General features: G+C 36.3%; 254 protein-coding genes, 8 pseudogenes, 5 riboswitches and 1 other annotated feature (2 of these 268 only partly in view). Of the genes and pseudogenes, 186 read left to right on the top strand and 76 right to left on the bottom strand.

What is annotated here, in order from left to right:
* Positions 1 to 237, top strand: partial view of an MBL fold metallo-hydrolase gene (locus AAIE21_RS03985; protein ID WP_343265560.1) — the final stretch only. It extends 609 nt beyond the left edge of the window; 237 of the gene's 846 nt are visible here — the last part of the coding sequence; the start codon falls outside the window, past its left edge; its stop codon occupies positions 235 to 237.
* Positions 238 to 286: 49 nt separating this feature from the next.
* Here AAIE21_RS03985 and metC read toward each other — a convergent pair whose 3' ends face one another.
* Both metC and AAIE21_RS03975 read right to left on the bottom strand, forming a co-directional pair.
* Entirely contained in the window at positions 287 to 1450 is a 1164-nt protein-coding gene (gene metC, locus AAIE21_RS03980) for a cystathionine beta-lyase (protein ID WP_343265559.1), read from the bottom strand.
* Positions 1447 to 2559 carry a methionine biosynthesis PLP-dependent protein gene (locus tag AAIE21_RS03975; protein ID WP_343265558.1) on the bottom strand — a complete coding sequence of 371 codons (1113 nt, stop codon included), beginning with the start codon at positions 2557 to 2559 and terminating at the stop codon, positions 1447 to 1449. The genes metC and AAIE21_RS03975 overlap by 4 nt, the downstream gene beginning before the upstream one ends.
* Before the next feature lie 69 nt (positions 2560 to 2628).
* Positions 2629 to 2741: riboswitch (SAM riboswitch) on the bottom strand.
* Positions 2742 to 3137: 396 nt separating this feature from the next.
* A riboswitch (SAM riboswitch) is annotated at positions 3138 to 3248 on the top strand.
* A gap of 70 nt (positions 3249 to 3318) precedes the next feature.
* On the opposite strand from AAIE21_RS03975, the gene AAIE21_RS03970 reads away from it, so the two are divergent.
* From AAIE21_RS03970 to AAIE21_RS03940, 7 genes and pseudogenes are all read left to right on the top strand, one after another.
* Positions 3319 to 5151 (top strand): bifunctional homocysteine S-methyltransferase/methylenetetrahydrofolate reductase, encoded by a 1833-nt coding sequence (locus AAIE21_RS03970; RefSeq protein ID WP_343265557.1) that lies wholly within the window; start codon positions 3319 to 3321, stop codon positions 5149 to 5151.
* The gene (gene metH / locus AAIE21_RS03965; RefSeq protein ID WP_343265556.1) at positions 5151 to 8552 is read left to right on the top strand and encodes a methionine synthase; all 3402 of its coding nucleotides are present in this window, start codon (positions 5151 to 5153) and stop codon (positions 8550 to 8552) included. Before AAIE21_RS03970 ends, metH begins: the two co-directional genes overlap by 1 nt.
* Before the next feature lie 18 nt (positions 8553 to 8570).
* A pseudogene (locus tag AAIE21_RS03960) lies at positions 8571 to 9628 on the top strand (undecaprenyldiphospho-muramoylpentapeptide beta-N-acetylglucosaminyltransferase).
* A gap of 113 nt (positions 9629 to 9741) precedes the next feature.
* The gene (locus tag AAIE21_RS03955; RefSeq protein ID WP_343265555.1) at positions 9742 to 9981 is read left to right on the top strand and encodes a DUF3966 domain-containing protein; all 240 of its coding nucleotides are present in this window, start codon (positions 9742 to 9744) and stop codon (positions 9979 to 9981) included.
* A gap of 103 nt (positions 9982 to 10084) precedes the next feature.
* Positions 10085 to 10252: pseudogene (locus AAIE21_RS03950) on the top strand (group-specific protein); the annotation flags it as partial.
* Between the two features lie 97 nt (positions 10253 to 10349).
* A complete protein-coding gene (locus tag AAIE21_RS03945) occupies positions 10350 to 10529 on the top strand; it encodes a hypothetical protein (RefSeq protein WP_343265554.1) in 180 nt (59 codons plus the stop codon).
* A gap of 31 nt (positions 10530 to 10560) precedes the next feature.
* Positions 10561 to 11052, top strand: a complete 492-nt coding sequence (locus AAIE21_RS03940; protein ID WP_343265553.1) for a hypothetical protein — start codon at positions 10561 to 10563, stop codon at positions 11050 to 11052.
* A 38-nt stretch (positions 11053 to 11090) separates the two neighbouring features.
* Here AAIE21_RS03940 and AAIE21_RS03935 read toward each other — a convergent pair whose 3' ends face one another.
* Entirely contained in the window at positions 11091 to 11402 is a 312-nt protein-coding gene (locus AAIE21_RS03935) for a hypothetical protein (RefSeq protein WP_343265552.1), read from the bottom strand.
* A 234-nt stretch (positions 11403 to 11636) separates the two neighbouring features.
* Here AAIE21_RS03935 and AAIE21_RS03930 point away from each other — a divergent pair, with 234 nt between their 5' ends.
* The 4 genes from AAIE21_RS03930 to AAIE21_RS03915 all read left to right on the top strand — a co-directional run bounded on the left by AAIE21_RS03930 (position 11637) and on the right by AAIE21_RS03915 (position 14111).
* Positions 11637 to 11852: a DUF3912 family protein gene (locus AAIE21_RS03930; protein ID WP_343265551.1), complete on the top strand. Its 216-nt coding sequence runs from the start codon at positions 11637 to 11639 to the stop codon at positions 11850 to 11852.
* Positions 11853 to 12129: 277 nt separating this feature from the next.
* Positions 12130 to 12954, top strand: a complete 825-nt coding sequence (locus tag AAIE21_RS03925; RefSeq protein ID WP_343265550.1) for a DUF4037 domain-containing protein — start codon at positions 12130 to 12132, stop codon at positions 12952 to 12954.
* A gap of 20 nt (positions 12955 to 12974) precedes the next feature.
* Complete coding sequence (locus AAIE21_RS03920) at positions 12975 to 13616, top strand: HD domain-containing protein (protein ID WP_343265549.1); 642 nt, start codon at positions 12975 to 12977, stop codon at positions 13614 to 13616.
* Between the two features lie 24 nt (positions 13617 to 13640).
* On the top strand, positions 13641 to 14111 hold the full coding sequence (locus AAIE21_RS03915; protein ID WP_343265548.1) for a hypothetical protein: 471 nt from the start codon (positions 13641 to 13643) through the stop codon (positions 14109 to 14111).
* 58 nt (positions 14112 to 14169) lie between these two features.
* Here AAIE21_RS03915 and AAIE21_RS03910 read toward each other — a convergent pair whose 3' ends face one another.
* From AAIE21_RS03910 to AAIE21_RS03900, 3 genes are all read right to left on the bottom strand, one after another.
* The gene (locus tag AAIE21_RS03910; protein WP_343265913.1) at positions 14170 to 15585 is read right to left on the bottom strand and encodes an L-cystine transporter; all 1416 of its coding nucleotides are present in this window, start codon (positions 15583 to 15585) and stop codon (positions 14170 to 14172) included.
* A gap of 87 nt (positions 15586 to 15672) precedes the next feature.
* Complete coding sequence (locus AAIE21_RS03905) at positions 15673 to 15915, bottom strand: DUF2626 domain-containing protein (RefSeq protein WP_343265547.1); 243 nt, start codon at positions 15913 to 15915, stop codon at positions 15673 to 15675.
* A 138-nt stretch (positions 15916 to 16053) separates the two neighbouring features.
* A complete protein-coding gene (locus tag AAIE21_RS03900; RefSeq protein ID WP_343265546.1) occupies positions 16054 to 16749 on the bottom strand; it encodes a helix-turn-helix transcriptional regulator in 696 nt (231 codons plus the stop codon).
* Positions 16750 to 16953: 204 nt separating this feature from the next.
* Here AAIE21_RS03900 and comGA point away from each other — a divergent pair, with 204 nt between their 5' ends.
* The 9 genes and pseudogenes from comGA (at position 16954) to AAIE21_RS03855 (ending at position 21860) form a co-directional block, all read left to right on the top strand.
* Complete coding sequence (gene comGA / locus AAIE21_RS03895) at positions 16954 to 17997, top strand: competence type IV pilus ATPase ComGA (RefSeq protein WP_343265545.1); 1044 nt, start codon at positions 16954 to 16956, stop codon at positions 17995 to 17997.
* Positions 17984 to 19024: a competence type IV pilus assembly protein ComGB gene (gene comGB, locus AAIE21_RS03890; RefSeq protein ID WP_343265544.1), complete on the top strand. Its 1041-nt coding sequence runs from the start codon at positions 17984 to 17986 to the stop codon at positions 19022 to 19024. Before comGA ends, comGB begins: the two co-directional genes overlap by 14 nt.
* 12 nt (positions 19025 to 19036) lie before the next feature.
* Entirely contained in the window at positions 19037 to 19342 is a 306-nt protein-coding gene (gene comGC / locus AAIE21_RS03885) for a competence type IV pilus major pilin ComGC (RefSeq protein ID WP_343265543.1), read from the top strand.
* Positions 19339 to 19782, top strand: a pseudogene (gene comGD, locus AAIE21_RS03880) (competence type IV pilus minor pilin ComGD); the annotation flags it as partial. The gene comGC and the pseudogene comGD, both read left to right, overlap by 4 nt.
* The gene (locus tag AAIE21_RS03875) at positions 19763 to 20080 is read left to right on the top strand and encodes a type II secretion system protein (RefSeq protein WP_343265542.1); all 318 of its coding nucleotides are present in this window, start codon (positions 19763 to 19765) and stop codon (positions 20078 to 20080) included. The pseudogene comGD and the gene AAIE21_RS03875, both read left to right, overlap by 20 nt.
* Entirely contained in the window at positions 19977 to 20528 is a 552-nt protein-coding gene (gene comGF, locus AAIE21_RS03870) for a competence type IV pilus minor pilin ComGF (protein WP_481858651.1), read from the top strand. The genes AAIE21_RS03875 and comGF overlap by 104 nt, the downstream gene beginning before the upstream one ends.
* Positions 20525 to 20899 (top strand): competence type IV pilus minor pilin ComGG, encoded by a 375-nt coding sequence (gene comGG / locus AAIE21_RS03865; RefSeq protein ID WP_343265540.1) that lies wholly within the window; start codon positions 20525 to 20527, stop codon positions 20897 to 20899. Before comGF ends, comGG begins: the two co-directional genes overlap by 4 nt.
* Positions 20900 to 21123: 224 nt before the next feature.
* Positions 21124 to 21621: a shikimate kinase gene (locus tag AAIE21_RS03860; protein WP_343265539.1), complete on the top strand. Its 498-nt coding sequence runs from the start codon at positions 21124 to 21126 to the stop codon at positions 21619 to 21621.
* Positions 21622 to 21659: 38 nt separating this feature from the next.
* Positions 21660 to 21860 (top strand): YqzE family protein, encoded by a 201-nt coding sequence (locus tag AAIE21_RS03855; protein ID WP_000106078.1) that lies wholly within the window; start codon positions 21660 to 21662, stop codon positions 21858 to 21860.
* 159 nt (positions 21861 to 22019) lie between these two features.
* Here AAIE21_RS03855 and AAIE21_RS03850 read toward each other — a convergent pair whose 3' ends face one another.
* Both AAIE21_RS03850 and AAIE21_RS03845 read right to left on the bottom strand, forming a co-directional pair.
* On the bottom strand, positions 22020 to 22652 hold the full coding sequence (locus tag AAIE21_RS03850; protein ID WP_343265538.1) for a VC0807 family protein: 633 nt from the start codon (positions 22650 to 22652) through the stop codon (positions 22020 to 22022).
* Positions 22653 to 22892: 240 nt separating this feature from the next.
* Entirely contained in the window at positions 22893 to 22997 is a 105-nt protein-coding gene (locus tag AAIE21_RS03845; RefSeq protein ID WP_343265537.1) for a GTP pyrophosphokinase, read from the bottom strand.
* 86 nt (positions 22998 to 23083) lie between these two features.
* Between AAIE21_RS03845 and AAIE21_RS03840 the strand changes: the two genes are divergently transcribed.
* On the top strand, positions 23084 to 23311 hold the full coding sequence (locus AAIE21_RS03840) for a hypothetical protein (RefSeq protein ID WP_017150839.1): 228 nt from the start codon (positions 23084 to 23086) through the stop codon (positions 23309 to 23311).
* Positions 23312 to 23402: 91 nt separating this feature from the next.
* The gene (locus AAIE21_RS03835) at positions 23403 to 23549 is read left to right on the top strand and encodes a hypothetical protein (protein ID WP_343265536.1); all 147 of its coding nucleotides are present in this window, start codon (positions 23403 to 23405) and stop codon (positions 23547 to 23549) included.
* A 32-nt stretch (positions 23550 to 23581) separates the two neighbouring features.
* Here the strand turns inward: AAIE21_RS03835 and AAIE21_RS03830 are convergent, their stop codons facing one another.
* The gene (locus tag AAIE21_RS03830; RefSeq protein WP_343265535.1) at positions 23582 to 24376 is read right to left on the bottom strand and encodes a YqhG family protein; all 795 of its coding nucleotides are present in this window, start codon (positions 24374 to 24376) and stop codon (positions 23582 to 23584) included.
* Positions 24363 to 26045 (bottom strand): DEAD/DEAH box helicase, encoded by a 1683-nt coding sequence (locus AAIE21_RS03825; RefSeq protein WP_343265534.1) that lies wholly within the window; start codon positions 26043 to 26045, stop codon positions 24363 to 24365. Before AAIE21_RS03825 ends, AAIE21_RS03830 begins: the two co-directional genes overlap by 14 nt.
* 349 nt (positions 26046 to 26394) lie before the next feature.
* Between AAIE21_RS03825 and gcvT the strand changes: the two genes are divergently transcribed.
* From gcvT to AAIE21_RS03780, 9 genes are all read left to right on the top strand, one after another.
* Positions 26395 to 27495, top strand: a complete 1101-nt coding sequence (gcvT, locus tag AAIE21_RS03820) for a glycine cleavage system aminomethyltransferase GcvT (protein WP_343265533.1) — start codon at positions 26395 to 26397, stop codon at positions 27493 to 27495.
* Positions 27496 to 27515: 20 nt separating this feature from the next.
* On the top strand, positions 27516 to 28859 hold the full coding sequence (gene gcvPA / locus AAIE21_RS03815; RefSeq protein WP_343265532.1) for an aminomethyl-transferring glycine dehydrogenase subunit 1: 1344 nt from the start codon (positions 27516 to 27518) through the stop codon (positions 28857 to 28859).
* On the top strand, positions 28856 to 30331 hold the full coding sequence (gene gcvPB / locus AAIE21_RS03810; protein ID WP_343265531.1) for an aminomethyl-transferring glycine dehydrogenase subunit 2: 1476 nt from the start codon (positions 28856 to 28858) through the stop codon (positions 30329 to 30331). The genes gcvPA and gcvPB overlap by 4 nt, the downstream gene beginning before the upstream one ends.
* A 268-nt stretch (positions 30332 to 30599) precedes the next feature.
* Positions 30600 to 30824, top strand: a complete 225-nt coding sequence (locus AAIE21_RS03805; protein WP_026049147.1) for a DUF3929 family protein — start codon at positions 30600 to 30602, stop codon at positions 30822 to 30824.
* A gap of 70 nt (positions 30825 to 30894) precedes the next feature.
* Positions 30895 to 31086: a hypothetical protein gene (locus AAIE21_RS03800; protein ID WP_174099030.1), complete on the top strand. Its 192-nt coding sequence runs from the start codon at positions 30895 to 30897 to the stop codon at positions 31084 to 31086.
* 116 nt (positions 31087 to 31202) lie between these two features.
* Positions 31203 to 31577: a GntR family transcriptional regulator gene (locus AAIE21_RS03795; protein ID WP_343265530.1), complete on the top strand. Its 375-nt coding sequence runs from the start codon at positions 31203 to 31205 to the stop codon at positions 31575 to 31577.
* 5 nt (positions 31578 to 31582) lie between these two features.
* Complete coding sequence (locus AAIE21_RS03790) at positions 31583 to 32455, top strand: ABC transporter ATP-binding protein (protein WP_343265529.1); 873 nt, start codon at positions 31583 to 31585, stop codon at positions 32453 to 32455.
* Positions 32436 to 33107 carry an ABC-2 transporter permease gene (locus AAIE21_RS03785; RefSeq protein ID WP_343265528.1) on the top strand — a complete coding sequence of 224 codons (672 nt, stop codon included), beginning with the start codon at positions 32436 to 32438 and terminating at the stop codon, positions 33105 to 33107. The genes AAIE21_RS03790 and AAIE21_RS03785 overlap by 20 nt, the downstream gene beginning before the upstream one ends.
* Before the next feature lie 302 nt (positions 33108 to 33409).
* Positions 33410 to 33616 carry a hypothetical protein gene (locus AAIE21_RS03780; RefSeq protein WP_481858650.1) on the top strand — a complete coding sequence of 69 codons (207 nt, stop codon included), beginning with the start codon at positions 33410 to 33412 and terminating at the stop codon, positions 33614 to 33616.
* Positions 33617 to 33631: 15 nt separating this feature from the next.
* Here the strand turns inward: AAIE21_RS03780 and AAIE21_RS03775 are convergent, their stop codons facing one another.
* The 5 genes from AAIE21_RS03775 to AAIE21_RS03755 form a co-directional block, all read right to left on the bottom strand.
* The gene (locus AAIE21_RS03775) at positions 33632 to 33889 is read right to left on the bottom strand and encodes a DUF3975 family protein (protein WP_343265526.1); all 258 of its coding nucleotides are present in this window, start codon (positions 33887 to 33889) and stop codon (positions 33632 to 33634) included.
* A 15-nt stretch (positions 33890 to 33904) separates the two neighbouring features.
* Positions 33905 to 34219 (bottom strand): DMT family transporter, encoded by a 315-nt coding sequence (locus AAIE21_RS03770; RefSeq protein ID WP_343265525.1) that lies wholly within the window; start codon positions 34217 to 34219, stop codon positions 33905 to 33907.
* A gap of 1 nt (position 34220) precedes the next feature.
* Positions 34221 to 34553, bottom strand: coding sequence for a DMT family transporter (locus AAIE21_RS03765; RefSeq protein WP_241814750.1), 333 nt, complete (start codon positions 34551 to 34553; stop codon positions 34221 to 34223).
* Positions 34554 to 34625: 72 nt separating this feature from the next.
* The gene (locus tag AAIE21_RS03760; protein WP_343265524.1) at positions 34626 to 35207 is read right to left on the bottom strand and encodes a TetR/AcrR family transcriptional regulator; all 582 of its coding nucleotides are present in this window, start codon (positions 35205 to 35207) and stop codon (positions 34626 to 34628) included.
* Between the two features lie 95 nt (positions 35208 to 35302).
* Complete coding sequence (locus tag AAIE21_RS03755; protein WP_343265523.1) at positions 35303 to 36280, bottom strand: LacI family DNA-binding transcriptional regulator; 978 nt, start codon at positions 36278 to 36280, stop codon at positions 35303 to 35305.
* A 325-nt stretch (positions 36281 to 36605) separates the two neighbouring features.
* Here AAIE21_RS03755 and AAIE21_RS03750 point away from each other — a divergent pair, with 325 nt between their 5' ends.
* A complete protein-coding gene (locus AAIE21_RS03750; RefSeq protein ID WP_241814927.1) occupies positions 36606 to 37151 on the top strand; it encodes a DNA polymerase III subunit delta in 546 nt (181 codons plus the stop codon).
* A 29-nt stretch (positions 37152 to 37180) separates the two neighbouring features.
* Here the strand turns inward: AAIE21_RS03750 and AAIE21_RS03745 are convergent, their stop codons facing one another.
* The gene (locus AAIE21_RS03745) at positions 37181 to 37564 is read right to left on the bottom strand and encodes a rhodanese-like domain-containing protein (RefSeq protein WP_343265522.1); all 384 of its coding nucleotides are present in this window, start codon (positions 37562 to 37564) and stop codon (positions 37181 to 37183) included.
* 170 nt (positions 37565 to 37734) lie between these two features.
* On the opposite strand from AAIE21_RS03745, the gene AAIE21_RS03740 reads away from it, so the two are divergent.
* Positions 37735 to 38571 (top strand): lipoate--protein ligase family protein, encoded by an 837-nt coding sequence (locus tag AAIE21_RS03740; RefSeq protein ID WP_343265521.1) that lies wholly within the window; start codon positions 37735 to 37737, stop codon positions 38569 to 38571.
* A gap of 31 nt (positions 38572 to 38602) precedes the next feature.
* Here AAIE21_RS03740 and AAIE21_RS03735 read toward each other — a convergent pair whose 3' ends face one another.
* The 3 genes from AAIE21_RS03735 to AAIE21_RS03725 form a co-directional block, all read right to left on the bottom strand.
* Positions 38603 to 39448: a hypothetical protein gene (locus tag AAIE21_RS03735; RefSeq protein ID WP_343265520.1), complete on the bottom strand. Its 846-nt coding sequence runs from the start codon at positions 39446 to 39448 to the stop codon at positions 38603 to 38605.
* Between the two features lie 200 nt (positions 39449 to 39648).
* Entirely contained in the window at positions 39649 to 40320 is a 672-nt protein-coding gene (locus tag AAIE21_RS03730; protein ID WP_343265519.1) for a DUF1129 family protein, read from the bottom strand.
* A gap of 5 nt (positions 40321 to 40325) precedes the next feature.
* The gene (locus AAIE21_RS03725) at positions 40326 to 40643 is read right to left on the bottom strand and encodes a PadR family transcriptional regulator (protein ID WP_343265518.1); all 318 of its coding nucleotides are present in this window, start codon (positions 40641 to 40643) and stop codon (positions 40326 to 40328) included.
* 159 nt (positions 40644 to 40802) lie between these two features.
* Between AAIE21_RS03725 and splB the strand changes: the two genes are divergently transcribed.
* From splB to AAIE21_RS03710, 3 genes are all read left to right on the top strand, one after another.
* On the top strand, positions 40803 to 41828 hold the full coding sequence (gene splB / locus AAIE21_RS03720) for a spore photoproduct lyase (protein WP_343265517.1): 1026 nt from the start codon (positions 40803 to 40805) through the stop codon (positions 41826 to 41828).
* Positions 41829 to 41973: 145 nt separating this feature from the next.
* Positions 41974 to 42402, top strand: a complete 429-nt coding sequence (mntR, locus tag AAIE21_RS03715) for a transcriptional regulator MntR (RefSeq protein ID WP_016116280.1) — start codon at positions 41974 to 41976, stop codon at positions 42400 to 42402.
* A 104-nt stretch (positions 42403 to 42506) separates the two neighbouring features.
* On the top strand, positions 42507 to 43163 hold the full coding sequence (locus AAIE21_RS03710; RefSeq protein WP_343265516.1) for an HAD family hydrolase: 657 nt from the start codon (positions 42507 to 42509) through the stop codon (positions 43161 to 43163).
* Positions 43164 to 43181: 18 nt separating this feature from the next.
* Here the strand turns inward: AAIE21_RS03710 and AAIE21_RS03705 are convergent, their stop codons facing one another.
* Both AAIE21_RS03705 and AAIE21_RS03700 read right to left on the bottom strand, forming a co-directional pair.
* The gene (locus AAIE21_RS03705; RefSeq protein ID WP_343265515.1) at positions 43182 to 43583 is read right to left on the bottom strand and encodes an SA1362 family protein; all 402 of its coding nucleotides are present in this window, start codon (positions 43581 to 43583) and stop codon (positions 43182 to 43184) included.
* Between the two features lie 86 nt (positions 43584 to 43669).
* Positions 43670 to 44587 carry a DUF1385 domain-containing protein gene (locus AAIE21_RS03700; RefSeq protein WP_343265514.1) on the bottom strand — a complete coding sequence of 306 codons (918 nt, stop codon included), beginning with the start codon at positions 44585 to 44587 and terminating at the stop codon, positions 43670 to 43672.
* Positions 44588 to 44830: 243 nt separating this feature from the next.
* On the opposite strand from AAIE21_RS03700, the gene AAIE21_RS03695 reads away from it, so the two are divergent.
* The 4 genes from AAIE21_RS03695 (at position 44831) to efp (ending at position 47453) form a co-directional block, all read left to right on the top strand.
* Complete coding sequence (locus AAIE21_RS03695; protein WP_343265513.1) at positions 44831 to 45295, top strand: YqhR family membrane protein; 465 nt, start codon at positions 44831 to 44833, stop codon at positions 45293 to 45295.
* 73 nt (positions 45296 to 45368) lie between these two features.
* Entirely contained in the window at positions 45369 to 45809 is a 441-nt protein-coding gene (gene aroQ, locus AAIE21_RS03690; RefSeq protein ID WP_343265512.1) for a type II 3-dehydroquinate dehydratase, read from the top strand.
* Positions 45810 to 45813: 4 nt separating this feature from the next.
* A complete protein-coding gene (pepQ, locus tag AAIE21_RS03685; protein WP_343265511.1) occupies positions 45814 to 46875 on the top strand; it encodes a Xaa-Pro dipeptidase in 1062 nt (353 codons plus the stop codon).
* A gap of 20 nt (positions 46876 to 46895) precedes the next feature.
* Positions 46896 to 47453: an elongation factor P gene (efp, locus tag AAIE21_RS03680; RefSeq protein WP_343265510.1), complete on the top strand. Its 558-nt coding sequence runs from the start codon at positions 46896 to 46898 to the stop codon at positions 47451 to 47453.
* 36 nt (positions 47454 to 47489) lie between these two features.
* Here efp and AAIE21_RS03675 read toward each other — a convergent pair whose 3' ends face one another.
* A complete protein-coding gene (locus tag AAIE21_RS03675; RefSeq protein WP_343265509.1) occupies positions 47490 to 47792 on the bottom strand; it encodes a hypothetical protein in 303 nt (100 codons plus the stop codon).
* A 74-nt stretch (positions 47793 to 47866) separates the two neighbouring features.
* Positions 47867 to 47992 (bottom strand): annotated as a pseudogene (locus tag AAIE21_RS03670) (GNAT family N-acetyltransferase); the annotation flags it as partial.
* Between the two features lie 182 nt (positions 47993 to 48174).
* Here AAIE21_RS03670 and AAIE21_RS03665 point away from each other — a divergent pair.
* From AAIE21_RS03665 to AAIE21_RS03625, 9 genes and pseudogenes are all read left to right on the top strand, one after another.
* Entirely contained in the window at positions 48175 to 48456 is a 282-nt protein-coding gene (locus AAIE21_RS03665) for a YqhV family protein (RefSeq protein WP_336450052.1), read from the top strand.
* Positions 48457 to 48483: 27 nt separating this feature from the next.
* Positions 48484 to 49410: a stage III sporulation protein AA gene (spoIIIAA, locus tag AAIE21_RS03660; RefSeq protein ID WP_343265508.1), complete on the top strand. Its 927-nt coding sequence runs from the start codon at positions 48484 to 48486 to the stop codon at positions 49408 to 49410.
* A complete protein-coding gene (spoIIIAB, locus tag AAIE21_RS03655; protein WP_343265507.1) occupies positions 49404 to 49919 on the top strand; it encodes a stage III sporulation protein SpoIIIAB in 516 nt (171 codons plus the stop codon). Before spoIIIAA ends, spoIIIAB begins: the two co-directional genes overlap by 7 nt.
* A 14-nt stretch (positions 49920 to 49933) precedes the next feature.
* A complete protein-coding gene (gene spoIIIAC, locus AAIE21_RS03650; RefSeq protein WP_000020914.1) occupies positions 49934 to 50137 on the top strand; it encodes a stage III sporulation protein AC in 204 nt (67 codons plus the stop codon).
* 23 nt (positions 50138 to 50160) lie between these two features.
* Positions 50161 to 50544 carry a stage III sporulation protein AD gene (gene spoIIIAD / locus AAIE21_RS03645; RefSeq protein ID WP_001167588.1) on the top strand — a complete coding sequence of 128 codons (384 nt, stop codon included), beginning with the start codon at positions 50161 to 50163 and terminating at the stop codon, positions 50542 to 50544.
* Between the two features lie 10 nt (positions 50545 to 50554).
* The gene (gene spoIIIAE / locus AAIE21_RS03640; RefSeq protein ID WP_343265506.1) at positions 50555 to 51727 is read left to right on the top strand and encodes a stage III sporulation protein AE; all 1173 of its coding nucleotides are present in this window, start codon (positions 50555 to 50557) and stop codon (positions 51725 to 51727) included.
* 12 nt (positions 51728 to 51739) lie between these two features.
* A pseudogene (gene spoIIIAF, locus AAIE21_RS03635) lies at positions 51740 to 52371 on the top strand (stage III sporulation protein AF).
* Positions 52361 to 53038, top strand: a complete 678-nt coding sequence (gene spoIIIAG / locus AAIE21_RS03630) for a stage III sporulation protein AG (protein ID WP_343265505.1) — start codon at positions 52361 to 52363, stop codon at positions 53036 to 53038. The pseudogene spoIIIAF and the gene spoIIIAG overlap by 11 nt, the downstream one beginning before the upstream one ends.
* A gap of 12 nt (positions 53039 to 53050) precedes the next feature.
* Positions 53051 to 53704 (top strand): SpoIIIAH-like family protein, encoded by a 654-nt coding sequence (locus tag AAIE21_RS03625; protein WP_343265504.1) that lies wholly within the window; start codon positions 53051 to 53053, stop codon positions 53702 to 53704.
* Between the two features lie 93 nt (positions 53705 to 53797).
* Here the strand turns inward: AAIE21_RS03625 and AAIE21_RS03620 are convergent, their stop codons facing one another.
* Positions 53798 to 53995 carry a DNA recombination protein RecO gene (locus tag AAIE21_RS03620; protein ID WP_343265503.1) on the bottom strand — a complete coding sequence of 66 codons (198 nt, stop codon included), beginning with the start codon at positions 53993 to 53995 and terminating at the stop codon, positions 53798 to 53800.
* A 403-nt stretch (positions 53996 to 54398) separates the two neighbouring features.
* Between AAIE21_RS03620 and accB the strand changes: the two genes are divergently transcribed.
* The 16 genes from accB (at position 54399) to AAIE21_RS03540 (ending at position 71075) form a co-directional block, all read left to right on the top strand.
* Entirely contained in the window at positions 54399 to 54887 is a 489-nt protein-coding gene (gene accB / locus AAIE21_RS03615; protein WP_343265502.1) for an acetyl-CoA carboxylase biotin carboxyl carrier protein, read from the top strand.
* Between the two features lie 16 nt (positions 54888 to 54903).
* Complete coding sequence (gene accC / locus AAIE21_RS03610) at positions 54904 to 56256, top strand: acetyl-CoA carboxylase biotin carboxylase subunit (protein WP_343265501.1); 1353 nt, start codon at positions 54904 to 54906, stop codon at positions 56254 to 56256.
* 23 nt (positions 56257 to 56279) lie between these two features.
* On the top strand, positions 56280 to 56672 hold the full coding sequence (locus AAIE21_RS03605; protein WP_017150885.1) for an Asp23/Gls24 family envelope stress response protein: 393 nt from the start codon (positions 56280 to 56282) through the stop codon (positions 56670 to 56672).
* Between the two features lie 345 nt (positions 56673 to 57017).
* Entirely contained in the window at positions 57018 to 57410 is a 393-nt protein-coding gene (nusB, locus tag AAIE21_RS03600) for a N utilization substance protein NusB (protein WP_026589988.1), read from the top strand.
* 23 nt (positions 57411 to 57433) lie between these two features.
* Positions 57434 to 58294 (top strand): bifunctional methylenetetrahydrofolate dehydrogenase/methenyltetrahydrofolate cyclohydrolase FolD, encoded by an 861-nt coding sequence (folD, locus tag AAIE21_RS03595; protein WP_343265500.1) that lies wholly within the window; start codon positions 57434 to 57436, stop codon positions 58292 to 58294.
* 26 nt (positions 58295 to 58320) lie between these two features.
* Entirely contained in the window at positions 58321 to 59679 is a 1359-nt protein-coding gene (gene xseA / locus AAIE21_RS03590; protein ID WP_343265499.1) for an exodeoxyribonuclease VII large subunit, read from the top strand.
* Positions 59669 to 59899 (top strand): exodeoxyribonuclease VII small subunit, encoded by a 231-nt coding sequence (xseB, locus tag AAIE21_RS03585; RefSeq protein ID WP_241814725.1) that lies wholly within the window; start codon positions 59669 to 59671, stop codon positions 59897 to 59899. Before xseA ends, xseB begins: the two co-directional genes overlap by 11 nt.
* Positions 59899 to 60792 (top strand): polyprenyl synthetase family protein, encoded by an 894-nt coding sequence (locus AAIE21_RS03580; protein WP_343265498.1) that lies wholly within the window; start codon positions 59899 to 59901, stop codon positions 60790 to 60792. Before xseB ends, AAIE21_RS03580 begins: the two co-directional genes overlap by 1 nt.
* A 17-nt stretch (positions 60793 to 60809) precedes the next feature.
* Positions 60810 to 61037: a hypothetical protein gene (locus AAIE21_RS03575; protein WP_343265497.1), complete on the top strand. Its 228-nt coding sequence runs from the start codon at positions 60810 to 60812 to the stop codon at positions 61035 to 61037.
* Positions 61038 to 61143: 106 nt separating this feature from the next.
* On the top strand, positions 61144 to 63036 hold the full coding sequence (gene dxs, locus AAIE21_RS03570) for a 1-deoxy-D-xylulose-5-phosphate synthase (RefSeq protein ID WP_343265496.1): 1893 nt from the start codon (positions 61144 to 61146) through the stop codon (positions 63034 to 63036).
* A 3-nt stretch (positions 63037 to 63039) separates the two neighbouring features.
* Entirely contained in the window at positions 63040 to 63879 is an 840-nt protein-coding gene (locus AAIE21_RS03565; RefSeq protein WP_343265495.1) for a TlyA family RNA methyltransferase, read from the top strand.
* 142 nt (positions 63880 to 64021) lie between these two features.
* The gene (argR, locus tag AAIE21_RS03560; RefSeq protein WP_001032579.1) at positions 64022 to 64471 is read left to right on the top strand and encodes an arginine repressor ArgR; all 450 of its coding nucleotides are present in this window, start codon (positions 64022 to 64024) and stop codon (positions 64469 to 64471) included.
* Between the two features lie 274 nt (positions 64472 to 64745).
* Positions 64746 to 66485 carry a DNA repair protein RecN gene (gene recN / locus AAIE21_RS03555; protein WP_343265494.1) on the top strand — a complete coding sequence of 580 codons (1740 nt, stop codon included), beginning with the start codon at positions 64746 to 64748 and terminating at the stop codon, positions 66483 to 66485.
* A gap of 118 nt (positions 66486 to 66603) precedes the next feature.
* The gene (spoIVB, locus tag AAIE21_RS03550; RefSeq protein WP_343265493.1) at positions 66604 to 67905 is read left to right on the top strand and encodes a SpoIVB peptidase; all 1302 of its coding nucleotides are present in this window, start codon (positions 66604 to 66606) and stop codon (positions 67903 to 67905) included.
* 286 nt (positions 67906 to 68191) lie between these two features.
* Complete coding sequence (spo0A, locus tag AAIE21_RS03545) at positions 68192 to 68986, top strand: sporulation transcription factor Spo0A (RefSeq protein WP_343265492.1); 795 nt, start codon at positions 68192 to 68194, stop codon at positions 68984 to 68986.
* 763 nt (positions 68987 to 69749) lie between these two features.
* On the top strand, positions 69750 to 71075 hold the full coding sequence (locus AAIE21_RS03540; RefSeq protein ID WP_343265491.1) for a glycosyltransferase family 2 protein: 1326 nt from the start codon (positions 69750 to 69752) through the stop codon (positions 71073 to 71075).
* Positions 71076 to 71395: 320 nt separating this feature from the next.
* Here AAIE21_RS03540 and AAIE21_RS03535 read toward each other — a convergent pair whose 3' ends face one another.
* Complete coding sequence (locus AAIE21_RS03535) at positions 71396 to 71542, bottom strand: YycC family protein (protein WP_343265490.1); 147 nt, start codon at positions 71540 to 71542, stop codon at positions 71396 to 71398.
* Positions 71543 to 71592: 50 nt separating this feature from the next.
* On the opposite strand from AAIE21_RS03535, the gene AAIE21_RS03530 reads away from it, so the two are divergent.
* Positions 71593 to 72321: a glycerophosphodiester phosphodiesterase gene (locus AAIE21_RS03530; RefSeq protein ID WP_343265489.1), complete on the top strand. Its 729-nt coding sequence runs from the start codon at positions 71593 to 71595 to the stop codon at positions 72319 to 72321.
* A 38-nt stretch (positions 72322 to 72359) separates the two neighbouring features.
* On the opposite strand, the gene AAIE21_RS03525 is transcribed toward AAIE21_RS03530, so the two are convergent.
* Positions 72360 to 72593: a DUF2627 domain-containing protein gene (locus AAIE21_RS03525; RefSeq protein ID WP_343265488.1), complete on the bottom strand. Its 234-nt coding sequence runs from the start codon at positions 72591 to 72593 to the stop codon at positions 72360 to 72362.
* Positions 72594 to 72731: 138 nt separating this feature from the next.
* Between AAIE21_RS03525 and AAIE21_RS03520 the strand changes: the two genes are divergently transcribed.
* The 19 genes from AAIE21_RS03520 (at position 72732) to AAIE21_RS03430 (ending at position 91884) form a co-directional block, all read left to right on the top strand.
* Positions 72732 to 74804 (top strand): sigma-54 interaction domain-containing protein, encoded by a 2073-nt coding sequence (locus AAIE21_RS03520; protein WP_343265487.1) that lies wholly within the window; start codon positions 72732 to 72734, stop codon positions 74802 to 74804.
* 195 nt (positions 74805 to 74999) lie between these two features.
* Positions 75000 to 75899, top strand: a complete 900-nt coding sequence (gene yqiS / locus AAIE21_RS03515) for a phosphate butyryltransferase (protein ID WP_343265486.1) — start codon at positions 75000 to 75002, stop codon at positions 75897 to 75899.
* Positions 75900 to 75933: 34 nt separating this feature from the next.
* On the top strand, positions 75934 to 77034 hold the full coding sequence (locus AAIE21_RS03510) for a leucine dehydrogenase (protein WP_343265485.1): 1101 nt from the start codon (positions 75934 to 75936) through the stop codon (positions 77032 to 77034).
* Between the two features lie 88 nt (positions 77035 to 77122).
* Positions 77123 to 78226, top strand: coding sequence for a butyrate kinase (gene buk, locus AAIE21_RS03505; protein WP_343265484.1), 1104 nt, complete (start codon positions 77123 to 77125; stop codon positions 78224 to 78226).
* 4 nt (positions 78227 to 78230) lie between these two features.
* Positions 78231 to 79652 carry a dihydrolipoyl dehydrogenase gene (lpdA, locus tag AAIE21_RS03500; RefSeq protein ID WP_343265483.1) on the top strand — a complete coding sequence of 474 codons (1422 nt, stop codon included), beginning with the start codon at positions 78231 to 78233 and terminating at the stop codon, positions 79650 to 79652.
* A gap of 26 nt (positions 79653 to 79678) precedes the next feature.
* Positions 79679 to 80680: a 3-methyl-2-oxobutanoate dehydrogenase subunit alpha gene (gene bfmBAA / locus AAIE21_RS03495; protein ID WP_033672442.1), complete on the top strand. Its 1002-nt coding sequence runs from the start codon at positions 79679 to 79681 to the stop codon at positions 80678 to 80680.
* Between the two features lie 14 nt (positions 80681 to 80694).
* Positions 80695 to 81678: a 3-methyl-2-oxobutanoate dehydrogenase subunit beta gene (gene bfmBAB / locus AAIE21_RS03490; protein ID WP_343265482.1), complete on the top strand. Its 984-nt coding sequence runs from the start codon at positions 80695 to 80697 to the stop codon at positions 81676 to 81678.
* A gap of 15 nt (positions 81679 to 81693) precedes the next feature.
* Positions 81694 to 83013, top strand: a complete 1320-nt coding sequence (locus AAIE21_RS03485) for a dihydrolipoamide acetyltransferase family protein (protein WP_343265481.1) — start codon at positions 81694 to 81696, stop codon at positions 83011 to 83013.
* 116 nt (positions 83014 to 83129) lie between these two features.
* Positions 83130 to 83831 (top strand): DUF421 domain-containing protein, encoded by a 702-nt coding sequence (locus AAIE21_RS03480; protein WP_343265480.1) that lies wholly within the window; start codon positions 83130 to 83132, stop codon positions 83829 to 83831.
* Between the two features lie 361 nt (positions 83832 to 84192).
* Positions 84193 to 85371 (top strand): FtsW/RodA/SpoVE family cell cycle protein, encoded by a 1179-nt coding sequence (locus AAIE21_RS03475; RefSeq protein WP_343265479.1) that lies wholly within the window; start codon positions 84193 to 84195, stop codon positions 85369 to 85371.
* A 302-nt stretch (positions 85372 to 85673) separates the two neighbouring features.
* Entirely contained in the window at positions 85674 to 86147 is a 474-nt protein-coding gene (locus AAIE21_RS03470; RefSeq protein ID WP_343265478.1) for an NUDIX hydrolase, read from the top strand.
* 120 nt (positions 86148 to 86267) lie between these two features.
* Positions 86268 to 86675 (top strand): YjdF family protein, encoded by a 408-nt coding sequence (locus AAIE21_RS03465; RefSeq protein WP_343265477.1) that lies wholly within the window; start codon positions 86268 to 86270, stop codon positions 86673 to 86675.
* A 154-nt stretch (positions 86676 to 86829) separates the two neighbouring features.
* Positions 86830 to 87243 carry a BrxA/BrxB family bacilliredoxin gene (locus AAIE21_RS03460; protein ID WP_343265912.1) on the top strand — a complete coding sequence of 138 codons (414 nt, stop codon included), beginning with the start codon at positions 86830 to 86832 and terminating at the stop codon, positions 87241 to 87243.
* A 303-nt stretch (positions 87244 to 87546) separates the two neighbouring features.
* Positions 87547 to 88332, top strand: coding sequence for a transporter substrate-binding domain-containing protein (locus AAIE21_RS03455; protein WP_343265476.1), 786 nt, complete (start codon positions 87547 to 87549; stop codon positions 88330 to 88332).
* 37 nt (positions 88333 to 88369) lie between these two features.
* The gene (locus AAIE21_RS03450; RefSeq protein ID WP_343265475.1) at positions 88370 to 89029 is read left to right on the top strand and encodes an amino acid ABC transporter permease; all 660 of its coding nucleotides are present in this window, start codon (positions 88370 to 88372) and stop codon (positions 89027 to 89029) included.
* Positions 89022 to 89744 carry an amino acid ABC transporter ATP-binding protein gene (locus AAIE21_RS03445; RefSeq protein ID WP_343265474.1) on the top strand — a complete coding sequence of 241 codons (723 nt, stop codon included), beginning with the start codon at positions 89022 to 89024 and terminating at the stop codon, positions 89742 to 89744. The genes AAIE21_RS03450 and AAIE21_RS03445 overlap by 8 nt, the downstream gene beginning before the upstream one ends.
* Positions 89745 to 89844: 100 nt before the next feature.
* Complete coding sequence (locus AAIE21_RS03440; RefSeq protein WP_343265473.1) at positions 89845 to 90813, top strand: aromatic acid exporter family protein; 969 nt, start codon at positions 89845 to 89847, stop codon at positions 90811 to 90813.
* 207 nt (positions 90814 to 91020) lie between these two features.
* The gene (locus AAIE21_RS03435) at positions 91021 to 91581 is read left to right on the top strand and encodes a L,D-transpeptidase (protein WP_343265472.1); all 561 of its coding nucleotides are present in this window, start codon (positions 91021 to 91023) and stop codon (positions 91579 to 91581) included.
* Positions 91582 to 91644: 63 nt separating this feature from the next.
* Positions 91645 to 91884, top strand: a complete 240-nt coding sequence (locus AAIE21_RS03430; RefSeq protein WP_343265471.1) for a DUF3894 domain-containing protein — start codon at positions 91645 to 91647, stop codon at positions 91882 to 91884.
* A 124-nt stretch (positions 91885 to 92008) separates the two neighbouring features.
* Here the strand turns inward: AAIE21_RS03430 and prli42 are convergent, their stop codons facing one another.
* Positions 92009 to 92101 (bottom strand): stressosome-associated protein Prli42, encoded by a 93-nt coding sequence (gene prli42, locus AAIE21_RS03425; RefSeq protein WP_016116231.1) that lies wholly within the window; start codon positions 92099 to 92101, stop codon positions 92009 to 92011.
* 201 nt (positions 92102 to 92302) lie between these two features.
* Here prli42 and AAIE21_RS03420 point away from each other — a divergent pair, with 201 nt between their 5' ends.
* Both AAIE21_RS03420 and AAIE21_RS03415 read left to right on the top strand, forming a co-directional pair.
* Positions 92303 to 92848 (top strand): GNAT family N-acetyltransferase, encoded by a 546-nt coding sequence (locus AAIE21_RS03420; protein ID WP_343265470.1) that lies wholly within the window; start codon positions 92303 to 92305, stop codon positions 92846 to 92848.
* Between the two features lie 127 nt (positions 92849 to 92975).
* On the top strand, positions 92976 to 94094 hold the full coding sequence (locus tag AAIE21_RS03415; protein WP_343265469.1) for a tripeptidase T: 1119 nt from the start codon (positions 92976 to 92978) through the stop codon (positions 94092 to 94094).
* Between the two features lie 54 nt (positions 94095 to 94148).
* Here the strand turns inward: AAIE21_RS03415 and AAIE21_RS03410 are convergent, their stop codons facing one another.
* Entirely contained in the window at positions 94149 to 94349 is a 201-nt protein-coding gene (locus tag AAIE21_RS03410) for a hypothetical protein (RefSeq protein WP_343265468.1), read from the bottom strand.
* A gap of 159 nt (positions 94350 to 94508) precedes the next feature.
* On the opposite strand from AAIE21_RS03410, the gene AAIE21_RS03405 reads away from it, so the two are divergent.
* A complete protein-coding gene (locus AAIE21_RS03405) occupies positions 94509 to 95747 on the top strand; it encodes a DNA polymerase IV (protein ID WP_343265467.1) in 1239 nt (412 codons plus the stop codon).
* Positions 95748 to 95795: 48 nt separating this feature from the next.
* On the opposite strand, the gene AAIE21_RS03400 is transcribed toward AAIE21_RS03405, so the two are convergent.
* Positions 95796 to 96047 carry a DUF3932 family protein gene (locus AAIE21_RS03400; RefSeq protein WP_343265466.1) on the bottom strand — a complete coding sequence of 84 codons (252 nt, stop codon included), beginning with the start codon at positions 96045 to 96047 and terminating at the stop codon, positions 95796 to 95798.
* Between the two features lie 188 nt (positions 96048 to 96235).
* Between AAIE21_RS03400 and rnz the strand changes: the two genes are divergently transcribed.
* From rnz to sdaAA, 4 genes and pseudogenes are all read left to right on the top strand, one after another.
* Positions 96236 to 97159, top strand: a complete 924-nt coding sequence (gene rnz, locus AAIE21_RS03395) for a ribonuclease Z (RefSeq protein WP_343265465.1) — start codon at positions 96236 to 96238, stop codon at positions 97157 to 97159.
* 376 nt (positions 97160 to 97535) lie between these two features.
* A pseudogene (locus tag AAIE21_RS03390) lies at positions 97536 to 98571 on the top strand (PTS sugar transporter subunit IIC).
* 48 nt (positions 98572 to 98619) lie between these two features.
* Complete coding sequence (sdaAB, locus tag AAIE21_RS03385) at positions 98620 to 99279, top strand: L-serine ammonia-lyase, iron-sulfur-dependent subunit beta (protein ID WP_343265464.1); 660 nt, start codon at positions 98620 to 98622, stop codon at positions 99277 to 99279.
* An 18-nt stretch (positions 99280 to 99297) separates the two neighbouring features.
* Complete coding sequence (gene sdaAA / locus AAIE21_RS03380) at positions 99298 to 100176, top strand: L-serine ammonia-lyase, iron-sulfur-dependent, subunit alpha (protein WP_343265463.1); 879 nt, start codon at positions 99298 to 99300, stop codon at positions 100174 to 100176.
* A gap of 53 nt (positions 100177 to 100229) precedes the next feature.
* Here sdaAA and proI read toward each other — a convergent pair whose 3' ends face one another.
* Positions 100230 to 101069, bottom strand: a complete 840-nt coding sequence (gene proI / locus AAIE21_RS03375; protein WP_343265462.1) for a pyrroline-5-carboxylate reductase ProI — start codon at positions 101067 to 101069, stop codon at positions 100230 to 100232.
* Positions 101070 to 101235: 166 nt separating this feature from the next.
* Between proI and AAIE21_RS03370 the strand changes: the two genes are divergently transcribed.
* Both AAIE21_RS03370 and AAIE21_RS03365 read left to right on the top strand, forming a co-directional pair.
* Positions 101236 to 102189, top strand: a complete 954-nt coding sequence (locus AAIE21_RS03370; protein WP_343265461.1) for an MBL fold metallo-hydrolase — start codon at positions 101236 to 101238, stop codon at positions 102187 to 102189.
* 9 nt (positions 102190 to 102198) lie between these two features.
* Positions 102199 to 102993 carry an SDR family NAD(P)-dependent oxidoreductase gene (locus tag AAIE21_RS03365; protein ID WP_343265460.1) on the top strand — a complete coding sequence of 265 codons (795 nt, stop codon included), beginning with the start codon at positions 102199 to 102201 and terminating at the stop codon, positions 102991 to 102993.
* 29 nt (positions 102994 to 103022) lie between these two features.
* Here the strand turns inward: AAIE21_RS03365 and AAIE21_RS03360 are convergent, their stop codons facing one another.
* Entirely contained in the window at positions 103023 to 103208 is a 186-nt protein-coding gene (locus AAIE21_RS03360) for a YqzH family protein (protein WP_343265459.1), read from the bottom strand.
* Positions 103209 to 103433: 225 nt separating this feature from the next.
* Here AAIE21_RS03360 and argC point away from each other — a divergent pair, with 225 nt between their 5' ends.
* The 6 genes from argC (at position 103434) to AAIE21_RS03330 (ending at position 108912) form a co-directional block, all read left to right on the top strand.
* A complete protein-coding gene (argC, locus tag AAIE21_RS03355; protein WP_343265458.1) occupies positions 103434 to 104471 on the top strand; it encodes an N-acetyl-gamma-glutamyl-phosphate reductase in 1038 nt (345 codons plus the stop codon).
* A 12-nt stretch (positions 104472 to 104483) separates the two neighbouring features.
* Entirely contained in the window at positions 104484 to 105707 is a 1224-nt protein-coding gene (gene argJ, locus AAIE21_RS03350) for a bifunctional glutamate N-acetyltransferase/amino-acid acetyltransferase ArgJ (RefSeq protein WP_343265457.1), read from the top strand.
* An 11-nt stretch (positions 105708 to 105718) separates the two neighbouring features.
* Positions 105719 to 106486, top strand: coding sequence for an acetylglutamate kinase (argB, locus tag AAIE21_RS03345; RefSeq protein WP_343265456.1), 768 nt, complete (start codon positions 105719 to 105721; stop codon positions 106484 to 106486).
* Positions 106483 to 107643 carry an acetylornithine transaminase gene (locus tag AAIE21_RS03340; protein WP_343265455.1) on the top strand — a complete coding sequence of 387 codons (1161 nt, stop codon included), beginning with the start codon at positions 106483 to 106485 and terminating at the stop codon, positions 107641 to 107643. The genes argB and AAIE21_RS03340 overlap by 4 nt, the downstream gene beginning before the upstream one ends.
* A gap of 12 nt (positions 107644 to 107655) precedes the next feature.
* Positions 107656 to 108609 carry an ornithine carbamoyltransferase gene (argF, locus tag AAIE21_RS03335; RefSeq protein WP_343265454.1) on the top strand — a complete coding sequence of 318 codons (954 nt, stop codon included), beginning with the start codon at positions 107656 to 107658 and terminating at the stop codon, positions 108607 to 108609.
* A gap of 129 nt (positions 108610 to 108738) precedes the next feature.
* Entirely contained in the window at positions 108739 to 108912 is a 174-nt protein-coding gene (locus tag AAIE21_RS03330; protein ID WP_343265453.1) for a hypothetical protein, read from the top strand.
* 23 nt (positions 108913 to 108935) lie between these two features.
* Here the strand turns inward: AAIE21_RS03330 and AAIE21_RS03325 are convergent, their stop codons facing one another.
* Together AAIE21_RS03325 and AAIE21_RS03320 are read right to left on the bottom strand one after the other, a co-directional pair.
* Positions 108936 to 109382: a MarR family winged helix-turn-helix transcriptional regulator gene (locus AAIE21_RS03325; RefSeq protein ID WP_343265452.1), complete on the bottom strand. Its 447-nt coding sequence runs from the start codon at positions 109380 to 109382 to the stop codon at positions 108936 to 108938.
* Between the two features lie 71 nt (positions 109383 to 109453).
* Positions 109454 to 110224 carry a GDSL-type esterase/lipase family protein gene (locus tag AAIE21_RS03320; RefSeq protein ID WP_343265451.1) on the bottom strand — a complete coding sequence of 257 codons (771 nt, stop codon included), beginning with the start codon at positions 110222 to 110224 and terminating at the stop codon, positions 109454 to 109456.
* 281 nt (positions 110225 to 110505) lie between these two features.
* Here AAIE21_RS03320 and cpdB point away from each other — a divergent pair, with 281 nt between their 5' ends.
* Complete coding sequence (gene cpdB / locus AAIE21_RS03315; protein WP_343265450.1) at positions 110506 to 112869, top strand: bifunctional 2',3'-cyclic-nucleotide 2'-phosphodiesterase/3'-nucleotidase; 2364 nt, start codon at positions 110506 to 110508, stop codon at positions 112867 to 112869.
* Positions 112870 to 112931: 62 nt separating this feature from the next.
* Here the strand turns inward: cpdB and nhaC are convergent, their stop codons facing one another.
* A complete protein-coding gene (gene nhaC / locus AAIE21_RS03310) occupies positions 112932 to 114305 on the bottom strand; it encodes a Na+/H+ antiporter NhaC (RefSeq protein ID WP_343265449.1) in 1374 nt (457 codons plus the stop codon).
* 256 nt (positions 114306 to 114561) lie between these two features.
* Positions 114562 to 114782, bottom strand: a binding site (T-box leader).
* 145 nt (positions 114783 to 114927) lie between these two features.
* Between nhaC and AAIE21_RS03305 the strand changes: the two genes are divergently transcribed.
* The 8 genes from AAIE21_RS03305 to AAIE21_RS03270 all read left to right on the top strand — a co-directional run bounded on the left by AAIE21_RS03305 (position 114928) and on the right by AAIE21_RS03270 (position 121686).
* The gene (locus AAIE21_RS03305; protein ID WP_343265448.1) at positions 114928 to 115284 is read left to right on the top strand and encodes a hypothetical protein; all 357 of its coding nucleotides are present in this window, start codon (positions 114928 to 114930) and stop codon (positions 115282 to 115284) included.
* A gap of 77 nt (positions 115285 to 115361) precedes the next feature.
* Entirely contained in the window at positions 115362 to 116798 is a 1437-nt protein-coding gene (gene bioA / locus AAIE21_RS03300) for an adenosylmethionine--8-amino-7-oxononanoate transaminase (protein ID WP_343265447.1), read from the top strand.
* Positions 116795 to 117523 carry a dethiobiotin synthase gene (bioD, locus tag AAIE21_RS03295; RefSeq protein WP_343265446.1) on the top strand — a complete coding sequence of 243 codons (729 nt, stop codon included), beginning with the start codon at positions 116795 to 116797 and terminating at the stop codon, positions 117521 to 117523. The genes bioA and bioD overlap by 4 nt, the downstream gene beginning before the upstream one ends.
* A complete protein-coding gene (gene bioF / locus AAIE21_RS03290) occupies positions 117489 to 118676 on the top strand; it encodes an 8-amino-7-oxononanoate synthase (protein WP_343265445.1) in 1188 nt (395 codons plus the stop codon). Before bioD ends, bioF begins: the two co-directional genes overlap by 35 nt.
* Complete coding sequence (locus AAIE21_RS03285) at positions 118673 to 119413, top strand: alpha/beta fold hydrolase (RefSeq protein WP_343265444.1); 741 nt, start codon at positions 118673 to 118675, stop codon at positions 119411 to 119413. Before bioF ends, AAIE21_RS03285 begins: the two co-directional genes overlap by 4 nt.
* A complete protein-coding gene (gene bioC / locus AAIE21_RS03280) occupies positions 119379 to 120236 on the top strand; it encodes a malonyl-ACP O-methyltransferase BioC (RefSeq protein WP_343265443.1) in 858 nt (285 codons plus the stop codon). Before AAIE21_RS03285 ends, bioC begins: the two co-directional genes overlap by 35 nt.
* Positions 120190 to 121188 carry a biotin synthase BioB gene (bioB, locus tag AAIE21_RS03275; protein WP_343265442.1) on the top strand — a complete coding sequence of 333 codons (999 nt, stop codon included), beginning with the start codon at positions 120190 to 120192 and terminating at the stop codon, positions 121186 to 121188. Before bioC ends, bioB begins: the two co-directional genes overlap by 47 nt.
* Positions 121189 to 121365: 177 nt before the next feature.
* A complete protein-coding gene (locus AAIE21_RS03270) occupies positions 121366 to 121686 on the top strand; it encodes a hypothetical protein (protein WP_343265441.1) in 321 nt (106 codons plus the stop codon).
* Between the two features lie 291 nt (positions 121687 to 121977).
* On the opposite strand, the gene ribH is transcribed toward AAIE21_RS03270, so the two are convergent.
* From ribH to ribD, 4 genes are read right to left on the bottom strand one after another with little or no spacing between them, the layout of a single operon-like run.
* Positions 121978 to 122439: a 6,7-dimethyl-8-ribityllumazine synthase gene (ribH, locus tag AAIE21_RS03265; RefSeq protein WP_343265440.1), complete on the bottom strand. Its 462-nt coding sequence runs from the start codon at positions 122437 to 122439 to the stop codon at positions 121978 to 121980.
* Positions 122440 to 122461: 22 nt separating this feature from the next.
* On the bottom strand, positions 122462 to 123655 hold the full coding sequence (locus tag AAIE21_RS03260; RefSeq protein WP_343265439.1) for a bifunctional 3,4-dihydroxy-2-butanone-4-phosphate synthase/GTP cyclohydrolase II: 1194 nt from the start codon (positions 123653 to 123655) through the stop codon (positions 122462 to 122464).
* 12 nt (positions 123656 to 123667) lie between these two features.
* Positions 123668 to 124312: a riboflavin synthase gene (gene ribE / locus AAIE21_RS03255; protein WP_343265438.1), complete on the bottom strand. Its 645-nt coding sequence runs from the start codon at positions 124310 to 124312 to the stop codon at positions 123668 to 123670.
* Entirely contained in the window at positions 124294 to 125406 is a 1113-nt protein-coding gene (gene ribD / locus AAIE21_RS03250; protein ID WP_343265437.1) for a bifunctional diaminohydroxyphosphoribosylaminopyrimidine deaminase/5-amino-6-(5-phosphoribosylamino)uracil reductase RibD, read from the bottom strand. The genes ribE and ribD overlap by 19 nt, the downstream gene beginning before the upstream one ends.
* 307 nt (positions 125407 to 125713) lie before the next feature.
* Positions 125714 to 125858, bottom strand: a riboswitch (FMN riboswitch).
* Between the two features lie 302 nt (positions 125859 to 126160).
* On the opposite strand from ribD, the gene AAIE21_RS03245 reads away from it, so the two are divergent.
* Both AAIE21_RS03245 and crcB read left to right on the top strand, forming a co-directional pair.
* On the top strand, positions 126161 to 126565 hold the full coding sequence (locus AAIE21_RS03245) for a fluoride efflux transporter FluC (RefSeq protein ID WP_343265436.1): 405 nt from the start codon (positions 126161 to 126163) through the stop codon (positions 126563 to 126565).
* Positions 126562 to 126915: a fluoride efflux transporter CrcB gene (gene crcB, locus AAIE21_RS03240; RefSeq protein WP_343265435.1), complete on the top strand. Its 354-nt coding sequence runs from the start codon at positions 126562 to 126564 to the stop codon at positions 126913 to 126915. The genes AAIE21_RS03245 and crcB overlap by 4 nt, the downstream gene beginning before the upstream one ends.
* A gap of 39 nt (positions 126916 to 126954) precedes the next feature.
* Here the strand turns inward: crcB and AAIE21_RS03235 are convergent, their stop codons facing one another.
* Complete coding sequence (locus AAIE21_RS03235; protein WP_343265434.1) at positions 126955 to 127197, bottom strand: CDGSH iron-sulfur domain-containing protein; 243 nt, start codon at positions 127195 to 127197, stop codon at positions 126955 to 126957.
* Between the two features lie 103 nt (positions 127198 to 127300).
* Between AAIE21_RS03235 and AAIE21_RS03230 the strand changes: the two genes are divergently transcribed.
* Entirely contained in the window at positions 127301 to 127546 is a 246-nt protein-coding gene (locus AAIE21_RS03230) for a DUF2552 family protein (protein WP_174099124.1), read from the top strand.
* 15 nt (positions 127547 to 127561) lie between these two features.
* Here the strand turns inward: AAIE21_RS03230 and AAIE21_RS03225 are convergent, their stop codons facing one another.
* Positions 127562 to 128485 carry an alpha/beta hydrolase gene (locus AAIE21_RS03225; RefSeq protein ID WP_343265433.1) on the bottom strand — a complete coding sequence of 308 codons (924 nt, stop codon included), beginning with the start codon at positions 128483 to 128485 and terminating at the stop codon, positions 127562 to 127564.
* Between the two features lie 82 nt (positions 128486 to 128567).
* Between AAIE21_RS03225 and AAIE21_RS03220 the strand changes: the two genes are divergently transcribed.
* Together AAIE21_RS03220 and AAIE21_RS03215 are read left to right on the top strand one after the other, a co-directional pair.
* Positions 128568 to 129047: a GNAT family N-acetyltransferase gene (locus tag AAIE21_RS03220; RefSeq protein WP_343265432.1), complete on the top strand. Its 480-nt coding sequence runs from the start codon at positions 128568 to 128570 to the stop codon at positions 129045 to 129047.
* Positions 129048 to 129189: 142 nt separating this feature from the next.
* Positions 129190 to 130125 (top strand): LacI family DNA-binding transcriptional regulator, encoded by a 936-nt coding sequence (locus AAIE21_RS03215; RefSeq protein WP_343265431.1) that lies wholly within the window; start codon positions 129190 to 129192, stop codon positions 130123 to 130125.
* A 28-nt stretch (positions 130126 to 130153) separates the two neighbouring features.
* Here the strand turns inward: AAIE21_RS03215 and AAIE21_RS03210 are convergent, their stop codons facing one another.
* Both AAIE21_RS03210 and AAIE21_RS03205 read right to left on the bottom strand, forming a co-directional pair.
* Complete coding sequence (locus AAIE21_RS03210) at positions 130154 to 131473, bottom strand: Na+/H+ antiporter family protein (protein ID WP_343265430.1); 1320 nt, start codon at positions 131471 to 131473, stop codon at positions 130154 to 130156.
* A gap of 126 nt (positions 131474 to 131599) precedes the next feature.
* A complete protein-coding gene (locus tag AAIE21_RS03205) occupies positions 131600 to 132601 on the bottom strand; it encodes an alpha/beta fold hydrolase (protein WP_343265429.1) in 1002 nt (333 codons plus the stop codon).
* A 133-nt stretch (positions 132602 to 132734) separates the two neighbouring features.
* Here AAIE21_RS03205 and AAIE21_RS03200 point away from each other — a divergent pair, with 133 nt between their 5' ends.
* Entirely contained in the window at positions 132735 to 133211 is a 477-nt protein-coding gene (locus tag AAIE21_RS03200) for a ribbon-helix-helix domain-containing protein (RefSeq protein ID WP_343265428.1), read from the top strand.
* Positions 133212 to 133256: 45 nt separating this feature from the next.
* On the opposite strand, the gene AAIE21_RS03195 is transcribed toward AAIE21_RS03200, so the two are convergent.
* Positions 133257 to 134846 carry a bifunctional metallophosphatase/5'-nucleotidase gene (locus AAIE21_RS03195; protein ID WP_343265427.1) on the bottom strand — a complete coding sequence of 530 codons (1590 nt, stop codon included), beginning with the start codon at positions 134844 to 134846 and terminating at the stop codon, positions 133257 to 133259.
* A 233-nt stretch (positions 134847 to 135079) separates the two neighbouring features.
* Between AAIE21_RS03195 and AAIE21_RS03190 the strand changes: the two genes are divergently transcribed.
* The 3 genes from AAIE21_RS03190 to AAIE21_RS03180 all read left to right on the top strand — a co-directional run bounded on the left by AAIE21_RS03190 (position 135080) and on the right by AAIE21_RS03180 (position 136908).
* Positions 135080 to 135343: a YqkE family protein gene (locus tag AAIE21_RS03190; protein ID WP_343265911.1), complete on the top strand. Its 264-nt coding sequence runs from the start codon at positions 135080 to 135082 to the stop codon at positions 135341 to 135343.
* Between the two features lie 69 nt (positions 135344 to 135412).
* Positions 135413 to 135937 carry a GrpB family protein gene (locus AAIE21_RS03185; protein WP_343265426.1) on the top strand — a complete coding sequence of 175 codons (525 nt, stop codon included), beginning with the start codon at positions 135413 to 135415 and terminating at the stop codon, positions 135935 to 135937.
* A gap of 143 nt (positions 135938 to 136080) precedes the next feature.
* Positions 136081 to 136908, top strand: coding sequence for an aldo/keto reductase (locus AAIE21_RS03180; RefSeq protein ID WP_343265425.1), 828 nt, complete (start codon positions 136081 to 136083; stop codon positions 136906 to 136908).
* Positions 136909 to 137088: 180 nt separating this feature from the next.
* Here the strand turns inward: AAIE21_RS03180 and AAIE21_RS03175 are convergent, their stop codons facing one another.
* Both AAIE21_RS03175 and mciZ read right to left on the bottom strand, forming a co-directional pair.
* Complete coding sequence (locus AAIE21_RS03175) at positions 137089 to 138003, bottom strand: aldo/keto reductase (RefSeq protein ID WP_343265424.1); 915 nt, start codon at positions 138001 to 138003, stop codon at positions 137089 to 137091.
* Between the two features lie 53 nt (positions 138004 to 138056).
* Positions 138057 to 138185 carry a Z-ring formation inhibitor MciZ gene (gene mciZ / locus AAIE21_RS03170; RefSeq protein ID WP_343265423.1) on the bottom strand — a complete coding sequence of 43 codons (129 nt, stop codon included), beginning with the start codon at positions 138183 to 138185 and terminating at the stop codon, positions 138057 to 138059.
* Between the two features lie 74 nt (positions 138186 to 138259).
* On the opposite strand from mciZ, the gene AAIE21_RS03165 reads away from it, so the two are divergent.
* Positions 138260 to 138799, top strand: coding sequence for an NUDIX hydrolase (locus AAIE21_RS03165; protein ID WP_241818044.1), 540 nt, complete (start codon positions 138260 to 138262; stop codon positions 138797 to 138799).
* Positions 138800 to 138821: 22 nt separating this feature from the next.
* Here the strand turns inward: AAIE21_RS03165 and AAIE21_RS03160 are convergent, their stop codons facing one another.
* On the bottom strand, positions 138822 to 139373 hold the full coding sequence (locus tag AAIE21_RS03160; protein ID WP_343265422.1) for a GNAT family N-acetyltransferase: 552 nt from the start codon (positions 139371 to 139373) through the stop codon (positions 138822 to 138824).
* Between the two features lie 155 nt (positions 139374 to 139528).
* On the opposite strand from AAIE21_RS03160, the gene spoIIM reads away from it, so the two are divergent.
* From spoIIM to corA, 10 genes are all read left to right on the top strand, one after another.
* Positions 139529 to 140146: a stage II sporulation protein M gene (spoIIM, locus tag AAIE21_RS03155; RefSeq protein WP_481858658.1), complete on the top strand. Its 618-nt coding sequence runs from the start codon at positions 139529 to 139531 to the stop codon at positions 140144 to 140146.
* Between the two features lie 108 nt (positions 140147 to 140254).
* Positions 140255 to 140710, top strand: a complete 456-nt coding sequence (fur, locus tag AAIE21_RS03150) for a ferric iron uptake transcriptional regulator (protein ID WP_343265420.1) — start codon at positions 140255 to 140257, stop codon at positions 140708 to 140710.
* Between the two features lie 104 nt (positions 140711 to 140814).
* The gene (locus tag AAIE21_RS03145) at positions 140815 to 141045 is read left to right on the top strand and encodes a YqzK family protein (protein WP_001250435.1); all 231 of its coding nucleotides are present in this window, start codon (positions 140815 to 140817) and stop codon (positions 141043 to 141045) included.
* Between the two features lie 6 nt (positions 141046 to 141051).
* Positions 141052 to 141942: a site-specific tyrosine recombinase XerD gene (xerD, locus tag AAIE21_RS03140; RefSeq protein WP_343265419.1), complete on the top strand. Its 891-nt coding sequence runs from the start codon at positions 141052 to 141054 to the stop codon at positions 141940 to 141942.
* Positions 141943 to 142116: 174 nt separating this feature from the next.
* Positions 142117 to 143787, top strand: a complete 1671-nt coding sequence (locus tag AAIE21_RS03135) for an IS200/IS605 family accessory protein TnpB-related protein (RefSeq protein WP_343265418.1) — start codon at positions 142117 to 142119, stop codon at positions 143785 to 143787.
* A 635-nt stretch (positions 143788 to 144422) separates the two neighbouring features.
* The gene (locus AAIE21_RS03130) at positions 144423 to 145163 is read left to right on the top strand and encodes a FixH family protein (protein ID WP_343265417.1); all 741 of its coding nucleotides are present in this window, start codon (positions 144423 to 144425) and stop codon (positions 145161 to 145163) included.
* A 366-nt stretch (positions 145164 to 145529) separates the two neighbouring features.
* A complete protein-coding gene (gene deoB, locus AAIE21_RS03125) occupies positions 145530 to 146714 on the top strand; it encodes a phosphopentomutase (protein WP_343265416.1) in 1185 nt (394 codons plus the stop codon).
* A 13-nt stretch (positions 146715 to 146727) separates the two neighbouring features.
* Positions 146728 to 147549, top strand: a complete 822-nt coding sequence (locus AAIE21_RS03120; protein ID WP_343265415.1) for a purine-nucleoside phosphorylase — start codon at positions 146728 to 146730, stop codon at positions 147547 to 147549.
* Between the two features lie 7 nt (positions 147550 to 147556).
* A complete protein-coding gene (locus tag AAIE21_RS03115) occupies positions 147557 to 148861 on the top strand; it encodes a pyrimidine-nucleoside phosphorylase (protein ID WP_343265414.1) in 1305 nt (434 codons plus the stop codon).
* A gap of 61 nt (positions 148862 to 148922) precedes the next feature.
* Positions 148923 to 149885, top strand: coding sequence for a magnesium/cobalt transporter CorA (corA, locus tag AAIE21_RS03110; protein WP_343265413.1), 963 nt, complete (start codon positions 148923 to 148925; stop codon positions 149883 to 149885).
* Positions 149886 to 149919: 34 nt separating this feature from the next.
* Here the strand turns inward: corA and AAIE21_RS03105 are convergent, their stop codons facing one another.
* The gene (locus AAIE21_RS03105) at positions 149920 to 151209 is read right to left on the bottom strand and encodes an NCS2 family permease (protein WP_241818035.1); all 1290 of its coding nucleotides are present in this window, start codon (positions 151207 to 151209) and stop codon (positions 149920 to 149922) included.
* 136 nt (positions 151210 to 151345) lie between these two features.
* On the bottom strand, positions 151346 to 152008 hold the full coding sequence (locus tag AAIE21_RS03100) for an SIMPL domain-containing protein (protein WP_343265412.1): 663 nt from the start codon (positions 152006 to 152008) through the stop codon (positions 151346 to 151348).
* Positions 152009 to 152167: 159 nt separating this feature from the next.
* Here AAIE21_RS03100 and AAIE21_RS03095 point away from each other — a divergent pair, with 159 nt between their 5' ends.
* Positions 152168 to 152587, top strand: a complete 420-nt coding sequence (locus AAIE21_RS03095) for a MarR family winged helix-turn-helix transcriptional regulator (protein WP_001003304.1) — start codon at positions 152168 to 152170, stop codon at positions 152585 to 152587.
* A 107-nt stretch (positions 152588 to 152694) separates the two neighbouring features.
* A complete protein-coding gene (locus AAIE21_RS03090) occupies positions 152695 to 153240 on the top strand; it encodes a hypothetical protein (RefSeq protein ID WP_343265411.1) in 546 nt (181 codons plus the stop codon).
* 67 nt (positions 153241 to 153307) lie between these two features.
* Here AAIE21_RS03090 and AAIE21_RS03085 read toward each other — a convergent pair whose 3' ends face one another.
* The 5 genes from AAIE21_RS03085 to AAIE21_RS03065 form a co-directional block, all read right to left on the bottom strand.
* Positions 153308 to 154513 (bottom strand): lysozyme inhibitor LprI family protein, encoded by a 1206-nt coding sequence (locus AAIE21_RS03085; RefSeq protein ID WP_343265410.1) that lies wholly within the window; start codon positions 154511 to 154513, stop codon positions 153308 to 153310.
* A gap of 341 nt (positions 154514 to 154854) precedes the next feature.
* Positions 154855 to 155922, bottom strand: a complete 1068-nt coding sequence (locus tag AAIE21_RS03080) for an ABC transporter permease subunit (protein WP_343265409.1) — start codon at positions 155920 to 155922, stop codon at positions 154855 to 154857.
* Between the two features lie 20 nt (positions 155923 to 155942).
* A complete protein-coding gene (locus tag AAIE21_RS03075) occupies positions 155943 to 157031 on the bottom strand; it encodes an ABC transporter permease subunit (protein ID WP_343265408.1) in 1089 nt (362 codons plus the stop codon).
* The gene (locus tag AAIE21_RS03070; RefSeq protein ID WP_343265407.1) at positions 157021 to 157902 is read right to left on the bottom strand and encodes an ABC transporter ATP-binding protein; all 882 of its coding nucleotides are present in this window, start codon (positions 157900 to 157902) and stop codon (positions 157021 to 157023) included. Before AAIE21_RS03070 ends, AAIE21_RS03075 begins: the two co-directional genes overlap by 11 nt.
* Positions 157868 to 158287, bottom strand: a complete 420-nt coding sequence (locus tag AAIE21_RS03065) for a GntR family transcriptional regulator (RefSeq protein ID WP_343265406.1) — start codon at positions 158285 to 158287, stop codon at positions 157868 to 157870. The genes AAIE21_RS03070 and AAIE21_RS03065 overlap by 35 nt, the downstream gene beginning before the upstream one ends.
* Positions 158288 to 158452: 165 nt before the next feature.
* Between AAIE21_RS03065 and AAIE21_RS03060 the strand changes: the two genes are divergently transcribed.
* From AAIE21_RS03060 to AAIE21_RS02995, 14 genes are all read left to right on the top strand, one after another.
* Positions 158453 to 159646, top strand: a complete 1194-nt coding sequence (locus AAIE21_RS03060) for a D-alanyl-D-alanine carboxypeptidase family protein (protein WP_343265405.1) — start codon at positions 158453 to 158455, stop codon at positions 159644 to 159646.
* A 173-nt stretch (positions 159647 to 159819) separates the two neighbouring features.
* The gene (spoIIAA, locus tag AAIE21_RS03055; protein WP_343265404.1) at positions 159820 to 160170 is read left to right on the top strand and encodes an anti-sigma F factor antagonist; all 351 of its coding nucleotides are present in this window, start codon (positions 159820 to 159822) and stop codon (positions 160168 to 160170) included.
* Entirely contained in the window at positions 160171 to 160611 is a 441-nt protein-coding gene (gene spoIIAB, locus AAIE21_RS03050; protein ID WP_343265403.1) for an anti-sigma F factor, read from the top strand.
* A 12-nt stretch (positions 160612 to 160623) separates the two neighbouring features.
* On the top strand, positions 160624 to 161382 hold the full coding sequence (gene sigF / locus AAIE21_RS03045) for an RNA polymerase sporulation sigma factor SigF (protein ID WP_336452198.1): 759 nt from the start codon (positions 160624 to 160626) through the stop codon (positions 161380 to 161382).
* 223 nt (positions 161383 to 161605) lie between these two features.
* Positions 161606 to 163132, top strand: a complete 1527-nt coding sequence (locus tag AAIE21_RS03040; protein WP_343265402.1) for a sodium-dependent transporter — start codon at positions 161606 to 161608, stop codon at positions 163130 to 163132.
* Positions 163132 to 163251, top strand: coding sequence for a methionine/alanine import family NSS transporter small subunit (locus tag AAIE21_RS03035; protein WP_343265401.1), 120 nt, complete (start codon positions 163132 to 163134; stop codon positions 163249 to 163251). The genes AAIE21_RS03040 and AAIE21_RS03035 overlap by 1 nt, the downstream gene beginning before the upstream one ends.
* A gap of 129 nt (positions 163252 to 163380) precedes the next feature.
* Positions 163381 to 164001, top strand: coding sequence for a stage V sporulation protein AA (locus AAIE21_RS03030; protein WP_343265400.1), 621 nt, complete (start codon positions 163381 to 163383; stop codon positions 163999 to 164001).
* Positions 163994 to 164410, top strand: coding sequence for a stage V sporulation protein AB (locus tag AAIE21_RS03025; protein ID WP_343265910.1), 417 nt, complete (start codon positions 163994 to 163996; stop codon positions 164408 to 164410). Before AAIE21_RS03030 ends, AAIE21_RS03025 begins: the two co-directional genes overlap by 8 nt.
* 11 nt (positions 164411 to 164421) lie before the next feature.
* Entirely contained in the window at positions 164422 to 164880 is a 459-nt protein-coding gene (gene spoVAC, locus AAIE21_RS03020; protein WP_343265399.1) for a stage V sporulation protein AC, read from the top strand.
* Between the two features lie 12 nt (positions 164881 to 164892).
* A complete protein-coding gene (gene spoVAD, locus AAIE21_RS03015) occupies positions 164893 to 165909 on the top strand; it encodes a stage V sporulation protein AD (RefSeq protein WP_343265398.1) in 1017 nt (338 codons plus the stop codon).
* A 3-nt stretch (positions 165910 to 165912) separates the two neighbouring features.
* Positions 165913 to 166263, top strand: coding sequence for a stage V sporulation protein AE (gene spoVAE, locus AAIE21_RS03010; RefSeq protein WP_343265397.1), 351 nt, complete (start codon positions 165913 to 165915; stop codon positions 166261 to 166263).
* 5 nt (positions 166264 to 166268) lie between these two features.
* A complete protein-coding gene (spoVAEA, locus tag AAIE21_RS03005; protein ID WP_343265396.1) occupies positions 166269 to 166847 on the top strand; it encodes a stage V sporulation protein SpoVABEA in 579 nt (192 codons plus the stop codon).
* Positions 166825 to 168297, top strand: a complete 1473-nt coding sequence (locus AAIE21_RS03000) for a spore germination protein (protein ID WP_343265395.1) — start codon at positions 166825 to 166827, stop codon at positions 168295 to 168297. The genes spoVAEA and AAIE21_RS03000 overlap by 23 nt, the downstream gene beginning before the upstream one ends.
* Positions 168298 to 168394: 97 nt before the next feature.
* Entirely contained in the window at positions 168395 to 169198 is an 804-nt protein-coding gene (locus AAIE21_RS02995; RefSeq protein ID WP_343265394.1) for a Cof-type HAD-IIB family hydrolase, read from the top strand.
* A 225-nt stretch (positions 169199 to 169423) separates the two neighbouring features.
* Here the strand turns inward: AAIE21_RS02995 and AAIE21_RS02990 are convergent, their stop codons facing one another.
* Positions 169424 to 170290 carry a DUF1002 domain-containing protein gene (locus tag AAIE21_RS02990; RefSeq protein ID WP_343265393.1) on the bottom strand — a complete coding sequence of 289 codons (867 nt, stop codon included), beginning with the start codon at positions 170288 to 170290 and terminating at the stop codon, positions 169424 to 169426.
* A 187-nt stretch (positions 170291 to 170477) separates the two neighbouring features.
* Here AAIE21_RS02990 and AAIE21_RS02985 point away from each other — a divergent pair, with 187 nt between their 5' ends.
* On the top strand, positions 170478 to 170915 hold the full coding sequence (locus AAIE21_RS02985) for a peptidylprolyl isomerase (RefSeq protein ID WP_343265392.1): 438 nt from the start codon (positions 170478 to 170480) through the stop codon (positions 170913 to 170915).
* Between the two features lie 537 nt (positions 170916 to 171452).
* On the top strand, positions 171453 to 171818 hold the full coding sequence (locus AAIE21_RS02980) for a GNAT family N-acetyltransferase (RefSeq protein ID WP_343265391.1): 366 nt from the start codon (positions 171453 to 171455) through the stop codon (positions 171816 to 171818).
* 20 nt (positions 171819 to 171838) lie between these two features.
* On the opposite strand, the gene AAIE21_RS02975 is transcribed toward AAIE21_RS02980, so the two are convergent.
* Positions 171839 to 172357: a DUF309 domain-containing protein gene (locus tag AAIE21_RS02975; RefSeq protein ID WP_343265390.1), complete on the bottom strand. Its 519-nt coding sequence runs from the start codon at positions 172355 to 172357 to the stop codon at positions 171839 to 171841.
* 204 nt (positions 172358 to 172561) lie between these two features.
* Complete coding sequence (locus tag AAIE21_RS02970; RefSeq protein WP_000510192.1) at positions 172562 to 172657, bottom strand: YjcZ family sporulation protein; 96 nt, start codon at positions 172655 to 172657, stop codon at positions 172562 to 172564.
* Positions 172658 to 172825: 168 nt separating this feature from the next.
* Between AAIE21_RS02970 and AAIE21_RS02965 the strand changes: the two genes are divergently transcribed.
* The 6 genes from AAIE21_RS02965 to phnF all read left to right on the top strand — a co-directional run bounded on the left by AAIE21_RS02965 (position 172826) and on the right by phnF (position 178188).
* Positions 172826 to 173563, top strand: coding sequence for a segregation/condensation protein A (locus AAIE21_RS02965; RefSeq protein WP_343265389.1), 738 nt, complete (start codon positions 172826 to 172828; stop codon positions 173561 to 173563).
* A 217-nt stretch (positions 173564 to 173780) separates the two neighbouring features.
* The gene (gene scpB / locus AAIE21_RS02960; protein ID WP_343265388.1) at positions 173781 to 174356 is read left to right on the top strand and encodes an SMC-Scp complex subunit ScpB; all 576 of its coding nucleotides are present in this window, start codon (positions 173781 to 173783) and stop codon (positions 174354 to 174356) included.
* Positions 174357 to 174431: 75 nt separating this feature from the next.
* Positions 174432 to 175334: a ComEC/Rec2 family competence protein gene (locus AAIE21_RS02955; protein ID WP_343265387.1), complete on the top strand. Its 903-nt coding sequence runs from the start codon at positions 174432 to 174434 to the stop codon at positions 175332 to 175334.
* 257 nt (positions 175335 to 175591) lie between these two features.
* Positions 175592 to 176734: an N-acetylglucosamine-6-phosphate deacetylase gene (gene nagA / locus AAIE21_RS02950; protein ID WP_343265909.1), complete on the top strand. Its 1143-nt coding sequence runs from the start codon at positions 175592 to 175594 to the stop codon at positions 176732 to 176734.
* Between the two features lie 4 nt (positions 176735 to 176738).
* A complete protein-coding gene (nagB, locus tag AAIE21_RS02945) occupies positions 176739 to 177527 on the top strand; it encodes a glucosamine-6-phosphate deaminase (RefSeq protein ID WP_343265386.1) in 789 nt (262 codons plus the stop codon).
* On the top strand, positions 177457 to 178188 hold the full coding sequence (phnF, locus tag AAIE21_RS02940) for a phosphonate metabolism transcriptional regulator PhnF (RefSeq protein WP_343265385.1): 732 nt from the start codon (positions 177457 to 177459) through the stop codon (positions 178186 to 178188). The genes nagB and phnF overlap by 71 nt, the downstream gene beginning before the upstream one ends.
* Before the next feature lie 74 nt (positions 178189 to 178262).
* Here phnF and AAIE21_RS02935 read toward each other — a convergent pair whose 3' ends face one another.
* Entirely contained in the window at positions 178263 to 179081 is an 819-nt protein-coding gene (locus tag AAIE21_RS02935; RefSeq protein ID WP_343265384.1) for an HAD family hydrolase, read from the bottom strand.
* Positions 179082 to 179246: 165 nt separating this feature from the next.
* Between AAIE21_RS02935 and glcT the strand changes: the two genes are divergently transcribed.
* From glcT to ptsP, 4 genes are all read left to right on the top strand, one after another.
* A complete protein-coding gene (gene glcT, locus AAIE21_RS02930; RefSeq protein WP_343265383.1) occupies positions 179247 to 180095 on the top strand; it encodes a glucose PTS transporter transcription antiterminator GlcT in 849 nt (282 codons plus the stop codon).
* Between the two features lie 336 nt (positions 180096 to 180431).
* Positions 180432 to 182495, top strand: coding sequence for a PTS glucose transporter subunit IIABC (ptsG, locus tag AAIE21_RS02925; protein ID WP_343265382.1), 2064 nt, complete (start codon positions 180432 to 180434; stop codon positions 182493 to 182495).
* Positions 182496 to 182629: 134 nt separating this feature from the next.
* Positions 182630 to 182893: a phosphocarrier protein HPr gene (gene ptsH, locus AAIE21_RS02920; protein ID WP_002014900.1), complete on the top strand. Its 264-nt coding sequence runs from the start codon at positions 182630 to 182632 to the stop codon at positions 182891 to 182893.
* Complete coding sequence (gene ptsP / locus AAIE21_RS02915) at positions 182893 to 184605, top strand: phosphoenolpyruvate--protein phosphotransferase (RefSeq protein WP_343265381.1); 1713 nt, start codon at positions 182893 to 182895, stop codon at positions 184603 to 184605. Before ptsH ends, ptsP begins: the two co-directional genes overlap by 1 nt.
* 65 nt (positions 184606 to 184670) lie before the next feature.
* Here the strand turns inward: ptsP and AAIE21_RS02910 are convergent, their stop codons facing one another.
* The 3 genes from AAIE21_RS02910 to AAIE21_RS02900 all read right to left on the bottom strand — a co-directional run bounded on the left by AAIE21_RS02910 (position 184671) and on the right by AAIE21_RS02900 (position 186416).
* On the bottom strand, positions 184671 to 185030 hold the full coding sequence (locus tag AAIE21_RS02910) for a DUF3915 family protein (RefSeq protein WP_343265380.1): 360 nt from the start codon (positions 185028 to 185030) through the stop codon (positions 184671 to 184673).
* Positions 185031 to 185359: 329 nt separating this feature from the next.
* Positions 185360 to 185578 carry a hypothetical protein gene (locus AAIE21_RS02905; RefSeq protein WP_241818008.1) on the bottom strand — a complete coding sequence of 73 codons (219 nt, stop codon included), beginning with the start codon at positions 185576 to 185578 and terminating at the stop codon, positions 185360 to 185362.
* Between the two features lie 220 nt (positions 185579 to 185798).
* Positions 185799 to 186416 carry a nitroreductase family protein gene (locus tag AAIE21_RS02900; protein ID WP_343265379.1) on the bottom strand — a complete coding sequence of 206 codons (618 nt, stop codon included), beginning with the start codon at positions 186414 to 186416 and terminating at the stop codon, positions 185799 to 185801.
* A gap of 361 nt (positions 186417 to 186777) precedes the next feature.
* On the opposite strand from AAIE21_RS02900, the gene AAIE21_RS02895 reads away from it, so the two are divergent.
* From AAIE21_RS02895 to AAIE21_RS02880, 4 genes are all read left to right on the top strand, one after another.
* Entirely contained in the window at positions 186778 to 188070 is a 1293-nt protein-coding gene (locus AAIE21_RS02895) for a GGDEF domain-containing protein (RefSeq protein WP_343265908.1), read from the top strand.
* Positions 188071 to 188164: 94 nt separating this feature from the next.
* Entirely contained in the window at positions 188165 to 189301 is a 1137-nt protein-coding gene (locus tag AAIE21_RS02890) for a serine hydrolase domain-containing protein (RefSeq protein WP_343265378.1), read from the top strand.
* Positions 189302 to 189305: 4 nt separating this feature from the next.
* Positions 189306 to 190184 carry an NAD(P)-dependent oxidoreductase gene (locus AAIE21_RS02885; protein ID WP_343265377.1) on the top strand — a complete coding sequence of 293 codons (879 nt, stop codon included), beginning with the start codon at positions 189306 to 189308 and terminating at the stop codon, positions 190182 to 190184.
* Positions 190185 to 190188: 4 nt separating this feature from the next.
* A complete protein-coding gene (locus tag AAIE21_RS02880) occupies positions 190189 to 190521 on the top strand; it encodes a DUF3909 family protein (RefSeq protein WP_343265376.1) in 333 nt (110 codons plus the stop codon).
* A gap of 123 nt (positions 190522 to 190644) precedes the next feature.
* Here the strand turns inward: AAIE21_RS02880 and AAIE21_RS02875 are convergent, their stop codons facing one another.
* From AAIE21_RS02875 to AAIE21_RS02850, 6 genes are all read right to left on the bottom strand, one after another.
* On the bottom strand, positions 190645 to 190920 hold the full coding sequence (locus tag AAIE21_RS02875) for a hypothetical protein (protein WP_343265375.1): 276 nt from the start codon (positions 190918 to 190920) through the stop codon (positions 190645 to 190647).
* Between the two features lie 310 nt (positions 190921 to 191230).
* Entirely contained in the window at positions 191231 to 191743 is a 513-nt protein-coding gene (locus AAIE21_RS02870) for a cupin domain-containing protein (RefSeq protein ID WP_343265374.1), read from the bottom strand.
* A complete protein-coding gene (locus tag AAIE21_RS02865; RefSeq protein WP_343265373.1) occupies positions 191721 to 192359 on the bottom strand; it encodes a methylthioribulose 1-phosphate dehydratase in 639 nt (212 codons plus the stop codon). Before AAIE21_RS02865 ends, AAIE21_RS02870 begins: the two co-directional genes overlap by 23 nt.
* The gene (locus AAIE21_RS02860) at positions 192356 to 193018 is read right to left on the bottom strand and encodes a 2-hydroxy-3-keto-5-methylthiopentenyl-1-phosphate phosphatase (protein ID WP_343265372.1); all 663 of its coding nucleotides are present in this window, start codon (positions 193016 to 193018) and stop codon (positions 192356 to 192358) included. The genes AAIE21_RS02865 and AAIE21_RS02860 overlap by 4 nt, the downstream gene beginning before the upstream one ends.
* The gene (gene mtnW / locus AAIE21_RS02855) at positions 193015 to 194259 is read right to left on the bottom strand and encodes a 2,3-diketo-5-methylthiopentyl-1-phosphate enolase (RefSeq protein WP_343265371.1); all 1245 of its coding nucleotides are present in this window, start codon (positions 194257 to 194259) and stop codon (positions 193015 to 193017) included. The genes AAIE21_RS02860 and mtnW overlap by 4 nt, the downstream gene beginning before the upstream one ends.
* 64 nt (positions 194260 to 194323) lie before the next feature.
* Positions 194324 to 194429: riboswitch (SAM riboswitch) on the bottom strand.
* 52 nt (positions 194430 to 194481) lie between these two features.
* The gene (locus tag AAIE21_RS02850) at positions 194482 to 195672 is read right to left on the bottom strand and encodes a pyridoxal phosphate-dependent aminotransferase (RefSeq protein ID WP_343265370.1); all 1191 of its coding nucleotides are present in this window, start codon (positions 195670 to 195672) and stop codon (positions 194482 to 194484) included.
* A gap of 14 nt (positions 195673 to 195686) precedes the next feature.
* Here AAIE21_RS02850 and AAIE21_RS02845 point away from each other — a divergent pair, with 14 nt between their 5' ends.
* From AAIE21_RS02845 to AAIE21_RS02830, 4 genes are all read left to right on the top strand, one after another.
* Entirely contained in the window at positions 195687 to 196553 is an 867-nt protein-coding gene (locus AAIE21_RS02845; protein ID WP_343265907.1) for a carbon-nitrogen family hydrolase, read from the top strand.
* Between the two features lie 73 nt (positions 196554 to 196626).
* Positions 196627 to 196768, top strand: a riboswitch (SAM riboswitch).
* A gap of 90 nt (positions 196769 to 196858) precedes the next feature.
* A complete protein-coding gene (gene mtnK, locus AAIE21_RS02840) occupies positions 196859 to 198040 on the top strand; it encodes an S-methyl-5-thioribose kinase (protein ID WP_343265369.1) in 1182 nt (393 codons plus the stop codon).
* Positions 198037 to 199092: an S-methyl-5-thioribose-1-phosphate isomerase gene (gene mtnA / locus AAIE21_RS02835; protein WP_343265368.1), complete on the top strand. Its 1056-nt coding sequence runs from the start codon at positions 198037 to 198039 to the stop codon at positions 199090 to 199092. Before mtnK ends, mtnA begins: the two co-directional genes overlap by 4 nt.
* 76 nt (positions 199093 to 199168) lie before the next feature.
* Positions 199169 to 199330 (top strand): YvrJ family protein, encoded by a 162-nt coding sequence (locus AAIE21_RS02830; protein WP_017151057.1) that lies wholly within the window; start codon positions 199169 to 199171, stop codon positions 199328 to 199330.
* A 45-nt stretch (positions 199331 to 199375) separates the two neighbouring features.
* Here AAIE21_RS02830 and AAIE21_RS02825 read toward each other — a convergent pair whose 3' ends face one another.
* On the bottom strand, positions 199376 to 200152 hold the full coding sequence (locus AAIE21_RS02825) for a 3-hydroxybutyrate dehydrogenase (RefSeq protein WP_343265367.1): 777 nt from the start codon (positions 200150 to 200152) through the stop codon (positions 199376 to 199378).
* Between the two features lie 144 nt (positions 200153 to 200296).
* Here AAIE21_RS02825 and AAIE21_RS02820 point away from each other — a divergent pair.
* Both AAIE21_RS02820 and AAIE21_RS02815 read left to right on the top strand, forming a co-directional pair.
* Positions 200297 to 200368: pseudogene (locus tag AAIE21_RS02820) on the top strand (PadR family transcriptional regulator); the annotation flags it as partial.
* A pseudogene (locus AAIE21_RS02815) lies at positions 200358 to 200903 on the top strand (HAAS domain-containing protein); the annotation flags it as partial. The pseudogenes AAIE21_RS02820 and AAIE21_RS02815, both read left to right, overlap by 11 nt.
* A gap of 375 nt (positions 200904 to 201278) precedes the next feature.
* Here the strand turns inward: AAIE21_RS02815 and AAIE21_RS02810 are convergent.
* Entirely contained in the window at positions 201279 to 201896 is a 618-nt protein-coding gene (locus tag AAIE21_RS02810) for an ImmA/IrrE family metallo-endopeptidase (protein WP_343265366.1), read from the bottom strand.
* A gap of 266 nt (positions 201897 to 202162) precedes the next feature.
* On the opposite strand from AAIE21_RS02810, the gene AAIE21_RS02805 reads away from it, so the two are divergent.
* The 3 genes from AAIE21_RS02805 to AAIE21_RS02795 all read left to right on the top strand — a co-directional run bounded on the left by AAIE21_RS02805 (position 202163) and on the right by AAIE21_RS02795 (position 204341).
* Complete coding sequence (locus AAIE21_RS02805) at positions 202163 to 202456, top strand: DUF3928 family protein (protein WP_343265365.1); 294 nt, start codon at positions 202163 to 202165, stop codon at positions 202454 to 202456.
* 120 nt (positions 202457 to 202576) lie between these two features.
* Positions 202577 to 203026, top strand: coding sequence for an NUDIX hydrolase (locus tag AAIE21_RS02800; protein WP_343265364.1), 450 nt, complete (start codon positions 202577 to 202579; stop codon positions 203024 to 203026).
* Positions 203027 to 203165: 139 nt separating this feature from the next.
* Positions 203166 to 204341 (top strand): acetyl-CoA C-acetyltransferase, encoded by a 1176-nt coding sequence (locus AAIE21_RS02795; RefSeq protein ID WP_343265363.1) that lies wholly within the window; start codon positions 203166 to 203168, stop codon positions 204339 to 204341.
* A 48-nt stretch (positions 204342 to 204389) separates the two neighbouring features.
* Here AAIE21_RS02795 and AAIE21_RS02790 read toward each other — a convergent pair whose 3' ends face one another.
* The gene (locus AAIE21_RS02790) at positions 204390 to 205148 is read right to left on the bottom strand and encodes an AAA family ATPase (protein WP_343265362.1); all 759 of its coding nucleotides are present in this window, start codon (positions 205146 to 205148) and stop codon (positions 204390 to 204392) included.
* Between the two features lie 608 nt (positions 205149 to 205756).
* Here AAIE21_RS02790 and AAIE21_RS02785 point away from each other — a divergent pair.
* From AAIE21_RS02785 to AAIE21_RS02775, 3 genes are all read left to right on the top strand, one after another.
* The gene (locus tag AAIE21_RS02785) at positions 205757 to 206485 is read left to right on the top strand and encodes a DUF4184 family protein (protein ID WP_343265361.1); all 729 of its coding nucleotides are present in this window, start codon (positions 205757 to 205759) and stop codon (positions 206483 to 206485) included.
* A gap of 41 nt (positions 206486 to 206526) precedes the next feature.
* On the top strand, positions 206527 to 207279 hold the full coding sequence (locus tag AAIE21_RS02780) for a hypothetical protein (RefSeq protein ID WP_343265360.1): 753 nt from the start codon (positions 206527 to 206529) through the stop codon (positions 207277 to 207279).
* A 274-nt stretch (positions 207280 to 207553) separates the two neighbouring features.
* The gene (locus AAIE21_RS02775; protein WP_343265359.1) at positions 207554 to 207739 is read left to right on the top strand and encodes a hypothetical protein; all 186 of its coding nucleotides are present in this window, start codon (positions 207554 to 207556) and stop codon (positions 207737 to 207739) included.
* 32 nt (positions 207740 to 207771) lie between these two features.
* Here the strand turns inward: AAIE21_RS02775 and AAIE21_RS02770 are convergent, their stop codons facing one another.
* On the bottom strand, positions 207772 to 208209 hold the full coding sequence (locus AAIE21_RS02770; protein WP_343265358.1) for a DUF3997 domain-containing protein: 438 nt from the start codon (positions 208207 to 208209) through the stop codon (positions 207772 to 207774).
* 144 nt (positions 208210 to 208353) lie between these two features.
* Between AAIE21_RS02770 and AAIE21_RS02765 the strand changes: the two genes are divergently transcribed.
* The 3 genes from AAIE21_RS02765 to AAIE21_RS02755 all read left to right on the top strand — a co-directional run bounded on the left by AAIE21_RS02765 (position 208354) and on the right by AAIE21_RS02755 (position 209975).
* Complete coding sequence (locus AAIE21_RS02765; protein ID WP_343265357.1) at positions 208354 to 208809, top strand: RDD family protein; 456 nt, start codon at positions 208354 to 208356, stop codon at positions 208807 to 208809.
* Positions 208810 to 209301: 492 nt separating this feature from the next.
* Positions 209302 to 209400 (top strand): flagellar motor protein, encoded by a 99-nt coding sequence (locus tag AAIE21_RS02760; protein ID WP_343265356.1) that lies wholly within the window; start codon positions 209302 to 209304, stop codon positions 209398 to 209400.
* Between the two features lie 65 nt (positions 209401 to 209465).
* Entirely contained in the window at positions 209466 to 209975 is a 510-nt protein-coding gene (locus tag AAIE21_RS02755) for an SDR family NAD(P)-dependent oxidoreductase (RefSeq protein ID WP_343265355.1), read from the top strand.
* A 69-nt stretch (positions 209976 to 210044) separates the two neighbouring features.
* Here the strand turns inward: AAIE21_RS02755 and AAIE21_RS02750 are convergent, their stop codons facing one another.
* Entirely contained in the window at positions 210045 to 211145 is a 1101-nt protein-coding gene (locus tag AAIE21_RS02750; protein ID WP_343265354.1) for an ABC transporter ATP-binding protein, read from the bottom strand.
* Between the two features lie 265 nt (positions 211146 to 211410).
* Here AAIE21_RS02750 and AAIE21_RS02745 point away from each other — a divergent pair, with 265 nt between their 5' ends.
* On the top strand, positions 211411 to 213087 hold the full coding sequence (locus tag AAIE21_RS02745) for a glycoside hydrolase family 13 protein (protein ID WP_343265353.1): 1677 nt from the start codon (positions 211411 to 211413) through the stop codon (positions 213085 to 213087).
* Positions 213088 to 213128: 41 nt separating this feature from the next.
* Here AAIE21_RS02745 and AAIE21_RS02740 read toward each other — a convergent pair whose 3' ends face one another.
* On the bottom strand, positions 213129 to 214889 hold the full coding sequence (locus AAIE21_RS02740) for an alpha-glycosidase (protein ID WP_343265352.1): 1761 nt from the start codon (positions 214887 to 214889) through the stop codon (positions 213129 to 213131).
* Positions 214890 to 215204: 315 nt separating this feature from the next.
* On the opposite strand from AAIE21_RS02740, the gene AAIE21_RS02735 reads away from it, so the two are divergent.
* The 4 genes from AAIE21_RS02735 to malR all read left to right on the top strand — a co-directional run bounded on the left by AAIE21_RS02735 (position 215205) and on the right by malR (position 220181).
* The gene (locus AAIE21_RS02735) at positions 215205 to 216464 is read left to right on the top strand and encodes a sugar ABC transporter substrate-binding protein (RefSeq protein ID WP_343265351.1); all 1260 of its coding nucleotides are present in this window, start codon (positions 215205 to 215207) and stop codon (positions 216462 to 216464) included.
* 77 nt (positions 216465 to 216541) lie between these two features.
* Positions 216542 to 217843, top strand: a complete 1302-nt coding sequence (locus AAIE21_RS02730; protein ID WP_343265350.1) for a carbohydrate ABC transporter permease — start codon at positions 216542 to 216544, stop codon at positions 217841 to 217843.
* A complete protein-coding gene (gene malD, locus AAIE21_RS02725) occupies positions 217844 to 218686 on the top strand; it encodes a maltosaccharide ABC transporter permease MalD (RefSeq protein ID WP_343265349.1) in 843 nt (280 codons plus the stop codon).
* A 472-nt stretch (positions 218687 to 219158) separates the two neighbouring features.
* Entirely contained in the window at positions 219159 to 220181 is a 1023-nt protein-coding gene (gene malR / locus AAIE21_RS02720) for a maltose operon transcriptional repressor MalR (protein ID WP_343265348.1), read from the top strand.
* A gap of 13 nt (positions 220182 to 220194) precedes the next feature.
* Here the strand turns inward: malR and AAIE21_RS02715 are convergent, their stop codons facing one another.
* Entirely contained in the window at positions 220195 to 221358 is a 1164-nt protein-coding gene (locus AAIE21_RS02715; protein ID WP_343265347.1) for an aminotransferase A, read from the bottom strand.
* Between the two features lie 100 nt (positions 221359 to 221458).
* A complete protein-coding gene (locus tag AAIE21_RS02710) occupies positions 221459 to 221659 on the bottom strand; it encodes a hypothetical protein (protein ID WP_017151082.1) in 201 nt (66 codons plus the stop codon).
* Between the two features lie 309 nt (positions 221660 to 221968).
* On the opposite strand from AAIE21_RS02710, the gene AAIE21_RS02705 reads away from it, so the two are divergent.
* The gene (locus AAIE21_RS02705) at positions 221969 to 223243 is read left to right on the top strand and encodes an ATP-binding protein (protein ID WP_343265346.1); all 1275 of its coding nucleotides are present in this window, start codon (positions 221969 to 221971) and stop codon (positions 223241 to 223243) included.
* 447 nt (positions 223244 to 223690) lie between these two features.
* Here AAIE21_RS02705 and AAIE21_RS02700 read toward each other — a convergent pair whose 3' ends face one another.
* Positions 223691 to 224434, bottom strand: a complete 744-nt coding sequence (locus AAIE21_RS02700; protein WP_343265345.1) for a DUF3967 domain-containing protein — start codon at positions 224432 to 224434, stop codon at positions 223691 to 223693.
* A gap of 238 nt (positions 224435 to 224672) precedes the next feature.
* Between AAIE21_RS02700 and nucA the strand changes: the two genes are divergently transcribed.
* From nucA to AAIE21_RS02685, 3 genes are read left to right on the top strand one after another with little or no spacing between them, the layout of a single operon-like run.
* Positions 224673 to 225107, top strand: a complete 435-nt coding sequence (gene nucA, locus AAIE21_RS02695) for a DNA-entry nuclease (protein ID WP_343265344.1) — start codon at positions 224673 to 224675, stop codon at positions 225105 to 225107.
* Positions 225108 to 225148: 41 nt separating this feature from the next.
* Positions 225149 to 225538 (top strand): competence protein ComJ, encoded by a 390-nt coding sequence (comJ, locus tag AAIE21_RS02690; RefSeq protein ID WP_343265343.1) that lies wholly within the window; start codon positions 225149 to 225151, stop codon positions 225536 to 225538.
* On the top strand, positions 225535 to 225708 hold the full coding sequence (locus AAIE21_RS02685; protein ID WP_343265342.1) for a hypothetical protein: 174 nt from the start codon (positions 225535 to 225537) through the stop codon (positions 225706 to 225708). Before comJ ends, AAIE21_RS02685 begins: the two co-directional genes overlap by 4 nt.
* A gap of 50 nt (positions 225709 to 225758) precedes the next feature.
* Here AAIE21_RS02685 and metE read toward each other — a convergent pair whose 3' ends face one another.
* Positions 225759 to 227706, bottom strand: the 3' portion of a protein-coding gene (gene metE / locus AAIE21_RS02680; RefSeq protein WP_343265341.1) for a 5-methyltetrahydropteroyltriglutamate--homocysteine S-methyltransferase. Its footprint extends 341 nt past the window's final position; the window shows 1948 of its 2289 coding nt (coding positions 342-2289); the start codon falls outside the window, past its right edge; it ends in the stop codon at positions 225759 to 225761.

Below are 227706 nucleotides of genomic sequence, written 5' to 3'. Positions count from 1 at the left end.
AACTGGAAAACAAAAGAGCGGTTGCTCGAGCGTGCGTACATTGAGAGGATACGAGAAGGGACATTTGAAGAAACGTTAGAAGTTGTGAAAAAACTAAGAGCGAAGAAAACAATTATTACGCATGTTGAAGAAGTTGACGATCTTGGTCATGATGAACTACGTGAAATCGCGATGGTCCTTCAAGAAGAAGGGCTTAATATTATGTTTGCATATGACACTATGCAAATAGAAATCTAAAAAGAACCTCATTAAGGTTCTTTTTAGATTGGAGTTTAAACGAATGTATTTATGCATTTACAGGTTCTTCGACATAAGAAAGTGCATTTTCAAAATCAGTAATTAAATCATCTACATTTTCAAGGCCAACTGATAAACGAAGCAATGAATTAGAAATACCTCTTTCATCACGTGCTTCTTGTGATAATGCTGCATGTGACATTTTTGCAGGGTAAGAAAGGATGGATTCCACAGCTCCTAAACTTACCGCGAATACAGGAAGTTTCACTTGTGATAAAAATTGGCGCAGCGCATCTTCAGATTGCAACGTGAAAGATAAAACAGCACCGGAAGATTTTGATTGTGTTTGTTGTATGTTATAGCCACTGTGTGATTCTAATCCAGGATAATACACATTCTGAGTTTTCGAGTGCTTTTGTAAGTAATGAGCAATTTTATTCGCATTTGTTGCTGAGTGTTCGAGACGTACGTGTAATGTTTTCAGACCGCGAAGAACGAGAGAACAATCTTGTGGTCCTAATATAGCACCAAATGCATTTTGCAAGAAGCCGAGTTTTTTAGCGAGTTCCTCATCTTTTACAACCGCTAATCCAGCTGTAACATCACTGTGACCAGAAATAAACTTTGTCGCGCTGTGGAGTACAACATCCGCTCCGAGTTCAAGTGGTTTTTGGAATAATGGTGTTAAAAATGTGTTATCAACAAATGTAAGTGCCCCGGCGGATTTTGCTAATTCGCAAACAGCACGAATGTCGGTTACTTTTAATAATGGATTGGATGGTGTTTCAACGTAAAAGACTTTTGTGTTCGGTCTAATATTTTGTTTTACTTCTTCTAAATTTGTCATGTCAACGAATGTATGCGAAACTCCATAACGAGATAGAACCTCTGTTACAATGCGATAAGTCCCTCCATACACATCTTCAGAAATAAGAACATGATCGCCTTGTGATAAAAGAAGAAAGGCAGTAGAAATCGCTGCAATTCCAGATGCAAAGGCAAATCCTTTCGTTCCCCCTTCTAGTAAAGCGATAATATCTTCTAGTGCTTCTCGCGTTGGATTACCAGATCGACTGTAGTCGTATTTTCCAAATGTATCTACATCAAATTGATGGAATGTTGATGTATTATAGATGGGAACGTTAACAGCGCCTGTTTGTGAATCATGTTTATATTGGTTATGAAGTAAGAGTGTATCTATTGAATAACTCATATTCTTACACCTTCTTTTACATGTTTAATAGCTTGCTTTAAGTCTTGAATTAAATCTTCACCGTTTTCAATACCAACGGAGAAACGAAGGAGGCGATTACATACACCGCGTGCTGTACGTACTTCTTCTGGGATATCTGCATGTGTTTGTGTTGCTGGATATGTCATTAAACTTTCAACTCCGCCAAGGCTTTCTGCAAAGGTAATTAATGATAAAGATTGTAAGAAAGGATTTATCCATTTTTCATCGCGAAGCCGAAATGAAATCATACCGCCTCTTCCTGGATAAAGAACATCGGTTACACCGTCTTCCTCGTTTAAATAAGAAACGATTTTCTTTGCATTTTCTTCGTGTTGTTTCATACGAAGAGCTAATGTTTTCATACCGCGAATTAATAACCATGAATCAAATGGGCTTAGTACAGCACCAGAAGCGTTATGATAGTGGGCAAGTTCTTCGCAAAGCGCTTGACCTTTTGCAACGACAAGTCCGCTTAATACATCGTTGTGACCACCTAAATATTTTGTGGCGCTATGAAGGACAATATCTGCTCCTTCTGTCAAGGGTTGTTGTATATAAGGAGTGTAGAAAGTATTATCTACAATAAGCAGGACGCCATGTCGTTTTGCGACAGTTGCGACAGCTGCAATATCGGTTACTTGCATTAATGGATTGGTTGGTGTTTCTATAAAAATAGCTTTCGTTTGAGAAGTGATGGCTTGTTCTATTTGTTTAATAGATTGTGTATCTACGTATCTACATCGAATATTCCATTTTTCCTCATGCTCCGAAAATAAGCGATAGGTTCCTCCATATAAGTCTTCTGATACGATAAGTTCATCTCCAGACCGGAATAAAGAAAGAACAAGAAGAACAGCTGCCATTCCTGAACTACAGGCATAACCTCGCTCACCTTCTTCTAAATCAGCAATTGCGTGTTCTAAAAGACCACGTGTTGGGTTCCCTGTTCGCGAATAATCAAAACCTGTTGATTTTCCGATTCCTTCATGACGATAAGCTGTTGAAAAGTAAACAGGGGGATTAACCGTTCCTGTTGTAGTTTCGCTACGATTTCCGATTTGAGCTAGTTTTGTTTCGATTGTTGACATGTGAAATTCCTCCTTGATAAAAATAAAAAAGCCTTCTAAGAAGAAGGCTTTCATGCGAATATAGTCTTCTTCTTATCTGTCAAATCTTTTCACAATTTGCTGGAATTAGCACCTTATTAACGAACGTGTTAATGGTTGCTGAGGTGTCATAGGGCCAGTCCCTCTACCTCTCTAGATAAGAATAGTTTGTATGAAATTTTATTATGATTTTAACTTTACAACAAAAGATAATTGAATTGCAACTTTATTTTAAATAATTTTTATTTTCCTTCTAATTTCATTGACTTTTAGTCTATCTCATGCTAAATTTATGAAAAAATTAACAAAGATTGTTATATAAATACAAATTGAACAACCGACATAAAACTTTTCTATTAAGGTGGGAAGAGCATCCGTTTATACATAGAAGCGGTCACATCCTCTTCTTACCCCATGCAAAGTTAAAACAAAGGGAGAAAACGAGTGTAAGTCACCTTTTGTTCTTCGTGGCGGCGACTTATATATTAGAAAATCAAAATGGATTTATATGAAAGGATAACCTATTTTCTTTTAATTACATACAAAATAATAAAGACAAACTCTTATTGAGAGCGGTGGAGGGAAAGGCCCTGTGAAACCCGGCAACCTTCAAACGAAATGTTTGAAACGGTGCTAATACCTGCAAAACAATGTGTTTTGCATGATAAGAGGAGGATAGATGATATCCCCCTCTTCAAGGTGAAGAGGGGGTTTTTATATTGATAGAAAAGAGGGAGACAAGTGAAAATTTTAGATCTATTGTCAAAAGGAATTGTTATCGGTGATGGAGCAATTGGTACGTTATTGCATTCCCATGGGTTGCAAAGTAGTTTTGAAGAATTAAATCTATCAGATCCAGATTTAATTATATCTATTCATAAACAATATGTAGCTGCTGGTGCAGATGTGATTCAAACAAATACGTATGGAGCAAATGAAGCAAAATTACGTACATATGGACTAGAAAATCAGGTTGTTCAAATTAATAGAGCGGCGGTAAAACTGGCGAAAGCATCTGTGACAGATAAGAATGCTATTTTAGGTACAATTGGTGGAATGAAACATATCGGTGCAGTCACAACGACTGATATGGAACGGGAATTTATGTTGCTTGAGCAAGCTGGGGCATTAATAGAAGAACGTGTGGATGGGCTATTACTTGAAACTTTTTACGATGAATTTGAATTACTACATGCAGTGAAAGTGCTAAGGAAGAAAACGGATATACCAATTATTGCGCAGCTAGCGCTTCATGAAGCTGGCACAACACAAAATGGGAATGATGTAAATGAAATATTAGCGCGGCTTTTAGATTACGGTGCAAATGTAGTCGGCTTAAACTGTCAGTTAGGACCGCTTCATATGACGGAAGCTTTTAAAATGATATCGATTCCGAAAAATGGTTATTTATCAGCTTATCCAAATGCAGGCCTTCCAAACTATGTAGAAGGACGGTACGTATATGAAGGAAGCCCTGCTTATTTTGAAGAGATGACACCAAAATTTATTGAACAAGGTATTCGTTTGCTAGGGGGGTGTTGTGGTACAACGCCAGCACATATCGAAGGGATGAAGCGTGCGATTGCGAATGTAACGCCTGTTACAGAAAAACAAATTGTTCAAAGACAACAAGTAGTTCATATGCAAACAAAACGTGCTAGCACTCATGTTACGCTCGCGGAGAAAGCAAAGAAGCAAACAACAGTTGTCGTTGAGTTAGATCCGCCAAAGACATTGGATACGCAGCGCTTTTTTGAAGGAGCAAGAGCATTGAGAAGAGCGGGAGCAGATGCGATTACGTTAGCGGACAACTCATTAGCATCTCCGCGTATTTCAAATATGGCAATGGGGGCATTATTAACGAAGCATGATATTCCAGTGCTGACGCATTTAACGTGCCGTGATCATAATGTGATTGGCTTGCAATCTCATTTACTTGGTTTATCAGCTTTAGGAATGGAAGAAGTGTTAGCTTTAACAGGTGACCCGGCGCGAGTTGGGGATTTTCCTGGAGCAACTTCTGTATATGATTTGTCTTCTATTGAATTAATTAAAATGATTAAAGAAATGAATGAAGGGCGTTCTATTTTAGGGAAAACAATTGGCCCTGCGACGAGATTCTCTGTTGGAGGAGCTTTTAATCCGCACGTGAGACACTTAAAAGCAGCGGTGAAGCGGATGGAGAGAAAAATTGCAGCTGGCGCTGAGTATTTCTTAACACAACCAATTTACGATATATCCTTAATTGAAGAAGTATACGAGGCAACAAAGCACTTAGAACAACCAATCTTTATTGGAATTATGCCTTTAGTAAGTAAGCGTAATGCTGATTTTCTTCACTTTGAAGTGCCAGGTATTACATTGCCTGAGGAAGTAAGACAGCGAATGGATGGGCATGAAATGCAAGAAGCTGCAATTGAAGAAGGGATTCGTATTTCGCAAGAATTAATTGATGCCGCGATGAAATACTTTAATGGCATTTATCTCATTACACCGTTTTTAAAATATGAAATTACAGAAAATCTTGTTAAGTATGTGAAAGAAAAGCAAGAAGTGAAAGAAGGAATCAACTGATGAAATCAATAGAAGAGAGATTACACCATGAAATTTTAATATTAGATGGTGCGATGGGAACGATGATTCAGCAAGCGAATTTAACAGCAGAAGATTTTGGTGGAGAAGAATATGAAGGTTGTAATGAATACTTAGTAAAAACAAGACCAGATATTATTTTAGATATTCATAAAGCTTACATTGAAGCAGGTGCAGATATTATTGAGACGAATACGTTTGGTGCTACAAATATCGTACTGCATGATTATGAGCTCGCTCATTTAGATGAAGAGTTAAATGAGCGAGCGGCATTTCTAGCAAAACAAGCTGTAAGAGAGAGTGGTAAAGCAGTATATGTAGCAGGTGCGATGGGACCGACGACAAAGGCAATTAGTGTAACTGGTGGTGTAACTTTCGAAGGGTTAATTGAGGCATACACTAGGCAAGCGAGGGGATTATTACGGGGCGGCATTGATGTATTGCTTGTAGAGACGAGCCAAGATATGCGTAATGTGAAAGCGGCGTATTTAGGAATTCAACAAGCATTTACGGAAGCAAATCATACGGTTCCACTTATGATTTCAGGAACGATTGAACCGATGGGGACAACGTTAGCAGGACAAACAATTGAGGCATTTTATTTATCGGTTGAGCATATGAAACCATTATCTGTCGGATTAAATTGTGCGACAGGGCCAGAATTTATGCGTGAACATATCCGTTCCTTATCAGACCTCTCAGAGTGTTATATTTCATGTTATCCAAATGCTGGTCTTCCGGACGAGGATGGGCATTATCATGAGTCACCAACGTCACTTGCAGAAAAGGTGAAACAGTTTGCTGAAGAAGGGTGGATTAATATTATCGGTGGTTGCTGCGGGACGACACCTGATCATATACGAGCGATAAAAGCTTCACTTGAGTCTCTCCAGCCACGTGAAAATCATGAGCGAGAAGGTCATGGGATTAGTGGTTTAGAAGCATTGCAATATGATGATTCCATGAGGCCGTTATTTGTTGGTGAAAGAACCAATGTGATTGGGTCACGCAAATTCAAACGATTAGTAGCAGAAGGAAACTTTGAAGAGGCTGCTGAAGTTGCGAGGGCGCAAGTGAAGAAAAATGCTCACATTATTGATATTTGTATGGCGGATCCTGACCGTGATGAAGTGGAAGATATGGAAAAATTTTTAGCGGAGGTTACGAAAGTATTAAAGGTTCCAATTATGATTGATTCAACGGATGAAAATGTAATGGCGAAAGCTCTTACTTATATACAAGGGAAGGGCGTCATTAACTCTATTAATTTAGAGAACGGAGAAGAGCGTTTTGAGAAAGTGACGCCGCTTCTTCGTAAATATGGTGCGGCAATTGTAGTTGGGACAATTGATGAAGAGGGCATGGCAGTTAGTGCAGAAAGAAAGCTAGAAATTGCAAAGAGAAGTTACGAATTATTAACGAAGAAATACGGTATACGTCCATCCGATATTATTTTCGATGCGCTCGTTTTTCCTGTAGGAACTGGTGATGAAGAATATATTGGCTCTGCTGCAGCTACAATAGAAGGAATTCGTCTTATTAAAGAAGCTTTGCCAGAATGCTTAACGATTTTAGGTGTAAGTAATATATCGTTCGGGTTACCGCCAGCTGGTCGAGAAGTGCTAAACTCAGTCTATTTATATCATGCAACAAAGGCTGGGCTTGATTACGCGATTGTAAATACTGAAAAACTAGAGCGCTATGCATCCATTCCAGAAGAGGAAAAGGAACTCGCAGATGCACTATTATTCGAAACAACGAAAGAAACACTAGAAGAATTTACGAACTTTTATCGGGTTGCCAAGAAAAAAGAAGCAATCATACAAGAAACATTAACACTTGATGAAAGGTTAGCAAATTATATTGTAGAAGGAACAAAGCAAGGATTACAAGAAGATTTAAGTCTCGCGCTTATAGAAGGAAGAAGGCCACTTGATATTATTAACGGTCCGCTTATGACAGGGATGGATGAAGTAGGTCGTTTGTTTAATAACAATGAGCTTATTGTTGCTGAAGTCCTGCAAAGTGCAGAAAGTATGAAAGCTGCTGTAGCGTATTTGGAGCCTTATATGGAATCTAGTGATAGTGCGAAAAAAGGAAAAGTATTACTAGCAACTGTAAAAGGTGATGTACATGACATTGGTAAAAACCTTGTAGAAATTATTTTATCAAATAATGGCTATGATATTGTCAATTTAGGAATCAATGTCCGCTCTGATCGCATTGTTCAAGAAGTGAAAGAAAAGAAACCAGATATTATCGGGCTTTCTGGATTATTAGTAAAATCAGCGCAACAAATGGTAGCAACTGCTGAAGATTTACAAGCGGCAAATATTGATATTCCAATTGTTGTAGGTGGTGCGGCATTGACAAGAAAGTTTACAAATAACCGTATTTCACCTTCTTATAATGGACTCGTGCTATATGCAAGCGATGCGATGACAGGACTTGATCTTATTAATCGACTACAAAAAGAAGAAGAACGAGAAAAAATGAAGCAGGAAAAAAAGAATCATCATCTTCATGTTGTTGTGAAACAAGAGGAGAAAAAAGCAGAGCTACCAGCTGTAATCGAACCGTTGACACCAGCGAAGGTTATGATACCAGACTCGACAAAACGGGTCGTACTTCGTGATATCCCTGTTTCACATCTTGCGCCATTTTTAAACAGACAAATGTTAATTGGACATCACCTTGGTTTAAAAGGCAATGTGAAAAAATTGCTTAGGGAAGGAGATAAACGAGCGCATGAATTAAACGGTTTAATTGATGAACTACTGGGGGAAGGTCAATCTTGGCTGCGTCCAAAAGCTGTTTATCAATTTTTCCCTGCCCAAAGTGATGGACAAACGATCATTATTTATGATCCAGACGATCATACACGTGTATTAGAGCGCTTTTCATTCCCAAGACAAGGGAAAGCACCATACCGTACATTAGGAGATTATTTACGTCCGGTCGGAGATGAAATGGATTATGTCGCCTTTTTATCTGTTACAGTTGGACAAGGTGTTCGTGATATTGCGGATGAGTGGAAGGAGAAAGGGGATTATTTACGTAGTCATGCCATTCAATCATTAGCGCTGGAACTAGCAGAGGGATTGGCTGAAAAAACACATATGTTAATTCGTGATCGCTTTGGAATTCCGGATTCACCGGAGATGACAATGGAAGAAAGGTTCCGTACGAAATATCAAGGGATTCGCGTTTCTTTTGGGTATCCAGCTTGTCCAGAGCTTGCAGATCAAGAAAAATTATTTCGCTTAATTCAGCCAGAGGAAATTGGAATCTCACTAACAGAAGGATTTATGATGGAGCCGGAAGCATCTGTAACGGCAATGGTGTTTGCACACCCCGAAGCACGATATTTTAGTGTACTATAGTGTAGAAGGGGGAGACAAATGAACAGAATAGTCTTTACAGGTGGTGGTTCGGCGGGGCATGTGACACCTAATTTAGCAATTATTCCACATTTGCAAGAAAAGGGGTGGGATATTTCTTATATTGGTTCTCATCAAGGAATTGAAAAAACGATTATAGAGAACGAAGGAATTCCCTATTATGGTATAGCGAGCGGAAAGTTACGCCGTTATTTTGATTTGAAAAATATAAAGGATCCTTTTCTTGTTATGAAAGGTGTCATGGATGCTTATGTGCGAATACGAAAATTAAAACCGGATGTTATTTTTTCAAAGGGTGGTTTTGTATCCGTACCAGTAGTAATTGGTGGGTGGTTAAATCGTGTTCCAGTTTTGTTGCATGAGTCCGATATGACGCCAGGGTTAGCAAATAAAATTGCACTCCGCTTTGCTTCGAAAATATTTGTTACGTTTGAAGAAGCTGCGCAGCATTTACCGAAAGAAAAGGTGGTTTATACAGGCTCGCCTGTGAGGGAAGAAGTGCTGCGTGGAAATCGTGAAAAAGGACTACACTTTCTTGGATTCCATGCTAGAAAACCAGTCATCACGGTTATGGGGGGAGTCTAGGAGCAAAGAAAATCAATGAAACAGTACGAGAGGCATTGCCACAGCTCCTTAAAAATTATCAAGTTGTTCACCTATGCGGAAAAGGAAATCTAGATGAGAAGTTACAAAGCATAGAAGGGTATAGACAATTTGAATATGTACACGGAGAATTACCAGATGTATTAGGGGCAACGGATTTTGTTATCTCACGTGCTGGATCAAATGCAATTTTTGAATTTTTAACATTACAAAAACCGATGATTTTAATTCCATTACCGAAAGCTTCAAGCCGTGGTGATCAAATTTTGAATGCACAATCGTTTGAAAGACAAGGGTATGCCTCGGTTTTATATGAAGAAAATATAACAGTGACTTCCCTTATGAAGCATATAGAAAAGTTGCATTATAATTGTGAGAAGTATAAAAAAGAATTAAAAAAGTATAGTGGAAAAGAAGCAGTACAGACCATTGTGAAATATATTACGGAGGCATGATTTCTAAAAAATCATGTCTTTTTTAGTAGAATGAAAGGTTCGAAGAATTGCTATATTTATGTTACAATAACAGAGATTTAATAGGGAAATTCCAGTTCTTTGAGCGTGAAAATATGAATGGATTAGGAGTGACTGTGTTGGAGCTGAGTCTCTATGAAAATACTGCTCTAATTATATGTTTTGTTTTGTATGTTGGTAGTGTTATTGTTTACATTTCAAGAAAATTTTCACAAGAACGAAACTTAGAAAAATCGGAAATAACAGCTGAGTTAGAAATGTTAGCCGATGAAAGTGATAAAAAACAAAAAATAAAAGAGGACCATCAGGCGCCCCACCACTTAAACGCAAAATAAGTTTTGAAGGTGGGGCCTTTTTTACAAGATTCCTCTTCTATTATTATCGTGAGCGCTAAAAAGGAGTTTCCCTTCTGTTTGTATAAATAAGCAGCAAATTCATATGAATTTCTATATTGCATCAGGTTTTCAAAACAAACATCTTGTTCAATTTGTAGCGAGTCAATTCAAAAAAGTGGGATGGCATCATACATATAATTGGACTCAAAATGAAAGAGCGACAAATAGAGAACAATTACAGAAGATTGGTCAAGCAGAAAAGCAGGCGATCATGAACAAATTTTTGATATAGTCATTGAAAACTCGGATATTCCGCTCTTTTTGAAAAAGTATGGATATGATTCTAAAATGCTTCAAAACTGGGAACAATGGATGCTATTGGAATAACACCACTACCAGCTTTATGCGCAGATCGTATAGATTATACATTTCGCGATTTATATACGTATGGAATGATTTCAAAACAAGAAGTTCTTACATTTTTAATCGAACATGTAAGGCTGTGTAATCAAAAAGCGAAAGAGAACTTCAATAAAAATATATATTAAAAAATAAAGAAGGCATAAAGGAGTTATATATATGAAATTAGAACAAGGATGGGAAACAAGCTTCTTAGAAGTTGTACAAAAAAGTGAATTCAAAAAAGGTGCACTGCGTAGTCAGCTACTTTGTGCGGACGGGGAAGAAGTAGAAGAACTTGCAGATGATTATGGATATGATGAAATTGTAAATCGCGAACATGATGAAGAGCTCGCAGAAATCTTAGGTGAAGAACTCTTTAGTGAAATGGAACGTCACGTATTTCTATCTTCACAACCTGAAGAAAAACTCATTTCATTTGTAAATGGATTGGGATTTCATATTTTAGATTGGATCGTTCTTCTTGAAACAGAATTTGGTATAGATAGTGCAGTATTCTCATCGGATGCAGTAAAAATGCTTGAAAAACGTTTTAGACAGTTCCCGTATATAGAGGATAAGACAGTTTTTGATATGACAATTAGAGAAGTAATGGATGCATTAGAAGCTGTGACGAGCTTACAATTGAAAGAGAAGATGAATATACAATAATGAAAATGAAAAAGAACGTGAGATAATCACGTTCTTTTTTACATAATAATAACTTTATCAGTTAATTTCTTCTGTCCTGTAAGAAGTGCATTTAAATACTCGACTTTTCGGATACAAGATTGAATGTGTTTTTCAACTTCTTGTAACTCTGCTTGATGGTGGGTTTCAATCGGATGAATTTGCACGCTAAACTTTTCAAATTGGCTGCTGTATGTTATTTCTGCATAGCCACTCATGATATCAGTTTGGTTATGAAATGAAAATTGTTTTGTGTCTTCACAGTATGTTACATCTTGAAATCCGTATGATTTTAATGCCTCGATTACTTTTGTAATAATTGTTATATCCATTTTTCTCCCTCTTTACGCAGTTCTGCTTTTCTATTATAACATGAAAAAAGATTAAGAAAGCGTTTCCAAGTGTTTATTTGCACAATTTTTACGTATAATTTATTAAAATGAAATAAAGAAAAAATAATTGTAATAAAGGAAGGACTCTTTTACTTTTTCATCATATATATACAGAAATAGTGCAATGAAAGGAAACGTATTTTCAAGTTGAGCGCAGTAAAAGAGGTGAGAATCTTGAATTTTGATATTACAGGACAAAAGGCATATGTAAAAGATGGACCGTACCGGAACCGAATTGGAATTGTAAAGCAAAAGGAACAGCGGGCAGAACCAAATTTTATGATTGTGATTGACGGTCAAAACATCGATGTAGAGCTAAAAGATATCGTTTTAGTAGGAGTAGATGTAGGGCAATTTCATGAGTGGTGCGAGCAAAATGGATATTTGTAAAAGGGACGGGCTGTGAAGTGAAATTTCTATTTTTATTAGTTATTTAACAGGATATATCAATAGATAATGATGAGGGGGATACTATGCTCAATATAGGAGTATATATCCTTTTTTCTGTTTATACACTTGGAAACGAAGAGATTTTCATTAATAATATTCAGAAATAAAAGACAATTAGTTGATGTGGTAATGAATTTCCATTAATCTATAAATAGAAACATTGTAATAATACCAAAGAAAAATATATAAAGGGATAATCAAACATGGAGGAAACCAAATGGACTTAATGAAAACAGCAATAGAGATGACAGCAATCTATAAACACAATCCCAAAATAGAAGCAATTCTTTTGGCAGGATCCGTATCAAGAAATTGGCAAGATGAACATTCAGATATAGAATTGCATATTTTATGGGCAGCACCGCCAGAAGATGAAAATCGCGAAGGGCCTATTAAAGATGTTGGCGGAACTATTTTGTCGTATCATCCGTATGAAGAGGAGGAGTGGTCTGAATCTTATGTAACGAAAGATGGGATTAAATTAGAAATAAGTAACTTTTTATCGGTAACAGTTGAACGGTTTATTTCAGATGTGGTGGACAAGTACGAAACTGACTATGAGAAACAATGTATTGTAGCCTCAGTTCAAGATGGTGTGAGTTTGTATGGAGAAGAAAAAATTCAAAAGCTAAAAGATAGAGTCGCAGAGTATCCTTTAGAACTTTCAAAAGGGATGATTACAGAGAATCTTTTACTAAGTAATCGATGGAATAACCGCGAAGCACTTTTAACACGCAAAGATTGGCTTATGTTATACGATGTAATTTGCGAAGTGCAGAAGAATATATTTGGCGTTTTGTTCGGTCTTAATAAAATGTATGTGCATCACCCTGCATTTAAATGGATGCCTTATAATATTGATCGAATGACAATAAAACCCGAAAAGCTTTATGAGCGAATGACCAATATCCTGATAGGGAACCCAGAAAACAGTATAAAAGATTTGGAATCATTAGTCGAAGAAGTATTGATTTTGGCGGAGAAACAAATTCCGGAATTGGATCTTTTGGAGCAAAAGAAACAGATTAATTATGCAAAATAGTGATTATAGGGGATGGTGTTATGGAATATATCATAGATAGAGTATATGCAAGAGAGCTACTTGAACGTGCATATCAACAAAATCCTGGCCCTTGGTATAAACATTCGATACATGTTGCCCAAGCTACTGAAAACATAATCTTAGAATTTATGAAACAAGGATATGATGTGAATCATAACTTGGCTTACAATGCAGGGTTGCTTCATGATATTGGTAGGTATAAAGGTTTTACAAAATCTGTTATACATTCTTATGATGGATACATGTACTTAGAACAATTAGGATTTGGAGGGAATGCGATTAAATGTGTAACACATTCATTTCCTTGTGGGAATAAAGACATAGAAGTTGCAGCTGATTGGGAACTTGTTCCTCCAAACATGAAAATGAAGCTTATAGAGATATTAAATGAAAACAGCAACTATGATTTATACGATAAAGTTATTACTCTTTGTGATGCTTTAGCTGATGATAAAGGATTTACTACACTTGAAAAAAGATTGATTTCAGTTGGATTGAGACATGGGACCGATGCTCATACTTCTGTTCATTGGAAAGGTTTTTATGAAATAAAAAAAGAAATAGAAGCGTTAATCGGAATAAGTGTATACAGATTTCTTCCGGGAGTTGAGGAGTCGATTTATACCGATATTCAGTATTGAAAATTGTATAAAGGGGTGAGTGAAATGAGAAAAAATATGTGCTTGTTTCTGATAATGCTAGTGTTTTTGAGTTTAATTGGATGTTCTAATATTACAAGTTCTTCAAAAGCTTCTTCATCAACTGAACAAAAAGAGGAAAAAGAAACATCAATAGTATTTGAGAAAAAACAAATAAAAGAAATGAATTTAGTGAGGGTAGATCAAGATAATATTTCTAAAGCAGGAACGGATAATGAAGATCTAATAAATCAAATTGTTACCGCAATCAAAGCTGGTACATCTAAAAAAATATCTTTAGATAAAAAAGCAAGGGATGCTGTACATGCTAATATGGAAGTCATTTTTAAGGATGATTCTAAAGGAAGTTTGTTAGTCTGGGTAGATGATAAAAATAACATTATAATCACAAAAGATGTAGATAAAGGTTCTGTTCAAGGAATTCAAATTAATGAGGATGTTCCTAAAATAGTATTAAATTTTTTAAAACAGGTATAAGGAATAAAAAAGGAATGCTATATCAATTAGCATTCCTTTTTATGAGAATTCTTCTTTTTTATGAAGCGACTTCTTTACTTTTTACATCATCTTGATTATACGTATCGTGATCTAATTCACCAAGCCATTTACTAGAAATAAGACCTGCTGTCATTGAACCACTTACGTTAAGAGCTGTACGGCCCATATCGATTAATGGCTCAACAGAGATAACAAGAGCAACAATACCGATTGGTAAATTCATTGTTGAAAGTACGATTAATGCCGCGAATGTTGCTCCCCCACCAACGCCGGCAACGCCGAATGAGCTAATCGCGACAACGGCGATTAAAGTTAAAATAAATTGTGGTTGTAATGGATCAATTCCTACCGTTGGGGCGACCATCATTGCAAGCATAGCTGGATAAATACCTGCGCAACCGTTTTGGCCGATAGATACCCCGAAGGAAGCGGCAAAGTTTGCGATTCCTTCTGAAACACCAAGTTTTTCTTTTTGAGCTTCAATATTTAATGGCATTGCACCTGCACTAGAACGAGAAGTGAAAGCGAATGTTAAAACTGGGAATACCTTTTTCAAATATTGAACTGGGTTTAAACCAGATAGAGCAATTAATAATAAGTGAATCACAAACATAACGATAAGTGCTACGTAAGATGCTAGAACAAAGTTACCAAGTTTTAAAATGGCATTTACGTCACTACCAGCGACTGTTTTTGTCATAAGGGCTAATACACCGTAAGGAGTCAGGCGTAAAATTAACGTTACCATACGCATTACAATTGCATAAACAGCGTCAAGCATTTTCTTAAATAACTCTGCTTGTTCTGGATATTTTCTTTTTACACCGATAAAGGCCATTCCAATGAACGCTGCAAAGATTACAACGGAAATTGTTGAAGTTGGACGTGCACCAGTTAAATCAAGAAATGGATTTGTAGGTAATAATTCCAATAATTTTTGTGGAATTGGTGTTTGTTCAATGGAACTAAATTTTTCTTCCACTAATTTTAAACGAGCTGTTTCTGCATCACCTTGTTGTAATCCAGTTGCTTGAACGTCAAAACCTGCACTTGCTGCAATACCAACAGCGGCAGCGATTCCAGTTGTAAGAATTAAAATTCCGATAATAAGTCCGCTAATTTTACCAAGGTTTTTTGTTAATTTTAACTTTGTAAAAGCTGAGATAATCGAAACTAAAATTAGTGGCATAACAATCATTTGTAGAAGTTTTACATAGCCACTACCGATTATGCTAAACCAGTTATTTGAATCGATAATAACTTTAGAAGTAGGTTCATAGATAAATTGTAAGATAAGACCAAATGTAATTCCGACCCCTAAAGCAGTAAATACGCGTTTATTAAAAGATACATGCTTGCGTTGCATATAATACAATATGCCGACTAATATAAGCATGACCGCAATGTTAACCCCGACTAGCAGTGTATTCATGTTGATTCCCCCTAATTCCAATCTGTTATATAAAATATATTTCAATAAAACCTATAAGTCAACTAGGTAATTAAGAAAAATAAAAAAAGATGGCAATTTGCCATCCTTTTAATGCCCAGTGCCAGGGACAAGTAAAAATGTTGTATAGTATGTAAATCCAATGAAGAAAACAGTTAAATATGCCCCAAATACGTATATATACATACGCTCTGATAATTTTAAATAACTTAAAAGTACGAAGAATCCTGTTTGTCCTAAAAATAATAGTGCAGTTGCGTACATATCCCCTAAGTAAAACATAACTGAGAAAATGCCAGTCCAGAAGCCGAGAACGCGAAACATGCGCTCCATGCAATCTCCCTCCTTTTCTAAAAAAAGTAAACCTCTCCTCATTATAGTTTATTTTTCTTACTATTGTAAATATTTGCGAAAAAAGAAAAGAAGCCAAATGTAATTGACTTCTTTTTGACACATTTTCATATGAAGAAATTATAGATGGACTTGGTAGTTGCAAGATTTACATCCGTCTAATAAGTTATCGTGTCGTGTTAATTCCATGTTCGGGAATATGATTTCAAAAATGCCATTCATCATATCACTATGCATATTGCAAATTTCTTCAGGGTGATGAACAGCAACTTCTTTAAATGGGCAATTGTACACATCATAGAAAATTTGTGTGCCATCTGTGCTTAATTCAAATGAAGGGGATAAGCCAGCAGTTGATAGCGCTTCTTTTGCAATTTGAACTTTGTGTTCTAATGTTAAAGAATTTTCATTAATATTTAAACGCTGCATATGTTGTTCCATTAATTCTTTACCAAATTGTTTGCCTGTTTCATATAGTGCCTTTTCACCGACTGTGCCGAGGCTTAGTAATGAATTAAAAGCGATTTTCGCTAATAATTGATAATCGCGAAATGGAAATTGCAATTGAATTAAGTCTTCGGACAAGACATATAATCTGCTTGGTCTCCCGCCTTTTCCCGTTTTTTTCGTTTCAGATTTCAGCATATTAACATCTTCTAATTTTGACAAATGTAGACGTGCCACGTTTGGATGGATATTAAATTCATCTGCGATTTCTTGTACAGTTACGTAACTATGTTTTTGAGAAATATATTTATAAATATAATAACGAGTTGGGTCAGATAGTACACCTGTAATTTTTAAAGCTTGTTCCATGGGGATCTCCACCTTTATCACTTTATCCAAGATATTAACATTATAATACAGATAAAGTTGCATATAGGTAATTTTAGTTAATAATTCAGAAATTGTTCATAATTTCACAAACATATTTTTCCTTTTTAGGGAAGGGAAAACGCGAAAATCACGATTTTTCTTATGTATCCCTTCATGATATATACATAGTGAGGAGGGATAACGATGAATGGTGTTGAACATTTTGCCAATACAATTATGAAAGAAGCATGTGCATTACAAGCATCTGATTTACATATCGTACCGCGCCAAGAAGATGCAGTCATACAATTACGTATTGGAAAAGATTTGGTAACGAAGCATTGTATTAGAAAAGAATTTGGAGAAAGACTTGTTTCGCATTTTAAATTTTTAGCGTCTATGGACATAGGTGAAAGACGTAAGCCGCAAAATGGATCATTGTATTTACAAATTGATGGACAAGAAGTTCATTTGCGTCTTTCTACGCTGCCAACTGTGTATCTAGAAAGCCTCGTCATTCGTTTGCACTTACAAGCGTCGATTCAACCAATTTCTCATCTCTCTTTATTTCCAAGCTCCGCGAAAACACTTCTCTCTTTTTTACATCATTCTCATGGATTACTCGTATTTACTGGGCCGACAGGATCTGGAAAAACAACGACAATGTATGCTTTGTTAGAGGTAGCTAAAAAGGGACAAACGCGTCGTATTGTGACACTTGAGGATCCAATCGAAAAACGAAAGGATGGTTTATTACAAATTCAAATTAATGAAAAAGCAGGTATCACGTATACAACCGGTTTAAAAGCGATTTTGCGTCATGACCCTGATATTATTTTAGTCGGTGAAATTCGTGATGAAGAAACAGCGAAAGTAGCTGTACGTGCAAGTTTAACAGGACATTTAGTGATGACAACGTTGCATACAAACGATGCAAAAGGAGCTGTGCTGCGTTTGATGGACTATGGAATTACAAGGCAAGAAATTGAACAATCATTACTTGCAGTGGCAGCGCAACGTCTTGTTGAATTGAAGTGTCCATTTTGCAAAGGAAAATGTTCGCCGTTATGCAAAATGATGAGGAAAGTGCGGCAAGCAAGCATTTATGAGTTATTATATGGTCTTGAATTAAAACAAGCGATTCGTGAAGCGAATGGAGAGCATGTAACCTATCATTATGAAACATTGCAATCATGTATAAGAAAAGGATATGCCTTAGGTTTTTTAGAAGAGGATGTGTATGTTTGAACGAAAAGGATGGCGATTACATGAACAAGTCTTGTTATTAAGAAGGCTGGGGGAATTGTTAGAAAAAGGCTACTCTCTCTTACAAGCGTTAGAATTTTTACAGTTTCAATTATCCTCTACAAAACGGCTACAACTGCAGCATATTATCGAAGAATTAAAAAATGGACAAAGTTTACATGATGCTTTTCACCAAATGATGTTTCATCCGGACATATTAAGTTATTTATTTTATGCGCAGCAACATGGTGATGTTTCCTTTGCTTTAAAGCAAGGAAGTGTACTCCTCCATAGGAAGGATAAGCATCAAAAGGATATGATGAAAGTTCTCCGTTATCCGATTTTTTTATCCCTTTTTTTACTAGGAATTCTTGCTGTATTCAACCTTGTTTTGCTTCCTCAATTTGAGACATTGTACAGTTCTTTACGTGCGACCTCCGCTTCCTTTACTGATCAGATTATGTCTTTTATTCAAATACTCCCATATATAATTGGTGGATTTTTTCTCGTCATTGCACTTGGGGTATGCGTATATGTGTTTTATCTACGAAAGCTTCCACCTATTCAAAGAGTAAATATTATGGTGCGAATTCCCCTTGTAAAAACATTTCTTATTTTAACAAATTCTCATTATTTCTCTGTTCAATTAAGCGGCTTATTACAAGGTGGATTATCGGTACTTGAAGCTTTAACGTTAATGAGCGAACAAAAACATCACCCGTTTTTTCAATGTGAAGCCACTCGGATTGAAGAGTTATTAATTGCGGGCGAACAGCTGGATTCTATTATTATGAAGAGCAGTTATTACGAGCGTGAACTGTCTTACGTTATTGCACATGGACAAGCAAACGGAAGCTTAGCGACAGAATTAGGAGATTATAGTGAATTAACGATTGAAAAAATGGAAAGGAAGATTCAACGCATTTTAGTCATTATTCAACCACTTCTGTTTACATGCATTGGCATAATTGTTGTTCTTATGTATTTAGCGATGATTATGCCGATGTTTCAAATGATGAATTCTATTTAGGAGGTAGTTCAAATGAAGAATGAAAAAGGATTTACTCTTTTAGAGATGCTATTAGTGATGGTTGTTATTTCGGTATTGCTTCTATTAATTATTCCAAATGTCATTAAACAGCGTTCTTCCGTGCAAGGAAAAGGTTGTGATGCTTACGTAAAATCGGTCGAATCACAAGTGCAGGCTTATCAATTACAACATAATAAGATACCGACTATCGACGAATTAGTGAAAGATAAGTATATTACTTCCACAACGTGTCCAAAAGGGGAACAAATTAGTATTTCAAGTGATGATGGTGCAGTATCCGTAGCTGGTAAATCGTGAAACAAAAGGGATTCACATTTTTAGAGATGCTCCTCGTTCTATCCATTATTTCGATATTGAGTGTTGTTACTTATTTTAACGTTGCACCATTATATGAAAGGCAAACAGTCGAACAGTTTTTAAAACAATTTTCACAAGATATATTGTATATGCAGCAGTTAGCAATAAACCGTCGGAATCTTCATATGTTACGATGGAGCCCTGAAAAACATATGTATAGCATTTGGGAATCTGGTGACAAACGTTCCCTTTTTATTCGGGAATATGAACGTGATATAAAGATTGATTTAAATACTTTTCCGAATCCAATGACCTATAATGCAAATGGAAATATAAACCAAGGTGGTACAATCCTACTTTCTTATCGCTCGCGTACTTATGAAATTGTATTTCAACTTGGGAGAGGGAGATTTACGTATCGTGAAGTGCCAAAAAGGATCGGTTATGCTCGAAATGCTCGTATCGTTAAGTTTATTAATGATGGCTGTGTCACTGTTGCTTCCGCAAACACTTCTTATTATGCAAGAAAGAAAAAATATTCAATTTCGGTATAAAGCACACGTATTGTTGAAGAGGGAAGCAGCGCTATATATGTATCAAAATCGGCCGAAGCAGCAAAAAGAGGAGACAATAGATGGTGTTGTATATCGGACTCATTGGCAGGAAGAAGAGGTTTGTACAATTTGGGAAGACGTTAAACAAAAAAGAATGGAACAATGTCGCTATGTCCAAAAGTAAAAAGGGAGAAGCGGGATTTACGTTACTAGAAATGCTGTTATGTGTATTGTTTTTATCTATTTTCTTTCTTCTTGTGCCGCGCCTCCATAGTTTATTTATCGAGAAACCGTATTCGAAGCAAATAAATAGTTGGGAATGGGATGTGTTCATGGAACAAGTACAATTAGAATTTAGGGAGAGTCAAATGGGAAAAGGTGTCAAGTTAGAAAATCACGAGGATCTACTCCTTTTTCAATTGAGTAACGGAGCTAATGTAACATATGAAGTGTTAGGAAATAATATCGTGAGAAAAGTAAATACGTTAGGGATGGAGATTATATTACAAAAGGTAAGTTCAGTTTCTTATGAAGTAACAACTAATGTATTAACCATACATGTGCAAGATATAAGCGGTAAAATGTATCACGGTGTGGCAACACGTTACACACCTATTGAGTTAAAAACATGAGAAAACAAGATGGTTTTGCGATGCCGGGAACATTAATTCTTCTTTTCTTACTGTTTTCATTCTTTGTATATGAAATAAATATGTTGCAATCTGATCAAAGGTTTTATAAAGAGGCGCAGCAAAAATTTTTGTTAGAAGAGATTACCGATCGAGCAGTCGCCTCAATAAAGAAAGATTTGCAGGTAAAAGAACAAAATGATGTATTTTCATTTCAATATGAAAATGGTGAAGCGAGTGGGGATTATGTATTTGAAAATGAAATTGTATTTGTTACATTGCAGTGTATGACGGAACAAAAGCATTCTTATAAAGTGAATTTTCAATACGATAAAATAAATAAACGGGTTATGAATTGGGTAGAGGAGCGATGAGGTAGAAGTTGTATTACCATTACGTTTTGTTCTTGGTACAAAATTAAGGGCAAAACGTTTTTTATCATTTTAACCGAGAAGACCAACCTCCTCTAAACGAAGTGAAGGCGGGGGTAGTTCAATAATTTGTGCAAGCAGCATATAAAATAAACCGCAGTAGCCCATCTTTCGCTATAATACAAATAATTAAACAATAACCAATTCGACAGGAAAGAGGTAACAAAATGAAATCCATCTACATAACAGGCTATATGGGAGCTGGAAAAACAACAATTGGGAGAATGCTAAGTGAGCAACTGCATATTTCAGTTGTAGATACAGATCAAAAAATTGAAGAGAAGCAGGGAAAGTTAATTCGTGATATTTTTGCAGAAGAAGGGGAAAGCATTTTCCGTCAATACGAAAGCGAAATGCTATGTTCATTACCAACGAGCAATATAATTATTACTACGGGTGGCGGCATTGTTGAACGCGAGGAGAATCGCCAGTGGATGAAAGAGAATGGGACGGTTGTATATTTATATTGTGATCCGTATGTTATTGCAGAACGTCTTCGCGGGGATACGACGCGTCCATTATTTCAAAAAGAGAACATAGAGGCGTTTGTAGAGAAGTTTGAGAACCGCCGGGCATATTATGAAGAAGCAGATGTACATATTGATACAACAAATAAGAGTGCGGAAGAGATTATGGAAGAGCTAGAGCGAAAGATTAATGAATAAAAAAGTGGACATACTAATCAAGTAGAGGTGATGATAATATGTCTACTAATGATTATGTACGTTTTGTGACGCAACAATTTGTATCATATATGGATGCTCCAAAAGAGGATCGAAAGCAGAAGAAAGAACAACGCCGTGCTGAAAAAGCTCCATTTCTAAACAGATGGTTTGGAATGATGCCGCTTAGCGCAGCTTTGTTTTATCAAAATGTAAAGAAGAAAAGAAAGAAAACAAGTTAATAAAAATTGGAATGATTTACCGCTAGTAATAATATTAGGTGGTATAGTACAATTTTGGCGATGAGTGTATACTTGTCATCGATTCGACAGACAAACCTATAAAAATCCCCCTGTACATGTACAGGGGGATTTTTATCATTTCTTTTGATAATTTATACCCTATTGGGTAGATTCGTTCTGTTCAATTACTGCGTGTATTTTATTATTTACCCATACAAACCCTATACCAATACATATGGAAATTCCCCAACCAACAGCGGTCATGATTGCTCTCATTTCACCATATCCTTCTACACCAAAAACAGAGATGAAATAGATTTTTAAAAAGCTTTTTAAAATGAATTGGAGACCGAAAAATAATGTTAAATACTGTAGTGCTGGATATATAAGTTTATCGCGGTAAAGGATGCGACTTTTATCTCGGTCATGCCCTTGTAGTACTGCGATATCAGCTGCGAAATATAACATGAGTGGTTTCTTAATAAAAATCGTACAGATGACAATTAACCCGAGTACGATATGATAATAGGCGTCGTTCCAAAGCATTCGCTCAGCAGAACCAGATAGTAAATCTACTGTCGTGTTAGCAATAAGGGTAATGAGAATAAAGAACCCTGTAACATTGAGTTGTTTTTCTTTTTTAAAGCAGTAGAGCGTATAAAGAATTCCCGGTACCGAGGAAATAAGCATCGCGTAATAAGGATCAATATGAGTTTTTGCGAATTTCCAAATGACAAAAGGAAAGACGAGATAAAAGATAAGATCGAATACAACTTTCTTATTTTGGTTCATGTTATGCCTCCTTAGCTATAGATATATTCTACAATATAATTTCTGAATATCGTACAAGATTAATTTGATAACTTATATATAGCAAGAAATATAAGCATTCTAAATTAGAAATCAGTCTCAATCAGCTTCAAGAGGGTGCATATAGATATGACAAAAGTCTTTAGCGTGTACGAAGTGAAGCGTAAGTCATAGTTTAGTAGAAATAAAAAAGATTGACCCCTAGCGTGGTAATCTTTTTTATTATATAATAATTAAAACGCTTTCATTTTTGATGGTTTGTTCACAAAATTGACGAAAACTTAAGTTATTCCTATCGTCATGTTGTTTTATAATGAAACTAATCATCTATACGTGCATACAATATTGTGAAATAAATAACATAAATAATCTATATAAATGTAAACGTTATCAAAAAAAGAGAGGTGGAGACAATGAGTAAATTTTTCTTCAATCATAATCCAGCGACAATAGAAGATGGAAGGCTTGTAGAATATGCTGAAATTATTTATGGTGAAGGTGGCCGTTCTGTATTAGAAAATTTAATGGTGAAAGCATCTATCAGGTTGCGTGATCGTTATCCGCATAAATCTGACGAACAGATCTCTCATCTCGTAAATCAAGGCTTGCACGATATGTTTCAGAAATATGTGAAGGAATAAGAGGAGCGAAAAGCTTCTCTTATTTTTGTATAAGGATTGCCCCTCTAGCTGACAATAAGAATGAATTTGAAAAGCATAAGGGGTGAAAGAGATGAGCAATGGCGTAGGACGTTCGAAAAAGAATCTTCCAACAGATGCAAACCATGTGAGTGCAAAAGATAGGGAATATCAAAAGCGAATGACAGAAAAGCAGCAACAAGAACATAACGATGGCCGAAAGTATAACGGAAAAACATAAGAAAAGCTCCTTCTCACCTGAAGGGGCTTTTCTTATGAAAAAAAGTGATTAGCGGTTACATAAAAAAGCCCGCCATTTATAATTTGCATTGTAATACGCGGTTCGTATTGTTCTTGTAATGCTTGTTTTTCTATTTCGTAGCTTTCGGGAAGCTCTTCACTTTCTTCGTAAAAGCGATTTAGAAGATCTAAATCATGATTCCAGCGCACATGTGCTTCTTCAGCCCACGTATGATCATCAGCTGCGATGAGATTTTTCAATGCATCTTCTATTCGTTGCAGTCCGCTTTGCGGTTTAATAATTGGAGTAAGTGTAAAACTGAAATCCGGTATTTTTGGTGTGAGCCGAATTTTCGCTAATGTTTCATGAAAGTTTGTAATCATTGTTCCAGAAATAAGATGAATCCCGATGGAATGAAGCATGTCTTTCTTTCGATCACATTGATAACATACTTTTACATTGACGCCAAGCCATGGATGAAGTGGTGTATGAGCTGTACCCCCTGAATTCACTTCTTCGAATAAACGTATGTATGAACCGAGCTCTTTTGTTGTTTGAAAGATTTGATGCAGGCGAGGAGAGCCGTAGTGAATAAGCTCACCTTCCTCTTCGTCATTCTCTGGCTCTGTAATGAGAGTGAGGCGCATCGGATTTGGGATGCCACCTGTTTTCTCAAGGTAATGCCAATAAAAAGGGCGATTCATTAATAGTTTATCCATCTCAATTGTTAATTGTACATCTAGTAGATGCCGGGAACGCCGGGAAATTTCACAGTCGTTTGCTTCAAAAAAACTCCATAAGTAATTATGAATTTCATGTTGCTGCATAACCTTGCACCTCAGCTTCGTTTCTCTTCGCAAAGTCGATGATAGATGTTAAATTTTCCATCTTAATTCGAATTTCTCCTTCGCTCTTTGACCCTGCGAAAATTTCTTGAATATGCGCATCGATATTTTTCATATTGATTCTTGTTAAAATCTCATCAAGTTCACCGATGACTCGCTCAAATAAATTAATTTTTTCATATAGAAGTTTTAAAATATGTTCTTCAACTGTATGTTTCGTTGCTAAGTTATAAATATGAACATCATTTTTTTGACCCAGCCTATGAATACGTCCAATTCGCTGTTCAAGTCGCATCGGATTCCATGGTAAATCGTAGTTAATCATATGACTACAAAATTGCAAGTTAATCCCTTCGCCGCCTGCTTCTGTTGCGATTAACACTTGTGCATGATTTTGGAAAAGCTCTTTCATCCAATCTTTTTTTCCGCGTTTGAATCCACCTCGAAAGGGAACCGATGAAATACCATGCTGTTTTAAAAACCATTGTAAATACATTTGTGTTGCTCTGTATTCTGTAAAGATGACGACTTTATCATCAATTTCTTTTATAAGATCTAGTGCTTGATTTGCTTTTGAATTAAAAGGAATATGATTGATTTTATCCATCAAAACATCGATATATGGGTCTGGTATATAATTCTCATTTTCTTTTTGTCTTTTTTCCACATGCTTTTTGAGTGAGTAATAAACTGCTTCACGGCTACTACATACTTCTCGTTTCAAAGTTAATGATGAAAAGGCAGAGGTAAAAGCATCTTGTCCTTTCCAATTTTCAATTGCATCATATAAAGATTGCTCTTCCTCATTAAAATCAATAAATATTGTTCGGACATGTCTTTTCGGCCATTCGATTCCCGTACCATTTCGCCGATTTCTTACCATCACTTTGTTAATGAGTGCTTTTAAATCTTCATCTGACTCTGAAGAGCGATTTTTAGAAGCGTAATATTCTTCGAAGTTAGATTGATTCCCTAAATGACCGGGCTTTAATAAGGAAACAAGATTAAAGATTTCATCGATTTTGTTTTGGACAGGTGTTGCAGTTAGTAATAAACAAAACTTTTTTTTGAGAAGCTGCGCAAATTCATAGTTTTTTGTTTTATTATTTTTAAGTTTGTGTGCCTCATCAATAATGATGAGATCATATTCCAAATTTAAAACGATATCACGATGCGGTGAACGCTTCGCTGTATCAATCGATGAAACGATGACGTCAGCTTGTTCCCATGAGTAGCTTTTTCTCTGGGCAACTGCAGGGATAAAAAACTTTGTGTTGAGTTCATATGCCCACTGGGAAACAAGAGAGGCTGGAACGAGTATAAGTACTTTTTTAACAAGACCGCGCACCATATATTCTTTTAAAATAAGACCTGCTTCAATGGTTTTCCCAAGCCCAACTTCATCTGCTAGTATCGCTTTTCCATTCATTTGCTCAATAACAGTTTGTGCTACTTCTAACTGATGAGGAAGCGGTGTGAAATGAGATAAATGTTTTGGAGCTTGCAAACCATCAAATGTAGGGACAAGTAATGATTTTTCTGTTTTATATGCTAAATTATATAATTCCCAATTTGTCCAAGGGCCGTCCTCATCAATTCGTTTTAAAAAATTATTTTGCCATGTCCGATCTACGGAAATATCGACATTCATTGAAACTCTCCCACCTTCTGTAAACTAAAACGGTTATTATTATACTCTTCACTAAAAAATATAATTTCTAGCATTTTTAGGTGAAGTTGTTTTTGCAAGTATAAGAATAAAAAATTCCAAATTATTTTTTATGCTAGAATATTGATGAAATAGATCGAAAAATGTTAGGATAATGGTGTGAAATGTGTGGAATCTTTCGTATTTTATCCAAGAAAGTGCTTTTTTATTTACGCTTTCATAAAAAAATACATTGAGATTCCGTATATCCCGTCTTTTCAGAACAAAAATGTTTAGATACGGGAAGCCAACTTTTATTGATTTGTCATAGACAGCATAAGGGGGAAAGAACATGATTACATTACAACGTACACCGCTATTTGATGTATACGCGAAGTATGGCGGAAAAACAATCGACTTTGGTGGTTGGGAATTACCAGTTCAATTTTCAAGCATTAAAGAAGAACACGAAGCTGTTCGAACAGCTGCAGGCCTGTTTGATGTATCTCATATGGGAGAAGTGGAAGTAACAGGTGCAGATAGTTTAGCATTTTTACAACGTGTTGTTACAAATGACGTTTCTACCTTAAAGGTAGGAGGCGCACAATATACAGCAATGTGTTACGAAAATGGTGGTACAGTAGATGATTTATTAATCTACAAACGTGGTGAAGAAGACTACTTATTAGTAATCAACGCATCGAATATCGAAAAAGATTACGAGTGGTTAGCAAGTCATGTAATTGGCGATACGAAAGTAGTCAATGTTTCTAGTGAAATTGCACAGCTGGCAATTCAAGGACCAAAAGCAGAAGGCATTTTACAAAAAGTTGTGTCAGAAGATTTGAAAGAAATTAAGTTCTTTAAATTTAAAAACGATGTTCTTGTAGATGGTACTCCTGCACTTGTATCCCGCACTGGTTATACAGGTGAAGATGGATTTGAAATTTACTGTAAGAGTGAAGACGCTGCAAAACTTTGGGAGAAACTTCTTGAAGTTGGAGCAGAAAACGGCTTAAAACCATGTGGTTTAGGAGCTCGTGATACACTTCGTTTTGAAGCGACACTTCCACTTTATGGACAAGAACTATCAAAAGATATTACACCAATTGAAGCTGGAATAGGATTCGCAGTAAAAACAAACAAAGAGGCAGATTTCTTTGGAAAAGCAACATTAAAAGAATACAAAGAAAACGGTGCACCTCGTAAATTAGTCGGCATCGAAGTAACTGAGCGTGGTATTCCCCGTACTCATTACCCTGTATATATCGGCGAAGAAAAAATCGGGGAAGTAACAAGTGGTACACAATCTCCAACGTTAAAGAAAAGCATTGGTTTAGCATTAGTTGATGTAAAATACGCAGCAGTTGATACAGAAATAGAAATTGAGATTCGTAATAAACGCGTCAAAGCAGTAGTCGTTCCAACACCATTTTACAAACGTTCAAAGTAACGGGGAGAGGGGTAGATTTCATGTTGCATCGTTATCTTCCAATGACAGAAGAAGACAAAAAAGAAATGTTACAAACGATCGGCGTTCAAACGATCGATGAATTATTTTCTGATATTCCAGAAAGTGTTCGTTTCAAAGGGGACTTAAACATTAAACAAGCGAAATCAGAACCAGAGCTTTTAAAAGAACTGTCTGAGCTTGCTGGTAAAAATGCGAATTTAAAAGAGTATGCATCCTTCTTAGGAGCAGGTGTATATGATCATTATGCACCAGTCATTGTTGATCATGTTATTTCTCGTTCAGAATTTTATACAGCTTATACACCATACCAACCAGAAATCTCACAAGGGGAATTACAAGCGATTTTTGAATTCCAAACAATGATTTGTGAATTAACAGGAATGGATGTAGCAAACTCCTCTATGTATGACGGAGGTACAGCTTTAGCAGAAGCGGCAATGTTAGCAGCTGGTCATACGCGCAAAAAGAAAATTCTTGTTTCTAAAGCAGTTCACCCAGAATCAAGAGCAGTACTTGAAACATATGCAAAAGGTCAACATCTTGAAGTTGTTGAAATTGATCATAAAGACGGTGTAACAGATTTAGATGTATTACAAAGTGAAGTGGATGATACAGTCGCTTGCGTAATCGTTCAATATCCAAACTTCTTCGGACAAGTGGAGAAGTTAGCCGATATTGAGAAAATCGTTCACCAGCAAAAATCATTATTTATTGTTTCTTCCAACCCGTTATCATTAGGAGCATTAACACCACCAGGTAAATTTGGTGCGGATATTGTAATTGGTGATGCGCAACCATTTGGTATTCCAACACAGTTTGGTGGACCACATTGCGGTTATTTCGCAACAACGAAAGCATTTATGCGTAAAATTCCAGGACGTCTTGTTGGACAAACTGTGGATTCAGATGGCAAACGTGGCTTTGTGTTAACGTTACAAGCTCGTGAACAGCACATTCGTCGTGATAAAGCGACATCTAACATTTGTTCGAACCAAGCATTAAATGCATTAGCAGCATCTGTTGCAATGACAGCACTTGGAAGACAAGGTGTGAAAGAAATGGCACGCCAAAATGTTTCTAAAGCACAATATGCAAAACGTCAATTTGAAGCAAAAGGATTCTCAGTAACATTTGCTGGTCCATTCTTCAATGAATTTGTTGTAAATTGCAAACGTCCAGTACAAGAAGTAAATGATGTATTAGTACAAAAGAATATTATTGGTGGATATGATCTAGGTCGTGATTATAAAGAGCTGGCAAATCATATGCTTCTAGCAGTAACAGAGCTTCGTACAAAAGAGGAAATTGACACACTTGTAAACGAAATGGGGGCTATCCAATGAAGAACCAAGACCAAGCACTTATTTTTGAAGTGAGCAGAGAAGGACGCGTAGGATATAGCTTACCCCAATTAGATGTAGAAGAAGTAAAATTAGAAGATGTGTTTGAGAGCGATTATATTCGCACCGAAGATGCTGAGCTTCCAGAAGTGTCTGAACTTGATATTATGCGCCATTACACAGCGCTTTCTAATCGTAACCACGGCGTTGACTCTGGATTCTATCCATTAGGGTCTTGTACGATGAAGTACAATCCAAAGATTAACGAAAATGTGGCACGTTTCCCAGGATTTGCACACATTCATCCGCTTCAAGATGAAAAAACGGTGCAAGGTGCAATGGAATTGATGTATGACTTACAAGAACATTTAATTGAAATTACAGGTATGGATACTGTTACACTTCAACCAGCAGCTGGTGCACACGGGGAATGGACAGGACTAATGCTAATCCGTGCATATCATGAAGCAAACGGTGATTTTAACCGTACGAAAGTAATTGTTCCTGATTCTGCGCACGGAACAAACCCAGCATCTGCAACAGTAGCAGGATTTGAAACAATTACAGTAAAATCAAATGAAAATGGTCTTGTTGACTTAGAAGACTTAAAACGTGTTGTGAACGAAGAAACAGCAGCACTTATGTTAACAAATCCAAATACACTTGGTTTATTTGAAGAAAATATTTTAGAAATGGCAGAAATCGTTCATAATGCAGGCGGTAAATTGTATTATGATGGTGCAAACTTAAATGCAGTATTAAGTCAAGCGCGCCCAGGAGACATGGGATTTGACGTTGTACATTTAAACCTTCATAAAACATTTACAGGTCCGCATGGCGGTGGTGGCCCAGGTTCTGGCCCAGTAGGTGTAAAAGCAGACTTAATTCCGTTTTTACCAAAACCAATTTTAGAGAAAACAGAAAATGGCTATCACTTTAACTACGATCGTCCACAAGCAATTGGACGCGTAAAACCATTCTATGGAAACTTTGGTATTAACGTTCGTGCTTATACGTATATTCGTTCTATGGGTCCAGATGGCCTACGTGCAGTAACAGAATATGCAGTATTAAATGCTAACTATATGATGAGAAGATTAGCGCCATTCTACGATCTTCCATTTGATAGACATTGTAAGCATGAATTTGTATTATCAGGTCGTCGTCAAAAGAAACTTGGCGTACGTACGCTAGATATTGCAAAACGCCTGCTTGATTTTGGCTACCATCCACCAACAATTTACTTCCCATTAAACGTGGAAGAATGTATTATGATTGAGCCAACAGAAACAGAATCAAAAGAAACATTAGATGGATTCATCGATAAGATGATTCAAATTGCAAAAGAAGCAGAAGAAAATCCAGAAGTTGTACAAGAAGCGCCACATACGACGGTAATTAAGCGTCTTGATGAAACAATGGCTGCTCGTAAACCAGTTTTACGTTATCAAAAGCCAGCTCCTGTACAAGTTTGAGTACCTGTAAAATGAAAAGAACTCGCTATACGCGGGTTCTTTTTTTGTGGAGAATTTGTGCAGAGATTATGAAAATAATGTAAAGGATTTTTATATTTTCTGTAATAATAGGGAAGAACGTTGTTTTTTAGGCTTTTTTGTTGAAAAAGTCAGTTTGATAAAATTGTGTATTTTTGTTAGAATTTTATTGAAATTAAGAGGGTGTAATGAGGGAGACATAACTCATTTTTATGTATATGTGAAAAAACGAACAATTTGGGGTGAGAGAATGGGCTATAAGTGTTACAGAATGGTGTATCATTTAGAAAATGGTAAAACGATTAAAGATATAAAGGAATTTTGTTATCGTGATCATGGAAAAATGTTAGAGCGTGTAGCACATCGTGTAATGGATAACGCAGAAGTAACAGCGATTGATAAACAAGGAACAATTATTTCAATAGCTTGTGATGACATTGTAAAGGTGGAACTTGATTATATAAAAGAAAGTTAACCTTGAGTCATATCGAATTATTCGATAAAATATACTGTTGAATGGTGAAGTGAGAAGAGAGGAGTTTATCATGGGTAGTACAAGACACTTTTATATGTTTGTTTTAGCGTTTGTACTTGTTGTAGCATTAACGGTATATTTAATCGTTGATAGCAGCTGGTACAATGCAGTGCATCCGGCATTTCTTATTTTTATGTATGTAGGAATTGCGGTTGTTAGTTTTGGGATGAGAGATGAAATGTTAGATCGCTTTGAGAAGTGATACATATATGGAAGACCAACAGGAAATTGTTGGTCTTTTTTTCTTGCCAAAAATAGGATGGTGTGTATATACTGTATATATAAAGTATATACAGTGTATACACAGTGGAGGAAAACATGAATATTATTATTTCAAATTCTTCCCCAGACCCTATCTATGAACAAATTAGTAAGCAATTAAGGCAGCTTATCTTAAACGGTGGTCTAAAGGGTGGAGATCAATTGCCGTCTATCCGTAGCTTAGCGAAAGAACTGCAAATTAGTGTGATTACGACGAGACGTGCGTACGAAGAGCTTGAAAAAGAAGGATATATTGAAACAGTTGCTGGAAAAGGGACATATGTTTCCATGCAAAACAACGAACTCTTGCGAGAACAGCGGTTGCGCTTACTAGAAAGTAAAGTAGAAGAGATTGTCCAGGAAAGTAAATTTTTGCAGCTTTCACTTGAAGAATTAGAGCAGATGATTGCGTTTTTATATAAGGGGGAGTGAGAGGGATGTTAGAGCTAAAAAATGTTTGTAAAAACTATGAAGATTTTGCGGTGAAAAATGTAAGCTTTACATTGCCACGTGGATATATTATGGGATTTGTTGGACCGAATGGGGCTGGGAAAAGTACGACCATTAAAATGATTATGAATTTAGTAAGGCGAAATAGTGGGGATATTACGATTTTCGGTAAGGACAATACAAAAGCAGAAAAAGAAATTAAGCAAAATATCGGATTCGTATATGATGAAAACCATTACTACGAAGAATTAACGTGTGAACAGATGAAACGGATTATCGCACCATTATATAAAAAATGGGATGAAGAAAAATATCAATCATACATGGAGAGATTACAAGTTCCGAAAAACAAAAAGATTAAGCAGTTATCAAAAGGAATGAAAATGAAATTTGCAATTACGATGGCGTTATCACATCATGCAAAGCTTATTATTATGGATGAACCAACGTCAGGTTTAGACCCAGTTGTCCGTAGTGAACTACTGGATATGCTGCAAGAAATGGTGATGGAAGAAGAAGTATCGGTATTATTCTCGACACATATCACAACAGACTTAGAGCGTATTGCCGATTATATTACCTTTATTCACGAAGGTGAAATTGTTTTTACGGGAGAAAAAGACGAAATATTAGAAAATCATGTGATTGTAAAAGGGAGTAATGATTTATTAGATTCAGAAGGAAAAGAACTCTTTATCGGATTACGGAAAAATAAATTTGGCTTTGAAGGGTTAGCGAGAGATAAGCAAGCGATTGAAGATTGGTTTGGACAAGAAGTTGTGATCGAAAAACCGTCTTTAGATGATATTGTTGTGTATACAGCGAAAGGGAGAGGTGCTTATGCGTCAGCTCGTATATAAGGATTTATTCTTTTTTCGAGTAACTTGGTTGGTTAATATTATTATGCCTTTTCTGTTTTTTATTTTAGAACCAAATGGAGAAACAGCATTTCCTCTAAGTTGCTTACTTATAACGATTTCCTCAGCGATGGTATTAATAGCAATGGATGAAAGAAATAAAAGTGAAATTGTTTTTAATAGCTTACCTGTAAGGCGAAGGGATATTATAATTGCCAAATATATCTCTAGTGCAATATTCATTGCAGTAGGGATGGTTGTGACAATAGCAGTGTTGGAGCTCATCAAAGGTGTAGCTTCAATCGGTGATATAGGTGTACAACATCCTAATTTATACATTGAGATTCCATGGTATGTAGTAGTAAGGGGGGCTTTTGTTTCGATTGTTTTTATAGCAGCTTTGTTTCCTAGTTATTACGGAACAAAGTCAAAAGTAGTACGAGGAATATTTACAGGGCTAGCAGTTGGAATAGCTGTTCTTATTGGGATATTTATTGAGGAAGGATCAACAAATCAAATAGCATTGTCATTCATGGATTGGATCATGAATCCATCACATGTTGTGGTATTTATAATTGGGGGGATTATAGTAGCTAGTATATATATCGCTTCTATGTTTATTACGATTAAAATTTATGAAGCACGTGATTTATAAAAACAGGAAGTATCATTAGAAAAAAGGAAAAACGTACAGTAAAAAGGTGTCTCATCACAAGACACCTTTTTCAATAAGGGAAATAACACAAGAGTAATTTATAAACCGAAACGGTGCTCGGCATATCTTTTGGTGCATGTAAGAGTAGGCTGAAACATATAACAAAGAAAAGAAATAGGAAGAACAACAATAGGATATGTTTATGTATGGAATTTTGCATATAATCAGCTCCTTTTTTGTAGTATGTCCAAAAGATAAGAGGATATAGTTGGAGTTTGAAAATTTTACAGGAGGGTTGCATGGTGAGGAAGCAAACGTTAAAAGGAAGAATACTACTTGGTTTTGGAGTGGTCTTATTTGTCTGGGGACTTATTATGCTTAATATTATTTCAGATATAGTTGTATTTGAGAATGTGAATAAGGGCGTAGGTGGGGGAGTTCTTATCTTTGGAATCATATGTCTTATTACATCTAATTTCTTTAGAAAATCAAAAAATGAGAATCATTAAGCATAAAAAAGACAGTTACTTCTTTTCAGAAGAACTGTCTTTTTTTGTTGTTTTATTCCAAAATTTAGCGATACTCCAAATGATAATAATCATGATGGAAGCGATAATTGACCAAACAATGGATACGACTTCAAGTGCCATGTTGGGAAGGAAGGTAAGAACAGAAATAACTTTATGGAATAGCCACTCTATAATATGAAAGCTCATTTGCAGTAGAATAACGATTCCAATCAGAATTCCTGTCAGAAGCTGTTTCCCTTTTTCTTTCCACATGACATTCACCTCACGTTAGCTCATTAATTTTAAGCCAACTGCACCGCATAAAATGCAGCTTAAGAAGGCAAGACGACGCCAATCAGCTGATTCGCGGAAGATCCAAATGCCTAAAAGTGCACTTCCAGCCGTTCCAATTCCTGTCCAAATTGCGTAAGCTGTTCCCATCGGTAATGAATCCATTGCAAGTGATAAGAAGAAGAAGCTTACGCCAAAGTTGGCGATTAAAATAAGCTTTGGTGCCCAGCCTTTTTTTTCAGTGGCTACTTTCATAAACAGTACACCAACGATTTCACAAATACCAGCAATAATTAAAAATACCCATGCCATTTTATGCGGCCTCCTTCTCTTCTTGTTCACCTGTTACTCGTTTTAAACCAATTACTCCGAAGAAGATTAAACCGATTAATAAAACTTTTACAATTGAAAAAGGTTCTCCAAAAATAAAAATCTCTGTAAGAACGATTCCACCAGCTCCGATACCTGTAAACACAGCATATACAGTTCCTACAGGCAGATCTTTATAGGCTTTAAATAATAGGACAAAACTAATTGTAATTAATAGAGCGACACCAATCCATTCAAGTGGTGCCTCCGCGTGCTTTAGTCCAATCACCCAAAAAATTTCAATAATGCCAGCTAAAATTACATAAATCCATGCCATATATTACTTCTCCTTCCTACCAGTCGTTAGGTAAAGGGCTGAAAAACGACGCATTGCAAAGAAAGCAATCCGTCATTTTGAAAGGCCGCGCCAAAACACTTTCCAAGAGGCGTTTAAGCGGGTCTCAAAGCGATTTAAACCTGCGTATAATAGTTCAACCATAAGACCATCAAGTAAGCATAAGTAAGCCTCTAGAGCGTCTTTCATTTCAATGTTATGCAGTTCACCTTGTTCATTTGCTCGTTTGAATACAGGAAATAAAAGTTCCCTAATATTCTCAATGTGAGCATTTGCTTTTTCAATAATTTGCTCGCGAAATGCATCGGGTGGAAAATAAGAAGTGCGTAACCAAAACATTGATTCTTCACTCTCACCAAATCGTTTTGCATAACCGTTTAACAGATTTACGAGCAATACCTCAGTAGATGATTCCGAAAGTGCTTCTATATCATCAGTAAAGCATTGTAAATCTTTTTGCAGGGCTGCTTCTAAGCAGACGAAATATAATTCTTCTTTTCCCTTAAAGTGTGCGTAAATCGATGGCTTTTTAATCCCGACTTCTTGAGCAATATTTGCTAATGAAGTCCCTTCATAGCCGTAGCGTGCGAAATGAGAAAGTGCTACAGCTTTAATGCGGTTTGCTGTCATTTTCATCCCCTACCTACCGTTCGTTAGTTTGAGTATAAAAGAAAGAAAAAATAAAGTCAATAGGAAGGACATCTAAAAAAGAGTACCTAATTAGATACTCTTTATACGGTTTGACGCTCAATTAATCTGAAAGAGAGTTCTTTTGAATTATTTTGGATTTGCTCGTTTTGTATTTGTTTACAAAACATGGAAAAAGCATGAGACCCCATGATTTTTCCAGGATGTTCAATTGTTGTAATCTCTAAAGCTTCGGAAATTTCATGGTTATCGAACCCTAGAATTGCTATATCACCTGGAACGCGCAGACCTTGTTTTTTTGCTTCTGTTAATAAACCAGCTGCAACTTGATCGTTTGCAGCAAAGATAGCAGTGGGACGTTTTTTCATTTTTAATATGTTTTGCATGACTTTGGAACCGTCTTTCATCGTATAACATTGATAAAACATCCAGTCTTGATGAACCGTTTTTCCAGATGAATGGAGCGTATTAAAAAATGCTTGTTTTCGTTGTTTTGTATTGGCACTGTGTTCGCGAGCTAGGCAAACCCCGATGTAATCATGTCCCTTTTGTAATAAATATTCTGTACCGATGCGAAATCCTTCATAATGATCAACATATACGGATGAAATAAGGGGAGGCGTCATCTTTTCACATGAGATGACAGGGGCAAACTTTGCAAAAGGTTCAATTTGCTCCCACGAGCTTGCTCGTGAGCAAATAATCATGCCATCAAATTGTTTCATTTTCATCATTTCTAAAACACGGAGTTCTTCTTTGCTATCGTAATTCGTTTGGCACAGATTAATATGATAACCAGCAGCTAATGCTTCATTTCCAATCCCTTCAATAATGGTACTAAAGTAGGGCACATTGATAAAAGGAAGCATCACCCCGACCGTAAATGTTTTTCCTTTTATTAAATGAACTGCATTTATATTTTTTGCATAATTTAGCTCTTCAACTGCATCTAAAACGCGTCTTCGCTTTTCATCACTTACGTAGGGATGGTCATTTAGCACGCGTGAAACCGTCGTGATAGATACTCCAGCGGTTTTCGCAATTTGTTTTATATTCGCCATATGTATCACCTCTTCATTCATTATAAAGGCAAATAGATAAGAATGGAAAAATACTGAAAAAGACTTGACCTGAAAAGCTTTTCACAATCTATTTTATAAATAAGACTTTCCGTTATTCGCGTGACCTTTTTGGGCGTAAGAGTAACGAAAAGTCTTTTTTTGTCTAAAAAGATACCGCATGTCAAAATGTGTGAAAATAACGAGGAAAGTTTTCAAAGGGAGAGTGGATAGTAGAAGCGAATATGAACAACATATTAACGCTTTGTTCGCAAAAGGAGCGGTATGAAAGGGCGGAAACAAATTGAAAAAAAGAATCATTTGTTTCGTGTTTTCTAGTATGTTGCTGAGCTCATGTTCATTCCAACAAACGGCGAAAGAAGAAAAACAATTTGTGGGAAATGCGGATGGAGCTGTAGATCTTGTATCTGGTCCCATTTCGTTAAAAGATACAAAAAAATATTTTTCGGCAGCATATAAAGTTCCGACGTATTTGCCGTACGATGTTATGAATGATGTAAAAGGAGAAGTAAGAACAATTGGGAAGAAGAACGCTGTCTTGACGATAAAATATAAACCACAAGAAAAAGGAAGAAAAGATTATGTAGAATTAACAGTTGCTAATTTTTCTTACAGTTTTCCTTATATTGTAGAACAAAATCGATTTCATGAAAAAATGAGATTAGATAATGGTTCAGCTACCTATTTTAAAAATAGGGATGAGGGTGAACAGGGGGAAGAATTTGCGACACTCATTTGGAGAGAGAAAGGATTAGAGTATCAATTGCTATACCGCAATGTAGAATTAGGAAATGAGGAAGAAGTGAAACAAAACTTATTGTATATTGCGAACAACATGGAAGAAAAGAACTAGCTGATGAGTTATGCTAGTTCTTTAAAATATTATTTCTTTTTAATTTTGCCTGTCCAAGATTTAAATCCACCTTGTAATTGGTAGAAATCTTTGTAACCTTGTTTTTTTAGATATTGAGCGGCACGTCCTGTACGGAATCCGCTTTGGCAGTATAAATAGACAGGTTGGTCTTTACGTAGCTCTTTGTAACGCATACGAATTTGTGATAATGGAATGTTACGAGCACCTAAAATATGACCAGCGTTAAATTCATCTGCTTCACGAATATCGATAAGCTGTGCTTTACGGTAGCCAGCGCGAAATTCTTCTTCTGAAAGTGTTTTAATTAATCTTTTCTGATAGAAAAACATCCATGCAGAGTAGCCGATGAATGCTAGAACTACGGCTAGTATAATAATTAAGTTTGTTGACACGATTCTATCGCTCCCTTTTTTCTTATCCTACTTTCAATATTATAATGCCCATATGTATTTATGCAACAGGTTCGTTCGTTAAGAAGAAGAAATTTCGTATTCTTTCACAAATTTTGTCGAATTTGTTAGACTAGAGATTGTGAAAAATAATTGGTTATATGAGGTGCAGGATGGGAAAAGAAAAATGGTGTTATATTAACTCTGGTCAATGTTCACCGGCGTTTAATATGGCGTTAGACGAGTGCTTGTTAAATTGGCAAAGTGCAAAGGAAATGTCACCAACAATTCGTTTTTATGAATGGGAAGTGCCAACATTAACAGTGGGGTATTTTCAGCGTGTAGAAAAAGACATCAATATGGATGTAGTAAAAGAGAAGGAGTATGGATTTGTTCGCCGTCAAACAGGTGGTAGGGGCGTATTGCACGATAAGGAATTAACATACAGCGTTATTGTATCTGAGGATCATCCAAATATGCCAAAAACAGTGACGGAAGCTTACCGTGTCATTTCACAAGGGTTATTAGACGGGTTTAAGGCATTAGGGTTAGAAGCATATTATGCGGTTCCCAAAACAGAGGCAGATCGTGAAAATTTGAAAAATCCACGTTCAGGTGTATGTTTTGATGCGCCGTCTTGGTATGAAATTGTTGTTGAAGGAAGAAAAATTGCTGGAAGTGCGCAAACGCGTCAAAAAGGAGTTATTCTGCAGCATGGTTCGATTCCACTAGAAATCGATTTAGATGAGCTGTATGATTTGTTTTTATTCCCAAATGAGCGGGTAAAAGAACGTATGAAGAGCATGTTTTCTTCTAAAGCAGTTGCAATCAATGCATTAACAGATCGTACGTTTACAATTGAACAGTTAATTGAAGCGTTCCATGCTGGGTTTGAAAAAGGTTTAGATGTTGAGCTTGTTCCATATGAATTAACGGAAGAACAACTTCAGGAAGTGCAAACATTAGCAAAAGAAAAGTATGAAAGTAATGAATGGAATTATAAAAAATAAGGAGGTGGCATTTGCCACCTCCTTATTTTCTTTATAATAAATTAAGTACTTTTTCTACTTTAATTCCTTTGTCTTGTAAAGAACGAAGACGATTTACAACATCCATAATTTCTTTATCAAAAGTAACGCTAATACCTTGGTTTTGTAATTCTTCTTTTAAGTTTTCAATAGAATCATCTATATCGATGCCAAGCTCGTAATCCTGACATACTTCAATTGTCTTTTTCACAAGCTTCACATAATTTTCTTGTAGTTTAGAATTTGCTTCAGGTGAAGTCGCTTGTTTTGGTTTGGTAGCTGTAACCGTTTCTTGCTTTGCAACTGGAGTGGGTACTACTTTCTTTACAGGTGCTGGAATAGGTGCAGCTACAACTACAACTGTCTCTGAACGCACTGGCTTTGGCGCTGGTGCCGGAGTAGGTTTAGGGGTTACAACAGGTTCTTCAACACGTGTAACAGGTTTAGGAGCAGCTGTGACTACTTTAGGTGCCTTTTCGGCTACTACTTCTTTTTTAGGAGCAGTTTCTACAGGCGTTACTTCTTGTTCAGCTGCCTCTTTGTTTTCTTTACTCCACATAACGCGTTCAATTTCTAGGGAAACATTGTTTTTGTTCATTGCTGTTAATGTAACTTTACCAACTTCAGCGTTACCTGTGAAATCGACAATTTTATAAATCACACTTTTGTTCCAATCTACGTTTCCGCTCAAAAATAATTCTTCGTTACATTTCGGCGTTAAGCCCTCGATTTTAATTTCTGCATTTACACCGTTCTCACTATATACCATAATTAGCGAAGCATTAACATCTTCGTCTGCTAACATTAGTTCACGTACCATTTTGCCGGTGCGTACTTGCGTTTTCTTCTTAAGTGACATCAAATTTCCCCTCTCAAAAATTCAGTAATAATAAAAAAATCGTATAACGAAAAATAATTGCTCACGAAGAAATATGATACCGATAATAAAAGCATCACGTCAACAATTAACTTTAATTATTTTGCATTTTTCTTATTTTCTTTATGAAATTTTTCAATTTGTAAAATTAGACAGAAGAAAAACAGCCTTTTTGGAGGCTGTTAAAAATTTATACGTCTATAAAAAAACTTATAAAAAAGATACAAAATGATGGCAAGAAAGGCACCAATCCAAGGAGAAAGCTGATAATTTAAAAATGGATGGTCTATAAAGAATAAAGAAACGCCAATGAGTATAAAACATGGACTTTGTTGGAAAATGAATCCCTTTATACGCTTCCAATTACTCATGGGGTTGTTGAATAAATCTCCTTTGATAAAATCAAATACAAAACGAATGAGAAGGTGTATTGCAATAATTATTACAAACACAAAGATAAGATTTACATGTACAGGTTGAAATCGTTCGTTTTCAGAGAAAAAGGGCAAAATAAAAGCAGCGAGAGAATTGATGGCGAAAAATATAGCGAGTAAGTAACTACTCATAAATGTTGGAGTGGCTATACGCTGCCACCTATTTTGTTTTGGAAGAGCAACGATAATTTCATCACAGTAAGCTTGTAAGTCATTTCCAAAAATATCATAAGCGTTTTTATTTTCTTCTTGTGCATCAAGCAAGTGATCTAAAATCTCTAATAGCAGTTCTTCTACTTGCTGTTCTGGGATATTAGCTAATCGAATGTAAACGAGCATATCCCCATAAGCAGCTTCATTTTCCTCTGTCAATAGTTTGCGTTTTTTATTATTTAGCTCAATCAAATCTTTTGCTTTCATCCATCTCACTCTCCCTGTAATAGATTATTTACCGTCGTCGAAACCATCCCCCAGCTCTTCTTAAACTCTTCTAGTTGTTCGAATCCTTTATCGGTTACATGATAATATTTTCGCTTTGGTCCAAGGCTAGAAGCTTTTAATGTGCCAGCAATGAGTTTTTCTTTTTGCATGCGTAATAGTAAAGGGTATATGCTGCCTTCACTTACAAATGTAAAGCCATGTTTATTTAGTTTCGTACTGAGCTCATATCCGTACACTTCCTCTTGGGAAATGATATATAAGATACATCCTTCGAGCACACCTTTTAACATTTGACTATGCATGATTTCACCACCTTTAATTCAGGTAACTTGTTGTGCAAGGTAGCTGTTATCGAAATTATAACACTCCAGTAACTTGTTTAGCAATCTACTGGAGTGGAAAACTTTAAACAGCGTTGTTATTGATTGTCTGCTCATACTAAAAGTAGGGAGGGAACTTGAATGAAGCCATTTATGCCAAAGCTTGTTTATTTTGAACCAGGAGCACTGGAATATCCACTTGGAAAAGAGTTGTATGAAAAGTTTACAAAGATGGGTCTAGAAATTCGAGAAACAACATCACATAATCAAATTCGTGATTTACCTGGAGAGAATGATTTGCAAAAATATCGTAATGCGAAAACGACACTTGTTGTTGGTATAAGACGGACGTTGAAGTTTGATACATCTAAACCATCGGCTGAATATGCAATTCCACTGGCAACGGGTTGCATGGGGCATTGTCATTATTGTTATTTGCAAACGACACTTGGTAGTAAACCATATGTCCGGGTATATGTAAATTTAGATGAGATTTTTGAGAGAGCGCAGCAATATATGGACGAACGAGCGCCAGATATAACACGGTTTGAAGCAGCGTGCACATCGGATATCGTAGGAATCGATCATTTAACGCATGCTTTAAAGAAGGCAATTGAATTTATTGGAAAGGGTGAATATGGTCGTCTACGTTTCGTGACAAAATATTCTCATGTTGACCATTTATTAGATGCAAAGCATAATGGGAAAACGCGTTTTCGCTTCAGTGTTAATTCTCGTTATGTCATAAAAAACTTTGAACCAGGTACCTCAGCATTTGAGGATCGAATTGAAGCAGCTCGTAAAGTAGCAGGAGCAAATTATCCACTTGGTTTTATTGTTGCTCCAATTTATATGCATGAAGGTTGGGAAGAGGGGTATCGTGAATTATTTGAACGACTGTCTGATGCATTAAAAGATTTAACCCTGCCCAATTTATCATTCGAATTGATTCAACATCGCTTTACTAAACCGGCGAAAAAGGTAATACAACAACGTTATCCCAATACAAAACTTGAAATGGATGAAGAGAAAAGAAAATATAAATGGGGACGATATGGCATCGGAAAATATGTATATCAGAAAGATGATGCAGTAAGGTTAGAAGAAACAATACGAGAATATATTCACGAATATTTTCCGGATGCTGAAATTCAATATTTCACATAGGGGAATCTGTAAGTAATTTGCAGATTCTTTATTATTTCGTATTTTTAGGCTTGTTTCCACCCTTGTCATGATATCCTTTCTGGTGTATCATTTTATTGATTGCTTAGTGCGGAAAACACAAAATGAAATTGGATGGAGGAAACCGATGCCTACCCCTAGTATGGAAGATTATATTGAACAAATTTATTTGTTGATTGATGAAAAGGGATATGCCCGCGTATCTGATATTGCTGAAGCGCTTAGTGTACATCCATCCTCTGTAACAAAAATGGTACAAAAGTTAGATAAAGACGAGTATCTAATTTATGAAAAATATAGAGGGCTTGTATTAACATCAAAAGGGAAAAAAATCGGGGAGCGTCTTGTATATCGTCATGAGTTACTAGAACAATTTATGCGTATCATTGGTGTGGATGAAAGTAAGATTTATAATGATGTAGAAGGAATTGAACATCATTTAAGTTGGGAAGCTATTGACCGCATTGGTGATTTAGTACAATATTTTGAGCAAGATGAGCTTCGAATTGAAACGCTTCGCGGTGTTCAAAAAGCAAATGAAGAGCAGGGAAAGTAAAGGGAACGAGCGGCGTTTCCTTTTTTGTTTAGAAAAGGAAATTCCTTTCTTTAAATTGAATGTATAGAAATGTGAAAAATCGTTTTGTAAAAGGTGGGATAGGAATGAAAGCAATTATTTTCGATTTTGATGGATTAATTGTAGATACAGAGACAATTTGGTTCCAATCTTTTCAGGAAGTAATTCGCGAATATGGTGGAGATTTACCTCTAGAAGAGTTTGCAAAATGTATTGGAACAACGGATGAAGTGCTTTATACATATATTGAACAACAGTTGAAAGAGCAATTTAATAAGAGATTGATAAAAGAAAAAGTTTCAGCTTTACATCAAGAGAAAATGAAAATACCAGCAACTCGTGATGGTGTGAAAGAATACTTAGAAGAAGCAAAAAGTCTTGGAGTGAAAATTGGTTTAGCTTCTAGTTCTTCAAGAGAATGGGTTGTTGGGTTTTTAGAAGATTTAGGGATTCGGGAGTATTTTGAAGTTATTAAAACGAAAGAAGATGTTGAGAAAGTAAAACCAGATCCAGCGCTGTATAAGGCAGCTATTGAAGAACTGGAAATTGATTCTTCAGAGGTTGTTGTATTTGAGGATTCAGTAAATGGATTGAAAGCAGCGATTGCAGCAGGGTTAAAATGTGTCGTTGTTCCTAATGAGGTTACAAAAGCTTTACAGTTTGAAAATTACCATCTTCGCTTAGGTAGTATGAAAGAAAAGAGTTTAACAGAAGTACTTCAATATGTGAGAGAGAATGAATAAAAAGAAAGACCGCATTTCCTAAAAGGAAGCACGGTCTTTCTTTTTATTTTTTTTACCTTCAATCACAGTTAAATGAGATTGTTTTCGCTTTCTTTTTAACACTGGTGAATTGCCTTTCTTAACTTTGTCATCAGAAGCATTTCGTTTTACTAAAGAATTGCTTAGGGGTGCTACATTTTGTTTTCCGTATTTTCGGTTCGATTGTTTCGCAGCACGCTTATAAGAGTTTTGCGAATTGGCGGAACCGCTGGAGCTTGTAAACATTTTATATAATAAATAAAAGACACCAACAACGAGTAACATGATGACAATGTTTTTGACCATTCCGTATGGATCTGTAATTGCAGATGAAACGAGACCAAATATTGCTAACCCAATAATAAGCATGACTAAAGCGAACGTAAACGAACGACCGTTCATAGGGAACACCTCCTAAATAACATATATTAAAATTAGTATATTAGCGACAAGGGAAGGAGTTGAGTACCATTTTTAAAAAATTATTGTTATTTTCTTTCTAAACGTAATAATTCTTCAAAAGATGCAATTGCAACTTCAACTTGATCATCTTCTGGTTCTTTTGTTGTTAATAGTTGAAGCCATAATCCTGGATATCCTAATATACGCAAGACCGGAATATCTCGTAATCGATTTGTAAATTGCAAGACTTCAAAAGAAATACCTAGAACCACTGGGATTAATAAAATTCGATTTACCACTCTGACCCAAAGGGGGTCAGTTGGAACAAGAAAGTAGACAAACATTCCGATAATGACTGTAAATATAATAAAACTACTACCGCAACGATAATGGAGACGAGTTTGTTTTTGTACATTTGCTACTGTCAGCGGAAGGTTGTTTTCGTAAGCGTTGATGACTTTATGCTCCGCACCGTGATATTGAAATACACGCTTAATGAGCGGAGTTAGTGACACAATATATATATAGCTCAGTAAAAGGATGAGCTTAATAATGCTTTCGACAACAATTTGCCCAGTGTGAGATGGGAAAATGGGCCTTGTCAGTTCTGCTAAAAGTGCAGGAACTGCTGTGAAAATAACTTTGCCGAATATGAACGATAAGACTCCGACTGCGGCTACTCCTAATATCATCGTTAATTTTGATTGTTCTTCTTTTTTGTTTGCAAGCTGTTCATCGTCTTCAGGATGAACGTCAAATCGTTCCGAAGCAAAGTTTAAATGTTTCGCTCCATTAGCACTTGCATCAACAATAGCGGCGATACCACGTAGAAATGGAATTTTCTTTAGCACAGATAATACTGTATTACGTACGCGTGGTAATCGATAAAATTCGATTGATTTATCTTTACGACGAACCGCTGTAACAGTATATTCTCTACCACCAAACATAACTCCTTCTATGACCGCTTGCCCACCGTATATTTGTTTTGTCTCCTCTGCCATGTTAACACCAACCTGTATTTGTTTCTCTCTTATGTAGAAAAGAGGCAATTGTCACACTTGGTTCTGTCATTGTGAGATTTGACAATCACCGAGTTTCCTTTATTTTATCGACAAACACAAGCTGCTGACAAGGAAAAATGTTACGGAAGCTGGACATTTCTTATTCTTTTTATAGACAAATTTCGCATGATTTAAACATGCTTCAAAATAGTTTCGGACATACTAATAAGCGGAGGTGTTGATGTGAAGCAAGAACAATCAATAACAAAGAAATTTGTACAGATTGGCTTATTTGGTGGTGTTTTTTGGGGAAGTATATGGTATTTTCTTCATATTTTTTCATTTACAGAAGCCGGACCGAACTATTTACTTTTACCATTTGCGTTTGGAGCGTGGAAAGAGGGAGTTTGGGGAAATGTACTAGGTATTGTCTGTATGGGACTTCTTTCTATTTTAGTGGCATTTCTTTATAAGGTTCTTTTCAAAAGGTTTGAAGGGATACTACCTGGAATATTGTATGGCCTTTTTTGGTGGAGTCTTTTATTTTTCGGGCTTGGTTCTATTGCGCCTGTTATTAAAAATGCACTTCATTTCCCGAAAGAAACAATTGTCACAACGATATGTATTTTTATTTTATATGGTGTATTTATCACATATTCTGTTTCGTTTGAAGCGAACAATGTGAATCAAGGGGAAGGGATAGAGTAGACGAACTATTCAAATAAGTGACTCCTGTGTTAAAATGTCGTATAGACATTTTTATATTAAGGAGTTTATAAGTATGAAGAAATTACTCCTCGTTAACGGTCCTAATCTAAACCGCCTTGGTGTTCGAGAGGTAAATGTATATGGGAAAGGAACGTTAGCGACACTTGAAACAGAGATGAAGCAAGAAGCAGAGAAATTGGGAGTGGAGTTAGAATGTTTTCAATCAAATCATGAAGGTGCTCTTATTGACATCATTCATGAGGCTGATGACATATATGAAGGAATCATTCTAAATCCAGGAGCATTTACGCATTATAGCTATGCGATTCGAGATGCAATTGCGAGTATCTCGATTCCAGTTATTGAAGTACATATTTCCAACATTCATCAGCGTGAATCGTTTCGTCATGAATCTGTAACGGCAGCGGCCAGTGCAGGACAGATTGTTGGATTTGGTTTTTATGGTTATAAGTTAGCGTTATTTGCATTATTGGAGAAACATAGGGAGGCATAAACTGATGGAAAAGATCACGAAGTTAAGAAGTGCATTTGGTGAAGCTGGTATTGATGGTATTTTATTAACAAATGAATATAGCCGTAGATATATGACGAACTTTACAGGGACAGCTGGTGTTGTGCTTATTTCTAATGACCGTGCTCTATTTATTACAGATTTCCGCTATGTAGAGCAAGCTGGTAAGCAAGCTGTTGGTTATGAAATTGTACAACATACAGGGCCAATTCTTGATGAAGTTGCGAAACAAGTGAAAAACTTGGGGATCCAAAAGCTTGGCTTTGAGCAAGATACGCTTACATATAGCTCTTATACAGAACATAAAGAAGCAGTTGAAGCAGAATTTGTTCCAACTTCTGGGCTTGTAGAAAAGTTACGCTTGATTAAGACGGATTCAGAGATTAAGATATTAAAGGAAGCTGCACAGATTGCAGATGCTGCCTTTGAACATATCCTATCATTCATTCGCCCAGGCGTATCTGAAATTGAAGTGTCAAATGAACTTGAATTTTTCATGAGAAAACAAGGAGCAACATCTTCTTCGTTTGATATTATCGTTGCTTCAGGACTTCGTTCAGCATTGCCGCATGGTGTGGCATCTGAAAAAGTGATAGAAAAGGGAGATTTCGTAACATTAGACTTCGGTGCTTATTATAAAGGATATTGCTCTGATATTACGCGTACGATTGCAGTTGGTGAACCATCTGATAAATTAAAAGAAATTTATAATGTCGTTTTAGAAGCGCAACTTCGTGGTGTGAACGGCATTAAAGCTGGTTTAACTGGTCGTGAAGCTGATGCACTAACACGTGACTACATAACAGAAAAAGGATACGGTGAATATTTCGGACATTCTACTGGTCATGGAGTGGGTCTTGAGATTCATGAAGCACCAGGTTTAGCGTTCCGCTCTGAAACGATACTTGAGCCAGGTATGGCTGTGACAGTAGAACCGGGTATTTATATTCCAGGTGTTGGCGGTGTACGTATTGAGGACGATATTATTGTAACAAGTGAAGGTAATGAAGTAATCACGAAGTCTCCAAAAGAACTTATTATTTTGTAATACACAGGAGGATTTTTTGCATGATTTCAGTAAATGATTTTCGTACAGGTTTAACAATTGCGGTGGACAATGCCCTTTGGCAAGTTATCGATTTCCAACACGTAAAGCCAGGTAAAGGTGCTGCGTTCGTTCGCTCTAAACTACGTAACCTTCGCACAGGTTCTGTTCAAGAAAAAACATTCCGTGCTGGTGAAAAAGTAGAAAAAGCACATATCGAAAACCGTCGTATGCAATACTTATACGCGAGCGGTGAGTCTCACGTATTCATGGATAATGGAACTTATGAACAAATCGAACTTGGTGAAGCTCAAATCGAGCGTGAGCTAAAATTCTTAAAAGAAAACATGGAAGTAGCTATTATGACATACCAAGGCGAAGTACTTGGAGTTGAACTTCCAAATACTGTAGAGTTAAAAGTTGTTGAAACAGAGCCAGGTATTAAAGGTGACACAGCTTCTAACGTAACAAAACCAGCTACATTAGAAACTGGACTTGTTGTACAAGTACCAATCTTCATTAACGAAGGTGAAATGCTTATCATCAACACAGGTGAAGGTAAATACGTTTCTCGTGCATAGTTAGAAAAAGCACTCGTGATCATCACGAGTGCTTTTTTATATGAAATACGGTAGATAATAAATGATGCTTGTAATAAGACTGATAGCTATAAGACTGATTGTTCCCATTATGTAAGGACTCCAAATGAATTGGAATGGTTTTACTATCCCTGTTTTGTATATAGTGTGATCCATATTCGCATTAAGATTGATATTTAACGTAAGCAACCAAATAACACCGAATATCGCTAAACTCCCTAGAAAAAACGCCTCCATAAATGACCAACTAACCAGTTTGGAAAAAAGATAAATTCCAATTAATTCTAATGTAATTGTAATAATAAATTTCATTGCTTTCACTACAAAACCTCCTAATTCTTTAATCCCATCCAATTAAAAAATTCTCACGAGATATAACATGTAATACACAAGGGGACTTTTATTCCGAGAGCGTTTCTTACATGTGGATCGCTAGAAAGTGTAAAAATGATGTCAGCATATTGTAAATAGAGTGGTAATAATGTGACGTGCTTCGCAAAAAACTTTCGTACACTAAGTATAACATGTAGTGATAAGAATATTCAGATTTTTATGATAAGTGATGCGAAAAATTATGTTTTTACTTCTGAAATAGACAACCTCTGCATATGGTTGTACAAATATATGCTTTTTGGAGTACGACTTACTCAGTAAGTCTAAGAAGTTACTTGAAAAGTAATTGGTAAGGAGAGAAGGTGGGAAAATGAAACAGTGGCTAGCGGCAATGGAGACATCTGTGCTTATTATGGGGTTGCTTCGGTTATTTTCAGGTAGCGCGGAAATATTCGCCGCTTTGCTTATGCTTTATGTGAATGATGCAAAAAAAGCATTGTTTATAAACGGTATGCTGGCATTTGTTGGACCGACTGTATTGATTCTAACGATGACGATTGGTATTGCGAGCGTTGCAAATGAAATTTCCTTTCTGAAACTTTTTTTTCTAACTCTTGGAATTGGCTGTATTTTTATTGCGGTGCTGAAATAGTAAGTCAATTATAGTGGGGAGAAGCTTATGAAAGAAGTATTAGAAGTTTTACCAAAGCATATGAAACAGTTCGTTGAAGGCTGTGAACAATATAGCGCGTTAGAAGAAATTCGGGTTCGGATCGGAAGACCGCTTGAATGTATTGCGCACGGAGAAGTGATCTTTTATGACTATGTCGTTACAGCAGAGGATGCCATCTATTTATTAAATAAGCTCAGTCAATATTCGATTTATACGATGGAAGAAGAGTTAAAGCGCGGGTACGTAACTTTGCGCGGTGGCCATAGAATTGGCTTAGCTGGAAAAGTAATTACCGAGAAAAGTGAAGTGAAAATGATCCGGGATGTGTCATCATTTAATATTCGGATTGCTCGTCAAAAAATTGGGATAGCTGAGCCGCTCCTATCTCATTTGTTTGACTCACGTTGGTTAAACACGATGGTAATCGGTCCACCGCAAACAGGGAAAACAACACTTCTCAGGGATGTGGCACGTTGTATGAGTCAAGGAGTTCGTTCTCATAAAATTCCTTCTTGCAAAGTGGGAATTGTTGATGAACGCTCAGAAATTGCTGGATGTGTAAAAGGGATTCCGCAATATGAGTTTGGCCCCCGCGTTGATGTGCTAGATGCGTGTCCAAAAGCAGAAGGAATGATGATGATGATTCGTTCTATGAGCCCAGATATATTAATAGTGGATGAGATTGGACGTATGGAAGATAGCGAAGCCATTATGGAGGCAGTCCATGCAGGTGTTCAACTTTTTATAAGTGCTCACGGTTTTTCTTTTGATGATGTAATGAAAAGGCCATCTTTAAAGGCTGTGATGGAACTTGGTGTGTTTGATCGCTTTATTGAACTATCAAAAGCAAAGGGACCTGGAACCGTTATTCAAGTGAAAGATGGAGATGGTAAGCCTGTTCAAAGGCAAGGAAAGGCTCAAAGTGTATGGTGAAAATATTTGGTGCGGTGTTAATTGTAGCGGTGACTACTTTCTTTGGCTTTTCGTACGCGAAAAGGTATAGTGAACGCCCGCGTCAACTTAGGCTTTTAAAAGCAGCGCTGCAATCGCTAGAAGCTGAGATTATGTATGGACATACACCTTTATCAGAAGCAGCAGAGCGCTTAGTGAAACAAATGCCGAAGCCGTTAAACTGGATATTTCAAAGTTTTTCAAAGCGATTAGAGAGTGGTGAGCAGACAGTTAGAGAAGCTTGGCTCAATAGTTTACAAGAAAATTGGAAACTCACTGCATTTAAACAAACTGAATATGAGATTTTACAACAATTTGGTGAAACATTAGGGCAGCATGACCGTGAATCGCAGCAAAAGCATATTCGCTTATGTATTACGCATTTAGAAAGAGAAGAGGGTGAAGCGAAAGCGCTGCAATTTCAATATGAAAAGATGATAAAGAGTTTGGGTGTATTAGCAGGACTACTTATCGTAATTTTACTGCTATAGGGGGGAGAAAGGCGATGTCCATCGATGTTGGATTAATATTTCAAATCGCCGGAATCGGCATTGTTTTAGCTTTCATTCATACAGTACTAAAAGAGTTGAAGCGGGAGGATATTGCAAACTGGGTGATTCTTGTCGGTTTTGTCGTTATTTTATTTCATGTTGCATTTTTGATTAATACTTTGTTTGACAAGATTAAAAGTGTCTTTCTCTTCCAGTAAAGGGGGCGGTTCGAATCGAGATCTTGCAAATTGTCGGATTGGGCCTCGTTGCGACATTTTTAGCAGCTGTGCTAAATCAACATAAATCTAGCATTACTTCTTTATTTATTGTGTTTGTTGCGAGTGTAATGTTCCTGCTACTAATCGATCAAATTCATTCCATTTTGAGAATGATTGAGAGAGTTGCAAGTGAGGCAAAAGTGAGCAATGTCTATGTAGAGACACTGCTGAAAATCATTGGAATTGCGTACATTGCCGAGTTTGGAGCGCAGATTACAAAAGATGCTGGTCAAGGTGCGATTGCTTCAAAAATTGAATTAGCGGGAAAAATTTTAATTCTTGTTATGGCGATTCCTATTTTAACGGTTGTTATTGAAACAATTCTCGGCTTTTTACCTACGGGATAAGGAGGAGTGAATGTTGCGAAGGTTTGGAATTAAGCTGCTGTTTGCTTGCTTCCTTTTCTTTTCTTTACCAATTGTTGTACAAGCTTCTCCTGTAGAACAAAACGTCGTGGATCAGCAATTGGATAAACTAGGAATTGAAGATGTGAAGCAGTTTTGGGACGGGCTTGTCACAAAATATGGAGGTTATTTACCAGAAAGTCAAAAAGGAAGTTTTATGGAATTTGTAAAGGGTGAAAAGGAATTTTCCATAAAAGAATGGATGATGGGGTTATTAAAATATTTATTTCATGAGCTTGTTGCAAATGGAAAGTTACTCGGAACGCTCATTATGCTCACGATTTTTAGCGCGCTATTACAGTCCTTACAATCAGCTTTTTCAAAGAGTAGCGTTAGTAAAATTGCAGATGCGGTTGTATACATGGTGCTAATTATTTTTGCTTTAAATAGTTTTTATGTCGTAATGACGTATGCACGAGAAACAATTCAAACGATGGTAGATTTCATATTAGCTCTACTTCCTATTCTCTTAGCGCTCATAGCGACAGGGGGCGGGGTCGTATCGGTATCATTCTTCCATCCGATTATCATTTTTTTAATGAATACAAGTGGGATGCTCATGAACTATATTGTACTTCCGCTCTTATTGCTAGCGACCATCTTAAGCATTGTAAGTACAATGAGCGATCAATATAAAGTTACGAAATTGTCCAAGCTCCTGCAAAATGTAAGTGTTGGGATCATTGGTATCTTTCTAACCGTTTTTCTAGGCGTATTATCTGTGCAAGGAACAGCAACAGCAGTTGCTGATGGTATAGCTGTTAAAACAGCGAAGTTTGTAACAGGAAACTTTATTCCTGTGGTAGGTCGGATGTTTACAGAAGCGGCGGATACTGTTATTAGTGCCTCTGGGTTGTTAAAGAATACGGTTGGGATTATCGGGCTTGTTATCTTATGTTTAATCGTTGCTTTTCCTGCGATTCAAATTTTTTGTATCGCGTTTATTTATAAATTCGCAGCGGCAGTACTACAGCCAGTTGGCGGAGGAGCTATTATTAAATGCTTAGATATTATAGGACGAAGTATCATTTATGTATTTGCTTGCTTAGCTATCGTATCCTTTATGTTCTTTTTAAGTATTACCATCATTATTGCTGCAGGGAACATTACCCTCATGATGCGATAGGAGGTGACAGGTATGCAATTTGTGACAGAGTGGATTCGGAATATTATCGTATTTTTGCTCTTAGCGACGATGCTACATCTGATCCTTCCTAACTCGAATTTACAAAAGTATGTCAAATTTGTCGTGAGCTTATTGTTAGTCGTTTTAATCTTGACGCCGCTATTTAAGTTGTTACAAACAGATGTAGATGAAGTAATCGCGAATTTTAATCAAGAAAAATACGTAGCGGACGGATCAATAAAAAATTCAATTGATGAGAAGAAAAAAGAAATACAAGCCCTCACACGTGCATATAGTTTAGAAGAGATGGCTGTCAAAATGAAAAAAGAAGCTGGAAAAGAATTTGAGAAAAAGTATGGCGTGACAGTGTCTGAAATAAAAGTAATCGCAGCAGAAACTAAGGAAGAAGTAAAAACGGCAAAAGATATTCAATCTGTTATTGTGACATTAAAAGAAACTGAAGCGAAGAAAAATGCTGCAATTGAAACAGTAAAGCCAATTGAAATTGATACGAACGAACCACGAAAAACTTCACAAGAAACAAATGTAGAAATGAAAGAGTTCTTTTCAAGCAGGTGGCAGCTAGAGGATAAACAAATCCAAGTTCAAATGGAAGGGGGACAGGTAGAGTAAATGGACAATAAAGATGACAATAAAGATAAAAAATCGAGATTCTCATTTTTTCGCAACTTATTGAAAGGGGACGAAAAAGACGATAAGGAGAAGGGGAGAAAGGTAACACCAAAGTTTTTGCTTGTCCTACTCATACTTGGAATGTTGCTTATGTTTTCTAGTAATTTCTTTGGGCCCAAAAAAGAAGAAGTACCTGTGTTTAAAGAAAAGACAAATCAAGATAGCGAAAAAGATGTGCCGACCTTTGGACAAAAAAGTAGTGGTAATATGTCAGCTGTAGAAAAATACGAAAAAGCGTATGAACAAGAATTGAAAGCGGCATTAGAAGATATAACAGGGGTTAAAGATGTGTCTATTGAAGTGAATTTGGATTCATCTGAAGAAAAAATACTTGAAAAAAATATTGTAAAGCGATCACAAACAACAGGTGAAACAGATAAAACAGGAGGCAAAAGGCAGGTTGAAGATGAATCAACAGATGAAAAAACAGTGATTATACGTGAAGGTGATAAAGAAACTCCGATTGTATTGCGAACAGAGAAACCGAAAGTACGAGGCGTTCTTGTCGTAGCAAAAGGAGTGGATAATATACAAATAAAAGCAATGGTGAAAGAAGCGGTGACGCGTATGCTTGATGTACCATCTCACCGCGTAGCAATACTACCAAAAAAGGGTTAGGGAGGAACTAAAGTGTTGAAAAAACAAACAGTTTGGTTATTAACAATGCTAAGTTTAGTAGTTGTGTTATCTGTATACTATGTCACAACACCTGATAAAATGAATACTGTAACACCAACAGCAGGTGAAAAGGTTGGACAAGAAAAGCAAGGTGTTGAAAAAGAAGTAACGAAAGAAACAACGAAAGAAACATCGAATAAGGAAGCTACTTCAAAAGAAACAACGAAAGAAACATCGGGTAAAGAAACAGAGAAAAAAGAGGATAATAAAAAAGAAACAGGCAAAAAAGAAGGTAATATAACTGTTCAATCAAGTGATGAAAACTTTACAGCACTTCGTTTGAAAATGGAAGATCAACGCAGTGCAGAGAAAGAAAAATTACAAGAGGTTATGAAATCAACAAAATCTTCTGCTGAAGAGATAAGTAAAGCGAAAGATCAATTAAACGCAATTGATAAGATGGCAACAAAGGAAGGATTGCTTGAAACAGTAATTAAATCACAAGGTAGTTACAAAGATGCGCTTGTGAGAGCGGATGGAGCAGATATTAAAGTGACAGTAAAAGCTACGAAGCATTCTCAAAAAGAGGCAAATAAAATTATCCAACTTGTTCGCGCAGAGGCAGGATCTAAAGATGTAGGCGTCAAGTTTGATCCAGTAAAATAAAATATATATCTACCAGTAATTTAAATATGCATTGCAAGCTATGATACGCTGGGGAGATTATTACTCGCGAACAGCGAGGGAAATAGAAAAGAGCTATCGTTTTCGATAGCTCTTTTCTATTTCATCTTTTTGAGTAGTTGCAATGTTTTCTATAGGGAAAGGAGAAATACGCTGAGAGTGAAAAATTAACGGCTCGTGGTAATGTTGATTGCCTTTTCCATATTTTACATGAGTGAAAACAATGATGAGCCATATCAATACAGCTGGTACGAACAAGATAAGCCATATCATATTTCTGCACCTCACTACAAGATATTTTACTTTACTTTGAACATACTATTCGTATGTGAAGGAAGGATGAACGGCTTGTAAATAAAAAATAATATTTGGTAAAAATATGTTTTTTTCTGAAGTGGTCTTGCCAATTTCGAGTGAAACTTGGTATTATTACTAGGTGATAATTTTTTAGTGAAATAATATTTTTACAGGAATTTCGATTTATCGTAAAGAAATATAAATTGGAATGTTGAAAATATTTATCGTAAGATGAGAGTAGCAAAAGTTTCTATTAGAAAATGTAATAGGAATGATTTTTCTAGTAGAATGAATCGTATCTTTACAGACAACATAGTTTGTTTTATATGTTCAGTATCTGTAAGAGCGGAACAAACAAGTGTATGGGAGTGGATTTTACATGTTTAAAATTCAAGAAGTTCGTGAATTAATTAAGTTAATTGATAGCTCTAATATTGATGAATTTGAATACAAAAAAGATGGTACGACAATCAAAATGAAAAAGCGTGGTAATGAAGTTGTTGCAATTCAGGCAGCTCCAGTAGCGAAACAATCATTACAAACGCAAGTGGTAGAAACGGAAACGGCAGTAGCAGCTGCGCAGGTAGAAGCACCAAAGCAGGAAGAGAAGAAAGTTGTTCAAGATGAGAATTTACATAAAATTACATCACCAATGGTTGGAACATTCTATGCTTCTTCCTCGCCTGATACACCTGCATATGTAAGCGTTGGTGATCGTGTTTCAGAAGGTAAAGTTGTTTGTATTGTTGAAGCGATGAAGCTCTTTAATGAAATTGAGGCAGAAGTAACTGGAGAGATCGTTGAAATTCTTGTTAACAACGGACAACTTGTTGAGTATGGACAACCGCTATTTCTTGTAAAAGCGTAATAAGGGAGTCTTTGTGATGATAAAAAAAGTATTAATAGCCAATCGTGGGGAAATTGCTGTACGAATTATTCGTGCTTGTAAAGAGATGGATATTGAAACAGTAGCCATTTATTCAGAAGCGGATAAAGAATCACTTCATGTGCAAATCGCAGATGAGGCGTATTGCGTTGGGCCGACAATATCGAAAGAAAGTTATTTGAATTTGACAAATATTATAAGCGTTGCAAAGTTGACAGGGTGTGATGCAATTCATCCTGGGTATGGATTTTTAGCGGAGAATGCAGATTTTGCAGAACTGTGCCGTGAGTGTAATTTAATTTTTATTGGTCCTAGCCCAGAAGCAATTTCAAAAATGGGTACAAAAGACGTTGCTCGTGATACAATGAAAGAAGCAGGGGTTCCGATTGTACCAGGTTCACAAGGAATTATAAAGAACACAGAAGAAGCGATGGAACTTGCAAATCAAATTGGATATCCGGTCATTATTAAAGCAACTGCGGGTGGTGGCGGAAAAGGAATTCGTGTTGCTCGTGATGAAGAGGCGCTTGTAAAAGGAATTCAAATTACACAGCAAGAAGCTAGTACCGCTTTTGGAAACCCTGGTGTATACTTAGAAAAGTACGTTGAAGATTTCCGCCATGTTGAGATTCAAATAATGGCAGATACACATGGCAATGCGATTCATTTAGGAGAGCGTGATTGCACAATTCAGCGCCGTTTGCAAAAACTATTAGAAGAAAGCCCTTCGCCTGCACTGGATGAAAACATTCGTAAGCAAATGGGTGAAGCGGCAGTAAAAGCAGCGGTAGCGGTTGATTATACAGGTGCTGGTACGGTTGAGTTTATTTATGAATATAAAACGAAAAGTTTTTACTTTATGGAAATGAACACGCGAATTCAAGTAGAACATCCGGTTACAGAGCTAGTAACAGGGGTGGATTTAATTAAAGAACAGATTCGTGTTGCTTCTGGAGAAACGCTATCGTTACAGCAAGAAGAAGTACAATTTAACGGTTGGGCAATGGAATGTCGAATTAATGCGGAAAACCCTGCCAAAAACTTTATGCCGTCTCCAGGTAAGGTAGAAATGTATTTACCACCAGGAGGATTTGGTATTCGCGTCGATTCAGCTGTTTATCCTGGATATTCAATTCCACCTTTTTATGATTCAATGATTGCAAAATTAATTGTTCATGGGAAAACACGTGAAGAAGCAATTGCAAAAATGAAGCGAGCGCTTAGTGAATTTGTCATTGAAGGCGTACATACGACAATCCCGTTCCATTTACAATTGCTAGATCATCCTGATTTTATAAAAGGTGAATTTAATACGAAATTTTTGGAAGAGCATGAACTTGTGACGCAGTGATACATTTAAAGGAGGTTTTTTTCATGGCTGAACATATGTTAGATATGGGTCAAGATACAACCCTTGGAAAAGTAGAAATTGCACCAGAAGTAATTGAGGTAATTGCAGGCATCGCTGCCGCTGAAGTAGATGGTGTAGCAGCAATGCGTGGCAACTTTGCTACAGATGTTGTTGAAAAGTTAGGAAAGAAAAATCACGGTAAAGGCGTGAAGGTTGAATTAGTCAACGATGATATTATCGTTGACGTTTATGTTGTCATGTATTTTGGTGTAGCCATCCCAGTTGTTGCACAAAAAATTCAAGATAATATTCGCCAAGCACTCTTTACAATGACGGGTCTTGAACCGAAAGAAGTGAATGTTCACATCGTTGGCGTAACATTCGAAACGCAAAAAACAGAAATCGAGCCAGTATAAGAATGAGAAGGTGCCTTGTCAAATGGGCACCTTTTTTCTCGTTTCATCTCTTCATGCACAAAACCCTCTAATTATTATACTATTTTAAAAATAAAGAATATAAAAAAGGAATGATGCGTTTTTCCAAAAAACGTACATTGTGATAGGATATGGAACTTGAAGTTAATCTTTTTATTATTTTTCAGCCTTGTAACTCGTGTATGAAACGATAAATTGTGTTATTATCATTGTATTATAAGGTTGGAAAATCAATGAAAACTGTAAGAGTAAGTAAATTGACGGCTTATAAATTATAATAATATAACAAAACATAAGGAAAGACTTGAAGCATAAAGGAGAGTTACAATGAAACGTAGGACGGCTAGAGAAAGAGCCATGCAGGCATTATATCAAATGGATATTACAGGAGAATTAGAGCCGAAAGTAGCGGTAGAAAATACGCTAGAAGAAGGCGAAGAAACAAATGAGTTTTTAGAATCACTTGTTGTTGGTTTTGTCGAACATAAAGAAGCAATTGATGAAGCAATTCGTCAAAATTTAAAGAAGTGGAAATTAGAACGTATTAGTATTGTGGATCGCAGTATTTTACGTTTAGCTGTGTATGAAATGAAGTACATGGAAGAAATTCCACACAATGTAACAATTAACGAAGCAATTGAAATCGCAAAAACATTTGGGGATGAGGAATCTCGTCGTTTTATAAACGGCGTTTTATCTAATATAAAAGACACACTTTAATTTCTTTAAGGGGGAAATTTAAAATGGTAGCAGTAATCATCAAAGGAAATGAAGTTGCGGAGAAAAAACGAGCACAATTAAAAGAAGAAGTTGTGAAGTTGAAAGAGCAAGGGATTGTACCGGGATTAGCAGTTATTTTAGTTGGAGAAGATCCTGCATCTCGTTCTTATGTAAAAGGAAAAGAAAAGGGCTGTGAACAAGTTGGGATTTATTCAGAGTTAATTGAGTTTCCAGATACAATTACAGAAGAGCGTTTGTTAGCTGAAATCGATCGCTTAAATGAGGATGACCGTATTAATGGAATATTAGTACAATTACCTTTACCGAAACATATTGAAGAGAAAGCTATCATTGAAAGAATTTCACCTGAAAAGGATGTAGATGGATTCCATCCAATCAGTGTTGGTCGTATGATGACAGGGCAAGATACATTCCTTCCGTGTACACCGCATGGTATTGTGGAATTAGTAAAAGAAACAAATCTTGATATTTCAGGAAAACATGTTGTTGTAATTGGAAGAAGTAATATTGTTGGAAAACCAGTGGGACAGCTATTTTTAAATGAAAATGCAACTGTAACATACTGTCACTCCAAAACAAAAAATATAAAAGAATTATCAAAGTTAGCTGATATTTTAATTGTGGCTGTTGGACGAGCAAAAATGGTAACAGCTGACTATATAAAAGAAGGTGCAGTTGTAATTGATGTTGGTGTCAATCGTTTAGAAACAGGAAAACTATGCGGTGATGTTGACTTTGATAATGTACTGGATATCGCAGGCTATATTACACCAGTACCAAAAGGAGTCGGTCCAATGACAATTACAATGCTCCTTCATAATACAGTTGAATCTGCAAAACGAGCAGGGGTTGTTTGTAAATAATTTGAATCGGCTATGAGGAGAGAGAGATGGAAAAGCAATATTTAACCGTTACAGCATTAACACGCTATATAAAAACAAAAATAGAGTATGACCCGCATCTGCAGTCTGTTTGGTTAAAAGGAGAAATTTCAAACTTTAAATATCATAGCCGTGGTCATATGTATTTCACATTAAAGGATGAAAATGCAAGGATAGCAGCGGTTATGTTTGCGGGGCATAATCGTAATATAAAGTTTAGACCAGAAGATGGAATGAAGGTACTTGTAAAAGGGAAAATCTCTGTCTATGAAGCAAGTGGTTCCTATCAAATTTATATTCAAGATATGCAGCCTGATGGGATTGGAAATCTTCATTTAGCTTATGAGCAATTAAAAGTTCGATTGGAGGAGGAAGGGCTGTTTTCTCAAGTTTATAAACAGCCAATTCCTGCCTATGCGAAAACAATTGGTGTCATTACATCACCAACAGGAGCTGCGATTCGAGATATTATAACGACGATTAAACGCCGTTATCCAATTGGGAATGTGATTGTATTTCCGGTACTTGTACAAGGGGAGTCTGCGGCTCCCTCAATTGTACAAGCGATTCAAACAGCGAATGAGATGGAAGATATAGATGTATTAATTGTTGGTCGTGGGGGCGGTTCTATTGAAGAGCTATGGGCCTTTAATGAAGAAAGTGTTGCACGGGCGATTTTTACAAGTGAAATTCCAATTATCTCAGCTGTTGGACATGAAACGGACTTTACAATTGCTGATTTTGTAGCCGATTTACGTGCACCAACTCCAACGGCAGCAGCAGAACTTGCAGCACCAAATATACTTGAATTACAAGAGAAAGTATTACAACGAACGCTTCGCATGCAAAGAGCAATGCGAGAGATGTTACATAAAAAGCAAGAACAACTGCAAACACTTCAAAAGTCGTATGCGTTTCGTTATCCAAAGCAAGTGTACGAGCAAAAAGAAGAGCAGTTAGATCGTACTCTTGAACAGCTTATTTTCGCGAAAGAACGTTATATAGAGAAAAAGGTAAATCAGTTGAAACGGCTCTCATTTTATTTGGAGAAGCACCATCCATCTCAACAGATTTTACAAACGAAGACAAGGGTAGAAACCCTGCAAAAGCAATTGCAACGTGAAATGCAAACATTACTACAAACGAAAGAGTTTTCCTTTATGAGGGCGGCTCAGCAACTAGAAGCACTTAGTCCACTTAAAGTAATGATGAGAGGATATGGGCTTGTATATAGCGAGAAAAAGCAAGTGTTAAAAAGCGTGAAAGGTGTTAGCCTTGGTGATGGTGTTTCCGTACAGTTACAAGATGGAGTGTTAGATTGTAACGTATCGGGCATAGAGGAGCGTGAATTGAACAATGGAAAATAAATTAAGTTTTGAAGAAGCGATTTCTCAGCTTGAACAACTTGTTTCTAAGCTTGAACAAGGCGATGTTCCTTTAGAAGAGGCAATTTCATACTTTAAAGAAGGCATGGAGTTGTCTAAGCTATGTGATGAGAAATTGAAAGATGTTCAAGAACAAATGGCAGTTATCCTTGGAGAGGATGGGGAACTAAAACCATTTACTGCTGTAGGAGATGAAGCATAGTGGCATATGTAGCTTTTGATGCTTTTGTGAAAGAGAGTAAAGCTTTCGTTGAGGAGCAGCTTGTACGCTATGCAAATCAATTACAATGTCCAAATGTACTTCGCGAAGCGATGATATACTCATTGGAAGCGGGCGGAAAACGTCTCCGTCCGTTACTTTTATTTGCAACGTTGCAAGCGTTTGAAAAAGAAAGAGAACTAGGCATAGGAGCAGCTTGTGCTCTCGAAATGATTCATACGTATTCATTAATTCACGATGATTTACCATGTATGGATGATGATGATTTAAGACGAGGAAAACCAACAAATCATAAAGTGTTTGGTGAAGCGATGGCCGTTTTAGCAGGAGATGGCTTGTTGACATATGCGTTTCAAGCAGTGACAGCATACAATCATCAAGACGTTTCTGCAGAAACAAAGCTAAGACTTGCTCTTGAACTTGCAAAAGCAGCTGGACCAGAAGGAATGGTTGCTGGACAAGTAGCGGATATGGAAGCAGAAGGAAAGCAGCTCACACTTAGAGAATTAGAATATATTCATAAACATAAAACAGGGCGATTATTAGAATATGCCGTGCTTGCAGGAGCTGTACTTGCAGGAGCAACATCAGAGCAAGAGGAAAGACTACTTGCATTTGCGAAATATATTGGTCTGGCTTTCCAGATTCGAGATGATATTTTAGATGTAGAAGGTACAGAAGAAGAAATAGGAAAACCGATTGGTAGTGATGCTTCCAATGAAAAAAGTACATATACGACGTTATTTACGATAGATGAGGCAAAATGTATCTTAGAAGAAACAATTGTCAAAGCGAAAGATGCGATTGCATCTTTACAATTACAAGATGAGCATTTATTATCTATTTGTGATTTAATCGCAAAGCGTAATAACTAATGTAAGAGCGTTTTCATTTGTTGAGTCATTTATCATTTTGTGGTATAAATGTAGAAAAAGGTTTTTCTTTTCTTGTTATTGGCAAAAATATATCTAGATTACGTTGCCGTTATCACTTTGTGTTAGCGGCTCTTTTTTCATCAGATAGAGAAGCTAAGATAAATGTCGGTTTTTTACCTGAAAGGCATACTTTGCTTTCTAAGAACATAGAGAAAGATGACGGATTGTCTGTTCAAGTAGGATAGAATAGAGCGTAATAGAAAAGATATTGAAGAATTTCTTGTGTTGTGCAAATATTTTTTATAGTATTTGACATGTTGACAGATTATGAAACGAAAGTGAGTGATCCATGTGGATCTAACGCAAATTCAAAACCCTAGTTTTTTGAAAGATATGTCTATCAGTGAACTAGAGGCATTGAGTGAGGATATTCGTAAGTTTTTAATTGAAGAGCTCTCTCAAACAGGTGGACATATTGCTCCTAACTTAGGTGTAGTAGAACTCACAATTGCTCTGCATAAATTATTTGATAGTCCAAAAGATAAATTTTTATGGGATGTAGGACATCAATCCTATGTACATAAAATTTTAACAGGGCGTGCAAAAGAGTTTGGCACATTAAGACAATATAAAGGCCTATGTGGTTTCCCAAAGCGCTGTGAGAGTGAGCATGATGTATGGGAAACAGGTCATAGTTCAACTTCATTATCTGCTGCAATGGGAATGGCTTTAGCACGCGATTTAAAGAAAACGAAAGAGTGCATTATACCAATTATTGGTGATGGTGCTTTGACTGGTGGGATGGCTTTAGAAGCATTAAACCATATTGGACATGAGAAAACAGATATGATTGTTATCTTGAATGATAATGAAATGTCGATTGCTCCGAATGTTGGTGCTCTTCATAATGTTCTTGGTCGCCTACGTACTGCCGGAAAATACCAGTGGGTGAAAGATGAACTAGAGTATTTACTTAAGAAAATCCCAGCAGTTGGCGGAAAAGTTGCAGCAACTGCAGAAAAAGTAAAAGATAGTTTAAAATATTTGCTTGTATCAGGTGTCTTTTTTGAAGAGTTAGGGTTTACATATTTAGGTCCTGTTGATGGACATAGTTATGAAAACTTATTTGAAACGCTTCAATATGCAAAGAAAACGAAAGGACCCGTACTTGTTCATGTAATTACGAAAAAAGGAAAAGGCTATAAACCAGCAGAGAGTGATGTGATTGGAACTTGGCATGGAACAGGGCCGTATAAAATCGAATCTGGTGATTTTGTGAAGCCGAAAGAAGTTGCACCGGCATGGAGTGCGGTTGTAAGTGAGACAGTTCGTAAGCTTGCAAGAACTGATGAACGTATCGTTGCGATTACACCAGCAATGCCAGTAGGTTCTAAGCTTGAAAAGTTTCATAAAGAATTCCCAGATCGCATGATTGATGTGGGGATTGCTGAGCAACATGCAACGACGATGGCGGCTGGAATGGCAACGCAAGGAATGAAGCCATTCTTAGCGATTTACTCAACGTTTTTACAACGTGCATATGACCAAGTTGTTCATGATATATGCCGTCAAAATTTAAATGTCTTTATTGGAATTGACCGTGCGGGACTAGTTGGAGCAGATGGTGAAACGCATCAAGGTGTATTTGATATCGCGTTTTTACGTCACTTGCCGAATATGGTACTCATGATGCCGAAAGATGAAAATGAAGGTCAGCATTTAGTTTATACGGCGATGCAATATGAAGATGGTCCAATTGCACTCCGTTATCCGCGTGGAAATGGACTTGGAGTTCAAATGGATGAAGCACTCAAAACGATTCCAATTGGTACATGGGAAACTTTAAAAGAAGGTACGCAAGCTGCAATCTTAACGTTTGGTACAACGATTCCGATGGCAATGGAAGCGGCGGAGCGTCTCGAAAAAGCTGGAGTTTCAGTGAAAGTCGTGAATGCTCGTTTTATTAAGCCTATGGATGAAACATATTTACATGAAATCTTAGGTAAGAATATGCCGATTTTAACAATTGAAGAAGCTTGTTTAATCGGTGGATTTGGTACAGGGGTAGTAGAATTCGCTACTGAGCATGGATATCACAGTGCTTTAATTGAACGAATGGGAATTCCGGATCATTTCATTGAACACGGTAGTGTTACAAAACTGTTAGAAGAAATTGGTTTAACGACAGATGCTATTGTAGATCGTATTCATACAATGATTCCATCAAAACAAAAAAGGGCGTAACAAATGAGTGTAAAAAAAGAAAGAGTAGATGTACTATTAGTAGAACGAGGACTTATCGAAACACGTGAAAAGGCAAAACGCGCTGTTATGGCGGGACTTGTATATGCAAATGAAATGAGACTCGATAAGCCAGGGGAAAAAATTTCACAAGATACACCGATTACGGTAAAAGGACAAGTTATGCCATATGTGAGCCGTGGCGGTTATAAGTTAGAGAAGGCATTAGAGACTTTTCACCTTGATTTACAAGATAAAACTATGTTAGACATTGGTTCATCAACTGGTGGCTTTACAGATTGTGCGCTGCAAAATGGTGCGAAGTTATCTTACGCTTTAGATGTAGGATACAATCAACTTGCTTGGAAATTGCGTCAAGATGAGCGCGTTGTTGTTATGGAACGAACGAATTTTCGTTATGTAACACCGGCTGATTTAGACCGTGGCTTACCGCAGTTTGCTAGCATTGACGTTTCGTTTATATCATTAAAATTAATTCTTCCGGTCTTAAAAACGATATTGACTCCAAATGGTGATGTTGCGGCTTTAATTAAACCGCAATTTGAAGCCGGCAGAGAGCAAGTCGGGAAGAAGGGCATCGTTCGCGATCGTAAAGTTCATGAAGCTGTCGTAGAAATGATTGTTGATTTCGCGATTAAAGAAGGATATGATGTTGAAAACTTAACATTCTCTCCGATTACAGGTGGAGACGGAAATATTGAGTTTTTAATTCATTTAAAATGGCATGGTGAGCGTGAGAGTGGTGCAAATCATTCTCTAGTTTCTGTAGAACAAGTTGTAACAGAAGCTCATGAGATCTTAAAACAAAAAGGGAAAGAGGAATAACGTTTGTTGTTCCTCTTTTTGTTGGAATTGTATAATGATTGTAAAAACAATTATGTACAAGTAAACGATTATAAGTTAACATAAATAAGTGAAGTATACTAATGTTTAAACTATGGTAAGAGATAGTGTGAGGTGCAAATGTATGAATAAAGGTCAGCGCCATATTAAAATCAGAGAAATTATAGCGAATAAAGAAATTGAAACACAAGATGAACTAGTTGATATTTTACGTAATGAAGGTTTTAATGTAACGCAAGCAACCGTATCGCGTGACATTAAAGAGTTGCACTTAGTAAAAGTGCCATTACATGATGGTCGCTATAAATATAGCTTACCAGCAGATCAACGGTTTAATCCCTTGCAAAAATTAAAGCGCAATCTCGTCGATTCGTTTGTAAAGTTAGACACAGCAGGACATATGCTTGTGCTAAAAACATTACCTGGTAACGCGCACGCGCTCGGAGCACTTATTGATCATTTAGAATGGGATGAAATTATTGGAACCATTTGTGGTGATGATACTTGCTTAATCATTTGCCGTACGCCTGAAGATACAGGTGTTGTATCAGATCGTTTCTTAAATATGTTGTAACAAAAAGGATCTTGTTTACTTTTTTGCTAAAAGCAGAAAGTAAACAAGATATTTTTTATTATAGGAAAAATAGATGAATGTAAAGTGGAATATAGTATTTTTTAGAATGAAATTAGGAAATCGATGGATTGACCCGTAAAACAAATGTTTGGTACAATGGAGCGGGCTAGAAGAGTAATTTATACATACAATATATATACGATAAACGCAGAGTAAAAAGCGCTTAGCGAAAGCCCTTTTTAGGGGATTAGTTTATAACGAGGTGAATGGGGCATTGTTATCGGAATTATCGATTAGAAACTTTGCTATTATTGAGTCATTAAATATTTCTTTTCAAAAAGGTTTAACAGTTTTGAGTGGTGAAACAGGTGCCGGAAAATCAATTATTATTGATGCAATCAGCTTACTTGTTGGTGGTCGTGGTTCAGCAGAGTTTGTTAGATATGGAACAGAGAAAGCTGAAATTGAAGGTTTATTTTATATAGAGGATGATAAGCATCCATGTATTGCGAAGGCTGAAGAGCTGGACATTGAGATTGAAGATGGGATGATCATTTTAAAGCGTGACATCGCTGCGAATGGAAAAAGTGTATGTCGTGTAAATGGTAAACTTGTCACGTTGAGTATATTAAAAGAAATTGGAAAAACACTTGTCGATATTCATGGACAACATGAAACCCAAGATTTGATGAATGAGGAACGCCATTTGTTTATGCTCGATCATTTCGACGGGGATCGTATTGTGAACCAATTACAAATATATCAAGAGGTATACGGTGAGTATGAGCAGCTAAAAAAGAAACTTAAATCTTTAACAGAGAACGAACAACAGATGGCACATCGGTTAGATTTAATTCAATTCCAGCACGAGGAAATTCGTAAAGCGGATTTGAAAGCTGATGAGGAAAACGAATTGACGGAAGAGAGATTGAAAATCTCCAATTTCGAAAAAATTTATAAAGCGCTTGGTGATGCATACCGTTCATTAAGCGAAGATGGTAGCGGACTTGACCATATACGAAATGCAATGGGACAAATGGAGAGTATTACGCACCTAGATGAGGCGTATCAAGAGAATCATGATTCGATTGCTAATAGCTACTACTTATTAGAAGAGGTGGCCTATCAGCTCCGTGAAAAGTTAGATATGATGGAATATGATCCGAATCGTTTAGACGAAATTGAAACGCGTTTAAATGAAATTCGTATGCTAAAGAGAAAGTATGGAAATACTGTAGAAGAGATTTTAGCGTATGCTGATAAAATAGAGCAAGAAATTTTTACAATTGAAAATAAAGATGTACATATTGAAACGACGAAAAAGAAATTAAAAGAATTAGAAAGTGTGATTTTGAAGGAAGCAATGATATTGAGTAATATGCGGCATCAGCTTGCAGATCATCTTACGAACGCAATCCACCAAGAATTAAAAGAACTGTATATGGAAAAAACAAAATTTGAAGTGAGGATTGCGAAAAGAGAAGGAATTATTGATGATCCGCTTGTAGAAGGGAAGCCAGTGAAACTTACGGTAGATGGATATGATCATGTGGAATTTTATATTTCAACAAATCCAGGTGAACCATTAAAACCACTTTCAAAAGTAGCTTCTGGTGGAGAATTATCCCGTATTATTTTAGCTCTAAAAAGTATTTTTTCTAAGCATCAAGGCGTTGCATCTGTTATTTTTGATGAGGTAGATACAGGAGTGAGTGGTCGAGTGGCACAAGCGATTGCGGAAAAAATTTATCGTGTATCTGTAAACTCGCAAGTGCTTTGTATTACGCACTTACCTCAAGTAGCGTCGATGGCGGATTCGCATTTATTTATCCGTAAACAAGTTGCAAATGATCGGACGATTACATCAGTTACTGTATTAAGTACAGAGGAGAAGGTAACGGAGATCGCTCGCATGATTTCTGGCGTGGAAATTACCGATTTAACGACGGAACATGCAAAAGAGTTACTTACGCAAGCGCATCATTTTAAACAGACAGCAGAGGCTATCCAATAATGGATAGCTTTTTTGTTCAAATGATGATTTCTTAATTCTTCCGGTTATAAACAAAGCGTTGCAAGGAGAGATTAAAAGATGAAGTCGTTAGGCTGAATGTGGGGTAGGAGCGAGGAGAGTGAACGAATTGAAATTAGAGCAATTCAGAAAAATAATAGGTCTTTGTCTCCTTGTTTCATTAATTTTTATCGGATGTTTTAAACCGCTTCGTACGTTTATTTCATCCCCAAAGCAACTCGTTATTTTTGAGGGACAACAATCAGAAATAGCATCATTTCCAGTTTTCCAGGCTTCATCGACAAATCATAATGTTTTTACAGTAAGTTCAAATAAAGAACAGAAATCTGGACTTGTAGTAAATTCGCACCAAAATGGTGAAGCGGATATGGTTTTTCAACTTGCTGGCTTTCCAGTAAAAAAAGTAAATGTTAAAGTATTGAAATATTTCAAAGTAATTCCAGGTGGGCAATCAATTGGAGTAAAATTGAATACAAAAGGTGTACTTGTTGTTGGGCATCATTTAATTCAAACAGAGAGAGGAAAAGTATCGCCTGGAGAAGTGGCTGGTGTACAAGTTGGGGATATGATTACTGAAATTAATGGAAAAGCAATTGAGAGAATGAGTGATGTCGCACCGTTCATTCATGATAGTGGAAAAACAGGTGAACCGCTTAACCTTGTTTTATTACGAGATGGTAAGTATATTCGCACAAAACTAACACCAGAAAAAGATAAAGGTGAGTCGTCTTATCGAATTGGTTTATATATTCGTGATTCAGCTGCTGGTATTGGAACGATGACTTTTGTTCATACGGATTCCATGAAATATGGAGCGCTTGGTCATGTTATTTCTGATAATGATACGAAAAAACCAATTCAAGTGGAGGATGGACAGATTGTTCGTTCTACAGTTACTTCCATCGAACGTGGTAGTCATGGGAATCCGGGAGAGAAATTAGCAAGATTTTCACCGGATCGTGAAGTGATTGGTAATATTACAACAAATAGTCCGTTTGGTATTTTTGGTAAGTTAAATACAGGTATAAAAAATGGCATAATGGATAAAGGTATGCCAATTGCATTATCAAATCAAGTGAAAGAAGGGCCAGCGCAAATACTAACAGTTATCGATCAAGATAAAGTAGAGGCATTTGATATTGAAATCGTAAGCACCGTGCCACAAAAGTTCCCAGCTACAAAAGGAATGGTTGTAAAAGTTACAGACAAACGTTTGTTGGCAAAAACGGGTGGTATTGTTCAAGGGATGAGTGGTAGTCCAATTATTCAAAATGGAAAAATGATTGGTGCTGTTACACATGTATTTGTTAATGATCCAACTTCAGGGTATGGTGTCCATATTGAATGGATGCTACATCAAGCAGGAATTAATATTTATGAGCAAGAGAAAAAAGCAAGCTGACGAATATCAGCTTGCTTTTTTGTTGAGAAATTCGTTGAAATTTTGTAAAAGCTCCGCAAGAGCTGTTTTTTGTTGTAAAATAAAAGAAAAGAGTGAACGTTTCGTTGTAATCCTATGATGGAATGTGTAAAGAAAGGAAAAAAATGAACGATAAACATATTTTTTTGTGTTTTTATCGGAAATTAAGAAACTTTAAAAGGGAAATTTCACACAATTGTCGAACAATTCATGTAGCCTAGAAGCTTACACATGTCGGGAGAATCGATTCGGTAAGGGAGGAAAAGCTGTGGAGAAAATTAAAGTGTGTCTTGTGGATGATAATAAGGAACTAGTATCAATGTTAGAAAGTTATGTTGCTGCTCAAGACGATATGGAAGTAATTGGAATCGCTTATAATGGTCAAGAGTGTTTAAATTTACTGAAAGAGAAACAACCAGATGTACTCGTTTTAGATATTATTATGCCTCATTTAGATGGTCTAGCGGTACTAGAGAAAATGCGCCATATTGAACGACTAACGCAGCCTAATGTCATCATGTTAACAGCATTTGGACAAGAAGATGTAACGAAAAAAGCAGTTGATTTAGGTGCTTCTTATTTCATCTTAAAGCCATTTGATATGGAAAATTTAACGAGTCATATTCGTCAAGTGAGTGGTAAAGCGAATACTACCATTAAACGTCCACTACCATCTTTCCGATCTGCAACAACAGTAGATGGAAAACCGAAGAATCTAGATGCGAGTATTACAAGCATTATTCACGAAATTGGTGTACCAGCTCATATTAAAGGATATATGTATTTGCGAGAGGCAATTTCTATGGTATATAACGATATCGAGCTCCTTGGCTCTATTACAAAAGTTTTATACCCGGATATTGCGAAAAAATATAATACGACAGCAAGCCGTGTGGAACGCGCAATCCGACATGCGATTGAAGTAGCGTGGAGTCGTGGGAATATTGATTCAATCTCGTCCTTATTTGGTTATACTGTATCGATGTCAAAAGCAAAACCTACGAACAGTGAATTCATCGCAATGGTTGCGGATAAGTTAAGGCTGGAACATAAGGCTTCGTAAAAATTGTAATATCAAGGTATTAAACGTTTTTAGGGGTAATATAAAGTAACCAATAAACTTTTTTTTTACTAACAAATAACGTTAATATATGTCGATAAACACCGTCTTTTAATGGTTTGTAAATCAAACTAATGAAAAACGGTGTTTTTTGTTTATCGAGTCCATGAAGTGAGATTGACACATCAAGTAAGCTACTGTATCATTTGGTGTAATTTCAGTATTATAGGTTTTTGCCGATTTTGAAGGTGGGATTTCACATGAGAAACTATGTTTGCAAAAAAATTTAACTTAAATTTTCGGAAAAATCAAATAACAAATCATGGATTACGATCAGTAAGTGTTGTATGTGGTTGTTTGGCGAAAGTGATAGTAATAGAATTTGCATCTAATAATAATAAGACGCACAATGAACGTCTTATTTCTGACTTGTTTACTACGATAGCAATAATCGGTATGATTCCCTATGTAGTACCCTTCATTAGAAGTGGTGAAGGAGATTTCGCTAAGAACTGGTTTCTATTCACAGTATGTTTGGGTGTTATGTTAATCAGTGAGATTTAATGGCTAGCGAAAGGATGGCTTACAAGAATAGGATAAAAGGTTATTATGTTTTGCTCTTTTTTGATGTAATGCTACTTAATTATATATAGTTCAATCCTGCGTTCTAAAATTTAGGGTGAATATTCAATTGGTTCTAATAGAATGGTTATAGAATTTCGGATATTCAGTATGAAAGAGAATTCGGTCTTTTAGGAGGATAAATATGGAATTTTTGGGTGGGAAAGTAGTTACGGTTTTATTGAGTATATTTTTTGTGATTACTTTGTATGTGAACATTAATACCATATATTATGTGATTTTATCTCTTTTTGGCTTTGGTAGAGCGAAGCGTGACTATGAACTTATTGAAGATGAGACAAAGTTTTTAATTTTAGTAGCAGCGCATAATGAAGAGAAAGTAATTGGCTCAACTATTGATAATCTGAAAAAAATTCAATATCGTGACGATTTATATGACATTTATGTTGTAAATGATAATAGTACCGACAGAACAGGTGCTATTTGTGAAGAAAAAGGAATGCGATATATAAATACAAGTGAGCAGTTGTTTACACGCGAGGGAGTCGGTAAACCAGCAGGATTGCAATATGCATTACGTTATTTAGGATTTGAAGAGTTAACTCAAAAATATGATTGTTTAATGATTCTAGATGCTGATAATCACGTTGATTCTAATGTTTTACAAGAATTAAATTCTCAGTACATTGCAAAAGAAAAACCAGAAGCGATCCAAATTTATTTAGATTCAAAGAATTCAGCGACTAACTTATCTCTTGGATACGCTATGAGTTATTATTTAACAAATCGCTTTTTTCAGTTGGCGAAGTATCGCGTTGGGTTACCGAATGCTATTGGTGGAACCGGCTTTATTGTTAAAATGGAGTACCTAATGAAACACGGCGGTTTTCGTTTTGATTCTTTAACAGAGGATTTAGAATTAGAAATGGAAATCGTTAAAGAGAATGGACGAGTATTATGGAATCACTTTGTTCGTGTATATGATGAAAAGCCAGATGACTTTAAAGTAAGTATTAAACAACGTACACGTTGGTCACAGGGCCACTGGTATGTAGCGTTTACGAACTTTAAGCCGATGTTGAAAAAATTATTTGCTGAAAAAGGTAAGATGAAAATTATTGACCAGTTATTTTATTTATTTGGTATGACACGTGCAGTTCAAATGACGATAACTCTAATGGGGATTTTAATTGCTATTGGTTATGTAATTGTCACAAAATCATATCAGGATATTCCGGGTATAGGGAAGCGACTCGTGGCGCTGATTTTGGGAGCCAGCATTATTTCTTTGGTGCTGTTTACGTATCAATTTGTTGTTTGCATGTATTATGCAGTCAAGGTAGATACAAATCGGAAATATAAATTGCTTCAGATGAGTTTCTCAATCTTCTATTATGCATATACTTTTATATATGCCCAAATTGTGGGGTTAATCAAGTGGAAACAACAACATACATGGGTGAAAACGGAGCATAACAAAACATCTATAAACCATAAAGAAAGCAAATAATAACTGCGTAACTTATTATGGATAAAGAAATAGACAAGGAGGAGGGATGCTGTCTGATATCTCTTCTTCTTGTTTTAGTTAGTGGAGTCCTGTCCGTTAATGCGGGATAAAATTCAAAAAGTAAATAGGTATCCGTAGAAGTTTGATTAATGAAGCCTAATAAAGGATGAATAAATTAAAAGAATCACTTTATTAAAATCTATTTTTGTGATACATATGTGTCTTAAATTTATGTAAGAAACCGCTTGTGATATTATGATATATGAGATAAAAATCTTGTAAAGAGAGATAATAAAAAGCCCTGCAAAAACAGGACTATATTATTCTTCATCTTTATTTTGTTTTTCTAATTCAACTAACTTTTGAATTAAAATGTGCTGCGGCATATGCATAATTTGTTCAAGTGGAACACCTAGAGCTTTTGAAAGACGAATTGCAGTGTCCGGAGAAATTTGTAATGGTTTCATAGAAGTACCTCCTTTTTCGTATAGTATAGCATAAGATTGGGGGAGTGAGGATGACTCGTATATTTGCACACCGCGGTGCTGCGGGAACGTATCCAGAAAATACAATGATTTCATTTGAAGCTGCGGAATCGTTTCGAGCAGATGGGATAGAATTAGATGTACAATTTACGAAGGATGGAAAAGTTGTTGTGATTCATGATGAAACTGTCGATCGTACAACGAATGGAAAGGGAGCCGTTCGGAATTACTTATATGAAGATTTGCGAAAATTGGATGCGAGTCACAAGTTTTTGGAAAAGGTAGGCTTTTGCCGGATTCCTTTATTAGAAGAAGTATTAGAGTGGATGCAATCTAATCAATTGCATCTGAATATTGAATTTAAAAATAATAAAATTCCATATCGTGGTTTAGAAGAAGAGGTTATAACACTTGTACGAAAGTGCGGCCTTGAAGATAGGATTATCTTTTCTTCTTTTAATCATTACAGTATGAAAAAATGTCATATGATGGCTCCGGATATCCAAACGGCTATTTTATACCGAGAAGGTTTACATAGCCCGTGGGCGTATGCGGAAAAAATGGGAGCTACTGCTATTCATCCGAATCATCGTTATCTCCAAGATGCGATTGCTGAATTAACAATGGATAGTGGAGTGGAGGTTCGTCCGTATACAATAAATGATGAAACAGTTATGCGGAAATATTTTGGTATGAATATTTCTGCGATTATTACAGATTATCCAGAAACGGCTAGAGCGTTATTACCAGTAAAAAAATGAGACCTTGTATGAGAGAAGGTCTCATTTTTTATGTTTACTTATCTTCGAAAACGAGCTTGTACTTTGTTTTGTTTACGATCACGGTATAAAACAAACCCACCGAAGATATAAAAACCAATTACAAAGCAGAATATACCTATTAAAAATTGTAACCATAATGCAGGAATGGGGGATAAAAGAATACCGAATACAGTATCTCGCATTAATTTTATACCTAGCACTGCTAATGAAATAGGGATGAGTGCTAATAGAAGAGCAAGGTAACGCTGCATAGGTAACGCTCCTTTTCAGATAATTTCGTATATATTAAATGATGTTATATGGAAAGGGGGTTTGTCAAGTGATTGCTGAACGGGTAAGATAAAGGTGTGAAAAATTTTGCAGAGATACTTCGAGGGGAAGTGGAATGTGTGAAACAAAAAGTGTTAATTATTGGAGCTGGCGAAGGTGGAAGTACGATTCTGGGCTTGCTACAGACTTCAAATATATTTGAAATTATAGGGATGATTGATATAAATCCAAAGGCGAAAGGGCTACAACTTGCAAAGGAACAACATATTGCAATTGGAACGGATATAGACCCTTTTTTGGAAGTTGATATTGATGTGATGTTTGATATGACGGGGGATTATCATTTACATAAAGTGCTTTTAGCGAAAAAGCGTAAAAATACGCTTCTTATACCAGGGGATATTGCGAAAATTGTTACGAGGTTGGCGCATGAGAAAGAGGATTTAATTGAAAAACTGAGAGAACAAACGCAGCAAGGTAATTTGATTTTAAATTCTACTCATGATGGAATGATCGTCATTGATGCAGAGGGTTATGTAAAACTGTTTAATAAAAGTGCAGAACGTATAATTGGTTATAAAACTGGAGAGGCTGTCGGGAAATATATTTTAGAAGTAATTCCAACTAGTAAATTACTCCGTATTATACGAACGAAACAAATAGAAGTGAATCATGAGTTGACGTTAGGGAACGAAAAAAAGATTATTACAACTCGTATTCCTATTTTAAAAGAAGATGGAGAGGTTCAAGGAGCTTTTGCTATTTTTAAAGATATTACAGAAGTTGTAGATTTAGCAGAAGAGGTTACGGATTTAAAAGAAATTCAAACCTTATTGGAAGCAATTATTCATTCATCTGAGGAAGCGATCTCTGTTGTAGATGAGAAGGGAAGAGGTCTTGTTATAAATCCCGCCTATACGAAGCTAACAGGTCTTACAGAGGATGACATAATTGGAAAACCTGCAACAACTGATATTGTAGAGGGCGAGAGTATGCATATGAAAGTACTTCGGACGCGTAGAGCGGTACGAGGAATTCATATGAAAATCGGTCAGAAAAAACGTGATGTAATTGTAAATGTTGCACCGGTTATTGTGGATGGCATATTGAAAGGTAGCGTTGGTGTTATTCGTGATGTGTCAGAAATTCAAAAGTTAACACATGAATTAAATCGGGCAAGACAAATTATTCGGACGCTAGAAGCAAAATATTCTTTTGAGGATATTGTAGGAACGTCTGATGAAACGATGGCGGCAATAGAACAAGCAAAGCTTGGAGCGAATACACCGGCAACAGTATTACTTCGCGGAGAGTCAGGGACTGGAAAAGAGTTGTTTGCACATGCTATCCATAATGGGAGTAACCGGAAATACAATAAGTTTGTGCGTGTGAATTGTGCTGCTATTTCAGAAACACTACTAGAAAGTGAACTGTTTGGTTATGAGGAAGGTGCCTTCTCTGGTGCGAGAAGAGGTGGCAAACGAGGTTTCTTTGAAGAAGCGAATAATGGGAGTATTTTTTTAGATGAGATTGGAGAACTATCTGCAAGTACACAAGCGAAATTACTACGCGTTTTGCAGGAAAAAGAAATTGTGAAAGTTGGAGGAACAAAACCAATTCCTATCAATGTTCGGGTTATTGCAGCGACGCATGTGAATTTAGAAAAAGCGATTTTGGAAGGTGAATTTCGGGAAGATTTATATTATCGCTTGAATAAAATTCCAATTCAAATTCCTTCTCTTCGTCAGCGAAAGGAAGATATTTCAGTTATATCAGAACGATTGATTCAAAAAATTAATCAAGATTATGGCCGAAATGTAGAAGGGTTAACGGAATCGGCTATTGAATATTTGCAATCGTATAATTGGCCAGGGAATGTCAGAGAACTTGAAAATATTTTGGGACGGGCAATTATTTTTATGAACTATAATGAGATGTATATGGATGTCCATCATTTGCCTTCTTTGCATAAGGAAGACCAAGTGGAGTTAAAAGGAAGTGATGTGCTTCCAGAATTAGAGGAAAAGTCCCTAGAACATTTAGTTGCGGAGTTTGAAGGGAACATCATACATGAATATTTAGAGAGATTTGATGGGAATAAAACAAAGACAGCGAAAGCGTTAGGAATCTCGGTTCGAAATTTATATTACAAGTTAGAAAAGTATGACCATGCAAAAAATAGCATGCAATAAATTGCGTACTGTGCAATTTATTGCATGGTATACAAAAAACGACAATTTAAGACAGAATATTATGTAAATTTATAAAGTACTGATTTCACTGTATTTTGTATGCGTTTTCATTATTGGTGTGACCAATTTGAAAAGTTGGCACGGTATTTGCTTATTAAATAGACGAGGGACGACGGAAAGGGTTGATTACAAAATATGAAGTTAAAACATCTAATTGATCAAGCGGCAGGACAACCTAAAAAAACTGTGGCTGTAGCAATAGCTGAAGATCATGAAGTAATTGAAGCGGTAGCTAAAGCTATTCAATTACAGTTAGCTCAATTTCGTCTATATGGAAATCAAGAAAAAATTATGGGTATGCTACAAGAGCATGGCTTACAAGTTTCAGAACATGTTCAAGTGATTTCGGCATCATCAAATGCTGAGGCCGCGGAACTTTCTGTTAAAGCTGTAAGAAATGGTGAAGCAGATGTACTTATGAAGGGGAACATCCCAACAGCAAACATTTTAAAAGCAGTATTAAATAAAGAGTGGGGACTTCGCAAAGGTAGTGTATTATCACATGTTGCAGCGTTTGAAGTTCCAAATTATGATCGCTTTATTTTTGTCACAGATGCAGCAATGAACATTGCACCTGATGTACAGCAAAAAGCTGCTATTATAGAAAACACTGCCTCCGTTGCCCGGGCAATAGGAATTGAATTGCCGAAAGTGGCTCCAATCGCAGCGGTGGAAGTTATAAACCCTGCGATGCAGGCGACAATCGATGCAGCGATGTTAACGCAAATGAATCGTCGTGGACAAATTAAAGATTGTATCGTCGATGGACCGCTTGCTTTAGATAATGCTGTATCACAAATTGCAGCAGAGCATAAAGGCATAGTAAGTGATGTAGCAGGTAAGGCAGACATTTTACTCGTCCCATCGATTGAAGCTGGAAACGTGCTATATAAATCGCTTGTCTATTTTGCAAATGCAAAGGTAGGAGCGATGATTGCTGGCGCAAAAGCACCGATTGTTTTAACATCTCGTGCTGATTCAGCAGAAACAAAAGTATATTCATTAGCTTTAGCAGTTGCGACTGCTTCTAAATAAACCAAAAGGGTAAAACAATTAGGGGGAAATGACAATGACATTAGAAATCTTCGAATACTTAGAAAAATATGATTATGAGCAAGTAGTATTTTGTCAAGATAAAGAGTCGGGATTAAAAGCAATTATTGCAATTCATGATACAACACTTGGACCAGCTCTTGGTGGAACAAGAATGTGGACATATGATTCTGAAGAAGCGGCGATTGAAGATGCATTGCGCCTTGCAAAAGGGATGACATATAAAAATGCAGCAGCTGGTTTAAATCTAGGTGGTGCAAAAACAGTTATCATCGGCGACCCACGTAAAGATAAAAGCGAAGCGATGTTCCGTGCACTAGGACGTTACATTCAAGGCTTAAACGGCCGCTATATTACTGCAGAAGATGTTGGTACAACTGTTGATGATATGGATATTATCCACGAAGAAACTGACTTTGTAACAGGTATTTCACCTTCATTCGGTTCTTCTGGTAACCCATCTCCAGTAACTGCATATGGTGTTTACCGTGGTATGAAAGCAGCTGCAAAAGAAGCATTTGGTACGGATAGCTTAGAAGGTAAAGTAATTGCTGTTCAAGGTGTGGGTAACGTAGCATATCACTTATGCAAACATTTACATGCTGAAGGAGCACAACTAATCGTTACAGATATTAATAAAGAAGCGGTACAACGTGCAGTAGAAGAATTCGGTGCAACAGCAGTTGAACCAAATGAAATTTATGGTGTAGAATGTGACATTTATGCGCCATGTGCACTAGGTGCAACAGTAAATGACGAAACAATTCCACAATTTAAAGCGAAAGTAATCGCAGGTTCTGCAAATAACCAATTAAAAGAAGATCGTCACGGTGACAGCATTCATGAAATGGGAATCGTATACGCACCAGACTATGTTATTAATGCGGGCGGTGTAATTAACGTAGCAGATGAATTATATGGATACAATAGAGAACGTGCATTAAAACGCGTAGAGTCTATTTATGACACAATTGCAAAAGTAATTGAGATTTCAAAACGTGATGGTGTGCCAACTTATGTTGCAGCAGATCGTCTAGCTGAAGAGCGTATTGCAAGTTTAAAAAATACTCGTAGCACTTACTTACGCAACGGTCACGACATTATTAGCCGTCGCTAATCTATCATATACAACTTCTACAAAAGCTGTGGATACCTCTTATGAGGTATCCGTTGCCTTTTGAATTTTAAAGGTGGAGGTAGCAACATTGTCCTTAAATCGAATCCTTGTTATTAATCCGGGTAGTACGTCCACAAAAATAGGTGTTTTTGATAATGAAAGACCTGTTTTAGAAGAAACCATCCGTCATGATGTGGATAAAATCGGGGAATATAAACGAATTATTGATCAATATGAATTTCGAAAAGAAACAATTTTAGAGGTTCTACATTCTCACGGTATTAATATTTCAAAATTGAACGCTGTTTGCGGACGCGGAGGATTACTTCGTCCGATTGAAGGCGGTACGTATACAGTGAACGAAGCTATGTTAGAAGATTTGAAAAATGGATATAGTGGCCATCACGCTTCAAACCTTGGAGGTATTTTGGCGTATGAAATTGCTTCTGGATTAAATATTCCAGCGTTCATTGTCGATCCAGTTGTTGTTGATGAAATGGAGCCAATCGCTCGTATTAGCGGAATTTCTGGCATGGAGCGAAAAAGTATTTTTCATGCGTTAAACCAAAAAGCAGTGGCACGTAAAGTCGCGGATGAACTTGACCGTAAATATGAAGATTTAAACCTATTAATTGCACACATGGGCGGTGGAATCACAGTTGGCGCTCATAAGAAAGGGAAAGTCATTGATGTAAATAATGGCTTAAATGGAGAAGGTCCATTTAGTCCAGAGCGTGCTGGAACGGTACCGGTCGGTCAGTTAATAGAAATGTGTTTCTCAGGTGAGTATTACCGCGATGAAATGATGAAAAAGATTGTTGGACAAGGCGGATTAGTGAGTCTTATTGGTACAAACGATGCAATTAAAGTTGAAAACATGGTCGAAAAAGGTGATCCTGAGGCAACTCTTATTTATAAAGCAATGGCATATCAAGTTGCGAAAGAAATTGGTGGAGCAAGCAGCGTTCTTCACGGTAAAATCGATGCCATCGTTTTAACTGGAGGACTTGCATATAGCAAAATTCTTGTCAATGAAATCAAAGAACGTGTTCATTGGATCGCAGATGTGATTGTACATCCTGGAGAAGATGAATTACAAGCATTAGCAGAAGGAGCGCTTCGCGTATTACGTGAAGAAGAAGATCCAAAAGAGTATGTTGTACGAGAAAAAGAAACGGTAGCTAGGGGTTGAGATAATGGCAAAAGAATATGATTTAGTCATCGTTGGCGGCGGTACTGGTGGATATGTTGCTGCTATTCGTGCATCACAATTAGGGCTAAAAACAGCGCTTGTTGAAAAAGATAATCTTGGTGGTACTTGTCTGCACAAAGGCTGTATTCCTAGTAAAGCATTACTACGTAGTGCAGAAGTATATGCAACTGCGAAAAAGAGTGAAGAGTTCGGCGTTGTAACGAGCAACGTAGAATTAAACTTTGCAAAAGTACAAGAGCGTAAAGAAAAGATTGTAACGCAGCTTCACAAGGGCGTTCAACATTTAATGAAGCAAGGTAAAATTGATGTGTTTGAAGGTATCGGCCGAATTCTTGGACCCTCTATCTTCTCTCCAATGCCAGGAACAATTTCGGTTGAACTTGCAAGTGGTGAAGAGAATGAAATGTTGATTCCCAAAAATGTTCTGATTGCAACAGGATCTCGTCCAAATTCATTACCAGGATTAGAATTAGACGGAGAGTACGTAATGTCATCGGATCATGCCCTAAAAATGGAAACGCTTCCGAACTCGATTATTATTGTCGGTGGTGGCGTAATTGGAATTGAATGGGCATCTATGCTTGCTGACTTCGGTGTAGAAGTTACTGTATTAGAATACGCAAAACATGTCCTGCCGCTTGAAGATCAAGATGTTTCGAAAGAAATGCAGCGTCTTTTAAAGAAAAAAGGTATTAAAGTGGTAACAGGTGCAAAAGTATTGCCAGAAACATTGGTAAAAGATAATGGAGTAGCAATTCAAGCCGAGCACAATGGTGAAAATAAAGAATTCAAGGCAGAAAAAATGCTTGTATCTGTAGGAAGACAGGCAAATACGCAAAATATCGGTTTAGAAAATACAGATATCATCGTGGAAAAAGGATACATTCAAACAAATGAATTTTATCAAACGAAAGAATCGCACATTTACGCAATTGGTGATGTAATTGGCGGCTTACAACTGGCGCATGTTGCTTCTCATGAAGGGATTGTAGCTGTAGAACATATTGCTGGTAAAGAAGTTATGCCAATTGACTATTCAATGGTATCGAAATGTGTATACAGTAGTCCAGAAGTTGCTTCTGTTGGTTTAACAGAACAAGAAGCAAAAGAAAAAGGCTATAAGTTAAAAGTAGGTAAGTTTTCATTCCGTGCAATCGGAAAAGCACTTGTATACGGAGAATCAGATGGCTTTGTGAAACTTGTAGTTGATGAAGAAACAAATGATATTCTTGGTGTTCATATGATTGGCCCACATGTAACGGATATGATTTCTGAAGCGGGTCTTGCAAGAGTACTTGATGCAACACCTTGGGAAGTTGCACATACAATTCATCCGCATCCATCCTTATCTGAAGCGATTGGTGAAGCTGCATTAGCGGTAGATGGAAAAGCATTACACGCATAAAAATGTGGATTTAGGAGGTTATGAAAATGGCAGAAGTAAAAGAAAAGCGCCATGAAGAACTTGGCTTAAGTGATGAGCAAGTATTAGAAATGTATCGTACAATGTTGCTTGCGCGTAAAATTGACGAGCGCATGTGGTTATTAAACCGTGCAGGGAAAATTCCATTCGTAATTTCTTGTCAAGGACAAGAAGCTGCACAAGTAGGCGCAGCATTTGCACTGGATCGTGAAAAAGACTACGCATTACCATACTATCGTGATATGGGCGTTGTACTAGCATTTGGTATGACAGCAAAAGAGCTTATGTTGTCTGGTTTTGCAAAAGCAGGCGATCCAAACTCTGGTGGCCGTCAAATGCCAGGTCATTTCGGTCAGAAGAAAAACCGTATTGTGACAGGTTCATCACCAGTTACAACGCAAGTGCCTCATGCTGTAGGTATTGCATTAGCAGGGAAGATGGAAAAGAAAGATTTAGTAACGTTTGTTACATTCGGTGAAGGTTCTTCTAACCAAGGAGATTTCCACGAAGGCGCTAACTTTGCAGGTGTACACAAATTACCTGTTATCTTCATGTGTGAAAATAATAAATATGCAATTTCTATCCCAGTTGAAAAGCAATTAGCATGTAAAAACGTATCTGATCGTGCAATTGGTTACGGAATGCCAGGATATACAGTGGATGGAAATGATCCACTTGAAGTATATAAAGTTGTAAAAGAAGCTGCAGACCGTGGTCGTCGAGGCGAAGGTCCAACTTTAGTTGAAACGGTATCCTATCGTTTAACAGCACACTCTAGTGATGATGACGATCGTGTATATCGTGATAAAGAAGAAGTAGAAGAAGCGAAGAAAAAAGATTCAATCTTTACATTTGCGGCTTACTTAAAAGAAGTTGGCGTGTTAACAGAGGAATCTGAAAAACAAATGTTAGATGAAATTATGCATATCGTAAACGAAGCAACAGAATATGCAGAAAATGCTCCGTATGCAGCACCTGAAGATGCATTGAAGCACGTATACGCAGAATAGGGGGGGAACGTTTCATGGCTGTAATGTCTTATATTGACGCAATTACATTAGCAATGCGCGAGGAAATGGAACGCGATGAGAAAGTATTTGTATTAGGAGAAGATGTTGGTAAAAAAGGTGGCGTATTTAAAGCGACACACGGATTATATGACCAATTTGGTGAAGACCGTTCGCTTGATACACCACTTGCAGAATCTGCAATTGCAGGGGTGGCGATCGGTGCAGCGATGTATGGTATGCGTCCAATTGCTGAAATGCAATTTGCTGATTTTATTATGCCAGCAGTAAACCAAATTGTTTCTGAGGCAGCAAAAATTCGTTATCGTTCAAATAATGACTGGACCTGTCCATTAACAATTCGTGCGCCATTTGGTGGTGGGGTTCATGGTGCGTTGTATCATTCGCAGTCTGTAGAAGCAATGTTTGCAAACCAACCAGGTTTGAAAATTGTTATTCCTTCAACACCATATGATGCAAAAGGATTATTAAAAGCGGCAATCCGTGATGAAGACCCAGTATTATTCTTTGAACATAAACGTGCATATCGTTTAATTAAAGGCGAAGTACCAGAAGATGATTATGTATTACCAATCGGAAAAGCAGATGTAAAACGTGAAGGTGATGATATTACAGTTATCACATACGGATTATGTGTTCATTTTGCTCTTCAAGCTGCTGAAAAGTTAGCGAAGGACGGCATTTCTGCTCACATTCTTGATTTACGTACTGTATATCCATTAGATAAAGAAGCGATTATTGAAGCAGCTTCTAAAACAGGTAAAGTTCTTCTTGTAACGGAAGATAATAAAGAAGGAAGCATTATGAGTGAAGTAGCAGCAATTATTGCAGAAAATTGCTTGTTTGACCTTGATGCACCAATTGCACGTCTTGCAGGTCCAGACGTTCCAGCAATGCCATATGCACCAACAATGGAAAAATTCTTTATGGTAAATCCAGATAAAGTTGAAAAAGCAATGCGTGAACTTGCGGAATTTTAATCGGGGGGACTATACATGGCTGTAGAAAATATCACAATGCCTCAGCTTGGGGAAAGTGTAACGGAAGGTACAATTAGTAAATGGCTCGTAAATGTTGGTGATCACGTAAATAAATATGATCCGCTTGCAGAAGTAATGACAGATAAAGTAAACGCAGAAGTACCATCTTCTTTCACAGGAATTGTGAAGGAGTTAGTCGCTGGTGAAGGTGAAACACTTGCTGTAGGTGAAGTTGTTTGTGTGATCCAAGTAGAGGGTGCAGATGAAGTAGCTGCCACAGCTGTAGAAGAGAAAACAAAAGAGGAGCCAAAAGTAGAAACTGCTCCAGCTGAAAAAGCACCAAAAGTGAAGCAACCAACTGATGGAAAACCACGTTTCTCACCAGCTGTATTAAAACTTGCAGGTGAGCATAATATCGATTTAGATTTAGTAGAAGGTACAGGAGCAAATGGACGTATTACACGCAAAGATATCCTGAAACTTGTGGAATCTGGAAATATTCCGCAAGCAGGTGCGAAAAAAGAGGAAGCGGTTGTATCGGTACCGACTCCACAAGAAGCACCGAAATCAGCGCCTGCACCATCAGCACCAAAAGCGGAAGCGGCAAAACCAGTTTCTGTACCAACAGTACCTGGAGATATCGAAATTCCAGTAACAGGTGTGCGTAAAGCAATCGCTGCAAATATGCTACGTAGTAAGCATGAAGCACCTCACGCATGGATGATGATTGAAGTAGATGTAACAAACCTTGTATCATACCGTAACTCAATTAAAGGTGAATTCAAAAAACGTGAAGGTTTCAACTTAACATTCTTTGCATTCTTCGTTAAAGCAGTTGCGCAAGCTTTAAAAGAATACCCACAAATTAACTCCATGTGGGCGGGCGATAAAATCGTTCAGAAGAAAGATATCAACCTTTCTATCGCTGTTGCAACAGAAAATGAATTATTTGTACCGGTTATTAAACAAGCCGACGAGAAAACAATTAAAGGTATCGCTCGTGAAATTACAGAACTTGCAGGGAAAGTTCGTACAAAATCATTGAAAGCAGACGAAATGCAAGGTGGTACATTTACAATTAATAACACAGGATCATTTGGTTCTGTTCAGTCTATGGGAATTATTAACCATCCACAAGCTGCTATTTTACAAGTAGAATCGATTGTAAAACGTCCAGTGATTATGGATAATGGTATGTTTGGTGCACGCGACATGGTTAACCTGTGCTTATCTCTTGATCACCGTGTGCTTGATGGCTTAATTTGTGGTAAATTCTTAGGACGTGTAAAAGAAATTCTTGAAAATGTATCAGAGAATAATACGTCTGTATATTAATAAGAATAATAAAATGAAATTTTAAAAAAGCTAATCCGTTGTAGGATTAGCTTTTTTGTATATAGAAAAAATAGCAGCACACACTAAAAATAACATGATAGGAAAGGCGGATAGAGATGTGGGACTTCTTTTTTGAGCGAGAACATCTTTCGATTTTAGAATGGGGTTTACGTAGCGTTATTGCATATTTCTTTTTATTAGTTGTAGCAAAATTTATGGGGCAGCGTTCTATTTCTCAACTCCGTTTTCTTGATTTTATTACTGCTTTAATTTTAGGAAACATTTTAGCGCATCCGTTATCAGATGAGAAATTAGGAATGATTGGTTCGATGACTACAACAGCTGTGCTTATTATATTGTATAGTTTAACTGCCTTTTTGAGCTTGAAATGGGAAAGCTGGAGGCGCTTTTTAGAACCAGATCCACTTATTTTGATTCAAAATGGGAATATTGTATTAAAAAATTTAAAGAAAGCTCGTATTTCTATAGACTATTTACTTTCAGAACTTCGTATGCAAAAGATTGAGGATATAACAAAAGTGGCAGTTGCGCTATGGGAACCTGGGGGGAATATTTCTTCTTTTTTAAAACAAGAGAATGAACCTGTAACCAAAAAAGAGGCTAGGATTGAGACGCAGCCTTTTTCAATGCCATTTGTTGTGATGAAAGAGGGGAAAATAAATGAAGAAACACTTGCTTTGTTTGGAAGAACAGAGAAATGGTTACAAAAAAAATTACAGGAGCAAGACAAATATACAAAAGTTGTACTGGTAACATTAGATCAAGATGAAAACCTGTGCTTTATTCTTGAGAAATAAGAAACGTCTATTACGCGTTTCTTATTTCTTTGGGAGTAATTTTGTGTGTAAGAAATTCTCTTTTTAGCGAAGTAAATAGGGACTCGAAAATATAAAAAATGAATCTTACAATGAATAACAATGTATTATGAATTTATGAAAATACATTGCTGATATATTGTATATAGATATACAATAAGAAAAGAATACTTTTTTGGCAAATCTTACTGATGAAACTGTAGTATAATGTATTGTATTGTTTGAAAAAGAAAGTTATTCTATATAAGTATTTTATAGATTAATGTGCAATCAGCCGTCAAAACATGAAGAATGTTGACTCCTGGTTTTTTATTTTGCCTTAACAATGTTTCAGGAGGATGTCATGAAGAGAAGTACCGAGTTTCTAAAGAGTTTAGATGTAAAGTTAATTTTAATTTTGTGTGTATTAGGTATTACAAGTATAGCAGCTATATATAGTAGTCAACAAACAGGACAATATGGAGATTCAAACTTTGCAATGAAACAAGGGGTTAACTATGTAATAGGTATTGTGTTATTACTACTTGTTGCAAGTATTGATTTAGATCAATTGCAAAAATTAGCATGGCCATTTTATATTGTTGGGTTTACTTCAATTATAATACTTAAAATTTCACCGTTTAAAGCTTTAACACCTGAAATATTAGGGGCGAAAAGATGGTTTAGAGTCCCGGTTCTAGGGGCAATCCAACCATCAGAGTTTTTCAAAATTGCGCTCCTTATTTTAATTGCCAGTTTAGCAGTGAAGCATAATGCAAAATATATGGTACGAACCTTTCAAACAGATTTAATATTAGTAGGTAAAATTATTTTAGTATCGATTCCACCTGCTCTACTTGTATATAGTCAACCTGATACAGGGATGGTTTTCCTATATGCTGCAGGAATCGCATGTATTTTATTTATGTCAGGTATTCAAAAGAAATTAATTGCATTATGTACAGTTATTCCCATGACTGTACTATCTACGCTAATATTTATATATGCGAGATATCCAGACATATTTTTTAACAAGTTAGTTACTCTGTTAAAGCCACACCAACAATCACGTATTCTAGGGTGGTTAGATCCATTTGAACATGCAGATCAAGGGTACCAAACCCAACAATCCATTTTAGCAGTTGGTAGCGGGGGAATGGACGGGAAAGGGTTTGGATACGGAAACGTCTATATCCCGGAAAAACATACGGATTTCATTTTTGCTACGATTGCTGAAGAAGGTGGATTTTTAATAGCTGCTTTTATTGTGTTTATGTTCCTTCTTCTTCTTTACCGTACAATTATAATTGGGTATTCAGCAGATAATTTGTTCGGTACATTATTATGTGCGGGAGTAATTGGTGTTTTAACTCTCCAAATCTTCCAAAACGTTGGTATGATTGTTGGATTAATGCCAGTAAAAGGGATTGCGCTTCCGTTTTTATCATATGGAGGAAGTTCTTTATTTTCCAATATGATGATGATGGGGCTTGTATTGTCGGTAAGAAAAACGTATAAAAAGTATATGTTCTCAGTTAGTTAAATCTGATGCATTGAAAAAAGCTGATTCGTTCTTATGCGAATCAGCTTTTTTCATATCAAACTGAAAAAACGATTGTTAGGTAGGAGAGAGCATCCGGTCATGCATAGAAAGACCTCATACTGAATGAGACCAAAGATAGCAAAAGAGTGCAGGTCACCTTTTGCGTTTCATAGCAATGACTTATATGTTGAAAAATCAAAATGAATCTATTTAAAAAAAGTAAATAATAAACGCATTTTACCATTTCTTGCATATGATACAATAGTGTGGACAACGAAATAAAAAAAGAAGGGTTTGTTTCGATGGGATATGTAGAAGAATTACGAAAAGTAGTTGGTCATCGCCCTTTAATTTTGGTTGGTGCTGTTGTTCTCGTATTGAATGAAGATGGACATGTTTTGCTGCAACAACGAACAGAACCATACGGAAAATGGGGATTACTTGGCGGTTTAATGGAACTTGGAGAATCACCAGAAGAAACTGCTTGCCGAGAAGTATATGAAGAAGCAGGAATTCATGTGAAGAATTTAAAGCTCATTAATGTATTTTCTGGAGCAAATTACTTTACAAAATTGGCGAACGGTGATGAGTTTCAATCTGTCACGACTGCTTATTATACAAATGAGTATGAAGGAGTATTATCTGTGAATAAAGAAGAAGCAGTCCAGCTCAAATTCTTTCCCATTCCAGAATTGCCAACGTATATTGTAGGCTCACATAAAAAAATGATTGAAGCATATGAGGCGATAGAAAAAGAAAGTAGAAATACTATATAATAGTTATAGGAATACAAAAACACAGTTCTGGTTGGTAGTCCAGACGCATACAAGTATGTCAGTAACCTTCCCCTCCGGGATGTCCAGTATTTCTAATTTTTTTCTAAGGAGGGGCTGTCGATGGAATTGACAGTATATCACGATGGACAGTTTTTTGTAGGAATGATTGAGAATACACATAAAGGGACTTTGTATGCAGCGAGGTATACTTTTGGCGCTGAGCCATCAGACGAAGAGATACTTTTATTTGTAAACGATACAATGCTAACGTATTTTAATCACTTTTCCCGATGTGGTGTTAAAGCGAAAGAGAAAAAACGCCCGAAAAATGTAAAACGTATTATAAGAGAAGCTGCAAAAGAAATGAATACAAAACGCTTTACGAAAGCACAAGAGGCAATTAGTTTATCTTATGAATTGCATAAGCAAGAAAAGCGAGTGCAATCTAAGGAACAACGTGAAGCAAAAAAGCAGAAGAAACGCCTTATAAAAGTGCAAAAAGCAAAACAAAAGCATCGCGGGCATTAAGGAAAAACGTCTTGGGACACTTGTTCTAAGACGTTTTATATATACACGTAAGAAGAGTACAAGTAAGTTTACTTGTACTTCTGAAACAGTAACTGGTAAGATACAAATAGATAGATCTAGAGGAGGGAAAACATTGATTAACTTTAACTTTTTTATGAATGATGTTGTCCGTCAAGCGCGTGAAGAAATTGTTTCCGCTGGATATACAGAATTAACAACAACAGAAGCAGTTGATGAAGCATTCAAGAAAGGTGGTACAACACTTGTAATGGTAAACTCAGTATGTGGTTGTGCAGGTGGTATTGCCCGCCCGGCTGCTGCACATTCTGTACATTATGATAAGCGTCCAGATCACCTTGTTACAGTATTTGCAGGGCAGGACAAAGAGGCAACAGCGCGTGCGCGTGAATATTTTGAAGGATATCCACCATCTTCTCCCTCTTTTGCATTATTAAAAGATGGAAAGATTGTAACGATGGTTGAACGCCACGAAATTGAAGGGCACGATCCGATGCAAGTTATTGCAAAATTGCAATCGTATTTTGAAGAGAATTGTGAAGAGGTATAATAAGGCGATAAAAACGGTATGTACACTGATAAGTGCACATACCGTTTTTTTATTTGCTTTATTTACTAGTAGATGAAATTGAAAATATTTGTTTTTAATCATTTATAATGAGGTAGGATATACATGGAATTTATCATTTATACAATATTTTATACATATAATAATTGATAATCACTGTTTTTAAGGAATTTATAATTTATTTTTATTTTGATAGTTGCATAAAAATAAAAACACTGCTACAATACAAACATCGAATAGAAATTCTATAAAACTTTTAAATATACATTATTAGGGGGAAGAAATATGAAGAAGTTATTATCAATTTCATTTGCACTTATTTTAATTGTAAGTATGTTTAGTGCTTGTAGTAAGGGAGAAACAAAGGAATCGAATACGAAGAAAGATAAGAAAGTACTCGTTATGGGTACTTCAGCAGACTATAAACCTTATGAATATGTAGAGGCATCAAAAAGTGATGAAATTATCGGCTTTGATGTTGATATTGCAAAATATATCGGAAAAGAGCTTGGTTATGAAGTGAAAATAAAAGATATGGATTTTGGGGGATTGTTAGCATCGCTTAATTCAGGAAAAGTTGATTTTGTTATGGCAGGTATGACACCAACTCCAGATCGTAAGAAGAATGCGGATTTTACAGATATATATTTTGTTGCTAAAAATATGATCGTTTCGAAAAAGGAATCTGGTATTCAATCATTACAAGATTTAAAAGATAAAAAAGTAGGGGTACAAACAGGTTCTATTCAAGAAGAAAAAGCAGAGGACTTCCAAAAACAAGTGAAATTCGAGGCGCAAGGTCGTGACCGCATCCCAGAAATCGTGCAAGAAATTCAAGCTGGACGTTTTGATGCTGCTATTTTAGAAGATACAGTTGCTAAAAACTATTTAGAAAAAATGAAAGGTTTACAAGGAATTGAAATTCCGGAAGCGCCAGAAGAGGTAGGAGCAGCAATTGCTCTTCCAAAAAATAGTGATAAAACGGCAGAGTTTAATAAAGTAATTAAAAAAATGCAAGAGAATGGCGAGATGGATAAATTAGTGAAGAAATGGTTTGGCAGCGAGAAATAAGCTGCCTTTCTATTTTCTGTGAGAGGAATGACAAAAGATGAACCTAGATTTTTCGGCAATTACTCCGTCGATACCATATATATTAAAGGGCCTAGAAGTTACACTGAAAATTGTAGCAGTATCTGCTTTAGTTGGTTTTATATTAGGAACGTTATTAGCACTTTGCAAAATTGCTAGAATAAGAGTTTTAAATATCGCTGCTGATTTATATACATCAATATTTCGTGGTACACCGCTTGTCTTGCAATTAATGATTATTTATTTTGGTGTTCCGCAAATGATTGGATACGATATACCAGCATTTTTAGCAGCAGTACTTGCATTTAGTTTAAATTCGGGTGCATATATGTCAGAGGTAATTCGTGCAGGTATTCAAGCAGTTGATAAAGGACAGACGGAAGCTGCGATGGCATTAGGGGTTCCATATGGAAAAATGATGAAAAATATTATTTTGCCACAAGCATTAAAAAATATATTACCAGCGCTTGTGAATGAATTTGCAACACTTACGAAAGAATCGGCTGTAGTGACAGTAATTGGTGCTACAGATTTAATGCGCCGTGCCTATATTGTAGGCGGGGAAACGTTTAAATATCTTGAACCACTATTATTTGTCGGACTTGTTTACTATATTCTGGTAATTATTCTTACATTTGTTGGGAAAGCAATTGAAGGGAGAATGAAGAAAAGTGATTAAAGTTGAAAACCTTCATAAATCATTTGGACAAAATGAAGTATTAAAAGGAATTACGACAACAATCGAAAAGGGTGAAGTTGTTGCAATTGTTGGACCGTCTGGATCAGGAAAATCAACATTTTTACGTTGTATGAACGCACTAGAAACGCCTACAAGTGGTAATATTTGGATTGGAAAAGAAGAAGTAACGAATCCGAAAACGAATATTATGAACGTTCGTGAAAATGTTGGGATGGTGTTTCAACATTTTCACTTATTCCCTCATATGACTGTATTAGAAAACATTACGTACGCACCTGTAAATGTAAAAGGAGTGGCAAAACAAGAAGCAGAGAAAAAGGCGAAGGAACTTCTTGAAAAAGTAGGGCTGCTCGATAAAAAGGATGCATATCCAAACCGTCTTTCAGGAGGGCAAAAGCAGCGTGTCGCAATTGCGAGAGCTTTGGCAATGGAACCAGAAGTTATGCTTTTTGACGAACCAACATCGGCACTGGACCCTGAAATGGTAAAAGAAGTATTGGAAGTAATGAAATCTTTAGTAACTACAGGAATGACGATGGCCATTGTAACGCATGAAATGGGATTTGCAAAAGAAGTAGCTGATCGTGTGCTCTTTTTAGATGGTGGAAAGCTTGTTGAAGATGCAAGTCCAGAACAGTTTTTTTCAGAACCAAAAAGCAAACGGGCACAAGAGTTTTTACAAAAAATATTGTAACATGTAAAAGTTACGTGAATAATATGGAGAAAAGGATGACAGCTTGTCATCCTTTTTTTATACTTATCGTAACTACGTTTATACATATAGGAGCAATGATATGTTTAGAATTGGGTATCGGACAGTGAAAACAGCAGTTGGAACTGGTGCGGCAGTTTTTATTGCACAGTTATTAGGCTTGGAGTTTTTTAGTTCTGCGGGGATTTTGGTTATTTTATGTGTGCAAAATACGAAGTGGAAATCACTTCAAGTCTCTTTACACCGGTTTTTAGCTTGTTTATTATCGATGGTGTTCTCGTTTTGTATTTTTGAAACAATTGGTTATACACCACTTGCTATTAGTTTGTTACTTCTTACTTTTATTCCGACCGCTGTTATGCTTAAAATTCAAGAAGGAATTGTTACAAGTTCCGTTATTGTCATGCATTTGTACTCATTAAAACAGATCACATGGCCAGCGATTGGAAATGAAATTGCAATTTTAACAATTGGAATTAGCGTAGCTTTATTGATAAATATGTATATGCCAAGTGCGGAAAAAAAATTAAAAGGCTACCAGGAAAAAGTAGAATGGAATTTTAAAACGATTTTATTTGAGATGGCTGTATATTTACGAAACCGGGATAGTACATGGTCTGGAAAAGAATTAATTGAAACAGAGGACATTTTGAAGGAAGCAAAAGAGTTATCTTTCAAAAAACTTGAAAATCAATTTATGCGAGAAGATGATTATTATTATCGATATTTTGATATGCGTATGCAACAATTTGAAATTTTAGAGCGGATTATGCCCCTTGCAGCTTCATTATCATGGTCATACGAACAGGCTAGTATGATTGCGGAAGTGATTGAAAACGTTGGGAATTCGATTCGTCCTGAAAGTACGGGTCTTATTTCACTTAGACAATTACAAGAAATGCGAGAGATTTTTAGAGAAATGCCACTTCCAGAGACACGTGAAGAATTTGAAATGCGTGCGAAACTCGTACAACTTGTTTATGAAATGGAGCAATATTTACTCATTAAAAGTCGGTTTAAGGGGAAGGATAATGTGAAAGAACTTATATAAATCCAAATAAAAAAACAACATCAACCATTCTTTTTAGATGGGCGAGAGCATCCGGTCATGCATAGAAGCGGTCAGTGCCTTTTTTAGCCCCATGCCGTGTGAAAATAGAAGAGGAAATAAGTGTGGAGATTAGGTTTTGTTTTCATAACCGCATCTAGTATGTAGAAAAATCAAAATGGATTTATATATAGAAGGAAGGAATGAATCATGTCGTATCTTCTATCCTTGCTATTATGTTTTTCTCTTTCACCAATTTGGCCTCTTGGAGATAACCCGCGGGTCGGAGATCCATTCATTATTGTAAATAAGCAGACGAATAAGCTTGCTTACATTAATGATGGGAAAATTCAAAAGGTCTTTCCTGTAGCGACAGGAAAAACAAACAAATTAACGCCAGAGGGGACATTCGATGTTGTAATGAAAGCAAAAAATCCTTATTATATTGCAAAGAATATCCCTGGTGGATCGCCCAAAAATCCCCTTGGATCTAGATGGATCGGGTTTAACGCGCGGGGGACTGATGGGAGTAAATATGGCATTCATGGCACAAATCAGCCAAGCTCAATTGGAAAATATATTTCGCAAGGGTGTATTCGGATGAAAAAACAAGATGTGGAATATTTATTTGATCGTATTCCGATTGGAACAAAGGTGTCGATTGTGAAATCAAAAAAAACGTTCCAGCAACTTGCGAAAGAAAAAGGAGCTATCGCCTATGAAAAGGTCAACCTACAAGTTGGCCTTTTCTTTTCTTCTAAGTTGTCTTGACATGTGTACATAACCATGCGTTAATGAAAATATACAAAGATAATAGGAAAAGGAGTTGCTTATATGTATTTGAATCCAAGGCTTTCTTATATGCAATTTTGTATTGGTTTTCTATTCATTGTTACCTTCATATTGGCAACTTTTAATATATGTTCTTTTCTCGTATCCATTGTATTCATGGCACTTCTGAATGTAACCTTTGTTATAGGAGCGTTTCAGCAGAAACATTATACAAGCTTTGTTATGGCCCTTGTGATGGCTTTTTCATTTAGTATCGTAACGATTCTACTCATAATAAAATAAAATATATATATGATTCTTTAAAATAATGTGGTGATTGAGCAGGCTGTTTATTTTCTAGTCAGGAGAATAAACAGCCTATTTACATAAACGTAGGAAATAAAAAAAGACGAGCACGTCGTCCTTTTTACCAAAACATACTTGCTCCAGCAAGCAATGTTGTTACAAGCATGGAAATGAGCATAACGTATATCATAACTTTTTGTGCTTTTTTATTCATATTAGGGCCTCCTTGCAATCATTACAACTTTATTGTAACGAGAAACGAAAGTATGGACAAGGGGAGAGTAAGGACAAAATTCGAGAAGTGTATATGAAATAGAACAGGAAAATTCAAAGTGCATAGAGAATATAAAAGGATGGACACAAGTTTTTTCGGTGCCTTTTTTAAAAGTTTTGCAAGCTGAAGAATGGAGATCCGATGATGAAAATATATGAAACAGAACGTTTGCAATTAAGAGAAATTGACGAGTCGTATGCAGAGCAAGTTCTTCAATATTACGACAAAAATCGTGAATTTTTAAAGGCGTGGGAAGAATATCGACCAGATGATTTTTTTACACTGGACTATCAAAAGAAAAGATTACAAAAAGATAGAAAAGAGTTTAAAGAAGGAAAAATTATTCGATTATGGATTTTTAAGAAAGGCGATGACAAGAATATTATTGGATGTATTTCTTTCAATTTAATTGTGAGAGGAATTTATCAATCTTGTGTTTTAGGATACAAGTTAGATAAAGATGAATTGAACAAAGGATATACGACAGAAGCACTTAGAAAAGCAATTGACGTTGCTTTTCAAGAATTTTATTTACACCGCATTGAAGCCCCAATTATGCCTCGTAATTTAGCATCTATTCAAGTTGTAACGAAGATTGGATTTCAATATGAAGGGGTGTCCCGGAAAATGCTAATGGTGAATGGTATTTGGGAAGATCATATGCGCTGGGTCCTTTTAAATGAGTAGAAGAAAGCAGATGGTTATCTAGATGTGTGAACCATCTGTTTTTTTATCTTGTCTTTCGAAACTTTTGCGGAATTCTGTTATAATTAACGATGTTACATACATAATGCAATGCAGGAGGCGCATTCTCATGATTAATCAAGAACGTTTAGTAAACGAATTTATGGAACTTGTTCAAGTAGATTCTGAAACAAAATATGAAGCTGAAATTTGCAAAGTGTTAACAGAAAAATTTACTGCTTTAGGTGTTGAAGTATTCGAAGATGACACAATGGGTGTAACTGGACATGGCGCAGGTAACTTAATTTGTACTTTGCCAGCGAGGAAAGAAGGAGTAGATCCAATTTACTTCACTTCTCATATGGATACAGTAGTTCCTGGTAAAGGAATTAAGCCTTCTATTAAAGATGGTTATATCGTATCAGATGGTACTACAATTTTAGGATCAGACGATAAAGCGGGATTAGCATCTATGTTTGAAGCAATTCGCGTTTTAAAAGAGAAGAATATTCCTCATGGAAAAATTGAATTTATTATTACAGTAGGTGAAGAGTCAGGTCTTGTTGGTGCGAAAGCGTTAGATCGTGAACGTATTACAGCAAAATATGGTTATGCATTAGATAGCGATGGAAAAGTTGGCGAAATTGTAGTTGCAGCACCAACGCAAGCGAAAGTAAATGCGATTATTCGCGGGAAAACAGCTCATGCTGGTGTAGCACCTGAAAAAGGTATATCTGCAATTACAATCGCAGCAAAAGCAATTGCAAAAATGCCACTTGGCCGTATTGATTCTGAAACAACTGCAAATATTGGTCGTTTTGAAGGTGGTACACAAACAAATATCGTTTGTGACCATGTGCAAATTTTCGCAGAAGCTCGCTCTTTAGTAGATGAAAAAATGCAAGAGCAAGTTGCAAAAATGAAAGCAGCATTTGAAACAACTGCAAAAGAAATGGGCGGGCAAGCAGATGTTGAAGTAAAAGTTATGTACCCAGGATTTAAATTTGCTGATGGCGATCATGTTGTCGAAGTGGCAAAACGTGCTGCTGAGAAAATTGGTCGTACACCTTCTCTTCACCAAAGCGGTGGCGGAAGTGATGCAAACGTAATTGCTGGACACGGTATTCCAACAGTAAACTTAGCAGTTGGTTATGAAGAAATTCATACAACAAATGAGAAAATCCCTGTTGAAGAATTAGCGAAAACAGCGGAACTAGTTGTGGCGATTATTGAAGAAGTAGCAAAATAATTGCAAGAAAAACAAAAAGAGCGTGTAACCTATAGAAGGTTTACACGCTCTTTTTCATTTGGATTCAATTGCTTTTACAAGGCGAATAAGCCAATATAAAAAAATCCATGGGAGTATATATGTTGTTGCAACGCGGACTATGTGAGGGAGAACTCCAGCGGAATTAATATTGAAAATTGGAAGTAATAAATAATTAATAGCAATGATTAATATAATGACTAGAAATGTTTGGTTGAGTTTACTATGGTTTTTCATATCACTCTCTCTTTTTACATAATTATCCATTGTTAATTTTAGTATATCAAAAAAATAGCAGGAAAGAACATGGTTTTTGTAATGGAAAAACCCCACTGTTTTCGTTAAATTTGATATAATGACAAAAGGAACGTGTGTTCTTTTGTGGGGGTGAGAAATATGCGAGAAATGTATCCTAAAAAAGGTCGTGTTATTTTGCATGTGGATATGAATTGTTTCTTTGCATCAGTTGAAATTGCGCAGGATCCATCGTTAGAAGGGAAGCCATTGGCAATTGCAGGAAATGAAAAAGAGCGAAAAGGAATCATTGTAACATGTAGTTATGAAGCGAGAGAATATGGAATACGAACAACAATGCCACTTTGGGAAGCAAAGCGGTTATGCCCAGAGTTAGTTGTGAAGCATCCGAATTTTACATTATATCGAGAAGCATCATTTGAAATGTTTCAAATTCTTTCACGTTTTACTGAAAAGATACAGCCAGTTTCTATAGACGAAGGTTATTTAGATATAACAGATTGTTATGGATTAGGATCACCTCTTGAGATTGCTAAGATGATTCAACAAGCGTTATTAACAGAATTACAACTCCCATGTAGCATCGGGATAGCGCCAAATCTTTTTCTAGCGAAGACTGCGTCGGATATGAAAAAGCCGCTCGGTATTACAGTGTTTCGGAAACGAAATATTCAGGAGTTACTTTGGCCACGTCCTGTTGAAGCAATGCATGGAATTGGTGAGAAAACAGCTGAGAAATTGAAAGAGATTCATATACATACAATTGAACAGTTAGCAAATGGAGAAGAACATATCATTCGCGCTAAAATAGGAAAGCATGGTGTTGATTTACAAAAACGGGCAAAAGGTATGGATGATAGAGAAGTTGATCCAGCTCAAATGGGACAACATAAAAGTATTGGGAATTCCACAACATTTTCAAAGGATATGGATGAAGAGAAGGAATTGCTTGATATGTTAGAGCGGTTATCGAAATCGATTAGCAAAAGATTGCGAAAACGTAACCTTGTCAGTTATAACATCCAAATTATGATTAAATACTATGATCGGCGTACAGTAACGCGGAGTAAACAATTAAAAAATGCAATTTGGCAAGAACGTGATATTTTTCAAGCGGCTTCACGTTTGTGGAAACAACATTGGGATGGAGATTCGATTCGGTTGCTTGGTGTTACAGCTACTGAACTAGAGTGGAAAACAGAATCAATGAAGCAACTGGATTTATTTTCATTTGAGGAAGATGCGAAAGAAGAGCCATTATTAGCTGTGATTGACCAAATTAATGATAAGTATGGAACTCCTATTCTGCAAAGAGGCAGTCAACTGTTTCGAAAGCAGGAGAAATCGTTTCAGCAGAGATTGCAGAATAAATTTATGTAAAAAGTGTCATGGTGATTCAGTACCCATGACACTTTTTATTTTTATAGATTAGGAGATAGTAGGATTCTCGTAAATTACAATTTCTGAATTATTTGCTGTTGAAATACGTTGTGCATAATATGTGATAGAGGAAGAAATATATTTCGGTAACGTTTGATTTGTATGCAATGTTGTGTATTCATGGACTAATTCTTTTAAAGTCGTCCATTCTAGTTGTGCTGGGTGATCAGAAACGAAAGAACTTACCCAGCGGTCAAATGAAGATGAAAAATCAGTTTGTAAACGAAATACTTCTTTCATAAGTTAAACGCTCCTTTATTTATGGTACAAACATTCTACCATAAAACACGAACGATTTCTATTTTTTTATTTGTATTGTTCGTGTAATATAGTCGTCTAGATGAGTGGTTCATGGGAATTCATTTGCCATTTGAAATAACATTCCGTAAGATGAAAGGTAGATTCTATAAAGAGCTGGAGGAAAGAAAGTGGAATTTGTATTTTTAGGAACTGGTGCAGGCGTCCCTTCAAAAGGGAGAAATGTCTCAGCAATTGCTTTACAGTTGTTAGAAGAACGAAGTGAAACGTGGCTATTTGATTGTGGTGAAGCAACGCAACATCAAATTTTACATACATCTGTGCGCCCGCGTCGCATTGAAAAAATATTTATTACACATTTACATGGGGATCATATTTTTGGTTTACCTGGTTTATTAGGAAGTCGTTCCTTTCAAGGAGGGACAACACCATTAACAGTATACGGCCCACAAGGAATTAAGCAATTTATTGAAGTAGCATTATCAGTGAGTACGACGCATGTGAAATATCCACTAGAAATTGTGGAAATTACAGAGGAAGGCATTGTTTTTGAAGACAAGCAATTTTCTGTGGAAACGAAGCGATTATCACATGGAATTGAATGTTTTGGATATCGAATTGTTGAGAAGGATATACAAGGGCACCTTCTTGTTGAGAAGCTATTAGAAGAAGGTGTGAAGCCAGGTCCAATCTTTAAACGTTTAAAAGATGGTGAGACAGTGGAGTTAGAGGATGGAAGAGTCTTACATGGGAACGACTTTATCGGTCCGCCTCAAAAAGGAAGAATTATTACGATCTTAGGAGACACACGTTATTGCGAAGCTAGTAGCCAGCTAGCACAAGATGCAGATGTACTTGTGCACGAAGCAACATTTGCAGCAGAAGATGAAGGACAGGCACATGATTATTTTCATTCTACAACAGAACAGGCAGCTCGTATTGCATTGCAAGCAAATGTGAAACGGTTGATTTTAACTCATATTAGTTCTCGCTATCAAGGAGACACTTATAAGGATTTATTAAAAGAAGCACAAGCACTGTTTGCAAACACAGAAATCGCAATGGATTTAAAACATTTTCCAGTGGAACGGTAACATTTTACAAACAATGGCAACGTAAGCTTGCCATTGTTTTATTTGTATTAAAAAATTTTTCGCTATTAAATAGATGGAACTGTTATTATTTGATAGCTATCTGAGATGATACAGAAACTTTAAAGATTTTGAATGGGCAGGAGAAAAATGCAAAGTATCGGTTGTTTTGAAAAACTGTTATATAAGTACATTTGTATATCATTAATACAAGAGAGTTAAAAAGTTTTAAAATCAGAAATTTTAAAATTCAATAAAAGTAAGCGTTTCATAAAAAACAAGCTATAATGAGGGCACATTACAATTCATCGTAAGTTATAACATGTGTTTTAGCCATTTTTCGTAACGAAACGAAATTGACTAAAAGGGAGAGGGCATCATGGAGATTATTAAGGGAACGATACTATTATTATTTGTACTAAGTCTTTTTTCACTCTTTAGTTTCAAAGCACCAAATGGGATGAAAGCAATGGAAGCTTGAGCGAGTGCTGCTGTTGCAAGTTTCTTAGTTGAAGCGTTTCAGCTGTATGTTGGTGGAGATTTAATTGGCATACCGTTTTTAAAAGAAGTCGGAGAATCTGCAGGTAGTCTTGGCGGAGTAGCTGGTGCAACTCTTGTTGCGTTAGCAATGGGGGTATCACCTGTTTATGCTATGCTTGTAGGGGCTTCTGTGTTAAAATTTGGATTGCTACCAGGATTTATTGCTGGTTATCTTATATCATTTTTAGTAAAACAAATTGAAAAACGTGTACCAGAAGGATTAGATTTAATTGCATGTATCGTAATCGCGGCACCGTTAACAAGATTGATTGCAAAAGGAATGGATCCAGTTGTAACCGTAACATTGAAGCAAATCGGTGGAGTTATTACAACTGTGGCTGATGCAAGTCCGATTGTTATGGGAATTATATTAGGTGGTATTATTACAGTCGTTGCGACAGCACCACTAAGTTCAATGGCGCTAACAGCACTTCTTGGTTTAACAGGGTTACGGATGGCTATAGGAGCTTTAGCAGTAACAAGTTCATCCTTTATGAACTATGTATTCTTTAAACGAATGAAGTTTGGTGATCAGCGCACGACGATTGCGGTTGCAATTGAGCCGCTTACACAAGCTGATTTAATTTCAGCAAATCCAATTCCAGTTTATGTGACAAACTTTATTGGTGGTGCGACAGCAGGTATTATTATTTCAATGTTCGATCTTGTAAATAATGCAACAGGAACAGCAACGCCAATTGCCGGACTTATGGTTATGTATGGATTTAATGATCCGATGAAAGTAACGTTATGTTTCTTATGTATTATGGTATCTGGTATTATTTCAGGATATATTGGCTCACTTCTATTCAAAAATTCGTACTGCGGCGCAAATTCGTGGTACGGAAGGAAAGGCAACAGAATCGGCAGCTTAATAGAATAGTAGTAAGCAATTTTTCATAAAAGATTTAGGGGGAATCATGATGAAATATCGCTCAGTATTTGATATTATCGGTCCAGTTATGATCGGTCCGTCGAGTTCACATACAGCAGGTGCAGCAAGAATGGGACAAGTTGCTCGGCAACTGTTCCGCCATGAACCGGAAAGAGTCACAATTTCGTTATATGGCTCGTTTGCAAAAACATATCGTGGTCACGGTACAGATGTAGCATTGATTGGTGGAATATTAGGATTTGAAACAGATGATACACGTATCCCGAGTGCGTTAGAAATTGCAAAAGAGCGTGGAATTGAAGTGGATTTTATTGAAGAAGAAGCAAATGCTCCACATCCAAATACAGCGAGAATTCGTTTGTATAAAGACGATGAAGAAATCGAAGTTGTCGCTTGTTCAATTGGTGGTGGCAAGATTGAAGTGGTGGAATTAAATGGATTTGATTTGCAACTATCAGGAACTAGTCCTGCACTTCTAATTGTAAATAACGATCGTTTTGGAGCAATTGCATCTGTAGCTTCGATACTTGCGAAACATGAAATTAACATTAGTACAATGAGTGTTTCACGTAAGGAAAAGGGTAGAAGAGCACTTATGGTCATTGAAACAGATGAATTATTGGCAGATGCAGTGATTGAGGAAATAAAAGGGCAATCAAATATTTGTCAAGTAACTATTATGGATTAATTGCAGGGGGGACACACCATGTTTCGGAACGCAGCGGAGCTTGTGGCGCAAGCTAAAGAACAAAATGTAAAAATTGCAGAAATTATGATTCAATGTGAAATGGAGACAAGAAGTATCTCTCGCGAAGAAGTACTTGCTGGAATGGAAAAGAACTTAGTCGTGATGGAACAAGCGGTAGAACGAGGTATTAAAGGCGTGAAATCACCGACTGGTTTAACTGGCGGGGATGCGGTGAAAGTACAAGAGTATATGAAGAGCGGAAAAGGCTTATCTGGACATACGATTTTGGATGCCGTGAGCAAAGCTGTTGCAACAAATGAAGTAAATGCAGCGATGGGGATCATTTGTGCAACACCAACAGCTGGATCAGCTGGCACTGTACCAGGCGTACTGTTTGCACTTAAAGAAAAATTACAGCCAACACGTGAAGAAATGATTGAGTTTTTATTCACAGCTGGAGCATTTGGCATGGTTGTTGCGAACAATGCTTGTATTTCGGGTGCAGCTGGAGGTTGTCAAGCTGAGGTTGGTTCAGCAAGTGGAATGGCAGCTGCGGCAGCTGTTGAAATGGCTGGTGGAACACAAGAACAAGCAGCTACAGCGATGGCGATTGCTTTAAAAAATATGTTAGGATTAGTATGTGATCCTGTTGCTGGACTTGTAGAAGTCCCTTGTGTAAAACGTAATGCAGCAGGTGCTTCAAATGCAATGATTGCAGCGGATTTATCACTAGCTGGTGTAACAAGTACAATTCCATGTGATGAAGTAATTGAAGCAATGTTTAGAATCGGACAAACGATGCCAGTTGCTCTTCGTGAAACTGCTGAAGGTGGACTTGCAGCAACACCAACAGGTCGTCGTCTTCAAGAAGAGATTTTCGGAAAGAATAGCAAATAAGGGAATACAATTGTAATAAAAGGAGCTCAGATTTATTTTCTGAGCTCTTTTTATTATTTTTCTTTTGTTACTTGTTCTAATGTTTTTCCGAGTTCATGAGATCGTTGCGTGGCTTGTGTAATACATGCGACGAGTGCTTGTTGAAAATGAAAGCTTTGTAGAACCTCGATTCCAGCTTCTGTCGTTCCACCAGGAGAGGTAATTTCTTTTCGTAAGATAGAAGGATGCTTTGTATTAGCTTTAAGCATTTCAGCTGCACCGATCATGGTTTGTAAAATAAGTGATTTAGCGACAGACTCTTCTAAGCCGATTTGTTTTGCAGCTTCTTCCATTGCTTCTACTACGTAATATACGTAGGCAGGACCGCTTCCTGATAATGCAGTAACAGCATGCATATGTTCTTCTGCCACTACTGAAACAAGGCCGATTGTTTCAAATAAAGATTTAGCAATATGAATATGCTGCTCTGTTGCATGCAAGGATGGAGAGATAGCTGTAGCTGATTTTAAAATAGCTGCTGAAGTATTTGGCATTGCCCGGATAATTGGAACATTTTTTTGAAGCAGACCTGTAATAGAACTTGTAGAAACACCTGCTAATAATGAAATAACGAGTTGATTATTCGTTATATATTCTTTGAGAGGTATAATGGCTTCTGCTATATCCTTTGGCTTTATTGCTAGAAAGATAATATCTGCATGAGCCAGCAGTTCTTGCTTGTTGTGGGTTCCTTTAACACCATACTTTTTATGTAATTCCTGTAATCTTGTTTCGTTGGAGCGGTTACTTACTGTAATTTGTTCACCCTTTACGACATTCGCATCTAATAAACCGGCGATAATGGCTTCAGCTATAGATCCAGCACCGAGAAAGGAAATATTTTGAATAGACATGATGTGCCTCCTTTATTTTTTGTAAGAAAAACTTATAAATTTACATACATTCGTTTTATTATAGAAAACACCTTCTTTTTGTCTGAAAATAATGACAAATTTTTATAGAAGTTGTAAACTGAAGAGGGATTCATTTTTGAACCGGAGAGAGACGGGGGGCATAAACATGGTGACAATTCATCGAATGGAGATTCCTGTTCCATTTGCAGTTGAGACAGTTAATGTGTTTTTAGTGGAGGGAGAATCATTAACATTAATTGATACAGGGACAAATACAAAAGAGGCAAAGTCCGCATTAGAAAGACAATTAAGGACTTTAGGATATAAGATAGAAGATATTGAAACAGTAGTGATTACACATCATCATGCTGATCATTGTGGGCTTTTAAATGCATTTTCTGAGGGAACGAATATTGTGGGACATCCATGGAATGAACCATGGATTACGCAGAACTCCCAATTTTTGCAACGTTATCAGCAATTCTTTAAAGAGGCCTCATTACAGTTCGGAGTGCCAGAGGCCTTTTTGAAAGATGAAGCATCGCTTACGATGAAAACACTTAAATATTCTTGTAATAGATCGTTAACACATACTGTACGTGAGGGAGACAGTATTAAATCATTACCAGAGTTTACAGTTATTGAAACACCTGGTCATGCTTCGACTCATATTTCGTTATATAGGGAACGAGATGGGCTGTTAATCGGCGGGGATGCTTTAATTAGCCATATTTCTTCGAACCCGATATTAGAACCGCCATATGAAGGACAGACAGAACGGGAACGGCCGTTACTACAATATAATCAAACATTAAAACGTTTAAGTAACATGAAGATTTCATGCATTTTATCAGGTCATGGGGAAGATATTGTGAATGTGAACGAGTTGATAGAAGGAAGGTTGCAAAAGCAAGAAACACGTGCGTTTAAAGTATTAGAATTATTAAAAGAAAAACCGATGACAGCCTTTGAAGTATGTGTGAAATTATTTCCTGTATTATATAAAGAGCAATTGCCACTTACGATCTCAGAAACAGTTGGACAATTAGACTTTTTGGCATATAATCAACAAGTGATGATTGATGAATCGTCGCCACAATTGATTTATTATGCAAAGTAGGTGACAACAATGACAAGACGTTTACAAGAAAAAGTAATCGTCATTACAGGTGCTTCTAGTGGAATTGGGGAACAAGTTGCGATGCAAGTTGCAGCGGAGGGCGCAATTCCTATATTGATAGCACGGACAGAAGAAAAACTACGAGTATTAGCAGAAAAGATTAAAACAAATTACAATACACCTTGCTATTATTATGTATTAGATGTAAGTGATGAGGCAGAGGTCGATACTGTTTTTGCAAGAGTGTTAAAAGATGCAGGACAAATTGATATATTGGTAAATAATGCAGGTTTTGGTATTTTCAAAACGTTTGAAGAAGCGTCCATGGCTGAAGTGAAAGATATGTTTCAGGTCAATGTATTTGGATTAGTAGCTTGTACGAAAGCAGTATTACCTCATATGTTAGAGAAAAATAATGGACAAATCATTAATGTTGCTTCGTTAGCAGGGAAAATTGCAACGCCAAAGTCTAGTGCGTATGCAGCAAGCAAACATGCAGTATTAGGATTTACGAATAGCTTACGCATGGAGCTCTCAAATGCAAATATTCACGTGACAGCAATTAATCCAGGGCCAATTGACACAAACTTTTTCGATATTGCCGATGAATCAGGTACATATGTGAAAAATATGGGACGTTACATGTTAAAGCCGACATATGTAGCAGAGCAAATTGTAAAAGCGATGCAAACGAAAAAGCGTGAAGTGAACTTACCAAAATGGATGAGTGTTGGACCAAAATTTTTTGCGTTATTTCCAAATGTTTTCGAACGTGTAGCAGGTAAATCATTAAGTAAAAAATAGGAGATTTCCAAATGGAAATCTCCTATTTTTTATTTTCCCGTAATATATTCATAAACAATATCCTCAATTGCTTCGTATACATCGATATCAGGTTCCGAACCAATCATTGTTTGGATACTTTGAATTAATGCTTCCTCATCCTCTTTTGAAACAGGTTTACATTGATATTGCCGAAAACTTTTTATCAACATCTTCTCGATTAATTTTTCATTCATGTTTTTCCCCGCTTGCATGTATAAATGTATTGTTTTTATTGTACTTGAAGTATATAAAAAATACTACCATACATTAATTGTGTATAAAAATCCATATGCACTTATTGTTTTTCTAGAAAAACTACGGATTTAAAACTTTTAAAATTAATAAATATTTAATTGACTCTATAAATATACAATATTATAATCATACTTAATTTAAAGAATCGATATAAGGAGGAACATATGAAAGTCGCGATTATTGGAGCAACTGGATATGGAGGAATTGAGTTAATAAGGTTGTTACATCATCATCCATATTTTTCGATAGCATCCCTTCATTCTTTTTCACAAGTAGGGGAACAGATAACGAATGCATATCCGCATTTGCGAAATTTTATTTTCAATACGTTACAAGAAATTGAAGTAGATGTGATAGCGAAGGAGGCTAGTATTGTATTTTTAGCGACACCAGCAGGGGTTTCGTCGGAGTTGACGCCACGTTTACTAAAGGCTGGTTTAAAAGTTATTGATTTATCAGGTGATTTTCGTATGTTGGATCCTCATGTATATGAAATGTGGTATAAAAAGCCCGCTGCAAAGGAAGAAATTCTTCAAAAGGCTGTGTATGGATTAAGTGAATGGAAAAAGTTAGCGATTCAAGAAACCGAATTGGTTGCAAACCCAGGATGCTTTGCAACAGCAGTTCTATTAGCTGCAGCTCCGTTAATGCAGGGCGGGATGATAGAAGAAGACTCACTTATTGTCGATGCGAAATCAGGGGTGTCAGGAGCGGGAAAGACACCGACAACAATGACTCATTTTCCAGAGCTGTATGATAATTTTCATATTTATAAGGTGAATGAGCACCAGCATATTCCAGAGATTGAACAAATGCTTATCGAGTGGAATAAACAGGCGAAACCAATTACATTTAGCACACATTTAATTCCGATATCAAGAGGGATTATGGTTACTCTCTATGCAAAAGCAAAACGAGATATCCATGCACAGATATTAGAGAAGTTATACGAAGAAACGTATTGTCATGCTCCTTTTGTTCGTATCCGTTCAAAAGGAGAGTTTCCAAGTCCAAAAGAAGTAAGAGGTTCAAATTATTGTGACATTGGAGCGGCTTATGATGAACGAACAGGACGTATTACAGTTGTTTCCGTTATCGACAATATGATGAAAGGAGCAGCTGGGCAAGCAATTCAAAATGCAAACTTATTAGCAGGTCTGGAGGAAACAGCGGGATTACAATATATGCCGCTCTATCCATAAGGGGGAAGAATGATGATTGGAACAGATTCTATTATAAAAGTTGCAAGTGGATCAATTGTAACGCCAAAAGGTTTTGCAGCGATTGGTGTTCAGGTTGGATTGAAAAAAGGGAAAAAAGATATAGGAGCAATTGTTTGTGATGTTCCTGCTAATTGCGGAGCTGTTTATACAACAAATCAATTTCAAGCTGCACCTTTGCAAGTTACAAAAGAAAGTATAGCTACGGAAGGGAAATTGCAAGCAATTGTTGTAAATAGTGGAAATGCAAATGCATGTACAGGAATGCAGGGGTTACAAGATGCGTATGAAATGAAAACGCTGGCTGCGAAACAATTTAAGGTAAAAGAAAATCATGTGGCAGTAGCTTCAACAGGTGTCATTGGAGTGCCTTTGTCGATGGAAGCAATTCGTAATGGTATCTCCTATCTCGTACCATCGAAAGAAAAAGAGAAGGCCGCTTCCTTTTATGAAGCGATATTAACAACGGATCTTGTTACAAAGCAATCGTGTTATCAGTTTATGATTGATGGAAAAGAAGTGAGGATTGCAGGAGCGGCCAAAGGATCTGGTATGATTCATCCGAATATGGCAACAATGCTTAGCTTTATTACAACCGACGTAAATATAGAGCAAGATGCACTTCAGCTAGCATTATCACAAGTTACGAATCATACATTTAATCAAATTACAGTGGATGGAGATACATCTACAAATGATATGGTCGTTGTAATGGCAAGTGGGTTATCAGGAACAACGGCTATTCATCCTAATCATGCGGAGTGGGAAAAGTTTATGGTTGCTTTGCAAAAGGTGTGTGAGGACTTAGCGAAGCAAATCGCTAAAGATGGTGAAGGTGCTACTAAGTTAGTTGAAGTGAATGTATACGGGGCACGAACAGTAGAAGAAGGGAATAAGGTTGCAAAACAAATCGTTGGATCAAGTCTTGTGAAAACAGCAATGTATGGTGAAGATGCAAATTGGGGCCGCATTATTAGTGCGATTGGGCAAAGTGGAGTTGCTATTGAATCCACTACTGTTGATATTGCTGTTCAGTCTATTTCTGTTTTACAAAGCAGCGAGCCACAAATATTCCCTCAAAAGGAAATGAAACAAAAATTAAAGCAACCTGAAATTGTTATTGATGTTCATTTGCACCTTGGAGAGGAGAAAGGGAGAGCTTGGGGCTGCGATTTAAGTTATGAATATGTGAAAATAAATGCTTGTTATCGCACATAAGGAGAGAAAAAATGAGCGAGTATATCGTAGTAAAATGCGGTGGTAGTATGTTAGAGCGTTTAGACCATGTGTTTTTTGAATGTATAGAGCAACTGAAGAAAGAATATCAAGTTATTGTAGTTCATGGTGGCGGGCCAGACATTGATGAAAAGCTAAAGCAAGCTAATATTCCAATTGAAAAAAAGAATGGGCTACGTGTGACAACAAAAGAAGTAATGAATATTGTTCAAATGGTTTTATGCGGAAGTACGAATAAAAAAATAGTGATGAATTTTCAAAAGCATGGTTTGCAAGCAATTGGAGTCTCTGGTTGTGACGGGAAATTACTTCAAGTTCAGCCACTTGATGAGGGAGTTGGATATGTTGGTGAAGTTAGCAGTGTAGAGACTTCTCTATTAAAAGGGTTACTAGATTTAAATTATATTCCGGTTATTGCTCCGATTGGAATAAGAGGAGATCAAGTTTATAACATAAATGCAGATATTGCTGCAGCAGGAATTGCATATGCACTTGGAGCGAAAGAACTGCTCTTTATTACGGATGTAGATGGTGTATTGTGTGAAGGAGAATTATTAAAGAAAACGGATGAAACAGAGCTTTTACAACTCATAGAAAAAGGAGTTATTACAGGGGGAATGATTCCAAAAGTACAGGCTGCTCTTACCTCAATACAGATGGGAGTCAAGCATGTCAGCATTGTAAATGGTACAAAAATTTTTATCGGAACATCGGGAGAATGGATTGGAACGACAGTAACAAAAGGGGTGAGTATCAGATGAGTAGCCATATATTTCCGACATATGGGAGACGTAGTATTGAAATTGTTCAAGGAATTGGTGCGAAAGTTAAAGATGAAAATGGAAAACAGTATTTAGATTTTACTTCTGGAATCGCTGTATGTAATTTAGGGCATTGTCATCCTGTACTTGTAGAAGCAATGACAAAGCAATTACAGGAAATTTGGCATATATCTAATCTTTTTCCACACAAGGTACAAGAAAAGGTAGCTGCACTGCTAACAGAAGGGCGTGATTTAGATTATGTGTTCTTTTGTAATAGCGGAGCGGAAGCGAATGAAGCAGCACTTAAACTAGCACGCAAGCATACAGGGAAATCTTTTGTTTTAACATTCCAGCAATCATTTCATGGTAGAACTTTTGGAACAATGAGTGCAACTGGACAAGAGAAAGTCAAAACGGGGTTTGGGCCACTTCTTCCGTCCTTTTTACATATTCCCTTTAATGATATAGAAGCACTCAAGGAGGCAATGAATGAAGAAGTAGCGGCAGTTATGGTGGAAGTTGTTCAAGGAGAGGGTGGCGTCTTACCTGCTGATATTTCTTTTTTACAAGAGATAGAACAGTTATGCAGACAATATGGAGCCCTTTATATAATCGACGAGGTACAAACCGGAATGGGAAGAACAGGAACATTGTTTGCTTATGAACAGACGGGAACATCTCCAGATATTGTTACAGCGGCAAAAGCGCTTGGAAATGGTATTCCGGTTGGAGCAATGCTTGGAAAGAAAAAGCTTACGTCTGCTTTTTCAGCAGGGACTCATGGTTCTACATTTGGCGGAAATTACATTGCAATGACAGCAGCAAAAGAAGTGCTGCAAATTATGAAGCAACCATCTTTTTTACAAGAAGTTAAGGTGAAGGGAGAATATTTATTACAAAAGCTAAAAAAAGAATTACATAATATGGAATGGATTACTGATATTCGCGGAAAAGGACTTATGATTGGAGTCGTCTGTAAGTATGACGTCGCATCAATGATAGAACAGTTAGAACAAGAGGGGCTTCTTGTATTACAAGCTGGAACAAATGTTTTCCGACTTTTACCACCGCTCATTGTAACGAATGAAGAAATAGATGAAGCAGTAAATATAATGAAAAAAGTCATTTTTTCGCAAAAATCATCAATATTATAAGGGGGATTTTTTATGTCAACTATACAGGTACCGAAATTACAAACGAAAGATCTTTTAACATTAGAAGAACTAACGCAAGAGGAAATAATTGCGCTAATTGAATTTGCTATTTATTTAAAAAAGAATAAACATGAACCTTTATTGGACGGGAAAATATTAGGACTCATTTTTGATAAACATTCAACTCGTACGCGTGTTTCTTTCGAAGCGGGGATGGTACAACTCGGTGGGCATGGAATGTTTCTAAGTGGAAAAGAAATGCAGCTTGGCAGAGGAGAAAGTGTTTCAGACACGGCAAAAGTATTATCCCATTATATTGATGGGATCATGATTCGTACATTTTCACACGCGGATGTAGAGGAGCTTGCGAAAGAAGCAAGTATTCCTGTTATCAATGGATTGACAGATGATCATCATCCGTGTCAGGCATTAGCAGATTTGATGACAATTTATGAAGAAGTTCATACATTTAAAGGGATTAAACTAGCTTATGTAGGCGATGGAAATAACGTATGCCACTCTTTACTTTTGGCAAGTGCAAAAGTCGGTATGCATATGACGGTAGCCACTCCCCTAGGATATGAACCAAATGAACAAATTGTAAAGCGTGCACTAGAAATTGCGAATGAGACGGGAGCGAATATTGAAATTTTGAATAACCCGAAGTTGGCAGCGAAAGATGCTGATTTTATCTATACTGATGTTTGGATGAGTATGGGGCAAGAAGATACGGAAGGGAAATATAATTTATTCGAGCCGTTTCAAGTGAACGAAAAACTTGTTCAGCATGCGAAAGTGACGTATCGTTTCTTACATTGTTTACCTGCTCATCGTGAAGAAGAAGTAACAGGAACAATTATAGATGGACCTTCTTCTGTTGTCTTTGAGCAAGCAGGGAACCGATTGCACGCTCAAAAAGCATTATTGGTAAGTTTATTTCAAAATGTGAAAAAACTTTCTAAATAGAGAAGTTTTCCATATATAACTTATGAAAAAGACACATGTTACATGTATATAAATTGCTTGTACAAGTATAAAGAATGGCACATTCATTTTCTACCTTGAATATGTTTAAGGAAAAGGGGGAGAAGATAAATGTATTATTACTATGTACCTCAAGTATATCCATATATGAATTATTATCCCGTTCCTTATACACGGCAACAGCTTGGAGTATATCAACAGGCGCAGCCTTCTCAGGAAAGAAGACCATACTTAATGACATGGCCATATTCAAATTCATATTATGGAAATTATTATGAATCATAAAGCTGCTTCTTTTGGAAGCAGCTTTACACGTTTGTTTTCAAAATTAAATTTTGAATGGTTTGCAGCGAGTGAATGAGTTGTTCACGATCGCTTTCAGATAATGTTTGAAAGTTTTCTTTTAATTTGTCTAAAATAAATTGTTGATACTGACTTACTAATGATTTCCCTTCAGCCGTAAGAGAAATTAAAATGACCCGTCGATCTTTTTCGCTATAATGACGCTCTATGAGTTCTTCCTGAATCAATTTATTTAATAGAGGTGTCATGTTTGGCCTTGAAATCGCCAACCGATTTCCGATTTCCGACACTGCTAATGTGCCACGTTCATGCAATAGCAGCAACACCTGTGTATGTGACGGTGGCATGTGCCTTTGTGAAGAAAATTCTCCAGGAAGCATGAATTTGCGATAAAAAAGAGGCACTAACGAAAGAAGATGATCAACAATACGTTCCCACTCGCGTGATTCCATATAAAGGCCCCCTTCCATTATCATTGTAACAAAAAAGGTATCCTATAAGAATAGAATTGTTCAGCTTAGCTTCAATATTTATAGGATAATACTTGCTTTGTAAATGTATTAGCAATAATCTCATAGCCTTTATCATTTGGATGTACTCGGTCGTATAGTAAATCTTTTTTATCATTTGGTATTAATTTCCGAATTGGTAAAACAATGGACGGTTGATTCGCTTTCGAAATTGAATAAACTGCATCATTCCATCCATCTAAAAACATATCTGCATAAGAAGCAATTGAATCATCGAGTTGTAAAGGGTTATAGAGTTCAGATAGAATGAGTAAAGCATTCGGGTTGAGGTTCCGAACTGTCTTTACAATGTTTTTTACGTCTGTTTCAAAATGAGTCTTTTCTTTATTTAACATTTTAATACCATCTATAACACCTACATCGCGATTTAAACGAAATAAATTATTTCCTCCAATATTAATGGTAATTATATTCGCTTCTTTAATTTTTTGTTGTACTTCTTCTGCTTGAATTTTTTGAACGAGGCGATCCGTTGTAAGTCCGTTCACTCCAAGATTTTCCACCCTGATTGGTTTATGAATTTGTTCTTCTATTTGTTTAGAAGCTAATTCCGTAAAACCTCCTCGTGTCGAGCCATATCCCTTTGCAAGCGAATCCCCTAACACAAGATGATAAAAAGAGTCATTCGTTTGTTTATCAATCCAATGAGGAGTAGATGATGCTGATTTTTCTTTTGGTTCTTTTGTCTCATCGTTCTTTTCGAAATGCGAATAAGAAATGATTAGAAGGAGGAGACAAAGTATAGTTAAGATGACTTTTTTCATAAACTCATCCTCCTTGTAATTGGTTATTGTATCATATTTAGCTATATAAGCAATGGAAGGTTATACTATATCTTTATGAAAATTTTACAGTAACTTTACAGAAAATTTGTAGAAGTATGTCAAAAATTATTGACGATATGAAAGTATGTTGGATATGATAATGTCAGATAAGTGAAGATACGTCACTCTAATATGAAGAAAGAAGAGAGTGCTTTATTAGAGTTTGATGAAAAACTCATTTTATTTGTTTTTAAGGGACAATTTTATAAGGGGGATTTTTTGTGAAGAAGTCAAAGAAAGTGTTAGCGGGGGCAACTCTTGCATTAGGCGTTATGGCTCCGCAAGTATTGCCAACAGTTGCTCATGCAGAGGGACAAGCAGAGGAGAGCACGGTTAAATTACGAATCTTAGAAACTTCTGATATTCATGTTAACTTAATGAACTACGACTATTATCAAACAAAAACGGATAATAAAGTAGGCCTTGTTCAAACTGCGACTCTTGTTAACAAAGCTCGTGAGGAAGCAAAGAATTCTGTGCTATTTGATGATGGGGATGCGATTCAAGGAACGCCACTTGGGGATTATGTGGCGCAAAAAGGTTTGGATGGAGACTATGTCCACCCTTTATATCGTTTAATGAATTTAATGAAGTATGACGTCATTTCTCTTGGAAACCACGAATTTAACTATGGCTTGGACTACTTAAATAAGGCAATTAGTAAAACACAGTTCCCAGTTATTAATTCAAATGTATACAAAGAAGACGGAGATAATAATGAAGAAAACGATGAAAATTACTTTAAACCGTACCATATTTTTGAAAAAGAGGTAGAAGATGAGTCTGGTCAAAAGCAAAAAGTGAAAATTGGTGTAATGGGCTTTGTACCACCGCAAGTAATGGGATGGGATAAAGCGAATTTAGAGGGGAAAGTAAAAGCGAAAGACATTGTGGAAACTGCAAATAAAATGGTTCCAAAAATGAAAGCCGAGGGTGCAGATATCATTGTTGCATTAGCGCACTCTGGCGTCGATAAAAGTGGTTACAATGCTGGTATGGAAAATGCATCGTATTATTTAGCAACAGAAGTTCCTGGCGTTGATGCAGTGTTAATGGGACACTCGCATACAGTAATAACGGACAATTTTAACGGTGTTCCAGTTGTGATGCCAGGTGTTTTTGGAAGTAATTTAGGTATCATTGATATGGAGCTGAAAAAGGTAAACGACAAGTGGGAAGTACAAAAAGATAAATCGGTTCCAAGTGTTCGTCCAATTTCTGATAGCAAAGGAAATGCGTTAGTAGAATCTGATAAGAGATTAGTTGACGAAATAAAAGACGATCATGAAGCAACGATAAAATACGTAAATACACCTGTAGGGGAAACAACAGCACCAATTAATAGTTATTTTTCACTTGTACAAGATGATCCATCTGTGCAGCTTGTTACCAATGCGCAAAAATGGTATGTAGAAAAGCTATTTGCTGAAAATGGACAGTACAGCAAATACAAGGAAATACCAGTATTATCTGCAGGCGCACCGTTTAAAGCGGGTGGACGAAATGGTGCAACCTACTATACAGATATTCCAGCTGGAACTTTAGCGATTAAAAACGTTGCTGACTTATATGTGTATCCAAATACACTGTATGCTGTAAAAGTAAATGGCGCACAAGTAAAAGAATGGCTTGAAATGTCTGCAGGTCAATTCAATCAAATTGATCCAGCTAAAGCAGAAGAACAGTCCTTAGTAAATATAAACTATCCTACATATAACTTTGATATTTTAGATGGCGTAAAATACGAAATTGATGTTACACAACCAGCAAAATATGATAAGGATGGAAAAGTAGTAAATCCAAATGCGAATCGTATTATGAACGTAACATATGATGGGAAACCGATAGCTGATAGTCAAGAATTTATTGTTGCTACAAATAACTATCGTGGTAGTAGCCAAACATTCCCTGGTGTAAGTAAAGGTGAAGTTGTGTATCAATCTCAAGATGAAACGCGTCAAATCATTGCGAAATATATGAAAGAAACGCCTGTTATTAATCCGGCAGCAGATCAAAACTGGGCGTTTAAACCAATCGCTGCTGAAAAATTAAATACTACATTTGACTCTTCACCAAATGCACAGAAGTATATTACGAAAGATGGAAAAATCTCATATGTTGGTCCGTCTGAAAATGAGTTTGCGAAATATGCAATTGATTTAACGAAAAAGAGCGATGAGGACAAACCAACACCACCACCAACGACAGGTGAAGGAAACGATGGAGATAAGCCGACACCACCAACGACAGGTGAAGGAAACGATGGAGATAAGCCGACACCGCCAACGACAGGTGAAGGAAACGATGGAGATAAGCCGACACCACCAACGACAGGTGAAGGAAATGGTGGGGATAAGCCAACACCACCGCCAACGACAGGTGAAGGAAATGGTGGAGACAACCCGACAACTACCGAAGTTAATAATGATATCAGTACAAAAGAACCTACAAACGTAAGTGAAAGCAAAGTAGAACGCGATCTTCCAAAAACGGGAGCAAACGCCTTTTCTACAATTGGAGCGGGACTTGCGTTTATCGGAGCAGGCGTGTTTATGCTCTTTAGAAGAAAGAAAGCAAATAGATAATAATCTTTGTAAATAGCGGGATAAAGTAAAGAGGATTGCCGATGTGGCAATCCTCTTTTTAGTTAAGAAACTGTAACAGTTTCTTCTTTCTTCCATGAAAGTCCAAATCCTGTAAATCCAACGATAACTGTAACGATCGGGCAAGCTAAGCAGAAGATTGCGTATGGAACGTACTCAATTGTTGGAACGCTTAGTACGTTTGCTAAGAAGACTCCACTTACGCCCCATGGTACAAGCGGATTAATAACTGTACCAGCATCTTCTAGTACACGTGATAAATTACGACGTTTTAAACCAACTTCATCGTATTTGTTGGCGAATGCTTGTCCTGTTAATACGATCGATAAGTACTGCTCACCAAGCAAGAAATTAACGCCAATTGCTGTTGACGCAGTAGAAACAATTAAACGTGCACTTGTTTTAACAAAGTTAGAAATGATGTTCATAAGCTGCACGATAATGCCCATTCCTTGTAGTAACCCACCCATACAAAGAGCAAGGAAAATAAGTGCAATTGACATCATCATACTTTGTAGGCCACCACGTGATAATAAGCTATCAATATCTTTTATACCTGTCTTAGATACATAACCATCTTGCATAATTTTCATTAAATCAGCAAGTGAAGTACTTGGCTTGAAAATAAAGAGGATGATAATGCCAGCTACAATGCCAGCAAGTAAAGTTGGGACAGCAGGTACCTTTTTAAAAGCAAATAAGAACAGTAATAAAATCGGAATCAGGGTGACAATCGAGATTGTTGCATTCTTTTCTAATGTACTTGTAAAAGTAGTGAAATCAACATCTCCTGTAGATCCGCTTCCTAAAATGAAAAACGCAATAAAGGCAATAATGAAAGCGGGAATCGTTGTCCAAAGCATGTTACGAATATGTTCAAATAAATCCACCCCTGTTACAGCAGGTGCTAAGTTTGTTGTATCAGATAAAGGCGACATTTTATCACCGAAGAAAGCTCCGGAAATAATTGCTCCAGCAATTAGCGCTGGATCGTATCCAAGAGCAGTGCCCATTCCCATAAAGGCAAGACCTACTGTTGCTGCTGTTGTAAAGGCACTACCAATACTTGTTCCAACAATTGCACAAACAACAAAGACTGTCGGAATGAAAATTTTTGGTGATACAAGTTCGAAGCCGTATACCATTAAAGTTGGAATTGTCCCAGCTGCAATCCAAACGCTAATTAATACACCAACAAGTAAGAAGATGAAAATAGATGGGATACCAGCTGAAATACTACTTATCATTCCTTGTTCCATATTAGACCAAGAGATTTTTTTAATAAATCCAAATGCTAACAATACAATAATACCAAATAAAATTGGAATGTGTGGTGATGTTCCTAATTGAATAACACTGAAGCCAATGCAGAAAAAGATTAAAAATGTTAAAAGAATAGATTCGATTTTTGAAACCATTGTTTGCCCCTCCTAATAATCTAAAATAGTTCTTTTTTATATAAAATTCGCCAAAATTGTATATTTCCTTCTAAAATTTAGAATTTTGTGACAAATTACCGGTAATTGTTTAGCATCATAAAAAAACGTCCCTGCATATTTATATGCAGGGACGAAAAAATCGCGGTACCACCCTAGCTTGTGAAATGAACATAGCACAAAATAAAGGGTTGTATCATATGTACCAACAGAAAATAAAAAACGCCCCTGCAATACATGCAGGGACGAAAAAATCGCGGTACCACCCTAAATTGTGAAACAGTTTCATTTCACCACTCTGTAGAAATAACGGTCCATAACCGTCTTTTACTACTCCGAATGTTTCGTAAAAGAAGCTCCAGGGGGTAATTCATAAATCGCTCTGTACTGGTTCGCACCGACCACCAGCTCTCTGAAATCAAAAAACGAAATACTACTAAATCCTATCATCGCCGATTCATATGATGTTAGTTAAATTTTTATCATATATCTATCTCATATGTCAATACATATGTTCATAATTTTTTCTCGAAAAAATAATAACAGAATATTTTTTTAATCCTTTATTTGTGCGTTATAATGAAAATAGAAAGGAGGGGAGTGAATGAAGAAAAAATTATTTCTTTTGACAACCTTACTCGTTCTTGGCGGAAGTGCTGGAATTTATACAGTATTTGCGGCATCACCAGATCAACCTAAATTAAAGGTTGAGCAAAAAGTAGAAACGAAGGAATTGGAGAAAGTCAAAGAGGAAAAGAATAGAGAGAGCACAGCTGCTAAATTAGGGGTTTCTCTTGAAGGAAAAACAGAAAAAGAGATTCGCAAAGATTTAGATAAGGCCAGATTTGAGAAGCGTCATGAATTGTTAGTAGAGCATGCAAAACAACTTGGAATTGATACTGAAGGGAAAAAAGATGAAGAGATTATTTTAGAAATAGGAAAGATTCAACATGGAAAATAAGCGACTTATCATATGATAAGTCGTTCTTTTTTAAGAACGTTATTTCTCGAAAAAAAATTGACAGCGTCTCGTTTTTAATGTTAACTATATTTATACAAAAGTTAACATTAGGGGTGACAATTGTGACTGTTAGTCGTAATACAAGTGAAAAAAGAGCTTATACATATGAAGAGTTAGCTGAAAAAAACAAAGCGTATGTATGGCATCCATTTACACAAATGAAAGATTATTTAGCCGAAGATCCTGTTATTATTGAACGAGGAGAAGGACGTAAATTATATGACGTAAATGGAAATGGTTATTGGGATGGTGTTTCATCAATTTGGCTTAATGTCCATGGACATCATGTGCCAGAATTGGATGATGCGATTCGTGAACAGTTAAATAAAGTTGCACATTCTACTATGCTAGGACTTGCCAATGTACCATCGATTTTACTTGCAGAAAAGGTCATTGAAGTTGTACCAGAAGGCTTGAAAAAAGTATTTTATTCAGATTCTGGTTCTACAGCTGTTGAAATTGCAATCAAGATGGCTTTTCAATATTGGCAGCATAAAGGAAAACCTAAAAAACAAAAGTTTATTACATTAAAAGAAGCGTATCACGGAGATACAATTGGAGCTGTTTCAGTAGGAGCAATTGACTTGTTTCACCAAGTGTACAGTTCGCTCTTATTTGATGCGATAAAAATGCCTTATCCATATACATATCGTTCTCCTTATGGAGATGACAAAGAACAAATTGTTCAAAAGCATTTAGAAGAAATGGAAGAGTTATTAAAAGAAAAACATGATGAAGTTGCAGCGATTATTGTAGAACCGTTAATGCAAGGTGCAGGCGGTATGATTACAATGCCGAAAGGATATTTGAAAGGCCTTCGAAATTTATGTACAACTTACAATGTTTTATTTATTACAGATGAGGTGGCGACGGGATTTGGTCGTACTGGCAAAATGTTTGCTTGTGAACATGAAAATGTTACACCTGATATTTTAACGGCTGGAAAAGGCTTAACTGGAGGATATTTACCAGTGGCTATTACAGTGACAACAGATGAAATTTATGATGCTTTTTTAGGTGACTATGAAGAGCAGAAATCATTTTTCCATGGTCATAGTTATACTGGAAATCCATTAGGCTGCGCTGTTGCAATTGCCAATTTAGAACTTTATGAAAAAACAAATCTAGTAAAAGATGTTGCATATAAAGCAGAATATGTAGGGAAACAATTGGAAGCACTTTACGAGTACAAGCATGTTGGGGATATTCGTCAATGTGGGCTGATGGTAGGGATTGAACTTGTGAAAAATAAAGGAACGAAAGAGCCGTTTGAGTGGACAGAGCGGGTTGGTGTGGAAGTGTGTAAGCGATCAAGAGAGTTAGGAATGATTTTACGTCCGCTTGGCAACACGATTGTATTTATGCCACCGTTAGCATCTAAGATAGATGAGATTGATGAAATGCTGCGCATTCTATATCAAGCAATTGTAGATGTTACGGAGGGGGAAGAATGAGCGGTTTTTTTATAACAGCAACGGATACAGAAGTTGGAAAAACAGTTGTTACAGGTGCGCTAGCAGGAGTGCTTAGAAATCGTGGATATAACATAGGGGTATATAAGCCGTTGCAAAGTGGTCATATCGATTCAAACCCAGAAGGTGATGCAGCTAGATTGAAAGTTGCATCAGGAGTAACGACAGATACGAATAGAATTTGTCCCTACTCTATTGAAGAACCTCTTGCGCCAAGACTGGCAATGCAGCGAGCAGGAAGAACTGTGACACTAGCACAAATTATCTCTCACTATAATGAGTTAATGAAAGAGTGTGATAGTTTGTTTGTAGAAGGAGCAGGCGGGCTCGCTGTTCCATATACAGAAGATGCATTAGTGGTTAATTTTGCAAAGGAATTAAAATTACCACTTATTATTGTCGCGCGTCCGACGCTAGGTACTGTGAATCATACCGTTTTAACGATCTCTTATGCGAGAGAACACGGTTTAACAGTTGCTGGTGTTATTTTATCGGGCTGTAAAGAATGTGAGAAAGAGCGTGTACAAGAAAATAAAGAAATGATTGAGGAGTTAAGTGGTGTGCCGGTTTTAGGTTTACTACCGGAACTTCCCGAAGGATTTACGCGTGATGAACTATTAAGAGCAGCAGAAGAGAATATTATGATTTCCAATTTAGAGGAGTTTGTCAAACATGGATCAAACGTGGACTCTACACTTTCACTCTAGTTTAAATCGTCTGAAGGAGAAATCACAATACCGACATGTAGTCGTAACTGAGCAAGCTGAAGAGCCGTGGCTTATTAGGAATGGAAAACGTATGTTGAATTTAGCTTCGAATAACTATCTCGGTTTGGCAGGAGATGAACGATTAAAAGAAGCGTCTATTGAAGCGACAAAGCAATATGGAGTAGGGGCTACGGCATCACGGTTTGTTGTAGGAAATTATGCACTATATGAAGAGGTCGAACAGAGTGTTTGTGATTGGAAAGAAACTGAAAAAGCAATCATTGTGAACAGCGGATATTCGGCAAATGTAGGTGCAATCTCTTCTCTAGTGGGTCGTCACGACATTGTTTTTAGCGATAAGTTAAATCATGCCAGCATTGTCGATGGAATTATGCTCAGTGGTGCGGAACATAAAAGATATCGACATAATGATTTGGAACATTTGGAAACATTACTGCGAACGGCGCCTTCTGCAAAGCGGAAGTTGATCGTTACAGATACGGTTTTCAGCATGGATGGAGATGTTGCTCATTTAAAAGAATTGATTATGCTGAAAGAAAAATATGGAGCGTTATTGATGATTGATGAAGCGCATGCAGGCGGAATATATGGCAGGCATGGTGCAGGCTTAGCTCACATTGAACAAGGACTTTCTCAGAAAATTGACATTCATATGGGAACGTTTAGTAAGGCGCTAGGTTGTTATGGAGCTTATTTAGCAGGTGATGCAATTTGCATGGATTATATGAAAAATACGATGAGAAGCTTCATTTTCACAACAGCATTACCATCAGGGACGCTTGGTGCAATGAAACGTGCAATTGAAATTGTGAAGGAAGATGAGGGAAGACGACAGCGACTCTTAGAAAATGGAGTGTATTTCCGCAATGCTTTAGAGGAAGCTGGCTTCAATATTGGTGATAGTTCAACGCATATTGTCCCGGCTATTGTAGCATCGAATGAATATGCGATGCATTTTAGCGGGAAATTGCAGGAAGCAGGAATTGCTGCAATTGCTATCAGACCACCAACGGTTCCACATAATAGTTCACGAATTCGATTTGCAGTTACGTCTGAACATACAAAAGCCGACTTACAATGGGCTACTAGGCACATCATTCGAATTGGTAAAGAAGAGGGGGTACTGAGATGAAGCAACCTAGACTTATTTTCATTCCCGGATGGGGGATGGAAAAACAAGTGTGGGATTCATTACTCCCATATTTTCAAGAATATTCTGTCCTGCATGTTGAATGGCGTGGTGTAAAAGAGATTAGTGAGTATGCAGAACGAGTAGTAGAAGCTGCGAAAGGGCAAGAGGTGATTTTGATTGGATGGTCACTTGGTGCATTGGCTTCTCTTCAAGCGTGTGATAGAGTGCGGGCAAAAGGGATGATTTTAATAGGTGGTACGGCAAAGTTTACAGTGGGTGAAAATTACGAGAGTGGATGGAAACATTCTTTTGTAGAGCGGATGAAAAGAAGTTTGATAAAGCAAAAGGATTCCACATTGAACCGCTTCTATAAAAGTATGTTTGCAAAACAAGAGATAAAAGATAGTGAACAATTCGAAGGCATTGCAGAGCGATTTCAAGGTGATTCCATTGAATCTTTACAGCTAGGACTTAAGTATTTAATAGAGGTGGATATGAGAGGTCGGTTAAAGCACGTAAAGATGCCGATATTACTTCTTCATGGGGAACAGGATGCAATATGTCCACTCTCTGCTGCTCGCTATATACAAGAAAATACGAATGGGGTACTTAAAGTAATAAATGGAGCTGGGCATGCACTTTGTGTAACGAATTTTGAATATTGCGCAAATGAAATAACCCAGTTTGTAGAGGGGATACAAAATGATCAACAAAACGTTATTGCAAAAACGATTTAACGGGGCAGCTGTATCCTATGATCAATATGCAAGTGTACAAAAAAAGATGGCGCAACAATTACTTTCTATAATGAAAAAACATTACCACAACATGTCGTCCATTCGCATTTTAGAGCTCGGATGCGGCACAGGGTATTTGACTGAACAATTAGCTGTTTCTTTTCCAAATGCAACGATTACGGCAATTGATTTTGCTGAAAGTATGATTGCTGTTGCAAAAACGAGAAATTACGTAGAATCTGTGACATTTAGGTGCGAAGATATTGAACAACTTACATTAGGTGAGTCATTTGATGTCATTATTTCAAGCGCAACATTTCAATGGCTGAACGATTTGCAAACAACACTGAAAAACTTATATCGTTACTTGTTTGAAGGTGGTTTATTGTTATTTTCAACATTTGGGGAGCAAACATTTCAAGAACTTCATACAGCATTTCAAAGTGCGAAAGAAGAAAAAAATATACAAAGTATTGCATCTGTGGGACAACGTTTTTTAACGAGAGAACAGTTGCAAGATGTATGTGAGAGTGTAACAGGGGATGTTCATGTTTCTGAAACATGTTACATAGAGAAATTTACTACAGTTCGTGGATTCCTACAATCGATTCGAAAAGTGGGTGCGACAAATAGCAATGCAGAATCTTATTGTCAAAGTCCTTCTATCTTTCGAACCATGCTTCGCATATACGAAAGAGATTTCACGGAAGAAGGAGAAATTGTAACAACGTACCATGCTTTATTTGCGTATATTGAAAAAGAGGGGAAGAGAAGAAATGAAACAAGTACAAACAAAAACAGATTGGAAGAAAATCGCATCTGAAGTAGTAGAGGGCAGAAGCATAACGAAAGAAGAAGCAGTAGCCATTTTAGAAGCTGATGATACAGAAGTATTAGAAATTATGAATGCAGCTTATATCATACGTCATCATTATTTTGGTAAAAAAGTAAAATTAAATATGATTATTAATACGAAATCCGGATTATGTCCAGAAGATTGTGGATATTGCTCGCAGTCTATCGTTTCAGAAGCACCAATCGATAAGTATGCATGGTTAACACAAGAAAAAATCGTAGAGGGAGCTCACGAAGCAATTCGCCGTAAAGCAGGTACATACTGCATCGTTGCATCAGGTCGTCGTCCAACGAATAAAGAAGTAAATCATGTCATTGGTGCCGTAAAAGAAATTCGTGAAACAACGGATTTAAAAATTTGTTGCTGCTTAGGATTTTTAAATGAAGATCAAGCAGGACGCTTAGCAGAAGCGGGTGTTCACCGTTATAACCATAACTTAAATACACATGCAAATAATTACGATAGCATTTGTTCAACACATACGTATGATGATCGTGTAGATACAGTAGAAAAAGCAAAGCAAGCAGGGATTTCTCCTTGTTCTGGTGCGATTTTCGGTATGGGAGAAACGAAAGAGCAGCGAGTTGAAATTGCACTTGAACTAAAACGTATAGATGCAGACTCTATTCCATGTAACTTCCTTGTTGCCGTAAAAGGAACGCCGCTTGAAGGACAGAAAGAATTAACGCCGGTAGAATGTTTAAAAGTGCTAGCGATGATGCGTTTTGTGAATCCATCAAAAGAAATCCGTATTTCTGGTGGTCGCGAAATTAATTTACGGTCTGTACAACCAATTGGCTTATTTGCAGCAAATTCGATCTTCGTTGGTGACTATTTAACAACAGAAGGACAAGAGCCAACATCTGATTGGGGTATGATTGAAGATTTAGGATTTGAAATAGAAGAATGTGCACTGTAAAGATTGAAAAGAAAGCTCCTTTTGGTGCTTTCTTTTTTTGTAAACAAAATGTAATGAAAGACCTTCAATCCTTTAAAGTAGTAGCTTTTCAGTAAAAAAATAAATTGTGTGGACGAATTTTCCACCCGGTAATTGTACATAGTAAAAGTGTAATTTATCTTGGGTGGAGGATCTTATATGCACAAATATATACTAGCTATTATGACTTTTTTAATTTTATTAAAGGCGATTAGTGCTGATCCAGTTAAGGCAGCTGAAAATCCAGAACAGAAAGAAATGCAGCAAAGAATTGAACAACATTTTCGAACAAAAGCTGAGCATTTTGGGATTGAGACAGAGGGAAAAGATTTAAAGGAAGTGCGGAAAGAACTTCATATTGTAGAGGAAGAAAAGAAGCGAGAAAATGTGTGGAAAACCGCTCAAAATCTTCGTATTAAAACAGAAGGAAAAACGATGGATGAATTGATAAAAGATGTAAGGAAAAAAGTGGGAAAATAAATGTGCAGTTGTATTGTAAGTGGGATTAATGGAAAATGGTAGTTGAACTGTAAATATAAAATAGGGTGGTGAATCAATTGCAAGCTATTTTATATTTACAGTTTTGTTTCTTTATGATAGTACACTAACTAACGATCGTTAGTTAAATTGGCATGGAGGAAAATCATGCATTCATCCACACGAATTTTAAAAGAATCTTGTTTATTAGCGGTATTGTAATTAGTATTGTTGGTTTAAAAATAGTTTCTTAAATATGATATAGAAGGAAAAAGAGGCCGAAGCCTCTTTTTTTTATGCCCATTGTCTTGATAAATGAGCCATTTCAATAGCAGCAACTGCAGATTCATATCCTTTGTTGCCAGCTTTCGTACCAGCACGTTCAATTGCTTGTTCAATTGTCTCGGTCGTTAATACACCGAAAATAACTGGAATATCTGTTTGTAATGATAAAGAAGCAACGCCTTTTGCAACTTCATTACAAACGTAATCATAATGAGTTGTAGCACCGCGAATGACTGTTCCAAGTGTAATGACAGCATCGTATTTTCCGCTGTTTGCCATTTTTTTTGCGATTAATGGGATCTCAAATGCGCCTGGAACCCATGCGACGTCAATATCGTTTTCTTCTACACCATGGCGCTTTAATCCGTCTAATGCACCGCCTAGTAATTTGCTTGTAATAAATTCATTGAAACGTCCAACAACAACTCCAACTTTTAATCCTGTACCAACTAAATGACCTTCGAATACCATATTATATCTCTCCCTTTATATATTATAAGCTTAGTAAGTGACCTAATTTTTCTGATTTTGTTTGTAAATATGCTTTATTTTCTTCTTTTGTTGGCACTTGCAACGGTACGCGTTCGACAACTTTTAAATCATAACCTTGCAAGCCGGCGATTTTTCTCGGATTATTCGTTAATAAACGTAATTGCTGTAAACCTAAATCTTTTAGGATTTGAGCACCAATGCCATAATCGCGAAGATCGGCAGGGAATCCTAGTTTTTCATTCGCCTCAACAGTATCTAATCCTTCTTCTTGTAACTTGTATGCACGGAGCTTATTTAACAGCCCAATCCCGCGCCCTTCTTGGCGCATATAAAGAAGGACACCTTTTCCTTCTCGTTCAATTTGAGCAAGAGCAGCATGAAGCTGTGGACCACAGTCGCAACGACATGAACCGAAAACATCGCCAGTTAAGCATTCTGAATGAACACGAACGAGAACGGGTTCACCTGTTGAAATGTCCCCTTTCACAAGAGCGATATGTTCTTTTTGATCTAAAGAATTTGAGTAGCCGATTGCATGAAATGTGCCGAAATCTGTCGGTAATGTAATTTCAATTTCCTTTGTTACGAGCGTTTCGTGATGGCGGCGATAAGCGATTAAATCTTCAATTGTAATCATTTTTATATCAAATTGTTTTGCAACTTGTACTAGGTCAGGAACACGAGCCATCGTGCCATCTTCTTTTATAATTTCACAAATGACTCCTGCTGGTTCCGCGCCGCATAATTTTGCTAAATCAACAGCCGCCTCTGTATGGCCTGCCCGGCGCAGCACTCCGCCTTCTTTGGCAATTAAAGGAAAGATGTGACCTGGACGATTAAAATCTGTTCCTTTTGATGCTGGATTTAATAACTCGCGTACAGTTGTCGCACGTTCGTAAGCGCTAATACCTGTTGTTGTAGAAACGTGATCAATACTTACTGTGAACGCAGTATGATGAGAATCTGTATTATGAGAAACCATCGGTTCTAGCTGTAAGCGGTCTGCATATTGCTCTGTAATCGGTACACAGACAAGACCACGGCCATGTGTAATCATAAAATTAATTGTTTCTGGTGTAATGTTCTCTGCTAAAGCAATGAAATCTCCTTCGTTTTCACGGCTTTCATCATCGCATACAATAACGACTTTTCCTTGTTTTAAATCTGCTAGTGCTTCTTCAATACGATGAAACATTGTGCTTCCCCCTTATAAAAATCCGTTTTCTTGTAAAAAGCTTTCTGTAACTGAACTGCTCTGTTTCTTGGGCTTTGAAATAAAACGTTCAATATATTTTCCGATCATGTCACATTCAATGTTCACGATGTCTCCAGCTACTTTTTCACCAATAATAGATTCGCTTACTGTGTGCGGAATGAGTGAAATGGTAATGGAAGATTCATCTATATCAAATATTGTTAAGCTTGTGCCATCAACAGCTACCGAACCTTTATGCAAACAATAACGGAGTAAATCATCTGGAATTTCAATTTTGTAATATATCGCATTGTAGTGTTGTTTCTTACTTACAATGGTTCCAATTCCATCAATATGCCCTGTGACGAAATGTCCACCAAAGCGTCCGTTTGCAGCCATTGCCCGTTCTAAATTTACTTTAGAACGGGTGCCGAGCACACGTAGTGATGTCGCTTGCATTGTTTCGGGCATGGCATCAACAGTAAAAGAAGACGCTGTAAAAGAAGTGACAGTTAAACAAATCCCATTTACAGCAATACTGTCTCCTAGTTTTACGTCTGACAAGATTGTATTTGCTGCAATTGTCAGTTTCATTGCTTCTCCGCTTTTTACGACATTCGAAATAGTTCCAAGCTCTTCTACAATTCCTGTAAACATGTAGGCACCTCATTTCGCACAGTAGCGACGATTTTTATATCATCGCCAATTTGTTTCATCTTTTGAATTTGCAAGGAAAGTGCATCTTGCAGCTTGATAAAGCCAGTGCCACCAAACATAGTGGGGGCATCTTTCCCGCCAATTAATTTTGGGCTTATATAAGTCACAATTTCATTGAAACACTTTGTTTCTAAAAAGCTCGCGTGGACTGATTGCCCCCCCTCAACAAAGAGTGAAAGAATTTGTTTCTCACCGAGAAGGAGGAGAAGGTCATGTATTTCAATTTGACTCGTCTGCATTTGAAGTACAGATACCGTCTGAGATTCATAGGCTGCTATTTTTTCTTTATTTACGTCTTTTCCGACAACAATCCATGTTGGTGCCATCCTGTCTGTAATGACATGAGAGGACAGCGGCGTTCGTAAATGTGTATCTAAAATAATTCGAATCGGATGCTTGCCGCCATTTGGAAGACGTGTTGTTAAAGATGGATTATCAGCTATAACAGTATTCACTCCGACAAGGATGGCATCATGTGTATGACGATATTGATGAACATCTGCGCGAGCGGCCTCACCTGTAATCCATTTGCTTTCCCCGGTAGTAGTTGCTATTTTTCCATCTAAACTCATCGCTGTTTTTATTGTTACAAACGGCAGTTTCGTTTTCATATAGTGGAAAAAGTACTGATTTAATAGGGTGGCTTCTTCTTCGAGAATACCAGTAGTTATGCTAACACCTGCTTTTCGCAAACGTTTTGCACCGTTACCTGAAACGAGCGGGTTGCAATCGAGTGTAGCAATTACAACACGCTTCACTTCTTTTTCAATGAGTAAATCACAGCACGGCGGAGTTTTTCCAAAGTGACTGCACGGCTCTAACGTTACATATACAGTGGAGCCGTGTGCTTTATCACCGGCCATACGAAGAGCGTGAACTTCAGCGTGAACTTCACCTGCACGCAGATGCGCCCCCATTCCAACGATGTTTCCATCTTTTACAACAACAGCACCGACCATTGGATTTGGACTTGTTTGACCTGCCGTACTTTGTGCTAACTGTAAGGCAATCCTCATATATTCTTGGTCTGTCATTCTTTTCACCTCTCCTAAAAAAATCAAAAAACCCCAAGGATAATAGTATCCTTGGGGTTTGGGAGACGTGATTTCTAGAAACATAGTTCGAATACGAGAGTATAGGAAAGAAACCTAACGATGATTGATATTTTTGCACGAGAAAAAGACCTAGCAAATTATCAATTTTTTATACGCTAGTCGTATCTTTTTATTTCAGCATAGAAAAATAGGTATATGAAAGAAAACATATACAGTGATTCAAAACGAATCGGTAAAAATGTGTACGCCAAAATAAAAGTGTATTCGCTATATAAGTACTAGAAAACATATCCTTCTCCCATCCAGACTATACTGTCGGCCCTAGAATCTCACTAGATCCACCGTTTCAAAGCTTAGAAACGGGTCACGGACTTAGAAGTGTGCACTTCATCACCGCCGGTTGGGAATTTCACCCGACCCCGAAGGATGCTGTTTGCTCACATTATAGCACAAAAAAGAAAAAAGGATAGTAAAAAATATTCGAATGTGAAGAATTGTATGAAAATGAGGGGTGAAATAAATTTTGTTATACTATATAAAAAGAAAAATTAATAGACACTTTTCTTTTTTTGTAGGAGAAAGCGTCCGATCATGGATAGAGGCGGTCAGTACCTTTTTTCGCCCCATGCCATGTTAAACAAAAGGAGAAAATGAGTGAGGTCTGTTTTTGTTTTTATGGCCGCGGCTTATAGTATGGGAAAGATTTCAGTATATACATAAATGAGGTGGAAATATGAAATATATTGCAGTAGGAATCGGTGGTATTGTTGGAGCTTTAGCACGGTATGGATTAGAACAATGGATTGGTACTTCTTCAGTCGATGCTTTTCCGTTAGAAACATGGTCAGCGAATATGATTGGTAGTTTTTTATTGGCATTTTTAACGATGTATTTGTTTCGTATGAAACATGTTTCATACGTGATAATTAATAGCATTGGAACTGGAATGATTGGTTCATTTACAACTTTTTCAATGTTCAGTGTGGAAACATTGAAACTAATGCAACATGAAGCATTCTTTATGGCATTTTATTATGTGAGCACAAGTATAGTTGGAGGATTGCTTTTATCTTTATTTGGATTTTATCTTGGAAATGTATTATATGAAAAAAGGATGAAGAAAGAAGGAACACGATGAATATTTTACTTGTAGGAATTGGTGGTTTTTTCGGAGCCATTGCTAGATTTTCTATTAGTAATGCAATGAAAGAAAAGTATGGAAGTTTATTTCCATATGGAACACTATTTGTAAATATAGTAGGCTCCTTCTTACTAAGTCTATTGTATGGAGCTGGCGTGAGTCGTACATGGTTATTATTATGCGGAACAGGATTTATAGGAGCATTTACAACTTTTTCAACATGTAAGCTTGAAATTGTTCAATTGGTGCATAAACGAGAAGGGCAAAAAGCAGTATTGTATTTAATAATGAGTTATATGTTAGGCGTTTTCTCGGCGTTTTTGGGATTTTATATAGGACGTATATAAAAAAGCACACACAAGTCATTGCGCGTGCTCCTTATAGTGTTATTCTCCCTTTGGTGCTCGAACGACAGATTCAAATTTTCCTTTATGCGAAGCATCGCAATAAGGCATATTTTTTGATAAACCACAGCGACATAAAGAAAATGCAGGTTTTGCTGGGAAAGCATTCCCTTGCGAGTCGATTAATTCCACATCCCCTGTAATGCGAAATGAACCGTTATCATTTACTTTAATTTGAACTTTTGCCAACGTTAGCCCTCCTTTCCAAACGCATAAGTTCATCATATAATTGTAGGGAGCACTTGACAATAAAAAACAGTACTTTGTATGTAGAGGAAGAGAATGTTATAATAACGTTTATAATTGAAATACAGTAAGGTGACGAAACATGAATAAACAATTACGTACACTACAAAATATTGCAAATGAGCGCACTTGGGCATCGTTTTTAAATGATAATCATCCATATAGTTTACTTCATTGGTCAATTGCAGGTGTGGGACAAGAACCAAAAGATGTGTGGTTACTTCAAGACGAAGTGACATTTCAAACGACAGAATTTCAAACGCTTGATGAAGCGGTAAAATGGATTTCTGAAAATATGGAACAAGTTACAGATGTGCTAGCGCAATAACATGAAAAAACAGGCTTATGCAAGCCTGTTTTTTGTTTCTATCACATATGTTTTTAAGAATTGATCAATAGCAGCTTCATACTCTTGTTTGTTTTCGTTATAAGAGCAAGCGTGTGCACCATGTTCCGCAATAAAGAGCTGTCTATTACTTTCTTTCGCTTCATACAGTGCTTGTGTCATATCACATAAAATATAGTCATCGTCTTTACTATGAATAAAAAGGACTGGATTATTTATGTTTTTTACACAATCGAGCGGAGAAACTTCACGTATTGTATAACCGTCTCTTACTTTTAAAAAGGCGTTTGCTAATGGTAGTAGGGGCCATTTCGGTAAATGGAATTCGACTTTTAAGCGATGTTGAAGCTGGCCATAAAAGTCAGAGAATGGGCAATCTGCAATATAAAAATCAGCGCCGTCTTCCACCATTCCTGCATATTGAAGGAGTGTCGCAGCTCCCATCGATTCTCCATGAATGCCAAGTGTAATATTTGTTCCAAAGCGGTCTTTTAGCCAATCAACTACCGTCTTTAAATCATATTTTTCATAATAGCCATAACTTGTCGTTTTACCACCTGTTTTACCATGGCGACGGTGATCATAAATAAATACGTTATATCCTCTGTTTAAAAATAAATTTGCATATTTGACAGAGTTTATTTTATTTACGGTTACACCATGGCAAAAAATCATAAACTTATTAGAATTGCCTGCAGAAATGTAATAGCCGTGAATGTCATATTTAAATTGAGATGGAATACGAACCTCTTCTTTTGGAATGGCGTTAAAGTCTTCTAAGCGAAAATGCTTTTTCGTTTCACGCTCCAAAATTTCTTCTTCTGTTTTTTTCTTTAAGTACATTACTTTATTGGTAAAGAAAATGCCGATACCAATTAATGCTCCTATTATGGTTAGCAATGCTGTGAAAAAACGTTTCATACCTTACCTCATCCTCCAAATATCTCTACATATGATACACTTATATTGTATCATAATGATGTGAAAAGGGAGATAGTGGGACATGACTCAAATACAAAAAATCACAGTGGAAATGAGAGAAACAATTGCACTGTTTATGCGTGAAAATTGGGGCAGCACGCTGATGGTTTCACGCGGAAGAGCACACCTGTTAGATCAATTACCGGGTTTTGTTGCAACCGAAGATGACAGAATAGTAGGGATAATTACATATGAAATAAAAGAAAATGATTGTGAGATTGTTTCATTAGATAGCTTTAAGGAAAAGAAGGGAATTGGAACGAAACTTGTAGAGTATGTAATTGATATTGCAAAAAAACAATGTTGTAAAAAAATATGGCTCATTACAACAAATGATAATACGAATGCACTTCGTTTTTATCAGAAACGTGACTTTATGATGACCAATTTATATAGGGATGCGGTCAAGGAAGCGAGGAAGATAAAGCAAGAAATTCCGCTTATTGGACATGATAACATCGCGATTTTACATGAAATTCAACTAGAAAAAATGAATATATAAAATCAACTTTTATATATGTAGAAGAAGAGAAGGGTATATTTTCTGTAACAATTTTCAGAAATGTAAAACAATAACCTTGACGAATGATCTACTTTGTTTTAGGTTTAAATTGTAAGCTATTACCATATTAAGGGGTGACGATGTGGCAACCATACGTGATGTTGCAAAATTGGCCGGTGTTTCAGTCGCAACCGTTTCACGAGTGATTAATGAAAAAGGGTATGTCCATGAGGATACAGTAAAACAAGTAAAACAGGCAATTGAAGAGTTACAGTATAAACCGAATGCCGTAGCAAAGGCGTTATTTAAAAAATCTTCGACAATGATTGCTATATTAGTATCAAGTTTAAAAGACCCATCTTATATAACATGGCTTCGTTCAGTAGAAGAAGCTGCTTACAAAGAAGGGTATCAAATTGTTATCTGTAATATAGAGAATAAAATCGGATATATAGATGTTTTAATGCAAAATAATATTGCTGGTGTAATTATGACAAAAGATGTATTCAATCGTGTGAAGCCAATTTCTCTTCCTTTTACCGTACTTGAAGGAGAAGAGGAATCTGATTTTACATATTACGAAAATGGAAGAAAAGCCGTTAAGTTATTGAAAGAAAAAGGTTGTCATTTTCTTGCTTATATTGGGGAAGAAGTAGAAGAGGAAGTAATGGAAGAACATATAGCTGGTTTTCTAGATACTGTTTGGGATGAAGGAATGGCTTTTCGAGAAGAAAAAATAAAAGGACAGGAAAAGGAAAGGCAGATTATCGAGTTATTACGGAAATCTCCTTATATAGATGGGATAGTAGCTGCCAGTGATGTGATCGCAATTGCTGCAATCCGCGCGGCAAACGCTCTTAAAATTGATATACCTAATCAGTTGCAAGTCATTGGCCATAAGGGAAGTTTACAAGGCGAATGGATTACACCATCTTTGACAACAATTAGCAGTTCTTTTGAAAAGCAAGGAGTAGTAGCTGTTCAAGGATTGGTAGGGAAAATAAAAAAGAAACAAGTAAAACTTGAGGAAGCGGAGCAAGAGGAGTTTCTATTAATTGAACGAGAATCGACAAAATAAAAGGTGCGTCCAGTAAAACGCACCTTTTTTACAATGTAATTGCAGCAATAAACCCAAATATAAGTAACGGAATATTGTAGTGAAGAAAGGTTGGGACACATGTATCCCATATATGATGATGCCTACCATCTGCATTTAAACCTGAGGTAGGTCCTAGTGTACTATCCGAGGCTGGAGAACCAGCATCACCTAATGCGCCAGCTGTACCAATAATAGCAATGGTTGCCATCGGGCTAAAGCCAAGCTGGATACATAGCGGAACGAAGATTGTTGTTAAAATCGGAATGGTGGAAAAGGAAGAACCGATTCCCATTGTAACGAGCAGACCGATAACAAGCATAAGAAAGGCAGCAAGTGGCTTACTGTTCCCAATTAAATCAGCACTTGTTTGAACGAGTGATTCTACATGTCCTGTTTTTCGAAGAACTGCCCCGAATCCTGCAGCAGAAATCATAACGAAACCGATAAATGACATCATGCGCATCCCACTTGTTAAAATAGCATCAGCTTCTTTTAACGGGAGACTCCCACTAATGGATAATACAATAATCCCTGCTAATGCACCAAAAATCATTGATTCTGTTGCTAATTGCACGCTTAATGTTGCGATAATAGATAACAACCCGAACGTAATGCTTCTTTTTGTGTAAGGAGCTATTTCATCAGTTGAAGAGTGAATCGGTTCGGTAGGGTAGATACGTGGTTTACGATACGTAATGAAAACTGCGACACATAGCCCAATAATCATACCTATCGCTGGAATTGTCATCGCTTTTGGAATAAGAGTTACATCAAATGTAAGTCCACTTTGCTGTGCATTTGTTTGTAATACGTCGTGATAAATTTTTCCAAATCCGGCTGGAATCCACATATAAGGAGTAATTAATCCGAATGTAATAAGACATGTAACAAGCCGACGATCCACTTCTAATTCATTTAAAACTTTTAAAAGCGCTGGAATTAAAATAGGGATAAAAGCAATATGAACCGGTATAATATTTTGTGAAAAACAAGCCATTGCTAAAATGATAAATAAAATGAGTATCTTTGAATATGTTTGCTTTTTCGTGTCTTTTTCGTTGCTAATTACATTCAGTGCAGTATGAATCATCGCGTCGGGAAGCCCTGTTTTGGAAAGCGAAATAGCGAACCCTCCGAGCATGGCATAACTTAAAGCGATTGGAGCACTACTTCCAAGCCCTGTGGTAAAAGTATGGATTGTTTCTGAAATCCCAAGTCCACCAATTAGTCCACCTGTTAAGGCGCCGACGATAATAGCAACAATGACTTGGACACGTAATAAACTAAGCAGTAACATGACTGCTACTGCGATGAGTACAGCGTTCATAATAAATGTAATCTCCCTGTTTTTTCTATTTCTGCAACTTATTCTGAATAGCTATAGGTACTAACAGAGTAACGTTGCGACATGTAATTATAAAATGTTTTCTATGAAATGTAAAAGGTATCACTGTTACCTATGCTGAAAAGATAACTCTTGTTTGATAGAGCATATAGATTTTGCAAATAGTTCAGGTTCTTCTAAATTTGGTGAATGAGCAGAGTTTGGGAACCAGATCATTTTTTTGATGGGTGCTTGAATCGTATCGCAATATTGTTGAACGAGTGCGTAAGGTGTTTGATAGTCGAAACGACCAGAACAGAAATAAACAGGTACGGCAAGTTTAGAGATTGTAGAAAAGAAATCTACTGTGAGCATTTCCTCCCATAATGCCCCAGATTTCATATTTCCTGCGAGAAACCTCACCCAATCTATCCATGTATATTCTGAAGAAAACAACCCTTTTCGAATGAAAGAAAACGAAGTTCCGTTTTGAACTGCTCCTCCAAATGTACCAAGCCATTTTCTTTGAATGATAAGGCGCCGCGTATCTAGAAAAGGAGGCTTTCCAAGTTTTGTTAGAGAGGTCAATGCTCGCTCGTGTCCATGTTTTTTTGCAGAATGAATTAAATGTTGATAGAGCAATTCTTCATTTTGTTTCATATGTACAATCTGACCTATACCAATATAAGCTTCGATATAGTCTGGATATTTATTTGCAATTTGTAAACCGATAATACTTCCCCAAGAATGTCCAGTGAGAAATAGCTTCTGTTTTTTGAAACGAGAAAGAAGATGTTTTATTACTTCAAATGCATCTGAAACAAATTGTTCAATTGTAAAAGGTGCTTTTATATCCCGCCAAGAAAAGGATTTTCCCGCTCCTCTTTGATCCCAATTGACAACAATAAAGTGTTTTTCTAAGTCTTTTTGAAAATGACGAATGAATCCAATTTGTGCCATACCAGGGCCACCGTGACAGCATAATAAAATAGGTTGATTTACGTCTTGACCACGAATAAGTAGAGATTGTTTATGGTTGTTGATTGTAACGCTTTCTATCGTAGCGACGCTATTTGAAATTGGATTCTTTAATTTGTTGTAAAACGGTGGAGTGTAGCTACGAAAAAGCATATAAAAAACCTCCTTTTCTCTAATGGCATGTATCGCACGGATGTACAATTTTGCATATACTGTTAAGAAATTATTGTATCATAACATGTAGGCTATATTTCAACTATGAGCGCTCAGAGGGAAGGGGAAGAAAGTGACAGTTGGAGAAATTATAGATCGCTTAAACAAACGGGAACCACTTGCTATTATTGCGAAACGCCTCGACATGAGCCCATATGCATTGTCAAAAAAGTTAAGGGTGCTTGGATATGAATACGATGGCGAACTGAAGAAACGAATATTCATTGGAGAGGGAGAAGAACCGCGTCATTTATATCTTCAAGAAGCTACTGCACTTCAATATGTAAAAACAGATTATCAAGTTTTAATTTATGAACAATTGCAAAAAATTTACGAATTGCTTCGAAAACGAGAGGAACCAATTATTACGAAATCGATTATAAGTAATGAAAAGAAAAAACGTACTTTCTCTATACGTACGGAGATTTTAGAGAAATTAGACGCTGTCTCTGCTTCCGAAGGGATGCATAAATCTAAAATTGTAGAAGTGGCATTGATGGAATTTTTACGGGAATATGAAGAAGTAGACGAAATATATCAAGATAAGTAAAAGAGAGAAGGTGTGTAACCTCTCTCTTTTTGTGAATTATAAAGTTTAGTTCACTCTTTGAATTCGCCCATCAATAATAGGTTGAATCGGTTCTTTTACCTGTTTCACATAATCTACTAACGCTTCAAAATCATTTGGTCCTGTTTCAGCATCTTTTCCATTTTTAAAGGATACAAATCCATCGCCGCCTGAAGCGAGAAAGGCATTTGCAACGACGCTGTAAGTTTTAGAGGCAACTAGCTCTTCTCCACCTGTTAAATGGATATTTGTAACTTTTTCACCATCTGGTTTATTCGCATCCCAAGTGTACTGAATACCTGAGATTTGAAGCATTCTCGTCTTATCCTTTTGCCATTGTTGATTTAAAATATCTCGAATGTCCTGGCCAGTTAAATTGACTTTTATCAACTGATTTCCAAATGGCTGAATTCCGTATAATTCTCCCCATGTAATATCGCCAGCATCTAAATCATTACGAATGCCACCAGGATTCATGAGAGCAATTTGCGATTGCATCGTTGCACGCTGAGCGTCCGCAATTAAATTTCCGAGAGTGGATTCTCCAGCAGCATTTTGTTTACGATCTAGTGGTGCAGTAGATTTTCCAACAACTTCATTGACAAGAGGGGCGATTTTTTCTTTATATTGATCTATTTTCTTTTTCACTTGTTGATCAGGCTCTATACCTTCATGATAAGTTGTGACCACTTCAGCCTTTTTCTCAACAATATCTTTCGTTTTACGATCGATCTTGACATCAACATCAGCAAAAGCCATGCCATAAGAGTTTGCTTGTACAACAAGTTTATTATTCACTGTTCCGTTTATAAAGGTATGGCTATGACCGCCGAAAATAACATCGACTTCTGGATCAGTGTCATTTGCTAAGCGCACGATGTCCCCATTTGTTACACCAGTGTCATCGGTTGTACCGCCATTATGTGCGAGAACGACAATGGATTTCACACCTAGCCTTTTCAGCTGTTTAGCAGATTTATTAATCGCTTCTACTTCATCAGTGAATTGGACATTTTTTACCATAGAAGGCATAACGATATTTGGTGTTTCCGTTGTAACAACGCCGATAAATCCAACTGGAACGCCCTGTACCATTTTTACTGTAAATGGAGGTAAGAATAAACGACCTGTTTCTTTATTAAAGACATTTGCGGCAACATAAGGAAATTTTGCACCTTTAAAGTTACCGGTTTTTGGATGAGTTCCTCCGTAAATAAGGCGGCGTAATTCTTCGGTACCTTCATCAAATTCGTGATTTCCGACAGTTCCAACATCAAATCCTAAATCATTTAAAAATTCAATTGTTGGTTCATCTTGTAATAATGCTGATACTGGTGGACTTGCTCCCACAGCATCACCTGCATGAACAAGCAATGTATTTGGATTTTGCTTTTCACGATCTCGTAAATAAGCAGCTAAGTACTCAGCTCCACCTGCTTCTTTATTGTTAATCTTCTTTACAGTGTCTAGTTGACCGTGAAAATCGTTAATGCCAAGCATCTGTACGTCTATGTAGCGATTTTGTTCTGTGGGTGTCTGAGATGGAGGTGCTGCAAATACACTTGAAAAAGTAATTGTACTTAATGCTAGGACAACCGGAATGACTTTTTTCCACATACGTTTTCTCTCCCTTTTTATAATCTGACATCATACGACATAATTTTAATAGATTAAGAGAGTTATTGCTACAAAAATTCTATTTATTATAAAAATTAATAAAATTTTATCTTTTTGTTTACATCTTTACAAAATATACATAATAGAAAAAATAAAAATGAATGGTCCGTTTTTATTGTCGTAGGGGAGTCATTTCCCCTATAATGGAGAAAAAAGTAAAAGGTGAGCAAGTCATGAAGAAAAAGAAACAGAGGCAAATGCAAAGACAAACGCAAATGAATCAAGTGGAGAAGGAATCCATTACAATTGGTGATCAATTAAATGCGTCATTAATGGATCAATTAAAAAGTAAGAAAAAAGAATTACAAGTAAGAGTGGAACAAAAAGAAATAGAAGAACAAGAGAGAAAACGTAAAGAGCAAAAGGATCGCGAAAAGAATAAATCATTTGAAGAACTGTTAAGTGAAAGTAACCTCACTTGGAAAGACTTTAAATAATACAAAAAAAATCATCAGGGGGACTGCCCTGATGATTTTTTTAAACATGTAATAGAAAAGGGGATTGGGATGAGGAAAATTGTTGTAGTTCCATATGAAAATCATTGGAATGAGAAATTTCAAATAGAGGCAAAGAGGTTGACAACAGCGATGCCAGAACCAGTTAAGGTGCATCATATTGGTAGTACATCGGTACCAGGACTAGCAGCAAAGCCAATTGTGGATATGATTATGGAAGTAGAGGATATTGAGAGAGTAGATACATGGAATGACCATTTTGTAAAACTTGGTTATATTGTAAAAGGTGAAAATGGCATTTCGGGTCGACGATTTTTTATTCACGGAACCGAAGAAAAACGTTCGTATCATTTACATGTATTTGAAGCAGGAAATCCAGAAATTATACGTCATTTAGCGTTTCGTGATTATATGATGGAGCATTGTGAAGAGGCGGAAGCTTATGCGTCATTAAAGAAAGACTTGGCAGAAAGGTTTACATATAATGGAGAGCAATATACAGAAGGAAAGACTGATTTTGTACGCGATATTGATGAGAAAGCAAAAGAGTGGTTAGAGAATAATGCGAGCGAGTAAGCACGCGTTATTTTTATAAAAATATTATGTTAACTGTATGTATTTTTTGACTTTTTTCGTGAATCTTGTTGAAATAAAGTGATGGTTATAAAAATATGGGCACCTGCTAGAAAATTTGCAGGAGAGAAGGAGGAGCAACGATCATGTATATTCCAACAACTACACTTCATAATGGCGTAAAAATGCCGATGCTTGGCTTAGGTGTATATAAAGCGAAAGAGGGAGAAGAAGTAAAGCAAGCGGTAAAAACGGCTTTAGAAGTTGGGTATCGCTCTATTGATACAGCGACTGTATATGAAAATGAAAGCGGTGTCGGAGAAGCGGTTCGTGAATCAGGAATCGCACGTGAAGAATTATTTATTACGACAAAAGTATGGAATGACGATCAAGGATATGAAACGACACTTCAAGCATTTGAGAAAAGTTTAAAGAAATTACAAATGGATTACGTGGATTTATATTTAATTCATTGGCCAATAAGAGGGAAATACATAGATACATATCGTGCTCTTGAGAAATTATATGAAGAAGGAAAAGTGCGTGCAATTGGCGTTTCAAATTTTCATCAGCACCATTTAGAACAGCTACTGCCAAATTGTAATGTGAAACCGATGGTGAACCAAGTAGAACTTCACCCGATGCTTGCGCAGTTTGAATTACGTGATTTCTGTCAAAATGAACAAATTCAAATGGAAGCATGGAGCCCGCTAATGAGAGGTGGCGAAGTATTTCAGCATCCAATTATTCAAGAGATTGCTAAAAAATATGAAAAAACGCCTGCTCAAATTATTTTACGCTGGGATATTCAGAGTGGCATTGTAACAATTCCTAAATCTGTTACACCATCTCGCATTCAAGAGAACTTTACCATTTTTGATTTTTCATTAACAGAAGATGAAATGAAGCAAATTGATACGCTTGATCGTAATCTGCATGTTGGAACAAACCCAGATAAATACGATACGATATAAAGTGAACTTTAATCAGTGGGGGACTTCATCCCCCACTGATTATTAGCCCTCACCAATCGGGCTTTTACGGGCAGTTTATCTCCCGCCTAACTTCTTTGTCTCCGCCGAATTTTGAGATGGGAGTATTATACTGCCCGCGAATAGCAGGATAAAAAACGCTACCGAAAATGGTAGCGTTTTTTAACGGTGTGATGTGTATGTATCAAATTTAACCACTGCTTGAATTTGTTTATATTCTTCAAGTGCTAATGGAGAGTGAGTTGTAGCTTGTACATTCTCTCGCAATTGCTGAATAGAACTAGCACCTGGGATGACTGAGGCAACAGTTGGGTCATGTAAACAGTATTGAATAGCTGTTTCGGTTAATGAGTGAGCGTTTGTAATTTCTGTTACCGCAGCTAAAGTTTTTGTTAATTCGTTATAAGAATAAGAAAGATAATCTTTTTCTTTTACTTTTTCTACTTTTCTTTCATTACTGTCAGTTAATAACCCTTTCGCGAGTGGTCCGCGAGCAATCACGCTAATTTGATTGTCTTGTAGGAATGAAAAACATTCTTCGGGTCGACGATTTAATAGACTGTACTCCATTAATACGCTAATAATGTTAGAGCGTTTTGCATATTCCCGAATAACATTTGGACGGATAGAAGAGATGCCGTAATGACGAATCAAACCTTCTTGTTTTAATTCTTCAAATGCTTCAATTGTTTCATCGATAGGATCTTCTATTGTTCCGCCATGAAGTTGATATAAATCAATATAATCTGTTTGGAGGCGGCGTAAACTTTCTTTTACCTCTGCCTTTATATAAGCTTTAGAAGGATCCCAAGACCAGCCGTTTTTTTCCTCTGTCCAGCGGTTTCCTACTTTCGTTGTTAGAACAATTTGATCGCGTTTTCCTTTAAGAGCTCTTCCAACAAATTCTTCATTTAATCCATAATTGTATAAATCTGCTGTATCAAAAAAGTTAATTCCTAAATCAATCGCTTCATGGATGATGCGATTGGCTTGATTTTCTTCTGTGCCAAGAGACATACAGCCAAGTCCCATTTCAGTAATATACAAATCTGAGTTTCCTAATTGACGTTTTTTCATAGGTCAGCCTCCTTACTTTCATTGTACGAAAGCAGTAGAAGGTTGACAAACGTTTACTTCTTGTTTGCTGTAATCCATTCTTTTACGGTTGCGTATTCTTCTCCATATTGTTTTAGCTTATGCCGAATTTGCCAAGCTTTTCCGACTAATGTGATGCGATTTGGTAAAATATATACTTTCATTTTTAACACGCTCCTTTCAGTGTGGTAAAATGTATGAAGAACAATTAGGAAATAGAATAGGGAGATGAAATATTGTGAGTAATCTTGCAGAGAGAACAGTTGCAACTGAACCAATTTTTGATGGGAAAGTTATTAAAGTTCGTGTTGATGATGTAGTATTGCCAAATGGAGAAGTGAGTAAACGTGAAATTGTAAATCATCCTGGCGCGGTTGCTATTATCGCCGTTACAGAAGAAGAAAAAATCGTACTTGTTGAGCAGTACCGTAAGGCGCTTGAAAAAGAGATTGTTGAAATTCCTGCTGGAAAATTGGAGCCTGGGGAAAAACCAGAGGTAACAGCGATTCGTGAATTAGAAGAAGAAACAGGATATGTATGTGACAAAATGGAATTCATCACATCTTTTTATACATCACCAGGTTTTGCTGATGAGATTTTATATGTATACAAAGCAACAGGATTAAAGAAAAAAGAAAATAAAGCAGCTTTAGATGAGGATGAATTTGTGGAATTAATGGAAGTTTCATTAGAAGAAGCAGTTGAACTTATGAAAAATCAACGTATCCATGATGCAAAGACGATGTTCGCTGTACAATACTTGCAATTACAAAAATAAACACTCGCCTAAGGCGAGTGTTTTAATTGATTTTTGCATACACGCGTGTGTCACGTAAGCTGCCATCTGGAGCAAGAAAATCGTTTTCTAATGTACCTTCTAAAATAAATTCAAGGCGCTCGGCTAGAGCGCATGCATTTACATTTGTAGCATCACAACGAATTTCCAGTCGTCTAGCACCAAGCTTATCAAAAGCAAACTGGACAGCGCCTTTTACTGCTTCTGTCATATAACCTTGTTTTGTATAAGCGCTATGTAACCAGAAACGAAGTGAAAATTTGGGGATATCCCAGTTTTCTGGATGAAGGGTAAGAGCTCCAATAAATGTACCTGATACCTTATCATATAAATGAAAAGCTAATGTGTCACGAAGTAAAAATTGTCCGTGAGCTTCTCGAACTGTTTCCTCAGCACTTTCTTCTGTTTCAGATGTAATGGACATCCAAGGGTGTAAATCTTCTAAAGAAGCCTGAATTGCTTCATATACTTCTGTTCCATCCCCTGGAAATGGTTTACGTACTTGTAAGCGCTCAGTTTGAAATAATGTTGGAAAATCTAATAATAATGGTTTCAAGCAAAATCCCTCCTATTCTCTACTTTTAAGTTTAGCAAAGTGGAGCGGAATTTCAATCTTAATTAATCATACTTTTTTCTTTCTTTCATACATTTTAATAAGAGTGTGAACGGAGGGAAGAAAAAATGTTACGAAAAACTTGGCAAAATCGTGTAATTTCTCATATACAAGAGAATTCTTCGCTATATATATTTAATTCTGTTTTATTATTGATGGGTGTAGTGTTTGGAGCCATTCTTGTAAATAGCCTAGAGGTAAGTCAAAAACAAGATCTATCTTTTTATTTGAATCGATTTTTTGGACAAGTTTCCAAAGGAGAATTTGCAATTGCCAGTGATATGTTTCGAGAAAGTTTCTTTTCGCAATTAAAATATATTGGATTTATTTGGCTGTTAGGAATTTCAATTATTGGATTGCCGCTTATTTTTATTTTATTATTTTTAAAAGGAGTAGTTGTTGGATTTACAGTAGGTTTTTTAGTCAGTCAGCACGGGTGGAATGGATTGTTGTTAGCATTTGTATCTGTGTTGCCACAAAATTTAATTATTATTCCAGCATTTCTTGTTATGACGACAATTGCTGCGAGTTTTTCTTTGCGCATGATCAGGCATCAATTTATTCGGAAAATTACCGAGCCATTACTACCGCTATTAATTCGCTACACGTGCTTCTTTTTAGCTATTGGCGTTGTATTAGCAATTGCTTCTAGCATTGAAGCATATGCATCACCAGTGTTAATGAAAGAAGTCGTGGAAATTATTAATAAAAAATAAATACTACATGAGAATAACTATCAACTTATTTTGATTGTTTTTTTCTTTTGACAGAAGCCCTTCTTCTGATATAATGGTGTAAGAGTGGCGAGGAGGGAGTAGTACCGAATGGAAGAGAGAATTGAACGAATTAAGAAGCAATTACATGCAGCGAGCTATAAGTTAACACCACAACGTGAAGCGACGGTTCGTGTGCTGCTAGAAAATGAAGAAGATCATTTAAGCGCGGAAGATGTTTACCTCCTTGTAAAAGAAAAGTCGCCAGAGATCGGACTAGCAACCGTCTATCGAACTTTAGAGTTATTATCTGAGTTAAAAGTTGTTGATAAAATTAACTTCGGAGACGGTGTTTCACGCTATGACTTACGTCAAGAAGGTGCACAACGTTTCCATCATCATTTAATTTGTACACAATGTGGTGCTGTACAAGAAATTCAAGAGGATTTACTTGGTGAAGTGGAGAAAAAAGTAGAACGAGACTGGAGCTTTAAGGTAAAAGACCATCGTTTAACTTTCCATGGAATTTGTAAAGATTGTCAAGAAAATGAAACGGATGAAAAATAACCTTTTCCTATTTAGCTAGGAAAGGGTTTTTTATTTGAGTTTAGGTATAAATTGCAGAAAGCTTGGCATATGTTGTAATAACATATATTTTGGAGGAGTTTACCATGCGCCGAGCTTTAAAATTAACTTTTGATGGGATGAAAGTATTTTTATTATTTACAGGTTGTACGATTTTGTTTTATTTCGCTATACTATGGATAAATGAAGAATATGAAAGTTACCATCGTTATGAAAAACCAAAAGAAGAAACAGTAGAAAAAGTATCAGGGAATGAGGAACCAGCAAAAGATGCTTTTGTAAATAGAATAATTTTTTTCTATGAAAATGGGGAGTAGTGTAGATTGGAAGATCAATTAAAAGATTTTATTCATTATATGATTGTAGAAAAAGGTTTAGCAAAAAATACGGTTGTATCCTATGAGCGAGATTTAAAAAGTTATGTGAAGTATTTACAAAATGTCGAGCAAATAAAAACATTTCATGAAGTGACAAGGATACACATTGTGAATTTTTTGCAGTATTTAAAAGAGAATGGGAAATCTTCAAAGACTTTGGCACGTCACATCGCCTCTATTCGTTCATTTCATCAGTTTTTACTGCGTGAAAGAGTGGTAGAACATGATCCATCTGTACATATTGAAACGCCTCAAGGCGAGCGGAAATTACCGAAAGTATTGTCAGTAGGTGAAGTAGAGGCATTGCTTCAAACACCCAAAGCGACCAGTGGATTCGGTATTCGCGATAAGGCTATGCTAGAGTTATTGTATGCAACAGGGCTCCGTGTTTCTGAATTGATTGCACTAAATTTAGAGGATGTTCATTTAACAATGGGTTTTGTTCGCTGCATCGGAAAAGGGAATAAAGAACGAATTATCCCGCTAGGTAGTTTAGCGACAGAAGCAATTCAACGTTATATTGAAAAGGGAAGAAGAGAACTAGTGGGAAAAAAAACAGTCGATGCCCTCTTTTTGAACCATCATGGTAATCGATTGTCCCGTCAAGGTTTTTGGAAGATTTTAAAACGACTAGCAAAAGAAGCAAATATAGAAAAAGAGCTTACACCGCATACATTACGCCATTCTTTTGCGACTCATTTATTAGAAAATGGAGCAGATTTGCGTGCTGTGCAAGAAATGCTTGGACATGCCGATATTTCTACAACGCAAATTTATACGCACGTTTCAAAAACTAGATTAAAAGATGTATATAAACAGTTCCACCCGAGAGCATAGTAATTATGCTCTTTTTTATTTTTATCATTTTAACCGAGAAGACGCCTCCTCTAAACGAAGTGAAGGTGGGGGATGAATCGGTTTTTTCTTTTTAAAGAAAACGTCTCTTCTCTGTAGAACTAACGTTCGATTTGGTGTATAATGAGCTTATCAAATAAAAAGAGGTGAGAACAGGTGAAGAAAGCGTATTTTTCGAAACGGATCTACAAGATAGATGTACCGCATGAAATGATAGATACATTGGCAGAGACAATCGAAACATTTAATCAGGCAAAACGCTTTGCGTTTCAAACGATTGTTCGGGAAAAATGTTGGAACCGTAAGATGCATACAGATAGTCTTCATCTCGTTCTCAAGCGAAAATATCAATTGAATGACTATTATGCAAACAGTGCGGCGCAAGAAGCAAAAGCGTTGTTTACAGGTTTAATGGCGTTACAAAAACGATATGAGAAGCAAACGCAAGAGAAGCTTAAGAAGCTCAAGAAAAAGTTGAAACAAGAACGGACAAAACTAACAAATCTTCGCAAAATCAAACAAAGTTGTGTGAAAGGAACGCTGACGTTTCTAAAAAACACCCGCTTCGCGAAGCACAACAACCTCATCTCCTTATCTCGTAAAAAAGACACCTTAATTTGGCTAAATGAATATCTGTTTGAACACCAATACTTAGATGTTCAAATCAAAAGAATTCAGGCGAAAATTGGTCATCTCACTCACAGACAATCCCGTTTAACGCAAAAACTTTCATCCGATCAAACGAGTATTCCAAGCGCAGTATTTGGAAGCAAAAAATTGTTTCGCTCGCAATTTACCATCCGCGAGTTTGTACGTAACCATGACAAATGGAAAACATTATTTTCTCGTGCTCGAAATAAACAACTGATCCTATCTGGACGGAAAGATGCCAAACATGGCAATTTTGTATTTCAGTATGTGCTGGAGACAAAAGAGTTATGGATGACGACAAGTTCTGGGAAAACACTTATGTTTCCAGCTGTTACGTTCCCATATGGACAAGAAGCCATTGAAGAAGTAATCACAACCCAATTACAGTGTAAGAATAAGAAAAAGCATGGTAAACCGATCGCATGGTCTGTGGAAGACTATGGTTCCTATTATATTGTGAAATGTGTAGTCGATGTACCGGAAAATCCACACACGAATTACAGTACATCAGATGGTGTGATCGGTGTAGATTGTAATCTTGAGCATTTTGCTTGGGCAAATGTAACGAGGGATGGAAATTATAAAGGAAGTGGTTCCCTTCGTTTTTCTATTATGGGGAAATCTACAGGACAAATCACAAAAATCATCGAAGTGGAAGCGATTCGCTTAGTGGACTTAGCGGAGCGGTATAACAAACCAATTGTACTAGAGAAACTAAATACGACCCAATCGAAAACAGGGGATCGCTATGGGAATAAGCGAGCGAACCGGATGAAGAGTATGTTTGCGTATGAGAAGATGACAAGTGCCATTCTGAATCGTGCAGATAAAAGGGGCGTGGCTGTATTTCAAGTGAATCCTGCTTATACTTCAATCTCTGGAAAGATGAAATACATGCGGAAATTCGGTATCTCTATTCATCAATCCGCGGCTTTTACGATTGGTCGCCGGGGATTAGGATATAAAGAAAAAGTACCTCGGGTGCTTCAGCCGTATATTCCAAAGAAAGACGCACATCACTGGAGTCATTGGCATCAATTAAACAATCAATTGGATATTCGCACGCATCATTTCTATCAGCTATACGATGTAGATCAACCGAAAGAAGTCTTACAAATCGAACGGTTACACTTGTTTGAAAATGAAAAGAAAAAACTAGCAAAACGATTTGCATGATAAAAAAGAACACTTTGTCCCAGATTTTTACGCTTATTACCAGAGCAGATAATAAGTCTAGGAACTGGATGCATGACAAAGTGTTCTAGCCTCGATATAAGAAAAAGTAGTTGTACCTATTTTGTTTGTCTTTCGTCGGAAGATAGAATAGGTCGTCTTACATAACATATAGACACTACCGAACTCTATATCGTTGTATCCTCTTTGTTGAACGAGAGGAACTGTTTTTGTGAGAACAGAGACAGGAGAATCCCCCACCTCAAGCTCTTGTAGAGGTAGGTGGGGGTAGTTCAAATTCCAACAGATAAGCTGCTGCTATGAAAACAAAAGGAGATCTCCACTTGTCTTCTCTTTTTGTTTTAACTTGGCAATGGGGAAGGAAGAGGGTCTGACCGCTTCAATGCATGGCTGGAGGCTCTCTCCCATCTAAAAGGAAGGGTTTTATGTAGGTTTTTCCTTTTGTATTTATAAAGCTGACTAACAAATCTAGTAATGATAGAATACGTATTGAAAATGAAAAAGGTAAGTGCTTCACAAAAACTTCACAAACATTTCGTACATTGTTTTCAGTAGAAGGCTGGAATATGAACTGGTATATCCTCTATACTAAATGAAGTATAAAGGAGGAAATCATAATGAAAAAACTTATAATTACTTTATTTATCGCGATGCTAGCATTAGCTGGGTGTAATACAAAGGAAGAAGATACAACGAAAAAAGGAAAACTTGAAGAAGTAAAAGTAGCTGTCCAAACAAATCCGAAAGAAATTAAGCCAAATGAAAAAACAGAAGTGCAGGCTCTTGTTACACAAGGGAAGGAAAAAGTAACTGATGCTGACGATGTGAAATTTGAAATTTGGAAAGATGGCGAAGAAAAACATGAAATGTTAAATGGGAAGCATAAAGGAAAAGGTGTTTATGCAGTAGAGAAAACATTCCCAACAGATGGTGTGTATCATGTTATTGCACATACAAACGCACGTGAAATGCATGTAATGCCAGAAGTGAAAATAGCTGTAGGAAATGCAAAAGTTGAGGATGTAAAGAAAGAAAAGAGCGGTCATGAAGCAGGGCACGGTGATCATAAGAGCGATACGATGATTCACCTTATGGCTGGCGATGTAAAAGCAAATGCTGAATCAACAATGAAAGTACATTTAAAACAAAAAGAAGAAGCGTTAACTGGAGCTGAAGTACAGCTTGAAATTTGGAAAGATGGCGCGGAAAAACATGAATATATTCCTGCTGAAGAAGGCAATAAAGGCGAATATATAAGTAAATATACGTTTAAAGATGCAGGTGCATATAAAGTAAAAGTTCATGTGAAAAAAGGTGAACTTCACGAACATAAGGAAGAAACAGTAGAAGTAAAATAAGAAGCGGCTCTTTAGAGCTGCTTTTTTCTTTAGGTTAATGAAATAAATCATAATTTCATTAGCACTTCGATGCAGAATGGATTACAATAGAAAGTGTAAGATAAATAAGAAATTCTAAGAAAATGTATTAAAAAGAAAGCGTAAACATGGTATGATATTAATATGAGATGTCTGACATCTGACTTAGAAAAAACAGGAAACGTATTACTTCGTGTGAAAGTAACACGAAGTAGGTTAGAGAATGACTAATAAGAAGTGCTTTTTGTTAGTGGACAATAAAGAGAATTCTCACTGATAACAGTTTCACTTTACAACGTTTTGAACATACTACAAGAAGTAGAACTGAACATATAGGAGGTTGCAGTTATGAATAAATATAAACGTATTTTCCTAGTCGTAATGGACTCTGTAGGAATCGGAGAAGCACCGGATGCTGAAAAATTTGGTGATGTAGGTTCTGATACAATCGGTCATATTGCTGAACACATGAATGGATTACAAATGCCAAACATGGTGAAACTAGGTCTTGGCAATATTCGTGAAATGAAAGGGATTTCTAAAGTAGAGAAGCCACTTGGCTATTATACAAAAATGCAAGAAAAATCTACTGGTAAAGATACAATGACAGGTCATTGGGAAATTATGGGTCTTTACATCGATACTCCTTTCCAAGTATTTCCGGAAGGGTTCCCAAAAGAATTACTTGATGAGTTAGAAGAAAAGACAGGCCGTAAAATTATCGGTAATAAACCAGCTTCAGGAACTGAAATCCTTGATGAACTTGGTAAAGAGCAAATGGAAACAGGATCTCTAATCGTGTACACATCAGCTGATAGCGTATTACAAATCGCAGCTCATGAAGAAGTTGTACCGCTTGAAGAGCTTTACAAAATTTGTAAAATCGCACGTGAGTTAACGTTAGATGAAAAATATATGGTAGGTCGCGTGATTGCTCGTCCATTCGTTGGAGAGCCTGGAAACTTCACACGTACACCAAACCGTCATGACTATGCATTAAAACCATTTGGTCGCACAGTAATGAATGAATTAAAAGATAGCGATTATAATGTGATTGCAATCGGTAAAATCTCTGATATTTATGATGGAGAAGGGGTAACAGAATCACTTCGTACAAAATCTAATATGGACGGAATGGACAAGCTTGTCGATACATTAAATATGGACTTTACAGGCTTAAGTTTCTTAAATCTTGTTGACTTTGATGCACTATTTGGTCATCGCCGCGATCCTCAAGGATATGGAGAAGCACTGCAAGAATATGATGCACGTCTTCCAGAAGTATTTGAAAAATTACAAGAAGATGACTTGCTTATTATTACAGCGGATCATGGTAATGATCCGATTCATCATGGGACAGACCATACGCGTGAATATGTACCATTACTAGCTTATAGCCCAAGCATGAAAGAAGGCGGACAAGAACTAGCACTTCGCCAAACATTTGCTGATATTGGTGCAACTGTAGCAGAAAACTTCGGTGTAACAATGCCAAAATACGGAACAAGTTTCTTAAACGACTTGAAGAAATAAGGGGGACAATATAATGAATCGTGAACTTATTACAAAATCAGCTTCATACTTAAAAGAGAAATTCCAAGAAACACCACAAGTAGGACTTATCCTTGGGTCTGGACTAGGTGTATTAGCAGATGAAATCGAAAATGCTGTAACAGTACCATACAGTGAAATTCCTGAATTTCCTGTATCAACTGTAGAGGGGCATGCTGGTCAACTTGTATTTGGTACACTTCAAGGTGTTACAGTAGTAGCAATGCAAGGGCGTTTCCATTACTACGAAGGATATGACATGCAAAAAGTAACATTCCCAGTTCGTGTTATGAAAGAACTAGGTGTAGAAACTGTTGTTGTAACAAACGCAGCTGGTGGTGTAAATACGGCATTTGAACCAGGCGATCTGATGTTAATTTCAGACCACATTAACTTCATGGGTACGAACCCATTAATCGGACCAAATGATTCTGAGATGGGCGTACGTTTCCCTGATATGTCTGCGTCATATACAAAAGAGCTTCGCGAAATGGCAAAACAAGTTGCAGCAGACTTAAATATTAAAGTACAAGAAGGTGTATATGTTGGGATGACAGGCCCTGTATACGAAACACCTGCTGAAATTCGTATGCTTCGTACACTTGGCGGAGACGCAGTTGGAATGTCAACTGTACCGGAAGTTATCGTAGCACGTCATGCTGGCATGAAAGTACTTGGTATTTCTTGTATTTCAAATATGGCAGCTGGTATTTTAGATCAACCACTTCACCATGATGAAGTAATTGAAACGACAGAACGTGTAAAATCTAATTTCTTAGCATTAGTAAAAGCAATCGTAAAACAAATGAAGGGGTGAGTTCACAATGAGAATGGTGGACCTAATTGCAAAAAAACGTGATGGACATGCATTAACGACAGAAGAAGTGAACTTTATTGTAGAAGGCTATACAAATGGTGATATTCCAGATTATCAAATGAGCTCACTTGCAATGGCGATTTTCTTTAAAGATATGAATGAACAAGAACGTGCTGATTTAACGATGGCAATGGTGAATAGCGGCGATACAATTGACTTATCAGCGATTGAAGGGGTAAAAGTAGATAAGCATTCAACAGGTGGTGTTGGTGATACAACTACGCTTGTGTTAGGTCCATTAGTAGCTGCTTTAGATGTACCAGTTGCAAAAATGTCGGGCCGTGGTTTAGGACATACAGGTGGTACGATTGATAAATTAGAAGCAGTTCCAGGGTTCCATGTAGAAATTGAAAATGCTGAATTCATTCGTCTCGTAAACGAAAATAAAATTGCCGTTATCGGTCAAAGTGGAAACTTAACACCTGCTGATAAAAAGTTATATGCACTTCGCGATGTAACAGCGACAGTAAACTCTATCCCGCTTATTGCAAGCTCTATTATGAGTAAAAAAATTGCTGCTGGTGCAGATGCAATTGTACTTGATGTAAAAACAGGTGCAGGTGCATTTATGAAAACAGATGAAGATGCAAAACGTTTAGCAGAAGCGATGGTACGCATTGGTAATAACGTTGGTCGTCAAACGATGGCTGTTATCTCTGATATGAGTCAACCACTTGGCGAAGCAATCGGTAACGCATTAGAAGTAAAAGAAGCAATTGATACACTGCAAGGCAGGGGACCAAAAGATTTAGAAGAGTTATGTTTAACACTTGGAAGTCAAATGGTATACCTTGCTGGAAAAGCTTCTTCTTTAGAAGATGCTCGTGAAAAGCTAATTGAAGTAATGAACAATGGAAAAGCGTTAGAAGCATTTAAAACGTTTTTATCAGCGCAAGGCGGAGATGCTTCAGTTGTTGATGATCCTTCTAAGCTTCCACAAGCACAATATAAAATTGAAGTAGAGGCAAAAGAAGACGGATACGTATCTGAAATTGTTGCTGATGAAATTGGAACAGCAGCGATGTTATTAGGTGCAGGACGTGCAACGAAAGAATCTGAAATTGATTTAGCAGTTGGACTTATGCTGCGCAAAAAAGTGGGCGATAGCGTGAAAAAAGGTGACTCACTTGTTACGATTTACGCGAACCGCGAAAATGTAGAAGATGTGAAAGAAAAAATTTATGAGAACATGAAAATAGAGAAAGAGCATGTTGATGCACCGAAACTTGTGCATGGCATTGTAACAAAATAAACTGAAAAAGCTAAGGAGCCTTCTCCTTGGCTTTTTTTATTGTTTTTTGTATATAATAATAATGGGTGAAATTATGATTAGAATTTGCGCAGTAACGAAAGAAGATGAAGTATTATATGATGTTTCATTAGAAAACACAAAGAGAGAAGATATTGTATGGTATTGGCTTGATTTATATAAGCCAACACAAGAAGAGTATACATATATTTTACGAGATCATTTTAAGTTCCATCCTCTGGCGATTGAAGATTGTGTAGAGTATGTACAGAGGCCAAAAGTGGATTTCTATGATGGATATAACTTTTTAGTTCTCCATGCATTTGGAGAAGATGGATTAGAGCCACACGAAATTGATTTATTTGTTAGTGAAGGTTATATCGTCTCTTTTCATTTCTCACATAATAATGCGATTGAAAGAGTGTGGAAAACGCTTGGGGAGAAGAAACGGATTAAGAAGAGTCCTTTGCATGTAGCACATACGATCATTGACCAAATTGTTGATGATTATTTTGCACCTGTTTACTATATTGAGGATCATTTAAATGCGATTGATGATAATTTAACAGGAGATACAGCGGGAAGTGTATTAGAAGAAGTGTTCGATATTCGGGCAGATTTATCGAAGCTTAGACGTACGATTATTCCGATGCGTGATTTGTTGTATCGTATTTTAAATTCAACTCGTTTTTATGGTGTAAGCGATCATGAAATTTATTTTAAAGATATTCATGATCATTTGCTAAAGCTTTCAGAAATGATTGAAGCAAGCCGAGAGTTAACAGCGGATATTCGAGATAGTTACTTTTCGTTAAACTCGCATCATATGAACAACATAATGAAAACATTAACCGTATTCTCGACTATTTTTATGCCATTAACATTTATTGTTGGTGTATATGGGATGAATTTCGATAATATGCCTGAATTAAAGTGGGAGTATGGTTATTTTATTTGTTTAGCACTTATGGCCTTTATAGGTGGAGGAATGATGACTTGGTTTTATAAAAAAGGATGGTTTAAGTAAAAAAACACTAGGGGGGTTCCCCTAGCGGTTTTTATTAGCCGATAGCATGTAAGACAAACATTGCTAAGAATAGGCATGTAATAATATACATGGATGGTGCGACTTCCTTATGCTTTCCAAGAGCAACCTTTAAAATAGGATAAGCAATAAATCCGAACGCAATACCATCAGCGATGCTATATGTGAGTGGAATCATAACAATGATTAAAAACGCTGGAAATCCTTCTGAAAAGTCATTTAGAGGGATTTGTAAAATGTTTGTAATCATTAGACCACCAATAATAATTAAGATCGGTGCAATGGCACTATCAGGAATTAATTTGACAAACGGAAGAGCAAACAATGATGCGAAGAATAACATCCCTGTAACGATAGACGTCAGACCTGTTTTGCCTCCCGCGGCAATACCTGCAGCACTTTCTACTGTTGAAACGGTAGGGCTTGTGCCAAATAGACCACATGTCATTGCTGAAATCGCATTTGCTTGATAAGCACGTGGGAATTTACGATCGTCTTCTAATAATCCGTGCAATAGCCCCATGTTCTCAAAAATAAGCACCATGCTTAAGGAGAATGTTGCAATCCAAAACGGTAAGGAAGAAAGTTTTCCAAATGACATAGCTCCAAATACATCTCCGTAGTTAGCGAATGAAAATGAGCTATTTCCTACTTGACTTGTATCAACAAGACCAAATAGCCACGCAATACCAGTTCCAATTGCAATCGTCCATAAAAAATTTCCACGTACGTTACGAATAAATAAGACAAGTGCCACAATAAGAGTAAGTAGTGTTGCAAGAACAACAGGGCTACTTAATTTTCCTAATGCAACAGCAGTGTTCGGATGCGAAACGACTAAACCGCCTTTTTGCAATCCAATGAAAGCTAAGAATAAACCGATGCCTACAGTAATTGCTTCTTTTAACGATTTTGGAATCGATAGTGAAAGCGTGCGAGCAATCGGTGTAAATGCGGCAATTGCAAAAATAATACCGGCGATAAAGACAGCTGCTAATGCTTCTTGCCAACTTAATCCAAGCGTATGCACAGCTGTGTACGTGAAGAATGCATTTACACCCATACCTGGTACAAGAATAGCAGGTGCATTTGCCCAAAATGCCATCATTAGACATCCGACAAATGAACTAAAAACAGTTGCCAAAATTCCAGCTTCAAGTGGAATACCGGCATCTGATAAAATAGACGCGTTGACAATCATAATATAAACGATTGTGAAAAATGACGTCACTCCAGCTAATATTTCTTGTTTTGTCGATGTGTGGTGTAGGTCTAATTTAAATGTTCTTTCAAGAATTCCTTTCATGTTAAACCTTCTTTTTCATATCCCTCTCCCACCCGTGATATCCCTTTTGTAAAGAGCTCACCGTCTTTTATTATATCAGAACATAGTCTTTTTACAATAAATAAAATGAGAACGGTTACTTAAAAGTTAACTGGTGCTACAAATATGTGAAAATGGCACGAACAGTAGAGATGATGTCCAGTTCCCCAGATTGAATTGGAGGAGCAGCTTGTGCCTGTAAAGTAGCATGAGTCGTAAATTCGCGCGGCAATTGTGCCGATTCTTCAACGAGTGAAAGAGGGACAGGATTAATATTTAAATTATATGAACTCGCAATGATACGAGCTTTTTCTTGAGCGTGCTGGACTGCTTGTAAGAGTGCTTGTTGATAATACGCATTTGGATGGGAAATACGGAAGCGGAGTCCTCTTGCTACGTTCGCTCCATTTGTAACAGCTATATCATATACTTCCCCAGCTTTCTGTACATTTAAAACGGTAATTTCATACAAATGCTCTACTCGGTACCCTTGTAATAATGCTTTTTCATTTACGTATTCATATTGAGGTGTAATTGTATAGGAAATAGTTTCTATATCTTTATCAGCGATACCAATTTGTTTAAGTGCAGCAAGTAATTGATTAGATTGGATTGCATTTTCCTCTTGTGCTTGTTTGACATCTTTATTATCTGTTCGAATACCGATTGTTAATATAACAACATTTGGTTTTGCTTTTATAATGCCTTCTCCTTGTACAGTAATCGTTGCTTGTTTTCCATTACGGACATCGGGTGAATAAGGATTCATGCCAACTTGCATTTTTGCTCACCATCCTTTTTATATGTATATGAGTAAAAGAAAGAGAAAATTGTATGTAAAAAGTTACATAATTGAGAATCAAAAGGAAAGAAAACATATACAACGTAGGTATTTATAGATTATAATATGTATAAATATGATGAAAAAGGGTCGAGGCTAGTGAACGAAAAAAGAGAAGCACTGATTTTAGATTTATCTACATCATTTCGAAAGATGATACGTTTATTACAAAATGATATTAATACACGTTTTTCGGAGCATATGCCCTATAATGAATTTTCTGTATTGCGTGCATTGTTTTTGAAAAGCCCACAAATGGCTTCGCAAATAGCTAGTGAAGTAAATGTAACATCTAGCCATATTACAGCGGTAACAGATCGCCTTGTACGAAAAGGTTTTGTAACGAGAAAACGTTCTGATTCAGATCGTCGTATTGTGTATTTGGAAATCACGGAACATGGAAAAGAAGTTACACAAAAACTTGAAGCTGTACGTAAAGAATACTATAAAGAGAAATTTAAAGAGTGGAGCGATCAAGAGGTTGAGATGGTATTAGAACTATTTGGTCGCGTATTATAATGATAATAAATGAGGATAGGAAGCAAAGTGCTTTCCTATCCTTTTCTTTTGAATAAAAATATTTGGAAATTCCAATACTTTAAGTAAAAAGTATCGGAGGAAAAATAATGAAATATATCGTTTCGATTGCAATTATTATTGGAAGTTTTTTATGCTCTAGCACATTAAGTTATGCAAAAACACCAATTCAAGTTGTGCAAAAAGAGTTGCATTATATTGCAAGTAATCAACCTATTCTATATTCAAAATTATGGGTTCGTTCTATGCAGAATCAGATCTTATTTCACCACAGTAATAATATTCGTGGACAAGACACGCTGCGCAATGTCACAAATTCTTCTCTCGTAAAAGTAAAACAACTTTCACTTGAAAAGGCTTCACATTACATCCCAAGACTACCTCAATACGTTTCTAAGTTTGAAAATAAAAATGTTCAAGTTTATTACGTTGCTGTTCGTTATGAAGTGAAAAAAGAAAATCCATACCAATTGAATGGAATGAATTACTTTCTTCAAGTGTTTGTACAAGAACAAGGAGATTGGAGGATTGCTGAAAGTATTGTAGCTCCCACAGATCAAATGATAGAGAATGGTGATGGATTTGGGATGAAAGAGGAGAAGGGATATGGGAAGAGAAGAGAGAATGTGAAATAACCTCCTTATTAGATTGGAGATGTATATATAATAACAAGGCATTGCTTTCATGCAATGCCTTGTTGATTTAGTTCATATAAGAATTAACTAATTCGTAACATCTTTCTTTTGTCATTGTATAGCTTGCTTCGTCAGCCTCTATCAAGGCCATTGTTCCGTTGTTTGGGTCATTCCTAATTGCTTGAACTCTACTTTCCTTCGATTTAATCCATGCAATTTGTTTGCTTTTCATAGTTTCAAATGCAGTAGCTGACATGTTGTTTTTTAATACATGATAAATTTCATTCAGTTTATTGTCCCATAACTGATAGTTTTCGTTAATTTCCGCTCGTATGTCTACTGTAGTAACCGTATTTTCTGAATGTTTTTCCTGTTTTTCTAAAGAGGACAATTCATTAAGAAACTCTGCTTTACTTAATCCGGCAGCAGCTTTTTCCTCCGAGCCTTTTTGAGTTCCTTGGTTTGTATGATTACCCGAACCATTTGGTTGCGTTTTCGTTTGTTGTCGATTTGTTTCTTTCTGATTCGCATTTTCTTGATTTTGGTTACTTGATATATCGTTATAACTATATTCAATTACTGATGTTGCAGCATTAACAGTAATAACTTGTTCTTTTACTTTAAATATATATTTTGTAGGATTACTTCTCTCTTCTTTTATGAATGTGATATCTTTAAATTCAAGAATATGTAAAAGTTTCTCCGCTTCTTCTTTTGTAAGATTTACATCTGCTTTTGTGTCAAACGACCATTCATCCATTAACCATTTCCTGTCTTTATAAATCAAATGAAATTCCCATATTTCTGCCGGATTTCCTGCATCATTAGCAGGAGAAAATGTATTCATTTTTAGTTTTTCTTTTTCTTGTTCATAAGAAAATCTTACTTCAGGTTCAATATGAATTGGGAAAGGCTGCATATCTGTGTCTCTTGAAGCGTTAAATATTCTAAGTAATTCACTTAACTGATTTTTTGTAAAGTGTTCAGAAATCACATTCTTTAGTCCTGCTTTAGCAGTTTCAAAATCACCGGGATTATTACGATTCCAGCCATTCTCTTTTTCCATTTTGCTAAAAGATTGTACGATTTCATTAATATTTTCTTGTAAAACTTTTTTTGCTTCTTTTTCTGTTACTTCTGGTACTTTTTGTTCTGGAGCTGTTTTTACTGTACTTTCAGTTTTTTGAGCCTCATTATTGTTCTTATCACAACCAGCCATGATTAGCATACTTGTTGTTAAGCACAATAACATCATCATTACTACTTTCTTCATGTGTTAACATTCCTCAATTTCGTATGTAATTATTTTCTTCAAGCTTTATTAGGAGTTTGATAATTTCCTATTATATCAATAAATAAACTTAGTGTATATATATTACTTTATATTATGATTAATTGTAATGAAAAGTAATATGTATTTTATCCCGCTATTTGCGGGTATTAAGATCCCTTTCTCAAAGTGTAGTGGATAGGTAAGAAATGAAGACACCCACTGATAAAAATTTCGCTTTATTTGGCTGATGTATCATCTACTAAAAGCTTTCTATTTGAATGTTAAATAAAAAATCCCCTCCTCAGGTGAGAAGGGGATTTTTTTATGTTGTGAAGAAATTTTTATTTTGCATATAAAGAAAGTTTATGCTTTAAAAGTCGCTGCAAGATAACATATGTCAGTACGCCAGACCCTATAAAATAAATATAGTAAAGAGGTAAAGAATTACTACCATCAATAAAAACTGTACCACCAAGAAGCCCAAAACAAAGAGAAGTACAAATTAAGAAATACTTATGAAGTTTTGGGTATAGCAGTATTTTTCCGTTATGTTCATTGGGGGCACGTGTATATAAATAAGCCCCTAGTGGAAGACAAATAAGTATATACATAGCAGGGCTTAACAATGTCCAAGCGGCCGGGATATGATGGTACGTAGGTCCTGTATGTCTGTTTCCGTATTCATCTTCTATAGGCTCCCTTTGTGAATCATAGTCATAGTTAATACGAAAATGAGTAAGAGGAGATGCAATACTTACATTTTCTGTATAAAGGGCGTACTTATTATAATTATAATTGTATTCCTCCTGTGGTAAATCCACATGTAATGCAAGGAAAGGGAAAATAAGTCGAAAGATATATAAAGGTAAAATGATAATAATATAACTTAAAGTCCCTTGTGAGATTACGTTCCCTGTAATCGCCCCAATAAAGAGCGTAAATGTATAAACTGCAATAAGCGTAATGATTGTATACGTAAAGTATATATGAAATGGTTCAAAAGATTGATACTGAGCATGTATCGTGTTCTTGTAGATGAAATACATAAGAAGCCAACTAAGGCAAAGCGCACTTACGATATGAACAATGCCTAGTAACCATTTTGATAAAAATAAGTGCGACCGTTTAAATGACATAGACCAAAGAAAATCGATTGTTTGATTATTGCGTTCCCATCCGATTAAGAGAATTGCTAATACCATTAGTAGAAGAGCTGGGGATATTGCAGCGTCAGCCCCTTGTAAATGATACCCATAATAAGTATCTGTTGTTTTGCGTAAATAATCATCTGTATGCTGTGCAGCATTATAATATTTATATGGTAAGGCGTATAAAGTACTGAGCCAAAATAGCCAAATGACATATTTTCCTTGTTTATAATTCCGGATCCATAAAGCTTTTTGAAACATATATCCACCTCAATTCGTAGTTATTTCCCTCCAAAAGCAAACTTCAATTTTAATAGGCGAGTAAAAATAAAATAACTTATGATAGAAGTTAGGAAAAAACCAATATAATAAGAAAGGAGTGCATCTCGTCCTCCTAATACTCTACCTCCAAATAGTCCGAAGCATAGAACAGTGCAAATCATGAACCACTTTTGCAAGCTAGGAAACAATAGTATTTTTCCGTTATGTTCATTCGGTGTACGTGCGTATAGAAAAATTGATAATGGTAAAAAGATCATGATGTAAGCAAATGGTGTTAATAGTGTCCAAGGAGAAGGAAGTGAAGTACGCTCCATTGGATTGTCCTGTGGTACACTAGAAAGTTTATTTCCATAGTCATCAAATGTTTCTATCGGGTGGTAATCATAAACAATTGAAAAAAATTCTAATGGTGAACTGATGCTCGCATGCTGTAAGTATTTATGAGTTTGGTGTTCTATTTCACCTAATGCTTCTACTGAACCTTGTGTATTAGAATAAACAAATCCGGATATTAACAAAACTAGGCCGTATGGTAAAAATAATAAAATGGCAGTTAAGCTACTTTGCGAGAAAACATTTCCGGTAATCGTACCGATGAATAAAGCAAATGTATAGATTGCAACGAGTACAACCGTAGCGTATAAAAAGTAACGATGGAACGGAGTAAAGATTTGATACTCGATGTGAAACGATATGTTTTTAATTCCGTACATGCTAATCCAACAAATAATCTGTACAGCAATAATATTCAAAACGCCAAATGACCATTTTGTTAAAAAAATATCTTTTCGCTTAAACGGCATTGCGAATAGAAAATCAGTTGATTGATTGTTACGTTCCCACCCAATTAAAAAACAAGCAAGTGCAATAAGAGCAGCCCCTTGAAAGAGGATGACACCATCATATGTTTGAAAATAGTAGGAGTAGTAGTACGTATAGTCATCAATCTTCATTTTTGATTGGTGTAGCTCCATTTGTGCTGCTTTATAATATCTATAAGGTAGTTGATACAAACTAATTAACCAAAACAATAGAATTATATATTTTCCTTGCTTCCATTGTCTCATCCATAAAGCTTTATGAAACATGTGAATCCTCCTCAAATGTCGTGACAAATATATCTTCGAGTGACATTGGTAATTCTTCTAATAAAAGAGGTTGTTCTTTATGAAATTTCTCTAACGTAGTTGCGACATTATTTTCAATTAAAATCGTATATACTTTTCCAGTTTGGTTTAATATTTTTATATTTGCTAAGTTTTCTAGTTTTTGTGGTAGTGAACGCTCGTAAGCAACTTGTATTTTTGCGTATCGAGATTTCGTATCATCTAATGCTGTAATTGATGCGATTGTATGATCTTTTAAAATAATAACCGTGTCAGCAATTTTTTCTACTTCATCTAAGTGGTGAGTAGAAATGAGAATCGTAATGCCTCTTTCCGCTACTTCTTCAATTAAAAATTGCAAAATTTGTCTTTTTACAATCGGGTCAAGTCCATTTGTTGGTTCATCTAAAATAATGTATTCTACGCCTGTACAAAAAGCTAAAATCATAGCAAGAAGTGCTTTCATACCGCGTGAGTAACTACGAATGCGTTTTTCAGGTAATTTGAAACGCTCTAGCAACTGATAAAAATGTTCTTCATTAAAGTCTGTATAAACAGCCTTATAAAACTTCGCAATTTCCTTTACTGTATATCCGCTTAATATATTAGTAGAATCCGGCACATAGGCTACCTTTTGTTTTATTTCTGGATGCTCATGAACATCCACATCATCATATGTAACAGTTCCTTCATCTGGATTTAAAATACCAACAAGTGTCCGAAGTAAAGTGGTCTTCCCCGCACCGTTTCTTCCGAGTAATCCAACAATACTTCCTTTTTGTAATGTGAAAGAAATATTGTTTAAAATGACTTGGTTATCAATTGTTTTTCTGAGACTCGTCACTTTTAGCATTCGTATTTCCTCCTAGTTCTTTATAGTATGAATCTATCCAATCGTGAATTTTTTCCTTCGTAATCCCAAGATAAGAAGCTTCTAGTAATAGTTGGTGAAATTGTTTTTCGACCATAGCGATTTTCCTTTCATCTAATGTCGGTGTAATCGATTGGGAGACAAACGTCCCTTTTCCTCGCAGTGTTTCAATAAGTCCTTGCCGTTCTAATTCTTGGTACGCTTTGCTTACTGTATTCGGATTAATGACAAGAAGTGAAGCGAGTTCACGTACAGAGGGTAGTTTATCGTTTGGTGCTAACATGTTTTTTAGTACGAGTTCTTTTATATTTTGAACAATTTGTTCCCATATCGGAGTGTTGCTTCTTGGATCGAGTTGAATGTGCAAGAGCAATGTCTCCTTCCTGATGAATTTTAAGTGTACTAATAGTTGTAATACACTTAATACAATATATGCGATAGATTTGTTTGTCAATACGAGTTTATAGAAAAATATGGTATAAAAACGTGTTAATTGGAAAAAATAGGTTTGATATAGAATGGAGGGTTAGTCATGAGGCGAGTTTTTGGAATACTTGTTTGTTTCATGTTGCTATTTTCTGGTGTGTCAGTTGGCTTTGCGCAATCTGAGAAAGCACAGTCTGAGAAAACAGAAGTAGAAACAGGGCCGAAGTTAGCAGAACAAGCATCGTCAGCAATTGTGATTGAGCAAGATACGGGTAAAGTTTTATTTGAGAAAAGTCCAAATGAAAAACTGCCACCTGCTAGTATGACGAAGATTATGACGATGCTACTAATTATGGAACAAGTTGAAAAAGGTAAATTAAAACTAGAAGATAAAGTTAGAGCAAGTGAACATGCAGCATCAATGGGTGGTTCGCAAATTTTTCTTGAGCCAGGTGAAGAAATGACAGTGAATGAAATGCTAAAAGGGATTGCAATTGCATCGGGAAATGATGCATCAGTTGCGGTTGCTGAGCATATCGCTGGTTCAGAAGAAGGTTTTGTAAACATGATGAATAAAAAAGCAAAGGATTTGGGACTGAAAAATACACATTTCCAAAATCCAACGGGTCTTCCGGCGAAAGATCATTATTCAACAGCATATGATATGGCAATTATGGCGAAAGAATTGATGAAATATCCACTTATTCGGAAATATACAGGAAAATACGAAGATTATTTACGTGAAAATACGGAGAAAAAGTTTTGGCTTGTAAATACAAATAAATTAGTTCGTTTTTATCCAGGTGTAGATGGGGTGAAAACAGGTTTTACGACAGAAGCAAAGTATTGTTTAACAGCATCGGCTGAGAAAAATGGCATGCGTGTTATTTCAGTTGTCATGGGAGCACCGACTTCAAAAGAACGTAACAATCAGGTAACAAAGCTCCTTGATTATGCATTTGGGCAATACACAACGAAAAAATTGTATAAGCGCGGTGAAAAAATTCAAACCGTAAAAGTAGGAAAAGGTAAGAAAGAAAATGTAGATTTAGTTGCATCGGATAACGTATCTCTTCTTATGAAAAAAGGAGAGAATATGGACAAGGTAAAACAGGAAGTTATCGCTGAAAAGAAAGTAAAAGCACCAATTAAAAAAGGCGATGCACTCGGTACACTTGTTATTAAAAAAGATAAGGATGTTTTATTAAAGCAAACGATTGTAGCGAAAGAAGATGTTGCTGCAGCAAGCTGGTGGGAACTGTTTAAAAGAAGTTTAGGGACGTTTTCAACATCGGAATAGGGGCAAAAATATTGTCGATTTCCTATCTTCATACGTGAAAAAGGTAGAATAATTGCTAAAAGGTTCACATTATGGCGAAATAGTACTTCTTTTGTCAGTAGGAAGGATTCTTATTTTATGTTCACGAAAACCTTATGTAAATGAGTCAAGTTTAAGCATAAGGAGGAAATCGTGTGAGTCTTTCCATGCATTTAGAAGTAAAGCGTGATGTCTTATGTGTTCGGCTAGCGGGTGAACTAGATCATCATACTGCTGAAGAGTTGCGAGCAAAAGTAACGGATATGATTGAGACGCATCGCACTCATCATATTGTATTAAGTTTAGAGAAGTTAACATTCATGGACAGTTCTGGTCTTGGTGTTATATTAGGCAGATATAAGCATGTTAAAGGTTTAGGAGGGGAGATGGTCGTTTGTGCAATCTCACCTCCTGTAAAGCGTTTATTCGAAATGTCAGGTCTGTTTAAAATCATTCGCTTAGAAGAAAGTGAAGCGCATGCGCTCGCGACATTGGGGGTGGCATAAATGAGAAATGAAATGAACCTTCAATTTTCAGCGTTAAGTCAAAATGAATCGTTCGCTCGCGTTACAGTTGCTGCTTTTATTGCACAATTGGATCCAACGATGGAGGAATTGACAGAGATTAAAACAGTTGTGTCTGAAGCAGTCACAAATGCAATTATTCATGGGTATGAAGGGAATGCAGAAGGTGTTGTTTACATTTCAGTGATTTTGGAAGACGCAATGGTGAAACTCACGATTCGAGATGAAGGGGTTGGCATTTTTAACTTAGATGAGGCAAGGCAACCTCTTTTTACAACTAAACCTGAATTAGAGCGTTCCGGAATGGGATTTACTATCATGGAAAATTTCATGGATGAAGTAGAAGTTATTTCAAATGAATCTTTCGGGACAACAATCCATTTGACAAAATACTTATCAAATAGTAACGCTCTATGCAATTAAGGAGAATTGCCTATGGACATAGAGGTCAGAAATGAGAAGAAGAAACCTCAGTTAAAGGATCACGAGTTAAAAGCATTAATTCAAAAAAGTCAAGATGGAGATCAAGGGGCGAGGGATACGATAGTCCAAAGTAATATGCGTCTTGTATGGTCAGTTGTACAACGATTCCTCAATCGAGGATATGAACCAGATGATTTATTTCAAATTGGCTGTATTGGACTTTTGAAGTCGGTAGACAAATTTGATTTGTCTTTCGAAGTGAAATTTTCAACTTATGCAGTTCCAATGATTATTGGAGAAATACAGCGATTCTTGCGTGATGATGGATCGGTGAAAGTAAGTCGCTCTTTAAAGGAGACTGGAAATAAAATTCGGAAAATGAAAGATGAGCTTTCTAAAGAATATGGAAGGGCTCCAACAATTAATGAGGTAGCGGAGGCGCTTGAACTAACAGCAGAAGAAGTTGTTCTTGCGCAAGAAGCCAGCCGTGCCCCGTCATCAATACATGAAACGGTTTATGAAAATGATGGGGATCCCATTACAATATTAGATCAAATTGCAGATCAAACAGAAACGAAATGGTTTGATAAAATCGCCCTAAAAGAGGCGATTAGAGAACTAGATGAGCGCGAACGTTTAATTGTATATTTGCGCTATTATAAAGATCAAACTCAATCAGAAGTAGCGGAGCGAATTGGAATTTCACAAGTCCAAGTATCAAGGCTTGAAAAGAAAATATTAAAACAGATGAAAGATCGAATAGATGAATAGCCATCTATTCGATCTTTTGTTTTGGATTAGAAGACATTGACCTTTCAAATAAGGTTAGGCAAAAGTAAAAAAATATGAAAATGTTACATTTTATGCTATTGATATTATCTTTTCCAAAATCCAAAAATTTCACTCATTTGGGGAAATTTACAGAATTTATTGATAATTTTGTAAATTTGAAATATAATCCAAGTATAAACTTGTCATAAAGGGGGAAGGAAACATGGAAACGAGGCAACAATGGGGAACGAGGGCTGGATTTATTTTTGCAGCAATCGGTTCTGCTGTTGGATTAGGGAACATATGGCGTTTTCCGTATACTGCATATGAAAACGGAGGGGGCGCATTCTTTTTACCGTACTTATTTGCATTATTAACGACTGGTATTTCATTATTAGCTTTTGAATTTGCTCTTGGACATCGTCATCGTGGCTCAGCACCACTCACATTCTTTCGCATAAATCCACGTGCTGAATTTATTGGGTGGTGGCAAATGGCTGTTACATTTATTGTTTCCACGTATTATGCTGTTATTATTGCATGGTCGATTTCTTATACGTATTTTTCGATTACTGGAGCGTGGGGAAAAGATACAGAAGCCTTTTTATTTAAAGAGTATTTACAAGTTGCTGATAAGCCAGGACAATTTGGAGGCCTTGTACCTGAAGTGTTAATTCCTCTTGCGCTTGTTTGGATTATTGTACTTGGTGTGGCATTTAAAGGAGTTAAGAAAGGAATTGAAGTTGTAAACCGTATTTTTATCCCTTTGCTTGTTGTGATGTTTCTAATTATTGTTGTTCGAGCTGTCACGATGGAAGGAGCAATGCAAGGACTTGATGCCTTTTTTAAACCAGATTGGAGTCGTATTTTAGATGGAAAAGTATGGCTTGCTGCATATGGACAAATTTTCTTTAGTTTATCGCTAGCATTCGGAATTATGATTACTTACTCTAGTTATTTACCGAAAAACTCTGATACAACAAATAATGCTTTTATTACTGGTTTTGCGAACTCAGGATTTGAGTTGTTAGCTGGAATCGGTGTGTTTGCGGCACTTGGTTTTATGGCAAATAACATGGGGGTACCAGTTGATAAAGTAGCGAGCGCTGGCGTTGGACTTGCGTTTGTCGTATTCCCGCAAATCATTAATGAATTACCGATGTCGCCACTATTTGGCGTATTATTCTTCCTATCTTTAACCGTAGCTGGAATTACATCACTTATCTCATTAGCAGAAGTATGTTTTGCAGCTGTATCTGAGAAATTTAGCCTAAGCCGTGAAAAGACAATTGGAATTATGGGTACTCTTCTTGTGCTAGTTTCACTTGTATTTGCGACACGTGGCGGGCTTATGTTCCTAGATGTTGTAGATTACTTTGCAAATAACTTTGGGCTTATTGTAATTGCATTAGTAGAGGTTGTTACGGTTGGACTTATCCTTCGCCGTTTACCAGTATATCAAAATCATGCGAATTTCATATCGGATATTAAACTAGGGATGTTCTGGAGAATTAGTTTACTTGTTATTACACCGCTTATGTTAGGATATATGCTTATTGATGGTACGATTCAAAACATGCAAAAGAACTATGGGGATTATCCGACACAATTTGTCGTGACGTATGGTTGGGTTCTAGTAGCAGCGTTTCTGGTTGTTGCATTGATTATTAGTTTGAAAAAATGGAATTCACAAATACATTCAGATTCTGCCCAGCTTGAAAAAGAATGGAAAGATCGAGGTGTTTCATAATGAGTGGATCAGCAATTATGATGATGATTATTGGAATTGTGGTGATTTGGGGAGGTTTAGTATTAAGTATTGCAAATTTATTTCGGAAAAAAAAATCTGAAAAAAAACATCTGCACTAACATGGTGCAGATGTTTTTTTTATTTAAATTAGTAGTAAATCTCTAATACTTTTATGAAAAAAGTTGTATTAGAAAAAATTCCAGAAACCATACTACAACTACGAGGAAAAGTGAAGAGGTGAGCTTTAAGTGGAACAAACAATCTATCTCAAAATGCGAAATCGTCTGCAAGTATCTCCTTCATATGAGGTGAAGATTGAAGATGTTGCACAAGTAGTTGGAGAGTCTGGTGTGGTAGAAAAAATAAAAAAACAGCTCGTCTATAAAATCACAAAACGTGATAAAACACATGTCGTAATTGATGCGATGAGAATTATCCAAGTCATTAGGCAAACTACGCAGCATATACAAATTAATTTATTTGGTCCTGGACAAACACTTGTTGAAATCGTCTATGAAAAAAAGAAAGTAAACCCCGTTTTCTTTGGATTGATTTGGATATTACTTTTTGTCGGGGCGGCTCTGGCAATTATTTATTTTCATGAGGACGTAAGTATGCAACAAGTACATAGACGTCTATATTACATGATTACAGGAGAAATCAACTATAAACCGCTCTTATTTCAAATTCCTTATTCTTTAGGATTGGGATTAGGCATGGTCCTATTTTTTAATCATGTGTTCCAGAAAAGAATTAATGAAGAGCCGAGTCCATTAGAAGTGGAAATGTTCCAGTATCAACAGTCACTCGATCAATATGTCGTGATCAATGAAAATAAAGAGAGTGCAAAACAAATTGCAGATGATTGAATATAGTTTGGTAATCGTAATGGGGCTTGCTGGTGGGATTGCAGTTGGAGGTGGATATGTTGCATTTTTAGCTGTGCTTGGCGTCATTCCACGATTAGCTCAATTGACAAGGAGTGGCCATCGTATTCAATTTTTTGAATGGGCTGTAATTGGTGGTTCTTTGGCCGGGGCATGGTGCAGTTTAAGAGATATAACCTTTCAAATATCTCAGTATTGGCTTATTTTACTTGGCTTATTTTGTGGGACATTTATTGGCATGCTTGCTGCGGCTTTGACAGAAGTATTAAATGTTTTACCTATATTAGCAAAACGAGTAGGAGTAGATGGGAAAATTGTTATTTTACTCGTTGCACTTGTACTTGGAAAGGTAATGGGTTCTTTATTTCATTGGATTTATTTTGCAAGGTAGGAGGCATCAAGATGACACAAGATAAATTAAAAGATGATTACATAAATAAAGTGAAAGATTACCATCCAAAGCCCAATTATGTAATGAATTGTGTAAAAGCGTTTGTTGTAGGGGGACTGATTTGTACAGTAGGAGAATGCTTAATGAAATTTTATATGTATTATTTTCACTTCAGTGAGAAAAATGCGGGAAACCCTACAGTAGCAACGCTTGTGTTATTATCAGCCGTATTAACTGGATTTGGTGTGTATGATAAAATCGGTCAATTCGGAGGGGCGGGTTCAGCAGTTCCTGTTACTGGATTTGCAAATTCAATGGCCAGTGCAGCAATGGAGCATCGTAGTGAGGGAATTGTACTCGGAGTCGCTACAAATATGTTTAAGCTTGCTGGAAGTGTAATTGTATTTGGAGTAGTTGGAGCATATATTGTTGGCCTAATTCGATATACGTTTAAACTTTGGATGTCTTAAAGGAGACTAGATATGAGATTGACAGGGAAGCAAACATGGGTATTTCAAAATCATATATTTGTGAATGCAACAGGTACTGCTGTCGGTCCAAAAGAAGCGGAAGGCCCTCTTGGAAAGTGTTTTGATATTTCATATGATGATCTGCACTGTGAAGAAGAAAATTGGGAGCTCGCTGAACGAAGATTAATGAATGATTCAATTCAGCAGGTCATGCAAAAAGGGGATATAAGACCTTCACAAATTGATTTTTTTTTAGCAGGTGACTTATTAAACCAAACCGTTACAGCAAATTACGTGGCGCGGGAGCTTGGAATTCCTTTTTTAGGTATGTTCAGTGCTTGTGCGACATCAATGGAGACACTAGCGATTGGGTCGGCTTTTATTGATGGAGGCTTTGCTAACCGTGTGATAGCTACGGTTAGTAGTCATAATGCAACTGCAGAACGGCAGTTTCGTTATCCGACAGAATACGGAGGGCAAAGGCCTGGTACAGCTACGTCAACTGTTACAGGGGCGGGGACAGCTTTAATTAGTAAAGAACCGAGCAATATTAAAATAACGGCTGCAACCATTGGTAAGGTACAAGATTTAGGAATTAAAAATCCTTTTGATATGGGATCGGCAATGGCACCTGCAGCTGCCCATACGATTCAACAGCACTTTGAAGATTTAGGGAGAAGTGCAGCTGATTATGATCTTATCGTTACAGGTGATTTATCAGGTGTTGGGGCACCAATTACGAAGCGACTTTTACTGGAGGAAGGATATGATTTAGGGAATGTATATAATGATTGCGGATTAATGATTTATCACAGGGATCAAGAAGAGGTTTTTGCAGGTGGAAGCGGTTGTGCCTGTTCGGCAGTTGTAACATACGGTCATTTACTAGAAGAAATGAAAAAAGGAAACTTACAGCGTATTTTTATAGTTGCAACAGGAGCATTGTTAAGCCCGATTATGATACAACAAAAAGAAACGATTCCGACAGTTGCACATGGTGTTGTATTTGAAAGGGTAAAAGGGGTGTGAATTGTGGATTTTGTATACGCGTTTATGGTTGGGGGAGCTATCTGTGTAGTAGGACAACTTTTATTGGATTTTGCTAAATTAACTCCGGCACATTTGATGGCAACTTTTGTAGTGATTGGAGCGATTTTAGATAGCTTTGGACTATATGATAAACTCATAAAATTTGCAGGTGCAGGTGCAACTGTTCCTATAACGAGCTTTGGGCATTCTCTTTTACATGGGGCATTACAGGCGGCTGAAAAACATGGCTATTTAGGAATCGGAATTGGCATGTTTAGTCTAACATCATCAGGTATTTCAGCAGCGATATTATTTTCATTTTTTGTAGCACTTATATGTAAACCGAAAGGATAAATCAAATGAGACGAAGGGTTATTTTGGTGACAGATGGAGATGAATATGCAAAGCGAGCAATTGAGCTGTTAACAAAAGAATTTGGCGGCCGATGTATTTCTGCATCGCAAAGCAATCCAACGAAATTGACAGGAAAGAAGATTGTGGAGCTTATTATGCAAACGCCATATGACCCTGTATTTGTCATGTTTGATGATAGTGGATTTATAGGAGAAGGTTCCGGTGAAAAGGCGTTAAAATATGTGGCAATGCATAAACAAATTGATGTTCTTGGTATTTTAGCCGTTGCATCTAATACACATCATTGGGAGTGGGCGCGTGTAGATGTCAGTGTAGATCGAGAAGGCAGATTAACAGAATACGGTGTTGATAAATTTGGACTTCCCGATGGTGAAATTGGCAGAATTAATGGAGATACAATTTATTGTTTAGATGAATTAAATGTCCCTGTCATTGTTGGGATTGGTGATATAGGGAAGATGTGTGGAAATGATGAATGGGAGCGAGGATCACCCATTACAAAGAAAGCAATTCAATTAATTTTAGAAAGAAGTGGGTTTTATGACGAAACAAAAGAAAGTTAATATCCCGATTTCTTCCTTCTTGAGTGATAATGAAAATTATTTGAAACAAACAGCTGGACTTGGCGTCACATTTGATGTCGGGATTCGTAAGTTTCAAATTCTTGATAAAGAAATCGGTGTATTATTTGTAAATGGATTGTGTGATACAAATTATATTATTCCAATTTTAGAAGAAATAGTTGATACAAATGAGATAAGGGATGTTGGTGAGAATACAGTAAAGCTTTTAGAAAATCGCCTTATTCATCAACAAGTAAGTAAAGTAAAAACGATGGATGAGGTAATGGTACAAGTTTTATCTGGTCTCGTGATTATTTTTGTAGAAGGTGAAACGGAAGCTTTTGTAATTGATGTCCGTAGTTATCCAGGCCGAACACCAACAGAGCCAGATACAGAAAAAGTAGTGCGCGGGGCAAGAGATGGTTTTGTGGAAAATATTGTTGTTAATACAGCATTGATAAGAAGACGTATTCGTGATCCGCGCTTGCGAAATGAAATTATTCGGGTTGGGGAGCGGTCACAAACGGATATTTGTATCACGTATGTTCAGGATGTTGCGAATCCAGATTTGGTAAAAATCATTAAGCAAGAGCTAGAGAGTATTGAAGTAGATGGAATTACAATGGCAGATAAAACGATTGAAGAGTTTCTGGTTAAACAAGGTTATAACCCTTTCCCGCTTATTCGTTATACAGAAAGACCGGATGTAGCGGCAAATCATTTATTAGAAGGGCACGTATTAGTTATTGTTGATACATCTCCAAGTGTGATGATTACACCAACAACTTATTTTCATCATGTACAGCATGCGGAAGAGTTTAGACAAAATCCCGCAGTTGGTACATTTTTACGATGGGTACGATTTGTTGGTATCTTATTTTCCCTATTTTTGATGCCTTTTTGGCTCGTGTTTGTTTTAGATCCAACGTTATTACCGGAAAAACTAGCTTTTATTGGACCGAATAAAATGACGCATTTACCTATTGTATTACAAATTATTATGGCAGATATTGGGCTCGAATTTTTAAGAATGGCATCGATTCATACGCCAACCCCTCTATCATCAGCTACCGGTTTAATTTCAGCGATTTTAATTGGACAAATTGCAATTGATGTTGGCTTATTTGTTCCAGAAGTTATTTTATATACAGCTGTTGCGATGATTGGAATATATGCAACACCGAGTTATGAATTAGGACTCGGAAATAAACTAGGAAGATTATTCGTAATTATTTTAACCGGTTTATTTCATGAAATAGGATTTATTGTTGGAATGACAATGTTAATCTTATTTTTAACATCTATTAAAAGTTTACAAACACCGTATTTATGGCCGTTTCTACCGTTTGATTGGGGCGCATTAACGAAAATTTTGTTACGTCCAACTATGTCTAGTTTAAAAGTACGTCCAAGCATTGTACATCCACAAAATATACGTAGACAAAAATAAGCAGGATTATGTCCCTGCTTATTTTTTTTATTATAATTTTATTGTTTTTTAACAAAAACACAACATTTTTTTCGTACACTTAGAGTAGAAATTGTGTATGAAAGGGGAAGAGAGCATGATTAAATTATTTGTAAGTGATTTAGACGATACACTTGTTTATAATGTGAGCCATATTCATAAGGAAGATGAAAAAGCACTTTGTTGGTTAGCCGAGAAAGGGACAAATATTTGCTTTGCTTCTGGCCGTTTTACACATAGAATTCACGATGCGGTTAGAAGATTCGCATTTCCATATTATACGACGGGTTTAAATGGAGCTACGATGTTACTACCAAACGGACAAATATTTCATGAATCGAAATTTGATGGTGGAGTTGCCCAGGAAATATATCGATATATACATGAAAAAAGACTAGCAGATATTGTTTGTGCGAAAGAGCAGAGATATACGAAGAAGAAAAATGAACATCACCATGTTTTTGAAGAATATATGGGTGTGCATATCGCTGAAATAGAAACATTAGAAGAAGAATTTGGTAAAACAGTCCATCCTGCAAAGTTATTTGTGTATGGAGAAGCAGAAAAGATTGTGACATTAGATCAAGAGCTAAGAGAAACTTTTCATGAGCAAGCTGAAATTTTTATTTCTGGAAAAGGCTATGTGGATATTATGCCGATGGGTGTTAGTAAAGGAAGTGCTTTAAAACGTTTGATAGAACACTTAAAGATTGAGGCGCATGAAGTTGCGTGTATCGGTGATTCTTTCAATGATATTTCCATGTTTGCAGTAACGCCGCATTCTTTTACTCTTCATCATGCGCACCCGTATGTGAAGGGGAAAGCGAGCCATGTGGTTCGTTCTGTAGAAGAAGCCATTATGAAGTTACCTTTGCTTATATAATATATAAATCCATTTTGATTTTTTAGCATATTAGTCGCAGCTATGACAACCAAAAGAAGTATCCGCTCATTTCTTCTCTTTGTTTTCACATAGAATGGTGCTAAAAAAGATTCTGATCGCTTCTATGCATAGGCGGATGATCTCGCCCACCTAAAAAGAAGAGGGTTTATATCGTTTTTAAATTTGGATGTAATAAGAAAAAGCTCGCCAATGACGAGCTTTTTCTTATTTAAATAATGATTTAATAAAATCAATGATACTAGAGAAGAAATCTTTTACTTTATCTAGGAATCCTTGTCCTTCTTCAGATCCTAAGAACGCTGAAACATGTTCTTTCGCTTTATTTAATTGACTACCAACTTGGTTCCAGTCAATATTTAAATTTTTCATTTTATCAAATAATGAAACTAAGCTATCTAATTGCTCATCCGTTAGTGTAATACCAAGTTGATCAGCAATCTTTTTAATTAGCGCACGTAAATCCTCTGTTGTTTGCGGTTGCTCCTTAGCAATTTCTTCTTTTACTTTTGCGACAAGTTGAACAGCTTTTTCATCACCAATTTTGTCACCAAGTTTTGCAGTTTGTACCATTTCTTCATTAGCTATTTTTTTTACTTCTTCAGGAATTTCTTTTTTCGATGTTGTTTCGTAAGCTTTCATTAAGCCTGTTAAAGCAGCTGTTCCGGATACTTTAAATGGCGCAGTGATATGGATTTCCGCATCCTTCACACCGGCTGTAATGAGTGCGTTTGTATACATTGCATCTGTTACCCAATTAATGTTTTTCGCACGTACAATGAGACCAGATCCCGGCTTTGTGTACGTAATCATAGAAGAGGAAATAGCTCTCGTACCAATTTGTGCTTTGGGTACAATACCTTCTAAAAATTTATGTTCTTCCGCATTAGAGACAGTAATAATTTGCGCATCTTTTGGCGCTTTCATTTCTTTCAAAAGATCTTGTTTTTGTTGTTCAGATAAACTTTCTCCTAATGTAACGATTGATTCTCCCTCAATCACGTCTGCAAATGAAGCTGTTGGGATCATAAGTACCGTAACAGCTAGTAGCAGAGCTAATAGTTTCGTTTTCACGAAAAATCGCTCCCTTTCTCTTTCTGGAATTTGCGGGCAACACAGTAATTATAGTATATTTTAAAAATTTGTCATCTGTCTTCTTGCTGATTTTAAAAAAGAAGTATACAGATTGTCGGATTCTTTTTGTTTCTGGGCATGAATATGGTAATATAGTGCTGAGATAGTTGAAAGGAGACATATACGTATGAAAACTTTAGGATACATATTAATGGAGAATGGTGAAAAAATCGAATTAGAATTTTTCCCAGAAGAAGCACCGAAAACAGTTGAAAACTTTAAAAAATTAGCAGAGCAAGGATTTTATAACGAGGTTACATTTCACCGCGTGATTCCTGGTTTCGTAAGCCAGGGGGGAGATCCAACAGGAACAGGTGCAGGCGGTCCTGGCTACTCTATTCCATGTGAAACTGATGGGAATCCTCAGCGACATGTAGTTGGATCACTTTCTATGGCACATGCTGGCCGTAATACAGGTGGTAGCCAATTCTTTATCGTTCATGAACCACAACCACATTTAGATGGTGTACATACTGTATTTGGTAAAGTGACAAGCGGTATTGAAACAGTATTAAACATGCGTCAAGGCGATGTAATGAAAGAAGTTAAAGTTTGGGAAGAGTAAGTGAAAGAGAGCAATCTAGCTCTCTTTTTTTGTATCTATTTGTATGGAAAATGATCTTGGCTATTATCAGTTTAAGATGTTTCCTCTACAATTAACCTGAACAAGGAAGAGCAGTTTTTTACGCTATAAAGAGGAATTAACGATAGTTGTGCAGTAAATGATAATGTAGAGAATAAAGTTATTATACGAAGAACTAGTTTTTGTAAACATACATAGGATATAGTAAAATTCTTTATAGGCGTTATCATTGAATTGTACTCAATTTCTACCTTTTGTTTAATTTGGTATGGGGCAGGAAAAGGTTTTTGACCGTTTCTATGGATGAACGGATGCTCTCATCCCACCTAAAAGAGAAAAATTTCATGTCGCTTTTCAAATGTATATGTAGTTGACTTTCCTAAACTCTCTTTGTATGATTATCAAGTTGTTTTGGCAGCCCTTCTCACTATAGTGAAAATATTGTAGAATGGATATGATGTAGAAATAGTGGTAGAGGGGATACATGGTTTGTAACTTTTGTAAGAAGGGATAAGGTTTATGTTAATTCGTTTTAAAAAAAGTTATGAAAAAATTGCAATGGGGCTACTTTCTTTTATGCCGGCTGAAAAAAACGTAAAAACTTTACAATTAACGATGAAAGAATATGATAAAAACGATAGTTGGCAACTGTATTTGTGGAAACAAAATGATGATTTTGTTGGGATAGTTGGAGTTATCAATGAAGAAAATGTATTAGAGATTCAACATCTTAGTGTGAATCCATCTCATCGTCACATGGGGATTGGTACGAAGATGGTACAAGAATTAAAAAATAAGTTTCAAGGTGTTACGATTTGTGGTAATGAACAAACTGCTAGTTTTTGCGAAAAGTGTAAGGAAGTTGAACAGAATATACATTCATGAAAGCAGAGATAGGAACCATATCATCTCTGCTTTCTCTTTTTTAGTTGCTCATTTCGTTCGGCGATTACATCATGTCTGTCACGTAATTTATGTTTATGGACAATGTACTCAGTAGTTAGCAAATGAGCATCTTTCCAAGGTATCATTTTTTCTGTACACAATTGCAAGCATGTGTTTTCTAAAGAAGAATCTGAAAAAGGCAAAAATACAGGCGTAAAGGGTTCTTTCGCTTGAATAACCTGTAATTGTTTTTGCAAAATAGTTAAAAGTTTTGAGTGATCAAGACCTAATTTGTGTACTTGTTTACTTTCTTTTTTTAAAATAGCAATGGCGCTTTTCATCATTCGTATTGAACCATTCCAATTCGAGCGTCTATGATGGTATAAAGAAACTGCTATTTGAATAAAACCAACCCAGTAGTTGTCACGTTCTCCTCGTGGTTTTAATTTCCAATATTCTTCTAGTACTTCGTGACATTCAAAGTAATCATAATCTCCATGAAAATGAATTAAAAACTGTATGTATGCAGTAGGATACATTTTTTTCTCTCCTATCTAAACGGTCTTATGTACAGTGTATCATGAAGCGAAACTATAATGTGAGTAGGGGAGAGTTCTAAAGCCTTTATTTTTTAGGGCTGTGAGATAAAATGAACCTTTAATTAGTTGGGGTCTTACTGCCCGCAAATAGTGGAATAAATAATAAACGACTAGAGAATCTCTAGCCGTTTATTATATTCTGCATTAGCAGAAGCAAGCCGCGCCCACAATAATTAATAAGATAAAGAGCACAACAAGTAAAGCGAAACCGCCGTTAAAACCACAATCAACATGGCCCATAGTTTTTAACCTCCTACATTGAACTTACTACACTTTTATCATATGAAGGGGTGGGCATTGTTGCATGGGCAGATGTCTATTTTCAACTAAATTTATTAAAAAGGTTGGATAGAACATAAGTATGCTCTATACTTATGGTGTTATAGAAAATATGTGGTGGGATGCTTTGTGCAATATAATTTTAAAGTAGAGGCTTTTGAAGGGCCTTTAGATCTATTGTTACATTTAATTCATCGTTATGAAATTGATATATATAATATTCCTGTAGCGGAAATTACAGAGCAATATTTATCTTATATTCATACGATGAAAGACTTGCAATTGGATGTTGCAAGTGAATATTTGGTAATGGCTGCAACGCTATTGCAAATTAAAAGTAAAATGCTGTTACCGAAACAAGAGGAAGATGTACCTGATAATGGTGAAGACTTTATAGATGATCCCCGTCAAGAGTTGATGGAGCGGTTAATTGAATATAAAAAATATAAACAAGTTGCTACTGAATTAAAAGAGAGAGAACAAGAAAGAGCGCAACTTTATACACGTCCACCAATCGATTTTGCATCGTTTCAGCAAGAAGAGGAGACAAGCTTACCTCTAGATGTCACATTGTATGATATGTTAGCAGCATTTCAAAAACTTATGCGTCGAAAAAAATCAAAGCGTCCAGTAACAACGCGAATTACTCGTCAAGAAATACCGATTGAACAACGTATGAGTGATATTTTACAGCAATTAGAAACAGCGAAAGGACGTCAAAGCTTTTATGATTTATTTGTTGATGAAGAGCGTGAAGTAATGGTAGTAACGTTTTTAGCCGTACTCGAACTTATGAAAAATCAACAAATTATTATTGAGCAAGAACACAATTTTGATGAAATCTTTTTGGTTCGCTCTAAAGCTTAGTAAAACTCCAATTTCAGGAGTGTGAGGAAAACTAGCAGCAAGTATTTGATTAATCAGAATGCATGATCAGTGGAAATAACTCCCGCTGATCATACATAGTTTTACATGATTTGGTTTGGAACAATAGAAGGAATGTTGGACCGAGCGCAATATACTGTGATTCGGTTTTTGTCGTGGATATTTTTGCACGGAAAGATATAAGAAAGGAGATTGTATGTTGGATAGAAAAGAACAGATGGCGATTATTGAGGGGCTTTTATTTGTTGCGGGTGATGAAGGGATTTATCCCGAACAAATTGCAAAAGTACTTGAAATTGAAGTGAAAGATGTAATTCAGATTATCGAGGAAATGCAAAAGGAAAGCGAAGGGATGCAGCGAGGATTGCAAATTGTACAATTTGCAAAAGTGTATCGTCTTGCTACCAAAAAAGAACATGCGTCTTATTATCAAAAATTAATGGATACACCAACAGCAGCATCTCTTTCCCAGGCCGCTCTTGAAACATTGGCGATTGTTGCTTATCGTCAGCCAATTACAAGAACTGAAATGGAAGAGATTCGAGGTGTGAAAACGGATCGAGCATTGCAAACATTGGTATCGCACTTACTTATAAAAGAAACAGGCCGAGCAGAAGGTCCAGGGCGCCCTATTTTATATGGCACGACGAAAGAGTTCTTAGATACGTTTGGGCTTCAAACATTAGATGATTTACCAAGCCTTTCTGAAGAAAATGAACAAATGAATGAAGCAGACTTATTCTTTGGTTCTTTGCAAGAACTGTCAAAATCGTAGCTTAGCACATTGCTAAGCTTTTTTTGTATATGAAATACGCCTCGTGCCATACTAAATGAAAAAAGGAGACAAATTATGAAAGGTGTACGGAATATTCTATTGCTAGTTTCTGTTTTATTATGTTTTTCATTAAACAGCACATCTGCCAAAAGATATATGACGTCTGTTCATACTGCGTCCTCTTTTTCGATGCAACGTCCGTATTTAGGGAGAATGAAAGTAAGTTTTTTTAATGTAGGACAAGGTGATGCCACACTTATTATTTTTCCTAATGGTCAAACAATGTTAATTGATGGAGGACCTTATGAGGCTGGAGAGGTAATCATTCAAAAATTAGTTGAAAAGGGAATTAACCATCTAGACGTTGTTGTAGGAACTCATCCGGATATGGATCATATAGGCGGGCTTATACCAATTATAGAACAAATGCCAGTGTCACTTGTATTAGATAGCGGCAAAACTTATAGTTCTTTTACATATCATACGTATCGGAACAATATTAAAAAGAGGGGTATTCCGTTTGTTCGTGTAAAACAAGGACAGCATATCCCATTAGATCCCAAAGTTTCAATTCAAGTTTTAAATAATGGAAAGTCAAAGGATGAAAATAATGAATCATCAATTGTTTTAAAAGTTCGATATGATAAAGCGGATTTTTTGTTAATGGGAGATGCGGATATACAAACTGAAAAGAAAATAATAAAGCAGTATGATGTACATGCAGATGTTTTAAAAGTAGGTCATCATGGTTCGTATACGTCAACTAGTGAAGAGTTTTTAGAAAAGGCAAGCCCTCAATTCGCTATTCTTTCTTATGACAAAAAAAATCCATATGGGCATCCGCATCAAAGTGTAGTCAAAAGGTTAAAGAGACATGGTGTGATGACATATACAACGGATAAACAAACGGTAGAAATTGAAACAGATGGAGAGCATATTGTAATGTGGTCTAATTTGCCACTTCCGTTGTTAAAGTGAATTATTATTATTTATTTGTGGATAATCAAAATTTAAATATGGAATCGTTACTAAACTTCATAAAAGGTTCACTGTCTCCTTTTGGAAAAAGTGAATAATATATATTATAATTAGAGAAAAGTAAATTTCCTTTTTGGATTATAAAAAAGGAAATTTACTTCTAATGTATAGACAACTACTCGTGTATATATTAAGATGGAAATAGGCAAATAGGTAATAATAACAAGTAGGTATTTCATGGGAAAGGATCGATGAAAATGAAAACGCAAGTTGTCATCAATGCCAAAATTTATACAGGTCACGAAGTAATGGAAAGTGGATTTATTCGTTACGCAGAAAAAATTGAAGAAATTGGTTTGATGGCTCAATATGTATCACAAGAAAATGAAACTATTTTTGATGCAGAAGGAAAAATTGTGATTCCAGGTATGATCGATGTTCATATTCATGGTGGATACGATATTGATGCGATGGATGCAAATAGCGATGGATTGGTAACTCTTGGTAAAGAAATGTTAAAAGAAGGGGTTACAACTTACTTCCCAACAACAATGACACAAGCTCCAGAAGCGATTGAAGCGGCTTTAAGTGCTGCAAAAGAAGCAAAAGAAAAAGGAGCACATTTTGAATATATTCATTTAGAAGGACCATATGTTTCAAAAAAACGTGCAGGAGCACAGCCACTTGAGCATATCGTCCCTGCGGATATTGAACAATTTAAACAATGGCAAGAAGCAAGCGGTAATTTAATTAAATTAGTAACGTATGCACCAGAAGAAGAGGGTGCGGTAGAGTTTGAACGGTATCTTGCTGAAACTGGTGTTGTTGGTACAATAGGGCATACAGATGCAATTGATGCACAATTAAAAAATAGAAACATTACACATGCTACACACTTATACAATCAAATGCGTGGTTTACATCACCGTGAACCGGGTGTTGTCGGTCATGTATTACTGAACCCGGATGTAATGGTTGAAGTTATTACAGATGGTATTCACATTCACCCAGACATGGTGAAATTGGCATATAAATTAAAAGGTCCTAAAAAAGTAAGTGTCATTACTGATGCGATGCGTGCAAAAGGCTTAGAAGACGGATTATATGAACTTGGTGGACAGCCTGTACACGTAAAAGATGGCAGTGCTCGTTTAGAAGACGGAACGTTAGCGGGTAGTATCTTGAAAATGGATCAAGCGTTCCGAAATGTAATTGAATTTACAGGATGTTCTGTTGAAGATGCTGTTCTGATGACATCAGTTAACCAAGCGGAAGAATTTGGATTAACGACTAAAGGTGTATTAGCAGCAGGGAAAGATGCAGACTTTGTTGTCATGACTGAAGATTTACATGTATATGATACAGTTCGATTAGGAATTCATATGAAGGAAGGGAAGTAAATAGATGAATATTCTTGTTGTAAAAACTCCAGAAGAATTAGCAGAAGCAGGTTATAAATTAATTGAAGAAGTTGTAAAATCAAAAGAAAATCCAACATTAGGAATGGCTACAGGAAGCTCTCCGCTTGGTATTTATGCAGAAATGCGAAAAAATAAACTTGATACAAGCTGTGTAACCACTGTAAACTTAGATGAGTACGTAAATTTACCACACGAAGATAAAAACAGCTATCATTACTTTATGCAAGAACAGTTGTTTAATCATCTTCCATTTAAAGAAACTTATGTACCAAATGGGATGGCAAGTGATTTAGAAGAAGAGTGCAAGCGTTATGAAGGCATTCTAACAGCTAACCCAGTTGACCTACAGATTCTTGGAATCGGTGAAAACGGTCACATCGGATTTAATGAGCCAGGAACAGCTTTTGATTCTCCAACTAACATTGTAGAATTAACAGAGTCTACACGCCAAGCAAACCTTCGTTTCTTCGAAAAAGAAGAAGATGTGCCAACTCATGCAATTACAATGGGGATTGGTAGTATTATGAAAGCGAAGCAAATTCTACTGGTTGCTATAGGACCGAAAAAAGCAGAAGCAATCAAAGAATTACTGCAAGGTGAGTATAGCGAAGCGTGTCCTGCTACAGTGCTGCAACGTCATCCGAATGTAACCGTAATTGCTGATCCAGAAGCTCTATCTTTATGCAGTGAGGCGATTGCTGATGAACATCGACAAGTATTCACCATTTCCGATCTATTATCAGATTCAAGAGTGGGTGAAACAGCTAATTGAGGACGGTGAATGGACGCCGGGAGATAAAATTCCATCTGAGAATGAACTTTGTGATAAGTTCGAAGTAAGTCGCATGACGATCAGACAGGCAATTAATAATTTAGTGGAACAAGGGTATTTATATCGAAAACGTGGAATTGGAACATTTGTTCAACTTCCAAAAGTGGAGCAGAAACTGCAAGGAATGACGGGATTTACAGAGGATATGCTTTCCCGTGGTATGAAACCAAGCAGTCAGTTATTAAGCTTCCGCCTAGTTCCAGCTACTGCTAAAATAGCAGACCGGCTTAGAATTCAAGAGGGGGAATCGGTATATGAAGTGAGGCGTATTCGCCTAGCTGATGATGAACCGATTGCCTTTGAGACGACATATTTGTCACCAACTCTTGTAAAAGATATTAACGAAGAAATTCTGCAACAATCTTTATACGAACATTTAGAGAAAAAGCTAGGCTTTAAACTTGTTCGTGCTACCCAAGCAATTGAAGCGTCAATTGCAACAGATGATGAAGCGGAACATCTGCATATACCTAAAAGAGCACCTGTGCTTGTAATGCGACAATGGTCATATTCAGAAGGTGAATTACCGTTAGAATACGTGAAATGTATTTATCGTGGTGATCGTTATAAGTTTATTACGAGTATTTCACGAAACAAGTAATATACTTCATTTTGTGAAATACAGTAAACTTTCGATCGATTAGGTATGTAAAGAAATAAAAATACGACTCATCCTTATATGGAGTGAGTCGTATTTTTATTTTGTTTTGAATTGTAGGATAGAACGTGTTCGACAGCGTCTTTTACAGAGTCTACGACATAATGAGAATGCTCTTTTACTGCGTCATCTGCTTGGGTCATGGCAAAGCTATGAGGTGTTAGTGCGAACATTGGAATATCGTTATAAGAGTCACCAATACAAGCAATTTCCTCAGGTTTTATTTGGAATTCTTGTAATAAAACAGAGATCGCTGAGCCTTTACTAATATTGGGTGGCATAACGTCTAGGCACTGTTCGGCTGAAATAAAAGTACTGACTTTCCCATAGAATTGTTCGTCAATTTTTTTCTGAAGGGCTTGTAAGTCCTCTTTTGTGCCACCAACAGAAATTTTATTTGGGAAAATTGTGTCATCGATTTTTTGTAATAAGTTTGGTTCTTCAACAGAAGTCATCGTGACTTGTTTTTCAAGTTCATGGATAAAAGGTGTTTTTTCTTCGATATAATAATTATGTTCATCACTTACATAACGAAAATACGGTTCCTCTTTTGTTATAGCTAACAAGTCAGGTAAAATATTTGAATCGAATGTCGCTGACAATAGCTGTTTATTTTCATGTGTGTATACAAAGACACCGTTCACACTAATACGGTGAAAATGAGTACCAACCTCTTTCATTAAACCAGCAATCTCATTATCAAGCCTGCCAGAAGCGAAACAAAGAATTACATTTTGCTGTGCAAGATTGCGAAGGGCTGTAACATCTTGCTCATTAATAATACCGCCATGTTGCATCATTGTACCATCAATATCGCTTACAAACATTTTAATCATGTTGCGTTCTCCTTTCTATGTACATTTGCTCTTACATTATACGCAACTCATGCAATCATGTCTAAAAAATGACTTTTTCTAAAATGGTAGATGTTTTGCATTGACGAAAAAGAAGGATGTTCTGTAACATAAAAGCAGGCTATTTAAGTACGAGGGTGGTGTTCTATGAATAATTATCTAGAAATTAAAAAAGTTTTAAATAATAATGTCATCATTGCGAGCCATCCGGAACATGAGGAAGTAGTAGTGATTGGCAAGGGAATTGGGTTTGGAAAAAAAACAGGAGACGTGTTAGAAGCTGAACAAATCGAAAAAATGTTTGTTTTAAAAAATGAACGGGACCGTGAACAATATAAGCTTTTAGTGCCACATGTGAGCGAAAAGCTAATTGAACTCATGAACGATATTATGCTGTATATTCAAGAAAAAGCGCAGTCACCATTAAACGAACATATTCATATTGCTTTAACAGATCATATTTCTTTTGCAATTAAAAGACTGAAACAAGGCTTTACAATAGACAATCCTTTTTTAGTTGAAACAAAAATGCTGTACCCTGAAGAATATAAAATCGCTGAAGGAGTTGTACAACTTCTGAATTCGCGCTTACAAATTACATTACCAGAAGGGGAAATTGGCTTTATTGCACTTCATATTTATAGCTCGCTCACAAATTCTGATTTATCTTCTGTTAATCAAAACTCCCGTCTTATTGCACAGCTTGTTTCTTTAATTGAAACAAATCTACACCTTACATTAGATCCAGAAAGCATTCATTATTTGCGTCTTATTCGTCATTTGCAATATGCAATTGAACGAGTGAAAAAGGGAGAGAAGGTAGAAGAATCGCAAGGGTTTGCTGATTTGTTAAAAGAAGAGTATCCAGTTTGTTATAATTTAGCTTGGAAGCTTGTGAAGGTGATGCAAAAAGAATTACAGCTTCCTGTATATGAAGCGGAAAGTATTTATTTAACGATGCACTTGCAAAGATTAGTAAAAGCAGAGCACGTGTAAAAGACATATATTTTTGTCTAAAATGAAAACGTTAAAAAAAAGGATTGAATCGCTTACAATTGTTTTGTATAATAAGTCATGCAAAGTTATACAAAATTCGACAAACGAATTAAGGCAAATAACGAAAACGTTTGCTTTAAAATAGCGAACTTATACGTAAACCTATTTTTGACACGTGTTACTGATTCGATCAGGCATGAGTGGAGAAAAGTCAGGAATGTAAGCTAGAGAAAGGGACATACTACCCTTTGTATAGCTACCGTTCTATCTTTTTTTCCTCATGCCTTTTTGGCGTTTGTCGAAAAGTACAATATAGATATGAGAGGAAGGGTTTCCATGTTTAAGAAGATCTTCGGTGTTCTTCAAAAAGTCGGAAAAGCGCTTATGCTTCCAGTAGCGATTTTACCGGCAGCAGGTATTTTACTTGGATTTGGTAACGCGTTTCAAAATGAAACGTTAACAAATTTCATTCCTGCTTTAAAAGCAGATTGGTTTGTCATGGTTGCAAAAATCATGGAGCAATCTGGTGATATTATTTTCGCAAACCTAGCGTTATTATTCGCAGTTGGGGTAGCGATTGGTTTAGCGGGTGGAGACGGAGTAGCTGGATTAGCAGCGTTCGTTGGCTACTTAATTATGAACAAAACGATGAGTGTTTTCTTAGAAGTAGACAAGCTAGTAAAAGTAACAAGTACTGGATCTGATCCGATTAAAATCGGCTTTGCAGATCCTGCGTATGCGAATGTATTAGGGATCCCAACACTGCAAACAGGAGTATTTGGTGGTATTATCGTCGGGATATTAGCGGCATATTGCTATAATAAATACTTCAATATTGAATTGCCATCATACTTAGGATTCTTTGCAGGTAAACGTTTCGTACCGATTGCAACAGCAGCATTCTCTCTATTATTAGGGATTTTAATGTGTTTCATTTGGCCAACGATTCAAGGTGGTTTAAATACGTTCTCACATCAAATGATTGATGCAAACAAAACGTTAGCAGCATTTATTTTTGGATTAATTGAACGATCATTAATTCCATTTGGACTGCACCACATTTTCTATTCACCATTCTGGTTTGAATTTGGTCAATATACGAATGCAGCAGGCGAGTTAATTCGTGGTGACCAAAAAATCTTTATGGCACAGTTAAAAGACGGTGTAGAATTAACAGCTGGTACATTTACAACAGGTAAATATCCGTTCATGATGTTCGGTCTTCCAGCAGCAGCTTTAGCAATGTATCATGAAGCTCGTCCAGAAAATAAAAAATTGGCAGCTGGTATTTTAGGATCTGCTGCGTTAACATCTTTCTTAACAGGTATTACAGAACCACTTGAATTTTCATTCTTATTCGTTGCACCAGTATTATTCGGAATCCATGCTGTATTTGCTGGCTTATCGTTTATGACAATGCATATTTTAGGTGTTAAAATTGGGATGACATTCTCTGGTGGTTTAATTGACTTTATGTTATTCGGTGTACTTCAAAACCGTACACCATGGTGGTGGGTAATTGTTGTAGGTCTTATGCTTGCAGTTATTTACTACTTCGGATTCCGCTTTGCAATCCGTAAATGGGATTTAAAAACACCTGGTCGTGAAGTAACAACAGATACTGATGGCGCAGGAAAAACAGAAGCAGGCGAACTTCCACGTGAAGTATTAGTAGCGCTAGGTGGTAAAGAAAATATTGCTTCTTTAGATGCTTGTATTACACGTTTACGTGTTCAAGTTAACGAGCAAAAAAATGTAAACAAAGATCGTTTGAAAGAACTTGGGGCAGCGGGAGTACTTGAAGTTGGAAATAACATTCAAGCGATTTTTGGACCGAAATCTGACACATTAAAATCACAAATTCATGATATTATGTCAGGTCGCACGCCTCATATTGAAAAAGAAGAGCCTGTAAAAGTAGAAGAAACTGTACAAAAAGCTGATACAAATGAAACAATTGTATCTCCAATTGAAGGGAAACTCTTACCGATTACAGAAGTACCTGATCAAGTATTCTCAGGAAAAATGATGGGTGATGGATTTGCAATTGAGCCAACAGAAGGAACAGTAGTTTCTCCAGTTGACGGTGAGATTGTCAATGTATTCCCAACAAAACATGCTATTGGTATTCAATCTGAAGGTGGAAAAGAAATTTTAATTCACTTCGGTATTGATACTGTAAAATTAAATGGTGAAGGTTTTGAAGCGCTTGTTGCACAAGGTGATCAAGTGAAACAAGGACAACCTTTATTAAAAGTAGATCTAGCATTTGTAAAAGAAAATGCGCCATCTATTATTACACCAATTATTTTTACGAATTTAGGACAAGGGCAACAAGTTGAATTGAAAAAAGAAGGTAATGTCAAGAAAGGCGAAGCCGATATTATTGACATTCAGTAAGAAATTGACGCAAAATGTTTATAATTATAATAGGCGATGTGGTTGACCGGACATCGCCTATTATATACAATAGATGATGTAGTACTAACGTCTATACAACTAAAAAATACTGTATTTAAAGGAGATAGATTATTATGGAAAAAATCTTTAAAGTAACTAGTGACTCAGGAATTCATGCTCGTCCAGCAACTCTACTTGTAAACACTGCAAGCAAATTTGGTGCTGATATTAACTTAGAGTATAACGGTAAAAACGTTAACTTAAAATCAATCATGGGTGTTATGTCTTTAGGTATTCAACAAGGCGCAGAAATTAAAGTCACTGCAAATGGTGATGATGCAGCTCAAGCACTAGCAGCTATCGAAGAAACTATGAAAAACGAAGGATTAGGAGAATAATGACTCTTAACATTCAAGGGATCGCTGCATCAAGTGGGATTGCCATTGCGAAGGCTTTCAGACTTGAGAATCCTGAATTTAACATTGAAAAGAAAACGATTACGAACGAAGCTGCAGAAATTGCACGCTTAGACGCTGCGCTTGAGAAAGCAAAATCTGAATTAGAAGCAATTAAAGATCATGCTTTTGCTGAACTTGGTGCTGATAAAGCTGCTATCTTTGAGGCACATTTATTAGTACTAAATGATCCAGAACTAGTAAATCCAGTAAAAGATAAAGTAAATAATGAAAAAGTAAATGCTGAATTTGCAATGGATGAAGTTGCAACAATGTTCATTACTATGTTTGAAAACATGGATAACGAATATATGAAAGAACGTGCTGCGGATATCCGTGACGTAACGAAACGTGTTCTTGCACATTTACTAGGAATTAACTTCTCAAATCCAGGTACAATTTCTGAAGAAGTAATCATCATTGCTGAAGATTTAACACCATCTGATACAGCTCAGTTAAACCGTAAGTATGCAAAAGGTTTCACAACTGATATTGGCGGACGTACATCTCACTCTGCAATTATGGCTCGTTCTATGGAAATTCCAGCTGTTGTTGGTACGAAAGTTGTTATGGAGAAAATCCAAAACGGCGATATCGTAATTATCGACGGTTTAGATGGAGAAGTAATTGTAAACCCTTCTGAAGAAACGCTTCGCACTTTCGAAGATAAGAAAGCGAAATTCGAAGAACAAAAAGCTGAATGGGCGAAATTAAAAGATCAAGCAACAGTGACAAGCGATGGACATCATGTTGAGCTTGTTGCAAACATCGGAACACCAAATGATGTACAAGGTATTATTGACAATGGTGGAGAAGGCGTTGGTTTATACCGTACAGAATTCTTATACATGGGCCGTGACAATCTTCCAACAGAAGAAGAGCAGTTCGAAGCGTATAAAGCAGTTCTTGAAGGTGTAAAAGAAGGTCAACCAGTTGTTGTTCGTACACTTGACATTGGTGGAGATAAAGAACTTCCATACTTACAGTTACCAAAAGAAATGAACCCATTCTTAGGTTACCGTGCAATTCGCTTATGCCTTGAAGAGCAAGATGTGTTCCGTACACAACTTCGTGCATTACTTCGTGCTAGCGTATATGGTAATTTAAAAATTATGTTCCCAATGATTGCAACTCTTGATGAATTCCGTCAAGCAAAAGCAATTTTATTAGAAGAGAAAGAACGACTTGTTCAGGCTGGAACAACTGTTTCTAATGATATTGAAGTGGGTATGATGGTAGAAATCCCTGCTTCTGCAGTATTAGCTGATCAGTTTGCTAAAGAAGTTGATTTCTTCTCTATCGGAACAAACGACTTAATTCAATACACAATGGCTGCTGACCGTATGAATGAACGTGTATCTTACCTATACCAACCGTATAATCCATCTATTTTACGTCTTGTAAAAATGGTTATCGATGCTGCTCATAAAGAAGGAAAATGGGCTGGTATGTGTGGTGAGATGGCAGGAGATTCACTTGCAATCCCATTACTACTTGGATTAGGTTTAGATGAATTCAGTATGAGTGCAACATCTATCCTTCCTGCAAGAACACAACTAAGTAAGTTGTCAAAAGCACAAATGGAAGAATTAGCACAAAAAGCATTAACAATGTCAACTGCTGAAGAAGTTGTTGAATTAGTTAAAAGTATTTAATAGTAAAAAGAAAACCTGAGACCGATTTGAAATCGGTCTCAGGTTTTTTGTACAAGATTAAACTTCTAACAAATTGCAATTGCGATTATATCCTCTGGGCAAACACGTAATAATCCTTTAAAATCGTCTTTGTGTCTGTTATTATCACCTGAATCATGGTGATGATCTTTTCTGCAGTTATCCTTGGAGAAGAGAGCCACACCGCAGGAAAATCCTTCGAATACTACGTCACGGAACGTACCACAATCTTTCACTTTTAGAAGAGAAATTTTTGTTCCAATTGAAATGTTAATAAGGACATTACATAGTGATTTTCTATGAAAATCATCTTTTCTAGAATCATCGTTTCTAAAATCATCTTTTTTACACCCATCGTCAAAGTTACAACCTCTGAAGTCATCACGACCTCCAAAAGATCCAAACATAATTCTTCACCCCCTTCACACTTATAATGTATGTAAGTTCCATATGTGGTGATTGGACATAGCGTGGAATTTTTACTGGGATATTTTCTTATTTTAAATAACCAGATGGGTATTTGTTATTTAATGCTATTTGGATAAGGGCAAATGACAGGGGAAGATAGATTGCAACTTTTATTAGTGTTTTTTCTTTATTCAAGCATCGGAATTTTATAGGGAGTTATCCTGTATTCCTCATCTTTGAATCAACAAGAATCTTTAGGAGAGGTTTAACTATTCACGAATAACCGGATATATAGAAAAAGACACCTTCATTTATAACGAGGTATCCTTTACACTTTTTTACTTTTATATAAAACGATCGCATACACGGGAAGAGCTAACAGTAATGGTACGATAGATTGTGAGATATGTAGTCCTTCTTCTAGCTGTAGTGCTTTTTCTTTTGGAAATTGTAGCATTGTAATATTTGTGGCATCTCCAATAAAGTATAGAAGCAGCACAGTTACGGTATAGCTTAAAAATGCAATAAAGCTTCCATATGAATTCAATGAAAATCCCTCTCTTGTTATCTATTTGTTACCATTGTATCACAATTGTAACAAAAAAACACCCCTTATATTTCAATGTATAACAAAATTCGACAAAATACTGCGTTTTTGGAGGTGGAAGAGAAGTGAATTGCTATTTATATATGTTGGAATATTACAAAGAAATGACATAAAAACCGAAGGGAAACTCCCTTCGGTTTTTATGCTATTATGGGACTTTTCATTTTGCCCATTCAGTTACTTGTTCAACATCCATACGTGGTGCTGGGTGTCCTTTTAATGTAGATTCCCCAATTGTAATTAACATAATTGGTACATAGCGAGAAGAAACATTAAATTCATTCATTAGTGCTTGTGGATTAAAGCCACCGATTGCGCAAGTATCCCAACCAGTTGCCTTAGCTGCAAGCATAAGTTGCATTGCGGCTAGGGATGCATTAGAAAGGGCTGCATCTCGTGGATATTGTTCACGCGTATATGCAGATTCAATATTTTGTGCCAAACGTTCTTTTGCTTCTTCCTTCATAAATCCTCGCTCTACGATTGGCCCATATACAGGATCAATGTTTTTATTTGCTTCTAGGTCACCTAAAATAGCGACTACTGCAGAGGCATCAAGAATTTGTTGTTGATTATAAGCGATTGGATGTAAACGGCTTTGTACATCTTTACCTTGGAAAACAAGAAACTTCCAATGTTGTAAGTTCCAAGCTGACGGTGCTTGGCCAGCAGCTTTTAAAATTTCTTGTAATTCTTCTTTTGAAATTTCCTTTTCAGGATTGAATGCACGATTAGATGTTCGTTCATATAAAACAGTAAAAAAATCTTGCTGTGTCATAATATACCTCCAAGTTTTATGCGGATTTATAAAAAATACCATATGTAAAAAAACACTTACATTTTGTAAGTTATCACTGTAAAAGAATATAATATCTTTATTTTAATTGTCAAGTTGTTGAGAATAGAATAAAAAGGGGACATTCGTACAATCGCTATCATCCATGTAGTCATACAATAAAAAGATGATTCGCAGATTAAGAAAGAAATATGTAAAGTGAAGCTCCTATCAGTGGGAGAGTTTCTCGTTCCTGCTGATGCTCAGCCCTCACCAATCGGGTTCTTTTGATAACGGTCCCTTATAGAAAAGGATAGTGAAGAATTCAGTAGAACAGGCTATATGAAGTGAGTGAAGACTAGTGGTGAACATACTACATTTTTTATTAGAGAATACAGTTTTTCAAAATGTATTACAGGATCTCCATGTAAATGTACTTTATATAGAAGAAGGGTGTAATCACCAATATACGATTGACAATATACATCCAAAATGTATGTTTGTAGCAAATAGTTTTGAAGAGGGAAAAATGTTATTTGAAAAAGTGCGACCACAAGTTGTAATCATTTATGTGTCGAATGGTACACAAGTAGAGTATATAAAGCACATATATAATTCAATGAGTTCTTTTATTGTTATTTGGGATCAGCCAGTGACTTCAAAATTTGTAGATTTGCTTACAATAGGAGTACGAAATATTGTGATGGCTCCTGTTACACCACAGGGTCTGCTAGAGGAGATAAACAAAAGTCTCTATCAATTATCACTATTGCAGCAAGTAACTATTCAACAAGAGCTTCTTCAAATGGTGTTTGATTTTCAAAATGATTTATTATTCATTGTAGAAGATGATGAGATCGTCGACTGTAATACGAACTTTTTGAGTTTTTTTGGATATGAAAATTTACTTTCATATCATGAGAATCATATGATATTTGCGGAACACTTTGTTGAAGAGCATGGATATTACACAACAAATTACGATATTACCTGGCTTGATGATTCTTTAGAGCAATCCAGAAAAATTAAAATGTATAATTATGAAGGCGAAGAGTTTGTTTTTTTATTACGTGCTGTATCTGTACCAGAAGATTTGTCTAGGTTTATTGTTAAGTGTACAGATATTACGGAATTAGATGGGTTATATCAAGAGCAAGAACAGCTTGCTGCAATTGACTCTTTAACAGAAATATACAATCGCTTGAAGTTCCAACAACTATTGGAAGAAAAATGGAAAAACGAAGAGCGCATAAATCAAACAATGGCACTTATTCTTTTTGATATAGACGATTTTAAAAAAGTGAATGACACATATGGTCATGATTTTGGCGATTTAGCATTAATTCAGTTAGCCGAACTTATGAAATCTAAACTAGCATCTCAGCATATTTTCGCACGGTGGGGTGGAGAGAAATTTATTATATTAGTAGTAAATACAACGGAAAAAGAGGCCTTCCAAGTTGCTGAATCGCTACGTTTTTTTGTTGAAACGAAACAATTCTCTAGCATTTCGAAATTAACCGCAAGTTTTGGAGTTGCTTTATATGAGCAAGGAATTACAAAAGAGGAATTGATGCAGCGAGCAGATATTGCTTTATATGAAGCGAAAAAAAATGGAAAAAACCAAGTACGTTTATATAGGAAAGAAAAAATGTAACTTTTTCGCAACAAAGTGTTGCGATTTTTTTTTGTTGTCTGATAATAGAAAGAGGGGGGACCATTTATAATGAAGTAACTGCGGAGGTTTTTACATGCTAAAAAGATTGATTATGATGGTCTTGAGTTGCTTTGTAGTATGCGGAATTGTGTACTATTTTTTGTATACGCCGGAGAAGCAAGAAATGCCAACATCAAAGGTAATCCCTTCTGTTAAATCTGAATTACAGGATAATGTGGAAGAAAAGAAGCGACCACCAATTGATTATGCTAGTGTGGCACAAAAGTTAGACCAATATTTAATTGATAAAGACTTTAATGGAACCGTTCTTGTAACAGATAAAGATCATGTAGTGCTGAACAAAGGATATGGATATGCAGATGTTCAAAGTAAAATTAAAAATACACCGCAAACAAAATATCGCATCGGTTCAATTACTAAGACTGTTGTGGCAACGTCTATTTTACAGTTGCAAGAGCAGGGAAAAGTAAATATTCAGGATAATGTAAATAAATATATACCTTCATTCCCCGCAGATAAAAATATTACATTATACCACCTTCTCACACACACTTCTGGCTTACCAGGGAAGGGAAAGGGAAAAGGAAAAGTGAATGCTACATCCCGCTTGGCTTTGGTTACTTGGATTGGAAACCAACAAGTAGTTTTTCCACCCGGTACTGGTTGGAAATATACTGACTATAATTATATGGTGCTTGCTTATATTATAGAAAATATATCTAAGAAGCCTTTAGGAGAATATGTAAAGGAAAATATATTTGCGCGAGCGGGTATGCATGAGTCAGGCATGGGGAATATGGCGCCAGGAGAGAGACATTTCACGAAAGGGTACAAAAAGGAAAATAATATACTTGTACCAGCTCCAAAATTAGCAATGAACTGGCTATATGGCTGCGGTGAGATGTATACTACAGTTGGGGATATGAAGAAATTAGATGAAGCAATTATAAAGGGAAAACTTCTTTCACAGCAAAGTATACAAGCAATGTTTATACCTTCATCAGAAAAAAAGTATGCATTTAGTTTTTATATCTATCCTGATTATTTCCATAACCATGGTGTAGTAGCTGGTTGGAATACATTTAATAATTTTAATAAAGATAAAGGAACATTTGTTGTTTTATTCTCAAATGTGCAAAATAGCATAAATGATGATTTCAATAAGGAATTTCGAAAAATGGTAAGTGACTTATTAGAAAAAAGGGGATGAGTGGATGAAACAAGTAATTTCATCAATTGGTTTTATAGGTACAGGTGTTATGGGGAAAAGTATGGTACATCATTTATTACAAGGTGGTTATACAGTATATGTTTATAACCGTACGAAAGAAAAAGCAAGTTCTTTGTTAAGAGAAGGAGCACATTGGTGTGATTCACCAAAAGACTTGGTGAAAAATGTAGATGTTGTTATGACAATGTTAGGATATCCGCATGATGTGGAAGAAATTTATTTTGGAACAGAGGGAATTCTAGAACATGCAAGTGAGGGGACAATTGCAATTGATTTTACGACATCTACACCGACGTTAGCAAAACGTATATATGAAGGTGGAAAAATAAAGAATGTACATACGCTAGATGCGCCAGTATCAGGAGGAGATATTGGTGCAAAAGAAGGTAGACTTGCTATTATGATTGGTGGAGAAGAAGAAGTATATGAAGCATGTTTACCTTTATTTGAAAAACTAGGGGAAAACATTCAGCTACAAGGACCAGCAGGCAGTGGACAGCATACAAAAATGTGTAATCAAATTGCGATCGCTTCTAATATGATAGGAGTTTGTGAAGCGGTAGCGTATGCAAAGAAAGCGGGGTTAGATCCAGATAAAGTATTAAAAAGTATTTCAACTGGAGCAGCTGGTAGTTGGTCATTAAGTAATTTAGCTCCGCGTATGCTAAAGGAAGACTTTGCGCCAGGGTTTTATGTAAAACACTTTATGAAGGACATGAAGATTGCATTAGATGAGGCTGAAAAGTTAGAATTACCTGTACCAGGTTTAACTCTCGCAAAAGACTTATATGAACAACTAATAGAAGCAGGAGAGGAAGACAGTGGAACACAAGTATTATATAAAAAATACATAAGGGGGTAATATGATGAATTTAGAAAAATTTGATGGAATGATTGATGCTGTGCAGCGTACAACTTGTATGTCGATTAATGATAAACAAAAAGCAGCGTTTAAACAAAAGTATGATTTTGAGCCAACATTTGAATATGGACGTGATGAGAAAGGGCATTATGTTATTCGAACATCAAAGAAAATGCTAGAAGAAATGGAATTTTATTTAGCTTTAAAATATGACCGTGAAGGTATCGACCTATATATGCATGCTGAAATTGATAGTGTATGTTATGTATCTGTTAGCTACAGAGAAGATGCTCTTCATTTACAAGAACTATTTCAATTTTTGGAAGACAATAAATAAAAAAGTCCTTGTTTGAGGACTTTTTTATTTTGTTTAAAATATTTTTTTGGGAAAATTGGACGCTCATTTTGACAAAGGCAGGCTGTATGAAAGTAGATATATTTTGAGGATATAATAATGGGATTATAAGCTTGAAGCACGACGAGAGCGTTCAATTGGAAATGGAATAATTTTGGCCATATGGTTTCGACTGAATTGCTTTGTGCGAGCATGACGTAATATATAAAATGAAAAGAGAATAGCGACAGGAATAGCACCGTACAAACCAAAAAGTAAAGCGCTTACAGAAGATGCGACAAAACCTAACATACCAATTTCTAATTCCTCCATAATTGCCCCAAGAATAGCTGGAATAGCTCCACAAGTAACCCCAAGTATAAGTGCTATAATTAAATTCATGTTTTTCCCCCTCTTTTGCAGTTTTTTCGATACATTTTCTATTATTTGTATTATAACACAATTTAAACAGAATTTTCAGAAAAAGTTCAAAAAATGTTCAAAAATTATTGATAAATATACTTGATAAAGTGGAAAACGGAAAAATGAGGGGTCGTTCATTCTGGATAATGAATATACGAGGTGGGAGAAAATAAAAAAGCAGGCTTATTTCATATTTTGAAATAAGCCTGTTCCATAGGAGGATGTATATATGTAGAGTGAATAAAAGGAAGGAAAAGGGGGTCCAATTCCTTTTATTCAACTAACTACCTTAATAAATGGGAACCCAGCCTTCCGTTGTAACAAAAATACGAATGGCTACAACTTGGCGATCATCTTGTAATGTGAAATAATGTCTTGCATTTTCAGGTACAGAGATTAGATCACCAGGTTCAAGTTCAACATCGAAGAAGCGACCATCTTTGTCTTGGATGGCAAAGATGCCATGCCCACTGACAATAAAACGAACTTCATCGTCAGTATGATGATGCTTTTGTTTAAAGTTAATTAATAACTCATCGAGGTTAGGTGTTGCCTTTGAAAGAGAAATAACATCATGTGCTTTATAACCTCGACGTTCTGAAACATCAGCAATTTCTTTAGAGAATACTGTTAAAATTTCTTTTTTGTCTTCATCAGTTAAGGAGTAGTTTTCTTCTAAATGAGCAGGAAGTTTTGAAATATCCCATTTCTCATATAAAACGCCTTCTCCTTGTAAAAATTGCTCCACTTCCACTTCATTTTCAATGCGGGTATTTATTTCATGAATACGAATTTGCGCCATGTGAAACGCCTCCTTGAATTGATAATAGTTTTATATGAAATTGGAATAAAAATTCATATGCTTCTAATCTTTTCTTTGTATCAAAGCTATCTTTTCCCCAAACAGTAATACCGTGGTTGCGAATTAGTATAGCTCCAGCATCATCATGAATATGTTTCCGGAAATCTTCTCCTAATGTTGGGATATGAGCATGATTTTCAATAATTGGAATTTGGATAGAGGCTCCTTCTTCCCATATATTAAGAGCTTTAATAATTTCTTGATTAGAAAATGAAACTTCTTTGTCGTATACGTTTGTAATTACATTGTTATCAATTGTATGAACATGTAAAACACATCTAGCTTCTGTATGATTGTAAATATGAGTGTGTAGCAATGTTTCTGCTGAAGGGCGTAAATCGGTTTCTAAAACAGCCTTTCCAGTATGATCAACTAATAGAAAATCATCAGGTGTTGTTTTTGATTTATCTCTTCCGCTTGCTGTAATGAGAAAGGTCATTGGAGTGTTACTCACTTTTATTGAAATGTTTCCACTTGTAGCAGGAAACCAGTTTCTTTCTGTTAATTCTTTTTTTAATTTACTCAATTCCTCCCATTGACGAAAAAGTTGTTTCATTTTATCACCTCCAACAATTGCGTAACTTCTGTCTGTATGTCATAAAACGTTTCAAATGCTGTATAGGAAATTTGATGTTCTTGGCATTTTGTAATGAGAAAATCACGAGCGAATACTTTATCAGCAAGTTTTGCTGCTTGTAAATCTGTAATCGAATCTCCAATCACAATATTGAAATCACCGTTTGAACTTAATTGCTGAATCAGTGTTGATTTACAGAGACCACATTGATTCTTACAATGTTCATCGCATGGGTGAGGCCAGTTTACCCTAATTGTTTCGCCGGAAAAATCAGTCGTATTACAATAAATGTGCTCAGGACTAATGATTCCTTCTAGAAGAGGATAGACAAAAAAGTCCATTCCGCCTGATACAATGTGAAGTGAAATCTGATTATTTGTTTGGACAAACTGTGCAAACTCTTGAAATCCAGTCCGAATTACCGCTGTTTCTTTTATAAAAGTAGTGATATCATCTTGTAAACTTGTAGGTATAAGGGAAAATAATTCCCCTACACCTTCTTGAATGGAAATTTCTTGTGATAGAATCTTTTGTTTAATCGTTTCGGCTTCTGGTGGAGCGAATTTCTCCATAATGGCAACGATATTATCATTGTTCGTAATTGTACCATCAAAGTCACAAAAAATTTGAAGACTCATAGTTTCACCTCGTGAGATGGATTTCCCCATAATTGCAGTGCAGCATGTAAATCAGTGTTACCTGCTTCATGCAATGGTGTTCCTTGCAAAGTGGCATCAATTGCTGCTCGAAATGCTTTTCCCCCACCTTGTGCTCCGCTCGGATGACCATGAATACCACCACCTGCATTAATGACAACATTTTTACCAAAGTCGCGAAGGGTAAATGGAACAAAACCAGGGTGAATGCCAGCTGATGGAACAGGGAAGCTTCTTTTTAAAGCGGGATCTTCTTTTGTTAGTGCCTCTGTAATAAGAAGGGCTTCTTTTTTTTCTAATGCAACACTGCCGTATGGTGATGGGAATAAAGAGAAGTCGGCACCAGCATAACGAAGCAATTTTCCAAGTAATAATGGTGAAGAAACCCCATATAATTTCGATGATGCATAAGCACCGCTAACGGCAGGATGAGCCATGATAGGAATAGAAATATCTTTATCCTCTGCAAGTGATTGTAGTACATCTAATCCGTACGCAAAGACATTAAAAAGTAGGATATCCGCACCGTATTCGATTGCTCGTTTTGCATTTTCTTTTAAATCATAAGTACGTCCCGTTAAATTCACTGCATATAAAGTCTTATGGCCATATGTTTCGTATACAGACTGTAATACTTCTTTTCCAGCATGAATTCGTTTCGTAAGTGGCGTTAATGAGTTTTCAAATAAGATCTCATCATCTTTTACAATATCTACACCGCCAATTGCTTGATCACGTAGTTGAGTTTTTAAATATCCGATATTACGTCCAATCATTCCTTTGAAAATGCTCATTAGAAGTGGACGATCGTGAATATGTAAGAGATTTCGAATGCCCTCAATACCAAATTTAGGGCCAGGGAAATGTTTTTTTAAGTCATCTGAAAATGTTAAATCAATCAGTTTAACTTCGCCATCTAATGATAATTTGCCAAATGTTGTTGTTAAAATGGCTGGTAAATCAGGGCTGAAATTTAGTGATGGATAATGAATTTTAATGAGTCCACGTGTTACTTTTTTTCCAAGGTACGTATTTACATGTTCTTGTTCTTCTAACTTTTCGACATGAATGACGTTGCCTTTATGTTGTTTTAATTGTTCTTGTAATAAGTGTGGTAAATGAGTCCATGAACCAATTGTCAAACCGAGAGCAATTTGCTCTGCCTTTTGGTTTAAATTATGAGAATCATCATGGATTAAATAGGTTGCTGTTATTCCGCTCATTTTCATAACCTCCTAGTTAAATAAAAAAACCTCTCAGCTAAGGAGAGGTTTTTTTACAACCAGCTCCTTATCTGTCAGCATAATGCTGCGAGAATTAGCACCGTGCCTACAATTGTAGATCGGTTGCCGGGTTTCGTCGGGCTCGTCCCTCCACCTGCTCTTGATAAGAAGTATTTAGAAATGTTTAAATTTTTTCGATATCTGAATTTTGACAGAGTTTTTTTATGATGTCAATGGTTTTTTGAAAATTTTTAATTTCTGGATTCGTTGAACAGCTTCTTGTAATCGCTCTTCTGTATGTAATAATCCAATACGAACGTAGCCTTCGCCATGTTCGCCGAATCCGACTCCAGGTGCAACTGCTACATGTGCTTGTTCTAACAATAAGGCAGTAAATTGTTCTGATGTATACTCATTAGGAACAGGAAGCCATGCGAAAAATGATCCCTTCGGTGCGACAACATCCCAGCCGATTGAACGACACGCTGTAATGAGTGCATTTCTCCGTGATTCATAGCGTTCAACAAGTTCATTTACACAAGATTGTGAACTTAATAGTGCCTCACAAGCCGCCTCTTGTACAGCGCCAAAAATGCTGACATACATATGATCTTGCAATAAATTGATTGTTTCAATGACACTTTCGTTACCGATTGCAAAGGCAATACGCCAACCAGCCATATTAAATGTTTTTGATAGTGTATAAATTTCAATGCCAACATCTTTTGCGCCGTTTACTTGTAAGAAGCTAGTTGGTTTGTTACTATCAAAGCCAATTGCTCCATAAGCGAAGTCGTGAACTACTAAAATATCATTTTCATTTGCAAATGATATTGTTTCTTCAAAAAATTCTTTTGATGCAATAGCACCAGTTGGATTATTAGGATAATTTAAAAACATCAATTTAGCTTGTTTGGCAATAGAATCATTGATTTTAGTGTAATCCGGTAAAAAATCATTTTCTGCTAACAATGGCATCGTCTCAAACTTTGCTTTCGCTAAAGCGACGCCTGATAAATAGTCAGGGTATCCTGGATCAGGTACAAGTATTGTGTCACCAGGGTTTGTAAAACAAAGCGGCAATTCAACCAGACCGGCTTTACCACCAAATAAAATAGCGACTTCTGTTTTAGGGTTTATTTTGACTCCGTATTCACGTTCATAGAATGTCGCAACGGCTTTTTTTAAGCTTTCATGTCCGCGAAATGGCGGGTATTTGTGATGAACTGCTTTTTCTGCTGCACGTTGTAAAGCTGTTACGATATGCGGCGGTGTTGGTTGATCTGGATTGCCTTGACCTAGATTGATAACATCGTGCCCTGCTTCGACGACTTTGTTAACTTTTGCAACAAGTGAAGCGAAAAATTGCGTTGGTAATGATGTTACAATCTCGGAAGGTTGAAAATCTTTCATACTTTCCACCTCTTTTGAAAGTTGTTACAATTCTAGTGACAAATGATATAACCTTTCTAAGTTTTTGTAAAGAACAAATAATTGAAGATGGGGTGGATAAAGTGAAAGTCGCATGTATTCAAATGGATATTGCTTTTGGTAATGTAAAAACAAATATTGAAAATACAAAGAAAAAAATAAAAGAGGCGATGCAAGGAAAACCGGACGTTATCGTATTACCAGAACTTTGGACGACTGGTTATGATTTAGAGAGATTGCCGGAAATTGCAGATGGGGGTGGGATTCAAACAAAGCAACTTCTTTCAGATTGGGCACAGCAATATGGTGTGAATATTGTCGGTGGTTCTATTGCGAGGCAAACAAAGCATGGTGTTACGAATACGATGTATACAGTAAATCGTGAAGGAAAACTACAAAGTGAGTATAGTAAGGTTCATTTGTTCCAGTTGATGAATGAACATAACTATTTAATAGCAGGTGATGAAACAGGAGAATTTATATTGGATGGTGTACAGTGCGGTGGTGTCATTTGTTATGATATTCGTTTTCCAGAATGGATGCGTGTTCATACTGTAAAAGGGGTAAATGTATTATTCGTTGTAGCAGAATGGCCGCTTGTTCGCTTAGCTCATTGGCGTTTACTTCTTCAAGCGAGAGCGATTGAAAATCAATGTTATGTAGTTGCATGCAATAGAGCAGGAGAGGATCCAAATAATGTGTTTGCTGGACATTCTCTTATTGTTGATCCATGGGGAGAAATTGTAGCAGAAGCAGGAGAAGAAGAATCAATTTTACAAGGGGAGATAGACTTAGAAAAAATTAAGGAAGTGCGTAAGGGAATTCCTGTTTTTGCTGATCGACGCCCGGAATTATATAAATAAAAATATTGACAAATGATTTTTATTCTTGTTATAGTCTGTAACAGAAAGTTAAAAATTTAAATAAATCATGCAACTCTTATCAAGAGCAGGTGGAGGGATTTGGCCCGATGAAACCCAGCAACCGACCGTAATACCATTGTAAGATGGGGCGCTTATGCGCCAAAAAGGCACGGTGCTAATTCCAGCAGAAAGGATAACTTTCTGACAGATAAGAGGGGAGAAGATAAACTTCAAACCTCTTTCTTCATGGAAAGAGGTTTTTCTTATGATGAAAAGCCTCTGAATTTAATAAAGGGGGATAAAAAATGGGATATCGTTCATTAACAAAAGAAACAGCAGTTGAGTATGTAAAAGAGCATGGATACTTTGAGAAAAAAGCAAAGGTGGCTTGCCATGAAATAGGGGATGGAAATTTAAATTATGTATTCCGGCTCCATGATGGAGAACGCGGTATTATTGTAAAACAAGCTCTCCCATATGCAAAAGTCGTTGGGGAAAGCTGGCCGCTTTCTTTAAGAAGAGCTACAATTGAAAGTCAAGCATTACAAGTCTTTGCGAAATATGTACCAAAATATGTTCCGAAAGTATATGGTCATGATGAAGAGTTAGCTGTGACAGTAATGGAAGATTTATCATCTCTTACAATTACTCGTAAAGGGTTGATTGAAGGGGAAGATTATCCACTTTTATCTCAGCATATTGGACGTTTTTTGGCACACGTTCTTTTTTATACGTCAGATTTTGGTCTATTAGCAGAAGAGAAAAGGGTGCTAGACGGCAAGTTTGTTAATCCTGATCTTTGTAAAATTACAGAAGATCTCGTATTTACAGATCCATTTGGGAACTATGAAACAAACGATTATGAGGAAGAATTGCAGCCTGTATTAGACGAACTTTGGTGTGATAAGAAATTGAAGTTACAGGTAGCGCAGTATAAATATAAATTTTTAACGAGAAAAGAAGCATTAATTCATGGTGATTTACATACAGGTAGCATTTTTTCATCACCTTCGGAAACGAAGGTAATTGATCCGGAATTTGCGACATATGGACCACTCGGATTTGATCTTGGTCAATTCATAGCAAACCTATTATTAAATGCATTATCAAGAGAAGAAGAGAAAAGAAATATCTTATTTAATCATATTGAAAAAACATGGAGTAATTTTGTAGAAGTATTTACAAAACTATGGGTACTAGACGGAGTAGAATCATATACAAAGGAGAAACAATGGCTGGCAATTGTACTGCAAAATATTTTTGCTGATGCAGTTGGATTTGCAGGTTGCGAAATCATTCGTCGAACAATTGGATTAGCACATGTAGCAGATTTGGATGGAATTCAGGATAAGAATAGAAGAATTCAAGCTAAAAAGCATGCATTATATTTAGGTAGAGAACTATTGTTACATGAAACAACCGGTGCGGATACTCGATTGTTTCAAACGGTATTTCAATATATTGTTTCAGGAGGGGTAAAAGCATGAGTGCAACAGTTGCCGTTCCGCGTTCTATAAGCTGGAAAGGAGATTCGATTGCATTATTAAATCAAACGAGATTACCGCACGTTGTAGAATATAAAACGTTAACCAGTATTGAAGATGTGTGGAAAAGTATTGTGATGTTAGAAGTGCGAGGAGCACCTGCAATTGGTATTACAGCAGCTTTTGGTTTAGCACTTGCAGCAAAAAGATATAATGCTACGAATATCACTGACTTTGAAAAGAAATTCAAACGAGATTGTAATTATTTAGCAACATCACGTCCGACAGCTGTTAATTTATTTTGGGCAATTGATCGTATGAGTGCCTCTATTAAGGAGGCAACAACAATTAAAGAAGCAAGAAAAATATTAGAAGAGGAAGCACTTAAAATTCAGCAAGAAGATGAAAATGTGTGCCGCAGTATCGGAGAGCACGCTTTAACTAGATTTCAAGATGGGGATCATATTTTAACGATTTGTAATGCTGGGAGTATCGCTACGGCTCGTTATGGAACAGCACTAGCTCCATTTTATATTGGAAAAGAGTGTGGGGTGAATTTACATGCTTATGCATGTGAAACAAGACCTGTTTTGCAAGGAGCGCGTCTTACTACATGGGAATTGCAACAAGCTGGTGTTGATGTAACACTTATTACAGACAATATGGCAGCCCATGCAATTCGCACAAAAAATATTTCTGCTATTATTGTAGGAGCAGATCGAATTGTCGCAAACGGTGATACAGCAAATAAAATAGGAACATTGAATTTAGCTATACTAGCAAAATATTTTTATATTCCTTTTTACGTTGCTGCTCCGCTTTCTACATTTGATATTACGAAGAACACAGGGACTGAAATTGTGATTGAAGAACGCGATGAAGCTGAAGTTACAAAGGTATTTGGAAAACAAATTGCTCCAGAGGGCGTTGGTGTTTATAATCCGGCATTTGATGTAACTCCTCATGAATTAATTACTGGTATTATTACTGAAAAAGGGATTTTACAGGGAGATTATGCTGTAGAGATTGCTTCATTATTTGAAAAAACAAGCTAATGTGTAGTAGCTTGTTTTTTTATTGCCAAAATTCCTCTCTTTTGCTTATTTATTTAAAAGAAAGGAGGGGAAATAGATGGAGGAATGGATATCTATGATCGGTAATGTTGGGTTTCCAATTGTTGTAACGTTATATTTACTGCATCGTATTGAAAGTAAATTAGATGGTGTAATTGTTGCGATTGAGAAATTACCACAGCAGATGACAAGATATGAAGCTCCGCATGAAACGAAGTGAAGAAAAAGGCTTATGTTTTTTGAAAACATAAGCCTTTTTTTAAGATTATTGTGCCGTATAACCACCATCAATGACAACAGCCTGACCAGTTATTCCTTTTGTTTTCTCACTTGCTAAAAATAAAGCATAATTAGCAATTTCTTCTACAGCCAGTAATCGCCTTTGTGGTACGAGTGGATAAATAACATCTTCTAATACACGCTCTAGTGGAACATTTCTTGTTGTTGCTAAATCTTGGAGTTGGTTTCGAACAAGCGGTGTATCAACATAGCCGGGGCACAGAGCATTTACCGTAATTCCGTGTGTAGCGCCTTCTAAAGCAGCGACTTTTGTTAAACCAATCACACCGTGTTTCGCACTATTGTAGGCAGCCTTTCCAGCAAAGCCGACAAGTCCATTAATAGAGGCAACATTAATAATGCGCCCATACCTTTGCTTTTTCATAATTGGAAAAGCATGTTTTATTGCGATGAACGGTGCAATTTGCATAATTTGAATAAGAAGTTCAAACTTATCGGTTGGAAACTCTTCAATTGGCGAGACGTGTTGCATACCAGCATTATTTATTAACACATCAAGTGAGCCGAACTTTGTAACAGTTTCGGAAATAGCTTCTGATATTTCTTGCTCAGATGTGACATCGCATCTGAGACCGATTGCTTCATATCCTTCCTTGCGTAACTGTTCAGCGGCTTCCTTCGCACGATCTTCAAGGCGATCGCTAATCACCACTTTCGCTCCTTCTTTTGCAAACGCATTTCCCATTTCATAACCGATGCCACTTGCAGCACCTGTTAAAAAGACGACACGATTTGAAACCATGATGAGAGCACTCCTTTATATAAAATTTGTCTTATTGCTCTATTTAGAGAGGGTATCATGAAAATCCTGCAAACATTTGGAAAAAAACACTAAGCTATCTTGCTTATCTATCTTGTAAAACAAGATAGAGGGAGGATTTGAATTATGTCGACAAGTCAAATGCTGAAAGGGATTTTAGAAGGTTGTCTCCTTGCAATTATTTCTGAAGGAGAATTATAGTTGGTTAGTCTATTTCATTGTGAATGCATTGGCATTCACAATGATGAAGAGTGTATTTTTTAGTCAAGTAGATCATCGTTTGTCGTATTCTTCTATTGAACTAATTGGGTATCCGATTATGTGTGCTATAGGTATTATGATACTGATTTGGGGCATGAGAATAGCTGCTTTTAAACGTAAAACAATTGAATTTATTATAATGTGTATTACTGGTAGTTTGTATTTCTTAACAATTTTTAGCATCGCACTATTAAATGAGTTTTATGGTACGACAGTTATACAATTTACTACCGAGCAAAGCTAGTGTATTGTAGCTACTATATTCCTCATAGCAACATTTGTAAATATAAAAATTGGTGGCTGGTTTACTCTGTTATATTTAATGGTTCCTATTACAATAGAGTATGTATTCTTCAAAGTTGATTTATCGAGTGTGCCGAGTCTGTATATAAAACAATTTATATTTTTAGCTGTTTTATTTGTTCTTGTAATGATACATACAAAATTAGAGAAAAGAAAAGTGAATATATAGGATTAGCTGTGAGGAGAGTACCTTATATGCAAGTGATTATTGTTTGTATATTTTCGATGCTTTTAAGCTTTAGCTACGTTAGACATAGAATATATACGATCTTTGCTAAAGAGATAGATGAAGGGTATTTTTTAATTTAATATATAAATCTATTTTGATTTTTAAATATACCAGTTGCTGTTACGAAAAAGAAAAGGTGATTTGTTCTCTTGTTTTTCACTTGGCATGGGGCAGGAAGAGGATCTGACCGCTTCTATGTAGGATCGGATGCTCTATCCCGCCTAAAAAGAAAAGGTTTGTTTTTGGGGGATTTGTAAAAAAGTATTTTTCTTGTAGCTGGCATGTAGAATATTTTTTAAACAGTAACTGATATGGTTACTGTTTTTTTCTGTGTAATAAAGAACTCTGTAAAGATAACGCTCGCTGTTCTTTTGTTAATAAAGATTCAATGTGTACTTGATCTGGGCGAGGGACAATTGGATACATGAGATTCGTTGGAGAAGGATGGTGTTCAGATCCAGTTTGCGAGTGAGGATCGGCATGTGTAAGTTTTCCTCCGATACGTCGTGTGAATAAAATATGACCGATTTCATGGGCGAGTGTATATATGTTTTTCATAGGGGAAGCGGCATTAGTAAGAATAATATAACCCGTAAGGATTTGGTTTATAGCGAATGAATAGGCACATGCAATTACGGATTGCTCTTTAAAATAATTACTTCCGATATAACAAATATAAATATCGCAATCGGGAACTTCGGATGAACAGGTGTTAAAAAAGGAAGAAACTTTAGGTTGGTTCTGGACAGAATCTATATAGCTAATTTCACCATCATGGAATGTAAAGGATTCATTTAGGATAATGACATCTCTAATTTGAAATGAAATGGGGTGCCATATTGATTCAGCAACTGCTAAGTCTTTGGCGATACGGTCGTTTGTAATATCGGAGCCTGGGGCAATGCAAATACATATATTTACGCACGGATCCATTAGAAACACCTCAAATGGAAAATAGTTTATTAATATACTATGTGAAAGAGAACTGGTGTGTATGGATAGACTTCCTATAATTAGGTGTATTTTGATGGGACTGATTACAATTTACTTTTACGAATTGTTGTGTTTTTAACTGAGAAGGTACAAATGAATGGATAATATGGATATAAGAATAAATAGAAGGAGTCGGAAAATATTCATAGTTTAATTAAATTATATGCTATTCATTTTGATATAGTAAAAGAAAAGGGGGAGAATATATGTACACATTAAAAATTGTATCAGATCGAGAAGCTGTTTATCAGTTTGCAAGTTATGTCAGGTTGGTTCAAGGGGTAGAGAATGCGTATGTAGAGGTTGGAGAAGCTTTATATGAACATCCGCTTACAAAATTTTATGTCCATGTAGCGATTGAGGAGACATATGAAAAGCAAAAAGCATTGCAGGAAATTGCTCGATTAGTAGAATTAGGACGTTTTACATATGTTCATTATCGAAATGAAGAGATTGAAAAGGCATTTGAAGCAGCTAAATATGAAAGTTTTCGAAAATAAAAATGATGGGAAGGAAGCAGGTGCTTCCTTTTTTTGTTAGTAGGAATATTTTTTTGCATGTCACAAAAAAACAAGGAATTTTGCTATGATAAGGAAGGATGAGGAAAGGAGAGATTTATAATGGGGTATATCGAAGAGTTACGAAAAACAGTCGGTACAAGACCGTTAATTCTTGTAGGATCAGCTGTGATCATTTTAAATGAAAAACAAGAGGTATTGCTTCAATATCGCTCGGATACATATGATTGGGGTGTACCAGGTGGTGCAATGGAGTTAGGAGAAACAACGGAAGAAACGGCTCGGCGAGAGCTTTTTGAAGAAACGGGATTAGAAGCAAGGACGTTGCAGTTTCTTGGCGTTCTTTCTGGGAAAGATGTATATTATCGCTATCCAAATGGAGATGAGATTTATAATGTGATTCATCTATACCAAGCGTATCACGTAAGTGGAAAAATAGGGCTTGATGAAGAAGGGCTGGATCTCAAGTATTTTCCTGCTGAAAAGTTACCTAATTTAAATAAAACAACAGAGAAAATTTTACAAAAATTCTTATACGCATTAACAGAATAGAGGGGGGATTCCCTCTATTTTTATTATATGAAATATTTTGATTTTTTAGTATGTTTGTAGTATGATAAGTTCAGATATACATCTTCTGCTATTCCATCCAAAAACTTACCAGGGTACATAAGAGAGGGGCAAGTGCAAGATGCATAATGTTGTCATTACAGCCGCAGTTCGTTCGCCAATTGGAACTTTTGGAGGAGCGCTAAAAAATGTAACGCCAGTAGAATTAGCTGTTCCTGTACTTCAAGAAGCTGTCAAAAGAGGTGGAGTAGATCCTCATGAAGTGGATGAAGTCATTTTAGGACACTGTATTCAAAGAACAGACGAAGCAAATACGGCGCGAACAGCTGCATTAGCAGCAGGATTTCCAGAAACAGTTACAGGTTATACAATTCAGCGTCAATGTTCTTCAGGTATGCAAGCGATTATGTCAGCAGCAATGCAAATTCAGCTAGGTGTAAGTGATGTTGTTATTGCGGGTGGAGTAGAAGCGATGAGCTCAAGCCCTTATGCATTAAAACAGCACCGATGGGGACAGCGTCTTCAACATGGAGAAATTCGTGATACGGTGTGGGAAGTTTTAGAAGATCCGATTCACCATATTATGATGGGGGAAACAGCTGAAAATTTAGTTGAACAATATGAAATTACAAGAGAGGAACAAGATGAAGTTGCGCTGCGTAGCCATCAATTAGCGCTTCAAGCAATTGAATCAGGTTATTTTGATGAACAAATTGTTCCTATTACGATAAAAGAACGTAGAAAAGAAGTAGTATTTTCAAAGGATGAACATCCGCGCGCGGATATTACAGCTGAAAAATTGGCTGGACTTAAGCCGGCATTCCGTAAAGGTGGGTCCGTAACTGCAGGGAATGCGTCCGGTATTAATGATGGAAGTGCGGTTTTAGTATTGATGAGTGAAGAAAAGGCTAAGGAAAAAGGTTTACAACCGTTAGCTAGAATTGTTGGCTATTCTGTAGCTGGAGTAGATCCGAAGGTTATGGGAATCGGTCCAGCGCCAGCAATTCGTAAGGGGTTAGAGAAAGTAAATTGGTCATTAGAAGATGCTGATTTATTAGAGATTAATGAAGCTTTTGCAGCACAATATTTAGCGGTTGAGAAGGAACTTGGATTAAACCGTGAGAAAGTGAATGTTAACGGAAGTGGTGTTGGTCTTGGGCATCCAATTGGTTGCACAGGAGCACGCATTACAGTAAGTTTAATTCACGAATTAAAAAGACGAGGTTTAGAAAAAGGAATTGCCTCTCTTTGTGTCGGCGGTGGCATTGGAGTAGCACTATTTATAGAAGCGTTGTAAAAAGAAGCAGCAATTTGCTGCTTCTTTTTTATTGATGAGAGTTCAAATTCATGATTGAAACAAATGATGGAATAACCGATCACGATTTTCAAAAAAGAGTTTTGTTGTTTGATAGTGTTCAGTTTCTTCTAAAGTCGATTCATGGATTCCTTCTTGTGTTAAAGAATATATAGTGGACTCTGGATAAGCCATTAAAATAGGAGAATGTGTTGCGATGATGAATTGTGATCCTTGTTTAGCTAATTCATGCATCCGAATAAGCATAGAAAGTTGCCTCATTGGGGACAAAGCAGCCTCGGGCTCGTCTAAAACATATAAACCTTGTCCTGAAAAGCGGTTCATAAATAGAGAAAAGAATGATTCCCCATGAGATTGATCATGTAAGGATATACCACCGTATGAATCAATTACTTTATTGCCTAATATGGCATCCTCATTTGCATCCACCTCATCAATATAGGAAGCAACGTTATAAAATGACTCTGCCCGCAGAAAGAAGCCATCTTTGGGTGTAGCAAAGCTTTTAGTAACGCGAATATATTTGTGTAAGGAAGAGTGAGAATCGTAAGTAGTGAAACGGAAATTTTTTGTACCACCTTCTGCATTAAAACCTAAAGCGACAGCAATTGCTTCTAATAATGTGGATTTACCAGTTCCGTTTTCTCCAACAATAAATGTTACATTGGGATGAAAATGGAGCGATTGCAATGTTCGGATCGCAGGTAAGCAATATGGATACACAGAAAAACTAGGGATATGTTCTTTTTGTAAGGAGACACTCTTTAGAAAGGTCGTATGTTCATTCAATATATAAACCTCAATTCGTTGAAGATTTTGTTTCTAATATAGCAGCAAATACAAGGGGGAGGCAACTTGCGAGGAGGATAATAAATTGTAGAATTCCATAATCTAATCCTTCCCATCCGTATTTATTTTTTTGAGAGTAAAAATTAATACTGCGGTAATAAAGCCTATCATACTTGGGGTATATGTAACTATGTTTAAGTGCTTCTATAGAAAAAAACGAATAGAATAAGGGAAAATACAAGTATTAGCGGCAAAATTACACTGTATTTATTTCCTGAAAATTACATTTTGATTATAGCATTTAAGGTATAGATATTCCAATGTCAAAATAAGTATTGCATATAAAGAATCGATATCGTTATGATAGATTATATTCTATATAAATCCATTTTGATTTTTTGACATATTAGCTGTGGTTATGAAAACAAGAATAGTTCTCCACTTATTTCCTCTTTTTGTTTTCACACGGCATGGGGCGAAAAAAGGTACTGACCGCTTCTATGCATGGCTGGATGATCTCGCGCATCTAAAAAGAATGGTTTGATGTTAGTGTTTAATTTGGATTTATATATAGAGCTGCAGTTTTAATATTTAGAAGGGAGTAACTCATGCCGTTTACATTTGCACATCCAGCTGTTGTTATTCCTTTTTGCAAGAAACAACGATATGTTTCAATAACAGCACTAGTATTAGGAAGTATGGCGCCCGATTTTGAATATTTTTTGCATTTTCGGCCATATGGCGTCATTGGACATACATGGTTAGGGTTCTTTTATTTAAACTTGCCACTTGTTTTTATCTTGGCGTACATATATCACTATATTGTAAAACGACCATTTATAGAGCATCTGCCTTGGCCGTTTTCAATTTACTATTGTAATGTAGCATCAATCCCCTGGAAGCTTACTTCATGGAAAGAAATTTTTGTGTTTCTCTATTCTGCATTATTTGGTATGCTTACACATGTTGTTTGGGATGCTTTTACCCATAAGACGGGTTATTTTGTTATGAATCTACCCTTTCTCCAACAATCTATTTATTCGATACCAATATATAAATTTATGCAACATGGGAGTACATGTCTTGGTTTTGTACTCATTACATTTGTTCTTTTGAAATATAGGGATTCTCAATCAAAAGTAGATAGGATTTCAGTAAGAGAGAAAAGGAAATACTGGGGATGGTCAATGATCACAGCGCTTGGCGCGTTTATTGCTCATGCATTGTTAGACCCGTATTTTCAAATTTTACAAATAGGGAGTATAATAGTATCCGGACTTACAAGTGTTTTTTGTGGTATATTTATTGTTTCAGCAGTATACAAAATAAGGGAATAATCTAGTGAATTATGAATGAGAGTGTTAGGAGTAATAAGAAGATGAAAATATGGAAAAGTATTTGTATTTTATGTAGTTTTCTCATTATACTAAGTGGTTGCTTCCATAAGGAAGGAAAAAAAGAAGTTAAGAAAAAAGAATCAATTCCAGAGACGACTGAATATGGCGGTAAGGAATTACAGAAAGTTGGACAGGCTGTAAAAGAAAAAGGATGGGGAACATTTAAATTAGAGCAACTAAAACATGTGAATCAAACGTTTGAAGTAGCTCCAATGAAAATCCATGTGCAAGATGTAAAGATTATCGCATTATCACAAATGAGTCAAGATGCAAAAGATACATTGAAAGTATATACAGCATTAAGTCCAGAAGAAGTGCAGCGCAGACTTGGAGATAAAGTCAATCGAGAAGATGCTGAGTTGTACGCTTCGTTAAGTGGAAAAGACATTAAAGACAAAATCCGTTATGTCGAAATTACATATAAGGTAGAAAATAGTGGAGATAAAGACATACAGTTTTTCTCTATGAATGATGTTACGATTAATGAAACACAGCAATTTAATGTTCCAAAACAAAACTTCTTATATGAAGAGGATACGCTTGTAGGTACAAAAAGTGTTACAAGGGAAGAGTATAAACCAGGCGAGATAAGGGAAGGAATAGTTGGATTAATACTTGAGGATGAGAAAAAAGAGGTTACTCAAATCGCATTTACAACAGATGTTCTTGCAACGGGTGATGCATATGAAACAGTTATAGAACCACAAACATTTAACATCTCACTGTCTAAGTGAGGTGTTTTTTGTATATATAAATTCAAGTTAAAAAACGCCATAAACCCCTTCTTTTTAGTTGGGGGAGAGGATCCAGCCATGCATAGAAGCGGTAAATCCTTCTCCTGTCCCATGCCAAGTAAAAGCAGAAAGAGAAAACAAGTAGCAAGTCACTTTTTCTTCTTCGCGTGAGCTACTCATATGTTGAAAGGTTAAAATGGATTTACATAGAAAATGAACAGGAAATTTGTCAAATCAAAGCGAATGTATTATAAAGTGCAAAGGGGGAAGAAAAATGGAAAAAAGATGTTACGAATGCGGTAGTAAAGAGACAGAAAAAACGACGATAGCACCAAACCAAAAAAATAATCTTACTTTATTTGCACAAACAGTTGCAGAGGTAGAAATTTGTAAAAAATGCGGTACTGTTATCATGATAAAAGGGGAGCATCCAAGTTATCAAAATCACCAGATGGATTGAAAAAGTTTTGATTTTGAAACAAACAGCCATTTTTAGGTATTTGCAGACTGTTTGTTTTGCTCATCTAAATAAATTTCTACGGTTTGTAATTGCTGAGAAATTCGAAATGCTTTCTTTTGTTCCTGAAATTGTTTTTCGTTATAAGGACCAAAACGGCGATTGTTGTTCATATCAATAATCCAATAATGTTCGATTTGTTTATTTGTAATACTAGATTCGGGGTTATTGGGATCGGATTTTTCTTCAATTTGTTTTGCAATAATATATATATCGTCCCATGCAATTTCTACAATTTTAGCTGGGACATATTGTGTAGCGTATACAGCGTCTTGTTTTGGAAAAAGTTCAAATGCATTTCCGGAAGTATTTATTAGTTCATATTCATCATTGATGGTGTAAGCTGAATGGCTAGAACTTGCTGCGCAACCAGTCAGCAGTATAATGGTAATTACGGTCATCAATCGCTTCAATATGAGGCCTCCTTATAAAATGCTTATTGTAAACACATTGTACAAGAAAAGGAAAAGAAACGCCAATATATGAGTTATTTACAATGGTTTTTAGAAATGGTACGATGAAGCAGGTAAAGAAGGATACGAAGGAGTCGACATAAAATGAAGTTAAAGATGCATCGTCCAGCGGTGGTAATGAATCGCATAGGTGCCTCCATTATTGATATGTTTTTTATCTCGGTTATGTATGGTGCGGTTGTAGCAATTGTAACGGGAAATTATGGAGCCATTTTCAATCGTTTTAATATAAGCTTAGGTGATTACCGATATGATCTTACGCTTGTTTTTATATTAATGGCTATATATTTTATTTTTGTTCCATTTATATGGAGAGGTTGTACAATTGGTAAAAAAATCACACGAACAAGACTTATATCATTAACAAGTGAAAAGTTAACAATTCAAACGCTAACAGTAAGGTTCTTTGTATTGTTAATACCAAACATATTGCTATTAGGAATTCCATCTATTTGTAATGTATATATGATGTTGTTCCGTAAAGATAATTGTGCCTTCCATGATCTAATTATGAAAACGAAAGTGATGAGTTTCGTTTAAAGAATAATAGGATAGAATGATAAAGAAGTTCTATATAAATACAAATAAAAAATGATATAATCCCTTCTTTTTAGTTGGGAGAGAGGATCTGGCCATGCATAGAAGTGGTCAGATCCTTTTTCTGCCCTATGTCCAGTAAAAACAGAGAGGAAACAAATAACGGTCCCTTTTTTCTTCCTAGTAGCGACTTATATGTCGGAAAAAAAATAGATTTATAAATGAAAGTTATAGAGAACAGACATCTTCTATAGAGCACCCTCTATATTTCTGTAGGTTGTGTTAGAAAGTGGATTTTTTAACATAGCCTATTCCTTTTTAAGTAGATTGAAAATTAAGAAAATGTTATGATGAATAAAACAAATGTGTTATCCCACTATGCATGGATAGTAATCCCCATCTCAAACTTTAGCGAAAGCAAAGAAGATAGATGAGGATAATAATTAGTAGAGGATAAAGAAAAATTTCACTTTATATAACAAAGGGGAGATTGAAATGACAGGAGGTAGTTTGATTTTTTGGGGAATCCTTATTTTTATCGGCCTAGCTTTTGATCAATATAATAGTAAGAAAAAAGAGAGAACAAATAAGTAAACGTTTACAAGACGGGATATGGACTTTTCCTGCTTGCAGAGCTATGGGCGAAAGGAGTATACTGAATGACGGTAAGACTTACAGAAGGGGTAATGATGATGAAGCTTGCAGGGAAAGTTGCCGTTGTAACTGGCGGTGGCATCGGTATTGGGCGTAGTACAGCTCTTTTGTTGGCAGAGCAAGGTGCAAAAGTAATTGTGACGGATATTGATCAGGAAAATGGACAAGCAACAGCGGAGGAAATTGTAGATTTAGGTGGAGAGGCACTTTTTGTTACCCATGATATGGCGAAACAAGGAGATTGGCAACGTGTCATTGAAGTAGCGATGGACGCTTATAATCGTATTGATGTACTCTTTAATAATGCTGGCTTATATAAAATAGATTCTATTTTCTCACGTCAACAAGAGAACGATTCCAATGCGCTTTGTATTAATGACGTTTGGATTGAAATAAAACAATTGACATCATCTTTTATGAAGCACCAAGAAGAAGTAACGCTCACTGATTTACCTATTTTCGGTATTATCAGTACAAAAGAACAGTCATTTCATACAGTAGGAACCCTAGTATAATAGTAGAAAACCGCCCAAAATATATATGTGGACGGTTTTTTTTGTATTTGTATGACGAAAAGCAATATGTTAGCGAATACGTTTCTCTGTTTTACTATCAAAGAAATGTGCTTTATTCATATCAAATGCAAGGTTAATTTGGTCACCATGTGCAAAAGTATGTCTTGCATCAACGCGTGCCGCAAAATCTTGATTTCCAAGTTTCATATATAAAATAGATTCTGCGCCTAATAGTTCTGCAACTTCAATTTGAGTTGTAAATGTTGTTCCTTGTGAAGCCTCTAAAAATAAAAGTTCATCGTGAATATCTTCTGGACGAATCCCTAGTACAACTTCTTGATTCACATAACCTTGTTCACGTAATAATTTCATTTTGCCTTCAGATACTTTAATCTTTACTTTACCATCTATGACAAAGTCCTGTTCTGTTAATTTACCACGGAAGAAATTCATCGCAGGTGAGCCAATAAATCCACCAACGAAAATATTTTCTGGTGTTTCATATACTTCTTTTGGTGAGCCGATTTGTTGTATTTTTCCGTCTTTCATAACGACAAGACGTGATGCCATTGTCATTGCTTCTGTTTGATCATGTGTTACATAAATTGTTGTTGTCCCAAGTCTTTGATGTAGTTTAGAAATTTCTGAGCGCATCGCTACACGTAATTTTGCATCTAGATTTGATAGAGGCTCGTCCATTAAGAAAACTTTTGCGTCACGGACAATCGCGCGACCTAAGGCAACACGTTGTCGTTGTCCACCGGATAATGCTTTTGGTTTTCGATTTAAATATTCCGAAAGTCCTAAAATTCGAGCAGCATCCGTCACACGACGATCGATTTCGTCTTTTGGTATTTTACGAAGTTTTAAGCCGAATGCCATATTATCATAAACACTCATATGTGGATAGAGCGCGTAGTTTTGGAAGACCATCGCGATATCTCGATCTTTTGGAGGAACATCATTCATTACCTTACCGTCAATTGAAAATTCCCCTTTTGAAATATCTTCGAGTCCAGCTACCATTCGTAATGTTGTTGATTTTCCACATCCAGATGGACCAACGAAAACAATAAATTCTTTATCTTGAATGTGTAAATTGAAGTCTGTTACTGCTGTTACATTATTATCATAAATTTTATAAATATTTTCTAACTTTAGTTCTGCCATGACTTTTCCTCCTAGAAAAATTATGCAAACGTTTTCTTTGAATTCATTATAAACGAATGTATTTAAAAAATAAATAAAAAAATAAAACGTTTTCATAGATTGGGTAAAATATTTAATAAATAAAGCCCCTTTCTTTGAAAATCGAATAAATTAAGTTTGAAGAATGTAAGCGCTATTTTCATTTCTTTTAAAATCTGTTATCATTCATTAGTGAAAACGTTTGCGCCTGGAATTTTTTATTAAAAAAATGAAATGAGGTAGCATGATGGAAAAGCAATGGTGGAAAGAAAGTGTTGTATATCAAATTTATCCACGTAGTTTTATGGATAGTAATGGTGATGGGATTGGTGACCTTCGCGGAATTATTTCAAAGCTTGATTATTTACAGGAACTAGGTATAGATATTATTTGGCTATCACCAGTCTATGAATCTCCAAATGATGATAATGGCTATGATATTAGCAACTATCGCAAGATTATGGATGAGTTTGGAACAATGGAAGATTGGGACGAACTATTAAGTGAAATGCATAAGCGTAATATGAAATTAATGATGGATTTAGTTGTGAACCATACTTCAGATGAACATAATTGGTTTGTTGAATCTCGTAAGTCAAAAGACAATCCATATCGAGATTACTATATTTGGCGTCCTGGAAAAGATGGAAAAGAGCCAAATAATTGGGGGGCAGCTTTTAGTGGCTCCGCTTGGCAGTATGATGAAACGACAGATGAATATTATTTACATTTATTCTCTAAAAAGCAACCTGATTTAAATTGGGATAATGAAGTAGTACGAAAAGATGTTTATGAGATGATGGAGTTTTGGCTTGAAAAAGGAATCGATGGTTTTCGTATGGATGTAATTAATTTTATTTCTAAAACAGAGGGATTGCCAGCTGTGAAAACGGAGAGAGAAGGTTATGTATCAGGCCACCAATACTTTATGAACGGACCGAATATTCACACGTACTTACATGAAATGAATCAGAAGGTATTGTCAAAATACGATATCATGACAGTTGGTGAAATGCCGGGTGTAACAACAGAGGAAGCTAAACTTTATACAGCAGAAGAACGTCAAGAATTACAAATGGTATTTCAGTTTGAACATATGGATTTAGATTCTGGAGAGGGAGGAAAGTGGGACGTAAAGCCATGTTCGCTCTTTACATTAAAGCAGAACTTAACAAAATGGCAGAAAGCTTTAGAACAGACAGGGTGGAATAGTTTATATTGGAATAATCATGACCAGCCTCGTGTTGTCTCTCGTTTTGGCAATGATAAAACATATCGCATAGAATCAGCGAAAATGTTGGCCACGGTACTTCATATGATGAAAGGAACTCCTTATATTTACCAAGGGGAAGAAATTGGAATGACCAACGTTCACTTTGATTCAATCGATGAGTACCGAGATATTGAAACATTGAATATGTACCGTGAAAAAGTGATAGAACTTGGTGAAGATGAAGAAAAAGTAATGCAATCGATTTATATAAAAGGGCGAGATAATGCTAGAACACCAATGCAATGGGATGCTGGAGAGCATGCTGGTTTTACAGCGGGAGAACCGTGGATTGGATTAAATCCTAATTATAAAAAAATCAATGTAGAACAAGCATTACAAGATGGGAACTCTATTTTTTATCACTATAAAAAATTAATTGAACTTCGTAAAAAGCATGAAATCATTGTGTATGGAACATATGATTTAATTTTAGAAGAACATCCTTCTATTTTTGCTTATGTAAGAACGTGGGAAGATGAAAAATTGCTTGTCATTGCGAACTTTACTGAGAAGGAGTGTGTATTTGAAATACCGAAAGAGATAACTTATAATAGTTCGGAATTATTGATACACAATTATGATGTACAAGATGAAGCAATTGAGAGTATCGATTTACAGCCATATGAAGCGAGAGCATACAAATTAAAATAATGAAAAGCCTTGTGTAATCTTTGACACAAGGCTTTTATATTTTACCATTTCAAAATGGAAAACCCATACGGTGGAAGTGCAACCTGTACAGAGTCTGCTTCTGCTGAAAACTCTTCGTTTGTATATAAATTTACAATTTTTTCACCTGCGATATCGAAAGGTATAGGAGCTGATATTTCATTGTTTGTTGGATTTAAAACAATGAAAATGGTTTCTTCTTCATGTGTTTTCGTATAAGAAATATAACCCTGTTCATCATTTGCTTCAATACATTGAAATGTTCCATAGCCACCAAATGCTTTGTATTGTTTCCGCAATGAAAGTAATGTTTGGAGATGCTTAAATAATATTTTATCCTGCTTATCTTCATCCCAAACCATACATTTTCGGCACCCAGGATCCATTCCGCCATCCATCCCAATTTCATCACCATAATAAATGCATGGTGAGCCGATGAAAGAAAGGTGGAATATATATAGTAATTTCACTTTATCTTTATTACCATTACAGGTCGTTAAAATTCTCGGTGTATCATGACTGTCTAATAGGTGAAAAGCAGCTTCGTTTACGTTCATAGAATAGGAGTGAAGAGATGCTGTGATTTGCTCCATAAATTCACTTGCTTGAATCGTCTCATTTGCGAAATAAGAAAGGAGTGCATTTGTTACAGGGTAACTCATGACGGCATCAAATTGATCCCCTTGTAACCATGGCAGAGCGTCATGCCAAATCTCTCCTAGAATATAGACTTCAGAGTTAATGGCTTTTATTTCACTACGGAACTCTCTCCAAAAGCGATGATCGACCTCATTGGCTACATCAAGCCGCCAACCATCAATGTGAAACTCTCGTACCCAATAACGCCCCACTTCGAGTAAGTATTCTTTTACATCTGGATGAGCCGTATTTAATTTTGGCATATATGGTGTAAAGGCAAAAGTATCATAATTCGGAAGTGGCTCTGTTACGATTGGAAATTCATGAATATGAAACCAGTCGATATAGCGAGAGTGATCGCCTTTTTTGAGAACATCTTGAAACTTATCAAAGAAGTAGCCACTATGGTTAAAAACTGCATCTAGCATGACCTTTATACCACGCTCGTGGCAGGCGTCAACGAGCTTTTTGAACGTTTCTTTCGTGCCAAATTGCGGATCAATTTCCATATAGTCAATCGTGTCATATTTATGATTAGAGTGTGCCTTAAAGATAGGTGTAAAGTAAATGCCGGTAATCCCGAGTTCTACAAGATAATCAAGGTGCTCGATAATACCTGCAAAATCTCCGCCGAAAAAATTAGTAGCTGTAGGATCAGTACTTCCCCATGGAAGTGTATTTACTGGATTGCATGCGGAATCTCCATTAGCAAATCGTTCTGGGAAAATTTGATACCAGACTGTATCTTTTATCCATGAAGGCGCTTTAAAAACATCCTGCTTATGAATAAATGGAAAGCAAAAAAAGTTGCCAACATCATCATTAGGTGTTTCATGGAAAAAGCCACGTTCTGTATAAATGATCGTTTCTGTATGATCCTTTAGTTCAAACCCATATCGTAAGCGCTTGAATTTTGGATCAATTGAAACGAACCAATAATCAAATACATCTGTGGAGCCGCTTTTTTTCATCGGTATATTTGCTGTAACCCACTTTCCATCTTGCCATTCATAAGGATCGCCATGAATGAGTGAGATGCTATCTGCGTCATTTTTTTTTGTACGCAAGCGAATATGAAGTGTTTTTTCGTCGTAAGCGTATGCGTAATTATCTTTAGGCCTATGGTATATTGCTTCTTTAAACATATAGAAAATCCCCCTTTGATATCTCTATAAATAATAGTATATTGCAAACGATTGCTTTTGATTTAACTTTAATGTTGCTTATAAGAGTAGTATTCATTTCATATAAAGTCAATGAATAAAGAATAATATCATTATTTTTTGAAAAATACAGAAAGAAAATATTTGCAAAATAGATAAAAGAATGTATAATGATAGACAAATAGCGCAAACGTTTTCATAGATTGGAAGAATGTTTGCGCTTCTATTAAACTAGTAAGTGCAAACGTTTTCATTTCAAGTCAATTATTACATATATAACTTAGGGAGGTTTTGAGGGTGAAAAAAGCATTATCATTATTAACAGTTTCAGCTTTGGCAATTGGTATGTTATCGGCGTGTGGTCCGAAAGATTCAGGGAAAAAGGAAGCAAGTAAAGAAAAGAGAGATTATGATCTTCTTGTTTGGGAAGATCTTAAAAAAGGTCCTGCATTAGAACCAGCGGTAAAGAGCTTTGAAAAGAAATATAACGTGAAAGTAAAAGTGGCTGAAATTCAAATGACGGATCAAACAAAAAAACTACGTCTCGATGGTCCAGCAGGTACAGGTCCTGACGTTGTAACATTACCGCATGATCATATTGGAAATGTGGTTACTGAAGGTTTAATTGATGAAGTAAAAGTTGATGATGCTGTAAAGAGTAAATTTACCGATTTATCTATAGAAGCTCAAACATATAAAGGAAAATTATATGGTTTGCCAAAGGCGATTGAAACACCTGTATTTATTTATAATAAAAAGCTTATGCCAAAGGCACCAGAAACAATGGATGAATTATATAATTTCTCGAAAGATTTCACGAAAGATGGGAAGTATGGCTTTTTAGCATTAGGAGATAATTTGTATTTTGCGAATGCATTTATGGCTGGTATGGGAGGATATGTATTTGGTGAGAAAGATGGTAAACCAAATACAGCGGATATCGGGTTAAATAATGATGGAGCCGTACAAGGTATGGAATATATTCAAAAATGGTATAAGGAGAATTTATTCCCAAAAGGTATTATTGGTGAGTCTGGCGGGGCTGCTGCTGATGGATTGTTTAATGAAGGAAAAGCTGCATCCATTATGAACGGTCCTTGGGCATTTCAAGCTATGGAAAAAAATGGGATCGATTATGGTGTAGCACCGATGCCGAAATTACCAAATGGACAATCGATGAAAACATTTGTTGGGGTAAAAGGATGGCATATAACAAGTTTCTCAAAAAATAAAGATTTAGCAACGAAATTTGTTGATTGGGTAACGAATGAAGAAAATGCAAAAATTCGCTATGAAAAATCAAAAGAGATTCCTCCTGTAAAATCAGTAATGGAAGATCCAATCATTAAGGATAGTGAAGCTGCAAAAGCGATAACTACACAGGCTGAGACAGGTATTCCGATGCCGAATATTCCAGAAATGCAAGAAGTATGGGAGCCAGCAAGGTTTGCATTAGAGTTACTTGCGGCTGGAAAACAAGAACCAAAACCAGCACTTGATGAAGCTGTGAAACAAATTAAAGGCAACATTGAAGCAAACCATAGTAAACAAAAATAATACGGAATTCGTATCTCTTGTAAAGGAGAGGTACGAATTCTCTTCCTTCCAAGGGGAAGAAAAAAGGGGGAAGAAATATGCAAACATCCATTGAACCCACGCAAGAAGTAAACGGTTCAAAACACCGCAAAACAGCTGCGATGTTGTCAATCATTCCGGGTATAGGTCAAATCTATAATAAACAATATGTAAAAGCTCTTATCTTTCTTGTATTAACAGGTTCATTTGTTGTAGCATTTGCTGATTTGTTAAATATGGGATTGTGGGGAATTGTCACGCTCGGTACAGAAGTTCCTCGGGATCACTCTATCTTTCTATTAGTAGAAGGAATTTTAGCGCTAATTGTTATTGCATTTGGATTAGGAATATATGCTTTTAATTTATATGATGCCTATCAAAATGGGAAAAAGCGAGATGTAGGAATACCGTTAAATTCTGTGAAAGAACAATACCGTAATTTATTAGATCAAGGTTTTCCATATTTGATGGTTTCTCCAGGATTTCTGTTATTGATTTTTGTAGTTGTGTTTCCGATTATTTTCGTCTTCTTAATTGGATTTACAAACTATGATTTATATCATTCTCCACCAGCGAAATTAGTAGAGTGGGTTAGTTTCAAAAACTTTATTGATATTTTCACTTTACCAATGTGGAGAGATACATTTTTAAGCGTATTTTCTTGGACGGTTATTTGGACATTTGTTGCAACGACACTCCAAGTAGCTCTTGGTATTTTCTTAGCGATATTAGTGAATCAACCTGGTATTAAAGGGAAAGCAGTGATTCGTACAATCTTTATTTTACCGTGGGCAGTTCCAGCATTCGTATCTATTCTTGTCTTTGCTGGTATGTTCAATGAATCATTTGGAGCGATTAACAATCAAGTGTTAGCTTTATTTGGAATTGAAAAAATTGCGTGGATGACAAATCCGTTTTGGGCAAAAATCGCTTTAATATTTATTCAAACATGGCTTGGTTTCCCGTTTATCTTTGCAATGACCACAGGAATATTACAATCGATTCCAGGGGAATTGTATGAAGCTGCTACAGTAGATGGGGCAACCGCTTGGCAACAATTTCGGAAAATCACATTGCCACTTGTTTTGTATGCAACAGCACCAATCTTAATTACACAATATACGTTTAACTTTAATAACTTCAGTATTATTTATCTGTTTAATGGCGGGGGGCCTGCAGTGTCAGGACAAAATGCAGGTGGAACGGATATTTTAATTTCCTGGATTTATAAATTAACGATGACATCAGCACAATACGGAAAAGCAGCCGCACTTACGATGATTTTATCGTTAATTGTTATTTCAGTGGCGTTATGGCAATTTAAAAGAACAAAATCATTCCAAGAAGAGGATATGATGTAAATGAATATAAAACGACAGAAGATGTTACGTCTTTCATTAAGTTATTTCGTTATTTTTATAATGTGCGTCATTATTTTCTATCCATTATTATGGATTGTTGGCTCATCGTTTAACCCAGGAGATAGTTTATCAGGATCAAGTATTATTCCGAAAAATGCAACGTTAGATCATTATCGTGAGTTACTCGATCTTGATAAAAGTAATTATTTACTCTGGTACAAAAATACGCTAAAAGTTAGTGTGTTAACGATGATTTTCTCAGTACTATCAATTAGCTTCACTGCTTATGCATTTTCAAGATATCGTTTTGTAGGAAGAAAAAATGGATTATTAACGTTTCTCATTCTACAAATGATACCGAACTTTTCAGCGTTAATCGCACTTTATATATTAGCGCAGCTAACAGGATTACTCGATACACATCTAGCGTTAATATTAATTTATGTTGGCGGAGCAATTCCAATGAACACATGGCTTATGAAAGGATATTTTGATACAATTCCAAAAGAATTAGATGAGTCAGCTCGTATGGACGGAGCGGGTCACTTCCGTATTTTCTGGCAAATTATTATGCCGCTTGCAAAACCAATTGTAGCAGTTGTAGCTTTATTTACATTTATCGGTCCGTTTACAGATTTTATTTTAGCTAGCATCATTTTACGTACGCCAGAGAACTATACTTTAGCGGTTGGATTATATGAAATGGTAGCGAAGAAATTTGGTAATGAATTTACAACATTTGCAGCTGGATCCGTATTAATTGCAATACCGATTTCTATTTTATTCTTATCATTGCAAAAATACTTTATTTCTGGTTTAACAGCTGGAGGTACGAAAGGGTGAAAATGGGACATTATGTCCCATTTCTCTTTTTATAGGGAGATTATATAGATACAAAATAAAAAACGACATAAAACCTTTCTTTTTTGGATGGAAGAGAGCATCTGGCCATGCATAGAAGCGGTCAGTGCCTTTTTTAGCCCCATGCCATGTGAAAACAAAAAGAGAACATGAGTGCAAGTCTTCTTTTGTTTTCATAGCCATGACTTATATGTCGGAAAAGTAACTGGGATATATAGATAGAATTCATATGACATCCTATAAGAAAAGATGTGAAAAAAATAGTATATTATAGTATAGGAAAATAAGTCTGTATCCCTTACAATACATGAAGAGGGAGAATATTAGTTTACATTAATATAATTTTTTTGAGAAATGAAATAAAGTAATGGTAGCTTTCGTTTTCTCCTAATATCTGTGGAAGACAGAATAAAAATAGATATGAATGAAGAATAAGAAGAGAGGAGGAGATTTAATGACAGTTACAATTAAAGATGTAGCAAAAAAGGCAAATGTTGCCCCATCTACAGTTTCTCGTGTAATTGCTGATAATCCAAGTATAAGTGAAAAAACAAAGCGTCGTGTTCGTAAAGTAATGAGCGAGTTAGGATATCATCCGAATTTAAACGCAAGAAATCTTGCGAATCAAACGACAAAAACAATCGGGCTTGTTATGCCAAGTTCTGCAAGTAAGGCATTTCAAAATCCATTTTTCCCAGAAGTAATCCGAGGAATTAGCTCGTTTGCACATGTCGAGGGTTATGCGCTATATATGTCAACTGGTGAAACAGAAGAGGAGATTTTTAATGGTGTTATAAAGATGGTACAGGGTCGTCAAATCGGCGGAATTATTCTTCTTTATTCACGTGAAAATGATCGTATTATTCAATATTTACATGAACAGAATTTCCCATTTGTTTTAATCGGGAAGCCTTATGAAAGAAAAGAGGAAATTACATATGTAGATAATGATAACTATACAGCTGCAAGAGAAGTGGCAGAATACTTAATTTCACTTGGACATAAACAAATAGCGTTTATTGGTGGTGGCTCTGATTTACTTGTTACAAAGGACCGTTTAGCAGGAATGAGCGATGCTTTAAAATTAGCTGATATTATGTTGCCAGATGAATATATTCTACATTTTGATTTCTCAAGAGAGAGTGGTCAGCAGGCTGTAGAAGAGTTAATGGGACTTGAAAAACCGCCAACAGCAATTATGGCAACAGATGATTTGATAGGTCTTGGGGTATTAAGTGCGCTCGCTAAAAAAGGAGTTTCCGTACCGAAAGATGTTTCAATCGTCAGCTTTAACAATGCTTTGTTATCTGAAATTGCGAGCCCACCGCTTACAACGGTCGATGTTAATATTTATCAATTAGGATATGAAGCTGCGAAAGCTTTAGTTGATAAGGTGGAGCATTCTGAGTCTACTTCAAAATGTATCATTATTCCGCATAAATTATTAAAGCGTCAAACTTGTGATCATTATGCGTAAAAAGCTAAGAGGGTTACCTCTTAGCTTTTTGTTTTAAAAAATCTTCTAAACGATCGCAGCCTTCTGTTAGTGTTTCCATACTATAAGCGTATGAAAGACGGATATATCCTTCGCCATACTCTGAAAATGCTGTTCCTGGAACAACAGCGAGTCCAGCTTCTTTGACAAGATCAATTGCAAAATCAAACGATGAAGATGTTAGATTTCCAACGTATGGGAATAAATAAAATGCGCCAGTTGGCTTCTCAACAGTTAATCCCATTTGAATCAATCTGTTGTATACGTAATCAAGGCGTTTTTTATATTGATAACGCATCATTCTCGGTGCATCTTTAGCAGCTGTTAATGCTTCGATTGCAGCGTATTGTGCGATTGAAGTTGCACATGTAACGTTGTATTGATGAACTTTTAAAATATGCTGCGCTAAATAGCTTGGAGCAAATAAAAGACCGATGCGCCAGCCTGTCATTGAATGTGATTTTGATAATCCATTAATGACGATCGTTTTATCGCGCATTTCTGGAAAATGAGCGATGGACGTGTGGTTTTCTTCATATACAAGTTCACTATAAATTTCATCAGAAAGAACGAATATGTTTTTATCTTTTAAAACGTTTGCAATAGCTGTTAATTCTTCTTTTGAAAGTGTAACGCCAGTCGGATTAGAAGGATAAGGTAAAACGATGCATCTTGTTTGATCTGTAATTGCATTCTGAATCGCTTCTGCAGTTAAGCGAAATCCTGTTTCTCGAACATCTACAAACACAGGGATTGCGCCGCATAGTCTAATAATAGGTTCATAGCCTGGATAAATAGGAGCCGGTAAAATAACTTCTGTTCCAGGCTCTAGAATGGTACGAAATGTAACATCGATCGCTTCACTAGCACCGATTGTAACGATAGTTTCGTTTTCAGGTGAATAGTGTAAATCGTAATTTTCCTTTAGAAAATGACAAGCTGCTTTGCGTAACTCTAATAGGCCAGCGTTGTGTGTATAGCTCGTATAGTTTTCTGTGATTGCTCGTTTTGCAGCTTCTTTTACTAAAGAAGGTGTTGGGAAATCCGGTTGTCCAATTGTTAAAGAAATGAGGTTATCATAGTTTTGAATCATATTAGAGAACTGGCGGATACCAGAAATTTGAATATCTTTTACTCTAGGATTAATGAATTGTTCCATCTTGTCTCCCTTTCTTCCGCTTGAAAATTAATTCCATTTTAACATATTTTTAATTATTTCGCTTTGCAGCGCATAAAAAAAGCCGCTTAAAGCGACTTTTTTAATAACCGTATTCCCAATCTATTTCATCTTCATTCCAAAGCACCGAAGATACCTTTCCAAGATACATAACAGATTCATTCACAGCGCATGTGCAATGTTCTTCACCAGTTTTGTCTTGTAATTCTTCGTATACCGATTTATCCACATTTTCGAGAACAACCAAATTTTCCTCTTTTAAAACAAGCGTAGTTCCTGCCATATTTATCTTCCTCCTACTAAAATAATGGTCACTTATTTGTAAACATAGATAGTATGGATTATATGCTGTAAGTTGTTATAGTTGTCCGTTTACTGGACCGTTTTATATTTTATTTTTAATCCGTATTCATTGTATCTTGCATTGTGATAATTTGGTATAGGATTTACAATCATTTCGGAAAGTTGTAACATTTCTTAACATTTATTCACAAATGATTCGTAAATATGTTAAGAAAAATCTAAATTTTAAAACAAAAGTGACTGTAAAGTGATATAATCATATCAAAATACATGTAGAGGATGAATGGGTATGGAGCTAATCCGTGACTTAATGATCCAAGTTGCTATCATTATTCTGCCACTGTTTTTATATGAAGCGATTCGTCTAAATCGCTATCAAGATATGCCTCCAAAGCCCAATCGCTATTTTATTATGTTTTTATCTAGTATTACGCTTGTTCTTTCTATGACGTATTCGATTTGCTTTGGTGATGTTTGTGGTTATAATTTTCATCCGATTCCAATTATTAGTGCATTTTTGTATGGTGGGATTGCAGGGGTTATCCCGGCTTTTATCTTTGTTATATACGAATGGTTTTTGAATGGTTTGCAGTGGTTTCGGATAATAGAAGCTTTGTGTCTTGCAATTATTCCTTTATTGTTATCAAAAAAGTGGTCGGTTTTTCCAAGGGAAAAAAAACTTATTTTAGCTCTTATTATTTCATCTTTGTATGTTCTGGTCGGTTTAGCGTGTAGTATGTTTGGAGTTTTATTGAGAGTAGGCTTTACACCACCTATGTCGCATTTATATAGTGGGTACATATTCGCTTCTCTTATTATGGTTATGACGATGGTATTTCAAGTGTATTTAACAGAGTATTTAAATGAAAATGCATTGTTACGTACAGAAATGCAAAAATCTGAAAAGCTGAACATTGTAAGCGAGCTAGCGGCGAGTGTAGCACATGAAGTTAGAAACCCCCTTACAGTTGTTCGTGGTTTTATTCAGCTATTAGAGAGTACAGAAGATATGAAGAATAAAGATTATATGCGTCTTGTACTAGCTGAGCTTGATCGGGCTGAACAAATAATTTCAGATTACTTAAATTTAGCTAAACCACAAATTGAAAAAAAGGAACATATATGTTTATCAGCGCAGCTTATAGAAATGACAACTTTAATGTCTTCGTTTGCAGCTATGCAAGGTGTTTATTTACAAGTTGAAATTTCTGAAAACCTTTATACGATTGGTGATAAGACAAAGTTAAAGCAAGCAATTATGAATATTGTTAAAAATGGAATTGAAGCGATTCAAGAAAACAAAGGGTATTTAAAAGTAACCGCCATTCAAAAAGAGGATATTATTATAGTGCGAGTAAAAGATAGCGGTGTTGGAATGACGAAAGAACAGTTAGCTAGGCTTGGGCAACCGTATTATTCATTAAAAGAAAAAGGAACAGGTCTAGGGCTTATGGTTACCTTTAGTATTTTACAAGCACATAATGGTACGCTGGAATATAAAAGTGAAAGTGGAAAAGGAACGGAAGCGATTATTACATTACCAGCGGTTAGAAATAAGGAATAAAAGTTACCAATAGAAGGTAACTTTTTTTAATTCAAATTAAAAAATCGACATAACCCCCTTCTTTTCAGTTGGTAGAGAGGATCCAGCCATGCATAGAATCGGTCAGAGCCTTTTCCTGCCCCATGCGAAGTGAAACCAAAGAGAGAGAATAAGAAAAGGTCCTCTTTTTCTTCATAGCTGTGATTTATATGTGAAAACCCAAATGCAAATTAAAAAATCGACATAATCCCCTTCTTTTTAGTTGGGAGAGAGAATCCAGCCATGCATAGAATCGGTCAGAGTCTTTTCCTGCCCCATGCCAAGTAAAAACAAGTAGCAGGCACCTTTTCTTCTTCGTGTGAGCAACTTATATGTCGAAAAACGAAAATGGACTTATATACGTGAAAATGAAAAGCTTGTAAAGCTTCTACATTTGGATGATAGAAAGCTAATGATAATGGTTTTACTTTATTCATTTGTTTTTTCGGGTTTGACTCGAACAAATAAATTTTTAAATGATCGAAATAAACTTTGATCCCTCGAGGCGGCTATGAGTCGCTTTGTTTCTTGAATTTCACGAATGACTTGCATAAGCTGTGCATCTCGATTGCTGTCTTTATTATAAACGTGATTGACAAGCTTGTTCATTTTTTCTTCTTGTTTTGACTCACGCTTATACATATGATTCATCAATAAGTCCATTTTTTCTTTTTGCAGGGCATCTGTTTGAGCGGCGTGATCAATAAGCTCTTGCAGCATTTCTTCCTGGTTGCCTTCTTTTACATAGACTTGCTGCATTAATTCATCTAGTTTTTCATCTTTTAAGCGGTTTTGTGTAATTAAAGTTGAGTTTTGATGAATAATCGCTTCGTTTAATTGTGCAAGCATTTCAAGCTTTAGCATGAATTCTTCAAAGTTTCGACCTTCATCTTTTGATTGAACCTCTTGATTTTTCTTTATCACCGGCACAGGTGGATTCTCTTTTTCTTTTAAAATGATAGGGATTGTTTCTGTAATATCTTCTTGTAGTGTGGCTGCTCGTTCATGAATTGATTTCAAAAGCTTCATATCATCCATTTTATATATACGAGCATCAGCGGTTTTTGTGATTATATAACCATGCTCTTCTAAAAGTTGACTATATTTTCGAACTATGTGTTTCGGGATTCCTGTTTTATTTGTAACATCCTTCGTTTTATATGTCGCCTCCATGACATTTCCTCCCCAAAAAGTATCGTATATACAAATTCCATTTTTTATTTGGACTTCCTTTGAAAAAGAATGTCGGAAACCTAGAAGTTTTCTACATGATTAGCGAAAAGTTGCATAAAAATGAATGTTTTTGGCGTAAGGGAGAGGCAGGGATAAAATAATGTCTGAAAACATATATCGAGGAAGTTTGTTATAATAGCCTAGGAAAAGAAATTAGGTCAAAAACGGAGGTACATATATGAAACAATTAAAAGGTATTATCATTTCAATTATTGCGATTCTTTCTATTTTGGTTGCTGTTTATGAAGCTTTTATACCAGAGGAGCCAAAAAATAAGAAAGAAGTTACATATGATCAAGTTCTAGAGTTTCCAAAAGAACGATATCCTGAGACAGGTAAACATATTGCAGATGCGATGAAAGAAGGACATTCTAAAGTGTGTACGATTGATCGAAGTGGTGCAGCTGATAGAAGAAAGTTGTCTCTAGCTCCATATCCAGCAAAAAAAGGGTATGATCGTGATGAATGGCCAATGGCGATGTGTAAAGAAGGTGGAAAAGGTGCGCATATTGAATATATTAGTCCTGCTGATAATAGAGGTGCAGGTTCATGGGTTGGAAATAAATTAGATAAGTATCCCAATGGTACGCGCGTAAAGTTCGTAGTGAAGTAATAGAAAGCCATTCTAATCAGTGATTGAAGGGGATGATATATGTGGAATTAATAATTTCCTATTCACAATTAATCGTGATGAATTATAATGGGGAACAGCCTTATGTAGACTGGACGAATGAAGATTTTGAGAGAGGGTATGCTGAAACAGAAGGTGTAATTATTTTTGAGGCAACTTCTGATTATACGTGTGAAATCGAGGTATCTACAGGAAAACACGTTGAGAAAGAAGATGTAATGAGAACGATATCAGCACCGTTTACTGTGGGAGATGAGGGCGTTTTTATAAGTAGCATTCTTTCAAGTAAATTTCATATCCCTATTCCGGAAGGTGAATATGTGTTAGTGATGCAAGCGATACCGCTTGAAGAACCGACAGATGATGAACTGTACAAGGTTCGGTATGAACTGTTTTTCGAAGAGAAAGAATGAAGAAGTCACTGCAATGTTGCTGGACTAATTATGGGGGACAACTTGCAGCACATCTTGGATTTCACTTTATTTTTATTTGTACGAGTGTATTATTAGCACTGAATGCCGCTGGAATCTTTTATCATTTTTATTTGGTATCACCGATGCGAATTAAGAAGAAAGCTAGTTGAAAATGTATAGTATGAAAAGAAGATGTCTCAAAAAGACATCTTCTTTTTAATTATGCGTTTGTTTTTAGAAGAGAACGAGCCTCTTTAGCAGCTTGGACCATATGCTCTAAAGCAGGTATAACTTCTTCTGTTCTTCTTGTTTTTAAACCACAATCTGGGTTAATCCAGAAGTATTTTGGATCACATACTTTTAAGGATTGTTCTACAATTGTATACATTTCATCTTTACTTGGAACACGAGGGCTATGAATATCATAAACTCCTAAACCGATTCCCTTTTCATATGTTGTATGTTCTAATGTATGAATGAATTCACCATGGCTTCTTGATGTTTCAATAGAAATAACATCAGCATCTAATGCACGAATTGCATCAACAATGTCTTCGAAGTTACTGTAACACATATGTGTATGAATTTGTGTTTCGTTCGCTACAGAAGAAGTTGCTAAAAGGAATGACTGAACAGCCCATGTAATATATGCGTCCCAATCTTTTTCTTTTAGTGGCATTCCTTCTCGGAGTGCTGGTTCATCAACTTGAATAACACGGATACCGGAAGATTCAAGTAATTCGATCTCATGACGAAGTGCTAATGCAATTTGATAAGAAACTTCTTTTCGTGAAATATCATTTCGAACGAATGACCAATTTAGAATTGTCACAGGACCTGTTAACATACCTTTTACAACTTTATCTGTAAGGCTTTGTGCATATGCAGTTTCCTTAATTGTCATCCCATTAATAAAGGCAACATCACCATAAATTACAGGTGGTTTCACGCATCGGGAACCGTATGATTGTACCCAACCATTCTTAGTGAAAGAGAAACCAGCAAGTCTTTCACCAAAGTATTCCACCATATCAGTTCGTTCAAATTCACCGTGAACGAGCACATCAAGACCGATTTCTTCTTGATAACGAATCCATCTTTCAGTTTCTTTTTCAATAAATTGTTCATATTGTTCGTTTGTAATATCACCGCTTCGCCATTGTTTACGTGTTTGACGAACTTCAGTAGTTTGTGGGAAGCTACCGATTGTTGTTGTTGGAAGTAGCGGTAATTGTAATGCTTCTTGTTGCAGTGCATAGCGTTGTTCGAATGGAAGAGGACGAGAAAAGTCTTCTTCTTTAAGAGTTGCTCGTGCTGATTTTACATCCTCACGATTACGTGCAGCTGAAGAACGTATAGCTTCATGAGCGGTACGGTAAGTAGCTAATTCAGTGCTAACACCTTCAACACCTTCAGAAAGTGCACGTTTAATTAGCGTAAGTTCTTCTAACTTTTGATTTGCAAATGCAAGAGCATCAAATAGTTCTTTTGATAAATGTGTTTCTTCTGTTTTGTCAATTGGAGTGTGTAGTAAACTACAAGAAGGTTGAACAATCCAATCTTTCGGTGTAAAACGGTCTTTTAATGTTTTAAATAAAGAAAGAACTTCATCGAGATCGGCTCTCCAAATGTTACGGCCATCTATACAACCAACAGCTAAAATTTTGTCTGTTGGGAAACCATGCTCTAAAATAGCTTTTACATTGCCTTCTTTACCGTGAACAAAGTCCAATCCAATGCCGGATACAGGGAATGTAATAATCTCTTCATAGTTTTCTTCTACGCTATCAAAATAAGTTTGTAGAATAAGAGATACATGTGGAACTTCTTTACGAATTGTTTCATAAAGTTCTTTAGCTTCTGCAATTTCTGCTTTTGTTAAAGATGCAAAAATCGGCTCATCAATTTGTACGAAGCGTGCGCCAGCTTCATGCAATTCAGTTAATAGTTGTACATAAGGTGCAACTAGTTGTTGTAAGATTGTTGCAAATTGATCTTCTTTATATCCTTTTGCTAATTTTAAGAATGTATAAGGTCCTAATATAACTGGTTTCCCATCGACCCCTAGCTCTTGTTTTGCTTCTTCATATAAGCGAAGAGGGCGATTGTCTTTTAAAGAAATATCTAATCCTTCTTCATATTCAGGAACAATATAATGATAATTCGTG

Source organism: Paenibacillus sp. 102 (assembly GCF_039549175.1).
Taxonomy (GTDB): domain Bacteria; phylum Bacillota; class Bacilli; order Bacillales; family Bacillaceae_G; genus Bacillus_A.
Note: the sequence above shows the minus strand (reverse complement) of the source record. Positions and strands in the feature narration are given on the sequence as shown.

What these genes read in the sequence shown, in the direction of transcription:
- argC (WP_343265458.1), top strand. Translation starts at nt 103,434, where the DNA reads ATGAAAGTCGCGATTATTGGAGCAACTGGATATGGAGGAATTGAGTTA.
- AAIE21_RS02700 (WP_343265345.1), bottom strand. Translation starts at nt 224,434, where the DNA reads ATGGAGGCGACATATAAAACGAAGGATGTTACAAATAAAACAGGAATC.
- AAIE21_RS03340 (WP_343265455.1), top strand. Translation starts at nt 106,483, where the DNA reads ATGAGTAGCCATATATTTCCGACATATGGGAGACGTAGTATTGAAATT.
- AAIE21_RS03605 (WP_017150885.1), top strand. Translation starts at nt 56,280, where the DNA reads ATGGCTGAACATATGTTAGATATGGGTCAAGATACAACCCTTGGAAAA.
- metC (WP_343265559.1), bottom strand. Translation starts at nt 1,450, where the DNA reads ATGAGTTATTCAATAGATACACTCTTACTTCATAACCAATATAAACAT.
- AAIE21_RS03725 (WP_343265518.1), bottom strand. Translation starts at nt 40,643, where the DNA reads ATGCATAGTCAAATGTTAAAAGGTGTGCTCGAAGGATGTATCTTATAT.
- AAIE21_RS03935 (WP_343265552.1), bottom strand. Translation starts at nt 11,402, where the DNA reads ATGGATATAACAATTATTACAAAAGTAATCGAGGCATTAAAATCATAC.
- AAIE21_RS03805 (WP_026049147.1), top strand. Translation starts at nt 30,600, where the DNA reads ATGGGCTATAAGTGTTACAGAATGGTGTATCATTTAGAAAATGGTAAA.
- AAIE21_RS03925 (WP_343265550.1), top strand. Translation starts at nt 12,130, where the DNA reads ATGGACTTAATGAAAACAGCAATAGAGATGACAGCAATCTATAAACAC.
- accB (WP_343265502.1), top strand. Translation starts at nt 54,399, where the DNA reads ATGTTTAAAATTCAAGAAGTTCGTGAATTAATTAAGTTAATTGATAGC.
- AAIE21_RS02830 (WP_017151057.1), top strand. Translation starts at nt 199,169, where the DNA reads ATGGAGGAATGGATATCTATGATCGGTAATGTTGGGTTTCCAATTGTT.
- bioA (WP_343265447.1), top strand. Translation starts at nt 115,362, where the DNA reads ATGTTAACTATATTTATACAAAAGTTAACATTAGGGGTGACAATTGTG.
- bioB (WP_343265442.1), top strand. Translation starts at nt 120,190, where the DNA reads ATGAAACAAGTACAAACAAAAACAGATTGGAAGAAAATCGCATCTGAA.
- AAIE21_RS02710 (WP_017151082.1), bottom strand. Translation starts at nt 221,659, where the DNA reads ATGGCAGGAACTACGCTTGTTTTAAAAGAGGAAAATTTGGTTGTTCTC.
- gcvPB (WP_343265531.1), top strand. Translation starts at nt 28,856, where the DNA reads ATGAAGAACCAAGACCAAGCACTTATTTTTGAAGTGAGCAGAGAAGGA.
- spoIIIAE (WP_343265506.1), top strand. Translation starts at nt 50,555, where the DNA reads ATGTTGCGAAGGTTTGGAATTAAGCTGCTGTTTGCTTGCTTCCTTTTC.
- AAIE21_RS02955 (WP_343265387.1), top strand. Translation starts at nt 174,432, where the DNA reads ATGAAAGGTGTACGGAATATTCTATTGCTAGTTTCTGTTTTATTATGT.
- AAIE21_RS02980 (WP_343265391.1), top strand. Translation starts at nt 171,453, where the DNA reads ATGTTAATTCGTTTTAAAAAAAGTTATGAAAAAATTGCAATGGGGCTA.
- spoIIIAA (WP_343265508.1), top strand. Translation starts at nt 48,484, where the DNA reads ATGAAAGAAGTATTAGAAGTTTTACCAAAGCATATGAAACAGTTCGTT.
- AAIE21_RS03440 (WP_343265473.1), top strand. Translation starts at nt 89,845, where the DNA reads ATGTTTAGAATTGGGTATCGGACAGTGAAAACAGCAGTTGGAACTGGT.
- AAIE21_RS02935 (WP_343265384.1), bottom strand. Translation starts at nt 179,081, where the DNA reads ATGATTAAAATGTTTGTAAGCGATATTGATGGTACAATGATGCAACAT.
- AAIE21_RS02800 (WP_343265364.1), top strand. Translation starts at nt 202,577, where the DNA reads ATGGGGTATATCGAAGAGTTACGAAAAACAGTCGGTACAAGACCGTTA.
- metH (WP_343265556.1), top strand. Translation starts at nt 5,151, where the DNA reads ATGAAATCAATAGAAGAGAGATTACACCATGAAATTTTAATATTAGAT.
- AAIE21_RS03190 (WP_343265911.1), top strand. Translation starts at nt 135,080, where the DNA reads ATGAAGAAAAAGAAACAGAGGCAAATGCAAAGACAAACGCAAATGAAT.
- prli42 (WP_016116231.1), bottom strand. Translation starts at nt 92,101, where the DNA reads ATGAATAAAAAAGCACAAAAAGTTATGATATACGTTATGCTCATTTCC.
- AAIE21_RS03470 (WP_343265478.1), top strand. Translation starts at nt 85,674, where the DNA reads ATGGGATATGTAGAAGAATTACGAAAAGTAGTTGGTCATCGCCCTTTA.
- AAIE21_RS03105 (WP_241818035.1), bottom strand. Translation starts at nt 151,209, where the DNA reads ATGAAAGGAATTCTTGAAAGAACATTTAAATTAGACCTACACCACACA.
- AAIE21_RS03775 (WP_343265526.1), bottom strand. Translation starts at nt 33,889, where the DNA reads ATGTGGAAAGAAAAAGGGAAACAGCTTCTGACAGGAATTCTGATTGGA.
- AAIE21_RS03130 (WP_343265417.1), top strand. Translation starts at nt 144,423, where the DNA reads ATGAAAAAACTTATAATTACTTTATTTATCGCGATGCTAGCATTAGCT.
- AAIE21_RS03305 (WP_343265448.1), top strand. Translation starts at nt 114,928, where the DNA reads ATGAAGAAAAAATTATTTCTTTTGACAACCTTACTCGTTCTTGGCGGA.
- AAIE21_RS03435 (WP_343265472.1), top strand. Translation starts at nt 91,021, where the DNA reads ATGTCGTATCTTCTATCCTTGCTATTATGTTTTTCTCTTTCACCAATT.
- AAIE21_RS03475 (WP_343265479.1), top strand. Translation starts at nt 84,193, where the DNA reads ATGAAGAGAAGTACCGAGTTTCTAAAGAGTTTAGATGTAAAGTTAATT.
- comGF (WP_481858651.1), top strand. Translation starts at nt 19,977, where the DNA reads ATGGTGTTGTATATCGGACTCATTGGCAGGAAGAAGAGGTTTGTACAA.
- AAIE21_RS02745 (WP_343265353.1), top strand. Translation starts at nt 211,411, where the DNA reads ATGGAAAAGCAATGGTGGAAAGAAAGTGTTGTATATCAAATTTATCCA.
- nagA (WP_343265909.1), top strand. Translation starts at nt 175,592, where the DNA reads ATGAAAACGCAAGTTGTCATCAATGCCAAAATTTATACAGGTCACGAA.
- AAIE21_RS03225 (WP_343265433.1), bottom strand. Translation starts at nt 128,485, where the DNA reads ATGAAACGTTTTTTCACAGCATTGCTAACCATAATAGGAGCATTAATT.
- bfmBAA (WP_033672442.1), top strand. Translation starts at nt 79,679, where the DNA reads ATGGCAGAAGTAAAAGAAAAGCGCCATGAAGAACTTGGCTTAAGTGAT.
- AAIE21_RS03245 (WP_343265436.1), top strand. Translation starts at nt 126,161, where the DNA reads ATGAAATATATTGCAGTAGGAATCGGTGGTATTGTTGGAGCTTTAGCA.
- glcT (WP_343265383.1), top strand. Translation starts at nt 179,247, where the DNA reads ATGAATAATTATCTAGAAATTAAAAAAGTTTTAAATAATAATGTCATC.
- AAIE21_RS03400 (WP_343265466.1), bottom strand. Translation starts at nt 96,047, where the DNA reads ATGAAAGAAGTATTTCGTTTACAAACTGATTTTTCATCTTCATTTGAC.
- AAIE21_RS02900 (WP_343265379.1), bottom strand. Translation starts at nt 186,416, where the DNA reads ATGACACAGCAAGATTTTTTTACTGTTTTATATGAACGAACATCTAAT.
- AAIE21_RS03035 (WP_343265401.1), top strand. Translation starts at nt 163,132, where the DNA reads ATGAGTGGATCAGCAATTATGATGATGATTATTGGAATTGTGGTGATT.
- AAIE21_RS03085 (WP_343265410.1), bottom strand. Translation starts at nt 154,513, where the DNA reads ATGAAGAAAGTAGTAATGATGATGTTATTGTGCTTAACAACAAGTATG.
- comGC (WP_343265543.1), top strand. Translation starts at nt 19,037, where the DNA reads ATGAAGAATGAAAAAGGATTTACTCTTTTAGAGATGCTATTAGTGATG.
- corA (WP_343265413.1), top strand. Translation starts at nt 148,923, where the DNA reads ATGGGTGAAATTATGATTAGAATTTGCGCAGTAACGAAAGAAGATGAA.
- comGA (WP_343265545.1), top strand. Translation starts at nt 16,954, where the DNA reads ATGAATGGTGTTGAACATTTTGCCAATACAATTATGAAAGAAGCATGT.
- bfmBAB (WP_343265482.1), top strand. Translation starts at nt 80,695, where the DNA reads ATGGCTGTAATGTCTTATATTGACGCAATTACATTAGCAATGCGCGAG.
- AAIE21_RS03485 (WP_343265481.1), top strand. Translation starts at nt 81,694, where the DNA reads ATGGCTGTAGAAAATATCACAATGCCTCAGCTTGGGGAAAGTGTAACG.
- AAIE21_RS02775 (WP_343265359.1), top strand. Translation starts at nt 207,554, where the DNA reads ATGGAAAAAAGATGTTACGAATGCGGTAGTAAAGAGACAGAAAAAACG.
- AAIE21_RS03620 (WP_343265503.1), bottom strand. Translation starts at nt 53,995, where the DNA reads ATGATATGGCTTATCTTGTTCGTACCAGCTGTATTGATATGGCTCATC.
- AAIE21_RS03955 (WP_343265555.1), top strand. Translation starts at nt 9,742, where the DNA reads ATGAATGGATTAGGAGTGACTGTGTTGGAGCTGAGTCTCTATGAAAAT.
- AAIE21_RS02685 (WP_343265342.1), top strand. Translation starts at nt 225,535, where the DNA reads ATGAAGAAGTCACTGCAATGTTGCTGGACTAATTATGGGGGACAACTT.
- AAIE21_RS03365 (WP_343265460.1), top strand. Translation starts at nt 102,199, where the DNA reads ATGACAAGACGTTTACAAGAAAAAGTAATCGTCATTACAGGTGCTTCT.
- AAIE21_RS03790 (WP_343265529.1), top strand. Translation starts at nt 31,583, where the DNA reads ATGTTAGAGCTAAAAAATGTTTGTAAAAACTATGAAGATTTTGCGGTG.
- sdaAB (WP_343265464.1), top strand. Translation starts at nt 98,620, where the DNA reads ATGAAATATCGCTCAGTATTTGATATTATCGGTCCAGTTATGATCGGT.
- AAIE21_RS03915 (WP_343265548.1), top strand. Translation starts at nt 13,641, where the DNA reads ATGAGAAAAAATATGTGCTTGTTTCTGATAATGCTAGTGTTTTTGAGT.
- AAIE21_RS03945 (WP_343265554.1), top strand. Translation starts at nt 10,350, where the DNA reads ATGGATGCTATTGGAATAACACCACTACCAGCTTTATGCGCAGATCGT.
- xseB (WP_241814725.1), top strand. Translation starts at nt 59,669, where the DNA reads ATGGAAAATAAATTAAGTTTTGAAGAAGCGATTTCTCAGCTTGAACAA.
- gcvT (WP_343265533.1), top strand. Translation starts at nt 26,395, where the DNA reads ATGATTACATTACAACGTACACCGCTATTTGATGTATACGCGAAGTAT.
- fur (WP_343265420.1), top strand. Translation starts at nt 140,255, where the DNA reads ATGGAAGAGAGAATTGAACGAATTAAGAAGCAATTACATGCAGCGAGC.
- AAIE21_RS03370 (WP_343265461.1), top strand. Translation starts at nt 101,236, where the DNA reads ATGGTGACAATTCATCGAATGGAGATTCCTGTTCCATTTGCAGTTGAG.
- ribD (WP_343265437.1), bottom strand. Translation starts at nt 125,406, where the DNA reads ATGACAGACCAAGAATATATGAGGATTGCCTTACAGTTAGCACAAAGT.
- ribH (WP_343265440.1), bottom strand. Translation starts at nt 122,439, where the DNA reads ATGGTATTCGAAGGTCATTTAGTTGGTACAGGATTAAAAGTTGGAGTT.
- AAIE21_RS03075 (WP_343265408.1), bottom strand. Translation starts at nt 157,031, where the DNA reads ATGTTTCATAAAGCTTTATGGATGAGACAATGGAAGCAAGGAAAATAT.
- AAIE21_RS02975 (WP_343265390.1), bottom strand. Translation starts at nt 172,357, where the DNA reads ATGTATCCTACTGCATACATACAGTTTTTAATTCATTTTCATGGAGAT.
- AAIE21_RS03975 (WP_343265558.1), bottom strand. Translation starts at nt 2,559, where the DNA reads ATGTCAACAATCGAAACAAAACTAGCTCAAATCGGAAATCGTAGCGAA.
- nhaC (WP_343265449.1), bottom strand. Translation starts at nt 114,305, where the DNA reads ATGGTTTCAAAAATCGAATCTATTCTTTTAACATTTTTAATCTTTTTC.
- AAIE21_RS03530 (WP_343265489.1), top strand. Translation starts at nt 71,593, where the DNA reads ATGACTCGTATATTTGCACACCGCGGTGCTGCGGGAACGTATCCAGAA.
- AAIE21_RS03920 (WP_343265549.1), top strand. Translation starts at nt 12,975, where the DNA reads ATGGAATATATCATAGATAGAGTATATGCAAGAGAGCTACTTGAACGT.
- AAIE21_RS03840 (WP_017150839.1), top strand. Translation starts at nt 23,084, where the DNA reads ATGAGTAAATTTTTCTTCAATCATAATCCAGCGACAATAGAAGATGGA.
- AAIE21_RS02750 (WP_343265354.1), bottom strand. Translation starts at nt 211,145, where the DNA reads ATGGCAGAACTAAAGTTAGAAAATATTTATAAAATTTATGATAATAAT.
- mntR (WP_016116280.1), top strand. Translation starts at nt 41,974, where the DNA reads ATGCCTACCCCTAGTATGGAAGATTATATTGAACAAATTTATTTGTTG.
- xseA (WP_343265499.1), top strand. Translation starts at nt 58,321, where the DNA reads ATGGAAAAGCAATATTTAACCGTTACAGCATTAACACGCTATATAAAA.
- AAIE21_RS03900 (WP_343265546.1), bottom strand. Translation starts at nt 16,749, where the DNA reads ATGGAACAAGCTTTAAAAATTACAGGTGTACTATCTGACCCAACTCGT.
- AAIE21_RS03420 (WP_343265470.1), top strand. Translation starts at nt 92,303, where the DNA reads ATGATGAAAATATATGAAACAGAACGTTTGCAATTAAGAGAAATTGAC.
- AAIE21_RS03360 (WP_343265459.1), bottom strand. Translation starts at nt 103,208, where the DNA reads ATGAATGAAAAATTAATCGAGAAGATGTTGATAAAAAGTTTTCGGCAA.
- AAIE21_RS03760 (WP_343265524.1), bottom strand. Translation starts at nt 35,207, where the DNA reads ATGAAAATGACAGCAAACCGCATTAAAGCTGTAGCACTTTCTCATTTC.
- AAIE21_RS03735 (WP_343265520.1), bottom strand. Translation starts at nt 39,448, where the DNA reads ATGTCACTTAAGAAGAAAACGCAAGTACGCACCGGCAAAATGGTACGT.
- AAIE21_RS03325 (WP_343265452.1), bottom strand. Translation starts at nt 109,382, where the DNA reads ATGGAATCACGCGAGTGGGAACGTATTGTTGATCATCTTCTTTCGTTA.
- AAIE21_RS03330 (WP_343265453.1), top strand. Translation starts at nt 108,739, where the DNA reads ATGTATTATTACTATGTACCTCAAGTATATCCATATATGAATTATTAT.
- sdaAA (WP_343265463.1), top strand. Translation starts at nt 99,298, where the DNA reads ATGTTTCGGAACGCAGCGGAGCTTGTGGCGCAAGCTAAAGAACAAAAT.
- spoIIIAC (WP_000020914.1), top strand. Translation starts at nt 49,934, where the DNA reads ATGTCCATCGATGTTGGATTAATATTTCAAATCGCCGGAATCGGCATT.
- deoB (WP_343265416.1), top strand. Translation starts at nt 145,530, where the DNA reads ATGAATAAATATAAACGTATTTTCCTAGTCGTAATGGACTCTGTAGGA.
- splB (WP_343265517.1), top strand. Translation starts at nt 40,803, where the DNA reads ATGAAGCCATTTATGCCAAAGCTTGTTTATTTTGAACCAGGAGCACTG.
- nagB (WP_343265386.1), top strand. Translation starts at nt 176,739, where the DNA reads ATGAATATTCTTGTTGTAAAAACTCCAGAAGAATTAGCAGAAGCAGGT.
- AAIE21_RS03855 (WP_000106078.1), top strand. Translation starts at nt 21,660, where the DNA reads ATGTCTACTAATGATTATGTACGTTTTGTGACGCAACAATTTGTATCA.
- AAIE21_RS02880 (WP_343265376.1), top strand. Translation starts at nt 190,189, where the DNA reads ATGAATTTAGAAAAATTTGATGGAATGATTGATGCTGTGCAGCGTACA.
- nucA (WP_343265344.1), top strand. Translation starts at nt 224,673, where the DNA reads ATGAAACAATTAAAAGGTATTATCATTTCAATTATTGCGATTCTTTCT.
- AAIE21_RS03210 (WP_343265430.1), bottom strand. Translation starts at nt 131,473, where the DNA reads ATGAACGCTGTACTCATCGCAGTAGCAGTCATGTTACTGCTTAGTTTA.
- AAIE21_RS03205 (WP_343265429.1), bottom strand. Translation starts at nt 132,601, where the DNA reads ATGCTTTTTCGTAGCTACACTCCACCGTTTTACAACAAATTAAAGAAT.
- AAIE21_RS03525 (WP_343265488.1), bottom strand. Translation starts at nt 72,593, where the DNA reads ATGCAGCGTTACCTTGCTCTTCTATTAGCACTCATCCCTATTTCATTA.
- spoVAC (WP_343265399.1), top strand. Translation starts at nt 164,422, where the DNA reads ATGACACAAGATAAATTAAAAGATGATTACATAAATAAAGTGAAAGAT.
- aroQ (WP_343265512.1), top strand. Translation starts at nt 45,369, where the DNA reads ATGAAGAAATTACTCCTCGTTAACGGTCCTAATCTAAACCGCCTTGGT.
- AAIE21_RS02740 (WP_343265352.1), bottom strand. Translation starts at nt 214,889, where the DNA reads ATGTTTAAAGAAGCAATATACCATAGGCCTAAAGATAATTACGCATAC.
- AAIE21_RS03230 (WP_174099124.1), top strand. Translation starts at nt 127,301, where the DNA reads ATGAATAAACAATTACGTACACTACAAAATATTGCAAATGAGCGCACT.
- AAIE21_RS03740 (WP_343265521.1), top strand. Translation starts at nt 37,735, where the DNA reads ATGGGAAAAGAAAAATGGTGTTATATTAACTCTGGTCAATGTTCACCG.
- AAIE21_RS03730 (WP_343265519.1), bottom strand. Translation starts at nt 40,320, where the DNA reads ATGAAAGCAAAAGATTTGATTGAGCTAAATAATAAAAAACGCAAACTA.
- AAIE21_RS03000 (WP_343265395.1), top strand. Translation starts at nt 166,825, where the DNA reads ATGACGAAACAAAAGAAAGTTAATATCCCGATTTCTTCCTTCTTGAGT.
- malR (WP_343265348.1), top strand. Translation starts at nt 219,159, where the DNA reads ATGACAGTTACAATTAAAGATGTAGCAAAAAAGGCAAATGTTGCCCCA.
- AAIE21_RS02805 (WP_343265365.1), top strand. Translation starts at nt 202,163, where the DNA reads ATGTACACATTAAAAATTGTATCAGATCGAGAAGCTGTTTATCAGTTT.
- AAIE21_RS03450 (WP_343265475.1), top strand. Translation starts at nt 88,370, where the DNA reads ATGAACCTAGATTTTTCGGCAATTACTCCGTCGATACCATATATATTA.
- AAIE21_RS03040 (WP_343265402.1), top strand. Translation starts at nt 161,606, where the DNA reads ATGGAAACGAGGCAACAATGGGGAACGAGGGCTGGATTTATTTTTGCA.
- AAIE21_RS03705 (WP_343265515.1), bottom strand. Translation starts at nt 43,583, where the DNA reads ATGAACGGTCGTTCGTTTACGTTCGCTTTAGTCATGCTTATTATTGGG.
- AAIE21_RS03220 (WP_343265432.1), top strand. Translation starts at nt 128,568, where the DNA reads ATGACTCAAATACAAAAAATCACAGTGGAAATGAGAGAAACAATTGCA.
- AAIE21_RS02970 (WP_000510192.1), bottom strand. Translation starts at nt 172,657, where the DNA reads ATGGGCCATGTTGATTGTGGTTTTAACGGCGGTTTCGCTTTACTTGTT.
- AAIE21_RS03070 (WP_343265407.1), bottom strand. Translation starts at nt 157,902, where the DNA reads ATGCTAAAAGTGACGAGTCTCAGAAAAACAATTGATAACCAAGTCATT.
- spoIIIAB (WP_343265507.1), top strand. Translation starts at nt 49,404, where the DNA reads ATGGTGAAAATATTTGGTGCGGTGTTAATTGTAGCGGTGACTACTTTC.
- bioC (WP_343265443.1), top strand. Translation starts at nt 119,379, where the DNA reads ATGATCAACAAAACGTTATTGCAAAAACGATTTAACGGGGCAGCTGTA.
- AAIE21_RS03270 (WP_343265441.1), top strand. Translation starts at nt 121,366, where the DNA reads ATGCACAAATATATACTAGCTATTATGACTTTTTTAATTTTATTAAAG.
- AAIE21_RS02875 (WP_343265375.1), bottom strand. Translation starts at nt 190,920, where the DNA reads ATGAATTTAATTATAGCACTTATACTTGGGGTTACTTGTGGAGCTATT.
- phnF (WP_343265385.1), top strand. Translation starts at nt 177,457, where the DNA reads ATGAACATCGACAAGTATTCACCATTTCCGATCTATTATCAGATTCAA.
- AAIE21_RS02850 (WP_343265370.1), bottom strand. Translation starts at nt 195,672, where the DNA reads ATGAAAGATTTTCAACCTTCCGAGATTGTAACATCATTACCAACGCAA.
- AAIE21_RS03770 (WP_343265525.1), bottom strand. Translation starts at nt 34,219, where the DNA reads ATGGCATGGGTATTTTTAATTATTGCTGGTATTTGTGAAATCGTTGGT.
- AAIE21_RS03510 (WP_343265485.1), top strand. Translation starts at nt 75,934, where the DNA reads ATGACATTAGAAATCTTCGAATACTTAGAAAAATATGATTATGAGCAA.
- AAIE21_RS03460 (WP_343265912.1), top strand. Translation starts at nt 86,830, where the DNA reads ATGAATGATGTTGTCCGTCAAGCGCGTGAAGAAATTGTTTCCGCTGGA.
- folD (WP_343265500.1), top strand. Translation starts at nt 57,434, where the DNA reads ATGGTAGCAGTAATCATCAAAGGAAATGAAGTTGCGGAGAAAAAACGA.
- ptsH (WP_002014900.1), top strand. Translation starts at nt 182,630, where the DNA reads ATGGAAAAAATCTTTAAAGTAACTAGTGACTCAGGAATTCATGCTCGT.
- AAIE21_RS03285 (WP_343265444.1), top strand. Translation starts at nt 118,673, where the DNA reads ATGAAGCAACCTAGACTTATTTTCATTCCCGGATGGGGGATGGAAAAA.
- ribE (WP_343265438.1), bottom strand. Translation starts at nt 124,312, where the DNA reads ATGTTTACAGGAATTGTAGAAGAGCTTGGAACTATTTCGAATGTCGTA.
- AAIE21_RS03785 (WP_343265528.1), top strand. Translation starts at nt 32,436, where the DNA reads ATGCGTCAGCTCGTATATAAGGATTTATTCTTTTTTCGAGTAACTTGG.
- AAIE21_RS02755 (WP_343265355.1), top strand. Translation starts at nt 209,466, where the DNA reads ATGACGGTAAGACTTACAGAAGGGGTAATGATGATGAAGCTTGCAGGG.
- bioD (WP_343265446.1), top strand. Translation starts at nt 116,795, where the DNA reads ATGAGCGGTTTTTTTATAACAGCAACGGATACAGAAGTTGGAAAAACA.
- efp (WP_343265510.1), top strand. Translation starts at nt 46,896, where the DNA reads ATGATTTCAGTAAATGATTTTCGTACAGGTTTAACAATTGCGGTGGAC.
- spoVAD (WP_343265398.1), top strand. Translation starts at nt 164,893, where the DNA reads ATGAGATTGACAGGGAAGCAAACATGGGTATTTCAAAATCATATATTT.
- AAIE21_RS03405 (WP_343265467.1), top strand. Translation starts at nt 94,509, where the DNA reads ATGCGAGAAATGTATCCTAAAAAAGGTCGTGTTATTTTGCATGTGGAT.
- spoIIAB (WP_343265403.1), top strand. Translation starts at nt 160,171, where the DNA reads ATGAGAAATGAAATGAACCTTCAATTTTCAGCGTTAAGTCAAAATGAA.
- AAIE21_RS03860 (WP_343265539.1), top strand. Translation starts at nt 21,124, where the DNA reads ATGAAATCCATCTACATAACAGGCTATATGGGAGCTGGAAAAACAACA.
- AAIE21_RS03480 (WP_343265480.1), top strand. Translation starts at nt 83,130, where the DNA reads ATGTGGGACTTCTTTTTTGAGCGAGAACATCTTTCGATTTTAGAATGG.
- AAIE21_RS03430 (WP_343265471.1), top strand. Translation starts at nt 91,645, where the DNA reads ATGTATTTGAATCCAAGGCTTTCTTATATGCAATTTTGTATTGGTTTT.
- sigF (WP_336452198.1), top strand. Translation starts at nt 160,624, where the DNA reads ATGGACATAGAGGTCAGAAATGAGAAGAAGAAACCTCAGTTAAAGGAT.
- AAIE21_RS03940 (WP_343265553.1), top strand. Translation starts at nt 10,561, where the DNA reads ATGAAATTAGAACAAGGATGGGAAACAAGCTTCTTAGAAGTTGTACAA.
- AAIE21_RS03665 (WP_336450052.1), top strand. Translation starts at nt 48,175, where the DNA reads ATGAAACAGTGGCTAGCGGCAATGGAGACATCTGTGCTTATTATGGGG.
- AAIE21_RS03540 (WP_343265491.1), top strand. Translation starts at nt 69,750, where the DNA reads ATGGAATTTTTGGGTGGGAAAGTAGTTACGGTTTTATTGAGTATATTT.
- AAIE21_RS03565 (WP_343265495.1), top strand. Translation starts at nt 63,040, where the DNA reads ATGAGTGTAAAAAAAGAAAGAGTAGATGTACTATTAGTAGAACGAGGA.
- AAIE21_RS03830 (WP_343265535.1), bottom strand. Translation starts at nt 24,376, where the DNA reads ATGCAGCAACATGAAATTCATAATTACTTATGGAGTTTTTTTGAAGCA.
- AAIE21_RS03535 (WP_343265490.1), bottom strand. Translation starts at nt 71,542, where the DNA reads ATGAAACCATTACAAATTTCTCCGGACACTGCAATTCGTCTTTCAAAA.
- AAIE21_RS03850 (WP_343265538.1), bottom strand. Translation starts at nt 22,652, where the DNA reads ATGAACCAAAATAAGAAAGTTGTATTCGATCTTATCTTTTATCTCGTC.
- AAIE21_RS02765 (WP_343265357.1), top strand. Translation starts at nt 208,354, where the DNA reads ATGAAGTTAAAGATGCATCGTCCAGCGGTGGTAATGAATCGCATAGGT.
- AAIE21_RS02890 (WP_343265378.1), top strand. Translation starts at nt 188,165, where the DNA reads ATGCTAAAAAGATTGATTATGATGGTCTTGAGTTGCTTTGTAGTATGC.
- proI (WP_343265462.1), bottom strand. Translation starts at nt 101,069, where the DNA reads ATGTCTATTCAAAATATTTCCTTTCTCGGTGCTGGATCTATAGCTGAA.
- AAIE21_RS03905 (WP_343265547.1), bottom strand. Translation starts at nt 15,915, where the DNA reads ATGGAGCGCATGTTTCGCGTTCTCGGCTTCTGGACTGGCATTTTCTCA.
- argJ (WP_343265457.1), top strand. Translation starts at nt 104,484, where the DNA reads ATGATTGGAACAGATTCTATTATAAAAGTTGCAAGTGGATCAATTGTA.
- AAIE21_RS03835 (WP_343265536.1), top strand. Translation starts at nt 23,403, where the DNA reads ATGAGCAATGGCGTAGGACGTTCGAAAAAGAATCTTCCAACAGATGCA.
- AAIE21_RS03320 (WP_343265451.1), bottom strand. Translation starts at nt 110,224, where the DNA reads ATGAAAAAAGTCATCTTAACTATACTTTGTCTCCTCCTTCTAATCATT.
- AAIE21_RS03765 (WP_241814750.1), bottom strand. Translation starts at nt 34,553, where the DNA reads ATGGCATGGATTTATGTAATTTTAGCTGGCATTATTGAAATTTTTTGG.
- AAIE21_RS03060 (WP_343265405.1), top strand. Translation starts at nt 158,453, where the DNA reads ATGAGGCGAGTTTTTGGAATACTTGTTTGTTTCATGTTGCTATTTTCT.
- AAIE21_RS03115 (WP_343265414.1), top strand. Translation starts at nt 147,557, where the DNA reads ATGAGAATGGTGGACCTAATTGCAAAAAAACGTGATGGACATGCATTA.
- AAIE21_RS03100 (WP_343265412.1), bottom strand. Translation starts at nt 152,008, where the DNA reads ATGCAAGTTGGCATGAATCCTTATTCACCCGATGTCCGTAATGGAAAA.
- AAIE21_RS03090 (WP_343265411.1), top strand. Translation starts at nt 152,695, where the DNA reads ATGAAATATATCGTTTCGATTGCAATTATTATTGGAAGTTTTTTATGC.
- AAIE21_RS03710 (WP_343265516.1), top strand. Translation starts at nt 42,507, where the DNA reads ATGAAAGCAATTATTTTCGATTTTGATGGATTAATTGTAGATACAGAG.
- argF (WP_343265454.1), top strand. Translation starts at nt 107,656, where the DNA reads ATGTCAACTATACAGGTACCGAAATTACAAACGAAAGATCTTTTAACA.
- spoIIIAG (WP_343265505.1), top strand. Translation starts at nt 52,361, where the DNA reads ATGGACAATAAAGATGACAATAAAGATAAAAAATCGAGATTCTCATTT.
- AAIE21_RS03025 (WP_343265910.1), top strand. Translation starts at nt 163,994, where the DNA reads ATGATTGAATATAGTTTGGTAATCGTAATGGGGCTTGCTGGTGGGATT.
- AAIE21_RS02865 (WP_343265373.1), bottom strand. Translation starts at nt 192,359, where the DNA reads ATGAAACAACTTTTTCGTCAATGGGAGGAATTGAGTAAATTAAAAAAA.
- AAIE21_RS02730 (WP_343265350.1), top strand. Translation starts at nt 216,542, where the DNA reads ATGCAAACATCCATTGAACCCACGCAAGAAGTAAACGGTTCAAAACAC.
- AAIE21_RS03145 (WP_001250435.1), top strand. Translation starts at nt 140,815, where the DNA reads ATGCGCCGAGCTTTAAAATTAACTTTTGATGGGATGAAAGTATTTTTA.
- AAIE21_RS02715 (WP_343265347.1), bottom strand. Translation starts at nt 221,358, where the DNA reads ATGGAACAATTCATTAATCCTAGAGTAAAAGATATTCAAATTTCTGGT.
- spoVAEA (WP_343265396.1), top strand. Translation starts at nt 166,269, where the DNA reads ATGAGACGAAGGGTTATTTTGGTGACAGATGGAGATGAATATGCAAAG.
- AAIE21_RS02780 (WP_343265360.1), top strand. Translation starts at nt 206,527, where the DNA reads ATGAAAATATGGAAAAGTATTTGTATTTTATGTAGTTTTCTCATTATA.
- comGG (WP_343265540.1), top strand. Translation starts at nt 20,525, where the DNA reads ATGAGAAAACAAGATGGTTTTGCGATGCCGGGAACATTAATTCTTCTT.
- AAIE21_RS02825 (WP_343265367.1), bottom strand. Translation starts at nt 200,152, where the DNA reads ATGGTTTCAAATCGTGTCGTCTTTTTAACAGGTGCTGCAAGTGGCATC.
- ptsG (WP_343265382.1), top strand. Translation starts at nt 180,432, where the DNA reads ATGTTTAAGAAGATCTTCGGTGTTCTTCAAAAAGTCGGAAAAGCGCTT.
- AAIE21_RS03415 (WP_343265469.1), top strand. Translation starts at nt 92,976, where the DNA reads ATGATTAATCAAGAACGTTTAGTAAACGAATTTATGGAACTTGTTCAA.
- AAIE21_RS03260 (WP_343265439.1), bottom strand. Translation starts at nt 123,655, where the DNA reads ATGTTTCATCGTATTGAAGAAGCACTAGCAGATTTAAAACAAGGAAAA.
- argB (WP_343265456.1), top strand. Translation starts at nt 105,719, where the DNA reads ATGAGCGAGTATATCGTAGTAAAATGCGGTGGTAGTATGTTAGAGCGT.
- AAIE21_RS03235 (WP_343265434.1), bottom strand. Translation starts at nt 127,197, where the DNA reads ATGATGAACTTATGCGTTTGGAAAGGAGGGCTAACGTTGGCAAAAGTT.
- AAIE21_RS02985 (WP_343265392.1), top strand. Translation starts at nt 170,478, where the DNA reads ATGAAAACTTTAGGATACATATTAATGGAGAATGGTGAAAAAATCGAA.
- AAIE21_RS02785 (WP_343265361.1), top strand. Translation starts at nt 205,757, where the DNA reads ATGCCGTTTACATTTGCACATCCAGCTGTTGTTATTCCTTTTTGCAAG.
- AAIE21_RS02795 (WP_343265363.1), top strand. Translation starts at nt 203,166, where the DNA reads ATGCATAATGTTGTCATTACAGCCGCAGTTCGTTCGCCAATTGGAACT.
- AAIE21_RS03195 (WP_343265427.1), bottom strand. Translation starts at nt 134,846, where the DNA reads ATGTGGAAAAAAGTCATTCCGGTTGTCCTAGCATTAAGTACAATTACT.
- lpdA (WP_343265483.1), top strand. Translation starts at nt 78,231, where the DNA reads ATGGCAAAAGAATATGATTTAGTCATCGTTGGCGGCGGTACTGGTGGA.
- AAIE21_RS03755 (WP_343265523.1), bottom strand. Translation starts at nt 36,280, where the DNA reads ATGGCGAATATAAAACAAATTGCGAAAACCGCTGGAGTATCTATCACG.
- AAIE21_RS03845 (WP_343265537.1), bottom strand. Translation starts at nt 22,997, where the DNA reads ATGATTAGTTTCATTATAAAACAACATGACGATAGGAATAACTTAAGT.
- crcB (WP_343265435.1), top strand. Translation starts at nt 126,562, where the DNA reads ATGAATATTTTACTTGTAGGAATTGGTGGTTTTTTCGGAGCCATTGCT.
- AAIE21_RS03180 (WP_343265425.1), top strand. Translation starts at nt 136,081, where the DNA reads ATGTATATTCCAACAACTACACTTCATAATGGCGTAAAAATGCCGATG.
- malD (WP_343265349.1), top strand. Translation starts at nt 217,844, where the DNA reads ATGAATATAAAACGACAGAAGATGTTACGTCTTTCATTAAGTTATTTC.
- bioF (WP_343265445.1), top strand. Translation starts at nt 117,489, where the DNA reads ATGGATCAAACGTGGACTCTACACTTTCACTCTAGTTTAAATCGTCTG.
- AAIE21_RS02705 (WP_343265346.1), top strand. Translation starts at nt 221,969, where the DNA reads ATGGAGCTAATCCGTGACTTAATGATCCAAGTTGCTATCATTATTCTG.
- AAIE21_RS02760 (WP_343265356.1), top strand. Translation starts at nt 209,302, where the DNA reads ATGACAGGAGGTAGTTTGATTTTTTGGGGAATCCTTATTTTTATCGGC.
- AAIE21_RS03455 (WP_343265476.1), top strand. Translation starts at nt 87,547, where the DNA reads ATGAAGAAGTTATTATCAATTTCATTTGCACTTATTTTAATTGTAAGT.
- argR (WP_001032579.1), top strand. Translation starts at nt 64,022, where the DNA reads ATGAATAAAGGTCAGCGCCATATTAAAATCAGAGAAATTATAGCGAAT.
- comGB (WP_343265544.1), top strand. Translation starts at nt 17,984, where the DNA reads ATGTGTATGTTTGAACGAAAAGGATGGCGATTACATGAACAAGTCTTG.
- AAIE21_RS03410 (WP_343265468.1), bottom strand. Translation starts at nt 94,349, where the DNA reads ATGAAAAACCATAGTAAACTCAACCAAACATTTCTAGTCATTATATTA.
- AAIE21_RS02910 (WP_343265380.1), bottom strand. Translation starts at nt 185,030, where the DNA reads ATGTTTGGATCTTTTGGAGGTCGTGATGACTTCAGAGGTTGTAACTTT.
- AAIE21_RS02870 (WP_343265374.1), bottom strand. Translation starts at nt 191,743, where the DNA reads ATGGCGCAAATTCGTATTCATGAAATAAATACCCGCATTGAAAATGAA.
- AAIE21_RS02860 (WP_343265372.1), bottom strand. Translation starts at nt 193,018, where the DNA reads ATGAGTCTTCAAATTTTTTGTGACTTTGATGGTACAATTACGAACAAT.
- AAIE21_RS03185 (WP_343265426.1), top strand. Translation starts at nt 135,413, where the DNA reads ATGAGGAAAATTGTTGTAGTTCCATATGAAAATCATTGGAATGAGAAA.
- AAIE21_RS02995 (WP_343265394.1), top strand. Translation starts at nt 168,395, where the DNA reads ATGAAAGGGGAAGAGAGCATGATTAAATTATTTGTAAGTGATTTAGAC.
- mtnK (WP_343265369.1), top strand. Translation starts at nt 196,859, where the DNA reads ATGGGATATCGTTCATTAACAAAAGAAACAGCAGTTGAGTATGTAAAA.
- AAIE21_RS02885 (WP_343265377.1), top strand. Translation starts at nt 189,306, where the DNA reads ATGAAACAAGTAATTTCATCAATTGGTTTTATAGGTACAGGTGTTATG.
- AAIE21_RS02810 (WP_343265366.1), bottom strand. Translation starts at nt 201,896, where the DNA reads ATGGATCCGTGCGTAAATATATGTATTTGCATTGCCCCAGGCTCCGAT.
- AAIE21_RS03825 (WP_343265534.1), bottom strand. Translation starts at nt 26,045, where the DNA reads ATGAATGTCGATATTTCCGTAGATCGGACATGGCAAAATAATTTTTTA.
- AAIE21_RS03465 (WP_343265477.1), top strand. Translation starts at nt 86,268, where the DNA reads ATGGAATTGACAGTATATCACGATGGACAGTTTTTTGTAGGAATGATT.
- AAIE21_RS03120 (WP_343265415.1), top strand. Translation starts at nt 146,728, where the DNA reads ATGAATCGTGAACTTATTACAAAATCAGCTTCATACTTAAAAGAGAAA.
- pepQ (WP_343265511.1), top strand. Translation starts at nt 45,814, where the DNA reads ATGGAAAAGATCACGAAGTTAAGAAGTGCATTTGGTGAAGCTGGTATT.
- ptsP (WP_343265381.1), top strand. Translation starts at nt 182,893, where the DNA reads ATGACTCTTAACATTCAAGGGATCGCTGCATCAAGTGGGATTGCCATT.
- AAIE21_RS03175 (WP_343265424.1), bottom strand. Translation starts at nt 138,003, where the DNA reads ATGAAAAAACGTCAATTAGGAAACTCAGATTTGTATATTACTGAAATG.
- gcvPA (WP_343265532.1), top strand. Translation starts at nt 27,516, where the DNA reads ATGTTGCATCGTTATCTTCCAATGACAGAAGAAGACAAAAAAGAAATG.
- mtnW (WP_343265371.1), bottom strand. Translation starts at nt 194,259, where the DNA reads ATGAGCGGAATAACAGCAACCTATTTAATCCATGATGATTCTCATAAT.
- AAIE21_RS03700 (WP_343265514.1), bottom strand. Translation starts at nt 44,587, where the DNA reads ATGGCAGAGGAGACAAAACAAATATACGGTGGGCAAGCGGTCATAGAA.
- AAIE21_RS03080 (WP_343265409.1), bottom strand. Translation starts at nt 155,922, where the DNA reads ATGTTTCAAAAAGCTTTATGGATCCGGAATTATAAACAAGGAAAATAT.
- nusB (WP_026589988.1), top strand. Translation starts at nt 57,018, where the DNA reads ATGAAACGTAGGACGGCTAGAGAAAGAGCCATGCAGGCATTATATCAA.
- mciZ (WP_343265423.1), bottom strand. Translation starts at nt 138,185, where the DNA reads ATGAAAGTATATATTTTACCAAATCGCATCACATTAGTCGGAAAAGCT.
- AAIE21_RS03800 (WP_174099030.1), top strand. Translation starts at nt 30,895, where the DNA reads ATGGGTAGTACAAGACACTTTTATATGTTTGTTTTAGCGTTTGTACTT.
- AAIE21_RS03795 (WP_343265530.1), top strand. Translation starts at nt 31,203, where the DNA reads ATGAATATTATTATTTCAAATTCTTCCCCAGACCCTATCTATGAACAA.
- yqiS (WP_343265486.1), top strand. Translation starts at nt 75,000, where the DNA reads ATGAAGTTAAAACATCTAATTGATCAAGCGGCAGGACAACCTAAAAAA.
- accC (WP_343265501.1), top strand. Translation starts at nt 54,904, where the DNA reads ATGATAAAAAAAGTATTAATAGCCAATCGTGGGGAAATTGCTGTACGA.
- mtnA (WP_343265368.1), top strand. Translation starts at nt 198,037, where the DNA reads ATGAGTGCAACAGTTGCCGTTCCGCGTTCTATAAGCTGGAAAGGAGAT.